Annotated in this window: 174 protein-coding genes, 1 tRNA gene, 3 rRNA genes, 1 other RNA gene and 6 pseudogenes (1 of these 185 only partly in view); 69 read left to right on the top strand and 116 right to left on the bottom strand. The window is 71.3% G+C overall.

Annotated elements, in window-relative coordinates; genetic code table 11:
• The first annotated feature begins 63 nt into the window (after positions 1-63).
• The 5 genes from QA802_RS16490 to QA802_RS16510 all read left to right on the top strand — a co-directional run bounded on the left by QA802_RS16490 (position 64) and on the right by QA802_RS16510 (position 5,472).
• The gene (locus QA802_RS16490) at positions 64-432 is read left to right on the top strand and encodes a hypothetical protein (RefSeq protein ID WP_334523005.1); all 369 of its coding nucleotides are present in this window, start codon (positions 64-66) and stop codon (positions 430-432) included.
• 175 nt (positions 433-607) lie between these two features.
• A complete protein-coding gene (gene serS / locus QA802_RS16495) occupies positions 608-1,900 on the top strand; it encodes a serine--tRNA ligase (RefSeq protein WP_334523007.1) in 1,293 nt (430 codons plus the stop codon).
• Positions 1,901-2,464: 564 nt separating this feature from the next.
• Positions 2,465-3,775, top strand: coding sequence for an aspartate--tRNA(Asn) ligase (aspS, locus tag QA802_RS16500; RefSeq protein WP_334523009.1), 1,311 nt, complete (start codon positions 2,465-2,467; stop codon positions 3,773-3,775).
• 489 nt (positions 3,776-4,264) lie between these two features.
• Entirely contained in the window at positions 4,265-4,750 is a 486-nt protein-coding gene (locus tag QA802_RS16505) for a GNAT family N-acetyltransferase (RefSeq protein WP_334523012.1), read from the top strand.
• 272 nt (positions 4,751-5,022) lie between these two features.
• Positions 5,023-5,472: a spore-associated protein gene (locus QA802_RS16510; protein WP_319168125.1), complete on the top strand. Its 450-nt coding sequence runs from the start codon at positions 5,023-5,025 to the stop codon at positions 5,470-5,472.
• Positions 5,473-5,847: 375 nt separating this feature from the next.
• Here the strand turns inward: QA802_RS16510 and QA802_RS16515 are convergent, their stop codons facing one another.
• Positions 5,848-7,104 carry an MFS transporter gene (locus tag QA802_RS16515; protein ID WP_334523018.1) on the bottom strand — a complete coding sequence of 419 codons (1,257 nt, stop codon included), beginning with the start codon at positions 7,102-7,104 and terminating at the stop codon, positions 5,848-5,850.
• A gap of 206 nt (positions 7,105-7,310) precedes the next feature.
• Here QA802_RS16515 and QA802_RS16520 point away from each other — a divergent pair, with 206 nt between their 5' ends.
• A complete protein-coding gene (locus QA802_RS16520) occupies positions 7,311-8,834 on the top strand; it encodes an alginate lyase family protein (protein WP_334523021.1) in 1,524 nt (507 codons plus the stop codon).
• 261 nt (positions 8,835-9,095) lie between these two features.
• Here the strand turns inward: QA802_RS16520 and QA802_RS16525 are convergent, their stop codons facing one another.
• Complete coding sequence (locus tag QA802_RS16525) at positions 9,096-10,628, bottom strand: MFS transporter (protein WP_334523024.1); 1,533 nt, start codon at positions 10,626-10,628, stop codon at positions 9,096-9,098.
• 128 nt (positions 10,629-10,756) lie between these two features.
• Positions 10,757-12,139: a DUF445 domain-containing protein gene (locus QA802_RS16530; RefSeq protein ID WP_334523027.1), complete on the bottom strand. Its 1,383-nt coding sequence runs from the start codon at positions 12,137-12,139 to the stop codon at positions 10,757-10,759.
• A 216-nt stretch (positions 12,140-12,355) separates the two neighbouring features.
• Between QA802_RS16530 and QA802_RS16535 the strand changes: the two genes are divergently transcribed.
• Complete coding sequence (locus QA802_RS16535) at positions 12,356-13,702, top strand: SGNH/GDSL hydrolase family protein (protein ID WP_334523030.1); 1,347 nt, start codon at positions 12,356-12,358, stop codon at positions 13,700-13,702.
• Positions 13,703-13,734: 32 nt separating this feature from the next.
• On the opposite strand, the gene QA802_RS16540 is transcribed toward QA802_RS16535, so the two are convergent.
• The 4 genes from QA802_RS16540 to QA802_RS16555 all read right to left on the bottom strand — a co-directional run bounded on the left by QA802_RS16540 (position 13,735) and on the right by QA802_RS16555 (position 17,457).
• Entirely contained in the window at positions 13,735-14,628 is an 894-nt protein-coding gene (locus tag QA802_RS16540; protein WP_334523033.1) for a DUF1707 SHOCT-like domain-containing protein, read from the bottom strand.
• A 9-nt stretch (positions 14,629-14,637) separates the two neighbouring features.
• Positions 14,638-15,777: an ABC transporter ATP-binding protein gene (locus QA802_RS16545; RefSeq protein WP_443042128.1), complete on the bottom strand. Its 1,140-nt coding sequence runs from the start codon at positions 15,775-15,777 to the stop codon at positions 14,638-14,640.
• A complete protein-coding gene (locus tag QA802_RS16550; protein ID WP_334534689.1) occupies positions 15,735-16,499 on the bottom strand; it encodes an ABC transporter permease in 765 nt (254 codons plus the stop codon). Before QA802_RS16550 ends, QA802_RS16545 begins: the two co-directional genes overlap by 43 nt.
• A gap of 157 nt (positions 16,500-16,656) precedes the next feature.
• Entirely contained in the window at positions 16,657-17,457 is an 801-nt protein-coding gene (locus QA802_RS16555; RefSeq protein WP_334523039.1) for an ABC transporter permease, read from the bottom strand.
• Between the two features lie 238 nt (positions 17,458-17,695).
• Between QA802_RS16555 and QA802_RS16560 the strand changes: the two genes are divergently transcribed.
• Entirely contained in the window at positions 17,696-20,134 is a 2,439-nt protein-coding gene (locus QA802_RS16560; RefSeq protein WP_334523040.1) for a transglycosylase domain-containing protein, read from the top strand.
• Between the two features lie 98 nt (positions 20,135-20,232).
• On the opposite strand, the gene QA802_RS16565 is transcribed toward QA802_RS16560, so the two are convergent.
• A complete protein-coding gene (locus tag QA802_RS16565) occupies positions 20,233-20,535 on the bottom strand; it encodes a GroES family chaperonin (protein ID WP_398430467.1) in 303 nt (100 codons plus the stop codon).
• Between the two features lie 173 nt (positions 20,536-20,708).
• The gene (locus QA802_RS16570; RefSeq protein ID WP_319168114.1) at positions 20,709-21,038 is read right to left on the bottom strand and encodes a DUF3618 domain-containing protein; all 330 of its coding nucleotides are present in this window, start codon (positions 21,036-21,038) and stop codon (positions 20,709-20,711) included.
• Positions 21,039-21,130: 92 nt separating this feature from the next.
• On the opposite strand from QA802_RS16570, the gene bcp reads away from it, so the two are divergent.
• Together bcp and QA802_RS16580 are read left to right on the top strand one after the other, a co-directional pair.
• A complete protein-coding gene (bcp, locus tag QA802_RS16575) occupies positions 21,131-21,598 on the top strand; it encodes a thioredoxin-dependent thiol peroxidase (protein WP_319168113.1) in 468 nt (155 codons plus the stop codon).
• A 280-nt stretch (positions 21,599-21,878) separates the two neighbouring features.
• Positions 21,879-21,967: transfer RNA gene (locus tag QA802_RS16580), tRNA-Leu, on the top strand.
• Between the two features lie 54 nt (positions 21,968-22,021).
• Here the strand turns inward: QA802_RS16580 and rdgB are convergent.
• The 4 genes from rdgB to QA802_RS16600 all read right to left on the bottom strand — a co-directional run bounded on the left by rdgB (position 22,022) and on the right by QA802_RS16600 (position 24,287).
• Positions 22,022-22,624, bottom strand: a complete 603-nt coding sequence (gene rdgB, locus QA802_RS16585) for an RdgB/HAM1 family non-canonical purine NTP pyrophosphatase (protein WP_334523047.1) — start codon at positions 22,622-22,624, stop codon at positions 22,022-22,024.
• A 46-nt stretch (positions 22,625-22,670) separates the two neighbouring features.
• Positions 22,671-23,087, bottom strand: a complete 417-nt coding sequence (locus QA802_RS16590) for a hypothetical protein (protein ID WP_334523050.1) — start codon at positions 23,085-23,087, stop codon at positions 22,671-22,673.
• A gap of 111 nt (positions 23,088-23,198) precedes the next feature.
• Entirely contained in the window at positions 23,199-23,936 is a 738-nt protein-coding gene (gene rph / locus QA802_RS16595) for a ribonuclease PH (RefSeq protein WP_319168110.1), read from the bottom strand.
• Between the two features lie 117 nt (positions 23,937-24,053).
• Positions 24,054-24,287, bottom strand: coding sequence for a PTS sugar transporter subunit IIB (locus QA802_RS16600; RefSeq protein WP_334523054.1), 234 nt, complete (start codon positions 24,285-24,287; stop codon positions 24,054-24,056).
• Positions 24,288-24,514: 227 nt separating this feature from the next.
• Here QA802_RS16600 and QA802_RS16605 point away from each other — a divergent pair, with 227 nt between their 5' ends.
• Together QA802_RS16605 and QA802_RS16610 are read left to right on the top strand one after the other, a co-directional pair.
• On the top strand, positions 24,515-25,813 hold the full coding sequence (locus QA802_RS16605) for a PTS transporter subunit EIIC (protein WP_334523057.1): 1,299 nt from the start codon (positions 24,515-24,517) through the stop codon (positions 25,811-25,813).
• 231 nt (positions 25,814-26,044) lie between these two features.
• Positions 26,045-27,298, top strand: coding sequence for a PTS transporter subunit EIIC (locus QA802_RS16610; protein ID WP_334523060.1), 1,254 nt, complete (start codon positions 26,045-26,047; stop codon positions 27,296-27,298).
• A gap of 97 nt (positions 27,299-27,395) precedes the next feature.
• On the opposite strand, the gene QA802_RS16615 is transcribed toward QA802_RS16610, so the two are convergent.
• A complete protein-coding gene (locus QA802_RS16615; protein WP_334523063.1) occupies positions 27,396-28,148 on the bottom strand; it encodes an MBL fold metallo-hydrolase in 753 nt (250 codons plus the stop codon).
• 261 nt (positions 28,149-28,409) lie between these two features.
• On the opposite strand from QA802_RS16615, the gene QA802_RS16620 reads away from it, so the two are divergent.
• Positions 28,410-28,928 carry a type II toxin-antitoxin system PemK/MazF family toxin gene (locus QA802_RS16620; RefSeq protein WP_334523066.1) on the top strand — a complete coding sequence of 173 codons (519 nt, stop codon included), beginning with the start codon at positions 28,410-28,412 and terminating at the stop codon, positions 28,926-28,928.
• Between the two features lie 81 nt (positions 28,929-29,009).
• Here the strand turns inward: QA802_RS16620 and QA802_RS16625 are convergent, their stop codons facing one another.
• The 6 genes from QA802_RS16625 to QA802_RS16650 form a co-directional block, all read right to left on the bottom strand.
• Positions 29,010-29,960 carry a PLP-dependent cysteine synthase family protein gene (locus QA802_RS16625; RefSeq protein ID WP_319168105.1) on the bottom strand — a complete coding sequence of 317 codons (951 nt, stop codon included), beginning with the start codon at positions 29,958-29,960 and terminating at the stop codon, positions 29,010-29,012.
• A 16-nt stretch (positions 29,961-29,976) separates the two neighbouring features.
• On the bottom strand, positions 29,977-30,255 hold the full coding sequence (locus QA802_RS16630) for a MoaD/ThiS family protein (protein ID WP_319168104.1): 279 nt from the start codon (positions 30,253-30,255) through the stop codon (positions 29,977-29,979).
• Between the two features lie 91 nt (positions 30,256-30,346).
• A complete protein-coding gene (locus QA802_RS16635) occupies positions 30,347-30,442 on the bottom strand; it encodes a putative leader peptide (RefSeq protein ID WP_319168103.1) in 96 nt (31 codons plus the stop codon).
• Between the two features lie 124 nt (positions 30,443-30,566).
• Positions 30,567-31,598: a LacI family DNA-binding transcriptional regulator gene (locus QA802_RS16640; protein WP_334523071.1), complete on the bottom strand. Its 1,032-nt coding sequence runs from the start codon at positions 31,596-31,598 to the stop codon at positions 30,567-30,569.
• Positions 31,599-31,661: 63 nt separating this feature from the next.
• A complete protein-coding gene (locus QA802_RS16645; protein ID WP_319168101.1) occupies positions 31,662-32,246 on the bottom strand; it encodes a nicotinamidase in 585 nt (194 codons plus the stop codon).
• Between the two features lie 214 nt (positions 32,247-32,460).
• The gene (locus QA802_RS16650; protein WP_334523075.1) at positions 32,461-33,807 is read right to left on the bottom strand and encodes a nicotinate phosphoribosyltransferase; all 1,347 of its coding nucleotides are present in this window, start codon (positions 33,805-33,807) and stop codon (positions 32,461-32,463) included.
• 56 nt (positions 33,808-33,863) lie between these two features.
• Here QA802_RS16650 and clpS point away from each other — a divergent pair, with 56 nt between their 5' ends.
• From clpS to QA802_RS16670, 4 genes are all read left to right on the top strand, one after another.
• A complete protein-coding gene (gene clpS / locus QA802_RS16655) occupies positions 33,864-34,181 on the top strand; it encodes an ATP-dependent Clp protease adapter ClpS (protein WP_057574446.1) in 318 nt (105 codons plus the stop codon).
• A gap of 11 nt (positions 34,182-34,192) precedes the next feature.
• A complete protein-coding gene (locus QA802_RS16660) occupies positions 34,193-34,801 on the top strand; it encodes a DUF2017 domain-containing protein (protein ID WP_334523078.1) in 609 nt (202 codons plus the stop codon).
• Positions 34,802-35,135: 334 nt separating this feature from the next.
• Positions 35,136-36,569 carry an amino acid permease gene (locus QA802_RS16665; protein WP_334523081.1) on the top strand — a complete coding sequence of 478 codons (1,434 nt, stop codon included), beginning with the start codon at positions 35,136-35,138 and terminating at the stop codon, positions 36,567-36,569.
• 166 nt (positions 36,570-36,735) lie between these two features.
• Positions 36,736-37,158 carry a M67 family metallopeptidase gene (locus tag QA802_RS16670; RefSeq protein WP_306952033.1) on the top strand — a complete coding sequence of 141 codons (423 nt, stop codon included), beginning with the start codon at positions 36,736-36,738 and terminating at the stop codon, positions 37,156-37,158.
• Positions 37,159-37,185: 27 nt separating this feature from the next.
• Here the strand turns inward: QA802_RS16670 and QA802_RS16675 are convergent, their stop codons facing one another.
• Both QA802_RS16675 and QA802_RS16680 read right to left on the bottom strand, forming a co-directional pair.
• Positions 37,186-37,545, bottom strand: a complete 360-nt coding sequence (locus tag QA802_RS16675) for a hypothetical protein (protein WP_334523084.1) — start codon at positions 37,543-37,545, stop codon at positions 37,186-37,188.
• Between the two features lie 181 nt (positions 37,546-37,726).
• Positions 37,727-40,075 (bottom strand): immune inhibitor A domain-containing protein, encoded by a 2,349-nt coding sequence (locus QA802_RS16680; RefSeq protein ID WP_334523087.1) that lies wholly within the window; start codon positions 40,073-40,075, stop codon positions 37,727-37,729.
• 380 nt (positions 40,076-40,455) lie between these two features.
• Between QA802_RS16680 and QA802_RS16685 the strand changes: the two genes are divergently transcribed.
• The gene (locus QA802_RS16685) at positions 40,456-40,785 is read left to right on the top strand and encodes a hypothetical protein (RefSeq protein WP_334523090.1); all 330 of its coding nucleotides are present in this window, start codon (positions 40,456-40,458) and stop codon (positions 40,783-40,785) included.
• 97 nt (positions 40,786-40,882) lie between these two features.
• On the opposite strand, the gene QA802_RS16690 is transcribed toward QA802_RS16685, so the two are convergent.
• Positions 40,883-41,653 carry an RDD family protein gene (locus QA802_RS16690; RefSeq protein WP_334523092.1) on the bottom strand — a complete coding sequence of 257 codons (771 nt, stop codon included), beginning with the start codon at positions 41,651-41,653 and terminating at the stop codon, positions 40,883-40,885.
• A 151-nt stretch (positions 41,654-41,804) separates the two neighbouring features.
• Positions 41,805-43,403: an RDD family protein gene (locus tag QA802_RS16695; protein ID WP_334523095.1), complete on the bottom strand. Its 1,599-nt coding sequence runs from the start codon at positions 43,401-43,403 to the stop codon at positions 41,805-41,807.
• Between the two features lie 310 nt (positions 43,404-43,713).
• On the opposite strand from QA802_RS16695, the gene QA802_RS16700 reads away from it, so the two are divergent.
• Positions 43,714-44,190: an SsgA family sporulation/cell division regulator gene (locus QA802_RS16700; RefSeq protein ID WP_319168092.1), complete on the top strand. Its 477-nt coding sequence runs from the start codon at positions 43,714-43,716 to the stop codon at positions 44,188-44,190.
• Between the two features lie 45 nt (positions 44,191-44,235).
• Here the strand turns inward: QA802_RS16700 and QA802_RS16705 are convergent, their stop codons facing one another.
• On the bottom strand, positions 44,236-45,699 hold the full coding sequence (locus tag QA802_RS16705; RefSeq protein WP_443042129.1) for an FAD-binding oxidoreductase: 1,464 nt from the start codon (positions 45,697-45,699) through the stop codon (positions 44,236-44,238).
• Positions 45,700-45,798: 99 nt separating this feature from the next.
• On the opposite strand from QA802_RS16705, the gene QA802_RS16710 reads away from it, so the two are divergent.
• Positions 45,799-47,391: a tetratricopeptide repeat protein gene (locus QA802_RS16710; protein ID WP_334523102.1), complete on the top strand. Its 1,593-nt coding sequence runs from the start codon at positions 45,799-45,801 to the stop codon at positions 47,389-47,391.
• Positions 47,392-47,428: 37 nt separating this feature from the next.
• Here the strand turns inward: QA802_RS16710 and hppD are convergent, their stop codons facing one another.
• Positions 47,429-48,574, bottom strand: a complete 1,146-nt coding sequence (gene hppD / locus QA802_RS16715; protein WP_334523106.1) for a 4-hydroxyphenylpyruvate dioxygenase — start codon at positions 48,572-48,574, stop codon at positions 47,429-47,431.
• Positions 48,575-48,700: 126 nt separating this feature from the next.
• Between hppD and QA802_RS16720 the strand changes: the two genes are divergently transcribed.
• Positions 48,701-49,210, top strand: coding sequence for an Lrp/AsnC family transcriptional regulator (locus tag QA802_RS16720; RefSeq protein ID WP_334534691.1), 510 nt, complete (start codon positions 48,701-48,703; stop codon positions 49,208-49,210).
• 78 nt (positions 49,211-49,288) lie between these two features.
• Here QA802_RS16720 and QA802_RS16725 read toward each other — a convergent pair whose 3' ends face one another.
• From QA802_RS16725 to QA802_RS16780, 12 genes and pseudogenes are all read right to left on the bottom strand, one after another.
• Positions 49,289-50,080, bottom strand: coding sequence for a S16 family serine protease (locus QA802_RS16725; protein ID WP_334523109.1), 792 nt, complete (start codon positions 50,078-50,080; stop codon positions 49,289-49,291).
• Positions 50,081-50,248: 168 nt separating this feature from the next.
• On the bottom strand, positions 50,249-50,899 hold the full coding sequence (locus QA802_RS16730; RefSeq protein WP_319168087.1) for an IclR family transcriptional regulator: 651 nt from the start codon (positions 50,897-50,899) through the stop codon (positions 50,249-50,251).
• A 447-nt stretch (positions 50,900-51,346) separates the two neighbouring features.
• Positions 51,347-53,143 carry a DEAD/DEAH box helicase gene (locus QA802_RS16735; RefSeq protein ID WP_319168086.1) on the bottom strand — a complete coding sequence of 599 codons (1,797 nt, stop codon included), beginning with the start codon at positions 53,141-53,143 and terminating at the stop codon, positions 51,347-51,349.
• Between the two features lie 502 nt (positions 53,144-53,645).
• A pseudogene (locus tag QA802_RS16740) lies at positions 53,646-55,883 on the bottom strand (family 43 glycosylhydrolase); the annotation flags it as partial.
• 494 nt (positions 55,884-56,377) lie between these two features.
• On the bottom strand, positions 56,378-57,412 hold the full coding sequence (locus tag QA802_RS16745) for an SUKH-4 family immunity protein (protein WP_334523115.1): 1,035 nt from the start codon (positions 57,410-57,412) through the stop codon (positions 56,378-56,380).
• 258 nt (positions 57,413-57,670) lie between these two features.
• The gene (locus QA802_RS16750) at positions 57,671-57,931 is read right to left on the bottom strand and encodes a hypothetical protein (protein ID WP_334523118.1); all 261 of its coding nucleotides are present in this window, start codon (positions 57,929-57,931) and stop codon (positions 57,671-57,673) included.
• An 18-nt stretch (positions 57,932-57,949) separates the two neighbouring features.
• On the bottom strand, positions 57,950-60,259 hold the full coding sequence (locus QA802_RS16755) for a xanthine dehydrogenase family protein molybdopterin-binding subunit (RefSeq protein ID WP_334523121.1): 2,310 nt from the start codon (positions 60,257-60,259) through the stop codon (positions 57,950-57,952).
• Positions 60,256-62,067 carry a (2Fe-2S)-binding protein gene (locus tag QA802_RS16760; protein WP_443042130.1) on the bottom strand — a complete coding sequence of 604 codons (1,812 nt, stop codon included), beginning with the start codon at positions 62,065-62,067 and terminating at the stop codon, positions 60,256-60,258. Before QA802_RS16760 ends, QA802_RS16755 begins: the two co-directional genes overlap by 4 nt.
• Positions 62,064-62,957, bottom strand: coding sequence for an FAD binding domain-containing protein (locus tag QA802_RS16765; RefSeq protein WP_334523124.1), 894 nt, complete (start codon positions 62,955-62,957; stop codon positions 62,064-62,066). Before QA802_RS16765 ends, QA802_RS16760 begins: the two co-directional genes overlap by 4 nt.
• 237 nt (positions 62,958-63,194) lie before the next feature.
• On the bottom strand, positions 63,195-64,814 hold the full coding sequence (locus QA802_RS16770) for a beta-N-acetylhexosaminidase (protein WP_334534695.1): 1,620 nt from the start codon (positions 64,812-64,814) through the stop codon (positions 63,195-63,197).
• Between the two features lie 221 nt (positions 64,815-65,035).
• Entirely contained in the window at positions 65,036-65,335 is a 300-nt protein-coding gene (locus QA802_RS16775) for a DUF3039 domain-containing protein (RefSeq protein WP_319168079.1), read from the bottom strand.
• A 42-nt stretch (positions 65,336-65,377) separates the two neighbouring features.
• Entirely contained in the window at positions 65,378-65,950 is a 573-nt protein-coding gene (locus QA802_RS16780; protein WP_319168078.1) for a YqgE/AlgH family protein, read from the bottom strand.
• 345 nt (positions 65,951-66,295) lie between these two features.
• Here QA802_RS16780 and murA point away from each other — a divergent pair, with 345 nt between their 5' ends.
• Positions 66,296-67,642 (top strand): UDP-N-acetylglucosamine 1-carboxyvinyltransferase, encoded by a 1,347-nt coding sequence (murA, locus tag QA802_RS16785; protein WP_319168077.1) that lies wholly within the window; start codon positions 66,296-66,298, stop codon positions 67,640-67,642.
• 117 nt (positions 67,643-67,759) lie between these two features.
• On the opposite strand, the gene QA802_RS16790 is transcribed toward murA, so the two are convergent.
• The 17 genes from QA802_RS16790 to ftsE form a co-directional block, all read right to left on the bottom strand.
• Positions 67,760-68,041, bottom strand: coding sequence for an HU family DNA-binding protein (locus QA802_RS16790; protein WP_007382399.1), 282 nt, complete (start codon positions 68,039-68,041; stop codon positions 67,760-67,762).
• 351 nt (positions 68,042-68,392) lie between these two features.
• A complete protein-coding gene (locus QA802_RS16795) occupies positions 68,393-69,802 on the bottom strand; it encodes an NAD-dependent malic enzyme (RefSeq protein WP_319168076.1) in 1,410 nt (469 codons plus the stop codon).
• Between the two features lie 317 nt (positions 69,803-70,119).
• Positions 70,120-72,597: a HelD family protein gene (locus QA802_RS16800; protein WP_334523130.1), complete on the bottom strand. Its 2,478-nt coding sequence runs from the start codon at positions 72,595-72,597 to the stop codon at positions 70,120-70,122.
• Between the two features lie 69 nt (positions 72,598-72,666).
• Complete coding sequence (locus tag QA802_RS16805; RefSeq protein WP_334523133.1) at positions 72,667-73,449, bottom strand: anti-sigma factor family protein; 783 nt, start codon at positions 73,447-73,449, stop codon at positions 72,667-72,669.
• Positions 73,450-73,499: 50 nt separating this feature from the next.
• Positions 73,500-74,021, bottom strand: a complete 522-nt coding sequence (locus QA802_RS16810; protein WP_010039908.1) for a sigma-70 family RNA polymerase sigma factor — start codon at positions 74,019-74,021, stop codon at positions 73,500-73,502.
• A 499-nt stretch (positions 74,022-74,520) separates the two neighbouring features.
• Positions 74,521-75,117: a CGNR zinc finger domain-containing protein gene (locus QA802_RS16815; RefSeq protein ID WP_334523136.1), complete on the bottom strand. Its 597-nt coding sequence runs from the start codon at positions 75,115-75,117 to the stop codon at positions 74,521-74,523.
• 127 nt (positions 75,118-75,244) lie between these two features.
• Positions 75,245-76,420, bottom strand: a complete 1,176-nt coding sequence (locus tag QA802_RS16820) for a uroporphyrinogen-III synthase (protein ID WP_319168072.1) — start codon at positions 76,418-76,420, stop codon at positions 75,245-75,247.
• Positions 76,421-76,520: 100 nt separating this feature from the next.
• A complete protein-coding gene (locus QA802_RS16825) occupies positions 76,521-77,915 on the bottom strand; it encodes a nitrate/nitrite transporter (protein ID WP_334523139.1) in 1,395 nt (464 codons plus the stop codon).
• Positions 77,916-78,074: 159 nt separating this feature from the next.
• Positions 78,075-79,127: a hypothetical protein gene (locus tag QA802_RS16830; protein ID WP_334523142.1), complete on the bottom strand. Its 1,053-nt coding sequence runs from the start codon at positions 79,125-79,127 to the stop codon at positions 78,075-78,077.
• 119 nt (positions 79,128-79,246) lie between these two features.
• Complete coding sequence (locus tag QA802_RS16835; protein WP_334523145.1) at positions 79,247-80,509, bottom strand: acyltransferase family protein; 1,263 nt, start codon at positions 80,507-80,509, stop codon at positions 79,247-79,249.
• A 77-nt stretch (positions 80,510-80,586) separates the two neighbouring features.
• A complete protein-coding gene (locus QA802_RS16840) occupies positions 80,587-82,725 on the bottom strand; it encodes a bifunctional polysaccharide deacetylase/glycosyltransferase family 2 protein (protein ID WP_334523147.1) in 2,139 nt (712 codons plus the stop codon).
• A gap of 712 nt (positions 82,726-83,437) precedes the next feature.
• Entirely contained in the window at positions 83,438-84,265 is an 828-nt protein-coding gene (locus QA802_RS16845; RefSeq protein ID WP_334523148.1) for a hypothetical protein, read from the bottom strand.
• 717 nt (positions 84,266-84,982) lie between these two features.
• Positions 84,983-85,371: a transfer-messenger RNA gene (gene ssrA / locus QA802_RS16850) on the bottom strand.
• Between the two features lie 158 nt (positions 85,372-85,529).
• On the bottom strand, positions 85,530-86,066 hold the full coding sequence (gene smpB / locus QA802_RS16855) for an SsrA-binding protein SmpB (protein WP_319168066.1): 537 nt from the start codon (positions 86,064-86,066) through the stop codon (positions 85,530-85,532).
• A gap of 165 nt (positions 86,067-86,231) precedes the next feature.
• Entirely contained in the window at positions 86,232-87,410 is a 1,179-nt protein-coding gene (locus tag QA802_RS16860; RefSeq protein ID WP_334523151.1) for a S41 family peptidase, read from the bottom strand.
• A gap of 67 nt (positions 87,411-87,477) precedes the next feature.
• Positions 87,478-88,395, bottom strand: a complete 918-nt coding sequence (gene ftsX, locus QA802_RS16865; RefSeq protein ID WP_334523154.1) for a permease-like cell division protein FtsX — start codon at positions 88,393-88,395, stop codon at positions 87,478-87,480.
• A 60-nt stretch (positions 88,396-88,455) separates the two neighbouring features.
• A complete protein-coding gene (gene ftsE / locus QA802_RS16870) occupies positions 88,456-89,145 on the bottom strand; it encodes a cell division ATP-binding protein FtsE (protein WP_057610798.1) in 690 nt (229 codons plus the stop codon).
• Positions 89,146-89,382: 237 nt separating this feature from the next.
• Between ftsE and QA802_RS16875 the strand changes: the two genes are divergently transcribed.
• A complete protein-coding gene (locus QA802_RS16875; protein ID WP_319168063.1) occupies positions 89,383-89,577 on the top strand; it encodes a hypothetical protein in 195 nt (64 codons plus the stop codon).
• A gap of 105 nt (positions 89,578-89,682) precedes the next feature.
• Here QA802_RS16875 and QA802_RS16880 read toward each other — a convergent pair whose 3' ends face one another.
• Complete coding sequence (locus QA802_RS16880) at positions 89,683-90,612, bottom strand: hypothetical protein (protein WP_334523166.1); 930 nt, start codon at positions 90,610-90,612, stop codon at positions 89,683-89,685.
• A gap of 271 nt (positions 90,613-90,883) precedes the next feature.
• Positions 90,884-91,987 (bottom strand): peptide chain release factor 2, encoded by a 1,104-nt coding sequence (prfB, locus tag QA802_RS16885; RefSeq protein WP_334523169.1) that lies wholly within the window; start codon positions 91,985-91,987, stop codon positions 90,884-90,886.
• A gap of 424 nt (positions 91,988-92,411) precedes the next feature.
• On the opposite strand from prfB, the gene QA802_RS41590 reads away from it, so the two are divergent.
• Complete coding sequence (locus QA802_RS41590) at positions 92,412-92,882, top strand: transposase (RefSeq protein ID WP_443042282.1); 471 nt, start codon at positions 92,412-92,414, stop codon at positions 92,880-92,882.
• A 10-nt stretch (positions 92,883-92,892) separates the two neighbouring features.
• On the opposite strand, the pseudogene QA802_RS41595 reads toward QA802_RS41590, so the two are convergent.
• The 5 genes and pseudogenes from QA802_RS41595 to QA802_RS16910 form a co-directional block, all read right to left on the bottom strand.
• A pseudogene (locus QA802_RS41595) lies at positions 92,893-93,054 on the bottom strand (contact-dependent growth inhibition system immunity protein); the annotation flags it as partial.
• Between the two features lie 387 nt (positions 93,055-93,441).
• Positions 93,442-94,659 (bottom strand): IS110 family RNA-guided transposase, encoded by a 1,218-nt coding sequence (locus QA802_RS16895; protein ID WP_334523172.1) that lies wholly within the window; start codon positions 94,657-94,659, stop codon positions 93,442-93,444.
• Between the two features lie 287 nt (positions 94,660-94,946).
• Positions 94,947-98,456: a laminin G domain-containing protein gene (locus QA802_RS16900; protein ID WP_443042131.1), complete on the bottom strand. Its 3,510-nt coding sequence runs from the start codon at positions 98,454-98,456 to the stop codon at positions 94,947-94,949.
• Between the two features lie 544 nt (positions 98,457-99,000).
• Positions 99,001-100,251 carry a serine/threonine-protein kinase gene (locus QA802_RS16905; RefSeq protein WP_334523175.1) on the bottom strand — a complete coding sequence of 417 codons (1,251 nt, stop codon included), beginning with the start codon at positions 100,249-100,251 and terminating at the stop codon, positions 99,001-99,003.
• Between the two features lie 134 nt (positions 100,252-100,385).
• Positions 100,386-102,104, bottom strand: coding sequence for a serine/threonine-protein kinase (locus QA802_RS16910; RefSeq protein ID WP_334523178.1), 1,719 nt, complete (start codon positions 102,102-102,104; stop codon positions 100,386-100,388).
• A gap of 392 nt (positions 102,105-102,496) precedes the next feature.
• Here QA802_RS16910 and QA802_RS16915 point away from each other — a divergent pair, with 392 nt between their 5' ends.
• The 8 genes from QA802_RS16915 to QA802_RS16950 all read left to right on the top strand — a co-directional run bounded on the left by QA802_RS16915 (position 102,497) and on the right by QA802_RS16950 (position 118,151).
• A complete protein-coding gene (locus QA802_RS16915; RefSeq protein WP_334534699.1) occupies positions 102,497-106,510 on the top strand; it encodes an FHA domain-containing protein in 4,014 nt (1,337 codons plus the stop codon).
• A 97-nt stretch (positions 106,511-106,607) separates the two neighbouring features.
• The gene (locus tag QA802_RS16920) at positions 106,608-107,984 is read left to right on the top strand and encodes an ABC transporter substrate-binding protein (protein WP_334523181.1); all 1,377 of its coding nucleotides are present in this window, start codon (positions 106,608-106,610) and stop codon (positions 107,982-107,984) included.
• A 69-nt stretch (positions 107,985-108,053) separates the two neighbouring features.
• Positions 108,054-109,337, top strand: coding sequence for a carbohydrate ABC transporter permease (locus QA802_RS16925; RefSeq protein ID WP_334523186.1), 1,284 nt, complete (start codon positions 108,054-108,056; stop codon positions 109,335-109,337).
• A 20-nt stretch (positions 109,338-109,357) separates the two neighbouring features.
• The gene (locus tag QA802_RS16930) at positions 109,358-110,185 is read left to right on the top strand and encodes a carbohydrate ABC transporter permease (RefSeq protein ID WP_334534701.1); all 828 of its coding nucleotides are present in this window, start codon (positions 109,358-109,360) and stop codon (positions 110,183-110,185) included.
• Between the two features lie 157 nt (positions 110,186-110,342).
• Entirely contained in the window at positions 110,343-112,619 is a 2,277-nt protein-coding gene (locus QA802_RS16935; RefSeq protein WP_334523189.1) for a bifunctional glycosyltransferase/CDP-glycerol:glycerophosphate glycerophosphotransferase, read from the top strand.
• 178 nt (positions 112,620-112,797) lie between these two features.
• A complete protein-coding gene (locus QA802_RS16940) occupies positions 112,798-115,044 on the top strand; it encodes a bifunctional glycosyltransferase/CDP-glycerol:glycerophosphate glycerophosphotransferase (protein WP_334523192.1) in 2,247 nt (748 codons plus the stop codon).
• A gap of 4 nt (positions 115,045-115,048) precedes the next feature.
• Entirely contained in the window at positions 115,049-117,472 is a 2,424-nt protein-coding gene (locus tag QA802_RS16945; RefSeq protein ID WP_334523195.1) for a bifunctional glycosyltransferase/CDP-glycerol:glycerophosphate glycerophosphotransferase, read from the top strand.
• A gap of 70 nt (positions 117,473-117,542) precedes the next feature.
• Entirely contained in the window at positions 117,543-118,151 is a 609-nt protein-coding gene (locus QA802_RS16950) for a hypothetical protein (protein WP_334523198.1), read from the top strand.
• Between the two features lie 124 nt (positions 118,152-118,275).
• Here the strand turns inward: QA802_RS16950 and QA802_RS16955 are convergent, their stop codons facing one another.
• Positions 118,276-118,689 (bottom strand): organic hydroperoxide resistance protein, encoded by a 414-nt coding sequence (locus tag QA802_RS16955; RefSeq protein WP_069773249.1) that lies wholly within the window; start codon positions 118,687-118,689, stop codon positions 118,276-118,278.
• Positions 118,690-118,808: 119 nt separating this feature from the next.
• On the opposite strand from QA802_RS16955, the gene QA802_RS16960 reads away from it, so the two are divergent.
• Entirely contained in the window at positions 118,809-119,327 is a 519-nt protein-coding gene (locus QA802_RS16960; RefSeq protein WP_334523202.1) for a MarR family winged helix-turn-helix transcriptional regulator, read from the top strand.
• Positions 119,328-119,691: 364 nt separating this feature from the next.
• Here QA802_RS16960 and QA802_RS16965 read toward each other — a convergent pair whose 3' ends face one another.
• Both QA802_RS16965 and QA802_RS16970 read right to left on the bottom strand, forming a co-directional pair.
• Positions 119,692-121,239, bottom strand: a complete 1,548-nt coding sequence (locus QA802_RS16965; RefSeq protein ID WP_443042132.1) for a glycosyltransferase family 39 protein — start codon at positions 121,237-121,239, stop codon at positions 119,692-119,694.
• Positions 121,240-121,351: 112 nt separating this feature from the next.
• Positions 121,352-121,987, bottom strand: coding sequence for a TetR/AcrR family transcriptional regulator (locus QA802_RS16970; protein WP_334523205.1), 636 nt, complete (start codon positions 121,985-121,987; stop codon positions 121,352-121,354).
• Between the two features lie 183 nt (positions 121,988-122,170).
• On the opposite strand from QA802_RS16970, the gene QA802_RS16975 reads away from it, so the two are divergent.
• Both QA802_RS16975 and QA802_RS16980 read left to right on the top strand, forming a co-directional pair.
• Positions 122,171-123,088, top strand: coding sequence for an ABC transporter permease (locus tag QA802_RS16975; RefSeq protein ID WP_334523208.1), 918 nt, complete (start codon positions 122,171-122,173; stop codon positions 123,086-123,088).
• A gap of 1 nt (position 123,089) precedes the next feature.
• Positions 123,090-123,941, top strand: a complete 852-nt coding sequence (locus QA802_RS16980; protein ID WP_334534705.1) for an ABC transporter ATP-binding protein — start codon at positions 123,090-123,092, stop codon at positions 123,939-123,941.
• Between the two features lie 235 nt (positions 123,942-124,176).
• Here the strand turns inward: QA802_RS16980 and QA802_RS16985 are convergent, their stop codons facing one another.
• From QA802_RS16985 to QA802_RS16995, 3 genes are all read right to left on the bottom strand, one after another.
• On the bottom strand, positions 124,177-129,123 hold the full coding sequence (locus QA802_RS16985) for an NAD-glutamate dehydrogenase (RefSeq protein WP_334523211.1): 4,947 nt from the start codon (positions 129,121-129,123) through the stop codon (positions 124,177-124,179).
• 674 nt (positions 129,124-129,797) lie between these two features.
• Complete coding sequence (locus QA802_RS16990; RefSeq protein ID WP_319168048.1) at positions 129,798-130,463, bottom strand: HAD family hydrolase; 666 nt, start codon at positions 130,461-130,463, stop codon at positions 129,798-129,800.
• Between the two features lie 133 nt (positions 130,464-130,596).
• On the bottom strand, positions 130,597-131,124 hold the full coding sequence (locus QA802_RS16995; protein WP_334523215.1) for a DUF6912 family protein: 528 nt from the start codon (positions 131,122-131,124) through the stop codon (positions 130,597-130,599).
• Positions 131,125-131,479: 355 nt separating this feature from the next.
• Here QA802_RS16995 and QA802_RS17000 point away from each other — a divergent pair, with 355 nt between their 5' ends.
• Positions 131,480-132,205 (top strand): Rv3235 family protein, encoded by a 726-nt coding sequence (locus QA802_RS17000; RefSeq protein WP_443042133.1) that lies wholly within the window; start codon positions 131,480-131,482, stop codon positions 132,203-132,205.
• A gap of 220 nt (positions 132,206-132,425) precedes the next feature.
• Here QA802_RS17000 and secA read toward each other — a convergent pair whose 3' ends face one another.
• Positions 132,426-135,269, bottom strand: coding sequence for a preprotein translocase subunit SecA (gene secA, locus QA802_RS17005; RefSeq protein WP_319168045.1), 2,844 nt, complete (start codon positions 135,267-135,269; stop codon positions 132,426-132,428).
• Between the two features lie 280 nt (positions 135,270-135,549).
• Here secA and QA802_RS17010 point away from each other — a divergent pair, with 280 nt between their 5' ends.
• Both QA802_RS17010 and QA802_RS17015 read left to right on the top strand, forming a co-directional pair.
• A complete protein-coding gene (locus QA802_RS17010) occupies positions 135,550-136,131 on the top strand; it encodes a GNAT family N-acetyltransferase (RefSeq protein WP_334523222.1) in 582 nt (193 codons plus the stop codon).
• A gap of 136 nt (positions 136,132-136,267) precedes the next feature.
• On the top strand, positions 136,268-137,440 hold the full coding sequence (locus QA802_RS17015) for a winged helix-turn-helix domain-containing protein (protein ID WP_334523225.1): 1,173 nt from the start codon (positions 136,268-136,270) through the stop codon (positions 137,438-137,440).
• 112 nt (positions 137,441-137,552) lie between these two features.
• On the opposite strand, the gene QA802_RS17020 is transcribed toward QA802_RS17015, so the two are convergent.
• The 6 genes and pseudogenes from QA802_RS17020 to mtrA all read right to left on the bottom strand — a co-directional run bounded on the left by QA802_RS17020 (position 137,553) and on the right by mtrA (position 145,758).
• Complete coding sequence (locus QA802_RS17020; RefSeq protein WP_334523228.1) at positions 137,553-138,308, bottom strand: response regulator; 756 nt, start codon at positions 138,306-138,308, stop codon at positions 137,553-137,555.
• A 204-nt stretch (positions 138,309-138,512) separates the two neighbouring features.
• Positions 138,513-139,205: a ribosome hibernation-promoting factor, HPF/YfiA family gene (gene hpf, locus QA802_RS17025; protein WP_319168041.1), complete on the bottom strand. Its 693-nt coding sequence runs from the start codon at positions 139,203-139,205 to the stop codon at positions 138,513-138,515.
• An 865-nt stretch (positions 139,206-140,070) separates the two neighbouring features.
• Positions 140,071-140,742 (bottom strand): annotated as a pseudogene (locus QA802_RS17030) (ComF family protein); the annotation flags it as partial.
• A gap of 319 nt (positions 140,743-141,061) precedes the next feature.
• On the bottom strand, positions 141,062-142,891 hold the full coding sequence (locus QA802_RS17035) for an LpqB family beta-propeller domain-containing protein (protein WP_334523232.1): 1,830 nt from the start codon (positions 142,889-142,891) through the stop codon (positions 141,062-141,064).
• Complete coding sequence (gene mtrB / locus QA802_RS17040; RefSeq protein WP_334523235.1) at positions 142,881-145,067, bottom strand: MtrAB system histidine kinase MtrB; 2,187 nt, start codon at positions 145,065-145,067, stop codon at positions 142,881-142,883. Before mtrB ends, QA802_RS17035 begins: the two co-directional genes overlap by 11 nt.
• Before the next feature lies 1 nt (position 145,068).
• Positions 145,069-145,758, bottom strand: a complete 690-nt coding sequence (mtrA, locus tag QA802_RS17045; RefSeq protein WP_187281934.1) for a two-component system response regulator MtrA — start codon at positions 145,756-145,758, stop codon at positions 145,069-145,071.
• 144 nt (positions 145,759-145,902) lie between these two features.
• Here mtrA and QA802_RS17050 point away from each other — a divergent pair, with 144 nt between their 5' ends.
• Positions 145,903-146,424: a GNAT family N-acetyltransferase gene (locus QA802_RS17050; protein WP_334523240.1), complete on the top strand. Its 522-nt coding sequence runs from the start codon at positions 145,903-145,905 to the stop codon at positions 146,422-146,424.
• A gap of 106 nt (positions 146,425-146,530) precedes the next feature.
• A complete protein-coding gene (locus tag QA802_RS17055; protein WP_334523243.1) occupies positions 146,531-147,382 on the top strand; it encodes a GNAT family N-acetyltransferase in 852 nt (283 codons plus the stop codon).
• A 108-nt stretch (positions 147,383-147,490) separates the two neighbouring features.
• Here the strand turns inward: QA802_RS17055 and mtnA are convergent.
• Positions 147,491-148,612, bottom strand: a pseudogene (gene mtnA / locus QA802_RS17060) (S-methyl-5-thioribose-1-phosphate isomerase); the annotation flags it as partial.
• 140 nt (positions 148,613-148,752) lie between these two features.
• On the opposite strand from mtnA, the gene QA802_RS17065 reads away from it, so the two are divergent.
• Genes QA802_RS17065 through QA802_RS17085 form a run of 5 tightly spaced genes read left to right on the top strand, consistent with a single transcriptional unit; the run spans position 148,753 to position 154,492 of the window.
• Complete coding sequence (locus tag QA802_RS17065) at positions 148,753-150,153, top strand: DUF7847 domain-containing protein (protein ID WP_334523246.1); 1,401 nt, start codon at positions 148,753-148,755, stop codon at positions 150,151-150,153.
• A gap of 4 nt (positions 150,154-150,157) precedes the next feature.
• Positions 150,158-151,000: a DUF4129 domain-containing protein gene (locus QA802_RS17070; RefSeq protein ID WP_443042134.1), complete on the top strand. Its 843-nt coding sequence runs from the start codon at positions 150,158-150,160 to the stop codon at positions 150,998-151,000.
• Positions 150,997-152,193 (top strand): DUF4350 domain-containing protein, encoded by a 1,197-nt coding sequence (locus QA802_RS17075; RefSeq protein WP_334523249.1) that lies wholly within the window; start codon positions 150,997-150,999, stop codon positions 152,191-152,193. Before QA802_RS17070 ends, QA802_RS17075 begins: the two co-directional genes overlap by 4 nt.
• Entirely contained in the window at positions 152,193-153,182 is a 990-nt protein-coding gene (locus tag QA802_RS17080) for an AAA family ATPase (RefSeq protein WP_334523252.1), read from the top strand. Before QA802_RS17075 ends, QA802_RS17080 begins: the two co-directional genes overlap by 1 nt.
• Entirely contained in the window at positions 153,182-154,492 is a 1,311-nt protein-coding gene (locus QA802_RS17085; protein WP_334523255.1) for a DUF58 domain-containing protein, read from the top strand. The genes QA802_RS17080 and QA802_RS17085 overlap by 1 nt, the downstream gene beginning before the upstream one ends.
• Positions 154,493-154,597: 105 nt before the next feature.
• Here the strand turns inward: QA802_RS17085 and rrf are convergent.
• From rrf to QA802_RS17105, 4 genes are all read right to left on the bottom strand, one after another.
• Positions 154,598-154,714, bottom strand: a 5S ribosomal RNA gene (gene rrf / locus QA802_RS17090).
• Between the two features lie 90 nt (positions 154,715-154,804).
• Positions 154,805-157,927 (bottom strand): 23S ribosomal RNA (locus tag QA802_RS17095).
• Positions 157,928-158,247: 320 nt separating this feature from the next.
• Positions 158,248-159,773, bottom strand: a 16S ribosomal RNA gene (locus tag QA802_RS17100).
• Together the 16S, 23S and 5S rRNA genes form the textbook arrangement of a ribosomal RNA operon.
• A gap of 562 nt (positions 159,774-160,335) precedes the next feature.
• Entirely contained in the window at positions 160,336-161,343 is a 1,008-nt protein-coding gene (locus QA802_RS17105; RefSeq protein ID WP_334523258.1) for a stage II sporulation protein M, read from the bottom strand.
• 130 nt (positions 161,344-161,473) lie between these two features.
• On the opposite strand from QA802_RS17105, the gene QA802_RS17110 reads away from it, so the two are divergent.
• On the top strand, positions 161,474-162,382 hold the full coding sequence (locus QA802_RS17110; protein ID WP_334523261.1) for an RDD family protein: 909 nt from the start codon (positions 161,474-161,476) through the stop codon (positions 162,380-162,382).
• A 13-nt stretch (positions 162,383-162,395) separates the two neighbouring features.
• On the opposite strand, the gene QA802_RS17115 is transcribed toward QA802_RS17110, so the two are convergent.
• From QA802_RS17115 to QA802_RS17150, 8 genes and pseudogenes are all read right to left on the bottom strand, one after another.
• Positions 162,396-163,010: a hypothetical protein gene (locus QA802_RS17115; protein ID WP_319172090.1), complete on the bottom strand. Its 615-nt coding sequence runs from the start codon at positions 163,008-163,010 to the stop codon at positions 162,396-162,398.
• A 129-nt stretch (positions 163,011-163,139) separates the two neighbouring features.
• Complete coding sequence (ahcY, locus tag QA802_RS17120; protein WP_319172089.1) at positions 163,140-164,597, bottom strand: adenosylhomocysteinase; 1,458 nt, start codon at positions 164,595-164,597, stop codon at positions 163,140-163,142.
• 370 nt (positions 164,598-164,967) lie between these two features.
• Complete coding sequence (locus tag QA802_RS17125; RefSeq protein WP_334523266.1) at positions 164,968-165,948, bottom strand: cation diffusion facilitator family transporter; 981 nt, start codon at positions 165,946-165,948, stop codon at positions 164,968-164,970.
• Between the two features lie 135 nt (positions 165,949-166,083).
• Positions 166,084-167,234 (bottom strand): annotated as a pseudogene (manA, locus tag QA802_RS17130) (mannose-6-phosphate isomerase, class I).
• 159 nt (positions 167,235-167,393) lie between these two features.
• Entirely contained in the window at positions 167,394-168,527 is a 1,134-nt protein-coding gene (locus tag QA802_RS17135) for an SIS domain-containing protein (protein WP_334523269.1), read from the bottom strand.
• Positions 168,528-168,643: 116 nt separating this feature from the next.
• Entirely contained in the window at positions 168,644-168,814 is a 171-nt protein-coding gene (locus QA802_RS17140; RefSeq protein WP_107443652.1) for a Trm112 family protein, read from the bottom strand.
• Between the two features lie 311 nt (positions 168,815-169,125).
• The gene (locus tag QA802_RS17145; protein WP_334523274.1) at positions 169,126-170,523 is read right to left on the bottom strand and encodes a phosphomannomutase/phosphoglucomutase; all 1,398 of its coding nucleotides are present in this window, start codon (positions 170,521-170,523) and stop codon (positions 169,126-169,128) included.
• A gap of 282 nt (positions 170,524-170,805) precedes the next feature.
• The gene (locus QA802_RS17150; protein WP_319172083.1) at positions 170,806-171,228 is read right to left on the bottom strand and encodes a DUF3499 domain-containing protein; all 423 of its coding nucleotides are present in this window, start codon (positions 171,226-171,228) and stop codon (positions 170,806-170,808) included.
• A 334-nt stretch (positions 171,229-171,562) separates the two neighbouring features.
• On the opposite strand from QA802_RS17150, the gene QA802_RS17155 reads away from it, so the two are divergent.
• Positions 171,563-172,012: a metallopeptidase family protein gene (locus QA802_RS17155; RefSeq protein ID WP_319172082.1), complete on the top strand. Its 450-nt coding sequence runs from the start codon at positions 171,563-171,565 to the stop codon at positions 172,010-172,012.
• Between the two features lie 63 nt (positions 172,013-172,075).
• Here QA802_RS17155 and QA802_RS17160 read toward each other — a convergent pair whose 3' ends face one another.
• From QA802_RS17160 to QA802_RS17170, 3 genes are all read right to left on the bottom strand, one after another.
• Positions 172,076-173,644: a DUF5719 family protein gene (locus QA802_RS17160; protein WP_319172081.1), complete on the bottom strand. Its 1,569-nt coding sequence runs from the start codon at positions 173,642-173,644 to the stop codon at positions 172,076-172,078.
• Positions 173,641-177,351 carry a glycosyltransferase family 2 protein gene (locus QA802_RS17165; RefSeq protein WP_334523279.1) on the bottom strand — a complete coding sequence of 1,237 codons (3,711 nt, stop codon included), beginning with the start codon at positions 177,349-177,351 and terminating at the stop codon, positions 173,641-173,643. Before QA802_RS17165 ends, QA802_RS17160 begins: the two co-directional genes overlap by 4 nt.
• Positions 177,352-177,558: 207 nt before the next feature.
• A complete protein-coding gene (locus QA802_RS17170; protein ID WP_020128551.1) occupies positions 177,559-177,828 on the bottom strand; it encodes a WhiB family transcriptional regulator in 270 nt (89 codons plus the stop codon).
• A 732-nt stretch (positions 177,829-178,560) separates the two neighbouring features.
• On the opposite strand from QA802_RS17170, the gene QA802_RS17175 reads away from it, so the two are divergent.
• The 4 genes from QA802_RS17175 (at position 178,561) to QA802_RS17190 (ending at position 182,741) form a co-directional block, all read left to right on the top strand.
• A complete protein-coding gene (locus QA802_RS17175; RefSeq protein ID WP_319172078.1) occupies positions 178,561-179,082 on the top strand; it encodes a cysteine dioxygenase in 522 nt (173 codons plus the stop codon).
• A gap of 265 nt (positions 179,083-179,347) precedes the next feature.
• On the top strand, positions 179,348-180,307 hold the full coding sequence (gene cofD, locus QA802_RS17180; protein ID WP_319172077.1) for a 2-phospho-L-lactate transferase: 960 nt from the start codon (positions 179,348-179,350) through the stop codon (positions 180,305-180,307).
• Entirely contained in the window at positions 180,304-181,638 is a 1,335-nt protein-coding gene (locus QA802_RS17185; protein ID WP_334523289.1) for a coenzyme F420-0:L-glutamate ligase, read from the top strand. Before cofD ends, QA802_RS17185 begins: the two co-directional genes overlap by 4 nt.
• Positions 181,639-181,736: 98 nt before the next feature.
• Positions 181,737-182,741 (top strand): DNA-3-methyladenine glycosylase family protein, encoded by a 1,005-nt coding sequence (locus QA802_RS17190; protein ID WP_334523292.1) that lies wholly within the window; start codon positions 181,737-181,739, stop codon positions 182,739-182,741.
• An 82-nt stretch (positions 182,742-182,823) separates the two neighbouring features.
• On the opposite strand, the pseudogene QA802_RS17195 reads toward QA802_RS17190, so the two are convergent.
• Positions 182,824-182,944: pseudogene (locus QA802_RS17195) on the bottom strand (sugar phosphate nucleotidyltransferase); the annotation flags it as partial.
• Positions 182,945-183,174: 230 nt separating this feature from the next.
• Positions 183,175-185,013, bottom strand: coding sequence for an N-acetylmuramoyl-L-alanine amidase (locus tag QA802_RS17200; protein ID WP_334523295.1), 1,839 nt, complete (start codon positions 185,011-185,013; stop codon positions 183,175-183,177).
• 140 nt (positions 185,014-185,153) lie between these two features.
• On the opposite strand from QA802_RS17200, the gene QA802_RS17205 reads away from it, so the two are divergent.
• From QA802_RS17205 to QA802_RS17220, 4 genes are all read left to right on the top strand, one after another.
• Positions 185,154-185,912, top strand: coding sequence for a TIGR03089 family protein (locus QA802_RS17205; RefSeq protein WP_319172073.1), 759 nt, complete (start codon positions 185,154-185,156; stop codon positions 185,910-185,912).
• A gap of 244 nt (positions 185,913-186,156) precedes the next feature.
• Positions 186,157-187,386 (top strand): LCP family protein, encoded by a 1,230-nt coding sequence (locus QA802_RS17210; RefSeq protein WP_334523300.1) that lies wholly within the window; start codon positions 186,157-186,159, stop codon positions 187,384-187,386.
• Positions 187,387-187,630: 244 nt separating this feature from the next.
• Positions 187,631-189,394, top strand: a complete 1,764-nt coding sequence (locus QA802_RS17215; RefSeq protein WP_334523303.1) for an LCP family protein — start codon at positions 187,631-187,633, stop codon at positions 189,392-189,394.
• 81 nt (positions 189,395-189,475) lie between these two features.
• The gene (locus QA802_RS17220; RefSeq protein ID WP_334523308.1) at positions 189,476-191,146 is read left to right on the top strand and encodes an LCP family protein; all 1,671 of its coding nucleotides are present in this window, start codon (positions 189,476-189,478) and stop codon (positions 191,144-191,146) included.
• Positions 191,147-191,275: 129 nt separating this feature from the next.
• Here the strand turns inward: QA802_RS17220 and QA802_RS17225 are convergent, their stop codons facing one another.
• Positions 191,276-192,307, bottom strand: a complete 1,032-nt coding sequence (locus QA802_RS17225; RefSeq protein WP_334523311.1) for a glycosyltransferase family 2 protein — start codon at positions 192,305-192,307, stop codon at positions 191,276-191,278.
• Between the two features lie 132 nt (positions 192,308-192,439).
• Here QA802_RS17225 and QA802_RS17230 point away from each other — a divergent pair, with 132 nt between their 5' ends.
• Positions 192,440-193,900, top strand: a complete 1,461-nt coding sequence (locus QA802_RS17230; RefSeq protein ID WP_334523314.1) for an LCP family protein — start codon at positions 192,440-192,442, stop codon at positions 193,898-193,900.
• Positions 193,901-194,023: 123 nt separating this feature from the next.
• Positions 194,024-194,386, top strand: coding sequence for a four-helix bundle copper-binding protein (locus QA802_RS17235; RefSeq protein WP_319172067.1), 363 nt, complete (start codon positions 194,024-194,026; stop codon positions 194,384-194,386).
• Positions 194,387-194,457: 71 nt separating this feature from the next.
• On the opposite strand, the gene QA802_RS17240 is transcribed toward QA802_RS17235, so the two are convergent.
• Positions 194,458-195,741 (bottom strand): LCP family protein, encoded by a 1,284-nt coding sequence (locus QA802_RS17240; protein ID WP_334523318.1) that lies wholly within the window; start codon positions 195,739-195,741, stop codon positions 194,458-194,460.
• A 121-nt stretch (positions 195,742-195,862) separates the two neighbouring features.
• Here QA802_RS17240 and QA802_RS17245 point away from each other — a divergent pair, with 121 nt between their 5' ends.
• Positions 195,863-196,423, top strand: coding sequence for an acyl-CoA thioesterase (locus QA802_RS17245; protein ID WP_334523321.1), 561 nt, complete (start codon positions 195,863-195,865; stop codon positions 196,421-196,423).
• 75 nt (positions 196,424-196,498) lie between these two features.
• Here the strand turns inward: QA802_RS17245 and QA802_RS17250 are convergent, their stop codons facing one another.
• Positions 196,499-197,656, bottom strand: a complete 1,158-nt coding sequence (locus tag QA802_RS17250) for an acyl-CoA dehydrogenase (RefSeq protein ID WP_057578524.1) — start codon at positions 197,654-197,656, stop codon at positions 196,499-196,501.
• Between the two features lie 197 nt (positions 197,657-197,853).
• Here QA802_RS17250 and QA802_RS17255 point away from each other — a divergent pair, with 197 nt between their 5' ends.
• On the top strand, positions 197,854-199,197 hold the full coding sequence (locus tag QA802_RS17255; RefSeq protein ID WP_319172063.1) for a UDP-glucose dehydrogenase family protein: 1,344 nt from the start codon (positions 197,854-197,856) through the stop codon (positions 199,195-199,197).
• 339 nt (positions 199,198-199,536) lie between these two features.
• Positions 199,537-199,947: a VOC family protein gene (locus QA802_RS17260; protein ID WP_319172062.1), complete on the top strand. Its 411-nt coding sequence runs from the start codon at positions 199,537-199,539 to the stop codon at positions 199,945-199,947.
• Positions 199,948-199,974: 27 nt separating this feature from the next.
• Here the strand turns inward: QA802_RS17260 and QA802_RS17265 are convergent, their stop codons facing one another.
• From QA802_RS17265 to QA802_RS17280, 4 genes are all read right to left on the bottom strand, one after another.
• Entirely contained in the window at positions 199,975-201,207 is a 1,233-nt protein-coding gene (locus QA802_RS17265; protein ID WP_334534709.1) for a dipeptidase, read from the bottom strand.
• 127 nt (positions 201,208-201,334) lie between these two features.
• Positions 201,335-202,522 (bottom strand): dipeptidase, encoded by a 1,188-nt coding sequence (locus QA802_RS17270; RefSeq protein WP_334523326.1) that lies wholly within the window; start codon positions 202,520-202,522, stop codon positions 201,335-201,337.
• Between the two features lie 8 nt (positions 202,523-202,530).
• The gene (gene purE, locus QA802_RS17275; RefSeq protein WP_334534711.1) at positions 202,531-203,028 is read right to left on the bottom strand and encodes a 5-(carboxyamino)imidazole ribonucleotide mutase; all 498 of its coding nucleotides are present in this window, start codon (positions 203,026-203,028) and stop codon (positions 202,531-202,533) included.
• A 20-nt stretch (positions 203,029-203,048) separates the two neighbouring features.
• Complete coding sequence (locus QA802_RS17280) at positions 203,049-204,221, bottom strand: 5-(carboxyamino)imidazole ribonucleotide synthase (protein WP_334523329.1); 1,173 nt, start codon at positions 204,219-204,221, stop codon at positions 203,049-203,051.
• 198 nt (positions 204,222-204,419) lie between these two features.
• Between QA802_RS17280 and QA802_RS17285 the strand changes: the two genes are divergently transcribed.
• Positions 204,420-204,995, top strand: a complete 576-nt coding sequence (locus QA802_RS17285; RefSeq protein WP_334523332.1) for a GtrA family protein — start codon at positions 204,420-204,422, stop codon at positions 204,993-204,995.
• Between the two features lie 444 nt (positions 204,996-205,439).
• On the opposite strand, the gene QA802_RS17290 is transcribed toward QA802_RS17285, so the two are convergent.
• Both QA802_RS17290 and QA802_RS17295 read right to left on the bottom strand, forming a co-directional pair.
• Positions 205,440-206,714 (bottom strand): sensor histidine kinase, encoded by a 1,275-nt coding sequence (locus QA802_RS17290; protein ID WP_334523334.1) that lies wholly within the window; start codon positions 206,712-206,714, stop codon positions 205,440-205,442.
• Between the two features lie 160 nt (positions 206,715-206,874).
• Complete coding sequence (locus QA802_RS17295; protein WP_334523335.1) at positions 206,875-207,552, bottom strand: response regulator transcription factor; 678 nt, start codon at positions 207,550-207,552, stop codon at positions 206,875-206,877.
• 556 nt (positions 207,553-208,108) lie between these two features.
• Here QA802_RS17295 and QA802_RS17300 point away from each other — a divergent pair.
• The gene (locus QA802_RS17300; protein ID WP_334523337.1) at positions 208,109-209,605 is read left to right on the top strand and encodes an oligopeptide:H+ symporter; all 1,497 of its coding nucleotides are present in this window, start codon (positions 208,109-208,111) and stop codon (positions 209,603-209,605) included.
• 120 nt (positions 209,606-209,725) lie between these two features.
• Here QA802_RS17300 and QA802_RS17305 read toward each other — a convergent pair whose 3' ends face one another.
• The 6 genes from QA802_RS17305 to QA802_RS17330 form a co-directional block, all read right to left on the bottom strand.
• Positions 209,726-210,979: a hypothetical protein gene (locus QA802_RS17305; RefSeq protein WP_334534712.1), complete on the bottom strand. Its 1,254-nt coding sequence runs from the start codon at positions 210,977-210,979 to the stop codon at positions 209,726-209,728.
• Positions 210,980-211,043: 64 nt separating this feature from the next.
• Positions 211,044-212,159, bottom strand: coding sequence for a hypothetical protein (locus QA802_RS17310; protein WP_443042283.1), 1,116 nt, complete (start codon positions 212,157-212,159; stop codon positions 211,044-211,046).
• Between the two features lie 71 nt (positions 212,160-212,230).
• Positions 212,231-213,097, bottom strand: coding sequence for a COG1470 family protein (locus tag QA802_RS17315; RefSeq protein WP_334523341.1), 867 nt, complete (start codon positions 213,095-213,097; stop codon positions 212,231-212,233).
• Positions 213,098-213,157: 60 nt separating this feature from the next.
• Positions 213,158-213,865: an LPXTG cell wall anchor domain-containing protein gene (locus tag QA802_RS17320; RefSeq protein ID WP_334523344.1), complete on the bottom strand. Its 708-nt coding sequence runs from the start codon at positions 213,863-213,865 to the stop codon at positions 213,158-213,160.
• 258 nt (positions 213,866-214,123) lie between these two features.
• A complete protein-coding gene (locus tag QA802_RS17325) occupies positions 214,124-214,690 on the bottom strand; it encodes an ATP-binding protein (RefSeq protein WP_334523347.1) in 567 nt (188 codons plus the stop codon).
• Between the two features lie 202 nt (positions 214,691-214,892).
• Positions 214,893-215,327 carry an STAS domain-containing protein gene (locus QA802_RS17330; RefSeq protein ID WP_334523350.1) on the bottom strand — a complete coding sequence of 145 codons (435 nt, stop codon included), beginning with the start codon at positions 215,325-215,327 and terminating at the stop codon, positions 214,893-214,895.
• A gap of 249 nt (positions 215,328-215,576) precedes the next feature.
• Here QA802_RS17330 and QA802_RS17335 point away from each other — a divergent pair, with 249 nt between their 5' ends.
• Together QA802_RS17335 and QA802_RS17340 are read left to right on the top strand one after the other, a co-directional pair.
• Complete coding sequence (locus tag QA802_RS17335) at positions 215,577-216,500, top strand: RNA polymerase sigma factor SigF (protein ID WP_334523353.1); 924 nt, start codon at positions 215,577-215,579, stop codon at positions 216,498-216,500.
• A 254-nt stretch (positions 216,501-216,754) separates the two neighbouring features.
• Entirely contained in the window at positions 216,755-217,825 is a 1,071-nt protein-coding gene (locus tag QA802_RS17340) for a DMT family transporter (RefSeq protein WP_443042135.1), read from the top strand.
• Here the strand turns inward: QA802_RS17340 and hutI are convergent.
• The 4 genes from hutI to hutU form a co-directional block, all read right to left on the bottom strand.
• Positions 217,765-218,991 carry an imidazolonepropionase gene (gene hutI, locus QA802_RS17345; protein ID WP_334523359.1) on the bottom strand — a complete coding sequence of 409 codons (1,227 nt, stop codon included), beginning with the start codon at positions 218,989-218,991 and terminating at the stop codon, positions 217,765-217,767. The two genes, QA802_RS17340 and hutI, sit on opposite strands and share 61 nt — an antisense overlap.
• 110 nt (positions 218,992-219,101) lie before the next feature.
• A complete protein-coding gene (locus QA802_RS17350) occupies positions 219,102-220,493 on the bottom strand; it encodes a formimidoylglutamate deiminase (protein ID WP_334523361.1) in 1,392 nt (463 codons plus the stop codon).
• Complete coding sequence (locus tag QA802_RS17355; RefSeq protein WP_334523364.1) at positions 220,490-221,713, bottom strand: allantoate amidohydrolase; 1,224 nt, start codon at positions 221,711-221,713, stop codon at positions 220,490-220,492. The genes QA802_RS17350 and QA802_RS17355 overlap by 4 nt, the downstream gene beginning before the upstream one ends.
• Complete coding sequence (gene hutU / locus QA802_RS17360; protein WP_334523367.1) at positions 221,710-223,374, bottom strand: urocanate hydratase; 1,665 nt, start codon at positions 223,372-223,374, stop codon at positions 221,710-221,712. Before hutU ends, QA802_RS17355 begins: the two co-directional genes overlap by 4 nt.
• A gap of 452 nt (positions 223,375-223,826) precedes the next feature.
• Between hutU and QA802_RS17365 the strand changes: the two genes are divergently transcribed.
• From QA802_RS17365 to QA802_RS17380, 4 genes are read left to right on the top strand one after another with little or no spacing between them, the layout of a single operon-like run.
• Positions 223,827-224,279 (top strand): hypothetical protein, encoded by a 453-nt coding sequence (locus QA802_RS17365; protein WP_319166919.1) that lies wholly within the window; start codon positions 223,827-223,829, stop codon positions 224,277-224,279.
• Entirely contained in the window at positions 224,276-225,283 is a 1,008-nt protein-coding gene (locus tag QA802_RS17370) for a transcriptional regulator (RefSeq protein ID WP_334523372.1), read from the top strand. Before QA802_RS17365 ends, QA802_RS17370 begins: the two co-directional genes overlap by 4 nt.
• A 34-nt stretch (positions 225,284-225,317) precedes the next feature.
• Entirely contained in the window at positions 225,318-225,848 is a 531-nt protein-coding gene (locus tag QA802_RS17375) for a roadblock/LC7 domain-containing protein (RefSeq protein ID WP_334523375.1), read from the top strand.
• Positions 225,849-225,868: 20 nt separating this feature from the next.
• Entirely contained in the window at positions 225,869-226,243 is a 375-nt protein-coding gene (locus QA802_RS17380) for a roadblock/LC7 domain-containing protein (protein WP_319166916.1), read from the top strand.
• Positions 226,244-226,257: 14 nt separating this feature from the next.
• On the opposite strand, the gene QA802_RS17385 is transcribed toward QA802_RS17380, so the two are convergent.
• The 3 genes from QA802_RS17385 to QA802_RS17395 form a co-directional block, all read right to left on the bottom strand.
• Positions 226,258-226,842 carry a hypothetical protein gene (locus tag QA802_RS17385; protein WP_334523381.1) on the bottom strand — a complete coding sequence of 195 codons (585 nt, stop codon included), beginning with the start codon at positions 226,840-226,842 and terminating at the stop codon, positions 226,258-226,260.
• A gap of 126 nt (positions 226,843-226,968) precedes the next feature.
• Complete coding sequence (locus QA802_RS17390) at positions 226,969-227,898, bottom strand: MurR/RpiR family transcriptional regulator (protein WP_334523384.1); 930 nt, start codon at positions 227,896-227,898, stop codon at positions 226,969-226,971.
• Between the two features lie 123 nt (positions 227,899-228,021).
• Positions 228,022-228,453, bottom strand: coding sequence for a hypothetical protein (locus QA802_RS17395; RefSeq protein ID WP_334523387.1), 432 nt, complete (start codon positions 228,451-228,453; stop codon positions 228,022-228,024).
• A gap of 418 nt (positions 228,454-228,871) precedes the next feature.
• Between QA802_RS17395 and QA802_RS17400 the strand changes: the two genes are divergently transcribed.
• Positions 228,872-229,297: a hypothetical protein gene (locus QA802_RS17400; protein WP_319166952.1), complete on the top strand. Its 426-nt coding sequence runs from the start codon at positions 228,872-228,874 to the stop codon at positions 229,295-229,297.
• Between the two features lie 372 nt (positions 229,298-229,669).
• Here QA802_RS17400 and QA802_RS17405 read toward each other — a convergent pair whose 3' ends face one another.
• Positions 229,670-230,686, bottom strand: the 3' portion of a protein-coding gene (locus QA802_RS17405) for a cystathionine beta-synthase (RefSeq protein ID WP_057578588.1). 372 nt of this gene lie beyond the right edge of the window; only the last 1,017 of its 1,389 coding nucleotides appear in the window; the start codon falls outside the window, past its right edge; its stop codon occupies positions 229,670-229,672.

Here is a 230,686-nt window from a genome sequence, read left to right on the forward strand (position 1 = left end):
GGTCGGCCGTCCTCCCACGGCCGGCCGTCCCGCCCCTCCACGCGCCAGAACGGACCCACCTTCGTGTCCCTGACCGAGCTGACCGCGACCAGCCGCGTCACCGTGTTCTCCCTCGACCACCTCACCGTCGCCTACACCACCCACTCCAGTGACTCACGCGGCCTCGGCGACATCGGACTCGTCGCCGTCGTCGACGAGCAGTCCGACGGCGAGGAGCTGTGGCGGCTCGCCCGCGACCTCGGCGGCCGACCTCAGAGCCCGGACCAGGCCCGATGGATCCTCACGCAGGCAAGCCGCGCGCGCGTGGTCACCGCGTACGCGAATCTGCCGGACGCCAAGTGGACGGCGTACATCCGTCGGCGATTCGAGCTCGACGCGCTCTTCGCCAACCACGAGGTGCTCATGACGGGCCGGATCGCTCTCACCACCTGATCGCAATGACTTCAGGCGTCTCCAGCAGATGGGTGCGCACCCGAGAGTGACGCGCAGTCGCGACGCCGCTCGCACGCCGGTGCCGCGAAATTGGGGATCGGGCCAGGTACCGCAGTTGCTACCTTCGACGCGATCGGCCACTTGCCGGGGAAACCGGAGAAAGAGGAAGCCCCTCATGCATGATGCCCGCGCCCTTCTCGAAATGGGTGCCGAAGCGGTTCGTCGCCTCGCTCGCCGCGGATACTCGCTGGACCTGTTCGCGCTGGAGAGTCTCCAGTCCCGGCGAAACCAGAACATCCGCTCGGCCGACGAGCTGCGGGCAGAGTCCAAGCGGGTGGCCAGCGAGGTCCAGCAGACCGCGAGGCAGGGCGGGGACATCTCCAAGCTGAAGGAGCACGCCCGCGAGGTCAAGGAACAGGTCCGCGAGATCGAGGCCGAGCAGGAGCGGGTGCAGGAGAAACTCCGCACGCTCCTCCTCACCATCCCGAACCTCCCGGACGACAGGACACCCGATGGCGACTCCGAGGAGTTCGCGGTCGAGGTCCGCCGGGTCGGTACCCCGCCGTCGTTCTCGTTCACCCCAAAGGACCATGTCGATCTCGGCGAGGCCACCGGCATCCTCGACTTCGCTCGGGCCACGAAGCTGTCGGGCCCTCGCTTCGCCGTGTCGCGAGGAGCCGGGGCAGCCCTTGAACGGGCGCTCGCCACGCTCTTCCTCGACCTCCACACCCGCCGGCACGACTACGTCGAGCATTCGGTGCCGTTCCTGGTCACGCGCAAGACAATGACGGGCACGGGCCAGCTGCCCAAGTTCGAGGAGGACCTGTTCAAGACCGGCGTCGCAGACCGTGAACTGTTCCTGGTCCCGACGGCCGAGGTCCCGCTCACCAATCTCTACGCCGACGAGATCATTCCGCCCTCCGACCTCCCGGTCGCGATCACCGCGCAGACTCCGTGCTTCCGCTCGGAGGCCGGCTCGTACGGCCGCGACACCCGGGGCCTGATCCGTCAGCATCAGTTCACCAAGGTGGAGATGGTGCGGATCTGCGATCCCGAGGAGGCCGACGCCGAGCTGGAGAAATTGCTCGGCCACGCCGAAGCCTGCCTGAAGGAGCTGGGCCTCGCCTACCGCGTCGTCACCCTCGCCGCAGGTGACACGGGCTTCTCCGCCCAGCTCACCTACGACTTGGAGGTCTGGTTCCCCAGCCAGAGCACCTACCGCGAGATTTCGTCGGTCTCGAACTTCGGCACCTTCCAAGGACGGCGCGCGAATATCCGCACCCGCGGTGCGGACGGAAAACCCAAGCCGGTCGCCACGCTCAACGGCTCGGGCCTCCCGGTCGGCCGCACCCTGGCCGCGCTCCTCGAACAGGGCCAGCAAGAGGACGGCTCGATCGTCCTGCCCGAATCACTCGTCCCGTACCTCGGCTTCCGCCGTATCTCGGCGGACGGAACACCGGAGGCATAGTGTTCGTCGGCGTCTGCGACTTTCCCGGTGGCTACGCTTTCCGCCTGCCGGATACGGCTGGATCGAACGATGGCGGTGGGCGGTCGCAGGAGACGCCCGAGCCGCAGGCGCCGACGTACACCTCCTGGGTCCGGGCCGACTCTCGGATCTGGAACCCGAATGGTTCCGCAAGCCGATCCGCTCTCGGCATCGGCGACCACTTCCCGTCGCATGGCCGCGCTCACGGCAGGTTGGCCCATTGCGAGCGGGTTTTTGATTGGCACCGCCGCCGCACGCTCCGTATCCTGCTGGGCAACGCGTCGATGGAGACGAGTAGCCAGGGATCACGCGAGCGGAGAGAGTCGCCGGAAGCTGGGAAGGTGGTCTCGCGTCCCGAGGTGAAGACCCTCCTGAGCGCGGGGAGGAACGACCCCGCCTGGGGGTCCAATGCCCCGCCGGCCGGCCCCCGTCACCGGGCCTGAATGAGGCCGCCGCTCTGTGGCGGCGAAAGTGCGGTGGCACCGCGAGTTGCCCTTCTCGCCCGCACTCCCAAGGGATCATGACGAAGTCCCTCGGAGGACCCGAATGATCCACAGCCGCGTACACGTCTCCGACCTGCGAGAACACGTCGGCCGTACCGTTTCCGTCTGCGGGTGGGTGAACACCCTCCGCCTGCAGCGCAAGATGCAGTTCGTCATCGTGCGCGACCACACCGGCATGGTGCAGGTGACCCACAAGCGTGACGACGGGCCACTGGAGGCCCGGCTCGAAGGCCTCACATCCGAGTCCGCCGTCAGGATCACCGGCCGCGTAGTCGACGCGGCCCAGGTCAAGCTCGGCGGCCTGGAGATCGTCCCCGAAGCGGTCGAGGTCCTGAACCCGGCCGCCACGCCTCTGCCGATCGACGAGCACACCGGCCTGGAGCAGCGCATGGACTGGCGCTTCCTTGACGTGCGCCGCCGTCCCGCCCCCCAGCTGATGTTCGCCGTGCAGACCACCCTGGAACAGGGCACGCGCGAGTACGCATACGCGCAGGGTGCCACCGAGATGCACACCCCCAAGCTCATGGGCACCGCCTCCGAGTCCGGCGCGGAGGTCTTCAAGCTCGGCTACTTCGGCCGCAACGCCTATCTGGCTCAGTCGCCGCAGTTCTTCAAGCAGATGGCGATCGCGGCCGGCATCGGCAAGGTCTTCGAGATCGGGCCGGTCTTCCGCGCCGAGCCGTCGTTCACCTCCCGGCACGCCACCGAGTTCACAGGCGTCGACGTGGAGTTGGCCTGGATCGACGGCGTCGAGGACGTGATGGCGTTCGAGGAGCAGATGCTCGCCCACGCGATCGCCAAGGTCGCCGACGCGCACGGCGAGGCGATCGCCGAGCACTTCGGCGTCGAGGTCACCGTGCCCACGACGCCCTTTCCCCGGATCACGATGTCCGAGGCGCACGAGATCCTGCGCCAGGGCGGCTGGGACCCGGCAGGGGTCAAGGAGGACCTGGACCCGGAGGGCGAGCGGGGCATCTCGGCTCACATCAGGAAGACCACCGGACACGAGTTCGTGTTCATCACGCACTACCCGGTCGGCATCCGGCCCTTCTACCACATGCGGCCTGCCGACGACCCGAGCGTGACCTTGAGCTTCGACCTGCTGTGGCAGGGCCTGGAAGTGACCACGGGCGCTCAGCGTGAGCACCGGCACGACGTGCTGCTGAAGCAGGCCGACGAGAAGGGCATGAGCACCGAGCCGATGCAGGACTACATGAACGCGTTCCGGTACGGGTGCCCGCCGCACGGAGGCCTCGGCATGGGCCTCGGGCGGGTGCTGATGGTCATGCTCGGCCTGGACTCCATCCGTGAGGCCACGTTCCTCTTCCGCGGGCCGAACCGGCTCACGCCGTAGCCGGTCCTGGTCGCGGCCCACGACACGGGCGAGCGCCTCGTGTCGTGGGCCGCGCTCCGGGGTCTGCGGTCCGTGGTCCGCGCAGACCGCCTACGCCCAACGGGCTCGCCTCGCCTCGCCATGGCGTCGGCCTGGGCGGTGATCACCCGGTCCGGCGCGTGGCGGCCATGGCCGTCCGTTGGGTGATGGCGACCCGGCCGGTCCGGGCCCGGCAGGAGGGAAAAGCGCAGCTGACCGGGTCGGGGCGCTGCGTGGGGCGTGGGGTGTTGGGCGGGGGCGAGGGGGTCAGCAGGGCGGGGTGGGGCGACCGCCGTCACCGGCGCGTGCTCGGTGCCGGGAGTCTCGATGCGGGCGAGGCACAGCTCGCTGACGAACAGCGCGCGCTGGCCGCTTTCCGGGTGCGTGCGCACCAGGGGGTGGCACCACAAGAAGGGAATCAAGCCCCGCCGAACCCGAGAGGCGAGCACCGACCGCCCATACGCTGCCACGATGCATCCCATGGACGTCGAGAAGCTCAGCGGGCTTCAGGTGGGCCGCGCCGATTCATCGGACTGGCCCTCGTTGGCCGAGATCGATTCCGTCGCGGCAGCAGGCGATCACACACGACGGGACAACATCCGGCGCTGGTGCGAACAGGGTGTGGTCCTCATGGCCCGAGACTCATCCGGACCTTTGGGTTACAGCGTGCTGGAGTACACCTTCTTCGAGCAGGGCTTCGTCACCATGCTGATGGTCGCCCCCAGCGCCCGCCGACGAGGTGTGGGCGCACGTCTCCTCACGGCCGTCGAGACCGTATGCACCACCACGAAGCTGTTCACCTCGACGAACGTCTCCAACCACCCCATGCAGCAGCTACTACAACGCGCCAGCTGGCACCCGGCCGGTCTGCTCCACGGCCTGGACGAGGGAGATCCCGAACTCTTCTACCTCTGCCCGAGCACTCGACTCCGCGACGCCACAAGCACCGGAGGTTGAGCAACGAGCCACACATTCATGACCACCAGGGGCGGCCGGTCGGCGACCGGACGGCGACCGGGGACGGCGACCGGGCGGCGACCGGGCGGAGTCGGCAGCGCGCCCGCCCTCACCTGCGCGCACGGTTCGCGGGCGTTCGGTTGCGTTTCAACTCGGCCAATCGGGCCGCCAGTTATGACCGAAAATGCCGGTCACCCCGGCACAACCAGCCGAAGGCCACACCCGTCACTTAAGGCAGGAGTAACCGACTTCTAAGCACACACGGGGGAAATATGCGCTTCACGCACTCCATGCTCGGCACCGCCGCGCTGGCCACTGTGGCCCTGGCGGCCACCACCGCTCTCGCGGGACCCGCCTCCGCCGCACCCAACACCACCCCGCAGAAAGTCTGCGGAAGCGGCTACAAGACGGTGAACTCCGCCGCCGTCGGCACGCTGGGCACCGTCTACCTCGCCTACAACGCCGGCAACGGCAACAACTGCGTCGTGACGATCCGCAACAACCCCGGCACCGCCATGGACATGGCCGCCTGGATCTACGTCCCCGAGACCAACGAAGGCGACAGCGACTCCGGTCGCTACACCTCGTTCGCCGGCCCCTCCTACGTCATCGGCAAGAACCTCTGCGTCGACTGGGGCGGCAGCATCGGCAACACCACGGTGGCGGTGACGGGCTCCAACTGCGGCTCCCTCAAGGAGCACCGGACCACGACCACCCGCTGACCCACCGCTGCCCCGCCGCTGACCCACCGCACGGGCAGATCACCGGCCCCCGCCTCCCGACGTGACCGGTCGGGCGGCGGGGGCCGCGCCGTGCCTCGCCGTGCCGCCTCGCGACGCCGGCGGCCCGTCAGGAGGTGGGTGCCTCGGTCCCTGGTCCACCACTGCCCCGGGGTTGAGTACGCCGGTAACCAGTGCGCCCAAGACCGTCCGGGGCGTGCGGCTGAGCAGGACTCACTTCTGCTCAGTCCACAGGAACGGTTTCTCGTCGGCGTACGCGAGGGTCGTGCCGTCGGGTGTGGTGAGGGTGGTGAGGGCGGTCAACTCGGGTCCGTTCTCGCTGGGGCGAAGTCTGGGGCGAAGTCTGGGGCGTCTGTGTCAGGCGAGGTCCCGGCGGCGGCCGACCGGGACCGCGAGCAGGTACAGCGGCGGCAGGAGCGCGGCCGTGCACACCGTCCACAGAGCCGCGTGCGTCCCCGCGTACGTGGCGAGCAGGCCTGCGGTGAGGGCGCCGAGCGGCTGGGCGCCCCAGGAGACGAAGCGGACGGTGGCCATGACACGGGAGAGGAGCTCGGGCGGGGACTCGGTCTGGCGATGGGTGCGGGTGGCGATCGACCCGATGACGACGCCGAAGGCGAAGCCGGCGTTGCCCAGGGCGAACCAGTACGCGTCGGCCGCGGACGTGGTCAGCGGGATCAGCAGGGCGGCGGCGCCGCCGGCCAGCGCGGCCCCGACGAGCCCCCGGGCGGTGCCGAACCGCCGGGTCAGTCGGACCGCCACGGCGGATCCGGCGAGCGCGCCGACTCCCTCCATGGCGAGCACCACGCCGAGTTGTACGGGCGTCAGTCCGGCCTCACGGACCAGGTAGAGGGGTGTGAGGGCGAGAAGGGCGGCGCAGACGAAGTTGGTGGCGGTGGCCCAGAGCATGCAGGGCAGCATCACCCGGTGCCGCGTCACGTACGTCCAGCCCTCGCGGATCAGCCGGAGGGCGCCGTCGCCGGTGCGGGCGGCGGGACGGCGTTCGGGGAGAGTGCGCAGCAGCACGGCTGAGAGCAGGTAGCTGGCCGCGTCCACGAGGAGCGCGCCGACCGGGCCCGCGGCGTGCACGAGGAGGCCGCCCCCGGAGGGTCCTCCGGTCTCGGTGACGGCGTGCGTGCCGGACATCAGGCTGTTTCGGGCGGCGAGTTGCCGGTCCGGGACGATGGCGGGCAGAAACGTCGAGTTGCCGATGTCGAAGAGTACGGTCGCGGCGCCGGTGACCAGAGCGGCGAGCAACAGGTGCGGGTAGGTGAGCCCGTCGAGCCACCAGGCGAGCGGGAGGGATCCGACGGCTGCGAACCGTACGAGATCGAGGGTGACCTGGAAGCGGCGGAGCGGGACGCGCTGGGCGATCACTCCGGCCGGCAGGCTGAGCAGCAGCCAGGAGATCTGTCCGGCTGCGGCGAGCAAGGCGGCCTGGAGCGCGGTGACGTCGAGGACCGTGAGGGCGACCAGGGGCAGAGCGAGGGCGGTGACGGCGGTGCCCGCGTCACTGACGGTGGCGGCAGCCCAGTAGCGCCAGAAGACGGCCGGTGGGGATGTCGCGTGGTGGGTACTGCGGCGATCCTGCTCCGGGACCGTCGGTGTCTCGGTCATACTGCGCTCTCCCCCGTGAGTCTCTTATGGGAACTTACTTGCCCGCAACTGAGTTCCTATCGGGAACTAACCGCATGGCGCAAGGTAGTTCGAACCTGTTCCTGTCGTGACGGGGTCCGGTTTTCGTTATCGGGGGCAGTCCCGTCCGTCTCCCGTGCATGCATCTGAACCGACCTCGACAGGACGGTGGCGTCAGCCGCCGGAGCATGCTGAAGGCCGCGGGTGTGGTCGCCGGGGCGGCCGCCGTCGGTGTCACCGCGGCCCCGTCGGCGACCGCGGCCGGGTACGCCCACCCCGGGCTCCTGCACACCGGCGCGGACCTGGCCCGGATGGCCGCCAAGGTGAAGGCGGGCGCCGCGCCCTACGCGGCCGGATACGCCAGACTCACCGCCAACCGGCATGCGAACAGCGGCTGGACGGCCAACCCGCAGACGATCGTGTACCGCGGCGGCGGCTCACCCCAGAACTACGCGACCCTGTACCACGACCTGCACGCCGCCTACCAGAACGGTCTGCGGTTCCACGTCAGCGGTGAGCGCGCCCACGCCGACACCGCCGTCGCGATCCTCAACGCCTGGTCGGCGAAACTGACTTCGCTCGCGGGCTCCGCCGACCGGTTCCTCGCCGCCGGGCTCTACGGCTACCAGGCCGCCAACGCCGCCGAACTCGTACGCGACCACGCCGGCTTCGAACTCGAGCGCTTCCAGAAGACGCTGACCACCGTCTTCTCCCCGCTCAGCGAGAGCTTCCTCGTCAACCACAACGGCGCCGTGGTCACCAACTACTGGCCCAACTGGGACCTCGCCGCCATGACCTGCGTCCTCGCCACCGGCATCTTCTGCGACGACAGCGCCCGGGTGGAACAGGCCGTCGAGTACTTCAAGAACGGCTCCGGGCTCGGCGCCGTCCGCAAGGCCATCCCGGTGGTGCACGACGACGGCCTCGGCGAGTGGCTGGAGGCCGGGCGCGACCAGGGCCACGCGCTGCTCGGCGTCGGCCTGATGGGCACGTTCTGCGAGATGGCCTGGAACCAGGGCATCGACCTGTACGGCTACGACGACAACCGCTTCCTCAAGGGCGCCCAGTACGTGGCCAGATGGAGCCTCGGCGGCGATGTCGCCTACACCGCCAACACCCGCCGCAAGGGCGCGATCGGCGGCTGGTCGGGGACGGAGACCGCGTCCGACGCGGCCCGCACGGACCCGGCGATGACCCGGCCGATCTGGGCGATGATCGCCAACCACTACACCCGGCGCCGGGGGCTCTCCGCCACCTACCTCACCCGTGCCGCCGCCAAGTCCGCGCCCGAGGGCGGCGGCGGGGACTACGGCCCCAACAGCGGCGGCTACGACCAACTCGGCTTCGGCACCCTGACGTTCACCCGCGACCGGGACCCGAACGGGGGCGGGGACGGGGGCCGAGGCCTGTCGGCGGCGGCCGGGGCGTCCGGTTCAGGTTCCGGTTCCGGCGGCTCTGGCCGGGCCGCGGCCCCGGCGGCGGGCTCGTCCGCGTCGACGTCGCCGGCGGACGCGGCGGGCCGGGGGGCGCAGGCGTCCCCGGACGGCCACGCCTCCGCCGCCGACACCGCCGCCGCAGGGCGTGGGGGCGGTCTCGCCACCACGGGCGCCGCCGACCTCGCCGCCTGGAGCGCCGCCACCGGGATCACCGCCGTGGCCGGCGGCCTGCTGCTCCTGCGCCGCCGGGGACGCACCCGGGGGACGGTCGAATAGCTCGCGGGACCGGGCCAGGAACCCGCAGGTCAGCGGTCACGAGGCCGAACGCACGGTGGGCGACCGGACGGCGGGCGGCCGGGCAGCCGGACGGCGGGCGGCCGGGCAGCCGGACGGCCGGGCAGCCGGACGGCCGGACGGCGGGCGGCCGCAGCTCGGGCCGCCCCCGCCCCCGCCCGGCCCCGCCCCGCCCCGCCCGCCGAGCTTCACCCGGTCGCAGCGCGGTGCAGCTCCGTCGGAACGCTCTTGACCACGGACGGATCAGGCGGTCGCCTTTCGCGCGCCGCCGTCGCCCGGCTTCGTGGCCTCGCGGGCCTTCGTCGCCGCCGCCGTCAGGGGCTTGGCGATGTCCTCCAGGGAGCGTCGCTCGGCCTTGACCGCGAGGAACGCCGCGACCAGCCCTGCCAGGCACATCAGGGTCGCGCCGATGGAGAACGCGAGGACCGTGTCGCCGACCTTGCCCGTGTCGGTGAGCCTGGCGAACAGCAGGGGGCCGCTGATGCCGCCCGCGGCGGTGCCGAGGGCGTAGAAGAACGCGATGGACATCGCGCGGGTCTCCATCGGGAACACCTCGGACACCGTCAGGTAGGCGCTCGACGCGCCCGCCGACGCGAAGAACAGCACCGCGCACCAGCAGGCCGTCATCGTCGTCGCGTTGAGCGAGCCCTGGTCGAACAGCCACGCCGTGCCGAACAGCAGCACACCGGACAGCAGATACGTCGAGGAGATCATCACCCGCCGGCCGACCGTGTCGAACAGCTTGCCCAGCAGCAGCGGGCCGCAGAAGTTGCCGATCGCGATGACGGCGAAGTAGTAGCCGGTGTTGCCGCTCGGCACGTCGAAGAACTTGGTGAGGATCGCGCCGAAGCCGAAGGTGATCGCGTTGTACAGGAACGCCTGCCCGATGAAGAGGGAGAAGCCGAGGAACGAACGGCGCCGATAGTCGGAGAACACCGTGCGGCCGATCTCGACGAAGGAGACGCTGCGACGCTGGTGGATGGTGAGCTCGCCCTCGGCCCGCGGCAGCCGCTTCCCCCGTTCCGACTCGATCTGCCGCTCGATCGAACCGACGATGTCCTCGGCCTCCCGGTCCCTGCCGTGGATCAGCAGCCAGCGCGGACTCTCCGGAACGTGCCGCCGTACGAGCAGGATCACCAGAGCGAGGACGGCGCCCAGCGCGAACGTCAGCCGCCAGCCCACGTCCGCCGCGAAGAGGTCCGTGTCCAACGCGACGATCGACAGCAGCGAACCGCCGACCGCGCCCAGCCAGAAGCTGCCGTTGATGATCAGGTCGACGCGTCCCCGGTACAGCGCCGGGATCAGCTCGTCGATCGCCGAGTTGATCGCCGCGTACTCACCGCCGATGCCGAAGCCGGTGAGGAACCGGAACAGCAGGAACCACCAGGTGTCGAAGGAGATCGCGGTCAGGGCGGTGGCCGCCAGATACACCGCGAGGGTGATCATGAACAGCTTCTTGCGGCCCCACTTGTCGGTCAGCCGGCCCCAGAACAGTGCGCCCAGGCAGGCACCGGCCACATACAGCGCGGCCGCGATGCCGGTGACCTGACCGGAGGTGATGGGCAGGCCGCTGCCCGGCTCGGACAGCCGGGCGGCGATGTTCCCGACGACCGTGACCTCCAGGCCGTCCAGGATCCACACCGTGCCGAGCCCGAAGACGATGGTCCAGTGCCAGCGCGACCACGGCAGCCGGTCGAGACGGGCAGGGATGTCGGTGGTGATCGTGCGGCCTCTCCCGGCCGGCACTGCGGCTTCCGCGGCTTCTGCGCTGGTCATGGGCTCCCTCCTCGGCACGCTCCACATCGAGCGGAACGCCGGTCGGGTTCCCGCCGCCGCGGCCTTTACGCCCCGAGCCCTTCACGCCCCGAGCGAGCGCGCGACCACGCCCCGGGGCGAGCGCGCCGCTACGCCCCCAGCGAGCGCGCCACCGTGTAGATGAGCAGCCCGGCCAGCGAACCCACCACCGTGCCGTTGATCCGGATGAACTGCAGGTCACGACCGATGTTGGCCTCGATCTTGCGCGTCGTGTGCTCCGCGTCCCAGCCCGCCACGGTGTCGGTGATCAGCGAGGTGATCTCCTTGCGGTACGTCGTCACGACGTGCACCGCCGCACCCTCCACCCAGCTGTCGACCTTCTCCTGCACCTTGGGCTCGGTCGCCATCCGCGCCCCCAGCGACAGCAGCGAGGCCCGCACCCGCAGCCGCAGCTCACTGCGCTCGTCCTCCGCGGCCGCCACGATCATGGAGCGGACGGCCGTCCAGGCCGACGCGATCAGATCCTGCACCTCGCCCCGGCCCAGCACCTCGCCCTTCAGCCGCTCCACCCGCGCGCGCGTCTCCGTGTCGGACTGCAGGTCGGTGGCGAAGTCACGAAGGAAACGGTCGAGGGCGCCCCGGGCCGGATGGGACGGCATGTCCCGCATCTCCGCGCAGAACCGCAGCAGCTCCTTGTAGACGCGTTCACCGATCCGCCGGTCCACGAACCGGGGCGTCCAGCCGGGCGCGCCGCCCTCCACCGCGCCCATCACCGAGTCGCCGTGCAGCACCAGCCAGTCGTAGGCCCGCGACACCACCAGGTCCACGGCCCGCCGGTGGCCGCCGTCCCGGACGATCCGCTCCAGCAGCTTCCCGATGCCCGGCGCGATCTCCTGCGCGTCGGCACGCCGGGTGATCGCCTCGCCGACCACCGCCTGCACGTCCGCGTCGCGCAGCACCGTCAGCGCGCCGCGCAGGGCCGTCGCCAGCTCCGCCGTCACCCGGTCGGCGTGCTCGGGCTCCGCCAGCCAGGCGCCCAGCCGGGTGCCGATGCCCACCGACCGCAGCCGCTGCCGCACCACGTCCTCGGAGAGGAAGTTCTCCCCGACGAACTCACCCAGCGACACGCCCAGCTGGTCCTTCTTGTTCGGGATGATCGCCGTGTGCGGGATGGGCAGGCCGAGCGGGTGCCGGAACAGCGCCGTCACCGCGAACCAGTCGGCGAGCGCGCCGACCATGCCCGCCTCCGCGGCCGCCGCGACATACGACGCCCACGGGCCCGCCCCCCGGTGCGCGGCCCACTCGGCGAGGACGTACACCACCGCCACGAACAGCAGCAGCCCCGCCGCGGTGAGCTTCATCCGGCGCACCCCGCGCCGCTTCTCCTCGTCCGCGGCGCTGAACACGGTCATCGCCCGCGCCGCCCCGGTGCCCGCCGGTGTCGTGCCTGCGGCCCCGGGGTCCGCCGCTCCGGCACGGGTCGCCCCGGCACGGGCCGCTCCGGCGCCCGTCGGTTCCTCCGTACGATCCATCCGCTCCACCCGTTCCGATCGGCCGCGCACCGCCGGCGTCCCGCACGCTGATAATGGTCCCTGCCTGACCGACTCCCGGAACGGAACAAGAGTTCCCGTCGTCTGTCAGACGGGGGAGCTCAACGGTGAACTCCTGCATGAAACACGTGCCCCGTCGGTGCACGCACGCATCATCCGGAGCAGCACCGCTCCCCGCACGAGGAGAACCACACCCGCATGACCGCCAAGCATCATGGTTATGCCCTGCTGGCAGCGATCGTCGCCCTCGTCGTGGGCGTGTCCGCCGCCATATACGTCAGCGTCACCTCCATCGACGGCTCCCGCGACGGCATCGGCTCCGGCTCCGGCTCCGGGGGCCGCTCCGCCGGGAACGCCGTCCCCACCGGCGTGTGGGTCGGGGCCTGGGCTGCCGCACCGGCCGGCGGGGAACCCGGCACCGAGACCGGCGGCACGGCAGGCCGCACCGTACGCAACGTCGTGCACACCGGTGTCGGCGGCACCGGCGCCCGGGTCGCCCTCTCCAACCTCTACGGCAGCGGACCGCTGACCGTCACCCACGCCACGCTCGCCGTCGCGGACGACGACGGCAGCGCCGCCGCGGACCCCGCCACCCTGCGCCGGCTCACCTTCGGCGGATCCACCACCGTCGTCGTCCCGGCGGGCGGGCAGGCCGTCAGCGACGCCGTCGCCGTCGTCGTCCCGCACGACACGGACATCCTCGTCAGCACCTACACCCCCTCCTCCGCGGGCCCGGTCACCTACCACCCGCGCGCCCGGCAGACCAGCTACATCGCCACAGGCGAGTCCACCGAGGACGTCACCGGGGCCACGTTCACCACAACCAGCGCCCACTGGCGCTACCTGACCGCGCTGGACGTGCTCAGCAACGAGGCCGACGGCACCGTCGTCGCCTTCGGCGACTCCATCACCGACGGCGTCACCTCCACCGCCGACGAGAACCGCCGCTGGCCCGACGTCCTCGCCGACCGCCTGCGCACCGCGCTCACGGCGACGGGCAGGCCCGCCGACGGCGACACCCCCCGCTACGGCGTCGTCAACGCGGGCATCAGCGGCAACCGCGTCCTCGCCGACGACCCAGAGCGCGGCGCCAGCGGCCTCAACCGCTTCGACCGGGACGTCCTCGACCGGACGAACGTGAAAGCCGTCGTCGTCGACCTCGGCATCAACGACATCCTGCGCGACCCGAACCCCACCGGCCCGCAGGCGATCCTGGACGGCCTGCGCACCCTCGTCGACCGCGCCCACGCCCACGGCGTCCGGGCCGTCGGCGCCACCCTCACCCCGTTCCGCGGCCACGGCGGCTACACCGACGCCCGCGAGCGCGTCCGGCAGCAGGTCAACGCGGCGATCCGCGTGGGCGGCCTGTTCGACGAGGTCGTCGACTTCGACAAGGCGCTGCGCGACCCCTACGACCCGCGCAGCATGCGCTCCGAGTACGACTCCGGCGACCATCTGCACCCCAGCGACCGCGGCTACCGGGCGATGGCGCGCACCGTCGACCTGAGCGACCTCGCCGGCCCTGCCGCCCCCGCACGCCTCTGACGACGACCGCCCCGCCCACGACCCCGCCTCGCCTAATCCTCGTGGCGGCGCTGCCGCCGCTCCTCCCGGCGCCCGTACTCCTCCCGCCGCTCCACTCGCCGCTGCTCCCGCCGTTCCTCGCGGCGCCCGCGCTCCTCCCCGAGAGCGTGCCCGAGCCCCTGCCCGGGCCCGTGTCCTCGCAGCAGGTCCTTGTGGCCCTCCAGCATCCGCTGGTGCGCCTCCTGCACGTCGTCCCGGAAGGCGGCGCGCGACTCGCGCCGCGCCGCCTTGCGGTCCAGCTTCTCCTGCCGCCGCGCGGCCCGCGTCTTCTTGCGCTCCACACCGACGCCGCCCCAGAACGCGAACCCGGTCACCACCACCCGCGGCGCCCCTGGCTCGCCCACCGCACCGCTCTCCCGCTGGTCGAAGCCGCCCATCACGCCGATGCCGCGCACGACGACCTCCACCCCCGGCGGCACCGTGATCTGCACCCCGCCCATGACGGCGAAACAGCTGATCTCGACCTCCCCCGCCGCAAAGTCCGCCTCCCGCAGGTCGATCTCCCCGCCGCCCCAGAAGGCGACGCAGGTGAACCGCCGCGGCACCGTCCAGCGGCCCTTGCGCTGGAACCCCGACAGCACCGCCACCGCCCACGTCGACGAACCCTCGCCGCCCACGATCCGCCCGGCCCAACTCCCGTCCGGCACCGGCTCCTTGTGCAACGACACCACCGGCGGAGCCACGACCCCCGGTGCCGGCAGATCACGGGTGATCGGTGCCAACTCCCGGTACGTGCGCGCCTGGTAGGTCTGCTCCAGCCGCTCCTCGAACTCCGCCATGTCCAGCCGGCCTTCGGCTACCGCGTCGCGCAACACCTCGGCGACCCGCTCACGATCGGCGTCGGAGGCACGGAGGTCAGAACGGTCCGGGGCTGCGTCGTCGGTCATACCGGCAGCCTACGAGCTCCCGGGCCCCGGCACTACGGTCTCCCGCCCCCCGGAGGCCCCGCCGCCGCCCCCGTCCCCCTCCTCGGCGCCGTCCCCGGCGACCACCCCACCGCCGTCCCCGGTCTCCACCCCACCGCCGCCCCCGACCCCGTACAGCATCTTGGCGATCACCGCCTCGATGTCCGGCTCCCGCACCGACAGGTCCACCAGTGGATACTCCGCCGCGATCCGCGCCACCAGCGCCGCCGCCGACCCCGACGCCGGAAACGCCAGCCACTGACGCGGACCCTCGACCCTGACCACCCGCGCCGCGTCCCCGGCGTCGATCGGCGGCGACTCCCGCTCCAGATCCACCACCAGAGTCCGCTCGCTCTCACCCACCTCGTGCAGCCCCGCCAGCGCACCGTCGTACACCAGACGCCCGTGATCGATGACCATCACCCGCGAACACAACTGCTCGATGTCCTGCAGATCATGAGTGGTCAGCAACACCGTCGTACCCCGCTCGGCGTTCAACTCGCGCAGGAACTCCCGCACCCGCGCCTTCGACACCACGTCCAGACCGATCGTCGGCTCGTCCAGATACAGCACCTCCGGATCGTGCAGCAACGCCGCCGCGATGTCACCGCGCATCCGCTGCCCCAACGACAACTGCCGCACCGGCACCTCCAACAGGGCCGACAGGTCCAGCAGTTCCACCAGCCGGTCGAGGTTCTCGCGGTAACGCCCGTCCGGGATGCGGTACATGCGGTGCATCAGCCGGTACGAATCGATCAGCGGCAGATCCCACCACAGCGTCGTCCGCTGCCCGAACACCACCCCTATCCGATGCGCCAGCCGCCTCCGCTCCCGCGACGGATCGATCCCCGCCACCCGCAGCCGCCCACCGCTCGGCGTCAGGATCCCCGTCAGCATCTTGATCGTCGTCGACTTGCCCGCGCCGTTCGGCCCGATGTAACCGACCATCTCCCCCCGCGCCACCGAGAACGACAGCCCGTCCACCGCCCGCACCTGCCGCAGCTCACGCCTGAGGAGCCCCGCCCTCCTGCGCACGTCGAAAACCTTCTCGACCCGGTCCACCTCGATGAAAGCGTCCTCGGTCACACTCAACTCCCCGTACTCCGATACGACCTCAGTCCCACCCGCCACGCCAGCCCCGCCGCCGCCGCGCACACCAGCGCCGCCACCGGCGAGGCGAACGCCGCCCACCCCGGCAGCCCCAACGGATACGGCCGCCCCAGCACATACGCCGCCGGCACCCAGTTGACGAACGCCAGCGGCAGCAAGAACGTCACCGAACGCACCAACTCCTTGCCGAACACCGTCGGCGGATACTGCAACAACGTCTGCCCGCCGTACGTGAACGCGTGCTGCACCTCCGCCGCGTCCTGCGCCACGAACTGGAACGCCGCACCCGCCACGAACACCGCCGAGAAGATCACCCCACCGCACACCAGCGTCACCGGCACCAGCACCACCTTCACCGGCGTCCACGCCACATCCAGCGACACCAGCGCCCACCCCAGCACCAGACCGCCCTGCACGATCCGCGCCACCCTGCGCAACGCGAAACGATCCGCCGCCGCCTGCGCCAACACCGGAGCCGGCCGCACCAGCAACATGTCCAGCGTCCCGTCACGCACCCGCGTACCCAACCGCCCCGCCGAACCGATCGCCAGATCCGCCACCCCGAACGACGTCGCCGACAACCCGTACAAAAACGCGATCTCCGGCAACGTGTAACCGCCCAGCACATCCACCCGCGAGAACATCAACAAGATCGCGACAAAGTCCAGCCCCGTCACCAGCAGACCACCCAGCACCGCCACCGCGAACGACACCCGGTACGTCAACGTCGAACGCACCCACATCCCCGCGATCAACCGGTACGCCCGCACCCCCTCCACCAGCCCGCCCCTCTCTGCCGGCCGGCCCCTCTCCGCCGGTCGGCCGCCCTTTGCCGGCCGGCCGCCCTCCGTCGACGTGCCGTCCTGCGCCGGCCATCCGCGCCCCGCTACACCGCCGCCCTCACCCACCCTGCACCACCACCCGCCGCGTCGCCGCCCCCTGCACCCACCGGCCCACCGCCAACAGCACCACCGCCCACCCCGCCTGGAACGCGAACGCCGACCACACCTCCACCCGCCCCATCAGCACATCCGCCGGCGTCTGCAACAACGCCGACCACGGCAACAGCATCACGATGTCCCCCAACGGCTGCGGAAACGCGTTCAACGGCAACGCCATCCCCGAACAGAACAACCCCAAGATCATCAACAACTGCAACGCCCCCGTCCCGTCCAGCAGCCAGAAACCGCTCAACGCCACCAGGAAACGGATCGCGAAACTCACCACCATCGCCAGCGCCACCGCCACCAGGAACGCCAGCCACACCCCCACCTCGTCCGGCAACGCCGTCGGAAAGAACAACGCCCCGAACACGAACGGAACCACCCCCCGCCCCAACAACTGGAACACCGCCCGCCCCACATCCGTCGCCAGCCACCACACCTGAAGATCAGCCGGCCGATACAGATCGACCGCCACCTCACCCGTGCGAACGCGCTCCATCAGATCCGTCTCGAAACCGCCGCCCTGGATCGCCAACGTCGCGAACAACGCCTGCCCCAGCCACACATACGTCACCGCCTGCGCCTGGTCATAACCCCCCAAGTGCGGCCGCTCATCCCACAACGCCACATATGTGTAGGCAAGGATCAGGCCGAAAACAGTGTTCGTGAACACCCCCGCAGCCGTCGCCACCCGATACGTCGCGTACCTTCGAAAACCCCCCGCCGCGACGGCCGCGTACAACCGCGCCGATCCCAAGGCAACCCTCCCCCTCGCTCAGTAGTCACCTGGGTGCCCCCTGCGACACCGAAGCGCAGGAGCCTAGTGCGCCGCCCCCACCGCAAGCCACACCTTTTCCCGCACAACACGCGTGGATTGTCGGGAACGGAACGCCCGGTGCGAGAGTCTTCAACAGGGGGCACAGAAGAAGAACGAGGCGTACGAGACGTACAAGGCGTACGGGCACGTACGACGCGAACCAGGAGTCCTGCAACACATGAGCGACGAGCCGCAGCCGCAACAGCCGACCGAGGGCACCGCCCCCGGAGAGCCCCAGGCGGGTGACGGAGGGAGCAGCAACAAGGTGAAGCGACCCAAGCGCACCGGCTGGCGCCGCCTGCTGCCCACCTGGCGAATGATCCTCGCCACCTTCGTCCTCGGCGTCCTGCTCCTCGCCGGCCTCTTCTTCCTCGGCTACTCCATGGTCAAGATCCCACCGGCCAACGCCCTCGCCACCAAACAGTCCAACGTCTACCTCTACGCCGACGGCACCGAGATCGCCCGCGACGGCAAGGTCAACCGCGAGAACGTCAAACTCGCCCAGATCTCCAAGGACGCCCAGCACGCCATCCTCGCCGCCGAGGACCGCGACTTCTACACCGAGTCCGCCATCGACCCCAAGGCGATGCTGCGCGCCGGCTGGAACACCGCCACCGGCAAGGGCAAGCAGTCCGGCTCCACGATCACCCAGCAGTACGTGAAGAACTACTACCTCGCGCAGGAACAGACCGCCACGCGCAAGGTGAAGGAGTTCTTCATCGCGATCAAACTCGACCGCGAGACCTCCAAGGACGACATCCTCGAGGGCTACCTCAACACCAGCTACTTCGGCCGCAACGCCTACGGCATCCAAGCCGCCGCCAAGGCCTACTACGGCGTCGACGCCCTCAAGCTCACCCCCGCCCAGGGCGCCTACCTCGCCGCCCTCGTCAACGCCCCCAGCGAATACGACGTCATCGCCCACCCCGAGAACCGCAAAGCCGCCGAAGCCCGCTGGAACTACGTCCTCGACGGCATGGTCACCAAGAACTGGCTCACCGAGACCCAGCGCACCGGCATGAAGTTCCCCAGCCCCAAGGAGACCTCCGGCGCCGACAACGGCATGTCCGGACAGCGCGGCTACCTCGTCAACGCCATCAAGGACTACCTGCGCGACAACAAGATCGTCACCCAGGAAGAACTCGACGCCGGCGGCTACCGCATCACCACCACCCTCGACAAGAAGAAGCAGAACGCCTTCGTCGACGCCGTCAACGACCAGCTGATGAAGAAGCTCGACCAGAAGAACCGCAAGGTCGACACCTACGTCCGCGCCGGCGGAGCCGCCGTCGAACCCAAGACCGGCAAGATCCTCGCCCTGTACGGCGGCATCGACTACGTCAAGCAGTACACCAACAACGCCACCCGCCAGGACTTCCAGGTCGGCTCCACCTTCAAGCCGTTCGTCTTCACCTCCGCCGTCCAGAACGACTCCACCACCCAGGACAACCGCAGGATCACCCCCAACACCATCTACGACGGAACCAACAAACGCCCCGTCCAGGGCTGGAGCGGCCCCGTCTACGACCCCGAGAACGAGGACTACGTCAACTACGGCGACATCAACGTACGCACCGCCACCGACAAATCCGTCAACTCGGTGTACGCACAGATGGCCGTCGACGTCGGCCCCGCCAAGGTCAAGCAGACCGCCATCGCCCTCGGCCTGCCCACCGACACCCCCGACCTCCAGCCCTACCCCTCCATCGCCCTCGGCACCGCCAACGCCAGCGTCCTCGACATGGCGCAGGCCTACGCCACCCTCGCCAACCACGGCAAGCACGGCGTCTACACGATGATCAGCAAGGTCACCAAGGACGGCTCCGACGTCGTCGAACTCCCCCCTTACAAGGCCTCCCAGGTCGTCAGCCGCGAAGCCGCCGACACCACCACCGCCGTCCTGCGCAGCGTCGTCCAGAACGGCACCGCCAGGAAGGCCCAGGCCGTCGGCCGCCCCGCCGCCGGCAAGACCGGCACCGCCGAAGACGACCAGGCCGCCTGGTTCGCCGGCTACACCCCCGACCTCGCCACCGTCGTCGCCGTCATGGGCCAAGACCCCGTCACCGCCCACCACAAGTCCCTCAAGGGCGCCCTCGGCCTGCCCCGCATCAACGGCGGCGACGCCCCCACCCAGATCTGGGCCCAGTTCACCGAAGAAGCCCTCAAGGGCAGCCCCGCCAAGGACTTCGACCTCACCCTCCAAGAAGGCGGCGGCGACACCGCCACCCCCACCGACCCCGCCGACGACCCCGACGAACCCTCCGACGACAACACCGGCGGCAGCACCCCCAGCGCCGGCACCAGGGGCCAGACACAGGGACAGACCCAGGGCCAGACCCAGGGACAGACCGGCGGCGGCAGCACGACCAACGGCAACACCACCGGAGACACCACCACCGGCACCACCGGCGGCACCACCAACGGCGGCACCTCCACCGGCACCACCAACGGCGGCACAACGACCAACGGCACCACCGACGGCACCAGCTCCGGCACCACCGACGGCGGCACATCGAACGGCGGCGGCGCCGACGGCGGCGGGGGCGCAGGCGGAGACACCGGCAACTCGACCGGCACGACCGTCGGCCCCCAGCTCACGCCCACCCGCCGCGAATAACCGCTCGGGCGGTCGGTGACCACCGCGACAAAGACACAGCACAAAGGGCTGGTGACCGTCGTCACCAGCCCTTCCAGCAGCCCGTTTCGGCCACGCAATCAGAGATACAACCCCGTGGAGTCCTCCGACCCCTCGAACCGGTCCGCGGCCACCGCATGCAGATCACGCTCCCGCATCAGCACATACGCCACGCCCCGCACCTCCACCTCCGCACGGTCCTCCGGGTCGTACAGCACACGATCACCCGGCTCCACCGTCCGCACGTTCTGCCCCACCGCCACCACCTGCGCCCACGCCAGCCGGCGACCGACGGCCGCAGTAGCGGGAATCAGAATCCCGCCACCCGAACGCCGCTCACCCTCACCGGCCTCCTGCCGCACGAGCACACGGTCGTGCAGCATCCGGATGGGCAGCTTGTCGTGCTGCGGATCGAGGTCGTCTCTCTTGGCGCTCACACCACTGAACCTACCTGCCCACGACACATCCGTGAGCGAGCGGGGTTGCGAAGGCGCCGAACACGGGCCCGAGCGGATCAACCCTTGCGGATCGGCCCTCGCGCATCGGCCCTCGCGGATCAGCCCTTGCGACGACGCGGACCGAACGCCAGCAGGCCCACGACCCCGACGACCACCAGCGCCACCGGCACCACCCGCTCCAGCCTCGGCGCGCCCTCCTCGTCCACGAACTGCGCCTTCACATCACTCACCACCCGGTTCACCTGCACATACGCCCGGCCGAGGGTGTGATCGACGTTGGCGACGACCTTGGCCTTGACGTCCCCGACAATGGTCTTCGGGTGCACCCGCACCCCGATCTCGTCCAGCGTCTCCGCCAGCACCTCGCGACGGGCCCTGATGTCCGCCTCGATCTGCGCCGGGGTCCTGGTGTCCGACGTCTCCGCCACAGTCAGCCTCCGAAGTCACCTGGTCCTGTTCCGGACAGTCTGTCAGCTCGACCCTCGCCCGCACCGCCGGGACCCCCGGTTACGCTGGACCGATGAGCGAGCGACTGCAGCCCGGGGACGTGGCCCCCGCCTTCACCCTCTCCGACGCCGACGGCAACCAGGTGTCCCTGTCGGACCACAAGGGCCGCAAGGTCATCGTCTACTTCTACCCGGCCGCCCTGACCCCCGGCTGCACGAAGCAGGCCTGCGACTTCACCGACAACCTCGACCTCCTGACCGCCGCCGGCTACGACGTCCTCGGCATCTCCCCGGACAGCCCCGAGAAGCTGGGCAAGTTCCGCGACAAGGAGTCCCTGAAGGTCACCCTCCTGGCCGACCCCGACAAGACCGCCCTCGACGCGTACGGCGCGTTCGGCGAGAAGAAGAACTACGGCAAGACGTACATGGGCGTCATCCGCTCCACGATCGTGGTGGACGAGGAGGGCAAGGTCGAACACGCCCTCTACAACGTCCGCGCCACCGGCCACGTCGCCAAGATCATCAAGGACCTGGGCATCTGAGATCCCCTCCCCCGCAGCCAGGCGGCGCAGACAGACGGCGCAAGCAGACGGCACAGACAGACGGCCCGCGTCGGACACCCCGACGCGGGCCGCTTCACGTTTCGCGCGTGACGGCGGACCGACGGGAATGGACTGCACGAGAAGAACCTCGGGTATCTGTCCCCGAACTGCCACGCCTTGACGGCTTCGTGGTGCCGTCGCAAGGGCAGTGCCACTCGCCGGGTGAGACGCGAGACCCGTACACTGATGGCCGCCGGTCGAGCACGATGACCGTTTTTGAGCGGCCGTGATGGAATTTGGTCAGACATGCTGGGTTTAGGTCCCAGTGGGTTAATCATACCCGTGTGGGTTCGAGTCCCACCGGCCGCACACCTCAGAGGGGCCGCCAGACCTGGCGGCCCCTCTGCTCGCTCAGCTGCTCGCTCAGCCCAGCAACTCCCGTACCACCGGTACCAGCCCTCGGAACGCCTTGCCTCGGTGGCTGATCGCGTTCTTCTCCTCCGCCGTCAGTTGCGCGCAGGTGCGCGTCTCGCCGTCGGGCTGGAGGATCGGGTCGTAGCCGAAGCCGTTCGTGCCCTCGGGCGTGTGGCGCAGGACGCCCGTCAGGCGGCCCTCGACGACGCGTTCCGTGCCGTCCGGGAGGGCCAGGGCCGCCGCGCAGGCGAAGTGGGCGCCGCGGTGTTCGTCCGCGATGTCGGACAGTTGGGCCAGGAGGAGTTCGAGGTTGGCCTTGTCGTCGCCGTGGCGGCCGGACCAGCGGGCGGAGAAGATGCCGGGGGCGCCGTTGAGGACGTCCACGCAGAGGCCGGAGTCGTCGGCGACGGCCGGGTGGCCGGTGGCCTGGGCGAGGGCGTGGGCCTTGAGGAGGGCGTTCTCGGCGAAGGTGACGCCGGTTTCCTTGACGTCGGGGATGTCGGGGTAGGCGTCCGCGCCGACGAGGTCGTGGGGCAGGCCTGCGTCGGCGAGGATCGACCTGAGTTCGGTGATCTTTCCGGCGTTGCGGGTGGCGAGGATCAGGCGGGTCATGTCCACCAGTATCCCGGCCGCCCCGTGAGGCCGGGTGGGCCCGGTCCTACGGGGTGCAGACCTTGGTCAGTTCGCCGGCTGCGTCGGTGACGGGGCTGACGTCGGGGGTGTTGTCGCCGTTCTTGATGGCGGTGCGGACGTTCGCAACGGCTTTCTGCAGGTTGTCGACGGCTTTGTTGACGTCGGCGTTGTCCGTCTTGTCGCCTATCTTGTCGAGGTTGTTCTCGATGGAGGTCAGCGATTCCTGCGTCTGGGTCGGGTCGTTCGCGGCGTTCTCCACGGCCTGCTGGAGGTCGGTGACGCTGTCGGCGATCGAGTCGGCGGTCTGGACGCAGTCGAGGGCCTTGTTGACCGCGTCGCAGCCGGTGGCCGTCAGTCCCAGGGTGAGGGCGACGGCCGCCGTGGTGGCGGCGATGACGGTTCGGCGACGCCGGAGTGGGCGTCGGCTCGCGGCCGTGGACATAACTGTGTTCCTCCCCTTGTCAGGCCCAGGAGGCCCCCGTCGGTGTACTGGCCTAGACGCGACGGCGGGCGGACCGGTTGCCCGCGTCCGCCGCCGTTCTTGGTGTGCTCTTTACTTTGCGAGGACGGTATCAAGTGCCGTGCGCTGGAGCGCGGTCAATTCGGTGCAGCCGGAAACGGCGAGGTCGAGGAGGGAGTTGAGTTCGTCGCGGGCGAACGGCTCGGCCTCGGCGGTGCCTTGGACCTCGACGAAGCGGCCGTCTCCGGTGCAGACGACGTTCATGTCGGTCTCGGCGCGGACGTCTTCTTCGTAGCGGAGGTCGAGGAGCGGGATGCCGGCGACGATGCCGACGGAGACGGCGGACACGGTGCCGGTGAGGGGCTGGCGGCCGGCTTTGATCAGTTTCTTGCCCTGGGCCCAGGTGACGGCGTCGGCGAGGGCGACGTACGCGCCGGTGATGGCGGCGGTGCGGGTGCCGCCGTCGGCCTGGAGGACGTCGCAGTCGAGCACGATGGTGTTCTCGCCGAGGGCTTTGTAGTCGATGACGGCGCGCAGGGAGCGGCCGATGAGGCGGGAGATCTCGTGGGTGCGGCCGCCGATCTTGCCGCGGACGGATTCGCGGTCGCCTCGGGTGTTGGTGGCGCGGGGGAGCATGGAGTATTCGGCGGTGACCCAGCCTTCGCCGCTGCCTTTGCGCCAGCGGGGGACGCCTTCGGTGACGGTGGCGGTGCAGAAGACCTTGGTGTCGCCGAAGGAGACGAGGACGGAGCCTTCGGCGTGCTTGCTCCAGCCGCGTTCGATGGTGACGGGGCGGAGCTGTTCGGGGGTGCGGCCGTCGATGCGAGACATGGCGTTGAGCCTAGTGGTAGCGGGGTGGGGGCTCCGCCCGTGGTGGGTGGAGCCCCGTGGGAGCCGCTGGGTGTGGGCGCGGGGTGTGGGCGCGGGGCTCACATCATGTCGCGGGGCTCAGAACATGTCTTCGATCTCCGCTGCGATGGGGTCGGCGTCGGTGCCGATGACGACCTGGATGGCGGTGCCCATCTTGACGACGCCGTGGGCGCCTGCGGCTTTCAGGGCGGCTTCGTCGACGAGTGAGGCGTCGTGGACCTCGGTGCGCAGGCGGGTGATGCAGCCTTCGATTTCTTCGATGTTGTCGAGGCCGCCGAGTCCGGCGACGATCTTCTCAGCCTTGGTGGCCATGGTGGGTCTCCCTGAGTTCCCTGGTGCAGCGGCGTCTGTGTGGTGTCGGGCCGGGTGGTGCCGGGCCGGGTGGTGCCGGGCCGGGTGGTGTCGGGCCGTTCGGTGGCAGTAACCCACAGTCGGCCCAGCTTCGCGAGCGGTTGTGGGGTGTGTGCCGAAGGATGGCGTCACAGTATCCCCAGTCGTCCGTAGCTGGTCTACACCACCTGACAGGCGGTCGCCAAACGATGAGTGCCGAGAGCGCCGGGTCCGAGGTCAGTCCTGCGCACAGGCGCTGGCAGGGTGCGTTCCAGGGTCTGCAGAAGATGGGTCGGAGTCTGCAGTTGCCGATCGCGGTGCTGCCGGCCGCGGGCATCCTCAACCGGCTGGGTCAGCCTGATGTGTTCGGGGACGACGGGCTGGGCTGGACGGACGTGGCGAGGGTGATGGCGGGTGCGGGCGCGGCGCTGCTCGACGGTTCGCTCGGGCTTCCCTTGTTGTTCTGTGTCGGTGTGGCGATCGGGATGGCGAAGAAGTCGGACGGTTCGACGGCGCTGGCGGCGGTGGCGGGTTTCCTCGTTTATTACAACGTGTTGCGGCAGTTTCCGGAGGACTGTGGGCCGGGTTCGAAGGTGATTGTGAACATCGGTTGTCAGGCGACGGACAACACGGTGGGGGCGTTCACGTATCAGAATCCGGGGGTGTTCGGCGGGATCGTGATGGGGTTGCTGACGGCGTTCTTCTGGCAGCGGTACCACCGGACGAAGCTGGTGGACTGGCTGGGTTTCTTCAATGGGCGTCGGTTGGTGCCGATCATCATGGCGTTCGTGGCGATCGCGTTCGCAGCGTTGTGTCTGTGGGTGTGGCCGCCGATCGGTGACGCTCTGGAGAGTTTCAGCGACTGGTTGGACGGGCTGGACGCGTGGGGTGCGGGGATCTTCGGTGTGGCGAACCGGGCGTTGCTGGTGATCGGGTTGCATCAGTTCCTGAACGTGCCCATCTGGTTCCAGTTCGGGAGTTTCACGAAGCCGGACGGTTCGGTGGTGCACGGTGACATCAACATGTTCCTGGCGGGCGACCCGGACGCGGGGCAGTTCACCTCGGGTTTCTTTCCGATCATGATGTTCGCGTTGCCGGCGGCGGCGCTGGCGATCACGCATTGTGCGAGGCCGGACCGCCGTAAGGAGGTCGGGGGGTTGATGTTGTCGGTGGCGTTGACGTCGTTCGTGACGGGCATCACCGAGCCGATCGAGTACTCGTTCCTGTTCGTCGCGCCGTTGTTGTTTGCGGTGCATGCGGTGTTGACGGGTGTGTCGATGGCGGTGACGTGGGGGTTGGGTGTGCATGACGGGTTCAGTTTCTCGGCGGGGTTGATCGATTACGTCATCAACTGGAACCTGGCTACGCGGCCGTGGGGGATCGTCCCGATCGGGCTGTGTTTCGCGGTCGTCTATTACGTGATCTTCCGGTTCGCGATCACGAGGTTCGATCTGAAGACGCCGGGGCGGGAGCCGGAGGAGGAGCGGGAGGATGTCACGAAGGCCTGAGGGAGGTCCGGCGGACGCTGTTCGTCCGTCGCGTAGTGGTCGCAGGGCCCTCGGAACTCGGTTCCGGGGGTCTTTTCGTGTGCTCGGCGGGTGTCGGGGGAAGGTCCGGGATCGGGCACGGGGCGTAGTTCGTCGGTTGCTGGTTTGACGGGTTCCTTATCTCGCCTTCACCGTGCTACAACATGGTCTACACCACTGAGTGGTGTAGACCATCACCGATGGAGGACGTCTATGAGCACCGCCACCGCGCCCACGGCGGCCCCCGCGAAGAAGTGGGGATCCGGCCTGTTCCAAGGCCTGCAGAAGGTCGGCCGCAGCCTGCAGCTGCCCATCGCCGTGCTGCCGGCGGCGGGCATCATGGTCCGGCTCGGCCAGGATGACATCTTCGGCAAGGACGGCCTCGGCTGGGACAAGGTCGCCTCCGTCTTCAACGCCGCGGGCGGAGCCATCACGGGCAGCCTGCCGATGCTGTTCTGTATAGGCGTGGCCATCGGCTTCGCCAAGAAGTCGGACGGCTCCACGGCGCTGGCGGCGCTGGTCGGCTTCCTGGTCTACAGCAAGGTGCTCGAGGCGTTCCCCCTCACCGAGGAGCACATCGAGAAAGGCCAGATCGTCGCGGCCTCGTACAACAACCCCGGTGTTCTGGGCGGCATCATCATGGGGCTGCTGTCGGCCCTGATGTGGCAGCGTTTCCACCGCACGAAGCTCGTGGACTGGCTCGGCTTCTTCAACGGCCGCCGTCTGGTGCCGATCCTGATGGCCTTCGTCGGGGCCCTGGTCGGTGTCTTCTTCTCGCTGGTGTGGGAGCCCATCGGTGACGGCATCACCCACTTCGGCGAGTGGATGACGGGCCTCGGAGCCGTCGGCTCGGCCCTGTTCGGCCTGGTCAACCGCGCCCTCATTCCGATCGGCATGCACCAGTTCGTGAACACCGTCGCGTGGTTCCAGCTCGGTGACTTCACGGACGCGGCCGGTCAGGTCTTCACTGGCGACTACAACCGCTTCCTGCACGGCGACCCGTCGGCCGGTATGTTCATGTCCGGCTTCTTCCCGATCATGATGTTCGGTCTTCCGGCGGCGGCCATCGCGATGGCGCACTGTGCCCGCCCCGAGCGCCGCAAGGCCGTGATGGGCATGATGATCTCGCTGGCGCTGACGTCCTTCGTCACGGGTGTGACCGAGCCGATCGAGTTCTCGTTCATGTTCATCGCCCCGCTCCTGTACGTCATCCACGCGGTGCTGACCGCGATCTCGATGGCCGTCACGTGGGGACTGGGGGTCCACGCCGGCTTCAACTTCTCGGCCGGCTTCCTCGACTACGCGCTGAACTGGAATCTCGCCACCAAACCGTGGCTCATCATCCCGATCGGCCTGGTCTTCGGGGCGATCTACTACTCGGTCTTCCGCTTCGCCATCATCAAGTGGAACCTCCCCACCCCGGGCCGGGAGCCCGAGGAGGAGGTCGAGGACCTCACGAAGGCGTAGGCGGAGACCCCGTCCACGGACACGGATACGGACACGCGCACGCGAAGACCCCCGGAGCCCTGAACTGCTCCGGGGGTCTTCGTCTGCGTGCGGGGTCTCAGATCTGGTACGTCTGGCGCGGTGCGGCCAGTGCCACCGGGCCGTCGAAGACCGCGCGGGCGTCCTCGAGGTTGACCTGGGGGTCGGTCCACGGCGGGATGTGGGTCAGCACGAGCTTGCGCGCGCCCGCCCGGGCTGCCGTCTCGCCGGCCTCGCGGCCGTTGAGGTGCAGGTCGGGGATGTTCTCCTTGCCGTGGGTGAAGGCGGCCTCGCAGAGGAACAGGTCCGTGTCGCGGGCGAGTTCCAGCAGGGCGGGGCTGACGCCGGTGTCGCCGGAGTACGTCAGTGATCTGCCGCCGTGTTCGATGCGGATGCCGTACGCCTCCACGGGGTGGGCGACGCGTTCCGTGTGCACGGTGAAGGGGCCGATGTCGAAGGTGGACGGCTTGACCGTGTGGAAGTCGAAGACCTCGCTCATGGAGGAGGCCGAGGGGGTGTCGGCGTAGGCGGTGGTCAGGCGGTGCTCGGTGCCTTCGGGGCCGTAGACCGGGATGGGGTCGCAGCGCCCGCCGTCGTGACGGTAGTAGCGTGCGACGAAGTACGCGCACATGTCGATGCAGTGGTCGGCGTGCAGGTGGCTCAGGAAGATCGCGTCGAGGTCGTAGAGACCGCAGTGGCGCTGCAGCTCGCCCAGGGCGCCGTTGCCCATGTCGAGAAGCAGCCGGAAGCCGTCGGCCTCGACGAGGTAGCTCGAGCAGGCCGATTCCACGGAAGGGAACGACCCCGAGCAGCCGACGACGGTGAGCTTCATAAAGCAGAAACCTCCGCTGGCGGGTAACCGGGAAGGGTCCGGGAGGGGACCGTGAACGAATGATCGTCACATGGGGCGACGGGGGTCGTGCGGTTCGTCGAGCGTAAGGCGCAAAACCCCGGGTCGCTCCTCCGCCAGGGGCCGTTGTGGGCGAACTCACCTGTGCTGTCACCGGTTCGGCTGGACCGGGGGCGTGCGGGGTGTCGGAGGGAGCTTGCGATGGTGGTCGCGCGCTGGTGGGGCCGCCGGTAACGTCGTCGCATGGACACGTCCTGGTGGCTCGCGCTCGCGGCGGTGGTACTGCTGGCGCTCGTCGCCGCGCTCGTGGACGGCTGGGGTCGCGGGCGGCGTCCGCGGGGCGGCGGGAGGCGGCCGCCCGGTCGGCCGAAGCGTCCGGTGGCGGGACGGCCGGCGCGGGGGCGTGATCGGGCGGGGCGGCCGCAGCCGGCGGAGATCTGGTGGGCGAACGTGCCGTTCGAGGACGCGCAGCGGTCGCGGGCGGGCGGGGGCGCTGCGCGCGACGGACGGGCCAAGGACCGGCCGTGTCTGGTGCTGGCGGTGCGCGGTGACCGGGTGACCGTCGCGAAGATCACCAGTAAGTACCGGGACGATCGGCCCGGGGTGATCCGGTTGCCGCCGGGGGCCGTCGGGGACGCGCAGGGGCGGCCGAGTTTTCTGGAGACGGAGGAGTTGCGTCAGGTCCCGGTGCGGGAGTTCCGGCGCCGGGTGGGGGTGGTGGACCCGGCCCTGTGGGACCAGGTCCGTCATCTGACCGCCTGAGGCCTGCCCACCGTCCGGATCCGGCTACCTCGTCCTCTGGCTGTCCGGGTCCCCTTCTGCGTCCGGGTCCCGGTCCGCGGGCTATGCCCAGAGCTGGCCCTGGAGGGTCTCGATCGCCTCCTCCGTGGTGGCCGCGGTGTAGACGCCCGTCGACAGGTACTTCCAGCCGCCGTCCGCCACGACGAACGCGATGTCGGCGCTCTCCCCCGCCTTCAGCGCCTTGACGCCGACGCCGATCGCGGCGTGCAGGGCGGCGCCGGTGGAGACGCCGGCGAAGATGCCCTCCTGCTGGAGGAGTTCCCGGGTGCGGGTGACGGCGTCGGCCGAGCCGACGGAGAAGCGGGTGGTGAGGACGGAGGCGTCGTACAGCTCGGGTACGAAGCCCTCGTCGAGGTTGCGCAGGCCGTAGACGAGGTCGTCGTAGCGCGGTTCGGCGGCGACGATCTTGACGTCGGGCTTGTTCTCGCGGAGGAACCGGCCGACGCCCATCAGTGTGCCCGTCGTGCCGAGGCCGGCGACGAAGTGGGTGATGGAGGGGAGGTCGGCGAGGATCTCGGGGCCGGTGGTGGCGTAGTGGGCGCCGGCGTTGTCGGGGTTGCCGTACTGGTAGAGCATCACCCAGTCGGGATGCTCGGCGGCGAGTTCCTTCGCGACGCGGACGGCGGTGTTGGAGCCGCCGGCGGCCGGGGAGGAGATGATCTCGGCGCCCCACATGGCGAGCAGGTCGCGGCGTTCCTGCGAGGTGTTCTCGGGCATCACGCAGACGATGCGGTAGCCCTTGAGCTTGGCCGCCATGGCGAGGGAGATGCCGGTGTTGCCGCTGGTGGGCTCGAGGATGGTGCAGCCGGGGGTGAGGCGGCCGTCCTTCTCGGCCTGTTCGACCATGTGCAGGGCGGGGCGGTCCTTGACGGAGCCGGTGGGGTTGCGGTCCTCGAGCTTCGCCCAGATGCGGACGTCGGCGGACGGCGAGAGCCGCGGCAGGCGCACCAGAGGGGTGTTGCCCACCGCGGCCAGCGGGGAGTCGTAGCGCATGGGGTACGGCGGCCGATCAGGCCATGCCGCCGGCGACGGCCGGCAGGATGGTCACGGTGTCGCCGTCGGTCAGCTTGGTGTCGATGCCGTCGACGAAGCGGACGTCCTCGTCGTTGAGGTACACGTTGACGAAGCGGCGCAGCTTGCCGTCGTCCACGATGCGGGCGTGGATGCCCGTGTGCCGGGTCTCGAGGTCGGTGAACAGCGCGGCGAGGGTGTCACCGTTTCCCTCCACCGCCTTCTGACCGTCGGTGTACTGGCGGAGGATGGTGGGGATGCGGACCTCGATGGCCATGGCTGAGGGCTCCTGTCGGAAGGTGTGGGCAGCGCGGATGCGTACGTGCGAGTAGGACGCCGCGGCTCACGGCCGGGCGGCAGGGCCGGCGTCAACAGATGGCGCTGGCGAGCCTGCACAGGTCGACGTGCAGCCGCGCCACGAGCAGTGTGCCCGGCGTCTTGTCGCTCACGTCGTTCAGAACCATGGGCTCATCGTATCGATTCCCGGTCCGCCTCCTGGAAGGTGATCCCACATGATGGACGAGTTGTGGCCGCTGGCTGAGATGCACTGCTCAGGGGGCGGTGGCAGCGGCAGTGGCAGCGGTGCGGCTAGGCGGAGGCGCGGCGTACCAGGCGGGTGGGGACGATGGCCGACCGGGGGCGGGGGGATCCCGCTTCGCTGCGTATGAGCAGTCGGGCGAGGAGTGCGCCCATTCCGGGGACGTCCTGGTGGACGGTGGTGAGGGGTGGGTCGGTGGCCTCGGCGATGGCGGTGAGGTCGTCGAAGCCGACGACGGCGACGTCTGCGGGGACGCGGCGTCCGCGTTCGCGCAGGGTGGTGAGGGCGCCGGCGGCCATGAGGTCGGAGGCGACGAAGACGGCGTCCAGGTCGGGGTGGCGGTCGAGCAGCGCGGCCATGGCGTCGGCGCCGCCCTGGCGGGTGTAGTCGGCGCGTTCGACGAGGGTGGCGGGGGCGTGGGGCAGTACGTCGTGGTAGCCGGCGAGGCGGTCGGCGGCGGAGGTCTCCTGGTCGTGGGGACCGGCGACGGTGGCGATCCGTTCGCGTCCGAGGGCGGTGAGGTGTCGTACGGCCAGGCGGGCGCCGCCGCGGTTGTCGCCGTCGACGTAGGCGTGGCTGCGCACGGTGTCGCCCTCGTGCAGGAGTGGGCGGCCGCCGAAGACGGCGGGCAGGCCGAGGCGGGCGGTCATCTCGTGCAGGCGGTCGCCGGGGCGCAGGGAGAACAGGATGGCGCCGTCGACATGGCCGCCGCCGAGGTAGTCGGCGACGCGTGGGTAGTCGTCGGGTTCGTCGACGAACAGCAGGACGGCCTGGGCGCCGTGCTGGGCGAGCTCGCGGCGGACGCCGCGCAGCAGGAGGTCGAAGAAGGGGTCGAGGAAGAGGCGGTTCTCGGGTTGGGCGGCGACCACGGCGATGGTGCCGGTGCGGTGGGTGACGAGTTGCCGGGCGGCCTGGTTGGGGATGTAGCCCAGTTCGGTGACGACGCGCCGGACCCGGTCGACGACCTCCGCCCGCACCGGGGTCTGCCCGTTGATCACCCGTGAGACGGTCGACCTCGAGACTCCTGACTGTCGGGCGACGTCTTCGAGTGTGGGGCGCCTTACGTGCGTGGGTTGCGTCAACACCGTCTCCTCGGGGGCAAGTTGGGTGCACCTTGCGGAAACGTTAACCGGCTTGCGGGCGGATCAGACGACAGGTTTTCCGGTCAGCTCCACGCCTGCGGCGCGCATTTCCGCCAGGGCGCGGTCGGTGGTGTCCTCGGCCACGCCGGCGGTGAGGGAGAGCAGGACCTGGGTGCGGAAGCCCGCGCGGGCGGCGTCCAGGGCGGTGGCCCGCACGCAGTGGTCGGTGGCGATGCCGACGACGTCGACTTCGTCGATCTGGCGGTCGCGCAGCCAGTCGCCGAGGCTGACGCCGTTCTCGTCGGTGCCCTCGAAGCCGCTGTAGGCGGCGGCGTAGTCGCCTTTGGAGAAGACGGCGTCGACGGCGCCGGAGGCGACGGCGGGGGCGAAGTTGGGGTGGAAGCCGACGCCTTCGGTGCCGGCGACGCAGTGTGCGGGCCAGGAGTGGACGTAGTCGGGGTTGTCGGCGAAGTGGCCGCCCGGTGCGATGTGGTGGTCGCGGGTGGCGATGACGTGGCGGTATCCGGCGGGGGCCTGGCCGATGAGTTCGGTGATGGCGGCGGCCACGTCGGCGCCGCCGGTCACCGCGAGGCTGCCTCCTTCGCAGAAGTCGTTCTGCACGTCTACGACGATCAAGGCGCGGCGCATGGGCGGTGTCCTTCGGTGGGGGTCCTCCGGTTCTTGCGAGCCGGGGAGGGTGAAGTAATTGAGCCTAGAGACTTTGCCGGCGGTACGGGAGGGGGGCGGGCCGGGGGCGACGGGGTCGTGGGCAGGGTCGGGCGGGACCCGGTGGGCTCGGGCCCGGTGGGCTCGGGCCCGGTGGGCTCGGGCCCGGTGGGCTCGCGTCCGTCGGGCTCAGGCCCTAGTTACCCGACGGGGCGTGTACATACTCCGTGGGGATGACGGGTTCGCCGCGGGAGAGCTGGGTGGCGGACAGGGGCAGTCCGGCGCGGGCGGCCGTGTGGCGGTCGCGGACGGTGTCGAGGGGCTCGCGGGTGAGGACCTCGCCGGCCCTGACGAGGTCGACGAGGAGCTGTCGTCCGGCCAGCTCGGCGGGGACGTCTCCGGTGCCGATGACCTCGGCTTCGGCGACGCCATGCGGGTCGAGGCGGCGGGCGGCCCACTTGCGGCCGCCGATGGAGGTCTTTCCGCCGGTCGTTTTCTTCGCGACGGGGACCAGCGGTGCGGCCGGGTCGTCGGACTCGGCGCGGGCGACGAGCTTGTAGACCATGGAGGCCGTGGGGTGTCCGGAGCCGGTGACGAGCTGGGTGCCGACCCCGTAGGCGTCGACGGGGGCGGCGGCGAGGGAGGCGATGGCGTATTCGTCGAGGTCGGAGGTGACGATGATGCGGGTGTGGGTGGCGCCGAGGTCGTCGAGCTGCCGGCGTACCCGGTGGGCGACGAGGAGGAGGTCGCCGGAGTCGATGCGGACGGCGCCGAGCTCGGGTCCGGCGATCTCGACGGCGGTGCGGACGGCTTCGGCGACGTCGTAGGTGTCCACGAGGAGGGTGGTGCCGCGGCCGAGGGAGTCGATCTGGGCCTGGAATGCGTCCCGCTCGGTGTCGTGCAGGAGGGTGAAGGCGTGGGCGCTGGTGCCGACGGTGGGGATGCCGTAGCGGAAGCCGGCGGCGAGGTCGGAGGTGGTGGTGAAGCCGCCGATGTAGGCGGAGCGGGCGGCGGCGACGGCGGCGAGTTCGTGGGTGCGGCGGGCGCCCATCTCGACGAGGGGGCGCTCGCCCGCGGCGGAGGACATACGGGAGGCCGCGGCGGCGATCGCGGAGTCGTGGTTGAGGATGGAGAGGATGACGGTCTCGAGGAGGACGCATTCGGCGAAGGTGCCCTCGACGCGCAGGATCGGCGAGCCGGGGAAGTAGACCTCGCCCTCGGGGTAGCCGCTGATGTCACCCGAGAAGCGGTATCCGGCGAGCCGGTCGAGGGTCGCCGCGTCGACGATGTCGCGTTCGCTCAGGAAGCCGAGGACGTCGTCGTCGAAGCGGAAGTTCTCCACCGCGTCCAGGACGCGGCCGGTGCCGGCGACGACGCCGTAGCGTCGGCCTTCGGGCAGGCGGCGGGTGAATACCTCGAACACGCTGCGGCGTTCGGCGGTGCCCGCCTTCAACGCGGCCTGCAGCATCGTCAGCTCGTACTGGTCCGTGAAGAGCGCCGTCGACGGGACTCGCACCGGCAGCCCAAGGTCCGCTGTGTTCATGACGAGGATGCTACCCCCTTTTCGTCGGTGTGACGATTTCGGTGCGGCGTGGCAGCATGGGCCTTGTGACGTCACCCGCTCCCCTTGAGATCGAACGCACCGAGTCGGCGGAGGAGGTCTTCGCCGTACCCGAGCCGGACGTCCCCTGGGTCACGATCGTGCACAACGACCCGGTCAACCTCATGAGCTATGTGACGTACGTCTTCCAGGCGTACTTCGGCTACTCGAAGGACAAGGCCACCAAGCTCATGCTCGACGTCCACCACAAGGGCCGGGCGGTCGTCTCCAGCGGTTCCCGCGAGGAGATGGAACGCGACGTGCAGGCCATGCACGGGTACGGCCTGTGGGCCACCCTCCAGCAGGACCGGAAGTAGCCTCCCCTCATATGCCTGGACACTTCGAACCGCTCCCCGGCGGCGGCGCGGCCGTCGCGCTCGACGACGTCGAGATCTCCATCATCCGGTCGCTGGCCGTGCAGCTCCTGGAGCTGATCGGCCCGGGCCCCGCCGAGGACGCCCCCGACGACCCGCTCGCCGAGCTCTTCGCCGAGGGGCCGAGCGAGCCGCCCGCCGATCCCGTGCTCCGGCGGCTGTTCCCGGACGCCTACACCGACCCGGAGGCGACACCGGGCCCCCGGGAGGCGGACGAGCAGAAGGCGCACTCCGCCGAGTTCCGCCGCTACACGGAGAACGACCTGCGGGCCGGCAAGCGGGAGAACGCCCTCACCGTGATCCGCTCGCTGGACGCGCTGGCCTCCGAGGCGGCCGCCGGGGGCGGGGCGGTGCTGAAGCTGACGCCGCAGGAGTCCCAGCAGTGGCTGCGGGCGCTCAACGACCTGCGGCTGGCGATCGGCTCCCGGCTGGAGATCACCGCCGAGGAGGACACCGACCTTCTCTACCGGCTGCCGGACGAGGACCCGCGCAAGCCGATGGTGATGGCGTACCTGTGGCTGGGCGGGCTCCAGGAGACCCTGGTGACCACCCTGATGCCGTAACCGTTTCGCGTCGGTTCGCCCGTGTTTCCCGTTCACTCAGAGGACGCTCAAATCCGGATAACGATCGCGTCAACGTGACGGCCGGGAGTGTCCTCTTTGTGTCACGTTCATCCGCTTCTTCTGGTGTCGTGCGCCACACGGCCCTCCGCTGATCGATATTGCGGGCGTGATAGATCTTCACGACCGCCCGGCGAACACCACCCGTATGTTCCGCCGGGTGCGCCACCGAGCCGGTTGACCGCCGGCCAGGCACCGCTCCATCAGTCCGGGGGGATCGAAACCGATCCGAGGCCGACGAGAGGCCCGGATCGGCATGGAGAAAGGCGCACCACACATGTCCTCCGAGAAGGTCACTGACACCGCCGTCACTGACACTCCCGAAGAGGGGTACGAACGCGGACTCGGCAGCCGCCAGGTCCAGATGATCGCCATCGGCGGCGCCATCGGCGTCGGCCTCTTCCTGACCGCCGGGGCGAACATCGCCAAGGCCGGTCCCAGTCTCATCGTGATGTACGCCCTCGCCGGCGTGATCGTCTTCTTCATCATGCGGGCGCTCGGCGAGCTGCTGCTGTACCGCCCGGTGTCGGGCTCGTTCGCGGAGTACTCCCGCGAGTTCATCGGCCCGTTCTTCGGGTACTTCACCGGCTGGACGTACTGGCTGATGTGGGTCGTCACCGGCATGGCCGAGCTGACCGCCGCCGCGATCTACGTCCAGTTCTGGTTCCCGGCCGTCCCCCGGTGGGTCACGGCCCTGGTCTTCCTGGTGATCCTCTTCGGCGTGAACCTGATCTCCGTGAAGGTGTTCGGAGAGCTCGAGTTCTGGTTCTCGATGGTCAAGGTCACCGCGCTGATCGGGATGATCGTCATCGGTCTGGGCGTCCTCACCTTCGGCTTCAGCTCGGCCGGCGACACCGCCGCCGTCTCCAACCTGTGGGCCTTCGACGGCTTCTTCCCCAAGGGCGTCGGCTCGTCCCTGATGACCCTCCAGGGCGTCATGTTCGCCTACCTCGCGGTCGAGCTGGTCGGCGTGACCGCCGGTGAGTCGGAGAACCCGGAGAAGACCCTCCCGAAGGCGATCAACACGCTGCCGTGGCGGATCGCGCTGTTCTACGTCGGCGCGCTCACCGTCATCCTGTGCGTGGTGAAGTGGACCGAGTTCACCGCCGGGGCCTCCCCGTTCGTCGTGGCCTTCGCGAAGATCGGCATCCCGGCGGGCGCGGGCATCGTCAACTTCGTCGTGCTGACGGCCGCGCTGTCCTCCTGCAACTCCGGCATGTACTCGACCGGGCGGATGCTGCGCAACCTGGCCGACAGCGGCGAGGCCCCGGTGGTCTTCCGCAAGCTGTCCGCGTCCAAGGCGCCGGCCTTCGGCATCACGGTCTCGGTGCTCTTCATGGGCATCGGCGTGATCCTGAACTACGTCGTGCCGGAGAAGGCCTTCGGCTACGTCACCTCCGTCGCCACCGCGGCCGGCATCTGGACCTGGCTGATGATCCTGATCAGCCACGTCCGGTACCGCCGCGCGGTGGTCGCGGGCCGGCTGCCCGCGTCCAGCTTCCCGGCCCCGGGCGGCTCCGCGTTCAGCTGGGTGGCCATCGTGTTCCTGCTCTTCGTCACCGGCCTGATCGCGTACGACGCCGACTCGCGCGTCTGTCTGTACGTGATGGCGGGCTGGGCGGCCGCCCTCGGCCTCGGCTGGGCGGTCCTGAAGAACCGCAACCCGCAGATCACCGACCGCCGCGAGCCGGAGTTCGAGAAGGTCGGCTGACCGCCGGACGGACGCCGGACGGACGCCGGACGGACGCCGGACGGGCGTTGCGCCGCAGGGAGCTCTCGTGGCGTCCCCTGCGGCGGGACGCCCGGGCGGTCCGCGATGTGGGCCGTTCCGTACCACTCCTCGGTACGGAACGGCCCCTTTGCTTATCCTGGCGACCATGCTGACCATCACCCAGGACCTGCACGACCGGATCGTCGCCCACGCGCGCAAGGACCACCCCGACGAGGCGTGCGGCGTGGTCGCGGGCCCGGCGGGCACGGACCGCCCCGAGCGCTTCGTCCCGATGCTGAACGCGGCCATGTCCCCCACGTTCTACGAGTTCGACTCGGGCGACCTGCTCAAGCTGTACCGCGAGATGGACGACCGCGACGAGGAGCCGGTGGTCATCTACCACTCGCACACCGCGACCGAGGCCCACCCCTCCCGCACCGACATCTCCTACGCCAACGAGCCCGGCGCGCACTACGTCCTGGTCTCCACCGCCGACACCGACGGCCTCGGCGAGTTCCAGTTCCGCTCGTTCCGCATCGTGGACGGCGTGGTCACGGAAGAGGACGTGCGGGTGGTGGAGGCGTACTGATCCGCTCCGGGAGCGCCGGCCGGGGCCCTACGCCGCCGCGGAGTCGCGCAGGGCGCGGACGGGGCGCCACAGCTGGGGGCCCGCGGGGCCGCCGCCGGCGACGGGGACACCGTTGTCAGGGGTGGTGCGCCAGACCAGGCCGTCGGGGTGGTGCAGGACGGCCGTGATCTCGTCCGGGGTGGGGGGCGCCGCGTTGCCGCGCAGGTAGACCGCCCGCAGACCCAGGTTGCGGAGCCGGGTCAGAGCCCGTGCGCGGTTGTGGGCGTGGACGAGGAAGCGGACGTCCGTGGAGGGGCCCGGGAGGCCCTCCCGGGCGGCGGGGCGGGGCAGGTTCAAGGCCACCACGACCATGCCGTCGGGCAGCTTGCAGAAGCCTCCTGCGGCCATGCGGTCACACCCCCGTGCGCGTCGTTATCGGCATGGGCGCCGGAGGCGGCGCCGATGCGCTGGTCAGAGTCGGTGTCGGTACCGGTGTCAATAAGAGAAGCACAGGAGGCACCTAAACACGATCGGCGGCAACCCGCCAGGGGGTTGCCGCCGATACGCGTCTGACCTGCGAAGACGTCGACTACTTCGCCGAGGGTCCGACCTGCAGGCTGATCGTCGAGCCGTCCGACGGCTCCTTGACGATCTTGATGCGGGTGTTGGTGTCAGTGATCTTCACGCCCGCGAGCGGGGTCTTCGCGTCCCAGTACGTGGACGTGCCGTCGTCGAAGACCGGGATGCCGATCCGCGACTTGACCTTGGTCGCGACGCCCGCCTTGTGCAGCGTGAACGCGTCGGTCGCGGCGCGGGTGAAGGTCGAGTCGAAGGACTGGATCCTGCTGTTCATGTACGTGCCGTCGGCCCACTTCATCGGCGTCGGGTGCGAGTCGACGGGCAGGATCAGGCCCGTGCCGTTGTGCTGGCTGGTGTTGTCGTCCACCTGCGAGGTGTCCCACTTCCAGATCAGCAGACCGTTCTGGTACGGGTAGTGCTCGACCCAGGACGGACGGGACGTCGTGAAGCCGAAGTTGTACGGGCCGACCTTGAGGGTCTTGTCGTACGACGTGTACTGGCGGTTCTCCGCGATGTAGTACTGCGGGTAGTCGTCCGTGATGGACGCGCCGATGCGGGAGAACCCGTTCGCCGTCCACGCGGTGTCCTCGGACTCGGCGTCGTCGGAGAAGACGGTCGCGCCGTCCGCGGTCACCGTGATCCCGTCGGCCGCGAAGCCCTTGAGGGCCACGCCGCCGTCGCTCTGGTAGCGGAAGCGCAGGTCGACCTTCTTGCCCGCGTAGGCGTCCAGCGAGTACGTCAGCTTCTGGTAGGCCGCGACCGAGCCGGTGAGGGCGGGCTTGCCGCTGCCGTCACGGGTGATGGCGCTGCCGTCGGCCAGCTTGCCGTCGATCGGCGTCCAGTTGGCGCCGCCGTCGGTGGACACCTCGGTGTAGAGGTAGTCGTAGTCGGCCTCGATGTCCCACCAGCCGTCGAGGGTGAGGCTCGCGGCGGACCTGCCGGTCAGGTCGACCGGACGGGACAGGGAGTTGCGCAGGTCGTTGCCGCTGCCGCTCCACCACTGGGACTTGCCCTGCGCCGGGGCGACCACCTCGGTGGTGACGGTCTTGTCCGGCAGCTGGACGATGAGGGCCTGCGGGTTCTTGGTGTTGTACTCCGCGACGCCCAGCGTGTGGTTGGACTTCTTGCCGGCCGTGGCGACGTCGTAGTCGAGCCAGCCCAGCTGCAGCTTGTCCCAGGCGTTCATGTCGCCGGGCAGGTCGCCGATGGTGTCCTTGCCGGTGCCCAGCCAGGAACCGGAGGACATCAGCGTCCAGAAGCCGGTGGAGTTCTCGCCGCCGCCGGAGGTGTCGTACTCGTCCGGCAGGCCGAGGTCGTGGCCGTACTCGTGCGCGTAGACGCCGAGGCCGCCGTTCTCCGGCTGGATGGTGTAGTCGCCGACCCAGATGCCGGTGTCGCCGACCTGGGCGCCGCCGAGCTTGTTGGTGTCCGGGCCGGTGGAGCCGGCGTCGGTGCCGAAGGCGTACCAGCGGTGGGCCCAGATGGCGTCCTCGCCCTGCGCGCCGCCGCCCGCGGACTCGTCCTCGCCGGCGTGCACGATCTGGAAGTGGTCGATGTAGCCGTCGGGCTCGTTGAAGTCGCCGTCGCCGTCGAAGTCGTAGCGGTCCCACTGGTCGAACTCGGCCAGCTCCGCCTTGATCTGGGCGGCGGAGGCGCCTGCCGCCTCGCGCTCGGCGACCCAGGCGTTGACGCCGTCCTGGACCGCGTACCAGGCGCCGGTCGTGGCGTCGTTGTGGCCGTACCGGGCCTCGTTGTAGGGGACCTTGACCCAGTCGGTCACCTCGCCCTCGACCGAGTAGCGGCCCGAGGACTGCTTCTCGTAGTACTTCTTGAGCGACTCGGTGTTCTTGCCTTCGCCGAAGTACAGGTCCTGGAAGTGCTTCTGGTCGTAGTCCGCCTGCCAGGCGGTGGAGTTGTCCTGCTTGCGGTCCGGCTTGGCTATCTGGTTGTGCAGCGGGCCGGGCGTGCCGCCGTAGCGGCTGTCGACCTGGTCGCCGAACTCGACGAGGATCGTGAAGATCTTGTCGGTCTTCTCGCGGCCGAGTTCGACGAACTTGCTGTCGCCCTTCTTGCTCTTGAGCTGGACGACCTTCGAACCGTCGCGGTTCTTGACCGACGTCCGGCCGGCTATGACCTCCTTGAGCGCCTCCTCGCGCTGTGCCTCCTGCGTCTTGCTGAGCGGCCCGTCGAAGTCGTGCGTACGGGCCTTGGCCGGTTGCGGGTCGTGCCGGCCCGCTGCCGGGGACTGCGCCGGGTTCTCGGCTGCCTGTGCCACGGCGAACGTCGTGAACGTCGCCGTGGCCGCCGCGAGTGCGACGACCGTGGCGGCCGTGCGGAACGTCCAGGATCTACTGGTCACTTGATGTCCTCCCACGCACGCGTCCGCGCGCGGTACGGGGGATTCCTGTCAAGGAAAGTCCGCGCGCTGTTATACGCGTGTAGTCAAGTGACGCCATTTGACTACTGGTTAAGAAGAAAAGACAGACCTTGACTTGGACAGGTCAAGTGCACTATCAGGAGCCGCTGTTCGCATTGCGGACATGTGACGGTTTCTCGGCACACTCCCCGCAAGGAGCGGGCCGGTCCGGGCGCGCGGGACAGTCCACCTGGTGGACGTCATGACTCCGTGCGCCCCCTGTGCTCCGGCACCGTGGGTTAGGTCACGCTTACCGCTCGTTCCGCTCGGGCATGCAGCCGAATAGAGTCGAGACCGCCCCCGCTCCCGAGGACACGATTGCCATGCCTCGTCCGACAGTCGCACAGCTCACGTACGGTTCCTGCACCGTCATCCTCTCGACGCTCGCCATGCTGCTGCTGTCGCAGACCAGTTCGGGCCCCGGGATCGCCGTCGTCGTCGTCGCCGCGGTCGCCCTCGGCGTGCTCGTCGCCATGACGGTGCCGACGGCGAAGCCCCGGCGGGCCCCCGTCGCCCGCTCCACGGCGAACCGGCCCGCGCCCGTCATGGTCTCCGCGCCCACGCCCACGCCCGGTACCAGGCCGGCGACGCTGCCCGTCCCGGCCTCGGTCGCCTCGACACCCGAGCCCGTCCGGGAGCCCACCGCCCCCTGACCCGCACACACCAGCACGACGAAGGGCCCGCGTTCCGACTGCGGGTCCTTTCGTCGTGCCGTCGTGCCGCCTGCGGTCGCTGCCCGGTGGCTGCGCGTCAACCGGTGGCGACCACCACCGTCTTGGCCGCCTTGTCGTGCAGACCCTGCTTGTAGGGCTTGTCGAAGTAGCTCCAGCCGCCGCAGACCGCCGTCCACAGACAGGCGCAGCAGAACGCGAACGGCACCCACAGCACCAGGGCGCGCACCAGGGACGTCTGTGCGGAGGGCGTCGAGCCGTTGTCGAGGTTGGCCACCCGCATGCCGAGCCACCTCTTGCCGAGCGTCTGCCCCGTCCTGGCGGTGAGGACCGTGTCGTACGCGACGTACAGGATCGCGGCGACGAGCTCCCGTCCGAAGGTCTTGCCGAACTCGATCCGGTCCGCGTCCACGGTGTACTGCGCCACCCCGAAGGCCCACGCCAGCAGCGACACCACGGCGAAGACGAGGATCATGTCGATGATCCGGGCCAACGTGCGCCGGCCGCTGTCCGCGAGCGGGGGCATCCCGGCGAGCGGGTCCGCGGGGTAGCCGCCGTAGGGGTCGCCCCCGGCACCGCCGTAGGGGCCTCCGCCGGCACCCCCGTAAGGGCCTCCGCCGAAAGGACCGCCGCCGTGGGGACCGCTGCCGTAGGGGCCGCCGTCGTGGGAGCCGCCGTCGCCGGGCGTGCCCGAGTGCGGGTCCTGCGGGGCGTCGTACGGCGAGCCCTGGCCCTGGCCGTACGGGGGCAGCCCCTGATCGTGCGGGGGCTGCTGCGGCGGCCGCTTCCTGAGCGGGTCGTCCTCCGGCGGCTCGCCGCCGCCGGGGCCGGGAGGCGGTTCGTTGGTCATGCCCCCGAGTCGACCGCGAACCCCCCGGCTCCGCATCCGGCGAGCGGCCGTCCGGGGGTACGGTCCACCGGGGTGCCGGGGTGCCGGGGTGCCGGGGTGCCGGGGTGCCGGGGTGCCGGGGTGCCGGGGTGCCGGGGTGCCGGGGTGCCGGTCAGCCGGCGACGAACGTGTGTGCCGCCTTGTCGTGCCAGCACTGGCGCCACGGCCTGTCGAACAGCCCCCACAGGACGCCCACCACGCCGACGGCGAGCAGGCCGGGCACGCTGTAGACCAGCCAGCGGCGCAGGGCCGCCCCGTAGGACGGGGGCTCGCCGCCCTCGATGTCGCGCACCTGGAGACCGAACAGCTTTTTGCCCAGCGTGCGGCCCCACTTGGCGGTCGGCAGCGCCTCGTAGAGAATCCCGAACACCAGCAGGACGGCGAGGACGATCCCCAGGTACACCGACGTCGTGCCGTCCAGCAGCCAGACGGTGACGGTCTCTCCGCTCAGCTTGGCCGCGTCGATCTTCTCGTCGACGTGGTCGAGGGCGCGCACGCCGAGCGGCAGGGCGGCGCCGGCGGTGACGGCCGCGAGGACGAGCGTGTCCAGGAGGCGGGCGGCCAGCCGCTTGCCCAGGCCCGCGGGACGAGCCTCGGCCTGACGCCGGGCGGCGGCCTGGAAGACGTCGTCGACCGGCGGCCTCCAGGGTGTGACGGGGCCGTCCTCGGCGCCGGTGAGCCGGTGCACCTGCTGCGCCCAGGAGGGCTGGCCGCCCCCGGACCCCGCGGCCATCGGGGCGGCGGGGCCGCCCGGGCCGGCGGCCTGGTGAGGCACGCCCGACGCGGGCTGCTGGGCAGGGGCGGGGGCGGGCATCCGTGCGACGGGTGAACCGGCGGGCTGAGCCGCGGAGGACGCCGAGGGGGCGGACGGGAAACCGGGGTTCTGCGCGGGCGGGATCTGCGCGGGCCCCTGCGGAGCCTGGACGCCCGGTCCCTGCGGAGCCTGGACGCCCGCTCCCGGTGCGGCCGACGCCCGGTCGGCCGCCGCCTTGCCCGCCCCGAATCCGGGGGGCGCGGGGGCGTTGGCGGCGGGCGCGGTCGTCGGGCCCTGGGCGGCGGGCGGGTACTGACCGTCGGGGACGCCCGTGCGCTGGGCCGGCGGGCCGAAGGTGACGGTGCCCCGGTCGGGGGTGTGGCCGGCGGGAGCGGAGGGGGCAGGGACGGCCGGCCCCGCTCCCCCGCCGCCCGCGGTCGGCCGGCGAAAGACGAACGTGCCTCCGGAGACCACGTCCCCGGCGCCCGCGCCAGCGCCCTCACCGGACTCCGGCTGCGCGGGCGGGATCGTCGTCATACCGTCGGTGCTCGTCGCGGCGCCCTCGGGCTGTGCCTGAGCGGGCGAGGGCACCCTCGGGTCGGCGGCCGGCGGGGCGCCCCAGGAGACCCGGCGGTCCTGGTCGCCGCCGAAGCCGGACTGGTGGGAGCGGTCGGCGCCCCACGCGGAGGCCGGCTCGGGGTGGCCGCCGTACGGGTTCACCGGGGCGGGACCGGCCGGCGCGGGGTCCTCGTCGAAGAAGTGCGGGCCGGTCTCCTCGACCGGGGCGGGCGCGCCGGACGGAGCCGTGAGCGGGCGGCCGTCGGACGGCGCCGGCCGGCTGGTGCCCGGTACCCACGCGGAACCGTTCCAGTACCGGACGTATCCAGGGATGGAGGGGTCCGGGTAATACCCCTCGCGGGGCCTGTCGTCGCCGGGTGCCGGGGTTGGGGCGCTCATGTCCGTCGTCCCGTATCTGCTCGGGGGTGGGTTGGGGGGCTCCACATCTATCAGACGGACGCAAGCCCCACCGCCAGTCCTGTCGGACCCGCCCCTTTCCGGGCAACCCCGTGCACGCTCTTCACACGTTCGGAACCGTGCGCAGAGGACTCTGAGGGTCCAGGGACCGGGCCGGTCCGGGAAATCCGCCGAAAGAATTTCCGCAGACCCGCGTAATGGTTGCGGCGCTGTCCGCTCTCCACTCGTACGAGCCCGCTCACGGGCACGCCCACGGGCCGCGAACGGGGTCCGTCGACGAGAGGAGAACGACATGCAGCACACCGTGGTGGAGCGCGAGCTGGAACTCAGACTTATCCTGTCGCCGGAGCGCGCCGTGCGGGTGCCGGCCCGGCTCGTCTACCGCAGCGACGACCCGTTCGCCGTGCACGTGACCTTCCACACCGACTCCGCGCACCCGGTGGGCTGGACGTTCGCCCGCGAGCTGCTGGTGGAGGGCGTGTTCCGGCCGTGCGGGTACGGGGACGTACGGGTGTGGCCGACGAAGTCGGCAGGGCGCGCCGTGGTGCTGATGGCGCTGAGCTCGCCCGACGGGGATGCCCTGCTGGAGGCGTCGGCGGCGCAGGTCTCGGCCTGGCTGGAGCGGACACTGCGGGTGGTGCCCCCGGGTACCGAGGGCGACCGGCTCGGCATCGACGACGGGCTGGCCGAGCTGCTCGCCCCGACGCCCGCGGACGATCTGTGGCTGAGCGACCCGTGGCCGTCGGACGAGTCCCGGGACGGTGAGTGAGCCGCCCCGGCGGGAGCCGGGGCGCTCGCCACAGCGTGCCCGGTCTCAGAACAGCTTGCCCGGGTTGAGGATGCCCAGGGGGTCGAAGGCCGCTTTGACGGCGCGCTGCATCTCGACGCCCACCGGGCCGATCTCGCGGGCCAGCCACTCCTTCTTGAGCACGCCGACGCCGTGCTCGCCGGTGATGGTGCCGCCGAGTTCGAGGCCGAGGCCCATGATCTCGTCGAAGGACGCGCGGGCGCGCCGGCACTCGTCGGGGTCCGCCGCGTCGAAGCAGACCGTGGGGTGGGTGTTGCCGTCTCCGGCGTGGGCGACGACCCCGATGGTCAGCCCGTGTCCGCGCGCGATGCGTTCGACGCCCTCGATCAGCTCGCCGAGTCTGGAGCGGGGCACGCACACGTCGTCGATCATCGTCGTGCCCTTGACGGCCTCCAGCGCGACGAGCGAGGACCGCCGTGCCTGGAGCAGGAGTTCTGACTCGGCGGCGTCGTCGGCGGGGACCACCCGGACGGCGCCGGCCGTCTCACAGAGCGCGCCGACGGCGGCGAGGTCGGCGGCCGGGTCGGGGGTGTCGAAGGCCGCGAGCAGCAGGGCCTCGGTGGTCTCCGGCAGGCCCATGCGGGTCAGGGCGTTGACGGCGCGGACGGTTGTGCGGTCCATCAGTTCGAGGAGGGACGGCACGTGTCCGCCCGCCATGATCCGGCACACCGCGTCGCAGGCGGCGGCGCCCGAGTCGAACTCGGCCGCCAGCACCAGCTGCTGCGGCGGCCGCGGCCGCAGCGCCAGGACGGCCCGCACGACGACGCCCAGCGAGCCCTCGGAGCCGACGAACAGGCGGGTGAGGTCGTACCCGGCGACGCCCTTCGCGGTGCGGCGGCCGGTGGACATCAGCCGTCCGTCGGCGAGCACCACGTCGAGTCCGAGGACGTACTCGGCCGTCACCCCGTACTTCACACAGCACAGGCCGCCCGAGGCAGTCCCGATGTTGCCGCCGATCGTGCACGTCTCCCAGCTGGACGGGTCGGGCGGGTAGTACAGGCCGTGCTCGCCCACGGCACGGGAGAGGGCCGCGTTGACGACGCCGGGTTCGACGACGGCGATCCGGTCGACCGGGTTGATCTCGAGGATGCGGTCCATCCGGATCAGGGAGAGGACGATGCAGCCGTCGGAGGCGTTGGCGCCCCCGGACAGGCCGGTGCGGGCGCCCTGTGGGACGACCGGGACGCGCAGTTCGCTCGCCGTGCGCAGCACGTGCTGCACCTCTTCGACGGTGCGCGGCAGCACGACCACGGCCGGGGCGCCGGCCGGGCAGAAGCTCGCCATGTCGTTGGCGTAGGAGGCCGTGACGTCGGGATCGGTGAGAACGGACTCGGCGGGCAGGCCGTCACGCAGCCGGTCGAGCAGGTCGCCGGTCGGTGCGGTGTCGTGCGCCGGTGCGGTGTTCCGCGTGGGTGCGGTGTTGCGCGAGGGTGCGGTGTCGTCTTCGGGTGGTGTTTCCCAACGGCCCATGATCACAGGTTCGCACCCGGGGGCCATCGGTGTGAACCCCCGTCCGGGGAGCCTCAGGCTGACGTCGCACGGTCGTCGTACTGACGCACAGTGAGCGCCATGGAGAACGAGGAGCGCGCCGCCGAAGAGCGCACCGCCCCCGACGGGACTCCTGCGGGGGCCGTCGCGCAGACCGTCGCGGGGGCCGTCGCGGGGGCCGTCGCGGGGGCCTCTGCGGCAGCCGCCGCAGAACCCGCCGCAGAGGCCGCCGCAGAGGCCGCCGACGTAGCCGCGAGGGAGGGCGCCGAGGCCCCGGGGGACGTCTCCCGGGCGGGTCGGTGGCGGCGGCTGTCCGTCGGCTCGCTGGTGGGTTGTCTGATGGTGGGCGGCGGGGTGCTGATGTGCCTGCCCGGCGAGGAGCCTGCGGAACGCGGCGCGCCGGTGCCGGCTCCCGGGGCGCAGGCGGGCTCGGCGGTCCGGGCGGGGGTGGCGGCCGCGCTGTCCGATCTGGCGGTGCTGGTCGAGGAGCGGGAGCGTGCGGTGCGGGAGCGTCCCCGGGACGCGCGGTCCTGGGCGGTGCTCGGCACGGCGTACCTCGAGCAGGGCCGGCGGACCGCCGACGTCGCCGTCCTGTATCCGAAGGCCGAACGGGCGTTGCGGACCTCGCTGAAGGCCCGCCCCCGGGGCAACGCAGACGCCGTCGTCGGTCTGGCCGCGCTGGCCAACGCCCGCCGGGACTTCCCCGCCGCGCTGCGCTGGGGCGAGGCCGCGCGCAAGGCAGCCCCGAAGCGCTGGACGACGTATCCGCAGCTCATCGACGCGTACACCGGCATGGGGGACTACAAGAAGGCGCTGAAGGCCCTGGACGCGCTGACGGCGCTGCACTCCGGTCCCGCGGTGCGGGGACGGGCGGCGGGCGTCTACTGGGACCGGGGCCGGCGTGAGGACGCCCAGGCCGCGCTGGCGGACGCGGCGGCCGCCGCCGTCTCCCCCGCCGAGCAGGCAGCGTGGCTGGAGCGGGCCGGACAGCTCGCCTGGGAGCGCGGTGAGCGGGAGGACGCGCTGCGGCACTTCCAGGAGGCGGTCCGGCTCGACCCCGACCAGCGGGCGGCGCAGGCCGGGCAGGGCAGGGCGCTGGCGGCGCTGGGGCGGACGACGGAGGCGCTGAGCGCGTACCGGGTGGCGCTGGAACGGCAGCCGCTGCCGCAGTACGCGCTGGAGCTGGGCGAGCTGTACGAGTCGCTGGGGCTGGCGCAGGCGGCGCGGGTGCAGTACGACCGGCTGCGGGCGCTGGTCCGGCAGGGGGCGGCGGGCGGCGTCGACGGGGAGCTGACGCTCGGCCGGTTCGAGGCGGACCACGGGGACCCGGCGTCGGCGGTGCTGCGGCTGCGGGCCGAGTGGCGGCGGCAGCCGGGCGTCGCCGTCGCGGACGCGCTGGGCTGGGCGCTGCACCGGGCCGGGGACGACGAGGAGGCGCTGAGGTTCGCCTCGATCGCCACCGACCGGGTGCACGGGGGCGCGGTGCACAGCGCGCCGTACCTGCACCATCTGGCGGTGATCGAGCGCCGGCTGGGGAAGGACGGTCCGGCGCGGCGGCACCTTCAGGAGGCGTTGCGGCTCAACCCGTACTTCTCGCCCCTGTTCGGTCCGGCGGCCCGGGCCGCCCTCGCCGACCTCGGCGAGGAGCCGCCCCCGGCCGACCTGCCGGACTAGCCGGGCCGACCTGGCGTCCGGCTGCCCGGCCGGCGGGTCACAGGTTGCCGCGCTTGTCCTGCTCCCGTTCGATCGCCTCGAAGAGGGCCTTGAAGTTGCCCTTGCCGAAGCCCATCGAGCCGTGGCGTTCGATGATCTCGAAGAAGACGGTCGGCTTGTCCTGGACCGGCTTGGTGAAGATCTGCAGCAGATAGCCGTCCTCGTCGCGGTCGGCGAGGATCTTCAGCTCGCGCAGGGTGTCGACGGGGACGCGGGTGTCGCCGACCCATTCGCCGAGGGTGTCGTAGTAGGAGTCGGGGGTGTCGAGGAACTGCACCCCGGCCGCCCGCATCGTGCGGACCGTCTGCACGATGTCGTTGGTGTTGAGCGCGATGTGCTGGACGCCGGCGCCGCCGTAGAACTCGAGGTACTCGTCGATCTGGGACTTCTTCTTGGCGACGGCGGGCTCGTTGATCGGGAACTTGACCTTGAGCGTGCCGTCGGCCACCACCTTCGACATCAGCGCGCTGTACTCGGTGGCGATGTCGTCGCCCACGAACTCCTTCATGTTCGTGAAGCCCATGACCTTGTTGTAGAAGCCGACCCACTCGTTCATCCGGCCGAGCTCGACGTTGCCGACGCAGTGGTCGACGGCCTGGAAGGTGCGCTGGGCGGGAGGCTCGACGATCGGGTCGGCGCTCACGTAGCCCGGGAGGTAGGGGCCGTCGTAGCCGGACCGGTCGACGAGGGTGTGCCGGGTCTCGCCGTAGGTGGCGATCGCGGCGAGGACGACCGTGCCGTGCTCGTCCTTCAGTTCGTAGGGCTCGGCGACGGAGCGCGCGCCGTGCTCGACGGCGTAGGCGTAGGCGGCGCGGGCGTCGGGCACCTCGATGGCGAGGTCGACGACGCCGTCGCCGTGCTCGGCCACATGCCGCTCCAGGAAGTGGCCCCACGTGGTGGCGGGCTTGATGACGGAGGTGAGGACGAAGCGGGCCGAGCCGTTGGTGAGCACGTACGACGCGGTTTCACGGCTGCCGGTCTCCGGTCCGGAGTAGGCGACCAGCTTCATGCCGAAGGCGGTGGAGTAGTAGTGCGCCGCCTGTTTGGCGTTGCCCACGGCGAAGACGACCGCGTCCATTCCCTTGACCGGGAAGGGGTCTGCCTGCCGCGCGGTGTCGGGAGTGAGGTATGTGGTCTGCGTCATAGCGAAAGCCTCGCGCCATCCCTGCAAGGTGCGCAATAGTTCGCGTATCGCCTGGGCAGTCTGTGCAGCCGCTCGGCGGTTTCGGCGGACTTTCTGTACAGGGTGACCATCGTGGAGGCCTACGGCATGGGGATCGATCGTCTGGACGGCCGGATCATCGTCCTGCTGGCTCGGGAGCCGCGTCTGGGGGTGCTGGAGATGTCCCGGCGGCTGGGCGTGGCCCGCGGGACCGTGCAGGCGCGGCTCGACCGGCTTCAGTCGAACGGCGTCGTCCGGGGGTTCGGCCCCGACGTCGATCCGGCGGCCCTCGGCTACCCGGTCACCGCCTTCGCCACACTCCAGATCCGGCAGGGCCGGGGGGCTGCCGTGCGGGCCCACCTGGGATCCGTGCCGGAAGTGCTGGAACTGCACACCACCACCGGCGGCGGGGACATGCTCTGCCGGCTGGTGGCCCGCTCCAACGCCGATCTCCAGCGGGTGATCGACCGGGTCGTCGGCTTCGACGGCATCGTCCGGGCGTCCACCGCGATCGTGATGGAGAACCCCGTCCCGCTGCGGATCATCCCGCTCGTGGAGCAGGCGGCGGAGCTGGCACCGGGACGGCCCGGAGAGGACGCGGCCGACCGGGAGCGGTAGGGGCTCAGCAGCTGGGGACCGGTAGCGGGCGAGGCGGACGGCCTTGCAGAGGCGGGTCGGTCGGTGCGGAGCCGCCGCTCAGCAGCTGGGGACCGAGCCCTTGCCCTTCTCCAGCGCGACGAGCGCGCTCACCGCGCCCTTGAGCGTGGTGACCGGGACCAGCCGCAGCCCCTTCGGCAGCTCGGACTTCGCGTCGGAGCACTCGTCCTTCGGGACGAGGAACACGGTCGCGCCGTCCCGCCGGGCGGCCTGGGTCTTCAGGGCCACCCCGCCGACCGCGCCGACCTTGCCGCCGGCGTCGATGGTGCCCGTGCCCGCGATCGTGCGGCCACCCGTGAGGTCGCCGCCCTCGCCGTCGCCGTCCAGCTTGTCGACGATGCCGAGCGAGAACAGCAGTCCGGCGCTGGGTCCGCCCACGTCGGCCAGTTTCAGGGTGACCTTGACGTCGTCCTCGCCCAGTTTCAGATACGCCAGCGCCGCCTGGGTCGCCGCGTCCTGGGAGTCCTCCATCTGCTCGGTGTTGTGCCGCTCGATCTCCTTGGTGCTCTCCCCGCTGGGGTACACCGCGTCGCGCGGCATGATCGCCTGGTCGGTGCGGAACCAGCCGTCGAGGACGTCACCGAGCGAGACGCGCGTGTCGGGGCCGGTCGCCTCGATCGTCGTCATGCGCAGCTGTCCGCTGGTGCCCCGCACGGGCGCGCCGGAGATCGTGATCACCGGGGTGCCCTTGTTGTCGCCGAGGACGTTCGCCGTCATGCCCGGCTGTGCCACCGAGAACGGCAGCGGCGCGAACGCGGCCGTGGCGAGCAGCACCACGAGGGGCAGGGCGCAGACGGCGAGAGCGCGCGGGCGTGAGAGGCGAGAGAGCACGGAGTCAATCTAACGTGACGAGGTGCCGCGGCTCGCGGCCTGCTCGCCTCCTGGACGACGTCCACGCTCACTCTTCACGCCCGGCGCTCCCGCCGGGCGGGCCGCTCCAGCCGCTCCCGCCGGGCGGGCCGGCTGCGGGTGGTCCGGGTGCGGGTGGTCCGGGTGCGGTCAGCGCAGCGCCTCCGCCACTTCGCGTGCCGCGTCCACGACGCGCGGGCCGACCCGTTCCGGCACGGCGTCGGCCAGCATCACCACGCCCACGCTGCCCTCGACGCCGGTCACGCCCAGCAGCGGGGCTGCCGCGCCGCTCGCGCCGGCCTCCAACTCCCCGTGCGTCAGCGTGTAGCCGGGCTCGTCCGCGCTGCGCGCCGTCTTCTGCCGGGCGGAGAGGATCGCCCGGCCGGCCGCCCCCCGGTCCAGCGGATGCCGGAACCCGGCCCGGTACGCCACGTGGTAGTCGGTCCAGGTCGGCTCGACGACGGCGACGGCGAGCGCTTCCGTCCCGTCCACCAGCGTCAGATGCGCGGTCGCTCCGATGTCCTCGGCGAGTGAGCGCAGCGCGGGCAGCGCGGCCTCCCGCACCAGCGGGTGCACCTGGCGGCCGAGCCGCAGCACTCCGAGGCCGACCCGGGCTCGTCCGCCCAGGTCACGCCGTACGAGGGCGTGCTGCTCCAGCGTGGCGAGCAACCGGTACACAACGGTCCGGTTGACGCCCAGTTTGTTGGAAAGCTCGGTGACGGTCAGCCCGTGGTCGGTGTCGGCCAGCAGCTTGAGGACTTTCAGTCCCCGGTCGAGCGTCTGAGAGGTCTCCGCGGTCACGACGCCCACTCCTTAAGTGGTGAGGTCGGCTGCCTCCGTCGCGGCGGGGCGTCACCGAGTCCCGTCAGTGACGCGCCACAGAGGCCTCCGATCGACAGACGGGTCCGGCGTTCCGGGCCCGGTCGCTTCACGGCTGCGCTCCGCGGCGGCGCTGCCACGGGGCGTGTGCGTAGCGGGACAGTAGCGAAGCCGGTTCGCTGAGCGGAAGGCTCCGTCCAGAATCCGGTCAATGGCCGGTATGGACTACCTGCTTTTATCCCGATACGTACGGAGCGTGGCAGCGTCGCCCGCGCCCCAAGGTACTGATACGCCGCACGGGGCTGACGGGGCTGACTGCTGACTGGGCTGACGACACCGCGGGGTCGCGGGTCGCGGGTCGCGAGGTGGCGCCGCGGCAGTCGCGGCGGACCCCGCGGACCCCGCGGACCCGGCAGACCCGGCCGGGAGTCACTTCATCCGGGTCGCCCACTCCTGCACCTTGGCGATGCGCTGGCGCAGCTGCCCGGCCGTCGCCTCCGCGCTCGGCGGTCCGCCGCACACCCGCCGCAGTTCGGTGTGGATCACCCCGTGCGGCTTGCCGCTCTGGTGCACGTACGCGGCGACCATGGTGTTGAGCTGCTTGCGCAGTTCCATCATCTCCTTGTGCGAGACGACCGGCCGCCGCTCGGCGGGCAGTTCCAGCAGGTCGGCCTCGGCGTCCGGCCGTTTCCTGCTGTGCGCGATCTGCTTGGCCTGCCGCTTCTGCAGCAGCAGTTGCACCTGGTCGGGCTCCAGCAGCCCCGGGATGCCGAGGTAGTCCTGCTCCTCCTCGCTGCCCGGGTGGGCCTGCATGCCGAACTCGGCCCCGTTGTACGTCACCCGGTCGAAGACGGCCTCGGACTCCAGCGCCTCGAAGGCGAACTGCTCCTGCTCGCCGGTGTCCTCGTCCTGCTCACGGTTCGCCTCGTCCATCTCCTTCTCGGACTCGGCGTACGGATCCTCCTCGCCCTGCTTCTTGGGCTTGTCGAGGACGTGGTCGCGCTCGCGCTCCATCTCCCCCGCGAAACCGAGCAGGTCGGGCACGGTCGGGAGGAAGACGGAGGCGGTCTCGCCGCGCCGCCGGGACCGCACGAAACGTCCGACGGCCTGGGCGAAGAAGAGCGGTGTGGAGATGGTGGTGGCGTACACCCCGACCGCGAGGCGCGGCACGTCGACGCCCTCGGACACCATGCGCACGGCGACCATCCAGCGGTCGGTGCTGCCGCTGAAGTCGTCGATGCGGCTGGACGCGCCGGTGTCGTCGGACAGGACGAGGGTCGCCTTCGAGCCGGTGATCTCCCGGATCAGTTTGGCGTAGGCGCGGGCGGAGTCCTGGTCGGAGGCGATGACGAGCGCACCGGCGTCCGGGATGGCCTTCCTGACCTCGGTGAGGCGCTGGTCGGCGGCGCGCAGCACGCTCGGCATCCACTCGCCGCGCGGGTCGAGCGCGGTGCGCCAGGCCTGACTGATCGCGTCCTTCGTCATCGGCTCGCCGAGCCGGGCCGCGATCTCGTCGCCGGCCTTTGTCCGCCAGCGCATGTTGCCGCTGTAGGAGAGGAAGATGACGGGACGCACGACGTGGTCGGCGAGCGCCGACCCGTACCCGTAGGTGTAGTCGGCGGCGGACCGACGGATGCCGTCGTCGCCCTCCTCGTACGTCACGAACGGAATGGGGTTGGTGTCCGACCGGAACGGCGTGCCGGTGAGCGCGAGGCGGCGGGTCGCCGGCTCGAACGCCTCGAGGCACGCCTCACCCCACGACTTGCTGTCGCCGGCATGGTGGATCTCGTCGAGGATGACGAGGGTCTTGCGCTGCTCGCTGCGGTTGCGGTGCAGCATCGGACGCACGCCGACGCCCGCGTAGGTCACGGCGACGCCGTGGTAGTCCTTGCTGAGCGGTCCGGCGCTGTACTCGGGATCGAGCCGGATGCCTATGCGGGACGCCGCCTCCGCCCACTGCTTCTTCAGGTGTTCGGTCGGCGCGACCACGGTCACCTGCTGCACGACGTGGTGGTGCAGCAGCCAGGAGGCGAGGGTCAGCGCGAACGTCGTCTTGCCGGCGCCGGGGGTGGCGACGGCGAGGAAGTCGCGCGGCTGCTCCTGGAGGTACTTCTCCATCGCCCCCTGCTGCCAGGCCCGCAGCTTGCCGGCGGTGCCCCAGGGGGCGCGGCCGGGGAAGGCGGGCGACAGGTGGTGGGAGGTGGAGGTGGCGGCGGTGGTAGTCACGGTCTCCGGTTCGGGGGGTCGGGCTGCTCGTTACTCGGCTACGTATGACAACCGGGCCACCCTACCGGCGGCCCGGATGTCAACGCGCCGACGAGGCCGCGTCGCCCGCGGGTGGGACCCAGCTCACAACACCCGCAGCCACCGCGCGATCACGGCGGTGTCGGGTCTCCGTGCCGGGTGCCACGCGTTTCACCGGGCCGGACGCCCGATTGGCCAGCAGGCCGGGCACCAGGTCGTACGCCCGGCCGGTCACCAGCCCCCTGTCCCGTCTGTCCCGTCCATCCCGTCGACCACCGGGCCGGACGCCCCGTCAACCACCGGCCCACACACCCGATCGACCACCCGGCCGCACACCCGACGACCGCCGGGCCGACCGCCCGACCGCCCGACCGCCCGGAATCCCGTCGCGGTCTCTGGTGTGTGACCAGGGAGAACGGAAGGGCGGCACCCCTCTTGGGGTGTCGCCCTTCCGTCGGCCGGGGGTGCTGTCAGGGCCGGGGGGTCAGGCCCAGGGGGTCACTGCCTTGAAGGAGCTGTCGGCGCGGAAGGTGGCGGTGTTCTGGAAGGTGTCCATGCGCAGCTCGTAGTTGTAGTGGCGGAGGTAGCGGCCGGGGTAGTTGTAGGACTCCAGGCTGACCGAGCCGGCGACCGAACCGGGCCGGGCGCAGTAGGTGGCGTCCTTGGTGAAGACGGCCGTGCCGTTGTTCGCGTCGGCGCGGATCCTGAAGTCCATGTGGCGCAGATAGCGGCCGGCCGAGTCGCGGAACGAGTAGCAGGTGGGGTCGGCCAGGCCGGGGACGACGGTGAAGGTGGCGCTCTGCTTCACCGCCGGGGTGCTGGCGACGGTCACCGGGTCGACGTAGCCGAGGTTGTCGGATCGGACGGCGGCGTAGCGGCCGGGGAAGTTGACCGACTGGAGGGAACGGTCGGTGTGCGTCGGCAGGGTGGCGCCGACGGAGACCGGGTCGACGCTGCTCAGGGTCGGGACGACCTTCTTGATCAGGCCGGCCGAGTCGAACTCCAGCTTGTCGACGGTGGTTTCGCGGTGGGTGCCGTCACCGCCGGGGATGGCGAAGCGGTGGTAGGCGATGTACCAGTCGTCGGTGCCGGGCACCTGGACGACCGAGTGGTGGCCGGTCCCCTTGATGCCGAGGGCGAGGTCTTTCTCGAGGATCACGCCGCGCTTGGTCCAGGGCCCGGTGGGTGAGGTGCCGGTGGCGTAGGCGACGCGGTAGTTCTCGTCCCGGGTGTCGTTCTCCGACCACATGAAGTAGTAGGTGCCGTTGCGCTTGATGACGAAGGAGCCCTCGTTGTAGCCGCTCGGCGTGATGGCGGTGACCTTGGAGGCGTCGAAGGAGACCATGTCGTCGTGGAGCGGGACGACGTACGCCCGGCCGTTGCCCCAGTAGAGGTACCTCGTGCCGTCGTCGTCGGTGAAGACCGCCGGGTCGATCATCTGGCCCGTGTAGGCCCCGCGGGCGATCAGCGGCTTGCCCAGGGGGTCGGTGAACGGGCCGGTGGGCGAGTCGGAGACCGCGACGCCGATGTTGGTGTCGGCGGAGTAGTAGAGGTAGTACTTGCCGTCCTTCTCGGCCGCCGTCGGGGCCCACGCGCGGGCGTCGGCCCAGCTGACGTCGGGTCCGAGGTCCAGGACGACGCCGTGGTCCGTCCAGTGGACCAGGTCCTTGGAGGAGTACGCCTTGAACTGCGTGCCGCTCCAGCCGGCGAAGCCGTCGGTGGTCGGGTAGAGGTAGAAGGTGTCGCCGAAGGCGACGATGTTCGGGTCTGCGGTGAGCCCCGGCAGCACCGGGCTCTTCATCTCCAGCGCCTCGACCGTCCAGGTGCGCTTCTCGCCGCCGGAGCCGGTCACCTCGTACGTGAGCGGCTCGGTGAAGTCGCGCGGGGTGCCGGAGGCCGGGCTGATGGACGCGCCCTGGGCGACGGTGAACTGCGGGGCGAGCGTGGTGAGGTCGGTGCCCTCGGTCAGCGGGAGGGTGATCTTGCTGTGGGCGTCGTCGACGATGGCGGCGATCTTCAGCCGGGGGTGGGTGGCCGCGGCGACGCCGGTGGTGTTCCCGCTGACGTCGAGCACCTCGGCGGGTGCCAGCGCGCGGTTGTAGACCCGGAAGTCGCGGATCTTGCCCTTGAAGAGCTTGTCGCTGGTGTAGACCGACTTGCCGATGTAGTTCGCCGTGGTGAGGCCGGACCCGATGGAGCCGGGGGTGAGGGTGACCGACGTGTTACGGGCCTTCTCCACACCGTCCTCGTAGAGGACTCCGGTGGTACCGGTCTGGGTGTAGGTGACGTGTTTCCAGACCGAGCGCTGCAGCGCGCCGGAGGTCCGGGTGTTCTGCTCGGTCGTCGAGTTCCCGGAGGCGATCGCGGCCCGGAACGAGTCGCCGGTGGCGAACAGGTACCCGTTGCCGGCGCCGCTGCTCGCGGTGTTGCCGAACCCGTAGAGGAAGTACGGCGTGGCCTGGGCGGCGTCGATCTGCACGTCCATCGAGACGGTGATCGCGTTCATGCCGCTCATGATGTTGTCCGGCACTTCGACGTAGGTGCTGGACCCGTTGAAGGTGAGCCCCTCCCCGGTGCCCGACCAGCCCGCGGTGCCGTTGACGGTGCCGTTCCTGCCGTGCCCCGAGGAGTCCACCGCCACGGCGCCCGAGGAGGCGTCGAGTTTGTACCAGAGGGCCAGGCCGTCGGTGATCTCCGCCGCCTGTGCGGGGGTCGCCGGACCGGCGACGCCCGCCAGGAACGAGGCGGCTGCCACGGCGGCCAGAGCGCCCGTCCAGAATCCGCGGCGGCTCTGAGGTCTCACGCTGTGCATGGTTCACATCCCGTGGAGAAGACATGCGGAAGGGAGCGGGGGGACGCCACCCTTCGGCCGAGGGGTCGCGTCACGCCCGATGACATCTGGTGCCGCGTAACTGCGCCGGCGGGTGGGGGTGGAATGGAGCGCCAACGTCGTTCGAGAAATCGAACACTGTTCGCAACTTCGCGCAAAAGATAAGTGTCGATCAAGAGCGCGTCAATGGAACCGGCCGGTACGGAACCGGCCGGTACGGTCCGCGAACTCCCGAGTCGCCCGCCCGCCGCGCCCTGGGGCCGTGGGGACAGGCCTGCCGGGACCGACAGCAACGCCCTGGACGCCGGCCGGGAGAGAGGTGCCGCCGAGCAGGGCAGAGCGTGCCGGACGGAGCGTGGTGTGCGTTGCGGTGCGTCGAGGGCTCGTCAGGCGTCCGCGGGGTCGGCCGGGGCACGCAGGGCGACCGGGGCGACCGGGGCGACGGGGTCGGTCGCGGCCAGGGTGCGGGACATGGTGTCGGCGAGTCGGCCGTAGGCCTCGGTCAGTTCGCGCACCGCGTCCAGGGCCCGCTCGTGTCTCAGCAGCCAGAGGGTGAACGCGAGGCTGGAGATGTCGGCGTTGAGCGGACGCAGGGTGAGGTCCGTCTCGCTCCAGCACAGCACCGCGCCCGTGGCGCCGTCCACGACGAGGCTGGTGTCCTCGACGAGGTTCCCCAGACGGATGAGGCGGTCGGCGTGCGCCGGAAGCCGGTCCCCGGCGCCGGCCCAGTCGTCTGCCCCGTCGGCTGCCCAGCCGTCCGCCCAGCCGTCTGCGCTGTGCTCGGCGAGGGTCTGCAACGGCAGGTCCGTCTCCAGCGAGAACGGGACGGCCTCCTCCGGCAGGCCCCTCCCGCGCAGGAAGCGCCGGGTCGGAGCGTGCGCGAGGACGTCGGGCAGGTCGACGTCCTCGAAGCGGACGACGCCGGCGGAGCCGAACTCCTCGTCCAGCAGCCGGACCGGCAGGTCGAGGACCATGCCGGACGCCGTGACCGGGCCGGCCACCAGGGCCAGCGGACGGATCACCGCGGCCAGCTTCCAGAACAGAGCGGACGCGCCGCTCGGGCCTTCGGCACCCGCCTCGAACACCGCCAGCAGCCGCCGGGAGGCCTCGGTCACCGCCTTCGGTCCGAGCCGGCCGGCGTAACAGGCGAACTGGCCGCGCAGGGCCGCCAGTTCGTCCACCGCCGTGGCGCAGCGGAGCAGCTTCTCCAGGGACGGGGCGAGCGGCGTGGCGTCCATCAGGTCGAGGCGGTCGTGGAAGAAGTACGTCGTCGAGATCTCTCCCGTCATCTGGTCGAACAGGACGGACTCCGTCTCCAGGCGGTCGGCGTCCAGGATGCCGACCGCCGCCGGCCGGCGGGGTGCCGGGGCGGGTGCGACGTACCGGTTCAGCTGGTCCTCGGTGAAAGTGATCGTCGTCATGACGGTGGTGGTCCTGGTCGTGCCCATAGGGTCCCCCTGGCGGAAGTTGCGTGCGCCGTCCCACTGCTCCGCAGCCTACGCGGACCCACTGACAACGGCTCCGACCAGCGACGACGCCCGACCGCGCCGGGGGTTTCGCCCGCAGCACCGGCACCGGTCCATACCGGAAGACGTCACGGCGACCCGATGCGTTGCCTGCCCACCCGAATCGCCCGGTCCCACCCCGTGTTCATGTTCACGCGCTGCCGTGAGTGCCCGTCAGGTGAAGTACACGCCGCCCAGCACCACGGCCAGCGCGGCCGTCACGAACAGCAGGATCCAGAGCAGCAACTTGCCGGCGCTCGGCGGGGGTTCGTACTGCCGGGCTTCGTACTGCCGGGGGTCGGGCTGCCGGGCTTCGTACTGCCGGGGGTCGGGCTGCCGGGCTTCGGGCTGCCGGGGGTCGGGCTGCCGGGCTTCGGGCTGCCGGGGGTCGGGTCCGCGATCGCCCGACAGACCGTCCGCCGCCGGGCCGCTCACCGGTCGCTCATCGGTTGCTCATCGGTCGGTCACCACTGCGGCCTGCGGCCTTATCGGGAGGCGGTTCACGGGGCGGCCCGTCGCCGCGCGGACGGCGGATGCGATCGCCGCCGGCGAGGTGACGACCGGGACCGCGCTGGCGGCCTTCGCCCCGAACGGCGCGACCACGTCCCGCTCCTCGACCAGTTTGACGATCCGGATGTCCGGGGCGTCCAGCGCCGTGGGCAGCGCGTAGCCGGTGAGGTCGGGGTGGCGGATCAGGCCGCGGGGGGTGCGCAGGTTCTCGGTGAGCGCGATGCCCACGCCCTGCGTGACGCCCGCCTCGATGCGGGCGGCGAGCTGGGCCGGGTTCAGGATCCGGCCGACGTCCTGGGCGACGGCGAGTTCCACGACCCGCACCGAGCCGAGCTCGATGTCGACGTCCACGACCGCGCGGATCGCGCAGAAGGCGAGGCCGACGAAGGCGTCGCCCTGGCCGGCCGCGTCCAGCGGCTCGGTGGGGTGCGGGCGGCACTGCGCGGTCGCCCACAGCTCCTTGCCCTGCATCTCCTCCGTGACGGGCGTCGACAGGACGCCGTCGTAGGAGGTGATCTTGCCGTCGGTGATCTGCAGCAGTTCCGTGGACATGCCGAACTTGTGCGCCAGCGGCTGGAGCAACTGCGTGCGGACCATCTTCGCCGCGCGCTCCACCGCGCCGCCCGAGACCCAGGTGTGACGGCCCCGGCAGCCGGGTCCCGCGGGGGGCTGGTCGGTGTCCACGGGGGCCACGTGGACCTCGTCTACGCCCAGCGTCTCCTGGACGATCTGACGGGCCAGCGTGGTGAAGCCCTGGCCGGTCTCGACCGCCGCGCACAGCACCGTCGCGACGCCGTCCTGGACCTTCACGGTGGCGGTGGAGACCTCGTCGGCACCCTCCGCGCCCAGCATGTGGACCATGCCCAGGCCGTAGCCGACACCGCGGCGCACCGCGCCCGGCTCGCCCGCGCCCTCGGGTCCGCCCGGCAACAGCCAGTCCTCCTCCGGCGCGTCCTTGGGCAGCGACGGGAGGGGGAACTCCTGGACCGCCTGGAGGAGTTCGGCGACGGGGGCGGGACAGGTCACCGTCTGACCGGTCGGCAGGACGTCCCCGGTCGCCATGACGTTACGCAGCCGCAGCTCCGCCGGGTCGACGCCGAGCCGCTTCGCCAGCTTGTCCATCTGCGCCTCGTAGGCGGCGCACACCTGCATCGCGCCCTCGCCGCGCACATGGCCGGACGGCGGGTTGTTGGTGCGCACCGCCCAGCCCTCGATGAAGGCGTTCGGCACGACGTAGGGGCCGCAGGCGAAGGAGACGGCTGCGGCCAGGGCCTCGGCGGAGGTGTCGGCGTAGGCGCCGGCGTCCAGCAGGATCTGCGCCTCGACCTTCACCAGCCGGCCCTCGGCGTCGGCGTGGTGGCGGTAGCGCAGCAGCGTGGGGTGGCGGTGGGCGTGGCCGAGGAAGGACTCCTCGCGGGTCGCCGTGAGCTTCACCGGGCAGCCGGTCTTGAGTGCCAGCAGGCCCAGCGGGAGCTGGAAGCCCTGGTCCTCGCGGTCGGCGGTGGCCCCGGGCACGCCGGTGACGACGATCTTCACCCGTTCGGGGTCGAGGCCGTAGCAGGCGGCGGCCGTGTCGCGGTCGGTGTGCGGGTCGGTGGAGGCGAGGTAGAGCTCCACGCCGCCGTCGGGGCGGGGCACGGCGAGGCCGGCCTCGGCGCCGATGGGAGCGGGGTCGGCGCGCCCGATGCGGTACTGGCCCTCGACGACGACGTCGCCGGCCGCGGCGGGGTCGCCGTGGTGCAGCGGAATGTGCCGGATCAGGTTGCCGTCGGGGTGCAGGGGCTCCGCCTCGAAGGCCAGCTCGGGGTCGATCACGGGGTCGAGCGTCTCGTACTCGACGATGACGGCCGCCGCGGCCATGCGCGCGGTGTCGGGGTGGTCGGCGGCGACGGCCGCGATGGGCTCGCCGTGGTGGCGGACCACGTCGGAGGCGAACACCGGCCGGTCGGCCCTGCCCCGGCCGTGCAGCGCGCGGCCCGGGACGTCCTCGTGGGTGACGACGGCCCGCACGCCGGGCATCTCACGCGCGTGGGAGGTGTCGATGGACACGATGCGCGCGTGCGGGTGCGGTGAGCGCAGGACGGCCGCCCAGAGCAGGCCCTCGGCCCACAGGTCGGCCGCGTACGGGAAGGTGCCCTCCGTCTTGGCGCGCGCGTCGGCGGGCGGCAGGGACACGCCGAGGCCGTGCGGGACCGGCTCGGGGGCCGGCGCCGCCTCCACTGGAGTCGTCGCGGTGGCTGTCTCGTTCGTCACGCCTGACCTCCGTCCTGGCCCTGTCCGTAGGCGGGGTCATGCGGGTGGGGCTGTGCCGGGTTCTCGAACGCCGACGCGTGCACGCCGCCCGCGCCCGGGCCCGCCTGATGGGGGATACGTGCTTCGTCCCCGTCCGTCTCGGTGTCGGAGCCGGCGTGCGCCTGCCGCTCGGCGACGACGTCCTGGACGGCTCGCAGGACGCCCCGGTACCCGGAGCAGCGGCACAGGTTGCCGCACAGGGCCTGGCGGGCCTCCAGTTCGGACGGCGCCGGGTTGCCCTCGAGCAGGTCGTGCACGGTCATCGCCATGCCGGGCACGCAGAAGCCGCACTGCACGGCCCCGCAGGCGGCGAGGGCCCGCTGCACGTCCGAGGGCTGTCCGTCGACGGCCAGCCCTTCGACGGTACGGATCTCGCTGCCGGCGGTGGTGACGGCCGGGACCAGGCAGGACGCGACGAGGCGTCCGTCCACCTGCACGTTGCAGGCGCCGCACTCGCCCTGCGAACAGCCGTCCTTGGCGCCCGCGAGACCGAGCCGCTCGCGCAGCACGTAGAGCAGGGACTCGCCGATCCAGGCGTCGGTGACGGGACGGTCGGAGCCGTTGACGCTCAGCACGTAACCGGCGAGGGGGTGTTCCTCGTGGAACGGCGGCGGGACGTCGTCGGCGTCCTCGCCCGCCCCCGGCGCAGGCTGCGCGTCGGCGGCGTGCGGATCCGTGGCGTGCGCGTCGGCGGCGTGCGCGTCCATGGCGTGCGGTCGCGGGGTCTGCGGGGCGTCGCCGGAGAGCGCGTCGTCGTCCTCGGCGGGCGACTGCGCGGGCCGGTGGACGGCTTCCGCGAGGCCGTGGACAGCGTCGCGGGCCGGATCCGGCTCCCCGGACGTCTCGGCGCCCCCCTCGGCCTCAGGGGCCTGCCGGGCGGTCCCGGCGGGCCCGTCGGCGGGCACCGTGTAGGCCTCGGCGGAGATCTCCGGGGCGGCGAACACGCCGCTCGGGAGGGGGTCCCGGCCGGCGGACTCGGCGCCGGGGCGGACCCGGCCCGGGGCCGCGGCCGACGGGTCGTGCTCCGGTGTGAACGCGGTCCCGGTCTCGTGCGGGGGCAGGTGCTCGGGTGCGTGGCCGTACGGCGCCGGGTCCGTCGCCGGGTCCGTCGCCGGAGGGACGGCGGGCACGGCCTCGTCCGTGGGCTGCGCCCAGGTCTGGTGCCCCGTGCCGGCCGGGTCCGTCGCCCAGGGTGCGGGCGCGCCGCCGGGCAGGGTGGCCGGGGGCGTACTGCCCCACTGCTCGACCAGGGACGACGCGGTGAACTCTCCTGATTCGTCGGGAAGGTCGCCGCCCGCGACGGGGATCGACCACTGGCCGGTCACGTCGTGGCCCGGGGCGGGCGCGGACCCCGGTGCGCCCTGGCCCGCCGAGGTGTCCTCGAACGTCCACTGGCCGGTCGCGCCCGGGTTGTACCGGAAGCGGTCGTCGCCCACCGTCTGCGGGGTGTCCTGCGCGACGGGCCAGTCGCTGCCGCCGGCCGGGGCCGCCCAGGTGGCGGCGTCGTCCGCCGGGGGCGCCACCGCTATCTGCGGCGGCACGTACCCGTGGCCCGGCGCGGCGAGCGGGCTGTCGCCGCGGCCCGCGAGAAGGGCGTCGATGCCGCCCTCGGGGAGCTTCACGAAGGCGGTCGCGCCGTCGTCGTAGTCCCCGTGGGGCAGCGGGTCCCAGCGGCCGGCGCCCTGCGGCGCGCCCTGGTCCCGCCCGTTCTCCTGTCCGGCGGGCCCCGGGCCGGGGCCCTGTCCGTGTCCCTGCTGGTCGTCGGTCACGACAGCGCCCTCCCCAGTGCTCGTCGGGCCAGTGCGGCGACGGTGCGCCGCAGGTGCAGTACGGCGGGCGGAAGTTCCGGCACGGAGCCGTCCACGCCGGGCGTCGGGTCGGGGATGCAGGCGGCGGCGACGTACTCGCCGAACGCCGTCAGGGCCTCGGGGACGATCGTGCGGCTGTTGTCCCAGTCGATCAGCCGGGCGACCCACTGCTCGGCCTCGAGCGGCCGCAGCGGCATCGGCGCTATGGCGCCCACCGCGCACCTGACCCCGCGCCGTGCGGGGTCGAGGACCAGTGCCACGGAGGCCGTCGCGCGACCCGGACCGGTGCGGCCGGTGGCCTTCAGGAAGACCTGCGGGGCGTGCAGCAGGGGCACGCGCACGTACCCGATGAGCTCGCCGCCGCGCAGCATCTCCATGCCGGCCAGCAGGTGCGACACCGGGACCTCCCGGCGGGCTCCGCCCGGGCCCGCGACGATCAGGGTCGCCTCCAGCGCGGCCAGCACGGGCAGCGCGTCGCCCGTGGGTGCGGCCGAGGCGACGTTGCCGCCCAGCGTGCCCGCGTTGCGGATCTGCGGCGGACCGGCGGCGCGGGCGGCCGCGGCGAGCGCCGGGATCAGGGCGGCGAAGTCGGGGCGGCCCATGCGCGCGTGGGTGAGTCCGGCGCCGAGCAGCGCGTGGCCGTCCTGGTACTGCCAGCCGCGGATCTCGCTGATCCGGCCGAGGCCCACGAGCCCGGCGGGACGCAGCTGGCCCGAGTTCACGGCGGCCATCAGGTCGGTTCCACCGGCCACGGGAACGGCCGCGGGCATGGCCGCGAGGGCCGCCACGGCGTCGTCCAGCGTCGTGGGCAGCGTGACGGCCTGCGCCGCCTGCGGTGCGTGCGTGCTCATGACCGGCTGCCCCTTCCCGCTGCCCCACCTGGTCCCACCTGTGTTGCCGTACGGTACGTGCTGACAGGGCGGACGTGGCAACTCTGGCACATCTTCGCGACACCCGAGCGCGGGGGTCCGCTAGGAGGCATTCGCCCACCTCGTCGCGGAGATGGTCCGTTTTCGCACGGCATCACCGGTGCGCGTGAATTGCCTCTCTTCGGTGACCCTGCCGGGGTTTCTGTGTGACGCCCCGGATCACCGGTTCGGGGGCGGTCCCTCGAGGGGCCGGCCGAGGACGCCGGGGCGCCGCTGCCACGGCCGGGGTCCGCCCGGCGGGCGGTAGCCGACGCCCAGGGCGTCGAGCCGCGCGTAGTGGGCCCGCATCCGCCGCTCGAAGCCGGCGAAGTCCCGCTCCCGCGGGGCGGGCAGATCGCTCCAGGCGACCTCGGCGAAGGCGGCGAGGCGGGGGAAGGCCTGGTAGTCCACGCGCGCGTGGTCCTCCATCGCCTCGGTCCACAGGTTGGCCTGCGTGCCGAGCACGTGCCGCGCCTGTGCCGGCGTCAACTCCGTGGGAACGGGATCGAACCGATAGACGTCCTCCAGGGTGCGCACGTGGCCGATCGGCACGGGCTCGTCCGCGCCGGCCGCCTGCCGGTGGTCGAAGTACACGTGCTGCTCGGGGCACATGACCACGTCGTGCCCGGCCCGCGCGGCGGCGATCCCGCCCGCGTAGCCGCGCCAGGAGGACACGGCCGCCCGATCGGGGAGCCCGCCCTCCAGGATCTCGTCCCAGCCGATGAGCCGCCGCCCGCGCGCGGCGAGCCAGGTGCCGAAGTGGCGGACGAACCAGGACTGCAGCTGGTCCTCGTCCGCGAGGCCGAGTTGCGCGATGCGGGCCTGCGCGGCCGGTGAACGCCGCCACTGGTCCCTGAGGCATTCGTCACCCCCGACGTGGACGAACTCTGACGGGAACAGTTCCAGCACCTCCTCGAACACCCCCTCGTAGAAGCGCAGGGTGTGGTCGGTGGGGGCGAGGACGTTCGGGTTGACGCCCCAGGTGTCCCAGACGGAGAGGGCGGTGGTGTCGACGACGTCGGCGTTACCGAGTTCCGGGTACGCGGCGATCGCGGCCTGCGAGTGACCGGGAACGTCGATCTCGGGGACGACGGCGATGTGCCGTTGCGCCGCGTACGCGACGATCTCCCGGATGTCGTCCTGGGTGTAGAAGCCGCCGTGCGGCTTGTCCTCCCACAGCGGCGAGGCGCGATGGCCGATCTTCGTGCGGGCCCGCCAGGAGCCGACCTCGGTGAGCCGGGGGTGCCTGCGGATCTCGATCCGCCAGCCCTGGTCGTTCGTCAGATGGAGGTGGAGCACGTTGAGTTTGTGCGCCGCCATCAGGTCCAGATAACGCAGGACGCCGTCCTTGGGCATGAAGTGCCGGGCGACGTCGAGCATGAGGCCGCGCCAGGGGAACCGGGGGGCGTCCTCGACGATCTGGTGCGGGACGCCGTACCTGATCCCCGGCCGGACGGGAGCGCGCCGGAAGGCTTCCGGGCCGAGGAGCTGGCGCAGCGTCTGGGCGCCCCAGAAGACGCCGGCGGGGCCCCCGCCGCGGATCTCGACGCCCCGGGTCGCGACGACGCTCAGCCGGTACGCCTCGGGCTCCAGCGTGTCGTCCAGGCACAGCCGTACGCCGCCGCGGGCGTCCGGCGGTCCGGGCCGCAGGGTCAGGCCGAGCGCCGCGCCGAGCGTGGCGCGCAGCCAGAGCTCGGTGGTCTGTGTGCCGGGGGCGGCCCACAGGGTGGTGTCCTCGTCGAACACGACACCGCAGCGCATGGGGCCCTCGACGGTGCGGGGCGCGGGGACGAGATCCATCACAGACATCACGTCAGTCCTTCAAAGGGTCCGGGAACCGCTTTCGAAAGACCTCGGCAGCGGCGTGCGCCACGGCCGCACCGCTCGGCACCACGCACCGGAGGCCAGTGCCGTGAGATACCACCCACAAGAGGTCTGGACCAACCGGTGACCCGTGAACACGCCGAAGGCCTCCGGGGCGCGTCGGCGCACGCCCTCGGGGGCCCTGGAAGCTCCGCCGGCTACTTGTTGTCGCCGCCCTTGCCCTTGTCGTCGCCGCCGCCCGCCATGGACTCGAAGATCTCCTTGCACATGGGGCACACCGGGTACTTCTTCGGGTCGCGGCCCGGCACCCAGACCTTGCCGCACAGCGCCACGACGGGCGTCCCGTCGAGGGCGCTCGCCATGATCTTGTCCTTCTGGACGTAGTGGGCGAAGCGCTCGTGGTCCCCGTCGCCGTGCGACACCTGCGGCGTCGGCTCCACGAGGGTCCCCGTCCCCGTGCCTCGCTGGGGCTGGGTCTCAGGCTCAAGAGTGCTCATGGCGCCAAGCGTACTTAAGCCGGGCCGGGATGCTCACGCGCATCAGTTGAGAGAGGCGTCGTCCGGGTAGGTCGCGACCATCGCCAGATCGTTGCGCTGGCGGCGCAGCACCTCGCGCCAGAGCCGCTCGGGGGACGGCGAGGAGACGTCGCCGGGCTCGGACTCCACGACGTACCAGGCGCCCTCCACGAGCTCGTCCTCCAGCTGGCCGGGCCCCCAGCCGGCGTACCCGGCGAAGATCCGCAGGGAGCCGAGCGCCGCGGCGAGGAGTTGCGGCGGGGCCTCCAGGTCGACCAGGCCGATCGCGCCGTGCACCCGGCGCCAGCCGAGCGGGGCGCCGTCGACGGCCGCGCCGCCCGGGATGACGGCGATCCCGAGGGCCGAGTCGAGGGAGACCGGGCCGCCCTGGAAGACGACGCCGGGTTCGCCCGCGAGGTCCGCCCAGTCCTCCAGGATGTCGCTGACGCCCACCGGGGTGGGCCGGTTGAGGACGACGCCGAGCGAGCCCTCCTCGTCGTGGTCGAGGAGGAGCACCACCGCACGGTCGAAGTTCGGGTCCGCCAGGGCGGGCGTGGCCACGAGCAGCCGCCCTGTGAGCGAGGACACCTCGGTCATGCCACACATGATCCCGCATCTTCCCGCGGATTGGGGAGGCAATGCGGGGGGCGGTGGCGCGCGCGGGAGAACGGGGAAGTGCGGGCCGGTGGGACGTCCGCCGAGGGGTGCGCCGGGAACCGGGCGGGCGCACGGACGCGGACCGGGCGCACGGGCCGCACGCACGGCCCGCGGTGACCTTGTGTGCCCGCCGGGGAACCGTTCGTGTTGTGACACAGCCATGACGATCCTGAGCCGTCCTCGGGCTTACGGCGCAGGGGCCCACGGCGATTACTCTGTTTCATCTGGCCCTGCCCCCACCCCAACGGCCCTGCCCTGATCCACCATCCATGGAACGCGAGACACATGACCGTCAATGGTTCTGACGACGTACTGCTTGTCCACGGCGGCACCCCGCTCGAGGGCGAGATCCGGGTCCGCGGTGCGAAGAACCTCGTACCCAAGGCCATGGTCGCCGCCCTGCTGGGCAGTGAGCCGAGCCGGCTGCGCAACGTTCCGGACATCCGTGACGTGCGGGTCGTGCGCGGTCTGCTGCAACTGCACGGGGTGACGGTCCGTCCGGGCGAGGAGCCGGGCGAGCTGGTGCTCGACCCGACCTACGTCGAGAGCGCCAACGTCGCCGACATCGACGCCCACGCGGGCTCCAGCCGCATCCCGATCCTCCTCTGCGGTCCGCTGCTGCACCGTCTCGGCCACGCCTTCATCCCCGGCCTCGGCGGGTGCGACATCGGCGGGCGGCCCATCGACTTCCACTTCGAGGTGCTGCGGCAGTTCGGCGCGACGATCGAGAAGCGGGCGGACGGGCAGTACCTGGAGGCGCCGCGGCGGCTGCGCGGCACGAAGATCCGGCTGCCGTACCCGTCGGTCGGCGCGACCGAGCAGGTGCTGCTGACGGCGGTGCTGGCGGAGGGCGTCACCGAGCTCTCGAACGCGGCCGTGGAGCCGGAGATCGAGGACCTCATCTGCGTGCTGCAGAAGATGGGCGCCATCATCGCGATGGACACCGACCGCACGATCCGCGTCACCGGTGTGGACAAGCTCGGCGGCTACAACCACGCGGCCCTGTCGGACCGTCTGGAGGCCGCCTCCTGGGCGTCGGCGGCGCTGGCCACCGAGGGCGACATCTACGTCCGCGGGGCGCAGCAGCGCTCGATGATGACGTTCCTGAACACCTACCGCAAGGTGGGCGGCGCGTTCGAGATCGACGACGAGGGCATCCGCTTCTGGCACCCCGGCGGCCAGCTGAAGTCCATCGCGCTGGAGACGGACGTGCACCCCGGCTTCCAGACCGACTGGCAGCAGCCGCTGGTCGTCGCCCTCACCCAGGCCACGGGCCTGTCGATCGTCCACGAGACGGTCTACGAGTCGCGGCTGGGCTTCACCTCGGCGCTCAACCAGATGGGCGCCCACATCCAGCTCTACCGCGAGTGCCTCGGCGGCTCCGACTGCCGCTTCGGGCAGCGCAACTTCCTGCACTCCGCGGTCGTGTCGGGTCCCACGAAGCTCCAGGGCGCCGATCTGGTCATCCCCGACCTGCGCGGCGGGTTCTCGTACCTGATCGCCGCCCTCGCGGCCCAGGGCACCTCCCGCGTGCACGGCATCGACCTCATCAACCGCGGCTACGAGAACTTCATGGAGAAGCTGGTGGAGCTCGGCGCGAAGGTGGAACTGCCGGGCAAGGCGCTCGGCTAGGTCCAGCGCCGGCCCGCGCGCTGTGACGGGTACGACGATGGGGCGGCTCCCCCGAGGGGAGCCGCCCCATTCGCGTTGCTGAGCCTCGTACGCAGATACCGTCGCGTACGCGAAGGCCTACTTGCCCTTGGCGGCTTCCTTGAGCTTGCTGCCCGCGGACACCTTGACGCTGTAGCCGGCCGGGATCTGGATCGGGTCACCGGTCTGCGGGTTGCGCGCCGTGCGAGCGGCACGGTGGGTGCGCTCGAAGGTCAGGAAGCCGGGGATGGTGACCTTCTCGTCGCCCTTGGCGACGATCTCGCCGACGGTCTCGGCGAACGCGGCCAGAACGGCGTCGGCGTCCTTACGGGTCACCTCGGCGCGGTCGGCCAGCGCGGCCACCAGCTCACTGCGGTTCATGTTCTTACTCCCGTGTTCTTCTTGCCGTTGAGGCGTGCCACGCGGCGGAGCCGCCTGTGGGGCACAGCGAAGTCGTTGTGCTCGCGCCCAGGGACGCATCCTGCCCCTACCTGCGGCGGGAAAGCCAATCCGGCACCCGCTCGGAGTCGTGAGACAACCCTTGGGAGTCACACGAGAGCGCTTGGCTCGGGCGCAACCCTAGAGGGCCGTCCACGGCGCGGGGTTCCGCGACGCGCCGACGCGGGGGCCGTCGTGGCGATCGTCACAGACCGCCCCGGCCCCCGTCGCAGACCGCCCCGGCCCCCGCGTGCCGCACGACAGAGCCTGTAGAGGTGACAAAGCCTACGAGGCCTACGCCCCGGCCGCCTTGGCGGCCTCGCGCACCGCGCCGGCCACCGCGCCCGCGACCTTGTCGTTGAAGACGCTGGGGATGATGTAGTTCGCGTTGAGCTCGTCCTCGCTCACGACGTCCGCGAGGGCCTTCGCCGCCGCGAGCATCATCTCCGTGTTGACGGTGCGGGACTGGGCGTCCAGCAGACCGCGGAAGACGCCCGGGAAGACCAGCACGTTGTTGATCTGGTTGGGGAAGTCGGAGCGGCCGGTGGCCACGACCGCGGCTGTCTGGCGGGCGACCGCCGGGTCGACCTCGGGGTCGGGGTTCGCGAGCGCGAACACGATCGAGCCCTCGGCCATCGCGGCCACGTCGTCGCCGTCGAGGACGTTCGGGGCGGAGACGCCGATGAAGACGTCCGCGCCGCGCACGGCCTCCTTCAGGGTGCCGGTGAGGCCCTCGGGGTTGGTGTTGTCGGCGATCCAGCACAGCGCCGAGTCGGGGGCCGCGTCGACGAGGTCCGGGCGGCCCGCGTGGACCACGCCGTGGATGTCGGCGACGACCGCGTTCTTGACGCCGGCGGCGAGCAGCAGCTTGAGGATGGCCGTGCCGGCCGCGCCCGCGCCGGACATGACCACGCGCACGTCGCCGATGCCCTTGCCGACGACGCGCAGGGCGTTGGTGAGGGAGGCGAGGACGACGATCGCGGTGCCGTGCTGGTCGTCGTGGAAGACGGGGATGTCGAGGGCCTCGCGCAGCCGGGCCTCGATCTCGAAGCAGCGGGGCGCGGAGATGTCCTCGAGGTTGATGCCCGCGAAGCCGGGGGCGATCGCCTTGACGATCTCGACGATGGCGTCGGTGTCCTGGGTGTCCAGGCACAGCGGCCAGGCGTCGATGCCGGCGAACCGCTTGAAGAGGGCCGCCTTGCCCTCCATGACGGGCAGCGCGGCCTTCGGGCCGATGTTGCCGAGGCCGAGCACGGCCGAGCCGTCCGTCACGACCGCAACGGAGTTGCGCTTGATGGTGAGGCGGCGGGCGTCCTCGGGGTTCTCGGCGATCGCCATGCAGACCCGGGCCACACCCGGCGTGTAGATCATCGAGAGGTCGTCACGGTTGCGGATGGGGTGCTTGGACGCCATCTCGATCTTGCCGCCGAGGTGCATCAGGAACGTACGGTCGGAGACCTTGCCGAGGGTGACGCCCTCGATGCCGCGCAGCTGCTCGACGATCTCGTCGGCGTGGGAGGTGGAGGTGGCGGCGATGGTGACGTCGATGCGGAGCTTCTCGTGGCCGGACGCCGTGACGTCGAGGCCGGTCACGGAGCCTCCGTGGGACTCGACGGCCCCGGTGAGCTGGGAGACCGCGGTTCCGCTCGCGGGCACCTCCAGCCGGACCGTCATCGAGTAGGAGACGCTGGGCGCCGTTGCCATGGCCGACTTCCTCTGCACTGCTGGGTCGCGGGTTTGCGGTCCGATCGTCGCACCTACCGACGAGTACGGGAAAGCCGCCCCGAGTTGCGATCGTTTTGTTCTCAATGAACCTGCGGCCGCGGCACGAGAGAGGCCCGCATCACGGATGATGCGGGCCTCTCTCACGTTCATGACACCGACCCGCCATGCTCGCCTCGCGGCAAGTGGTCGCTCGTAGCGACGAAGGTTGGGCCCGGGGGCTTGGATCGAGCCGGTGTCACGACCAGGCTAACAAACGGATGCCCGAACGCCATTCCCGTGCGGGCAGTTCACCTCGATCAGTCGCGCAGAAGGTCCGGCACCCCGTGCGCGTCCGGCTCGTCCCGCTCCCCGGACACCACCGTGAGCTGCTGCGTCGCCCGGGTGAGGGCGACGTACAGCACCCGCAGGCCGGCCGGCGACTCGTCGGCGATCTCCGCCGGCGAGACGACGACCGTGGCGTCGTACTCCAGGCCCTTGGCCTCGAGGCTGCCGAGCGCCACCACGCGGTCCCCGAGACCGGCCAGCCAGCGCCTGGCCTCCTCACGGCGGTTCATGGCGACGACGACGCCGACGGTGCCGTCCACGCGCGCGAGGAGCCGCTCGGCCTCCGCGCGCACGGCCGGCGCCAGGGAGCCGCGGGCGGCCGTGAAGCGAGGCACGACACCCGTCGACCTGACCGCCGACGGGGACTCGGCGCCGGGCATGGCCAGGGCCAGCACCCTGGCGGCCAGCTCGGCGATCTCGGCCGGGTTGCGGTAGTTCACCGTCAGCTGGAAGCGGCGGCGGGGGCGGGTGCCGAGGGCCTCGTCGCGGGCCTCGGCGGCCTCGTCGGGGTCGGACCAGGAGGACTGGGCGGGGTCGCCGACGACCGTCCAGGTGGCGTGCCGGCCGCGGCGGCCGACCATGCGCCACTGCATCGGGGTGAGGTCCTGCGCCTCGTCGACGATGACGTGCGCGTACTCGGTGCGCTCCTGGGCGAGCCGCTCGGCGCGCTCGCGCTGGGTCTCCTCGCGCGTCGGCATCAGCTCCTCGAGGCCGGTGAGCTGGTCCAGCGGGTCGAGCTCGCGTCTCTTGCGGGGGCGGGCCGGGGCGCCGAGGATCGCCTGGAGCTCGTCGAGCATGGCGATGTCGTGCACGGAGAGCCCGTCCCGCTTGAGGGAGCGGGCGACCTTGCGGACCTCGCCGGGGTTGAGGATCCGGCGCGCCCAGCGGCCCAGCCGCCGTTCGTCGGCCATGGCCCGCAGGACGGCCTGCGGGGTGAGCTCGGGCCACCAGGCGTCGAGGAAGGCGATGAAGGCGTCCTCGGTGCTCACGTCCTCGTCGAAGGAGGAGCGCAGCTCTGCGGCGAGCTCCGGGTCGCTGTGCCGGCCGGCCGCGCCGGAGCGCTCCCACAGGGCGTCCAGGAGCAGCTTGCGGGCGCGGGGGCGCAGCAGGTTCACCGGAGCGGTGCCGCTGAGCGCGCTGTGCCGGACACGCTGCAGGTCGGCGGCCTCCAGCTCCAGCCGGCGGCCGAAGGCGACGACGCGCAGCCGGCTGGGCGTGCCCGTCGGCACGGGCGCCTCGTCGGGCTCGGCGGCCTGGTCGGGCTCGTCGAAGCCGAGCTGCGTGGCCTGCGGCGTCCGGGTCGTCTGCGTCGCCCGGGTCGCCCGGGTCGTCTGGGCCGTGCGTCGGCCGCCGCCGGGACCGTGCTCGGGTGCGCCGCCGTTCTCCAGGGCGCCGCGGGCGGCTTTGCGCAGCACCTTCAGCATCCTGTACGACCCCTTGGCCCGGGCCACCGCCGGGGAGTCGTACAGGGTGGCCTCGGCGCCGTCGACGAGGGAGCCGATGGCGCGGATGGCGACCTGGCCCTCCTCGCCGAGGGAGGGCAGTACGCCCTCGGTGTACGCCACCAGCAGGGGCGTGGGCGAGACGATCAGGATGCCGCCGGAGTACCGGCGCCGGTCCTGGTAGAGCAGGTAGGCGGCCCGGTGCAGCGCGACGGCGGTCTTGCCGGTGCCCGGCCCGCCCTCGACGTACGTGACGGAGGCGGCGGGGGCGCGGATGACGAGGTCCTGCTCGGCCTGGATGGAGGCGACGATGTCGCGCATGGTGTGGCTGCGGGCCTGGCCCAGGGCGGCCATGAGGGCGCCGTCGCCGATGACGGGCAGTTCACCGCCGTCCAGGGTCGCTCTCAGCTCGGGACGCATCAGGTCGTCCTCGACGCCGAGGACGCGCCGCCCTTTGGAGCGGATCACCCGGCGGCGCACGACACGCCCCGGGTCGACGGGGGTGGAGCGGTAGAACGGGGCGGCCGCGGGCGCCCGCCAGTCGATGACCAGCGGCGCGTACTCGGAGTCGAGGACGCCGATCCGGCCGATGTGCAGCGTCTCGGCGATGTCGGCCGTGCTGTCGGGGCGGACGGCGCCCTCGGCGGGCTCGACGGCGGTGTAGGCGCCGTCCGGGCCCCTCTTGCCGTCCTTGCCGAGCAGCAGGTCGATCCGCCCGAACAGGAAGTCCTCGAACTCGTTGTTGAGCCGGTTGAGGTGGACGCCGGCCCGGAAGACCTGGGCGTCGCGTTCGGCGAGGGCGCCTGGCGTGCCGACCTGGCCGCGCTGGGCCGCGTCGTTCATGAGGAACTCCGCCTCGTGGATCTTCTCCTCGAGGCGGCGGTACACCCGGTCGAGGTGTACCTGTTCGACCTTGATCTCTCGGTCCCGCACCGAATCCCCCATGGAATCCTGTGCGGCTTCGTCGACCGATCCGACCACGGTCTCCTGCTGTGCCTGAGCGGCCACCGGGCCCCCTTCTGACGTGCTGGGCAGCCGTCAACCGTACGCCAAGGGGGCCCGGGAAGCCATGCTCCCCTACGCGTCGACCTGCACCAGCTTCTTGCCGTCGAAGGTCATGACCTCGAAGTGGTCGATCTCGTTGGTCTTGAAGGCCGCGCCGCCCGACACGTAGAGCGGGTTCTTGGCCTGTTCGGTCTTGGCGCCGGGGAGGCCGTAGCCCCACTCCGGAACGGACCAGGAGGAGACCGTCTCGCGCTCGCCGTTCTTGCCGACGGCGATGAGGGAGCACTTCTCCGGGCCCTTGACGTTCGTCAGCTCGACGCCGATCTCCGTGCCCCACGTCTTCTCGCCCATGGCGACGGTCGCGGAGACCTTGCTGGCGGAGTCGGTCGCGGAGACCCGCTGGGCGAGCGCGTCGAAGGCGTCCTTGGCGGAGTTCGCGGACTTGGTGGAGCCCGCCTGGACGCCGGTGCTCCCGCTGTCGCCGCCGGTCGCGGCCAGCACCGTGAGGGGGCCGCCGATGATCAGCGCGGCGGCGGCCGCCACCAGGAAGAAGGAACGGCGGCGCCCCCGCGCGCGGCGCTCGGAGATCTCGTCGACCAGCCGCTCGGCGAGGCGCGGGCTGGGACGGGCGGACAGGGAGTCGCCGATCGCGGGGGTGCCGGAACCCGGCAGGTCCGCGAGCGCGGCCAGCATCGGTTCCATCCCGGCGAGCTCGTCGAGCTGCTGGGCGCACCATTCACAGCCGGCGAGATGCGCCTCGAAGGCGGTCGCCTCGGCGTCGTCGAGGATGCCGAGGGCGTAGGCGCCGACGGTCTCGTGTTCGCTCGGGCTCGGAGATCCCACAGATCCCTGCATGGGGCCAGACATACCCGGCCCACCTGCTCCGAACCCCCCGTAAATGCTCATCACGCCGTCACCCCCCGCTCCTCCAGAGCCAGCTTCATCGACCGCAGGGCGTAGAACACCCGTGAGCGCACGGTGCCGCTGGGTATGCCGAGCGTCTCGGCCGCCTCGTTGACGGTACGCCCCTTGAAGTACGTCTCGACGAGCACCTCCCGGTGGGCCGGGGTCAGGTCGTCGAGCGCGTCGGACAGCGTCATCAGCCACAGCGCCTTGTCGATCTCGTCCTCCGCAGGAATGACCTCCAGCGGCGACGGGTCGACCTCCTGCGGCCGGGCCTGCCGGCTGCGGTGGCCGTCGATGACGATGCGACGAGCGACCGTCACCAGCCAGGGGCGTACCGATCCGGTCGCCCGATTGAGCTGACCGGCGTTCTTCCAGGCACGGATGAGCGTCTCCTGCACGACGTCCTCGGCACGCTGCCGATCTCCGGCAACCAGGCGCAGGACATACGCAAGCAGGGGTCCGGCATGCTCCCGATACAGAGCACGCATCAGCTCCTCGTCAGGTTCCGAGGGCTGGGACATGCGATGTCGGGCCCTCGATCCACGTTCATTGGCCACGGCCGCATCTTTGCGCACGCCCACCTCCGGTGTCCGGGGGATCCCCCGTTCGGTCGCTCGACGACGGGTACGCAAGGGGGGTGTTGAGCGTTCAAACCGCGGGGACACTTTTCTTCCGGGTGTCATGACGAGGGGGACATGGCGGCACATTCCCACCGTCTTTTCTTTACAAATCCGCCACACCGACAAGAACGCGCCGCGTGCCCGTCGACCGCCACGGGTAAACGGTGTGTAATCGAAATCACTTCGACGATCGACGGGCTCCGGCTCCACGAAAGCCGCATACCCGGCAGGGCAGTTGGCGGACGGTCAGCCGGGCACAGCCGGAAGGTCGGCAGAATCCGGGGCGGACGCGCCACCCGGAGTAGGGCCGGGCAGTCACCCGGAGTACGGCACGACCGTCACCCGGAGTGCGACCGGGACGGTCACCCGGAGTACGGCCGGACGGTCACCCGACGGGCCCTCAGGCGCGCGTGAGCGCGGCGCGCCGACGGTGCCGCGCGACCCGTTCCCGGTTCCCGCAGACCTCGCTGGAACACCAGCGCCGGCGGCGCCCCCGGGAGGTGTCGACGTACACGATGGGGCAGTTGTCGCCCGCGCACCGCCGCAGCCCGGCCCGGGCGACCGGATCGGTGAGCAGTTCCACCGCGTCCAGGGCGACCGCGGCGAGCAGCGCGGCACAGCCCGGCGGCCGGTCCAACTCGCGCACCAGCGCACCGTCCTCACCACGCACCGCGCACGGGGCGGGCGGCGCGATCCGGGCGGCGGCGTTGACCTGGGCCAGCGCGAGGTCGTGCGGGGCGGCGACCGTGTGGGCCAGCCATCCGTGCACCAACTGTCCTATATTGCGGCGTAGTTCCCGGAAGGCCGGCGGCCAGCTGGGGTCGGCGTGGGTGAGCGGGGTGCCCGGTGGGACGAGCCCGCAGCCGCGGATCCACGCGCACAACGGCGCGACGCCGTCGAGATGTTCCTGGGGATGACTGGTCGCCAGCAGGTCGAGACAACACCGCCCGGCGTCGAACCGCAGCTCGTGGAAGTCCGTGACCGTCCCCAGTGCCATGCGCCACCGCCTTGGGCGTTCTCCCGGAAGAACCCTTCCCCTCACAGTGCCAGCGCGGGAGACCGATAACCACCCCGTGCGGGCGCACTCCCCGGGGCAGTCACGGCCCCGGGGGCGGGCAAACCGCTCAGACGTCCGCGTACTTGGCGTCCGCGGCCGGATCGAGCGCCAGCCGGTACCCGCGCTTGACCACGGTCTGGATCAGCTTGGGCGCGCCGAGGGCCGTCCGCAGCCGGGCCATCGCCGTCTCGACGGCGTGCTCGTCCCGGCCCGCCCCGGGCAGCGCCCGCAGCAGATCGGCCCGCGGCACCACCCACCCCGGCCGCCGCGACAGCGCCCGCAGCAGCGACATCCCGGCCGGCGGCACCGGCCGCAGCTCCCCGTCGACCAGCACCGCGTGGCCGCGGATCTCCACCTGGTGACCGGCGAGCGGCAGCGCCCGGGCCCGGGTCGGCAGCTCCTGGCACAGCAGCTGCACGAGCGGCCCGAGCCGGAACCGCTCCGGCTGGACGGTGTCCACGCCGCGCGCCTGCAGCGGCACCGCGGTGACGGGGCCGACGCAGACCGGCAGCACGTCGTGGCGCAGGGCGGTGAGCAGCTCGGACAGCAGTCCGCGCTCCTCCGCCCGGGAGAACAGCGACACGGCCGCGGGCGCGCTGGTGAAGGTGATCGCGTCCAGGCCGCGCGCGACGGCGGCGTCGATGAGCCGGTCGAGCGGTGAGATGTCCTCCGGCGGCATCCACCGGTACACGGGCACCCCCACCACCTCGGCGCCCGCCGCACGCAGCGACTCCACGAACCCGGGCAGCGGTTCGCCGTGCAGCTGGACGGCGACCCGGCGCCCCTCGACGCCCTCCTCCAGCAGCCGGTCGAGCACCTCGGCCATGGACTCGCTGGACGGCGACCACGCCTCCGTCAGCCCGGCGGCCCGGACGGCGCCCTTCACCTTGGGACCGCGGGCGAGCAGCTCCACCCCACCCAGGCGGGCGAGCAACTGCTCGCCGAGTCCCCAGCCGTCGGCCGCCTCGATCCAGCCGCGGAAGCCGATGGCGGTGGTGGCGACCACGACGTCGGGGGCCTGGTCGATGAGCTCCTTGGTGGCGGCGAGCAGCTCGCTGTCGTCGGCGAGCTGCACGATCCGCAGGGCGGGCGCGTGCAGCACCGCCGCCCCGCGCCGCTGGAGCAGCGCGCCGAGCTCCTCGGCCCGGCGCGCGGCCGTCACGCCCACGGTGAAGCCCGCGAGAGGCCCGTGTTCGACGGCGCCCCGGTGGCCGGTGGCCGGTTGTTGCTGTTCCTGGTGCATAGCTCTCGTCCCGCAGTCACGTTGCGTCCGACCTACATGCCGACGAGCCTGTCAACGGTGCGTGACAGGCTCGGTTCGGCTTCATGTCGCCCGTGTTACGTCACACCTTGGCATAGCTGAGCTGCGGTTTCGCCTCGGATGCCGAACCGGTGGCGGTCACCCGGCCGGCCGGGCTGCGAAGGTATACGGCCCAGGTGACCGCGAAGCAGGCCGCGTAGAAGGCGAGGAAGGCGACGAAGGCGCCGGTGCCGGAGCCGTAGGAGAGGAACGACTGGCGGAAGGCCAGGTTGATGCCGACGCCGCCGAGCGCGCCGACCGCGCCGATCAGGCCCATGGATGCGCCGGACAGGCGCCGGCCGTAGGCGGCCGCGTCCTCGCCCTGAAGGCCCTTCGCGAGGGCCTTGGCGTGGAAGATGCCGGGGATCATCTTGTACGTCGACCCGTTGCCGAGACCGGTGAGCACGAACAGCGCCACGAAGGCGGTGACGAACAGTCCGAGCGACTTCTGCATGCTGGCGAAGATCAGGACGCCGGTGGCGGCGCCCATGCCGACGTAGTTGTAGAGCGTGATGCGCGCGCCGCCGTACTTGTCGGCCAGCCAGCCGCCGACCGGGCGGATCAGGGAGCCGAGCAGCGGGCCGATGAAGGTGAGGTAGGCCGCCTGGAGGGGCGTCCGGCCGAACTGGTTCGTCAGGACCTGCCCGAAGGCGAAGCTGTAGCCGATGAACGAGCCGAACGTGCCGACGTACAGGAAGGACATGATCCAGGTGTGGGCGTCCTTCGCGGAGTCGATCGCCGCGCCGGTGTCGTTCTTCACGGACGTCAGGTTGTCCATGAACAGCGCGGCCAGGGTCGCGGCGATCACGATCAGCGGGATGTAGATCCCGAGCAGCACGCGCGGGCCGCCGCTCGCGCCGATGACGGCGAGGCCGATCAGCTGGAGGACCGGCACGCCAATGTTGCCGCCGCCGGCGTTGAGCCCGAGCGCCCAGCCCTTCTTGCGGAGCGGGAAGAACGCGTTGATGTTGGTCATGGAGGAGGCGAAGTTGCCGCCGCCGATGCCCGCGATCAGGCCGACCAGCAGGAAGGTGTTGAAGGAGGTCCCCGGCTCCATCACCGCGAAGGCGGCGACCGTGGGGACCAGCAGCAGGGCGGCGGAGATGATCGTCCAGTTCCGGCCGCCGAAGATCGCGACAGCGAAGGTGTACGGCACCCGCACCACCGCTCCGACCAGCGTCACCATCGACGTCAGCAGGAACTTGTCGGCGGGGGTGAGGCCGTACTCCGGGCCCATGAAGAGCACCAGCACGGACCACATGGTCCAGATCGAGAAGCCGATGTGCTCGGAGAGTACGGAGAAGAGCAGGTTACGGCGGGCGATCTTCTCGCCCTTCTCGTTCCAGAAGGTCTCGTTCTCCGGGTCCCACTCCTCGATCCAGCGGCTCCCCTTCTTCGAGGGGGACGGCGGTGCGGGGGCTGTACTCGGGGCTGTCATGACGCCTCCACGTGCTCCGGGCTCAGGTGGTCCGGGGGGATGAGCGGTGATGACTCCCGAAGGTAGGGAGGGCGCGTTTCCGTGCTGTGGCTGTGGGTGACCGGAAAGGAACGTTGCTCTCACGTTGTGCGCACACCCGGTGAGAGGTCCCGGGAGGGCTCAGCCCTGGTGCGGACGACTGTGGGGGGCGGGCGGCTGGGGGTACTGCGGGGCCTGCGGGTACGGCTGCGGGGCCTGCGGGTACGGGTGCGGAGCCTGCGGGTACGGCTGGGGCTGGGCGTGGGTGGCGGGCTGGTGGGGCGGCTGGTACTGAGGCTGGGCGTACGGGCCGGGCTGCTGGTGGGGGTGCGGCTGCGGCTGCGGCTGCGGCTGCGGCTGCGGCTGCGGCTGCGGCTGCGGCTGCGGGTAGCCGTACCCGGGGGCGCCCGCCGGGGGCTGCGGCTGCGGGTAGCCGTACCCGGGGGCCGCCGCCGGGGCGGTGCCGTACGGACCGTACGGGGGCTGGGCCGGGGGCGACGTCGGCGCCGGGGCGGGGGAGTAGGCCGGCGCCTGGGCCGGGACTCCGCCGCCGTACGGGGTCCGGCCGTGACCGGTCCCCGGTCCTGCTCCCGGTCCCGCGCCCATCCCCGGGGGCAGATACCGCAGCCGGCCCGTCGCGTCGGTCACCGGGGCGAAGCCGGCGGCCCGTAGCCGGGCGCCGGCCTTGGCGTTGCGACTCCGGTTGACGGCGAAGCCGACCCCGCAGACGGCCATGAGGACGACCCAGACGACGACGGCGACGGCGAAGTCGGCGCCCGTGGCACCGAGCCGTATCCCGAGGACCACGCAGCCCACGGTCGCGCCCAGCGCGCCGTACCCCATCCGCTTCTCGGCCTGCTTGCCGGTGAGGTCGAAGGTGATGCGGGTCTTGAGGAGCTCGAAGGCGTCCGGGACCAGCGGCGGCAGGGAGAAGCCGTCGTGCGCGTTCGGGTACTGCGCCCAGTTCTGCGCGGCACGCGCGCGTGCCTGCGGGCCGGGGTCGGGGACGATCAGCAGCTTCAGCGCGTTGCCCCGCGAGCCCCCGTACCCGGCGTCCGCGTACTCGTACCCGAACTGCTGGGCCACGAAGGCGAGCCGGGCCAGCTTCTTCACCGAGGCCAGCGGACTGGTGAGCTCGACGGGCCCGCCTCCCGCCATCGACTTCAGCATGCTTCGCATCTGCCGCTTGCTCACCGGCACTCACTCCCCCACCAGCCGAACGACTGTTCACTCGCGCAACGCGGGCAGTCTTCCACACGGCCGCGGCCCCGGTGATCGACAGCCGACCCGCTTGACCTGCCTCTTACCGTCCATCACGCGCGATGCGCCCCCACGCGTCCGTCCGGCCACAGACGGGGCCTGCGGCGGGCCGCCAGGTCCTCGACCCAGCCGAAGCAGACGACGCAGCCCGCCGTGAGGAGCCAGACGAACGGCAGCTGGGGCCACGGGCTCTCCAGGACCCAGCCCGCGTCGGCCTCCAGCCACGGGACGGCCCACAGCCGGTCCCACAGCGCCTCGACGACGCCGATGCACACGCTGTGCCAGAGATAGATCGTCACCGCACGGGAGTTGAGCAGCGTGATCACCCGGTCCCAGCGGCGCAGCCGGGCCGGCCACTCGCTCCAGGACGGGCTGATGTGCAGGAGCAGCAGCACCGCGGCGAAGGACCACAGCGACTGCGCGAACGGCATGTCGTCGAGGTCGTGGCCCTCCCGCAGATGATGGCCGAGGGCGTACCAGAGACCGGTCGCCGCCACCGCCGGGGCCAGGGACGGCACCACATAGCGGGGCAGACGGCGCAGGAGGCCCTCCTGGTGCGCCATGCCCAGCAGCCAGCACGCGCCGAACGCGCCGAGGTCCGTGAGGCCGGCCTGCAGCCGCCAGCCGGGCAGGGACAGCGCGCCGAACTCCAGCGCGGCGGACAGCGCGAGCGGCGCGAGAACCGTCGGCCACGGCATTCGGCGCAGGGCGCGCAGCAGCAGCGGGGACAGCAGGACGAACCAGAGGTAGGCGCGGAGGTACCACAGGGGCACACCCATGTCGGCGGCCCAGCCGTCGCCGATCAGCTGGTGCACGCCGGGCAGGGACTCGCCGTACGGCGGGTCGCTCAGCGGGAGGACCCAGTAGGCGAGGTGGAGCCACCACCAGCCGGGGCGCCCTTCCTCGTCCGGGCCCCACCCCGCGGCCAGCATGCCGGTCACACCGACCGCGCCGAGCAGCCACAGCGGCGGCAGCAGGCGGCGCATGCGGCCGCGCACGACCTCCAGCGCGGGGCGCCGGGTGAGCGAGCGGGCCATCAGGTTGCCGGCGAGCGCGAACATCACGCCCATCGAGGGGAACACGACGGGGAGCCAGACCCAGCCCATCAGGTGGTAGAAGACGACACGGAAGAGGGCGATCGCCCGGAGGAGGTCGAAGTAGCGGTCGCGTCCGCCGCTCTTCTTCTTCGCCTCCGAACCCGTGGCCGCACCTGCCTCCGCACCTGCCTCCGTACCCGCCGCCGCACCCGGCTGCCCGGACTCCTCAGCCTGCTCGGCCTTCTCGGTCAGCTGAGGCAGCAGCGCCGTACTGTCCACCGCCCCACTGCCCACCACCCGACTGACCTTCGACCGACTGCCCGGCCGGCCGCTCGGTTGCGTCCTCGGCTCGGTGCTCATCGGGCCGCACCCCCGTCCAGGCTCGCGGTCGGCGCCACCGCACCCGGCGGGGCGGCCACCTGCCCCTTGCGGCGAAGTTTCTGCCAGCGCAGCCGACCGCCGGTGAGCGCGGTGATCCAGGACTGGAGGAGCACGATGTACATCAGCTGGCGGTACAGGAGTTGCTGCAGCGGGAGGGAGATCAGCGGGGTCAGCCGCTCGCGGTCGAGGACGAACGCGTAGGCCGCGCAGCCCGCCTGGACGGCGAGCACGCCGAACCAGGCCGCGATCGTCTGGCCGGTCGGGCCGAACAACAGGCCGTAGACGAGGAACAGGTCGATGAGGGGCGCGAGGAGCGGGGCGACGACCATGAAGAGGGAGACGAGCGGAAGGCCCACCCGTCCGAAGCGGCCCGAGGGACCGCGCTCGACGAGGGCGCGGCGGTGCTTCCAGATCGCCTGCATGGTGCCGTAGCACCAGCGGTAGCGCTGGGACCACAACTGCTGGACGGACTCCGGGGCCTCGGTCCAGGCGCGTGCCTTCTCCGCGTACACGACGTGCCAGCCGTCCCGGTGGATGGCCATGGTGATGTCGGTGTCCTCGGCGAGGGTGTCGTCGCTCATGCCGCCGACGCGGTCGAGCGCGCTGCGGCGGAACGCCCCGACGGCTCCCGGGATGGTGGGCATGCAGCGCAGGACGTCGTACATGCGGCGGTCGAGGTTGAAGCCCATCACGTACTCGATGTGCTGCCAGGCACCGATGAGGGTGTCCTTGTTGCCGACCTTGGCGTTGCCGGCGACCGCGCCGACCTTCGGGTCGGCGAACGGCTGGACGAGCTCGCGGACCGTGGACGGCTCGAAGACCGTGTCGCCGTCCATCATGACGATGAGGTCGTGCCGGGCGTTGGCGATGCCCCGGTTGAGGGCGGCGGGCTTGCCCGCGTTGAGCTGGCGCACGACGCGGACGCCGGGCAGGCGCAGGTCCTCGACGATGCGGGCGGTGCCGTCGCTGGAGCCGTCGTCGACCACCAGGATCTCGATCGGGTGCTCGCTCTTCATCAGCGAACGCACCGTGTTCTCGATGCACTTGGCCTCGTTGTAGGCCGGGACGAGCACCGACGCCGGTTCGGTGACCGGCGCGTCGGGACCCCACACGAAGCCCCGGCGGCGGGTACGGCGGGTGTGGATCGCGGCCAGCAGCAGCATCAGGCCGAAGCGGGCGAAGACGAAGACGCCGATGACGGCGAGACCGACGACCAGGACCGCGGTGATGTCGTCGGAGGCCTCGACCAGGAACACCCAGGCCCTGCCCTTCCACAGGTCGGCCCCGGTGACCGGGGTGTGCGCGCTGGGCGCGTGGAGGGCCTCGGTGAGGTTCTCGAACCTGTAGCCCTTCCGCATGAGTTCGGGCAGGTAGACGTCGAGGGCCTGGACGGTCTGCCGGCGGTCGCCGCCCGAGTCGTGCATCAGGACGATGGCGCCCTTGCCGCCCCGGGGCGTGGCGTTGCGGACGATCTGCCGCACGCCCGGCCGCCGCCAGTCCTCGCTGTCGGTGGTGGTGAAGACGGTGAGGTAACCGCGCGTCCCCACATACCGGGTGACCGGCCAGGATTCGTCGTCTAGGGCGTCCGCGCCGGAGGAGTACGGCGGCCGGAAGAGGGACGTCCGGATGCCGGCGGCGCCCGCCAGTGCCAGCTGGTTCTGGGTGAGCTCCCAGTCGATGCGTTTCGTCGACTGGTAGGAGAGGTCGGGGTGGTTGAAGGTGTGCAGGCCGATCTCGTGGCCCTCGTCCACCATCCGCCGGACCAGGTCCGGGTAGCGGGAGGCCATGGTGCCGGTGATGAAGAAGACGGCGTGCACACGGTGCTTCTTCAGGACGTCCAGGACCCTGGGGGTCCAGGTGGGGTCGGGCCCGTCGTCGAAGGTGAGCACGATCCGGTGGTCCGGCACCTGCAGGCTGGTCTCCTGTCCGCCACGGGTGTCGACGACCGGGCCGCCGTCGAGGATCTTCTCGGGCACCTTGCCGGAGGCGGCCTCGGGGCGGATGCGGTGGTCGGCGAGGATCTCGCTGTGCACATAGCCGCGCAGCATCAGCATCGCCATCATCGCGACGAGCACGAGCAGCGGCAGCAGACGGCGCAGCCTGAGCGGGGGCATCAGACGGCGGCGTCCGGACGGCGGGGCCGCACCGTGCGCGGGGCCGCGCCGTGCGCCGGACCGCCGAACGGACCTTCGCCCCGCGCCCGGCTCACCTCCGGGCGAGGCGGCGGAGGCGGAGGCGGAGGCGGTCTGGCCGCCCGACGGGGGCGCGGAATGCCTGACGGCGGACCGTCGGGCCGAACGCCGGCTGGTATGTGGTGCCATGAGAGTTGGATCTCCGGGGACGAGAGTCGGACGAGGGTTTCGCGACTGGCTCCGGGCGCGAGGCAAGGAGCGGGGAGCGGGGGACAGGCTCCGGACGGACGGCGGACAAGGGGACGGATCGCGGGTCCCCGACGGACGGCGGACAGCAGGACACCCCAGATCCATGGCCCGGACAGGACGGTGGCACGGGGCAAGCGGGCGGCTGAGAGGCGAAGGCAACCGGGCGGAGCCCAACCGATGACCGCCACAGCCGAGCCGCAACCTTTGACCGGCGCGGCCGAACCGGACAGCCGGCGTCGCGGCCCGGCAGGATCGTCGACCGTCCCGGCCGGGTCGCCCCGAGCACGTCAGGAGCGGTGCGGCGCTCCGTCGCGCGGGACGGAACCACTGCTCCCGTGCCTGCCGCGGGTCCGCGCTCCTGCCCCGGTTCCCGTGCGCCGCCCCGGGACACCGTCCCCGCCCGCACGCCGTGGGTCGGCAGTGCTCACAGCGCTCACGGCGTTCTTCAGGCCGCCGGGGTCGAAGCCCCCGGGGCCGGTTCCGCGGGGCCGCCGGCGACGGTGGTGGAGCCGCCGCCCACCGGGGACGGGGAGGAGGCCGGCGAGGGGGAACCCGCGGGCGTGCTGGCCGGCGGCGGAGGTGGTGTGGACGCCGGCGGCGCGACCACCGGGCCGCTCGGACCCGAGGCCGGGGACCCGGTGGCCGTCGGGCCGGTGCTGGGCCGGACGGCCCCGCTCGCCGAGGGCCGGGCCGTCGCGGACGCCCCGCCGGTCGGCGCGGCGCTCCCCGAGGCGCCCGGCGCCTTGCTCGTCCCCGGCTTGCCCGGTCCGGCGGCGGCCCCGGAAGCCGTGGCCCCCGTCCCGCCGGGACGCACGGAGTCCGGCGCTCCGGGACCGGAGGAGGCGGAGTCGTCGGGCGCCGAGGAGCTGTCCACCTCGCCGGCCGCCGGCCTGTCGTCGGCCTGGCCCGGCACCGGTACCGGCAGCCAGGGCGCGCCGGCGTTGCCGGAGAGCAGCGCGGCCACGATGACCACGGCGTACGCCCCGCACGCGATGCCCACGAAGATGCCGATGCGGCGGAACGTACGGCTGCGGCGGCCGGACTCGTCGACGAAGACCGGGACGTCGGAGGCGGCCTCGGGGCCGTCCGACCGCCCCTGCTTCAACGGGTCGAGCTGGACCGTCACCTCGCCGGGATCAGCGCCCTCCCCGGGCGGACCGCCGGTCTCCTCGCCCCAGGGGTCCCGGAGATCGCCCGAGCGTTCGTTGCCGGGCGGCCCCTCTTTCGAGCCCTCCGAGGTTTGCGGGAGGCCGTTCTCACGCGGTACGTCCATCAGCGAGCGGTATCTTCCGCCGCCTCCCGCGGCCGCCACGTCCCGCGTCGGGAATGCGGCCTTCGGCCACTCCGGTTGGGCTTCTTCTCGCCAATTCTTCACGTGCGCACTACCCCCCACAGAACTGTTCCGGGTGCGCCTACGACCCCGAGCCCACGTCGACGGAACCAGGCCCCCACCCAGCCCTCGCGCCCCTTTTATCCCATTGCGCTCAGATCCACGAACCTAGCGCAGGCATAGGCCGGGCATTCGCGTTGTGTCATTTATGGACACAAGTCATGCTCATGCCTATGGCCGGTTTTCTCCCCTCACCGGGCCGCCGGGCCGGTGTCCCGTCGCCCGGGAACCGGCGGGCGCCGCACGGGCGGGCGGCGAGCACCGGAAAGACCAGCCTCTTTCGCCACACCCGTGACAGGAGGGGATGAAGAGGCCCGCCGGAGAGACACGCCGGGCGCCCGTCCAGGCATGGCCGGAAAATACATCTTGATGGATGTCGGATTGCCTGCTTTTCTGACCGCACTCCGACACCAAGCGATCGCCCGTGTATGGGTACGCCAGCAGTGGCGGCGGTGGCGATGGCGGCGACAGCGTCGGCAGCGGCGGTCGAGGCGTCGCGCGTAGCACCGGCCGCACGCATGGCATGTATGCACGCGCACACGCGAGACGCAAAAAGACCCCGCTCCCTCAGGGAGCGGGGTCTTCATGTCACATGGGATGAAGTGGAGATGGCGGGAATCGAACCCGCGTCCAACGGTGCTAAATCAGGGCTTCTCCGTGTGCAGTTCGCTGTGATTTTCTCGGCCCCGGTGATCACGCGAACAAGTCGCCGACGGGCCCAGTCACTGTTTGATTTCCCATCACACCCCGTGACCGGGCGCGATGGTTTAGTTCCCTAGATTATGCCAGGATCCGGATCGGGAACACTCCCGGGCTGACACCCATTAAGGGTCCTACACTCACTGCTTATCAGGCAACGAGGGCGTAGGACTGGGAATCGCTCTTGGTATTGGCGATTATTTTTTGCGACATATGGTTTACGAGATCATTGCCGCTTCCTCGACACGCTTCCCCTGCTTCAACAGTCGCTGTCGAAACCGATCATCCCCATGTTGATTTTTCAAACGCCCTCCGAGGAGGGCCCGTGCCCGCTGCGGGGCACAGGTGCCATCGTACGTGACCAACGCCCGCCGATGCCACCGTATTCCCCGTGGGCCGCCCGCAAGGACAGGCCCCACCCGCCCGGACAGGTCCTACCCGACGGCTCCTAGGCGTGCCGCTGGCTCCGCTTGACTGCCGCGATCACCCGGTCCGTCTCCCTGCGGTCCTGCTGCTCGCGCAACGTCTGCCGCTTGTCGTACTCCTTCTTGCCGCGCGCCAGCGCGATCTCCGCCTTGGCCCGGCCGTCCTTGAAGTACAGGGCGAGCGGCACGATCGTGTGCCCCGTCTCCTCGGACTTCACCGCGAGCTTGTCGATCTCCTCGCGGTGCAGCAGCAGCTTGCGCTTGCGGCGCGCGGAGTGGTTGGTCCAGCTGCCCTGGCTGTACTCGGGGATGTGCGCGGCGTGCAGCCACGCCTCGTCGCCCTCGATCTGCACGAAGCCGTCGGTCAGCGAGGCGCGGCCCTGGCGCAGCGACTTCACCTCGGTGCCGGTGAGCACCAGACCGGCCTCGTACACGTCGATGATCGCGTAGTCGTGCCGGGCCTTCTTGTTCTGCGCGACGATCTTGCGCTTGCCGTCCTTGGCCTTGCCGGACGCTGCCGCCCCGCCCTGCTTCGGCTGGGACTCCTTCGGTACGTACATTCCCTTGCTCATAGTCCCGCCATTTTCGCACCCGGAAGGGGCCTGAGGGAAAGCCGATTACGGGTGGATCCGGACCGGCGGTCGGGCCGGGGCCGATCCGGGGTAGGGCCGGGGGCCGATCCGGGGTAGGGCCGGGGGTCGATCCGGGGTAGGGCCGGGGGTCGCTCAGGACGCGTTTCCGAGTCCGCTCAGCACGGTCTCGGCCCGGCTCAGTGCCCCGTCCTCCGCCTCCAGGTCGGGCGTGATGCCACGGCCGTCGACGGCATGGCCGGAGGGGGTGCGGTAGTGCCCGACGGTCAACTCGGCGACCGAGCCGTCGGGCAGCCGGCTCGGCATCTGCACGGAGCCCTTGCCGAAGGTGCGCGACCCCACGACGATCGCCCGGCCGCGGTCCTGCAAGGCGCCGGTGAGCAGTTCGGCCGCGCTCATCGTGCCGCCGTCGACGAGGACGACCAGGGGCTTGCGGGTGTCGCCGCCCGCCTCGGCGTGCAGGGCGCGCTGGTCGCCGTCGACGTCGTAGGTGGCGACGAGACCGCCGTCGAGGAAGACGGAGGCGGTGGTGACGGCCTCGGTGACCAGGCCGCCCGAGTTGCCGCGCAGGTCCAGCACGATCCGGCCGCCGGCCGGGGCCCTGCGCACGGCGCCGCGCACGGCCCTGCCGACGCCCTTGGTGAACGCGGCGACGGTGACGACGGTGACCCGGTCGGCGAGTTCACGGACGGTGACGGAGTCCGTGGACAGCAGCGCCCGGCGCACGGTCTCGGTCCACACGCGCGTGCCGCGTTGCAGCCCGAGCCGGACGGGGGTGCCGGCGGACGCGTCCTCGGCGTCACCGCGCAGTAACGCGACGACTTCGGTGACCGGGAGCCCGTCGACGGACCGCCCGTCGACAGTGCGCAGCCGGTCGCCCGGGCGGACCCCGGCGGCGGCCGCCGGCGACCCCGGCTGCACCTTGGTGACCTTTGTCCGACCGCTGCGCTCACGCCGCGCCTCCAGGCCCACGCCGGTGTACCGGCCGTCGAGGGACTCCTCGAACTGCTCGTACTCGCCCGGGGAGTAGACGGCCGCCCAGCGGTCCCCGCTGCGGCTGACGGCCTGTTCGGCGGCCTCCATGGGGGACTTGCCGTCGGCGGCGGCCTCCTCGGCGGCCCGCGCGACGTCCTCCGCGTGACCTGCCGGGGCTGTGGCGGGGGCGGCGCCCGAGGCGCTCCGCGGCCCGTCGCCCGGCCCCCGCGGCAGCGACCCGGTCGCCGCACCGGCGACGAGAACACTCGCGAACACCAAGGTCAGCGCGGCCCCGCGGCCGAAACGGCGGGGCTGACAGAACAGGTCACGGCCTGACATGGCGGTGAGTCTAGGGGAACGCGACGGACGGTAAGGACGGTTGACCGTACGGCTCTCGGGGCGTGCGTCACACCTTCAGGTACTTGCGCAACGCGAAGAAAGCGGCAAGGGCGGGCATCAGCACACTCGCGGCGAGGATCAGCGGAAGCTTCGTCAGGACGGCGTCCCAACCCAGGAAGGTGATCAGGTTGAGCTTCTCGGACAGGACCATGCCGTGGTCGATGGTGAAGTACCGGCCGACGACCAGGAAGACACAGGCCAGCACGCCGCCGATCACCCCTGCGACAGCGGCCTCCATGATGAACGGCGCCTGGATGTAGAACCCGGAGGCGCCGACCAGCCGCATGATCCCCGTCTCGCGCCGACGGCTGAACGCCGACACCCGCACCGTGTTGACGATCAGCAGGAGGGCGACGATGAGCATGAGCGCCATCACCCCGAGAGCGGCCCGGTTCATCAGGTTCAGCAACTCGAAGAGGTTGTCCAGGGTACCCTTCTGGTCCTGCACCGACTGCACACCGTCGCGCCCGTCGAAGGCGGTCGCGATGACCTGGTACTTCTCCGGGTCCTTCAGCTTGACGCGGTACGACTCCTGCATCTGGTCCGGCGTGATCGAACTGGCCAGCGGGGAGTCCCCGAACTGCTCCTTGTAGTGCTTGTACGCCTCGTCCTGCGTCTCGTACGTGACCGTGGCGACGACCGACATCTTCTTGAGGTCGGTGAGGATGTCCTTCTTCTGGTCCGCGGTGACCGCGCCCTTGGCGCAGTTGGCGTCCGACTCCGCGTCGCTCTTGTTGCACAGGTAGACCGAGACGTTGACCTTGTCGTACCAGTAGCCCTTCATCGAGCTGACCTGGTCGCTCATCAGGAGCGACCCGCCGAACAGCGCCAGGGACAGGGCTACGGAGACGATGACGGCGAAGGTCATCGTCAGGTTGCGGCGGAGACCTACGCCGATCTCCGACAGTACGAACTGGGCGCGCATGGCGAGTTGTTCAGGCCTTTCCGGGGACGTCCGCGAGGGCGGGGGCGATGGCGGGGGCAGTCAGTGCTGGTAGCCGTAGACGCCGCGCGCCTGGTCGCGCACGAGGCGGCCCTTCTCCAGCTCGATGACGCGCTTGCGCATCTGGTCCACGATGTTCTGGTCGTGCGTGGCCATCAGCACGGTCGTGCCCGTCCGGTTGATCCGGTCGAGCAGTTTCATGATGCCCACGGAGGTCTGCGGGTCGAGGTTTCCGGTCGGCTCGTCCGCGATCAGCAGCTTGGGCCGGTTCACGAACGCGCGCGCGATCGCCACGCGCTGCTGCTCACCGCCGGACAGCTCACCGGGCATCCGGTCCTCCTTGCCGCCGAGCCCGACGAGGTCGAGCACCTGCGGCACGGACTTGCGGATCTCGCCCTTCGACTTGCCGATGACCTCCTGCGCGAAGGCGACGTTCTCCGCCACCGTCTTGTTCGGCAGCAGCCGGAAGTCCTGGAACACCGTCCCCAGCTGGCGGCGCATCTGGGGCACCTTCCAGTTGGACAGACGCGCGAGATCCTTGCCCAGGACGTGCACCTGCCCCTGGCTGGTCCGCTCCTCGCGGAGCACCAGCCGCAGGAAGGTGGACTTGCCGGAACCGGAGGATCCCACGAGGAACACGAACTCGCCCTTCTCCACCTCGAGGGAGACATCCCTGAGTGCGGGGCGGGTCTGCTTGGGGTAGACCTTGGAGACGTTGTCGAATCGGATCACGGATGCACCACGGGTCGCCGGGGGTAGATGAGCGTGACCATACGCGAACCGGGGAGGGCGGCGCAGGCGTCGGGAGGGGTTGGGTGGGGCTTGTGCGTTTTTGTACGGGACTTTGTGCGCCCTCTGCTCTTCGAGTGAGCCGCGCGGCCACCGGAGGAACCTGGCACAGTGGAAGGGGAACGTTCGCGCCCCCGGAGGCGTTGTGTCCATGGAACCGGTGCAAGGAGGGCGAGGCGCATGACGTACGACCGGCTGGTGTGCGCTAACTGCGCGGCCCCCGTGAGCGAGGGCCGGTGCCCCGTGTGCCGCGCGAACCGCGAGCGGCTGCAGCAGCAGGAGAACTTCTTCGCGGGGCTGAACCCGATGACGCTGATCGCGCTGCTGGTGGTGCTGGTCGCGGCAGTGGCGCTGCTCGCCCACCAGACCGCCTAGCCCGCCCGCCACAGCCACACACGCGCATACGCGTGACAAGGGGCCCGGAGCTGATCGCTCCGGGCCCCTCGCTGTCACGTCACGTGCGTGTACGGCTGCTCACCGTCAGGCAGCGGCTCCGCCGCGGCCGGCCACGAGGCGCGGCAGCACCCGGAAACCGATGCCACCGGCGATCATCGTGGCGGCGCCGAGGATGAGGAACGTGGTCTCGCCGGCACCGGTCTCGGCCAGCTCCTTGCCGCCGCCCTGGGCGGCCGCGTCGGAGGTGGAGTCCGAGGTGTCGGTCAGCGCGGAGCTGCCCTCCTCCTGAGTGGAGGTGCCGTCGGTGTCCGGACCACCGGTGGTGGATCCGGTCGACCCTCCGGTCGAGGAAGTGCTGCCACCGTTGCCGGAGCCACCGTTCTGGCTGCCACCGTTCTGGCTGCCACCGTTGCCGGAGCCACCGTTCTGGCTGCCACCGTTCTGGCTGCCACCGTTGCCGGAGCCACCGTTCTGGCTGCCGCCGTTCTGGCTGCCACCGTTGCCGGAGCCACCGTTCTGGCTGCCGCCGTTCTGGCTGCCACCGTTGCCGGAGCCACCGTTCTGGCTGCCGCCGTTCTGGGAGCCGCCGTTGCCGGAGCCACCGTTCTGGGAGCCGCCGTTCTGGGAGCCGCCGTTCTGGGAGCCGCCGTTCTGGCTGCCGCCGTTCTGGCTGCCACCGTTCTCGGAGCCACCGTTCTCGGAGCCACCGTTCTCGGAGCCGCCGTTCTCGGAGCCGCCGTTCTCGGAGCCGCCGTTCTCGGAGCCGCCGTTCTCGGAGCCGCCGTTCTCGGAGCCGCCGTTCTCGGAGCCGCCATCCGTGCAGACCGCGATCGGGCAGGGCTCCTCGCCCGTCTGCGGAGTGACGTCGCCCCCGCCGGACGTGGAGACGAGGCCGCTGAGGCCGCCGTCGTTGCCGGTGGCGGAGGCGACATCGGCCACCGTCAGCGAGGCGCCCGCGGCGATCACGGCGCCGGCGGCTATGCGCGCGACCCGGATACGCGTCTTCTTGGTCATATGGTTGCTACCCCCAGTAGCTGAATCGTCGATGAGGCCGCGCCGGGGGCTGTGATCGACGGGGGCAGCTGAGATCTGGCGAAAACCCCCGGTTCACATGCGCCCCGGAGATACGCATGCCACACTGCACCCTCCCCATTTTTCAAAGCAGCGTCAAGGCCGTTGCGTACGCAATGTCCAAGTCAGGGCGCTTTGCGCGATGTTGGTGCTGTGAATGTGACGTAAAAAGCAAACCGCCCCTGAATCAGGGGCGGTTACCGTGTCGACAAACCTACTTCTCCTGCTGCTTGCGCCAGCGAATCCCGGCTTCCAGAAACCCGTCGATCTCACCGTTGAACACGGCCTCGGGGTTGCCGACCTCGAACTCGGTGCGCAGGTCCTTGACCATCTGGTACGGATGCAGGACGTACGAACGCATCTGGTTGCCCCAGGAACTGCCGCCGTCCTTGAGGGCGTCCATCCTGGCCCGCTCCTCCTGGCGCTGACGCTCCAGCAGCTTCGCCTGGAGGACGTTCATCGCGGTCGCCTTGTTCTGGATCTGCGACCGCTCGTTCTGACAGGAGACGACGATGCCGGTGGGGAGGTGGGTCAGGCGCACCGCCGAGTCGGTGGTGTTGACGCCCTGGCCGCCCGGACCGGACGAGCGGTACACGTCCACCCGCAGCTCGGACTCGTCGATCTCGATGTGGTCGGTCTGCTCGACCACGGGGAGGATCTCGACGCCAGCGAAGGAGGTCTGGCGGCGGCCCTGGTTGTCGAACGGCGAGATGCGCACCAGACGGTGCGTGCCCTGCTCCACGGAGAGCGTGCCGTAGGCGTACGGCACCTGCACGGCGAACGTGGTCGACTTGATGCCGGCCTCTTCGGCGTACGACGTCTCGTAGACCTCGGTCTTGTAGCCCTTCTGCTCCGCCCACCGCAGGTACATGCGCTGCAGCTTCTCGGCGAAGTCGGCCGCGTCGACGCCACCGGCCTCCGCGCGGATGTTGACGAGCGCCTCACGGGCGTCGTACTCCCCGCTGAGCAGCGTGCGCACCTCCATCTCGTCGAGCGCCTTCCTGACGGAGGTGAGCTCGACCTCGGCCTCCGCGAGGGTGTCCGGGTCGTCCTCCTCCTGGGCCATCTCGAACAGCACGGCGAGATCGTCGATCCGCCCGCGCAGTGTGTCGGCCTTCCTGACCTCGGCCTGGAGGTGGGAGAGCTTGCTGGTGATCTTCTGCGCCTCGTCCGGGTTGTCCCACAGGGACGGCGCGGCCGCCTGCTCCTCGAGCACGGCGATGTCTGCCCTCAGCTTGTCGAGGTCCAGAACGGCCTCGATCGACTCCATGGTCGAGGAGAGGGACTTGAGCTCTTCGGATACATCGACGACTGCCACGCCTCCAGCCTAACGGACCCGACAGACGGCAGGCTCCGGTGAGCGTCACTCACGGGACACTCCGGGCAACTGGGCACTCTTCAAACCTGAATAGTCGAATAAGGCTGCCTGCCGGTAGCCGTGACGAACCGCGTCACCCCTCGCAGCCCTCTTGTCCGATCCATTCAATCCCAGTCTCCACCCCAGAAGCACAACAAAAAATGCGAACCTAAGAATTATCGACGAATTGACGGAATCCTTTCGCCCGTACTGTAACGTCGGGGCAATCTATTAATCGGGCTGCCACCGCGCAAGCTGACATCCAGCCCGACTGAAAAACACGCCCGCATCGGTCAGCGCTGTCCGCAGAAACATCGCCAAGCGGATCTCAGACCGTGTTTGCGATCTGCCGTGCCCGGTTGCTGGAGTGGTCGTTGAGCATGCCGTGAGTGGTACTGGGGGTGGGTATCCGTCGGACTTGACGGACGAGCAGTGGGCGTTGGGGGAGCCGCTGCTGTCGCCGGCGCGGGTGGGGCCGAAGGGCGGACGGCGGGAGAAGCATCCGCGGCGGCGGATCGTGGATGCGATCTTCTATGTGGTGCGGACCGGGTGTGCCTGGCGACAGCTGCCGAAGGACTTCGCGCCGTGGCCGACGGTGTACTGGTACTTCACGTGGTGGCACGACGATGGAACGGTCGAACGCATCCATGACGCCCTGCGCGGAAAGGTCCGTGAAGTGAAGGGCCGCAACGCCGAACCGAGCGCTCACGCCGGCCCGCGCCGAAGACCTATAGGGCCAGAAATCTCCCGGCCTCCTGCGTCAAGGACGGCGGCAAATCGGTCAGCCCCGAGACGATCACGCCCAGCTCCTGGCCGGGCTCGCGCCACTCGTTCCAGACCGCTGGACTTCTGGTGACGACCACGGACAGCAGATCGCCCTCGTACATGTCGCCCTCGGCCATCGGATCGTCGCGCAGGACCTCCAGCGCAAGCGGCAGCAGATAGTCGAGTCCCACGTTCTACCCGATCAGCAGACGCATGTCCTCAACGGTCAGCTGGCCGATCGGCCGACGCCGCAGGTCATGCACCGTCGCAACGAGGCGACTTGCATCAGCGGGGCCGGCCAACAGTCGCGCTCAAGCTCTTCCAAAAAGCGGCCACGGTCTACCAGTCGAGTCACATATCGATCGTCCCATGCCGCAGATCTCAAACGCGGTCTCAAGCCGTCGATACAGTGACCTCATCCAACCCCGATCACGTTCGCGATACACGACGAGCGGCAAAGTGAGCAACCATGGCAAGGGCAGAGTGGCACGACACCGCGCTCCACGTTCTTGAGATGGGCACGCCAGAGAATGTCGAGACACTGGCCGTACGCAGGCCGCTAACGCATGCCTTCGATTCTCGGGGGGGTGCCTCTATGTTCTTCGTCAAAGCACCCTTGTCGGGTTTGGGGTGATTCGGTCTTGCTGGGGTCATGCGGCGAGCTCGACGTCCGCGGGTGTGCGGGCTTCGTAGAAGGTGCCGTCTCGGAGCATGGCGAACAGGACGCTGATGCGTTGGCGGGCGAGGCGGAGGAGGGCTTGGGTGTGGGTTTTGCCGCGGGTTCGTTGCTTGTCGTAGTAGGCGCGGGAGGCGGGATCGGCGTTCATGCAGGCGAAGGCGGAGAGGAACATGGCGCGTTTGAGCTGGCGGTTGCCGCCTCGGGGTGCGTGTTCGCCGTGGATCGAGGTCCCCGAGGACTTTGTGGTCGGGGCGAGTCCGGCGTAGGAGGCCAGGTGGGCGGCGGTGGGGAAGCTGGTGCCGTCGCCGACGGTGACCAGCAGGACGGCGGCGGTCCTGACGCCGACGCCGGGCATCGACGTCAGGACCGGGGAAAGAGGGTGGGCCTCCAGCAGGGCGTTGATCTGGGCTTCCAGGGCCCGGCGCTGTTCGTGGACAGCGGCGAGCGAGCGGGCCAGGGAGGGCACGACGATGTCGAGGGTGCCGGTCCCCGGGACCACGACGGTCTGCTCGTCCAACGCCTCGAAGACATCGTCGATCAGCCGCTGGGCCATGCGCGGGGCTTTGGGCCGGATGAGCTCGACGAGCCTGCGGCGGCCGGCCTTTCGCAGTGCGGCGGGGGAGCCGTAGCGCTCCAGCAGCCAGGTGACGGCCTGGTGGTCGAGGCGGGGGCCCAGAACGCGCTCCAGCGACGGGTGGAACTGGGTGAGCAGGCCGCGTATCCGGTTGGACGTGCGGGTGGCCTCGGCCGCGAGGTCCTGGTCGAAGCCGACGAGCACGGTCAGTTCGGCGGTGATCTCGTCGGTGAGTTCCAGCGAGCGCAGGGTGTGCGGCATGGTGCGGGCCGCATCCGCGATGACCGTGGCGTCCTTCGCGTCGGTCTTGGCCTCGCCCGGATACAGGTCGGCGATCCGCCGCATCGCGAGTCCGGGCAGGTAGGCGACCTGGCAGCCCGTGTCCCGGGCGACCGTGAGCGGGAGGGCTCCGATGGATGCGGGCTGGTCCACGATCACCAGGACGGTGCCGAACTTCGCGGCCAGTTTGTCGAACACCGCCCGCAGTTTCGGCTCGCTGTTGGGCAGCTGCTTGTCGAAGACCTTCTTGCCGGCCGGAGTCAGCCCGTGGCCGTGATGTGAGCTCTTGCCGACGTCCAGGCCGAGGAACACGCCAACGTCTTCGGTGTCGAACATCGCGCCCTTCCAGGGGAGTTGTACGTGCCGGCCTCGGCGGTGGTGTCGTACGCGCGCATCCACGTTATGCAGACCTGCCGCCCGCGACTGTCCGGCGTTGCGCCGGACCGGGCGGTGGCCGGACCTCTCATCAGCGTCTCCGACGGCACCTCCCGAGCCCGGTGACACCACCCCCCAGGTCATGCCTTCGACAGGGGGACACAGTCATGCCGGGCCCGGAGGCCAGCGGCCCTCTTGCAGGACCGCGAAGAACATAACGGGGGCAGCCTTGCTCCCCCCGATCTCTTTCAGTCGCCGACGCTCTCATCGACTTGCGCGCTACTGGCCATGGCGCCGGCCCACAGCCGCACTTCCCATATTCGACCAGGCAGGTAGTGCTTCCAAGCGCCGGCGGTGAAGCCCTTACCGATCGTGAAATCGCCGCTACCGAGCTTGACCGTGAAGGATCGTGCACTGCCGTTCTGGTTGTGCCCGAGGTAGAGACCGACAGTCCCCTCCAGGGAGTCGTACATGCCGGTCAACCGCACCGGGCTGCCCAACTCGGCAGCGTCGTCGGAGACAACGGATGAGAAGCTGCCGTCATCGTTGAGACGCCCGAAGTGCCAATATCCGACGGGAACGGTCCGCTCCTCCAGAGCCTCTTCATCCCATACCGTCTGCTTGCCGGTCAGCTGGTAGAAAAAGCCCCACGAGGACCCGTCCGCCGTGCGCTGCCCCAGAACTTGCCCAACGTAACCGACATCCTTGGCCAGGATCTTCGCAGCATCCAGTTGCACCAGGGTCGTCACCGTGAACGCACCATGCTCGTTCACCACCGGGCCCGCCGTGGTCGCCGAGTCGTCGACCCCGTCGAACATCGCGGCGCCCTCCCCCAGCGTTGTACCAGACGTCAGGGCCAAACTCTTGCCGTAGCCAGAGGTGCTGTCGGGGATAGTCGTGCCCGTGGCGCGTTCGGCGTTCCAGTCCGCTACCAGTTCGACGCCGGTGAATGTGTCACCCGCCACCAGCAGTCGGGCCTCGTCAGCAATCTCTCGCGCAGTCAGCGCACGCTGCCAGACAGCGACTTCGTCGATCGATCCCTGGAAATAATACCCGGGGCCCGTGCTGAACTCGTGCCGTCCGAAACTCAGTGGAGCGGTCGACGGGTACGAGCCCGCCACGCTCTGGCCCTGGTACTGCTGTCGGCCGTCCACGTAGAGCATCAGCTTGCCCGTCGCCGGATCGTAGGTGCTGGCCAAATGCGTCCACACGCCGAACTGCGCCGGGTAGACCGCGTACTGGCCCGTGTACATATCGGTGGCTCCCGGCTGCCGGATGCCGAAGCACCAGGTCTTGTTACGTGCCTCGTACTCCAGGAGGAACGGGCTACTGACGCCGTCCCTTGTCGAGAGCACTGCGGCGTCGCGGTCGTCGCGTTCCAACCGCACCCAAGCGGAAAGGGTGAAGGCCGAGCGGGTCTCGAGAACCGGGGCGCTCGTCTGGGCGTAGGCAGTGGACCCGTTCAAGGACAAGCCCGCATCAGTGACCGGCGTCTCCAGCGGAAGGCCAGTGGAGTCTCTCGTGATCACCCCACGGCGCCCCCTGTCGTCCCGCACCGCGCCGCCTGCCAGCGTGGCGTTGTCCTCACCGTCGGATGTCGCCGAGTCCAACGCAGCACCGCTCGTCTCCCCGAAATGCCACCGTCCTACGGGCCCCTCGCCCGCACTCACCAGGAAATCGACCGCCGTCTCCGCGCCGTAGCGGCCGGTGCCGACGCTGTCTTTGGCTCGCACATACAGCGTGGCCAGGCCTCCCCTCTCTGGCGTGATAGCGACCGACCTGGTCAAGCCCACCAGGTCGGCCGACCACGCCTCCGTACCGGACAGCCTGTACTGGTAGCCGGCGATGTTCGTCTCCCCCGGCGCAGGCGCGAACGTGAATGTGCCCTTCACGCCTGGCCCACCCCGGCCCGCACAGGCGTTCGTCGTGCACTCCGCATATGGGGAACCGATGGTCACCAGCGGCGCCTTGGGCGCGGTCGGATCAACTTTAAAATAACAGGGTGTACTATAAACGGAATTCAGGCGGTTACTGCCATCTTCGTAATGCGAGAGGGTCACGGCCATCAAACGGTAGAGAACGCCTTCCTGTAGCGCCGGCAGGCTCCTCGACTGCTTTACCGAGTCCCCGACATAGCCGGAGGTCGGACCGTCGATGTCCGTATGGGCGACAGTCCAAGTCGTACCGCTGTACTTCTCCGTCCGCCACCGGATTCGGAGACTTGCGCCGACCGAACCGCCGGAGGCAGTCCTTGGCTTGCCCTGTACCAGCGGCGTCGGATCGGACACCATACTCGGAGATGCCGAGCTGCTCGAGCACACATAGGAAGAACCTGTGACTACACCGACCTCGGTGGGCGTTGCCGGCAGCCCCACGTACTTCACTGCGATTACGGCATCGTTCTTGAACCGCTTCCACGCCGAGGCGTCAGACTCGTCGTGCGCCCGGACCTCGAGCGTGAGCATAGAGAACTTGCCCGCAGCGAAGTTGCTCACCGTTGGCGTCAAGTTCTCGTCCTTCTCCTCCGCGCTGTCATTGAACTCGATGGGGGCGTCCGGCGAATCCGGGGCGCACAGCGAACCACGCCCAGCTGAGATATAGCGGTCCACCATGAGGTCCAGCTCCGCCGGCCGTGTCGACCACGTGGTGGAGGACGAGATGTTGTTCGTGCGAACCAGGTCAACCCAACGTGGATCACACTGGAACGCCCAGGGCTCCGTCACCCGAAACGTGGCGTCCAGAACTTTCTTGCCCTTCAAACTGGCAGGCGAGAACTCGAAGTACAGGCGCTGCGTATAGCCGGGACCACAGTAGTAGCCAGCCCAGGTGCCGCACTTACCGACGCCTTTTCCACGGTCGTCGTCGCCATTTCCCCAACCGTACGACTCGTAGCCGTCGCTGCGCAGTAGTGTGCGCTCCGACTCGCCCCACGTGATAGTCGGGTCTATGAATAGAGGGAAAACAGACGCCTTGGATTTCGTGAGCATCTCCGCGTCCGGAGTCACCGACAGCGAGTCTTTGGTGACCGTGACTTCCATTCGGGTCACGGTGTCGCCCTGACCCGGCTCCGATCCGGAACCCGATGGCGTCGTCTCCGACTGCGCAGTCGACTGCGCCTCATTAATCCCGGACCGTTCGACCGTCGTCAACTGCGTCTGCGTCCCGGAGGCCACGCCTGCCGAGTCCCACATCTGGGCCGGAGGCGCTTTGAACACCGTACGGCCACTGTCGTCCACGGCCGCAAGGTTGCCGGATGCTCCTTCGCGCACATCCAAGCCCACCGTCTTGAGCCCGAACGTGAGTTTTCTCAGCTTCGCGTTCGCCGCTGCTTCGGCGGTCTTGACCACAAATACCGGTTGGAAGCTCTCCGGCGTCGTATTCACTCTCAGGTCCACGCCCGGCAGCACTCCCGCGTACAGAGCGCTGGTCCCCTCGATCTGCGGCTCCGGAAGCGCCCCGGACCACCGCAGTTCCATCGACTTTCCTTCATCCTCGATCCGGGCGAGCGGCGCCTCCGCGCCCCCACCTGAAAAGAGTATGCCCACAGCGGCCGCCTTGGGCTCCACCAAGCCGTCGGAACGTTTGACCAGCGTTGCATCTGGCGCTTTCCAACCTCCTCCCGGCTTAGCCACGCGCACCGGAACCGCCGACTCCTGCAACGTGAAGGTAAGGCCATCAGGATTGGCATAGACGGTGGTCCGCTCTGAACGCTCCCCCATCACCTCGACCTGCCGACCCACCTTTTCGGCCTTTGCCAACGCCTGCCGCCCCTCGAGGGAAGGGCTGGCTGTAACCGCAAAGGGAGAAGCAGACGCCTCCTGAACGGGCGCGACGAGAACCGCCAGCAGGGCAGCGCAAGCGGCGGATACCGCGCCGAATCCCCTCCATGAGGCATGAGCATGACATTTCGAACCTCTGCTGCCCCGCTCAAACTGCACTGACACGCCCCCGTATTCACGTGATCCACAAGTTCCTCACATCCAAAGCCCCTCAGTTACCTCCCGTCAAGACACCATCACCAAGCGCAGCGCCCCCTGCTCCACCAAGAGTGCCGTGCGCCGCTGAGGTTGCAGTACAGACGGCACGGAGCCCATTGGCGTGAGCCGCGCCAGATCAGTGCGACACTCCCGTTTCGAACCATCCGGACGTGCCCACCGACCGCGAGGCGCCGACACGCAAACAGCAGGGCCGAGTAGACCGGCGCGGACGGCGCGGCACATCTGTCCGCCTCCCATTCACGCGCCAGGGAGATCCAACGAATTCGCCTCCGCCGTTCGGCATTCAGGCGCTTCGGGAATCCCCCTACGGCGTAGCCGTTGGTGAGGTGCTCTTCGTGTCCTGCGGGGTCGCTCCCGCGTCGTTCCCGGAGGTGGCCGCCCACGTTCCGATCCCGGCCGCCGCGACCAGTGCGGCCGCCGCCACGCTCAGCGTGACGCGCCGGCGCCGGGTGGCGGAACGGTTCCGTGCCGAGCCGGGGCGCGGCGCCCCGGCGGCCCTCGGCACCCGCGCCGTGCCGTGCGCCCCGCCCGCCAGCTCGTCCGGCGCGGGCACCCGCATGGAGGTGTGGGTGTCCCGGTTGGAGTCCGGCTTCGCGCCCGGCACCAGCGGGACCGAGCCCCGCCGCTCCCGCCGGGCGGAGGCCGGCGCGGCGGACGCGGCAGGCGTGGTCTCGGCCGGCTCGCCGCCCTCGGGCTCGGTGTCCGGCTCGTCCACGTCCAGCGGCGGCATCCCGGCCAGCGACGGCAGCTGCTCGCGCAGCCGGGCGGCCAGCTCGGACGCCCGCAGCCGGGACGCCGGCGCCTTCGCCAGGCACTGCACGATCAGCTGCCACAACTCGTCCGGGATGCCGGGGAGCGGGGCGACGGACTCCGTCACGTGCCGACGCAGCACCGCGCCCGGGTGGCCGCCGCCGAACGGGGTGAAGCCCGCCAGCAGCTCGTAGAGCACCGTCGCCAGCGCGTAGATGTCGACGGAGGCGCGCGGCGGCAGGCCCTCCACGATCTCCGGCGCCAGGTAGTCCGGCGTGCCGATGATCTTGGTGGCGCGGGTCCGTTTGGGGGTGTCGATCAGTTTCGCGACGCCGAAGTCGGTCAGCAGCGCACGGTGCGAGCCGCCGGGGCCGAGCGGGCCCTGCATGTCGAGGAGCACGTTCTCCGGTTTGACGTCGCGGTGCACGACCCCGGCCGCATGGGCGGCGGCCAGGCCTTCGGCGACGTCCGCCACGATCGCCACGGCGGCCTCCGGCGCGAGTCTGCGCTCACGCTCGAGGCGGGTGCGCAGGTCGGTGCCGCGGACCAGGTCCATGACGAGCGCCAGGTCGTTGCCGTCGACCACGAGATCGCGGACGGACACCACATGCGGGTGCTCCAGGCCGAGCAGCGCGGTGCGCTCCTGCACGAAGCGCCCCACGAGCTCCTCGTCGGAGGCGAGGTCCTCGCGCAGCAGCTTGACGGCGACGGGGCCCTCCGGTCCCTCGCCCAGCCACACCGTGCCGGCGCTGCCCCGTCCCAGGATCTGGTGGGCGGTGTACCGGCTGCCGATCTTCCGTGCCAAGGCTGCTCCTACAGACGCGTGTTGCCCATCAAAGTACGCGTCCTGGGAGCCAACCTTCACCGCGGAGACGGAAATCACCCGCCAGATGTCGACAAGTCCACAGACTCACGGTCGGAGCGGAGCCGTTGGACCGGTCAGCCGGTTCCGCTGCCGCCGGAGCTCGAGCCCAGCTCGCCGATCCAGCCGGTGATGTCGTCGAACCAGCCGCTGATCAGCTTCCAGTAGCTCTGCCCTGTGCCGATCCAGTCCTGCAGCGGGGTCAGCTCCCAGACCAGCCAGCCGGCCACGAACAGGATGACGATCGTGAACAGGCAGCCCTTCAGGCAGCCCAGCCCGGGGATCTTCATCGGGTTGGCGCCGCGCTGACGCGGCTCGCGCGGCGGCCGGGGCTCGGCCTGCGGCCGCTGCCGCGGCTGCTGCTGGGGGGTCGGCGCCGGCGCGTACCGCTGGGGCTGCTGCTGAGGCTGCTGGGGCGGCGCGTACTGCTGCTGCTGTTGCTGCGGCGGCTGCCCCGGGTACCCGTAGCCGGCCTGCGGCTGCGGGCGCTGCGGAGGCCGCTGCTGCTGATGCTGCGGGGGCCGCTGCTGCTGGTAGGGCTGCGGCGGCTGCTGCGGCTGGCGGGAGACCTGCCGCTGGGGGCGGCGGCGCAGCGGGTCCTCGCCGGGGTCGAGGTACTGCTGGACCTGCGTCTGCTCGTTGCGGTCGCGGGCGCCCTGCATCTGGGTCTGCCAGGGGTGCGGCTGCTCGGGCGGCTGCGCCGGCCCGCCGTACTGGTCCGACGGCACCGGCGGCAGGACGGCCGTCGGGTCGGCCGCGCCCTGCGGGCCGCCCGTGTGGGGCAGGACGGCGGTGGGATCGGCCGCGCCGGCCGGGCCGCTCGTGTGCGGCAGGACGCTCGTGGCGGCGTTCGGGTCGTAGCCGCCGCCCGGCACGGCGGCGGGCGCCGGGTCGGGCGCGAGCACATGGCCGACGCCTTCCGCCGCGGCGATCTGCAGCGAGTTGGCGTGCACGCCGATGCCCTCGGCGACGATGCGCAGCCCGCGCGCGAGGTTCTCGGCGCTCGGACGGTCGTCGGGGTTCTTGCGCAGGCAGCGCTCGATGACCGTCCAGAGCGGGTCGGGGACCGTGGAAGGGCGGCGCGGCTCGGCGTTCAGGTGCTGGTGCAGGACCTCGAGCGCGGAGCCGCCGGAGAACGGCGGACGGCCGGTGACCAGCTCGTACAGCAGGATGCCGGCGCCGTAGATGTCGACGGCGGAGGTCTGCGGGCGGCCCTCAGCGGACTCCGGGGCCACGTACGCGGGCGTGCCGACGAATTCGCTGGTCCGGGTCAGACCCGGAGAGTCGGCGAGGCGCGCGATGCCGAAGTCCGTGAGCAGCGGGTGCATCTGCCCGCCGTTCTGCATCAGCAGGACGTTGGCGGGCTTCAGGTCGCGGTGCACGACGCCGTCGGCGTGGCTGGCGGCGAGCGCGTCGGCGACCTGCGCGGTCAGTAGGGCGGCGGCGACGGGCGTGAAGGGGCCGTTCTCGCGCAGATAGCGGTGCAGGTCGGGGCCGTCGACGAGGTCCATGACCAGCGCCAGCAGGTCGCCCTCGACGACCAGGTCGCGGACCCGGACGATGTTCGGGTGGGTCAGGCGCAGCAGCACGGACCGCTCCCGCAGGAAGCGCATCACGACGTCGGGGTCGTTCGCGAGCTCCTCCTTGAGGACCTTGATCGCGACGGTCTCCCCGGGCTGGCCGGCCACGGCCGCCTCGGCGCCCGCGGTCTCTCGCTGGCGGGCTCGCCAGACGGTGCCCGTGGCGCCGCGTCCGAGCGGCTCCTCGAGCAGGTACTTGCTGCCTACCGGCCGCACGTCATGCGCTCCCTGCTGCTTGCTTGCCTGCTTGCCAGTCCTGCCAGTCCCGCCGATCCGCCGGACTTCCCGGTCCCGCTCGGCTGTCCTGCCGGTGTTCCGACCCACTGTAGTGCCGCGATGCGGACACGGGGCGGTCGTCACATTTCGAAGGAAAGACGTTTTGCCCGGTCGTCCTGGTTGCCCGAGCCGGACGTGACCGATCTCAACTGATCATCGGCGGCACACTTGTCCGGCACTTTTGCGGGCAGAGCCGACCAATCAAGATCACTTGTCCCCGGCGGGTGGGCACGTTGTCAGTGACAGGTGCGAGGATGCCTGCAGTACTGGCCGCTGTGCTCGTGTGGGGTGGGGGGAAGCCCGCGCCCGTGCAGAAGGGACCGCTGACGGCGATGCAGATCCGGCTGACCGTCGTAGACCCGCAGGGCCCGCCCGGCCCGTCAGCCGACGTCCGGGCCCGGGCCGCGAGCTGCGACGTACTGGTCACCGCTCCCGCCGGCACGGCTCTGGCCGCGGTGGCGTCCGCGCTGGCCGCCGCCGTCTGCGGGGAGGGTTCGTCCGCATCGTCGTCCGCCGCGGTGGTCGTGCTGTACGCGGGCGTGGAGCGGCTCGACGGCCGGCGGTGCACGCTCGGCGAGCCCCCGCTGATCGACGGCGCGGTGCTGTCCCTGGGCGCGCCGGCCGACCCCGAGCCGCATCCCGAGGTCGACGAGGCCCCGGCCCGCCTGCACGTGGTGGCCGGGCCCGACGCCGGCGGGGTTCATCTGCTGCATGGCGGCCAGGTCCGGGTGGGCCGCTCCGCCGACGCCGACATCCCGCTGGACGATCCGGACGTCTCCCGTCTGCACTGCGCGGTGACGCTCTCGGCCGACGGCCGGGTCACGGTCGCCGACCTCGGCTCGACGAACGGCACCGCGTTGGACGGCACGCGCGTGCAGGCCCGTCCCGTGCGCCTCGACCCCGGCGCCCTGCTGCGCGTCGGCGAGTCGGCCCTGCGGCTGGCCCCGCGCGGCGGCCCTGGCCCCCGGGTGGCGACGACGCCGGACGGCGAAGGGCACGTACGGGTGCCCTGCGGGGACACGGCGGCCGCGTCCACGGCCGAGCCCACCGCCGGGCGACCGCCGGTCGGCGCATCGACGGACGGCACACCGGGCAAGGGCGGCCCGCTCGGCCGGCCGGACGCCTCCTCGGGAACGAGCCTTACGGGGCACGTGGGACCGGCGGGGTCGGCGGGGCCGACCACATCGTCCGGGCTCACCGGGACCACCGGGCCGTCCGGGCTCACCGGGCCGTCCGGACCCGCCGATTCCGCCGGGCCGTCCGGTGAGACCGGCCACGCCTATGGCACCGCGGAGTGGAACGCCTCTGGGGACGTCCGGGGCGAACGGCTGCGGGGCGCCCGGGACATCCCCCTCGCGTCGCATGTCGTGCCGGGCCAGGGCGCCGCGCCGCGCATCGAGAACCGGCCCGCCGGCGACGGACCCGCGCGCGCGACGGGCGAGGGATCCGCCGCCACCCACGGCGGCCACGCGGGCCTCGGGTCGTTCACGGCCGCGTACGACGAGGGCGCGCGCGGCCCGCACACCACCCACCCCGCGACCCCCCACTCCGGCTCCGGCACACCCGCCGGCTCCTTCTCTCCGCTCGGTGACACCCCCGGCGGCCCAGGCGACCCCGGGGAGGGCGGGCACGCCGGCGCCGGCCGTAAAGGCACCCCCTTGCGCGGTACCGACGTCCCCGCGGGCGTGCGCCGGCGCGGCGGGCTCTCCGCCTGGGCGCGGCGGCTGACCGCAGGCCGCGGCGGCGGCCAGGACGAGGCGGCCGCCGACGCTCCCGACGAGGCGACGGCCACGGCCGAGGACCGGCCGTCGGCCGCCGTGCCCGCCGCGCCCGAGACCTGGCCGGACCCGGCGGCGTTGCTGCTGACGGCGCTGGGCCCCGGCCCCCGTCTGTGGGAGCGCGGAACGGGGCACCCGGAGGCGCTCACCGTGCGGCTCGGCACGGCCGACCGGGCGGCGCCCGACGGCTCGGGGCTGCTGCCCGCCGTGCCCGTCACGGCGGGGCTGCGCGAGGTCGGCGCGCTCGGCCTGGCCGGGCCGCGCCCGCGGCTGTCCGGGCTGGCGCGCGCGGTGCTGGCCCAGCTCGCCGCGCTGCACTCCCCCGACGCCCTGGAGATCGTCCTGATCAGCACGGACCGGTCGCGTTCCGAGGAGGAGCGCAGCGCCGAGTGGTCCTGGCTGGGCTGGCTGCCCCATCTGCGCCCCGGACACGGACAGGACTGCCGGCTGCTCCTCGCCTACGACCGCGACCAGGCCACGGCCCGCGCCGACGAACTCCTGCGCCGGCTGGAGGACTCCCTCGCCGACACCGCGAGCGGGTCCGGCGGTGCGAGGGCGAGCGGAACAGGCGGGTCCCGCGGCGCGAGCGGCGTAGGCGGCGCGAGCGGCGTAGGCGGCGCGAGCGGCGTAGGCGGCGCGAGCGGCGTAGGCGGCGCGAGCGGCGTAGGCGGCGCGAGCGGCGTAGGCGGCGCGAGCGGCGTAGGCGGCGCGAGCGGCGTAGGCGGCGCGAGCGGGCCCGGCAGGACGGGACTGGGCGGAACAGGCGGGTCCGTCGGCGCGAGCGGGCCCGGTAGCCCGAACGGCGCAGGCGGGTCGTGGGGCGGCGGGACCGGCTCGGTGCCGGCGCCCCGGAGCGCGGGTCGCCGTCCCTCGTGGGCGGTGCCGGAGGAGTCGGCCGACGGCGGCTTCCGCGGCCCGTACACGGTGGTCGTGGTGGACGGCGACCCCGGCGGCGCCGATCTGCGGGAAGCGGTGGCACGGCTGGCGGCGGCCGGTCCGCGCGCCGGGATACACGTCGTGTGCCTGGCCGAGACGCCCGCCGCCTCCCCCTCCTCACCGGTGACCGACACCTACGAGGCGGCCTGCGCGGCGGCGCCCACGTTCCGCGCGTGCGGGGCCGTCGCACTGCTCAGCGGGGACGTGGCGACGGCGCTGCGGCTGCTGCGGGTCGCGCCGGCCGGGGCGCGCACGGAGCGGCCCGGCCCGGTGGGACCGGGCACGGTCGGCGCGGTGGACGCGGTCTCCGCCGCCTGGGCCGAACGGTTCGCGCGGGCGCTGGCGCCGCTGCGCCCGGACGGCGCGGGAGCGGGCGACCGGCACCCGCGGGTGTCCGCGCCGCTGCCGCCGTCGGCCCGGCTGCTGGACGAACTGGGTCTCGCCCGGGCGACGCCCGCCTCCCTGATGGCCCGCTGGGCGGACGCCGCCGACGACACCGGTGCGCTCGGCGGACGGGTGTGGGCCGTGCTCGGCGCGGGCCCGCGCGGCCCGGTCGGGGTGGACCTCGTGGCCGAGGGCCCGCACATGCTGATCGAGGGACCGGGCGGCAGCGGGCGCACGGAGCTGCTGCGGGCGTTCGTCGCCTCGCTGGCCGCCGCCGAGCGCCCCGAGCGGCTCGGAGTGATCCTGCTGGACGGCCGCGACACCGTCGGCAAGGGCAGCGCCGGCGACGGCCTGCGGGTGTGCACGGACGTCCCGCACGTCAGCGCCCACCTCACCGCCAACGACCCGGTCCGGATGCGGGAGTTCGCGCAGTCGCTGAGCGCCGAGCTGAAGCGGCGGGCCGAGCTGCTGGGCCGCTCCGACTTCGCTGAGTGGCACACGCGGCACACGCACCGAGCGGTCTCCGGCCGGATCGTCCCCCAGCGCGCGCCGGGAACACCCCCGGCCGGCGCGGGCGCGGGCGCCGCCGACCTGGACACCCCGCCCAGCGCGACGCTCCGGCTGCGTCCCGGCGCGGCCACCCGTCAGCGGGCCGAGACGCCGCCCCCGCTGCCCCGCCTGGTGGTCGTCGTCGACGATCTGGACGCGCTCGTCTCCCCCGCCCTGGGCTCCCCGGGCCGGCCCGCCGCCGGCTCTGTGATGCGCGCGCTGGAGGCGGTGGCCCGCGAGGGCGAGCGGCTCGGCGTCCACCTGGTGGCCGCGACCGGGCCCGGCGGCCGGACCGCTCAGTCCGAGCCGGTCCGCCGTGCCACCGTGCGCGTCACCCTCGACGCGCCGGGCTCCGGCCCGGACGAACCGGCGCCGGGCCGCGGCCGCCTCCAGTGCGCGGACGGCCGTACGACGCCCTTCCAGGGCGGCCGGGTCACCGGTCGTATCCCCCGCACGGCGACCCTGCGCCCCACCGTGGTCCCCTGGACTGGCGGCGCATGGGCGATCCGCCCACCCGCAGACCGGTGCGGGAACTGGGCAACGGCCCCACCGACCTGGCGCTCCTGGCCAGCGCCCTGGAGAGGGCGGCCGGCCGGCACACCGCCCGGTCCAGCCCGTCGGGGGTGTGAGGCCCGGCCGCCGGGGGCCCGCCGCGCCGGAGTCACTCACGATCACGACGTGGTCACGATCCCCGCTTGACAGCGTGGGCGGTCTTGCCGACCCCCGGCACCCGGCGTAGACCAGTTGGCACGGGACAGCGCTCAACGTTCGACGACGAACGAAGAACGGGGCAGTGATGCGCGGTATGAGCAACACCATCCGGACACGCAGGACCGTGAGGGCGGCGGCCACGCTCCTGGCGGGGGCCCTGGCGCTCTCGCTCACCGCCTGCGGCAGCGACGACGACAAGAGCAGCGACGGCGGCGCGACGCCGAAGGAGAGCGGCGCCTCCGTCAGCCTTCCCAAGCTGGACGGCAAGAGCCTGGAGGTGGCCGCCGTCTGGACCGGCGCCGAACAGGCCAACTTCAAGAAGGTCCTCGCGGAGTTCGAGAAGCGGACGGGCGCCAAGGTCACCTTCGTGCCCGCCCAGGACCCCATCATCAACTTCCTGGGTTCGAAGGTCGCGGGCGGCCAGCCGCCGGACGTCGCGATGCTCCCGCAGCCGGGCGCCATCAAGCAGGCCGTGGACAAGGGGTGGGCGAAGCCGCTGGGCGCGGCCGCGCTGAAGGAGCTGCAGAAGAACTACTCGCAGGGCTGGCAGGACATCGGCAAGATCGGCGGCAAGCAGTACGGCGTCTACTACAAGGCCGCCAACAAGTCGCTGATCTGGTACAACGCCAAGGTCTTCGAGAACGCGGGGGCGTCCGAGCCCAAGACGTGGGCCGAGCTGCTCACCACCGCGCAGACGGTGTACGACTCCGGTGTCACACCGTTCTCGGTGGGCGGCGCCGACGGCTGGACCCTGACCGACTGGTTCGAGAACATCTACCTCTCGCAGGCGGGCCCGGAGAAGTACGACCAGCTGGCCAAGCACGAGATCAAGTGGACGGACCCGTCCGTGAAGGCCGCGCTGACGACGCTGGCGCAGGCGTGGGGCAAGAAGGACTACGTCGCCGGCGGCGCGGCCGGCGCGCTGCAGACCGACTTCCCGACGTCGGTGACGCAGACGTTCTCCGGCGGCGACCAGCCCAAGGCGGGCATGGTCTACGAGGGTGACTTCGCGCAGGTCAACATCGTGCAGGCCGGCGCGAAGGTCGGCACGGACGCGAAGGTGTTCCCGTTCCCGGCGGTCGGCGACAGCTCGCCGGTGGTCTCCGGCGGTGACGCGGCGGTGATCCTGAAGGACTCCGAGGCGGCCCAGGCGCTGGCGACCTTCCTGGCCTCCCCGGAAGCGGCGACCATCCAGGCGAAGCTGGGCGGCTACCTCTCGCCGAACAAGAACGTGCCGGATTCGGCGTATCCGAACGCGGTGCAGCAGAAGATGGCCAAGTCGCTGATCGCGGCCGGCGACGACTTCCGCTTCGACATGTCCGACCAGGCCCCGCAGGCCTTCGGCGGCACCCCCGGCAAGGGCGAGTGGAAGGCGTTGCAGGACTTCCTGAAGAACCCGACGAACGTGGCCGGCACCCAGGCGACCCTGGAGTCGGGCGCGGCCGCGGCGTACGGGAACTGACGCGGCGTGACGACGCCCGCGAAGGCGGGGGCTCCGGGAGCCCCCGCCCCTCCTCGTCTCCGCAGGAGCGTGACCGGCACCCGCAAGGCCGTGGCGGCGCTGTTCCTGCTGCCCGCTCTCGTGCTGCTCGGCGCGCTCGTGGTCTACCCGATCGGGTACTCGGTCGTGCGCAGTTTCTACGACCAGTCCGGCGACGGCCTCGCCGGATTCGACAACTACAAGGCCCTCTTCACGGACGACGGCATCCGCACCGCCCTGAAGAACAACGTCATCTGGGTGGTGTTCGCGCCGACGATCGCGACCGCGCTCGGTCTGATCTTCGCGGTGCTGACCGAACGGGTGCGCTGGGGCACCGCGTTCAAGCTGGTCGTCTTCATGCCGATGGCGATCTCGATGCTCGCCGCCGGCATCATCTTCCGGCTGGTCTACGACCAGGACCCGGACAAGGGCGTCGCCAACGCGGTGTGGGTGGGCGTGCACGACACGTTCGCCGAGGCGTCGGCGTTCCCGAAGGCGCACCCGGGCCGCGACTCGCCGCTGCGGCCGCAGCAGGGCGGTGGCTTCGTCACCAGGTCGGCGGTGCGGGCCGGCGAGCCGGTCGCGCTTCCCCTGGTCGGCGTCGCCCCCGACCAGATGCCGAGCGACGCGAAGCGGGCCGTGGCGGCGCCCGCCGAGCCGGGGAAGGTCACCGGCACCGCCTGGCAGGACTTCACCCGCGGCAAGGGCGTGGGCACGCTCGGTGCGCCCGACCCGTCCGAGCAGGGCTACCCCGGGATGCGGATCGAGGCGGTGAAGGACGGCAAGGTGGTCGCGTCGACGAAGGCCGCCGACGACGGCACCTTCACGCTTCCCGCCGAGGCCGACGGCGCTCTCCTGCGGCTCCCCGCGAGCAACTTCACGGAGGCGTACAACGGCCTGGACTGGCTGGGCCCCTCGCTGGTCACGCCGGCGATCATCGGGTCGTACATCTGGATGTGGGCGGGCTTCGCGATGGTGCTGATCGCGGCGGGTCTCGCGGGGGTGCCGCGCGAGCTGCTGGAGGCCGCACGCGTGGACGGCGCCAACGAGTGGCAGGTGTTCCGCAGGGTCACCGTGCCGCTCCTCGCGCCGGTCCTCGCGGTGGTCGCCGTCACCCTGATGATCAACGTGCTGAAGGTGTTCGACCTGGTCTTCATCATCGCCCCGGGCTCCTCGCAGGACGACGCGAACGTGCTCGCCCTGGAGCTGTACCGCAAGGGGTTCTCCGAGGACCAGCCCGGCGTCGCCAGCGCGATCGCGGTGTTCCTGCTGCTGCTGGTGATCCCGGTGATGTGGTTCAACGTGCGGCGGCTGCGGCGGGAGGTGCGGCGGTGACGAAGCGACTCGCCTGGGTGATGGAGAAGCTCAACAGGGGGCTGGTCCGCGCCTTCCTGATCGTCGTCGGCCTGTTCTGGCTGGTGCCGACCGTGGGGCTGCTGATCTCCTCGCTGCGGCCCCCCGAGGACATGAGCGCCAGCGGCTGGTGGGAGGTGTTCGCCAAGCCCTCCCAGCTGACCTTCGACAGCTATCAGAAGCTGCTGGAGAACGGCGACATCACCGACTCGCTCGTCAACACCGCGCTGATCACGGTGCCGGCGACGGTCCTGGTGGTCGTCATCGGCTCGCTCGCGGGCTACGCGTTCGCGTGGATGGAGTTCCCTGGCCGCGACTGGTGGTTCCTGGGCGTCGTGGGGCTGCTGGTGGTGCCGGTGCAGGTGGCGCTGATCCCGATCGCCGAACTGTTCGGCAAGATCGGCCTGTTCGGGTCGATCATGGGCGTGGTGCTGTTCCACGTCGGGTTCGGGCTGCCCTTCGCGGTGTTCCTGCTGCGGAACTTCTTCGCGGAGATCCCGCGCGAGCTGCTGGAGGCGGCCCGTCTCGACGGGGCGGGCGAACTCCGGCTGTTCGCACGGGTCGTGATGCCGCTCGGCGGGCCGGCGATCGCGTCACTGGCGATCTTCCAGTTCCTGTGGGTGTGGAACGACATGCTGGTCGCGCTGGTGTTCAGCGACGCCGGCAGCCAGCCGATCACGGTCGCCCTGCAGACCCAGGTACGGCAGTTCGGCAACAACATCGACGTGCTGGCGCCCGGCGCGTTCATCTCGATGGTGATCCCGCTGGCCGTCTTCTTCGCGTTCCAGCGGCAGTTCGTGTCGGGGGTGATGGCGGGCGCGGTCAAGTAGCCGCGAGCGGCGGGGCGGACCGGACAGTGTCACCGGTCCGCCCTGCTCCGTTCACCCGTAATTCCCCCGTATGCCACAGAAACCGTAACCACGTCACTCCATCGGCCGTTTCCGGGCAAGGCCCTGTCTACCGCCCGCGCCGACCCATGGATGTCCCTTGCCCAGGTTCAGTGTCATCGTTCCCGCGTACAAGGTTCAGGCGTACCTGCACGAGTGCCTCGAGTCGGTGCTGTCCCAGTCGTGCGCCGACCTCGAACTGATCGCCGTCGACGACTGCTCGCCGGACGCCTGCGGCGAGATCATCGACGAGTTCGCGGCCCGGGACTCGCGGGTGCGTGCCGTGCACCTGCCGGAGAACGTCGGTCTGGGGCGGGCCCGCAACGCGGGCCTGGAGCGGGCGACCGGCGACTACCTGGTGTTCCTCGACTCCGACGACACGCTCACCCCGGGCGCGTTGCGCGCGATCACCGACCGGCTGCGGGAGACGGACGAGCCGGACGTCCTCGTCTACGACTACGCGAGCACGTACTGGACGGGTGAGTCGGTCCGCAACAAGTTCGCCGACCAGCTCGACCAGGCGGGCCCGGCGCCGTTCCGGCTGGCCGACCGGCCGGGGCTGCTGCTGGTGATGATGGTGGCCTGGAACAAGGCATACCGGCGGGAGTTCGTCGAGCGCGAGGGCCTGGTCTTCCCGCCCGGCTACTACGAGGACACCCCGTGGACGTATCCGGCGCTGCTGGCCGCCACGTCGATCGCGACACTGGACCGGGTCTGCGTGCACTACCGCCAGCGCCGCCGGGGCAACATCCTGTCCACCACCAGCCGGGGCCACTTCGACGTCTTCGAACAGTACGACCGGCTCTTCGCGTTCCTCGAGCGGCGCCCCGAACTCGCCCACTGGCGGCCGGTGCTGTTCCGCCGCATGATCGACCATCTGTCGACGGTGTTCACCAAGCGCGACCGCCTGCCGCGTGGCTCGCGCGCCGAGTTCCTGCGCGAGGCCCGCGCCCACTACCGCCGTTACCGCACCCCCGGCGCCCCCCTCCCGCTGCGCTCGCGGCTGCGGCACACCCTGGTCCACTTCGGCGTGCACCGCGTCTACCGGGCGCTCCAGGCGTCCATGACCGTGCGCCGGCGCACGCACAAGGCCGTGTCGAAACTCGCCCGCGCCCTGAAGGCGGCCGTCCTGCAAGCCCATTACCGGGTGCAGCTGCGGTTGCCGCTGCGCGCCGACCGGGCCGTGTTCGCCGCCTACTGGGGCCGCGGGCACAGCTGCAACCCGGGTGCGCTGGAGGCCGCGTTCCGCACCTTCGCGCCGCAGGTGCGCACGGCGTGGGTGGCCCGCCCCGAGCACCGGGGCGCCGTCCCGCCGGGGCCGCGCCAGGTGCGCCCCGGCACGGCCGCGTACTGGACGGCGCTGGCCCGCTCCAAGTACCTCGTCAACAACGTCAACTTCGACCGGCGGCTGGTCAAGCGCCCCGGCCAGGTCTTCGTGCAGACCCAGCACGGCACTCCCCTCAAGCACATGGGCCTGGACCTCCAGGAGCGTCCGGCGGCCGCCCGTGACATGGACTTCGCGGAGCTGCTGCGTGGCGTCGACAAGTGGGACTACGTCCTGTCGGCGAACCGTCACACCACCCTGACCTGGGAGCGGGTCTACCCGGGCCGCTACGAGACCCTCGAGTACGGCTATCCCCGCAACGACGTCCTGCTGCGGGCGACCGGGGCGGACGTGGCCCGGCTGCGCGAGTCGCTGGGCATCCCGCGCGGCACGGTCGCCGTGCTGTACGCGCCCACCCACCGCGACTACCGCCGCGTCCAACGCTGCCACCTCGACCTGGAACGCGTCATGCGCCGGCTGGGACCGCGCTTCGTCGTCCTGGCCCGCGCCCACTACTGGCAGGAGAGCCCGCTCGAGCGCGGCACGCCCGGCGTCATCGACGTCAGCGACCATCCCAGCGTGGAGTCCCTCTGCCTGGCGTCGGACGCCCTGCTCACCGACTACTCGTCCCTCATGTTCGACTACGCCAACCTGGACCGCCCGATCGTGATCCACGCCGACGACTGGGAGGCGTACGAGGCGGCCCGCGGCACCTACTTCGACCTGCGGTCCTTCCCGCCGGGCGCGGTCGCGCGCAGCGAGGACGAACTGGTCGACATCTTCACCACCGGGCACTGGCGCGGCTCCCGCTCGGCGCAGCTGCGGGCCGCGTTCCGTGAGCGGTTCTGCCCGCACGACGACGGACGGGCCGCCGAGCGCGTCGTACGGCGGGTGGTGCTGGGCGAGACGGCCGTGCCGCCGGCCGTGCCGCTCGCCGAGCGCCGTCCGGCGCCGTCCGCCGCGCCGTCGGAGGCGCCGGCCGGGTCGGGGCGTGCGCCGCTCGCCACGGTGCCGCATCCCTCCGGTCCGCCGGCCGTCACCGAACGCCGCTGACCACCGTTCGCCCCCCGGGAGTCCCCCATGCCCACCGGCTCGTCGCGGCCGACCCCGACCCGGCCCCGCACCTGGCGACCGGCCGGTCGCCCCGGCCGGGTCCGTAAGGCCTGAGCATCAGGCACCTCACCGAGCAGCCCCACCGAGCAGCCCACCGAGCAGACGGAGAAAGAGCAGCATGCCCCGCTTCAGCATCATCGTCCCGTCCTACGGCGACGGGGGTCCCCCCGGCCGAGTGGATACCCGGCTGGGGGAGGGCAGGCTGTCCCTGGCGCTGGACTCCGTGCTCGCCCAGTCCTTCGGCGATCTCGAGCTGATCCCGGTCGCCGACGCACCCGACGCCGTGGCCGCGGGCACCGCCGTCCGGTACGCGGCGCGCGACTGCCGGGTGGCGCCCGTGCAGGCGCCGCCCGCGTCGGGCCCCGCCGGCGTCCGCAACGCCGGGCTGCGGGCGGCGACCGGCGCGTACGTGCTGTTCCTCGACGGCGACGACACCCTCGCCCCCGGCGCCCTGGCCGCGCTGGACGCGCGCCTTGCCGAGACCGGCGACGTGGACGTCCTGTACGCCGAGCACGAACGCGTCCACTGGTGGGAGGGCGGGCCGCACGCGCCGTCGGCCGCCCTGCCCGCGAGGACTCCGGCCGGCGCCTTCGCCCCCGACGAGGCCCCCCTGCTGACCGGGCTGCATCTGCCGGTGTGGGGCACGCTCTACCGGCGCTCCTTCCTCGCCGAGCACCGGCTCGCCTTCCCCGACGGGCACTTCACGGACGTCGGCTTCGGCGGCCTCGTCAGCGTGCACGCGGGCCGGGTCGCCGTGAGCCGGTCGGTCGTCGTACGGCATCTGCTGCGGCGTCAGGGCGACCCGCTGAACCGGCCGGGCGCGCACCACCTGGAACTCCTGGACCAGGCCGCTCTGGTGCTGACCCGGGCGGCCGAGCAGGGGCTGTCCGAGGACCGGTCGGGGGCGCTGTTCGACCAGCTCTTCGCGGCCGTCCTGAAGACCGCCGCGCATCCGGCCCGGCTGCCGGGACGCATCCGCCGGGCCTTCTTCCGCCGCGCGCGCCGGCTGTACCGGCGGCACCGCCCGGCCGGTCACCGCAGGCCCGCCGGAAGCCTCGGGGTGCAGCACCGGCTACTGGCGGCCGGGGCGTACACGGCGTTCCGGCCGCTGCGCGGCGCTAACCGGAAGGCGTCGTCGGCTCTCCGGCGCATCCCGCGCGCGCGGGGCCTGCGCACCCGCCTGTACTACCGGCGCCAGCTGCGCCGCAGCATCGATCCCGGCCTGGCCGTGTACTGCGCCTACTGGGGCCGCGGTTACGCCTGCAACCCGGCCGCGATCCACGCCAAGGCCGCCGAACTCGCCCCGCACATCCGCTCGGTGTTCCTCGTCGAGGCCGACCGGGCGCACACCCTGCCGGAGGGCGTCGAACACGCCGTCATCGGCAGCCGCCGCTACTGGCAGGTGCTGGCCCGCGCCAAGTACCTCGTCAACAACGCCAACTTCGAGGGGGCGGTCGTCAAACGCCCCGGCAGCGTGCACCTGTCGACGCAGCACGGCACACCGCTGAAGAAGATGGGCGTCGAGCAGGCCGAGCATCCGGTGGTCGCCGCCACCACCGGCAGCTTCGAGCGCCTCCTCGGCCGGATCGACCGCTGGGACTTCAACCTCAGCTCGAACCGGCTCTCCACCGAGGTGTGGGAGCGGTCCTTCCCGTCCTCCTACGAGATGCTCGAGTACGGCTATCCGCGCAACGACGTCTACTACACCGCGTCCGCGGACGACGTACGCCGGGTGCGCCGACAGCTGGGCGTCCCGGAGGGCGCCACCGCGGTCCTGTACGCGCCCACCCACCGCGACCACGACGCCGGATCCGACTCCCGGCTCGACCTCGGGGCGCTCTGCGACGCCCTCGGCGACGACTTCGTGATCCTGCTGCGCGCCCACTACTTCCACGACGACGAGCGGGCCCGTCCGCGCGACGGGCGGATCATCGACGTCACGGCGCACCGCTCGTCCGAGGACGTCTGTCTCGCGGCGGACGCCCTCGTCACCGACTACTCGTCGATCGTCTTCGACTACGCCAACCTCGACCGGCCCGTCGTCGTGTACGCCGACGACTGGGACGTGTACCGCGAGACGCGCGGCGTCACCTTCGACTTCCCGGGCTCCCCGCCCGGACCGGTCGCCCGCACCCCGAAGGAGCTGGCCGACGTGTTCCGCTCCGGCCGCTGGGCCTCGGCGGAGGCGGCCGAGCTGCGCGCCCGGTTCCGCGCCCGCTTCTGCGAGTTCGACGACGGACGCGCCGCCGAGCGCGTGGTGCGCCGGGTGCTGCTCGGGGAGCCGGCCGAGCGCATCGAGCCCGCCGTTCCGCTCGCCCGGCGCACGCCCGCGCCCGCCGCCGTGCCGACCTCTTCGAGGAGCTGACTTCGTGCCCCGCTTCAGTGTCATCGTCCCCGTCTTCAAGGTGCAGGGATTCCTGCGCGAGTGCCTCGACTCCGTGCTGGACCAGTCGTTCGACGACCTCGAGGTGATCGCCGTCGACGACTGCTCGCCCGACGGCTGTGGCGCGATCCTCGACGAGTACGCGGCGCGCGACCCGCGCGTCAAGGCCGTCCACCTGCCGGAGAACGTGGGCCTGGGCCGCGCCCGCAACGCCGGCCTGCAGCACGCCACCGGCGACTACGTCCTGTTCCTCGACAGCGACGACCGCTACACGCCCGGGCTGCTGCGGGCGGTCGCCGACCGGCTCGACGCGACCCGCGACCCCGACATCCTGGTCTTCGACCACGTACGCACCCACTGGTGGGGCCGCGCGGGCCGCAGCGACGCGGCGGACCTCCTCGAACAGGCCGGCGCCGACACCTTCGACATCCGCAGCTCCCCCGAGTACCTGCGGCTGTTCCTGGTCGCCTGGAACAAGGCCTACCGCCGGGACTTCTTCCTCGGGCACGGCTTCCAGTACCGGCCGGGGCTGTACGAGGACGCGCCCGTCACCTACCAGAGCATGGTCACCGCGGAGCGGATCGCCTGCCTGGACCGGGTGGGCGTCGAGTACCGGCAGCGGCGGCAGGGCGCGATCACCCGCACCCCCGGGCGCAAGCACTTCGACATCTTCGAGCAGTACGAGGGCCTGTTCGCGTTCCTCGCCGAGCGGCCCGGCCTCGACTGGGCGCGGCCGCTGCTGTTCGAGCGGGCCCTGGACCACATGCTGTTCGCCGTGGCCCGCCCCGAACGCGTGCTGCGCGGCGACCGCAAGGAGTTCTACCGGCACATCCGGGCCTTCTACCGGCGGCACGTGCCGCCCGGGTTCACGCCGCCGCCGGACAGCCGCCGCGCCGAGATCCGGCTGCTGGCGCTCGCCCCCCACCACCGCGTCCACCTCGGTCTCGTCCTGTGGCGACGCGGCGGCAAGGCGGCCGCGCGCACGGCCGGCCGGCTGTGCGGCCTGATCGCCCGGCACGTCAAGCGGTCCTGGTACCGCTTCCAGCTGCGGCTGCCGCTCGACCCGCGGCTCGCCGTGTACTCCGCCGGACACAGCCGCGCCGTGAACGGCGACCCGCGGGCGATCCACGCCAAGGCCACGGAACTCGCCCCGCGGGTGCGGGGCGTGTGGGTGGTGCGTCCCGAGGCGCTGGACCGGGTGCCGCCGGGCATCGAGTGCGTGACGACGGGGTCCTGGCGCTACTACCGGGTGATGGCGCGCGCCACGCACTGGTTCAACGACTGCAACTGGGCCGGCGACCTGGTCAAACGGCCGGGTTCGGTGCATGTGCACACGCACCGCGGCACGCCGCTGAAGCACATGGCGCTGGACCTCCTCGACCGTCCGGGGTCCCGGCACGGCACGAACGTGCGGGGCATGCTCCGGCGCAGTGACCGGTGGGATGTCAGCCTGGTCGCCAACCGGCACTCCGAGGAGGTCTGGCAGCGCGCCTACCCCTGCCACTTCGCGTCACTGCGCAGCGGCAGCCCGCGCAACGACGTCCTGGTGAGCGGCGGGGCCGGGCGCGGGGCCGCGCTGCGCGAACGGCTCGGCATCGACGTCCGCGAGACGGTCGTCCTCTACGCGCCGACGCTGCGCGACTACCGCAGGGGACGGCACGTCTGGCGGGTCGACCTGGAGGCGCTGACCGCGTCCCTCGGCCCCGGGCACCGGCTGCTGGTGCGGCTGCACCCGAGCCTGGCCCGGCATCACGAACGGGCGCTGGTCCTGCGCGACCTGCACCGGCGCGGCGCGCTGACGGACGTCACGGACGAGCCGAACGTCGAGGACGTCCTGCTGGCCGCCGACGCCCTGATCACCGACTATTCGGCACTGATGTTCGACTACGCGGTCCTGGACCGGCCGATCGTGATCCACGCCGACGACTGGGCGGCGTACCGGGCGACCCGGGGCGCCTACGTCGACATCACCGCCGAGCCGCCGGGACACGTCACGCGGTCCGACGAGGAGCTGGCGAAGGCGTTCACCTCCGGCGCCTGGCGGGACGAGGAGTCGGCCCGGCTGCGCGCGGTGTTCCGGGAGCGGTTCTGCGAGTACGACGACGGGCGTGCCGCAGAGCGCGTCGTCCGGCGGTTCCTGCTCGGCGAGCCGCCGGAGGCGACGGTGACCGTCAGCGGCGGCACCGGTACGGGTGCGGATGCGGGTGACGGCTCCGCAACGGGGGCCGGTGCCGGTGACGGCCCGGGGACGAGTGCCGGTGACGGCCCGGGGACGAGTGCCGGTGACGGCCCGGGGTCGGGTGCCGGCCCGGGGACGGGTGCCGGTGACGGCGGCGCCCGGGGGGACGGAGGGGTCGTCCGGATCCCGAGGGCCGTCGACCGCTCGGCGCGACGAGCGGAACACCGCTGACCCCGCACGGACGTCCCCCGTGCGGCCTAGCCGCCGAGAACAACGCGCCGTGACAGGGAAGGCGCGTGGCATGCGCCCCACTGCCCGCACCCCCTGGCCCCTGACGCCCTACCGGTTCGTCGGCGTCGTGCTCTGGACGGCGATGTCCCTCACGTACTGGCACGACCCGCTGAGCCGCACGGCGGTGGCGGGCCCGTTCAACCTGCTGGTGCTGCTGACCGGCATCGGCCGCTTCGCGCGCGTGCTGACGGGCCGTCCCTGGGCTGCGGCGCTGGGCCTGGTCGCCATGGCCCTGGTGTGGCGCGGACACCTCGGCTGGACGGCGGCCGCCGGCGACCTCGGTCACCCCTCGACGCTCGCCGTGGGACTGGCCTTCTGGGTCTGGGCCGCGACGGCCGCGCGCGCGGGGGCGGTGCGCTGCCGGGTCCGCTATCTCGGCCCGAGCGGCCTCAGGAGTTGCTGGGGGTACGCGTGGCTGGGCGCGCTGTACGGGCTGATCCTGCTCGTGGACCCGGTCGCGTGCGCCGCGGCGGCCGTCGGGGCGGCGGCGATCGTCGCCGGCTGGGAACGCGAGCGGCGGGCCGCCGTGTGGAGCCGGTGGGCGCTCACCGCGGCCGTTCCGCTGGCGGTCGCGTGCTGCGGGCCGTACGTCGGGGCGGTGGCCGGGGGTCGCTGGTAGCGCGGCCTCGCGTTCTCGGCCGCGGCTGCCGCACGCGAGCGGCCCCCGGAGGGAGCGGGACCGCTGCCTCCGGGGGCCGGGGGACGCCGGGGCCTCGGCAGCCGTCCGCGAAGGCCCCTGGGGACTACTCGATGACGAGCTCGACCGGGATGTTGCCACGGGTGGCGTTGGAGTAGGGGCAGACCTGGTGGGCCTGCTCGACGAGCTTGCGGCCGGTCGCCTCGTCCACCGTGTCGGGCAGCTCGACGCGCAGGGTCACCTTGAGCGCGAAGCCCTCGCCCTGCTGGCCTATGCCGACCTCGGCGGTCACGGCGGCGTCGCTCACGTTCACCTTCGCCTGGCGGCCCACCAGGCCGAGGGCGCTGCCGAAACAGGCGGCGTAACCGGCGGCGAACAGCTGCTCCGGGTTGGTGCCCTGCCCGTTGCCGCCCAGCTCCGCGGGCATGGCCAGCGCCAGGTCGATCTTGCCGTCGGAGGAGACGGCGCGGCCCTCGCGGCCGTGGGTGGCGGTGGCGACAGCGGTGTAGAGCGCGTCCATGGAAATCCATCCCTCTCAGGTCGATCCGGCGGCCCGGTCCGGCCGCCTCACATCCAGAAGTAGAGCACACAATTCAATTGGGCACAACCAAATAGCGTGTAAGGGCTACCCTTGGGGACATGACCGCTCCGCTGCCACCCGCCGGCCATGAGAAGGCCACGGGCCATGAGAACGCCACGGAGAACTGGCTCCGCCTGGACAGCCAGATCTGCTTCTCCCTGCACGCCGCGTCGCGCGCCTTCAACGGCGTCTACCGCGTGATCCTCAAGGATCTCGGGCTCACCTACCCGCAGTACCTGGTGATGCTGGTCCTCTGGGAGCGGGGCGCGCTGCCCGTCAAGCGGCTGGGCGAGCACCTTCGACTGGACTCCGGCACGCTCTCGCCGCTGCTCAAGCGCCTGGAGGCGGCCGGTCTGGTGCGCCGTGAGCGCAGCGCACGCGACGAGCGCTCGGTGGAGGTGCGGCTCACCGCGCAGGGCGCGGCGCTGCGCGAGCGGGCCGTGGAGGTCCCGCGCAGGATCGTCACCGCCACCGGCCTCGACCCCGCCGAGATCGGCGAGCTGCGCGACCGCCTCGACCATCTCACCGCTGCCCTGGACACGGCGACGCCGGAAGACGAAACCCCGACGGGCCACTGACCGCCGAACGCCGGGGGACCGCCGAACGCCGAACGCCGGGGGACCGCTGACCGCTGGCCGCCGAACATCGGGGGCCTCCGGACCCGGGACACCGGAAAGCAGGGGCAACCGGACACCCGGGAAACACGTGACACCGCAGGGCCGCCGGCCGCGGGACACCGGACGCCGGGGAACCGCCACACCCGGGAAACACCGGAAACCACAGAGCCGCCGACACCGCAGAGCCGCCGCCCGGCCCCGGAGTCCGCCGGGCGCCGAGGAACCGCCGGGGCGAACAGACGCCTCGGGGTCTGGACACCGCAGGGCCGCCGGACGCGGGACCCCTGACACCGGGGAGTCGCCGGACACCGGACGCCGGGAACCGTCAGCCGCCGGACCCTCGAAGGCCGTCCGAGGGCGGGGAGCCGCCGGTCGGCGCCGTCGTCCCCGGGCTGCGGCGGACGTAGAGGCGCAGGGTCACGCCGGACCGTTCACGCTCCCACCGCGGAATGAACCGCTCCTCCACGGCGACCAGTTTCAGACGCTCGGTCGGGTCGCCCGGGAACCAGCGCGAGCGCAGCGCGTACGGCTCTGCGACGACCCACAGTCGGTCGACGCCGGCGAGTCTGCGCTGCAACTCGCGCGGGCCGACCTCGCGGCCGTACAGCGTGCCGGACCGCGCTCCGGGCGCTCCCAGCGCCAGGTCCCGCACCCCGCGGAACCCCTCCGGATACGCGAGCGCCGCCCGCCGCCCGAGCGCCGGCAGGAACAGCACCGGGTCGCCGGGACGAATCTCGCCGGCCGCCAGGGCGGACACGGCCGCGAGGTTGTCGGCGCGGTGCGCGGGGGTGCGGTAGTACCGGTGCAGCGGAAGCAGCTGAACGAAGACGAGCGTCACGGCCAGGACGCCGGCCGCGGTGACGGCCCGGGAACGCGAGGAACGTCCGGCGAGGGCGCCCAGCCGGCGGACCACCAGGTCGGCCCCGGCCGCGATCAGCAGCGGCGCCCCGGCCAGGGCGTACAGCACGTACCGCTCGTGGTAGAGCGGCATCACCTGCGAGGTCAGCATCAGGACGGCCGGCGGCGCCAGCATCACCGGCGCCATGACGGCCGCCGTCCGCCCGGACAGCAGCCCCACCGCCATCAGCGTCACGCAGCCCCAGAACACCGACCCGTCCGGGCCGGCGGTGAAGCCGCGCAGCAGCCTTTCGGCGCTCTCCCAGTCCGGCGCCGGCAGCCACTCCACCTGACGCGACTGCCGCCGCGACGCCAGCACCAGCGGCAGCAGCACGGCGACCGCCGCGCCGGTCGGCCGCGACCAGCGCCGCCACACCGCCCGGGGGGCCCGCAGCAGCGCCAGCGTGATCGCGTGGGCGCACAGCACGAGCACCGCCAGCTCGTGCAGCAGGCACGTCGCGGCGAGGACGCCTCCATACGCCCACCACCCCCGCCCGGCCCCGCCACCGTCCAGCGCCCGGACCAGCAGCAGCGTCGCGCCGGCCGCGCCCGCCGCGACCAGCGCGTACGAGCGGCCCTCCTGGGCGTAGTGACCGGCGAGCGGGGTCGCCGCGTACAGCAGGCCCGCCCACAGGCCGACCCGGGGCCGGGCCAGCCGCACCCCGAGGGCGGCGACCAGGCCCGCGGCCGCGGCCGCCGCGCACACCGACGGCAGGCGCAGGACGACCTCACCGGGGCGGACGGCGAGGACGGCGTGCATGACGAGGTAGTACAGGCCGTGCACCGCGTCCACCCCGTGCAGCAGGCGCCAGATCTGCGGCACGGTCCGCCGCGCGACCTGGAAGGTGACGGCCTCGTCGCGCCACATGCCGCCGCGGTCGAGCCCCCAGAGACCGACCGCGAGCATGACGGCCGCCGGGACGGTGACAGCCAGGACTTCGGTACGGCGCGTCGGCCGCGAGCGTGCGCACACCACCCGCCGATTGTGCGCGGCGCGTGCACCCGTCACGGGGACTGACATCACATGATGAACAGATTGGACCCAAAAGCGATATTCATCATGATGACGCCGTGCCGCGCCGGAGGCGTCACAGCGTCCTGATCGCCTCGGCGGTCGCCCGGGCCAGCGCCCCCAGGTATCCCTTGGGCAGCTTCGGGCTGCGGATCACCACCGAACGCCAGTAGAGCGGACCCGAGATCAGATCGAGCGCCAGTTCCGCGTTCAGCCCGGCACGGACCTCGCCGCGCCGCTCCGCCGCCGCCACGATCTTCAGGGCGACGCCCTCCTGCCCCTCCTTCAGCGCCTTCTGCAGAGCTTCGGCGATGTCGGGGTTGCGGGCCGCCTCGGCCTGGAGGTCGGGGATGATCTGCGAGGCCACCGGGTGCCGCAACGCCCGGGAGGTCACCTCGTACAGCATGCGCAGGTCGCCCTCGAGACTGCCCGTCTCCGGGGCCGGCAGGCCCTGCACGGCGATCACCGAGACGACGTCCAGGACCAGGTGCAGTTTGGAACGCCAGCGCCGGTAGACCGCGGTCTTGCCCACGCCGGCCCGGCGGGCGATGCCCTCGATGGACATCCGGGCATACCCGACGGACGCCAGCTCCTCGAACACGGCCGCCCGGATGGCTTCCGTCACATCCTCGCGGAGCACGGCCGCACCCGCGGGGGCCCGGCGGCGCGGGCGCGCCCCTGCTCCGTCGGCGTTCGTCGCGTTCGTCGTCATGCGACCAGCATAGGGCGTTACGACGAAACGGTTGCGTTCCGACGTCCAATCGGCCTACTCTCACGTTGCGACGATACGGTCCCGTCCCGACGTAAGAAAACGTGAAGAGAAGCGCAAGGAAACGATCGGACGACGGCGGGAGCGCCGACGCCCGAGCCCCCTCCCCGAGTGAAAGCAGCGGATGTGAGTCAGGTCCTCCACACACCGCCCCGCACAAAGGCCGCGCCCCACCGCGACCTCGCGGCCCTGGCGGCCCGACACGGCCTCTCGGTCAGTGGCGCCCGGCCCACGCTGCCGGAGTACATCCGCCAGCTGTGGGCGCGCCGACACTTCGTCACCGCGTTCGCGACCGCCAAGCTCACCACCACCTACAGCCAGGCGAAGCTTGGCCAGCTCTGGCAGGTGATGACCCCGCTGCTGAACGCGGCGGTCTACTACTTCATCTTCGGTGTGCTGCTGAACACCAAGCGGGGCGTGGCGGACTTCATCCCGTTCCTGGTCACGGGCGTGTTCGTCTGGACGTTCACCCAGACCTCGATCATGACCGGCACCCGCGCCATCTCCAGCAACATCGGCCTGGTGCGCGCCCTGCACTTCCCGCGGGCCGCGCTGCCGATCTCGTTCTGCCTGCAACAGCTGCAGCAGCTGATGTTCTCGATGCCCGCCCTGGTGTTCATCCTGCTCGGCGTCGGCGTCCCGCCGTCCCTCTCCTGGTTCCTCGTGGTCCCGGCCCTGACGCTGCAGTTCGTGTTCAACGCGGGCATCTCCATGATCATGGCCCGGCTGGGCGCCGAGACCCCGGACATCGCCCAGCTGATGCCGTTCATCCTGCGCACCTGGATGTACATCTCCGGTGTGATGTGGAGCATCGAGAACCTGGTCGAGCAGCACCACGGCATGCCGTCCTGGGCCGCGGACCTGCTGCGGGCCAACCCCGCCGCCGTGTACATCGACCTGATGCGCTTCGCGCTGATCGACACCTTCCACGCGAGCCAGCTGCCGCCGCACGTGTGGCTGGTCGCCACCGGCTGGGCGCTGGCCGCCGGCATCGGCGGGTTCATCTACTTCTGGAAGGCCGAGGAGACGTACGGACGTGGCTGACATCGCAGACCGCAACGAAATCCGCGACCTCGCCGACGAGCCCCCCGCGCTCGTCGCCGCCGAACGCGCCCCCACCGTCATCGCCGACAGCGTCGACATCGTGTACCGCGTCAACGGCACGGTCGGCGGCAAAGGCAGCGCGACCGCCGCCCTCAACCGCATCGTGCGCCGCAAGCAGGCCGACAAGGCAGCCGGCGTGCGCACCGTGCACGCGGTGAAGAACGTCTCCTTCGTCGCCTACAAGGGCGAGGCGATCGGCCTGATCGGAACCAACGGCTCCGGCAAGTCCACGCTGCTCAAGGCGATCGCCGGACTGCTCCCGGTGGAGCGCGGCAAGATCTACACGGACGGCCAGCCCTCCCTCCTCGGCGTCAACGCGGCCCTGATGAGCGACCTGACCGGCGAGCGCAACGTCTATCTCGGCGGCCTGGCCATGGGCATGACGCGGGAACAGATCAAGGAGCGCTACCAGGAGATCGTCGACTTCTCCGGCATCAACGAGAAGGGCGACTTCATCTCCCTGCCGATGCGCACCTACTCCTCCGGCATGGGCTCCCGGCTGCGGTTCTCCATCGCCGCCGCCAAGGACCACGACGTCCTGCTCATCGACGAGGCGCTGGCCACCGGCGACGCCAAGTTCCGCGGCCGCTCCGCGGAACGCATCCGGCAGATGCGCGAGCACGCCGGCACGGTGTTCCTGGTCAGCCACAGCAACAGCTCGATCCTGGAGACCTGCGAACGGGCCCTGTGGCTGGAGCGCGGCGAACTGCGCATGGACGGGCCCGCGCAGGACGTCATCAAGGCGTACGAGGCCTTCACCGGGGACGGCAAGAAGAAGCCCGCGGCGAAGTAGCCGCGGCGCCCACGGCGACGTGACCTCCACGCCCACGGCGGCGAAGTGAGCGGCGGCCGCCTCGGCTGCCTCGGCCGCCGCGAACGACATACGCGAAGGCGCGAAGGCGCGAAGGGCGCCCCCGAATCGACTCGGGGGCGCCCTTCGCGTGTGCCTACGGCCTGCCGCTCACCGCCTGCCGCTCACCGCCTGCGGCGGCCGTTCACCGCAGCTGCCGGTGACGTGCCGTCACCGCTCACGAATGCGTTCGCTGCAGCGTGCGCATCGTCCGCATGGCCACCGACAGGTTGGCCAGGTCGAACGTCTCCGAACTCTGGATGTCCTCCAGCGTGGTGCGCGCCCGGCCCAGGATCGCCGTGTTCTTCTCCTCCCACGCCGCGAACCGCTGCTCGGGCGTCGAGGTCCCGTTGCCGGCGGCCAGGACGTCCGCGGTCAGCGCCGCGTGCGCCGCGTACAGGTCCTCGCGGATGGAGGCGCGGGCCATGGACTGCCAGCGGTCGGCGCGCGGCAGCTCGATGATCCGGTCCATCAGTCGGCTGATCTCCAGACGGTCGGCGAGGTCGTAGTACACCTCGGCGACGTCCAGCGGGTCCCTGCCCATGCGGTCGGCCACCGACACGATGTCCAGCGCCGGGAACGCCGAGGAGAACCCGGCCACCCGCGTCGCCAGCTCGTCGGGGACGCCGGACGCGGTCAGCTCGTCGTGGATGCGCTGCCACCACTCCAGGTCCGCGCCCCGCAGCAGCTTCGTCAGCTGCGACCACACCTGCTCGACGCGCTCGGCGAAGAACTCGACCGTCTCCGCGATCTGCAGCGGCTGCGGCCGGTTGTTGAGCAGCCAGCGCGTGCCGCGCTCGATGAGCCGCCGCGAATGCAGCCGGATCCGGGTCTGCACCTCGGCCCCGACCCGGTTGTCGAGCTCCTCCACCGCGTCCCACACCGGCGCCGAGCTGAAGATCGCCCGGGCCGCGGTCTGCGCCCGCACGATCTCCTCCAGCGAGGCGCCGGTCTCCTCGCGCAGCCGGTGCAGATACGTCGTGCCGCCCGTGTTGACCGTGTCGTTGACCAGGACGGTCGTGGTGATCTCACGGCGCAGCGGGTGGCTGTCGATGCTCTCGGGGAACCGCTCGCGCAACGCCGTCGGGAAGTACGCGTGCAGCAGCGTCCGCAGGTAGGGGTCGTCGGGCAGCGAGGTGTTCAGCAGCTCGTCCGACACCGTGATCTTGGTGTAGGCCAGCAGGACGGCCGTCTCCGGGCTGGTCAGGCCCTGGCCCGCGCCGAGACGCTCACGGATCTGCCGGTCGGTGGGCAGGAACTCCAGGGCCCGGTCCAGATGCCCCTCGCGCACCAGGTGGCGCATGAAGCGCTGCTGGGCGTGGAGCATGTCCTTGGACTGGGCGAGGGCGTTGGCGATCGCCGTGTTCTGCGCGTAGTTGTTGCGCAGGACGAGCGCGCCGACCTCGTCGGTCATCTCCGCGAGCAGCTTGTTGCGCTGCTTGACGGTCATGTCCCCTTCGGCGACCAGACGGTTGAGCAGGATCTTGATGTTCACCTCGTGGTCGGAGGTGTCCACGCCGGCGGAGTTGTCGATGGCGTCCGTGTTGATGCGGCCGCCGTGCAGCGCGAACTCGATCCGGCCGAGCTGGGTCAGCCCCAGGTTGCCGCCCTCGCCGACGACCTTGACGCGCAGGTCGGCGCCGTCCACCCGGATCGGGTCGTTGGCCTTGTCGCCGACGTCGGCGTTCGACTCCGCGGCGGACTTCACGTACGTGCCGATGCCGCCGTTCCACAGCAGGTCCACCGGCGCCCGCAGGATCGCCTTCATGAGGTCGGCCGGGGTCAGCTTGGTGACGCCCGCGTCGATGCCGAGGGCCTCCCGGATGTGGGAGTTGACCGGGATCGCCTTGGCGGTGCGGGGGAAGATCCCGCCGCCCGCGGAGAGCAGTTCGGCGTTGTAGTCGGCCCAGCTGGAGCGGGGCAGTTCGAACAGCCGGCGGCGCTCGGCGTACGAGGTCGCCGCGTCCGGCTTCGGGTCGATGAAGATGTGCCGGTGGTCGAAGGCGGCGACCAGCCGGATGTGCTCGCTGAGCAGCATGCCGTTGCCGAACACGTCACCGGACATGTCGCCGATGCCGACGACCGTGAAGTCCTCGGTCTGCGTGTCCACGCCCAGCTCGCGGAAGTGCCGCTTCACGGACTCCCAGGCGCCGCGGGCGGTGATGCCCATGCCCTTGTGGTCGTAGCCGGCAGAGCCGCCCGACGCGAAGGCGTCCCCGAGCCAGAAGTCGTACGACTCGGCGACCTGGTTGGCGATGTCGGAGAACGTCGCCGTGCCCTTGTCGGCGGCGACCACCAGGTAGGTGTCGTCCTCGTCGTGCCGCACGACGTCGGCCGGCGGCACGACCTCCCCGCCGACCATGTTGTCGGTGATGTCGAGCAGCGCCGAGATGAACGTCTTGTAGCTGGAGATGCCCTCGGCGAGCCACGCGTCACGGTCCACGGCCGGGTCGGGCAGCTGCTTGGCGACGAAGCCGCCCTTGGCGCCGACCGGCACGATCACGGTGTTCTTCACCATCTGCGCCTTCACCAGGCCGAGCACCTCGGTCCGGAAGTCCTCACGCCGGTCGGACCAGCGCAGACCGCCGCGCGCGACCTTCCCGAACCGCAGGTGCACACCCTCCACCTGCGGCGAGTACACCCAGATCTCGAAGGCGGGCCTCGGCGCCGGCAGGTCCGGGATGGCCTGCGGGTCGAACTTCATCGACACGTAGTCGTGCGGCCCGCCGTCCGCGCGCTGCTGGAAGAAGTTGGTGCGCAGGGTCGCCTTGATGACGGTGAGGAACGACCGCAGGATGCGGTCCTCGTCCAGCGAGGCCACCTGGTCGAGCGCCGCGTCGAGCTCCTCGAGCAGCGCGTCGACGATCTCCCGCCCGGCGCGCTGACGGTCGGGCGACATCCGCGCCTCGAACAGCGACACCAGCAGCCGGGTGGTGTGCACGTTGGTGCGGAGTGTGTCCTCCATGTAGTCCTGGCTGAACGTCGACCCGGCCTGCCGCAGGTACTTGGCGTACGCGCGCAGCACCACCGCCTGCCGCCAGGACAGCCCCGCGCCCAGCACCAGCGCGTTGAATCCGTCGTTCTCCGCCTTGCCCGTCCAGGTCGCCGAGAACGCCTCCTGGAACCGCTCGCGCCCGTCGTCGCCGAGGAAGTCGCCGCCGGGGCCGGCCAGCGCCTTGGGGATGCGCAGGCCGAAGTCGTAGATCCACGCGTGCGTGCGGTCCGAGCAGCGCAGTTCGTACGGCCGCTCGTCGATCACCTCGACGCCGAGCCGGCTCAGCACCGGCAGCACCGCCGACAGGGAGATCGCGTCACCCTTGCGGTAGATCTTGAAGCGGCGCTCGCCGGGCGCGGCGCCCACCGGCTCGTACAGGCTGAGCGAGAAGTCCCGCTCCTCGGTCAGCCGCTCCAGATGGACGAGGTCGGCGACCGCGGCGCGCGGCGTGTGGTCGGCCTTGTAGCCCTCGGGGAAGGCGTGACCGTAGCGCCGCAGCAGCTCAGCGGTCTTCTCCTCGCCGAGCTCGGCGTTGAGCGCCTCCTGGAACGCGTCGGCCCAGGAGCGTGCCGCCTCGACCAGCCGCGCCTCGATGCGCTCCCTGTCGACGTCGGACAGCTCCGGCAGCTCGGTGCCCTGCGGGACGCGGACCACGAAGTGCAGCCGGGACAGGATCGACTCGGTGTTCCAGGCGGTGAAGTCGACGCTCGTCCCGCCCAGTTCCTCCTTGAGGATGTCGATGATCCGCAGCCGGACACCCGTGGTGTACCGGTCGCGGGGCAGGTAGACGAGCGCGGAGTAGTAGCGCCCGTACTCGTCCTGCCGCAGGTAGAGCCGCAGCCGCCGCCGCTCCTGGAGGTAGAGGACGCTGGTGACGATGGACCGCAGCTCGTCCTCCGGCGTCTGGAAGATCTCGTCGCGCGGGTAGGTCTCCATGATCTGGAGCAGGTCGCGTCCGTCGTGGCTGTTGGGTGAGAACCCGGCGCCCTCCAGCACGGCCGCGACCTTGCGCCGCACGACCGGCACCCGCGCCACCGACTCGGTGTACGCGGCGGAGGAGAACAGCCCGAGGAAGCGCCGCTCGCCGACGACGTTGCCCTCCTCGTCGAACTTCTTCACACCGACGTAGTCGAGGTAGGAGGGCCGGTGCACGGTGGCCCGGCTGTTCGCCTTGGTCAGCACCAGCAGCTTGTGCTCCCGCGCCTTGGCCCGGGCGTCGGCCGGCAGCCGCTCGAAGGACGGGCTGACGGGGTGGGCGTCACCGTCGGCGTGATGCGGGTCGGAGCGCAGGATGCCGAGCCCGGTGCCGGGGACGGCCGCCAGCGAGTCGTCGCCCCGCAGCTGGTACTCCCGGTAGCCGAGGAAGGTGAAGTGGTCGTCGGCCAGCCAGCGCAGCAGCTCGCGGGCCTCCTCGACGTCGGGCCGCGCCAGATCGCCGGGGACGTGCTCCTCGGGGAGCCCGTCGGCGACGCGCAGCGCGGTCTCCCGCATCTTCTCCCAGTCCTCGACGGCCTCCCGGACGTCGGACAGGACGCGCAGCAGATCGGCGGTGATCTGCTTGAGGTCGGCACGGTCCGTCTCACGGTCGATCTCGACGTGGATCCAGGACTCCACATGCCCGTCGTGCGGCAGCTCCCCGGCGGCCGGCGGGACGCTCAGCACCTCGATGAGCTTGCCGGTCACATCGCGCCGCACCATGACCTGCGGATGGATGACGAGGTGGATGCCCCGCCCCTGCCGGGTCAGCTCGTTGGTGACGGAGTCGACCAGGAACGGCATGTCGTCGGTGACCACCTCGACGACGGAGTGACTGCACGTCCAGCCGTTCTCCTCGACGGTCGGCGTGTGCACCCGCACGTTCGCGGTGCCCTGCGGCCGGTTCTCGGCCAGCCGGTAGTGCGAGAGCGCCGCTCCGAAGACGTCGACCGGGTCGCGGTCGCTCAGGTCCTCATGGGCGGTGTGCAGGTAGTAGCGCTGGAGGAACGCGAGCAGAGCGGCGTGGTCCGGGGTTCCCTCAGTGCCCTCGCCCGTCGTCCCAGTCGGTAGATGCCCCCCGACCGGGCTGTTCTCAGCGACCCGCGCCGCCCTCTCGAGCAGCTCGGCCTTGGCTTCGTCCAGCTTGGTCTGCATTGTCCTCTGACTCCTGTCGCGCGCCATTGCGTGACGTAGAAGGAAGTACGGGCTCTTCCCCTGCGACCCGACGCCACGGGCCGGGGTCTCCGGTCCGCTCCGACGCTATGCCGCAAGGTGAGACGAGCGGGGGGTTATCGGCCATTCTCGACACCACTCCGGCGTGTGACGCTGCTCTCCGCGCCACGCTCTTCGCGCCGGGTGTGTACGGCGTCCCGGGGCTCCTTGCGCCCCTGTCCCGCCCGCGCCGACCAGCGTCCGCCGCCCGGCCGCGGAGATGGTCCGCACACACCGGGCGCAGGGCAGGGGCCACAACGCCCCCGCGAGATATCGCGCTGATCACGTCACTAAGGCTATCGCTCCCCCCAGGTCCCCCGTCATGAGCCGTATGTGTACAAAACAGGGACCAGAACTTTGACGTTCTGCACAGAACCACCAGCCCGGAACGGGACGCAGTCCCCCCGGGGCAGGGGTGCAGGGAGACGCAGTCCCCGCCGGGGACGCAGGGGGGCAGGGGTGCAGGGGACGCATTCCCCGCCGGGGCAGGGGCGGAGCCCCTGGATGGGACGGGTAGGGGCGGCGGGGGCGAAACACCTTGGGGCCACCCCACGCCCCGCCCCCGACCACCGCCCCCACCCTGAGCGCTCCTCGAGAACCACCCCACCGCCGGAGGCCTACGCCGCGATACGCCCCGCCATCTCCACCGCCTCCCCCAACGAGTCCACCACCGGCGCCCCGACCCCCTCCAGGCTGGCCCGACTGTGCGACCCGCCGGTGTACAGCACGGCCTTCGCCCCGGCGTGCAGCGCGGCCACCGCGTCGTCCGCCGCGTCCCCGATCACCACCGTGCGCGACGGCTCCACCCCGGCCAGCGCCGCCAGGTGACGCACCATGTGCTCGGCCTTACTGCCCCCGGAGGGCCCGATCCGCCCGTCGACCCGGACGAAGTGCGGCTCGATCCCGAACCCCCGGACCAGCGGTACGAGTTCATCGTGCACGTACATGCTCAGCAGCGACTGGCTGTGCCCCGCCGACCGCCATCCGGCGAGCAGCTCCGCCGCACCCTCGGTGAGCCGGCACCGCACCCGGTGCTCGGCGTAGTACCGGTGGAAGACTCCGTCCATCAGCTCCCACTCGGCGTCGGTGGGCAGCCTGCCCATCAGCCGCTCGTAGAACCTCGGCACCGGCACGCAGTACAGCGCCCGGTACTGCTCCAGTGTTATCGGCTCCAGCCCCAACTCGACGAACGCCGCGTTCGTCGCCCCGATGATCGCGTCGTTGTCGTGGAACAACGTCCCGTTCCAGTCCCAGACGATGTGCGCCGCTTGCTGCTTCCCCATGTCTGCAAAAGTACCCGCCACCACCGACAGTCAAGTGACCGGCGGACCCCGAAACGTCCCGGAGCGCGACCCTAGGGAACAGTGCGGTCCGGAGAATCCGGGCTGGTCCGGGATGGTGCCGGGCGACGCGCGCTCAGTCCCCGGACCCCAGCAGGCTCGCGATCTCCTGCGGGGCGAACCAGAGCAGCTCGTGGTCCTCGGCCCCGTCCACCACGACCTGCGCGTCGTCGTCCCCGCCGCCCGCCGCGGCGAGCGCCCGCACGGCGGCGGTCACGTCCGCCTCCGCCTCGTGGGCGTCGACGTGCACCGCGGCAGCCTTGGCCAGCCGTACGACACCGCTCACCCGCACCTCGCCCGGCCCGTCCGGGTCGGGCCCGTCGTCGGGCCCGGGGCCGGGTTCGACGGCGGCCATCCGGTCCGGCACGTCGACGGCGACCACGACCCGCCGCCGCGGCGCGTCCGGGTCCGCGTCCAGGAGCCGCAGCGACGCGAGCGCCGCCCTGCCGAGCGCCGCGTACTCCAGTTCCTCGGTGTCATCGGAGCGGTACCACTCGCGCAGCGCGGGCGTGACGGCGTACGCGACGAGCGGTCCGGCTCCCAGCTCACCCGTCTTGTGCGCCTCGGCGAGGCCGGGGAGGGTCAGGGGGACGTAGACGCGCATGGCTGGCCGCTCTTCTCGTGGTCGCCGGCTCGGATCGCCGACTCGGACTCGGCGCCCGGGAAGCACGGTTCCGCACCTTCCGGAGGGCCTTCAGGATACGTGCGGGCGTCCCCTTTCGAGTCCCTGCCCACACCCCGGCGGACGTCAACTCAGGCGCCCGGTTCTCACCCGGTGCCGGCCCATGACGTCGGGCCTCGGGCACTCTGACCCACCCCTGATAGGTGAACCCTCCGGCACCTCGCGCCCGCCCCGACGCTTGCTTGCCGCAGCGGGCCACGACCCCGTACAAGATCCACAGCAGCAAGTTACCACTCGGTAGACGCAGAGCTCCAAGACCCATCGAACGGGGGCCCCCATGGACAAGGTCATGACGAGGACACAGCACCACCCCGGCGCCCACCCAGCCGGCGCCCACCACCCTGGTGCCCGCCCTCCCGGCGCCCGTCCTCCCGGCCGCCGCGACACCCGCCGCCCGGGCGGCGCCCCGCCCCGCACCCCCGACGGCGGCGCCCCGCGCACCGCACCACCCCGCACCCCGGCCGTCCCGCCCACCGCCGGCTCCCCCGCCCCCGCCCCCACCCACCCTGCCGCCGGGCAGCCGGGCAACGGGCGGCCGGCCCAGAACCGTCCAGCAAACGGCCACCCGGCCGCTCCCGCCACCCTCCCCGTGCCCCCGCCCCCCACGCCCCTCGCCCTCGCCGCCGTCCCCGTCCAGACCCCGCGTCGTCCTCTCGCCCAGCCCCGGCCCACCGACCTCTTCGCGGACCGCCTCCTCGCCGTCCTGACCGGCCGCCGCCCCGTCCACTTCATGCTCCGGCACACCCTCGGCCGCGCCTACGACGACCTCGCCCACCTCGCCGAACGCGGCCCCCTGCGCACCACCCACGGCGTCCGTGCCGTCGTCCGCGACATCGGCTACTACGTCCCGCGCCCCGGTGCCATCGAGGCCTTCGCCCGCATCGGCGCCGGCGACCGCCTGCGCGCGATGGCCTTCCGCCTGGAACTCGGCACGGACCGCCGCTGGCGCTGCACCGCCGTGGAACTCGACGGCCCCCGCAGGCCCCACACCCGCCACGCCTGAACCCGCCCACCCCCGAACCCCACCCCCGACGCGCGCAAAGCCCCCGAACACGGAAGGCCCCCGGAGCCCCCGAACACGGAAGGCCCCCGGAGCCCCCGGCACACGCAAGGCCCCAGAACACGAAAAGGCCGGGCCACCCGCAGGTGACCCGGCCCTCAACCGCTGCACAGCCGCCGCAACGACCGTGCGCTCCGCTGCCTGTCGCGGATACTTCCGGCGGTTACTTCTTACGGCGCCGCCCCGTCTTCGCCTGCTTGCGGCGCTCCGCGCGCGTGAGACCGTCGGCCGAGGAACGGACCGGCTCATCGTCGTCACTCTCGAAGTCGCCCTCGATCGTGCCGCCCTCGCCGTCCACCGTCGGCGCCGAGAAGTGCAGCTGACGGCGCTGCGGAGCGTCCAGCCCCTTCGCGCGGATCTCCGGACGCGAACCCGCCTGCGCCGGCACCACGTCCTGCTTGTCCATGTCGACCGGCGCGTCCTCGACCGGGACCTCCTCGACCTGCTGCTCGACCTGGACCTCCAGGTTGAACAGGTAGCCGACGGACTCCTCCTTGATGCCGTCCATCATCGCGGAGAACATGTCGAAGCCCTCACGCTGGTACTCGACCAGCGGGTCCTTCTGCGCCATCGCGCGCAGGCCGATGCCCTCCTGGAGATAGTCCATCTCGTAGAGGTGCTCACGCCACTTGCGGTCCAGGACCGACAGCACGACCCGGCGCTCCAGCTCACGCATGATCTCCGAGCCGAGCTGCGACTCCCGCGACGCGTACTGCTCGCGGATGTCGTCCTTGATGGACTCGGAGATGAACTCGGCCGTCAGACCGGCCCGGTCACCGGCCGCCTCCTCCAGCTCCTCCACCGTCACCTTCACCGGGTAGAGCTGCTTGAAGGCACCCCACAGCCGGTCCAGGTCCCAGTCCTCGGGGAAGCCCTCGGCGGTCTCCGCGCCGACATACGCGTCGATCGTGTCGTCCATGAAGTGGTGGATCTGCTCCTGCAGGTCCTCGCCCTCCAGCACGCGACGCCGCTCACCGTAGATGACCTCACGCTGACGGTTGAGCACCTCGTCGTACTTCAGGACGTTCTTACGCGTCTCGAAGTTCTGCTGCTCCACCTGCGACTGCGCGGACGCGATCGCGCGCGTGACCATCTTGTTCTCGATCGGCACGTCGTCCGGCACGTTCGCCATCGACATCACACGCTCGACCATCTGCGCCTTGAACAGCCGCATCAGGTCGTCGCCCAGCGACAGGTAGAAACGGGACTCGCCCGGGTCGCCCTGACGGCCGGAACGACCGCGCAGCTGGTTGTCGATCCGACGCGACTCGTGCCGCTCGGTGCCGAGGACGTACAGCCCGCCCAGCTCCTTGACCTCGTCGAACTCGGCCTTGACCGCCTGCTCGGCCTTCTCCAGGGCGGCGGGCAGCGCGGCCGCCCACTCCTCGATGTGCTCCTCCGGGTCGAGGCCGCGCTGGCGCAGCTCCGCCTCGGCGAGGTCGTCGGGGTTGCCGCCGAGCTTGATGTCCGTACCACGGCCGGCCATGTTCGTGGCCACCGTGACCGCGCCCCTACGGCCCGCCTGGGCGACGATCGACGCCTCACGCTCGTGGTGCTTGGCGTTCAGCACCTCGTGCTGGATGCCCCGCTTGGACAACTGCTGCGACAGGTACTCGGACTTCTCGACCGACGTCGTGCCGACGAGGATCGGCTGACCCTTCTCGTGCTTCTCGGCGATGTCGTCGACGACCGCCTCGAACTTCGCGACCTCGGTGCGGTAGATCAGGTCCGACTGGTCCTTGCGGACCATCGGCCGGTTCGTCGGGATCGGCACCACGCCGAGCTTGTAGATCTGGTGGAACTCGGCGGCCTCGGTCATCGCCGTACCCGTCATGCCGCAGAGGCCGGGCTGTTCCTTGCCGTTGTGGTCGTGACGCTTGTAGAGGCGGAAGAAGTTCTGCAGGGTGATCGTGGCGAGCGTCTGGTTCTCGTCCTTGATGTCCACCCCTTCCTTCGCCTCGATCGCCTGGTGCATGCCCTCGTTGTAACGGCGACCGGCCAGGATACGACCGGTGTGCTCGTCGACGATCATGACTTCGCCGTCCATGACGACGTAGTCCTTGTCCTTCTTGAAGAGCTCCTTCGCCTTGATGGCGTTGTTCAGGTAGCCCACCAGAGGCGTGTTCACCGACTCGTAGAGGTTGTCGATGCCCAGCCAGTCCTCGACCTTGCTGACACCGCTCTCGTGAATGGCGACCGTGCGCTTCTTCTCGTCGACCTCGTAGTCGCCGGTCTCCTCGATGCCCTTGAGCGGGTTGCCGGCCTCGCCCCTCTTCAGGCGCGTCACCAGCTTCGCGAAGTCGCCGTACCACTTGGTGGCCTGGTCGGCCGGGCCGGAGATGATCAACGGCGTGCGCGCCTCGTCGACCAGGATCGAGTCGACCTCGTCGACGATGGCGAAGTTGTGGCCGCGCTGGACCAGCTCGTCCTGCGCCCACGCCATGTTGTCGCGCAGGTAGTCGAAGCCGAACTCGTTGTTCGTGCCGTACGTGATGTCGCACGCGTACATCTCGCGCCGCTGGGCCGGCGTCATGTTGGCCAGGATGCAGCCGACCTCCAGGCCCAGGAACTTGTGGACGCGGCCCATCATCTCCGAGTCGCGCTCGGCCAGGTAGTCGTTGACCGTGATCAGGTGCACGCCGTTGCCGGAAAGCGCGTTCAGATACGCGGGCAGCGTGCCGACGAGGGTCTTGCCCTCACCGGTCTTCATCTCCGCCACATAGCCGAGGTGCAGGGCCGCGCCGCCCATGATCTGCACGTCGTAGTGGCGCTGGCCCAGCACGCGCTTCGCGGCCTCGCGCACGGTGGCGAACGCCTCGGGCAACAGGTCGTCCAGACTCTCACCATCGGCGTACCGCTGCTTGTACTCCTCGGTGAGGGCCCGCAGCTCGGCGTCGGAGAGGTCGACGAAGTCCTCTTCGATGGAGTTGACCTGGTCCGCGATGCGGTGCAGCTTGCGCAGGATCTTGCCTTCGCCTGCACGCATGATCTTCGAGAGGACGGACACGGGGGTTGGTCTCCTTGCCGGTCGGGCCTAGGACGGACGGTTTCCATGTGACTCATTGAGCAACGGCCATCGTATGCGAGGACCCCACCACGCCGGGAGGCCTGCCGCGACGAGGACTGCACACCGCTGCGCGGCTTCACCAAAATCTTCTTCAAAGAGGACAACGGACGAGCCCCGCCGATGGTGCCGCGTCCGCCTGACGAAGTGCGCGAATTGTGATCACCCGCTCACGCGACGCAAACCGATGGCGGCCACCGCGCCCTCCCAGCAGAATCGGCCGATGGAGCACCCGCCCGTCACCCTCACCAGCGCCCGCCTCGTCCTGCACCCCCTCGGGCCCGAGGACACCGAAGCCGTCTACACGGCGGCCCAGGACCCCGACATCCAGCGCTGGACGACCATCCCCTCCCCCTACCTCCCCGAGCACGCGCGCAGCTTCGTCGAGCTGATCGCACCGGAGGGCTGGGCGACCGGCGCGATGTTCACCTTCGGCGTCTTCCTCCCCGGCAAAACCCTCACCGGCGTACTCAGCCTCACCATGCGCTCCCCGGACGCCGCAGAGATCGGCTTCTGGGCCGTCAAGGAACACCGCGGCCGCGGCTACACCACCGAGGCCGCCCTCACCGCCACCCGCTGGGCCTTCACCACGCTCCGCGTCGACCGCGTCGAATGGCGGGCGGAAGTCGGCAACACCGCCTCCCGCGCGGTGGCGGAACACGCCGGCTTCACCCCGGAGGGCACCCTGCGCTCGGCCATCGACAACAAGGGCGTACGACGAGACTGCTGGCTCGCCTCTCTGCTCCCCTCGGACCTCGGACTCCCGTCCACCGCACCGTACCTACCCGCCCCGTCGGACGACTGACGCCCACCGCCACCGACCATCGCCCACGCACCGCAAACCCTCACCCCACGCCCGCCACGCCCCACCCACACCCGACCAATCCGACGAACCCCCAGCTCATCGGCGACTGTCAGACCCACCGCCTATCGTGCCCACCATGACGACCCCGCGCCCCGCAGCCGAGCTCTCCGCAGACGAAGCCCGCCGCATCGCCCTGCGCGCACAGGGCTTCCTCGGCACGCCCGACCGCAAGGCCGGCGTCCGTGGCGTGCTCCGCCACCTCGGCGCGGTCCAGCTCGACACCATTTCGGTCCTGGCCCGCTCCCACGAACTGATCCCCTACGCCCGCCTGGGCGCCGTGGGCCGCAAGGCGGTCGAGCACGCCTACTGGCACAACGCCCACGCCTTCGAGTACTGGTCCCACGCCGCCTGCATCCTTCCCATAGAGGAATGGCCGCACTTCGCCTTCCGCCGCCGCGCCTACCGCAACCGGCCGCACTGGAACCACGCCCTCCCCGAGGGCACGTACGACCAGGTACTCAAGCAACTCCGCGCCGAAGGCCCCCTCACCGCGACGGACCTGGGCGGAGCAAAGAAGACCAGCGAGTGGTGGGACTGGTCGGGCACCAAGGTCGCCGTGGAACGCGCGCTGATGTACGGCGAGGTGGTCTGCGTGGAGCGCCGCGGCTGGAAGCGCGTGTACGACCTGGCCGAACGCGCCGTACCCACCACCCTGCTGCACGACGAACTCGACGACGCCGAATGCCTGCGCCGCCTCGTCCTCCTGGCCGGCCGGTCCCTCGGTGTGGGCACGCGCGCGGACATCGCCGACTACCACCGTCTCAAGGGCGAACAGGTCGACGCGGTGATCGCCGACTCCGGCCTGGTCCCGGTCACGATCGAAGGCTGGGGGAAGCCCGCATGGGCCGATCCGGCGGCGATCCAGGCGACTCCGCGCGGCCGCCACCGCACCACGCTCCTGTCCCCCTTCGACTCGCTGATCTGGGAACGGGCGCGCACCGAGCGCATCTTCGGCTTCACCCACCGCCTGGAGGCCTACGTCCCGAAGCCGAAACGGGTCCACGGCTACTTCGCGATGCCGGTCCTGGCCGGCGGCCGGCTCGTCGGCCGTGTGGACCCCGCCCGCGAGGGCCGCACCCTGGTCGCCAAGCAGGTCACCCTTGACGGCGCGAAGGCGGTCCCGGCGGTCGCCCAGGCCCTGCTCGAAGCCGCGACCTGGGTGGACTGCACGGACGTGCGCGTGGAGCGGGTGGACGCCCCGGAGCTGCGCGAACCTCTCGCCAGGGAACTCACCCGCGCACTCAGCTGACCCGGCCGCCCACGACGGCCCGGACCGGATCCCGCCGATGGTTCGGGCCGACGTCACCCGACGGACCGGTCCGACCCGTCCGACTCAGCCGATCGGATCAGGCGGGCCCGCGTCAGCGGATCTCGAGGATCTTCTCCCGCATCGCGTACACCACCGCCTCCATCCTGGAGTGCAGCTGCAACTTCTCCAGGATGTTGCGCACATGGTTCTTCACCGTGTTCTCGGAGATGAACAACTCCTTGGCGATGTCACGGTTGTTCATCCCCGTGGCGACCAGCTTGAGCACCTCCAGCTCCCGGTCCGTCAGCCGCGGCGCGGGGACGAGGCGGCGCTCGTCGGTCCGCTGGATCATCGACTTGAACTCGGTGAGCAGCTTCGACGCCATGGAGGGACTGATCTGCGACTGCCCGTCGGCCACGGCACGGATCGCGGTGGCGACCTCGTCCGTGGAGATCTCCTTGAGGAGATAACCGGTCGCGCCCGCCTTGATCGCCTCGTAGAGGTCCGCTTCCTCGTCGCTGATCGTCAACATGATGATCTTCGCGCTGGGAGCGACCTCCTTGATGGAGGTGCACGCCTCGATGCCGCCGCGCTTGGGCATCCGCACGTCCATCAGCACGATATCGGGCAGCAGGTCGGCCGCCTTGTCCACGGCCTCGGCGCCGTCACCCGCCTCACCGACGACCTGGATGTCCTCCTCGGCCGCGAGCACGATCTCCAGTCCGCGGCGGAACAGGGCGTGGTCGTCCACGACAAGGACTCTGATCGGCTCCTTGCGTGAAGTGCCGTCATCACCCGCGTCCGGGCCCATGCCGACGCCACCCTCGTGGGCATCATCGTCACGCATCGGTCCGAAGCTGTCCGCCATCGTTCCTCCCCCTGAAGGCTGCGGCCGTGGTCCTGAGCCATCGCCAACCCAAGGCAACGGCCCATCGGTTGGGCCGCCCTGCCATGATTCCATGCCCGGACGACAACGCGGTGACAGAGCGAGCCGCCCGAGGGGTCGCGCACGGGTGCCCCTGGGGGCGCACGCGCGCTCCAGGGGCACACCGCTCAGCTGTCACCGGGCGCGTCAGCCGCCCAGCGCGCCACCCGCCTCGGGTGAGTGCGCCTGGGCCACCATCGGGTCGGTGTCGAGGTAGATCACGCCGTAGTCGTAGGCGTGCCGCCGGTAGACGACACTGGGCTGCTTCGTCTCGGAGTCGACGAACAGATAGAAGTCGTGTCCGACCAGTTCCATCTCGTAGAGGGCCTGGTCGAGCGTCATCGGGGCTGCGACGTGCGTCTTCTCACGGACCACGAGGGGGCCGTCGCCCTGCACCTCGAGCGAACCGATGCGCTTCGTCGGCACGCTCTCCGACTCCTCGGAGGAGACGGGACGGCCGTTGCCGTTGAGCGTCGCCACACCCGGGACGTGGTCGGGAACCTCAGCCGCGGACAGCCTGCGGGCACCGCGGCGCGTGTATCGCTTGTCGTGCTGCTTGCGCAGCTGGGCGTCCAGCTTCTCCGCCGCCAGGTCGAGTGCCGCGTACGCGTCGCTGGCGGCCGCCTCCGCCCGGATCACCGGGCCGCGCGAGCGGAGCGTGATCTCCACTCGGTCGCACCGGTCGGCTTGTCGGGGGTTGGGCTCCTTGGACACCTCGACGTCGAGGCTGATCACCTTGCCGTCGAGCTTCTGGATCTTCTCCAGGTTCAGCTTCTCGGCCACGTGCTTGCGAAACCGCTCGGGCACCTCGGTCTTGCGGCCCTTGACGACGATGTCCACGCAGAACTCCGTTCCCGGAACACTCCGCTTCTCTGGCGGAGCGTCTCCCTTTTGCACCAGGCCCCGGTGAGCACCGGAACCTCCGACTTGGCGACTTCCACCTCCTCCTCCCCCATCGGCGAGATCTACACCCCATGTGCTGCGGGTGATGACCAAAACCGCAGCACGGCATTCGGATTTGAGAGGTGTGGCCTGCGGCTTTCCCTCACAACCGAACATATCTCGCCCGGACGGATGTCGTCACCCTCTACTGCGGCGTACCTCCGTTCAGGTGAATTGACTCTCTCATTACCTGCAACGACGCAAGATCTCCGTCAGTTCCGGTTTATTTCTAAAGAGTCGGCGAAGCCGCGACCACGGCCGCGCAGAGCACGCCACCGGCGCCGGCATGCGACAGACCGGCATCCGGCGGACCGGCGGTTCTCGCGGTTCCCGAGGAGCCCCCGACCGCCGTCGCTCCGGCTGATCGCACCGGTGCCGCACACGTCCCGTCCGTCCCGTCGACGTCTGCCTCCCTCGCTCCGGACGACTCCTCTCTTCTGCCTTCCCTCGCGACGCCCGCGTACACGGCCCACGCACCTCCACCACACACCTCCCTCGCCATCTCCTCCCCGCCCTCTCCACCCTTCACCCGTTGCCCCGGGCCCGCCCGTCGTCGTCCAGGCTCCGGGCCCGGCGCCCCGCCGGTCCCTCGTCCACGGTCCGGGCACGGCAGCCCATCCGCCCGTCGTCCCGGGTACGGCCCCGCCGTGACTCCCGCCCCACCCGCCGGCCCCGAAGGCTCCCCGCACACCGCCGCATCCAGGCGACCCGTGCCCCCCGGCGCCCCCGCGCTGCCGGTCTCCCCCGCCCATACGACCGCCCCGGTCGCCGCCCGGACCGCACGGGCCGCCTCCGCCAGTGAAGCGCCGGTCGTCACCAGATCGTCGACGAGGACCACCGAACCACCACTCAACAGCCGCGCTCCGCCTGGCGCCACCGCCAGCGCGCCGACCAGGTTGTGCAGCCGCTGCCGGGCGTCGAGCCCCGACTGGTCGGCCACCGGCCGCCGCTGCCGGAGCACCGCCGCCACCCGCGCCGGCACCCCGGCCCGCCGCAGCTCACCGGCCGCCGCGAGCGCGATCCGCCGCGCCGGATCATGACCACGAGCCCGGACGGCGGCGGGGGCGGAGGGGACGGGGACCAGCAGAACGTTTCCGGGGGGTTGGGCCCCCTCCCCCCACCCCACCCCCGCCTCCCTCATCCCCGCCCGCACAGCCCCCGCCAGCGCCGCTCCGAGCGGTCGCGTGAGCGCCAGCGCGCCGCGTTCCTTGTGCGCCAGCAGCGCCGCCCGGACCTCGTCGGCATATCGGGCCGACGCGTGCACGGCGGGCAGCCCGGGTGGTTCCAGCACGGGGCGCACCCGGAACGGCGCGGTGTCGCACAGCGCCGCTCGGCATGGCGGGCAGAGCACCGTGCGTGCCCTTCCGCAGCCCCCGCACTCGGCGGGCAGTACCAGGCCGGCCAGTTCCTGCCACCACCTGCGAGCGCCTTCCACGTCGACCACTGTGCCGACTTCGGGAGCGGATCACCACCCCTGTGGAAAACCCTGTGGAAAACTGCCCGGCGTCCTTGTGGTCGACTCGGCGGGACGGCATACGGCGCAATTGGCCGATGCAAACGAAACAGCGACCGAAAACCGGGCGGCCTCTCCGCTTCGCCTCGGAGCAGCGCGACGCGACCCGCCGAAATCCGCGGAACCCGAAGACCGGCCCGATGAACCCGATGAATCCGGGGAGAGAGGTCGGCCGATGTACCCGCGCAGGCAGACCGGCCGATGAACTCGACGAAGTAAGGAACGGGGAAGCGGAAAGGATCTATCCCGGGTAGAACGTCACTGAAGCGGTCTCCTTCAGTGTCCGCCACCCGCTTCCGCCGGGCAGCCACAGCAGACCGTTCTTGGAGGTCGCGAAGAGCGGGGTGTCGCTGTCCTCGGAGGCGGCGATGCTGGTGACCTCGGTGAGTCCGGGCAGTGTGCCCGCCTCGGGGATCGAGCCGTCGCTCTGTACGTACTGCACCTGTTCGACGCCGCCGGCTTCCCGTCCGACCACCACGAGCCGGCTGTCACCGGCCCAGGACACCGCTCGGACCTGTTCCAACTCGGGTGTCGCGGAACGCAGTTCCTGGACCGACAGGGACGGCGGTTCGGCGCCGCCGGTGCGTTCGATGCGCCCGATGAGCAGGGACTGCTTGCCTCCCTTGTCCACGACGAGGGCGATCCGTACGCCGTCGGCGGCCACGCGCACGGCGTCGACACGGCCGTCGAGCCCCGGGGTGAGCACCTTCAGTGGCTCTCCGCCGCCCTTCTGCAGCAGGAGCAGCCGCGGGTCGGCGGGGTTGCGGTCGGCCACCCAGAGGTTGCCCTCGGCATCCCAGCTGGGGGTGGTGAGCCGGTCGGACTCCGTTTTGCCGGTGCTCTGCAGGACGGGGTCGCCGACGGTGCTGCCGGAGAGGGTGGAGGTGACGTAGAGCGCCTTGCCGTCCAGGGCCACTCCGGCGGCGCTGCGTTCGTCTCGGGCGACCGCCACGGAGCGCAGGGCCGTGGCGCCGGCTCCGAGGGCTCCGGGGACGGGGTCGGCTTTGGCGTTGCCGCTGCCGGCGGCCATCCGGACGAGGCGGTGCTGGCCGTCGATGAAGTACAGGTAGCCGGGGTCGCTGTGGGAGCCGCGCGCGGCGACGGTCTTGGCCTGGTCCTCGGACAGGGAGCACACCTGGCTGCCGCCCGCGCGCAGCGCGATCTCGCCGACGGTGGGGGCCAGGCTCTGGAGGGAGAACAGCAGCTGGGCCGCCATCTCGTCGCATTTGGCCTGGCCGATGTGGGCGGCCTTGTCGTTCAGCGGGACGGTGACCTTGTTCTGGTCGTCGGGGGTCAGCGAGGTGACGCCCTTGGCGAGTGCGGTCCCGCTGGGGAATCCCGATCTGACGACGGGGCGGAGCCAGCTGGTGGGGCCGCTGAGAACAGCGCGCACCATCTGCGTCATGGGGTCGACCCGGCCGCGGACGTAGACGGGGTCGGCGACGGCCACGGGCTGCCCGGATCCCTCGACGGCGGTGTCGGAGGCGAAGTAGTACTTGTTGACGGACACGTAGTTGCGCTGGAAGTCCGATTTACCCATGACGACGCCGTCGGGGAGCGCGTCGATGCGCCACTGCTCTTTCTTGGTGTCGCGGGTGAGGTGGATGGTCTGTCCGTAGTCTCCCGAGGCGGGCGTGTAGGCCTGCTGGGCGTCCACGACGGCGACCCTGGAGCCGGACAGGATGTACGAGCGGTCGTCGCCCTCCCGGTTCCCGGCGGGTCCGGTCATGGTCGCCGGACCGTCCGCGAGGACGGTCGTGGACCGTTCTGGTCGCCACTTCTGGGCGGCTTTCCCGGTCAGGTACTGGCGTGCCGTCGAGTAGCTGGGGTCGTCGCTGGTGAGCGCTTCCAGAAAGCCCTGGAGGATCTCCAGGGGCTGTGCGTCGTCGCGGGGCGGCATGGCGAACACCCGGACCTGGGTGTCCTGTCCCGGGGTGGATTCGACCCCGCGCAGGTCGCCGCTGTCGGGCATCGATGCGCACCCGGCCAGCAGGACGACTCCGCAGACGGCGTACGCCATCGCGCGCCCCGGCGTGCGCTGGGTTTCCCCTCCGCGCTGGTCAGCGCCCACGAGATGCCTCCCCTTGCTTGTCCGCGCTCTCGGCCGCGCCGTCCGCCCGGCCCGCGCCTCCGGCGGGCGCCGTGCCTCCGGCGGCTCCTGCGCCCGTCGTGTCCCCCGGGTCGGCCCGGCCGGTGTCCACCGTGGCACCCGTCGGTTCGCCCGCAGACGTCGTCCCGTCATCCGGCCATTCGTCGTGCCGCGCTCCGCCACCAGGGTTCGACCCCGTCCCCGTCGCCGTGCCCGTGCGGGGCACCACGCGCGCGCCGTTGCCGGGCAGTGCCGTCGGGTCGGCGGTGGGGGCGGCGGTGCGGGGGGCGAGCGGTGTCCGGGCGGCCGACTGCTGCTCGCGCGCGGGCTGCACCGGAACGGTGGCGCTCTTCTCGCCGCCGCGGCGCGGCTGACCGGCGTCGTCGAGTTCGCCGCGGTTGCGGCGGGAGTCCTTGGGCTCGAGCGGTATCGGCGAGCCCCGCAGGGGTTCGTCGGCGGTCCTGGGCAGCGTCAGCCGGAACTGGGAGCCGCCGCCGGGCTCGCCCCAGGCCTGCAGCCAGCCGCCGTGCAGTCGTGCGTCCTCGAGGGCGATGGACAGTCCGAGGCCGGTGCCGCCGGTGGTACGCGCGCGTGCCGGGTCGGCGCGCCAGAACCGGCTGAAGACGCGGGTGGCCTCGCCGGGCTTGAGTCCGACGCCGTAGTCGCGGACGGCGATCGCGACGGCTCCGCCCGCGGCGGCCAGTTTGACGACGACGTCCTTGCCCTCGCCGTGTTCCACGGCGTTGACCACCAGGTTGCGCAGCACGCGTTCCACGCGCCGGGCGTCGGCCTCGGCGACGACGGGCTGCTGGTCGCCGATGACGCGGACGGTCGTCCCCTTGCGTTCGGCGAGCGGCGCGGCCCCGCTGACGACGCGCCGCACGATGGCCCTGAGGTCGATCGGCTCGGCCTCGAGGGCGGCGGCGCCGGCGTCGAAGCGGCTGATCTCGAGCAGGTCGGCGAGGAGCGTCTCGAACCGGTCGAGCTGGTCGGCGAGGAGTTCCGCGGACCGCGCGGTGACGGGGTCGAAGTCGACTCGGGCATCGTGGATGACGTCTGCGGCCATGCGTACGGTTGTCAGGGGCGTCCGCAGCTCGTGTGAGACGTCGGACACGAACCGCCGCTGCATCCGTGACAGGTCCTCCAGCTGCTGGATCTTCAGTTGGAGGTTCTGGGCCATCTTGTTGAAGGCCTCGCCGAGCCGTGCGATGTCGTCCTCGCCGGTGACCTTCATCCGTTCCTGGAGCCGTCCGGCGGACAGCCGTTCGGCGATCCCGGCGGCCATCCGCACGGGGGTGACGACCTGCCGCACGACGAGCCAGGCGATGGCTCCGAGGAGGACGACGACGAAGAGTCCGGCGGTCGCCAGTGTGCCCTTGACCAGGCTCAGCGACTTCTCCTCCTGGGTGAGCGGGAAGAGGTAGTACAGCTCGTATGGGTCGCTGTTGGGGTCGTTGACCTGCTTGCCGATGACGAGGGCCGGCTGGGACTCCTTGTCGTTGAGATAGATGATGCGTGAGTAGCTCTGGAATGCGCCGGTGCCGGTGTTGACCCGCGCGCGGAGGTTCTGAGGAACGCTCTTGTTGGGGTCGACGTATCCGGAGGCACGCGGTCCGTATCCGCCGCCGTTGTCGAAGCCGGGCGGCAGGGTGACCACGTCGAAGGCGCCTTGGCCGCCGCTGGACAGCGACAGCACGAGCTCGCTCATCCATTCGCTGACGTTCTGCGAGGTGCGGCCGTCGGCCGGGGTGCCGCCGTCGGCGGGCGTACCGGCGGCCTCGTCGGCCTTCTGCTTGGCCACCGCGAACCCGCCGGTGGCCTGGCTCTGCGATGCCTTGACCTTGGCGTCGAGCAGGCCGTTGCGCACCTGCCCGATCACGACGAAGCCCAGCAGCAAAACGACCCCGAGCGACATCAGCAGGGTCGTGGCGACGACCTTCAGCTGGATGTTGCGCCGCCACAGCCGCATGACCGGCAGCAGCGGCCGCCGTATCCACCGCATCAGCAGCCTGAGGACGGGGCTGTGTTTCACCCCGCCCCGCAGCAGCCCGCCTTCGAGGAGGCGCGCGAAGCGTGAACCCGCTGTCCCACGGCCGACAGGCCGCTCCGGACGGGCCCCGGACCGTCCGGGGGCCGAAGCGGCGCTGTCCCCTGACATGTCAGCTGGGTCCTGCCTTGTATCCGACGCCACGGACGGTCACCACGATCTCCGGCCGCTCGGGGTCCTTCTCGACCTTCGAGCGCAGCCTCTGTACATGCACGTTGACCAGGCGGGTGTCGGCGGCGTGCCGGTAGCCCCACACCTGCTCGAGGAGCACCTCGCGGGTGAAAACCTGCCAGGGCTTGCGCGCCAGGGCGACCAGCAGGTCGAACTCCAGCGGGGTCAGCGCGATCGACTGGCCCTCCCGCTTCACGGAGTGACCGGCCACGTCGATGACGAGGTCGCCTATGGCGAGCTGTTCGGGCGCCGGCTCCTCCGACCTCCGCAGCCGGGCCCGGATGCGGGCGACCAGCTCCTTCGGCTTGAACGGCTTGACGATGTAGTCGTCGGCGCCGGACTCCAGTCCGACGACCACGTCGACGGTGTCGCTCTTCGCCGTGAGCATCACGATCGGTACACCGGACTCCGCCCTGATCAGGCGGCACACCTCGATGCCGTCCCGGCCGGGCAGCATCAGGTCCAGCAGCACCAGGTCGGGTTTCGCCTCACGGAAAGCGGCCAGCGCCTTGTCGCCGTCAGCTACGAAAGACGGCTCGAAACCTTCACCACGCAGCACAATGCCGAGCATCTCGGCCAGTGCGGTGTCGTCGTCGACGACAAGGACTCGTCCCTTCATAAACGACATCATCCCATTCTCGTAACAGTGAAGGAGGCGCAGGTGAGAAGGCTCACCGGCCAGTGACGATAGTCGTACGGACCGGTCACTGTCTGCCCCGGGCCGCCGACGCCGGTGTCAGCCGCCGATGTCGGCCCGCCTCGGTAGCCTTGGCCCATGCCCTTCGACCTCCAGCCTTACCTGAGTGGCGCACTCGTGGACGTCCGGCCTCTGCGGGAGGCGGACTTCGACGATCTGTACGCCGTCGCCTCCGATCCGCTCGTCTGGGAACAGCATCCGGCCCGCGACCGCCATCGGAGGGACGAGTTCACCCGCTTCTTCCATGAGGCACTTGTCTCTCGGGGCGCTCTCGCCGTGATCGACAGGGAGGACGGTCGGCTGATCGGCTCCTCCCGGTATCACGGGTACGACTCCGAACACGACGAGATCGAGATCGGCTGGACCTTCCTCGCCAGGTCGCACTGGGGCGGGAAGTACAACGGGGAACTCAAGCACCTCATGATCCGGCACGCCTCCCAGTTCGTCGGCACTGTCACGTTCCTGGTGGGGCGGGACAACGTCCGATCCCAGCGGGCCGTCGAGCGGATCGGCGGCGTGCTCAGCGGCACATGGGCCGACGGTAGCGGTGCGGAGAGTCTGCTCTACCGAATGAACTCCCGCACCTTCGCCGCGTCCTGAAGGCCCGTTCCTCTCCATCCGGGCAGGTCCAGGAGTGGTGGGAGAGTGATCCTGGAGCGGTCCGGTGGCGAAATCCTCGTGCGTCTCGGTGTCCTCCAGTGGTGGGATGCGCCGCATGGGTGACTCGTTGCACGACCGCATCCAGGAGTACTACGCGGCCGTCCCCCTCCTTTTCGCCGCCGCCGAGGACTTCGGCCCGCTGCGCCTGTTCGTGCGCGAGGAGCCGGGTGCCCCGTACTACGGCGGTCCCGGCCATGCCCAGCCCGCCGGGCGGGGCGCGGCTCGGATCGGCGCCGACGACATCGCACGGGTGCGTGCCCGCCAGCGGGAGCTCGGCGTGCCGGAGGCATTCGAGTGGCTGGCCGAGGCCGCGCCGGCCCTGCGCGCCCTGATCGAAGCCGCCGGCCTCACGGTGCTGGAGCGCCCGCTCATGGCGCTCCCGGCACACTGTCCGCTCCCGGCCCCACCGCTCCCGGACGGCGTGACGCTGCGCGTGCTGACCGCGGACGATCCCGCGCTGCCTGCCGCCCTCGCCCTGCCCCGCCTGGCCTTCGCCCAGCAGCCGGGCACCGGCCCGGCCGACCGTGCGGAGCTGTCCAGACTGACCGGGGAGGTGACCGGGGACGGCACGGTCGCCGCCGTGCGCCCCACGCTCCGCGCCGGGCACAAGACACTCGTCGCGGCCCTCGCCGCGGACGGCGTCCCCCTGGCGGTCGGCCACTACCACCCGGCGACGGGCGCGACGGAGATCGGCGGCGTCGGCACTCTTCCCTCCGCCCGACGACAGGGCCTGGCCGCCGCCGTGACAGCGGCCCTGGCAGCCCACGCCCGCGAGCACGACGTCGACACGGTCTTCCTCGCCTACGCGCAGGAGTCCGTCGCCCGCATCTACGCCCGCTTGGGTTTCCGCCCCGCCGGCACGACCCTCCTGATCGCCGGCCAGCCCGCCCGCTCATAGAACAACTCGGGATCAGGACAGCTCAGGCTCCCCGGACTCAGCCTCGCCCCTGGCCCCGCCCTCGCCACCTCTACCGCCCCCGCCCCCGTCCTCAGCACTGCCCCGGCCCGCCCTTGCGCACAGCTCGGCGAGCGCGTCGGCCGTCACCGGCGAGATCACGCCCTCCTCCGTGACGATCGCCGTCACCAGCTCGGGCGGCGTCACGTCGAACGCCGGGTTGTACGCCTGCGTCCCCAGCGGCGCCACCGGCACCCCTCCGCCCGCTCCCGTCACCGGCGCCTGCGGCGCCGCGGTCTCCGTCACCTCGTACCCCGGACGCTGCTCCACCTCGATCGACGCCCCGTCCGGCGTGCTGGGATCGACCGTGGTCACCGGCGCCACCACGATGAACGGCACATGGTGGTAGCGGGCGAGGACCGCGAGCGGGTAGCTCCCCACCTTGTTGGCCACCGACCCGTCAGCCGCGATGCGGTCCGCCCCGATCAGCACCGCGTCCACCTCGCCCGCCGCGAAGAGCGAACCCGCCGCGTTGTCCGTCAGCAGGGTGTACGCCATGCCGCTGCGCGCCGCCTCGTACGCGGTGAGCCGGGCACCCTGCAACAGCGGACGGGTCTCGTCCACCCACAGCCGGCGCAGCCGCCCCACCCGGTGCGCCGCGAGCGCCACCGCGAACGCCGTCCCCTCGCCGCCCGACACCAGCGCCCCGCTGTTGCAGTGCGTGAGGATCCGGTGCCCGCCGCCGGGCAGGAGTTCGTCGAGCAGCGCCAGTCCGTGTGCGGCCATCCGGGCGCTGGCGTCGGCGTCCTCCCGGTGCAACTGCCGTGCGGCCTCCAGCGCGGCGCGCGCTCCCTGGCCCGGGTCGCCGCCCGCGGCACGCTCGGCCTGGTACGCGCCGCGGGCCCGGCGCACGCCCAGGGACAGGTTCACCGCGGTGGGCCGGGCCGACGCGAGCGCGTTCGCGGCCTCGTCCACGTCGAAGCCGCGTGCGGCGGCGAGCGCGACGCCGTACGCCCCGGCGATCCCCAGCAACGGCGCCCCGCGCACAACCAGCGACCGGATCGCCTCCACCAGCGCGGACGCGTCCGTACACACCGTTTCGACCTCTTCGGCGGGAAGTCTCGTCTGGTCGAGAAGGACCAGCACGGGACCTTCCGGCAGCTCCTCCCAACGGATCGCAGGTATCTCGGCCGGCACCTTGTCCTCGCCGGATTGCGCGTACTGATCAGCCATGAAGTCAGTCTGCCCCCTATCCGAGGGACCATTGAAGGTGTGCGGCCCGTACCGCGGCCGGTCACCCGGTGAGCACCCCATGGCACGATGGCTCCCAACCTGCCGCCGCGCCCGCGGTCGGGCACCGTGAAGGAGCGACGATGAAAGACACTCCGGGCTGGGCCTCGCCCGGATCCGCCCCGTCCGACGGACAGGAGCCCGGCGCGTCGCCCGCCGCCGAGCCCGCGGCCCGGCCCGCCGGCGATCAGCCCGCGGACCAGCCGGACGTGAGCGCGAACCCGCAGAGCCCCGGCACGAAGTGGTCCAAGGAACAGCCGCCTCCCGGCCAGTGGTCCGCGCCGGCAGGCCTGCAGAACCCGGCCCAGCCCCCACCGCCGCCTCCTCCGCCCCCGCCCGCCCAGAACCGGGTGCCCTACCCGCCCGGCGGTCCGGGCGGACACCCCGGAGGTCCGGCCGGCTACGGCGGCCCGGGAGGCTACGGCGCCCCCGGGGGTTACGGCGGTTACGGTCCGCCCGGCGGCTGGGGTCCCGGCTGGGGCGGCCCGCCGCCCGCCGCCAAGCCCGGCGTGATCCCGCTGCGCCCGCTCGGCGTGGGCGAGATCCTCGACGGCGCCGTGGCCACCATGCGAGCCCACTGGCGCACGGTCCTCGGCATCTCCCTGTCCGTCGCGGTCGTCATCGAGGTGCTCATCGTCCTGCTGCAGGGCCTGCTCCTGAACGACGCCACGGACACCACAGCCCTCGGCGACCCGAGCGCCACCGCCGACGAGCAGCTCAACGCCATGGGCGACGCGCTGCGCGCCTCCGGCCCGGTCCTCCTCATCAGCCTCATCGGCACCGTGATCGCGACCGCTCTGCTCACCACCGTCACCAGCCGCGCGGTGCTCGGGAAACCGGTCACCCTCAAAGAGGCCTGGCGCGACGCCCGCCCGCGACTGCCCCGGCTGTTCGGCCTGATCTTCCTGCTGATGCTGATCGCCGCCGGCATCGTCCTCGTCTGTCTGTTGCCGGGCATCCTCGCGAGCGCCGCCGGAAACCCCGACGGGGGCGCCGCGCTGAAAGCCTTCGGCATCCTCGGCTCGGTCGTCCTCGTGCTCTGGCTGCTCATCCGCTTCTGCCTGGCCTCGCCCGCGCTGATGCTGGAGAAGCAGGGCATCAAGAAAGCCCTCAGCCGCTCCGCGAAACTCACCCGCGGCTCCTGGTGGCGTGTCTTCGGCATCCAGCTGCTCGCCCTGCTCATCTCGAACATCATCGCGATGATCGTCGTCGTGCCCTTCGCTCTCCTCGGGGCAGCCCTGAGTGACGGCGGCATCGGCGGCATGGTCGAGGCGAGCAGCGACTACGGCTGGACGTACCTGATCGTCAGCGGCGTCGGCTCCGTCATCGGCTCCATGATCACCTTCCCGATCGCGGCCGGCGTCATCGTGCTCCTCTACATCGACCAGCGCATCCGCCGCGAGGCCCTCGACCTCGACCTGGCCCGCGCCGCAGGCCTCCAGGACTACGGCTCCCCCGCCCCCGGCACCACCCCGCGGAGCTGATGCGGTGAGACCGACGGGGGGAGTTCTCACAGCGGTACCGCACCCGGACGGCCTGCCCCTGCGGGCCCTGACCGGCCTCACCGACGCAGGCCCGGCGGCCCTGTGCCACACAGCCGACAAGGTCGTGCGGGCCCTGCTTCGGGCAGGCGACGGCGCGGCACTGTCCCTGGCCCGCTCGGGCGACGAACCGCCGCTGACGATCCCCCGCGACCCCGCGCGGGAGGCCGCCCGCCGCGAGCTGTCCAAGGACCTGTACCACCAGGACGACCCCGGCCTCTTCCAGCGCACCCTGGACACCCTCTGGGACTGGATCGGCGACCTGTTCGACACCGCGTCGACCGCCACCCCCGGGGGCACACTCGGCCTGCTGGTCGTCGTCCTCACCGTCATCGCCGTAGTCGGCGCCCTGTGGTGGCGCCTGGGCGCACCGCGCCGCCGCCCCACCTCCACGCCCGCACTGTTCGACGACCGTCCCCGCAGCGCCGCCGAACACCGCGCGGCCGCCGAAGCGCACGCCGCGCAGGGCCACTGGAACCAGGCCGTACAGGAACGCATGCGCGCCGTCGTGCGCGCCCTGGAGGAACGCGCCCTTCTCGACGCCCACCCCGGCCGCACGGCCGACGAGGCCGCCGCCGAGGCCGGCCGCAGCCTGCCGGCCCACACCGACGGGCTGCGCGCCGCCGCCCGCGACTTCGACGACGTGACGTACGGCGGCCGCCGGGCGACCAAGCAGTCGTACGCGCGCATGGCCGCACTCGACCTCGACCTGGAACGCGCCAAACCCGAGCTGACAGCCAACAGCCTCCACAACGCGGCCCACACCTCCCGCCAGGGAGCCGCCGGATGACGACCAAGGCCAAGCCCCCCACCACCTCCGCCTCGCCCACCGCCCTGCGGCTGTGGACCCGCGCCCGAGGGCTCGTCCTCGCCTTCACGCTGCTCCTGGCGGCGGCGATCACACTCGCCGCGCTGCAGTCCGACGCCCGTCACGGCGCCCTCGACCCGCGCTCCCCCGACCCCTACGGCAGCCGCGCGATCGCCGAACTCCTCGCCGACCACGGCGTGACCACCCGCGTCGTCACCGCCTTGGCCGACGCCCGCACCGCGGCGGCCCCCGACACCACCCTCCTGGTCGCCGCCCCCGACCTCCTCACCGAGCATCAGCAAAGGGAGCTGTACGCGGCGACAGCCGGCTCGGGCGGCCGCACCGTCCTCGTCGCGCCCAGCAGCTGGTCCGTGGGCACCCTCGCGCCCGGCGTGACCGCCGACCCCGCCAACAGCCGCGACTCCGCGCTCTCCCCCGACTGCACCCTGCCCGCCGCGCGCCGCGCCGGCACCGCCGACACCGGCGGCGTCCGCTACACCACTCGGCGACCCGATGCCGACGAGTGCTACCCCAGCGAGCGCCTGGCCACCCTGCTGCGCGTCCCCGACACCACCGGCGACGGCGACACCCTCGTGCTCGGCGCACCAGACATCCTCTACAACAACCGCCTCGACCAGCAGGGCAACGCCTCGCTCGCCCTCCAACTCCTCGGCTCCCGCGACCATCTCGTCTGGTACCTCCCCTCGCTCGCCGACACCACCGCCACCGACCCGGACGACGAGGAGAGCTTCTTCGATCTGCTCCCTTCCGGATGGCTCTGGGGCACCCTGCAACTCTTCGTCGCGGCAGCACTCGCCGCCCTGTGGCGGGCGCGCCGGCTCGGCCGCCTCGTCCCCGAGAAACTCCCTGTGGCGATCCGCGCTTCCGAGACCGTCGAAGGCCGCGCCCGCCTCTACCGCAAAGCCGACGCCCGTGACCGCGCGGCCGCAGCTCTCCGCTCCACCACCCGCACCCGCCTCGCCCCTCTCCTGGGCGTCCCCGTACCCCAGGCGGACGCGCCCGAGGCCCTCCTCCCCGCCCTGACCGCCCATCTCCACGGCAACGGTCAGGCCCTGCACACCCTCCTCTTCGGCCCGCCGCCCGGCGACGACGCGGCCCTGATCGCCCTCGCCGACCAACTCGACGCCCTCGAAAGAGAGGTACGCCGTCCATGATGGACCCGACCACTGACAACGCCGGGACCACCGGGGACCAGGGCCGCGCCCGCGCCTCCTTGGAAGCCTTGCGCGCCGAGATCTCCAAGGCCGTGGTCGGCCAGGACCCCGCCGTGACCGGCCTCGTCGTCGCCCTGCTCTGCCGCGGACACGTTCTCCTTGAAGGAGTCCCCGGAGTGGCCAAGACGTTGCTCGTCCGCGCCCTCGCCGCCGCACTCGAACTCGACACCAAACGCGTCCAGTTCACCCCCGACCTCATGCCGAGCGACATCACCGGCTCCCTCGTCTACGACGCCCGCACCGCCGAGTTCTCCTTCCAGCCCGGCCCGGTCTTCACCAACCTCCTCCTCGCCGACGAGATCAACCGCACCCCGCCCAAAACCCAGTCGTCGCTCCTCGAAGCCATGGAGGAACGCCAGGTCACCGTTGACGGCACGCCCCGGCCCCTCCCCGACCCGTTCCTCGTCGCCGCGACGCAGAACCCCGTCGAGTACGAGGGCACCTACCCCCTCCCGGAAGCCCAGCTGGACCGCTTCCTTCTCAAACTGACGATCCCGCTCCCCTCCCGCCAGGACGAGATCGACGTCCTCACCCGCCACGCCGAAGGCTTCAACCCACGCGACCTGCACACCGCCGGCGTACGCCCCGTCGCCGGACCCACCGACCTCGAGGCGGCGCGCGCCGCCGTCGCCAAGACGGCGATCTCCCCGGAGATCACCGCCTATGTGGTCGACGTCTGCCGCGCCACCCGCGAATCGCCCTCGCTCACCCTGGGCGTCTCCCCGCGCGGCGCGACCGCCCTCCTGGCCACCGCACGCGCGTGGGCCTGGCTCACCGGCCGCGACTACGTCATCCCGGACGACGTCAAAGCCCTCGCCCTGCCCACCCTCCGCCACCGCGTCCAGCTCCGCCCGGAGGCCGAAATGGAAGGCGTCACGGCCGACTCCGTCATCAACGCGATCCTCGCCCACGTCCCCGTCCCCCGCTGATGGCGCTCACCGGACGCACCGCGCTCCTCGCGGCCTTCGGCTCCCTCCCCGTCGGCATCTGGGGCCCCGGCTGGACGGGCATCCTGGCCGTCAACGCCCCGCTGGCCCTGGCCTGCGCCTGCGACTTCGCGCTGGCCGCCCCCGTACGCCGACTCGCCCTGACCCGCTCCGGCGACACCACCGCCCGTCTCGGCGACCCCGCGGACGTCACCCTCACCATCACCAACCCGTCCCGCCGCACCCTGCGCGCCCACCTGCGCGACGCCTGGCCTCCCAGCAGCTGGCAGCCCGGTACGGAGACGGAAGCCTCTCGCCACCGTCTGACGGTCCCGCCCGGCGAACGCCGCCGCGTCACGACCCGCCTGCGCCCCACCCGCCGTGGTGACCACCGCACCGACCGCGTCACCATCCGCTCCTACGGCCCCCTCGGCCTCTTCGCACGCCAGGTTGCCCATCAGGTCCCCTGGACCGTACGGGTCCTCCCTCCGTTCACCAGCCGTAAGCACCTGCCGTCGAAACTGGCCCGCCTGCGCGAACTCGACGGCCGTACCAGCGTCCTGACCCGCGGCGAGGGCACCGAGTTCGACAGCCTCCGCGAATACGTTCCCGGCGACGACACCCGCTCCATCGACTGGCGCGCCACGGCCCGCCACTCCGTGGTCGCGGTCCGCACCTGGCGTCCCGAACGCGACCGGCACATCCTCCTGATCCTCGACACAGGCCGCACCTCCGCAGGCCGAGTGGACGACGCCCCCCGCCTCGACGCCTCCATGGACGCGGCACTCCTCCTCGCCGCCCTGGCGTCCCGGGCCGGCGACCGGGTCGACCTCCTCGCCTACGACCGCCGGGTACGCGCGCTGGTCCAGGGCCGGACCGCACGCGACGTCCTCCCTTCCCTGGTCAACGCCATGGCGGCCCTCGAACCAGAACTCGTCGAAACGAACGCCCGCGGTCTCACCGCCGCAGCCCTGAGCACAGCGCCCCGCCGCTCCCTCATCGTCCTCATGACGACACTGGACACCGCCCCGGTCGAGGAAGGCCTCCTCCCCGTCCTGCCGCAACTCACCCGACGTCACACGGTCCTCGTCGCGTCAGTGGCCGACCCGCACATCGCCCGCATGGCCACCTCACGCGGTGACGCCGACGCGGTGTACGAGGCAGCAGCCGCCGCCCAGGCCCAAACCGAGCGGCACCGTATGGCCGAGCGGCTCCGCAGGCATGGCGTCACCGTCGTCGACGCCACACCGGATGAACTCGCACCGGCACTCGCGGACGCCTACCTCGCACTGAAAGCAGCCGGACGCCTCTAACGCACGACGGGCTCTCCGGTGGGAGAGCCCGTCAAAAACAATGTCGAAGTCTCAGGAACGCAGAAAACCCCCGTGCCGAATGGCACGGGGGTTTTCGCAATGATTGTTCGGCGGTGTCCTACTCTCCCACAGGGTCCCCCCTGCAGTACCATCGGCGCTGTAAGGCTTAGCTTCCGGGTTCGGAATGTAACCGGGCGTTTCCCTCACGCTATGACCACCGAAACACTATGAAACTGTTCAGCCGCACCACACCGTGACCATGGCATGGGGCTGTTCGTGGTTTCAGAACCAACACAGTGGACGCGAGCAACTGAGGACAAGCCCTCGGCCTATTAGTACCAGTCAGCTTCACCCATTACTGGGCTTCCACATCCGGCCTATCAACCCAGTCGTCTACTGGGAGCCTTACCCCATCAAGTGGGTGGGAATACTCATCTCGAAGCAGGCTTCCCGCTTAGATGCTTTCAGCGGTTATCCCTCCCGAACGTAGCCAACCAGCCATGCCCTTGGCAGAACAACTGGCACACCAGAGGTTCGTCCGTCCCGGTCCTCTCGTACTAGGGACAGCCCTTCTCAATATTCCTGCGCGCGCAGCGGATAGGGACCGAACTGTCTCACGACGTTCTAAACCCAGCTCGCGTACCGCTTTAATGGGCGAACAGCCCAACCCTTGGGACCGACTCCAGCCCCAGGATGCGACGAGCCGACATCGAGGTGCCAAACCATCCCGTCGATATGGACTCTTGGGGAAGATCAGCCTGTTATCCCCGGGGTACCTTTTATCCGTTGAGCGACGGCGCTTCCACAAGCCACCGCCGGATCACTAGTCCCGACTTTCGTCCCTGCTCGACCCGTCGGTCTCACAGTCAAGCTCCCTTGTGCACTTACACTCAACACCTGATTGCCAACCAGGCTGAGGGAACCTTTGGGCGCCTCCGTTACTCTTTAGGAGGCAACCGCCCCAGTTAAACTACCCATCAGACACTGTCCCTGATCCGGATCACGGACCCAGGTTAGACATCCAGCACGACCAGACTGGTATTTCAACGACGACTCCACCCGAACTGGCGTCCGAGCTTCACAGTCTCCCAGCTATCCTACACAAGCCGAACCGAACACCAATATCAAACTGTAGTAAAGGTCCCGGGGTCTTTCCGTCCTGCTGCGCGAAACGAGCATCTTTACTCGTAGTGCAATTTCACCGGGCCTATGGTTGAGACAGTCGAGAAGTCGTTACGCCATTCGTGCAGGTCGGAACTTACCCGACAAGGAATTTCGCTACCTTAGGATGGTTATAGTTACCACCGCCGTTTACTGGCGCTTAAGTTCTCAGCTTCGCCACCCCGAAGAGTGACTAACCGGTCCCCTTAACGTTCCAGCACCGGGCAGGCGTCAGTCCGTATACATCGCCTTACGGCTTCGCACGGACCTGTGTTTTTAGTAAACAGTCGCTTCTCGCTGGTCTCTGCGGCCACCCCCAGCTCGAGGAGCAAGTCCTCTCACCAAGCGTGGCCCCCCTTCTCCCGAAGTTACGGGGGCATTTTGCCGAGTTCCTTAACCATAGTTCACCCGAACGCCTCGGTATTCTCTACCTGACCACCTGAGTCGGTTTAGGGTACGGGCCGCCATGAAACTCGCTAGAGGCTTTTCTCGACAGCATAGGATCATCCACTTCGCCACAATCGGCTCGGCATCAGGTCTCAGACTATATGGTGTGCGGATTTGCCTACACACCGTCCTACACCCTTACCCCGGGACAACCACCGCCCGGGATGGACTACCTTCCTGCGTCACCCCATCACTCACCTACTACAAGTCTGGTCCGTCGGCTCCACCACTTTCCATTCCCCGAAGGGTCCGGAACGGCTTCACGGACTTAGCATCGCCTGGTTCGATGTTTGACGCTTCACAGCGGGTACCGGAATATCAACCGGTTATCCATCGACTACGCCTGTCGGCCTCGCCTTAGGTCCCGACTTACCCTGGGCAGATCAGCTTGACCCAGGAACCCTTAGTCAATCGGCGCACACGTTTCTCACGTGTGTATCGCTACTCATGCCTGCATTCTCACTCGTGAACCGTCCACAACTACCTTCCGGTGCTGCTTCACCCGGCACACGACGCTCCCCTACCCATCACAGCGGGCGTTGGCCCTCATGCTGCAATGACACGACTTCGGCGGTACGCTTGAGCCCCGCTACATTGTCGGCGCGGAATCACTAGACCAGTGAGCTATTACGCACTCTTTCAAGGGTGGCTGCTTCTAAGCCAACCTCCTGGTTGTCTCTGCGACTCCACATCCTTTCCCACTTAGCGTACGCTTAGGGGCCTTAGTCGATGCTCTGGGCTGTTTCCCTCTCGACCATGGAGCTTATCCCCCACAGTCTCACTGCCGCGCTCTCACTTACCGGCATTCGGAGTTTGGCTAAGGTCAGTAACCCGGTAGGGCCCATCGCCTATCCAGTGCTCTACCTCCGGCAAGAAACACACGACGCTGCACCTAAATGCATTTCGGGGAGAACCAGCTATCACGGAGTTTGATTGGCCTTTCACCCCTAACCACAGGTCATCCCCCAGGTTTTCAACCCTGGTGGGTTCGGTCCTCCACGAAGTCTTACCTCCGCTTCAACCTGCCCATGGCTAGATCACTCCGCTTCGGGTCTTGAGCGTGCTACTGAAACGCCCTGTTCGGACTCGCTTTCGCTACGGCTACCCCACTCGGGTTAACCTCGCAACACACCGCAAACTCGCAGGCTCATTCTTCAAAAGGCACGCAGTCACGAGACGCCAAGCAAGCTTGACGTCCGACGCTCCCACGGCTTGTAGGCACACGGTTTCAGGTACTATTTCACTCCGCTCCCGCGGTACTTTTCACCATTCCCTCACGGTACTATCCGCTATCGGTCACCAGGGAATATTTAGGCTTAGCGGGTGGTCCCGCCAGATTCACACGGGATTTCTCGGGCCCCGTGCTACTTGGGTGTCTCTCAAACGAGCCGTTGATGTTTCGACTACGGGGGTCTTACCCTCTACGCCGGACCTTTCGCATGTCCTTCGCCTACATCAACGGTTTCTGACTCGCCTCACAGCCGGCAGACTGTGAAAGAGAGATCCCACAACCCCGTATGCGCAACCCCTGCCGGGTCTCACACGCATACGGTTTGGCCTCATCCGGTTTCGCTCGCCACTACTCCCGGAATCACGGTTGTTTTCTCTTCCTGCGGGTACTGAGATGTTTCACTTCCCCGCGTTCCCTCCACATACCCTATGTGTTCAGGTATGGGTGACAGCCCATGACGACTGCCGGGTTTCCCCATTCGGAAACCCCCGGATCAAAGCCTGGTTGACGGCTCCCCGGGGACTATCGTGGCCTCCCACGTCCTTCATCGGTTCCTGGTGCCAAGGCATCCACCGTGCGCCCTTAAAAACTTGGCCACAGATGCTCGCGTCCACTGTGCAGTTCTCAAACAACGACCAGCCACCCATCACCCCCAACCTGAGCTGGAGTTCACTGGGGCCGGCATCAGAAGGGCAAGCGAAAACGCTCGCACCCTCAGACACCCAACAGCGTGCCCGACCCGATCCCGCCCGGAGATCATGCTTTCCACGCTCCGAAGAGCAGTACTCGCAAGCCTCCGACCCGGAAACCGGACCGAATAATCAACGTTCCACCCATGAGCAACCAGCATCGGACGTTCGCCGATGAACTGGCCTCTGAACCAGTCCCGTAGGACCGGCTGAGAAGTGCTCCTTAGAAAGGAGGTGATCCAGCCGCACCTTCCGGTACGGCTACCTTGTTACGACTTCGTCCCAATCGCCAGTCCCACCTTCGACAGCTCCCTCCCACAAGGGGTTGGGCCACCGGCTTCGGGTGTTACCGACTTTCGTGACGTGACGGGCGGTGTGTACAAGGCCCGGGAACGTATTCACCGCAGCAATGCTGATCTGCGATTACTAGCAACTCCGACTTCATGGGGTCGAGTTGCAGACCCCAATCCGAACTGAGACCGGCTTTTTGAGATTCGCTCCACCTCACGGTTTCGCAGCTCTTTGTACCGGCCATTGTAGCACGTGTGCAGCCCAAGACATAAGGGGCATGATGACTTGACGTCGTCCCCACCTTCCTCCGAGTTGACCCCGGCAGTCTCCTGTGAGTCCCCATCACCCCGAAGGGCATGCTGGCAACACAGAACAAGGGTTGCGCTCGTTGCGGGACTTAACCCAACATCTCACGACACGAGCTGACGACAGCCATGCACCACCTGTACACCGACCACAAGGGGGCGACCATCTCTGGCCGTTTCCGGTGTATGTCAAGCCTTGGTAAGGTTCTTCGCGTTGCGTCGAATTAAGCCACATGCTCCGCTGCTTGTGCGGGCCCCCGTCAATTCCTTTGAGTTTTAGCCTTGCGGCCGTACTCCCCAGGCGGGGAACTTAATGCGTTAGCTGCGGCACCGACGACGTGGAATGTCGCCAACACCTAGTTCCCACCGTTTACGGCGTGGACTACCAGGGTATCTAATCCTGTTCGCTCCCCACGCTTTCGCTCCTCAGCGTCAGTAATGGCCCAGAGATCCGCCTTCGCCACCGGTGTTCCTCCTGATATCTGCGCATTTCACCGCTACACCAGGAATTCCGATCTCCCCTACCACACTCTAGTCTGCCCGTATCGAATGCAGACCCGGGGTTAAGCCCCGGGCTTTCACATCCGACGCGACAGACCGCCTACGAGCTCTTTACGCCCAATAATTCCGGACAACGCTTGCGCCCTACGTATTACCGCGGCTGCTGGCACGTAGTTAGCCGGCGCTTCTTCTGCAGGTACCGTCACTTTCGCTTCTTCCCTGCTGAAAGAGGTTTACAACCCGAAGGCCGTCATCCCTCACGCGGCGTCGCTGCATCAGGCTTTCGCCCATTGTGCAATATTCCCCACTGCTGCCTCCCGTAGGAGTCTGGGCCGTGTCTCAGTCCCAGTGTGGCCGGTCGCCCTCTCAGGCCGGCTACCCGTCGTCGCCTTGGTGAGCCGTTACCTCACCAACAAGCTGATAGGCCGCGGGCTCATCCTTCACCGCCGGAGCTTTCAACCCCCACCCATGCGAGTGGAAGTGGTATCCGGTATTAGACCCCGTTTCCAGGGCTTGTCCCAGAGTGAAGGGCAGATTGCCCACGTGTTACTCACCCGTTCGCCACTAATCCCCACCGAAGTGGTTCATCGTTCGACTTGCATGTGTTAAGCACGCCGCCAGCGTTCGTCCTGAGCCAGGATCAAACTCTCCGTGAATGTTTTCCCGTGATCGGGATCGCACACACGAGAGCGGAACGTCGAGCGGAATAAGCCCGGCGTTCACAACGTCCTCGCTGTGTTTGTTTCAAAGGAACCTCATCCTCGGCTATCACTGCCGGGGACGGGGTATCAACATATCTGGCGTTGATTTTTGGCACGCTGTTGAGTTCTCAAGGAACGGACGCTTCCTTCGTACTCACCCTCTCGGGCTTTCCTCCGGGCAGTTTCCCTTCGGTCTTGCGTTTCCGACTCTATCAGACCGTTTCCCGATCCGATTTCCTCGGTGCTTTCCAGGTTCCCCGCTTATCTCGCGGTTTCCCTTTCCGGCGGTTCCGACTTTATCAGAAGTTTCAGGACGGTCTGACCGGCCATTCGATTCCGACTTGTCGGGAGGCCTCTGTGGAATCAGAGATTCACGAGGCTGACAGATACTCACTCTTGCCGACCGGACTGCGTCCAGTTCCAGGCAACTGTTCGAATCTACCTCCTTACGCACGCCGTGTCAACGGTGTTTGCGAGGCGAAGAGGAGACTAGCAGTTCATCGGGGGCGGTCGCACATCAGGCGGCCGTCGGTGCTGTCGCGCTGCGCTCGGCAGCCTCGACGTCGCCCATGTCGCCGGCCCGGGCGGCCCTGCCACCGAGGACGTAGACATAGGCCAGGAAGGCCAGTTCGGCGGCGATGCCGATGGCGATGCGGGCCCAGGTGGGCAGGCCGGAGGGGGTGACGAAGCCTTCGATGGCGCCGGAGACGAAGAGAACCAGAGCGAGGCCTATCGCCATGCCGACCGCGGCGCGGCCCTCTTCGGCGAGCGCGGTGCGCCGGGTACGGGGACCCGGGTCGATGACGGTCCAGCCGAGCCGGAGTCCGGTGCCGGCTGCCACGAAGACCGCCGTCAGCTCGAGGAGACCGTGCGGGAGGACGAGACCGAGGAAGGTGTCGAGACGGCCCGCCGAAGACATCAGGCCGGCTCCGATGCCGAGGTTGAGCATGTTCTGGAAGAGGATCCAGAGGACGGGCAGGCCGAGGAAGACGCCGAGGACCAGACACATGGCGGCGGCCTGCGCGTTGTTGGTCCAGACCTGCGCGGCGAACGCCGCGGCCTGATGGCTCGAGTAGTACGTCTCGTAGAGGCCGCCCGGCCGGGTGAGGTCGCGCAGTTCGCCCGGGGCGGCTATGGAGGCCTGTACTTCCGGATGGGTGCCGATCCACCAGCCCAGGAGGGCGGCGACAGCGGTGGAGAGCAGCGCTGTGGGCACCCACCAGTGGCGTGACCGGTAGACCGCGGCCGGGAAGCCCTGGGTGAGGAAGCGCGTCACATCGCGCCACGAGGCGCGGCGGGTACCTGTCACCGCGCTGCGCGCGCGTGCCACCAGTTGGGTGAGCCGTCCGGTCAGCTGGGGGTCGGGGGCACTGGACTGGATGAGGGAGAGGTGCGTGGCGGTGCGCTGGTAGAGGGTGACGAGTTCGTCGGTCTCGGCGCCGGTGAGGGTGCGTCGGCGACGCATGAGGGCGTCGAGGCGGTCCCATTCGGCCCGGTGTGCGGAGACGAAGACGTCGAGGTCCATCGGTGTGCCTGCTCCTCGGCTGTTCGTCGGCGGCCGGCGTTGGATGTCAGCTTGTCGTACTGCGGCGCGAAGTGCCCTCAGCTTGGCAGACTGGCGGTTCGCGGGGCAGGCCAGGGAAGGGATGACGGGCGTGAGTGAGCTGGTGACGGGTGAAGCGGTGGCGTTGGAGCTGCGGCCCGCCAGGCTGCCCAGCCGGGGGTTGGCCACGTTGCTGGACCTCGTGGTGGCGTTCACGGCTTATGTCGTCGTGAGCATCGTGGTGGTGGTGTCGACGGCGTCCCTGGACGAGGCCGCGCAGGTCGCTCTGTCGATCGCCACGTTCCTGTTGGTACTGGTGGGCGGGCCGATCGCGGTGGAGACGCTCAGTCATGGGCGGTCGCTGGGGAAGCTGGCCTGTGGTCTGCGGGTGGTACGGGACGACGGCGGGCCGATCCGGTTCCGGCACGCGCTGGTGCGGGGTGCGATCGGGGTGGTGGAGATTCTGCTGACGCTCGGGGTGGTGGCCTGTATCGCCTCGCTCGTGTCGGCGCGGGGGCGACGGCTCGGTGACGTCTTCGCCGGGACGTTGGTGGTGCGGGAGCGGGTGCCCGCGGCGCGGTCCGGTTTCGTGCCGCCGCCTCCGCCCTGGCTGGCGGGTCGGTTCCAGGGGCTCGATCTGTCGACGGTGCCGGACGGGCTGTGGTTGGCGGTGCGGCAGTACCTGGGGCGGATGGGTCAGCTGGATCCGCAGGTCGGCTGGGCGATGGGGGTGCGGCTGGCGGGTGAGCTCGCGTCGCGTACGGGGGCGCCGGTGCCGCCGGGGGTGCCGCCTGCCGCGTATCTGGCGGCGGTCGTGCAGGAGCGGCAGGTCCGGGAGGCGCGGCGGACGTTCGGGGGTGTGGCGGTGGCGGTGCCGGTGGTGGGTACAGGGGGCGTGGCGATGGCGTACGGTCCGCCGGCTCCGTATGTCCCGCCGGTCGTGGCGGCCGGGGCGCCGTCGCAGGAGCCCGCCGTCGACCGGGCCGCGGGGCCGGGCACCGGGTTCGTGCCACCGGCGTAGGCCGGGGTGCGGGTCAGTCGAAGGCCGAGGGGGGTGTCTCGAGGTCTTCGAGCTCGATGCCGGGGGCGGCGAGGACGACGTCCCCGGCGAGGTGCACGGTGTGCTGTTCGCCTGTGTCCAGGGCTGTGACCTGGTATTCGTCCACGGTCAGGGGGCCGTTGTCAGTGGCGTGTGCTTCGCTTTTCAGCAAGGCCCAGGACTGGTCCACGGTGCGTGGGGCGAGTACCGGGTCGGTGAAGGCGACGAGGCGTACGCGGGTTGCCGCGGAGGAGGGGGTGAGGCGCAGGAGTCGGCTGGTCGCGATGAGGAAGGCGGGGGAGGTGCCGGTGAAGGCGTGGGCTGGGACGTTGCCTTCGGTGGCGTGGGCTCCGGTGGGGTCGGTGCGGACCCAGGTGACGCCGTTCAGGGCGGCGCCGCGTACTTGCCAGTTGCTCGCGTGGAGTTCGAGGCGGAGGGGGCGGCCGAGGTCGTCGAGGGTGAGGTCGACGGAGCCGGTGTGATCGCCGGTGGGGGTGGTCAGCTGGGACACGTAGCGCCAGCCGGAGGGGCCGGGGGCGCACTGGAAGTGCTCGTGAGCGAGGGGAGTGCGGTCGTGCGGGTCGTGGAGCGAATACCGGCCGCGGGGCATGGGGGTCCTGGGGTGTGACGGGGTGGTCGGGGCGCCGCGGCGGTCCGGTCCGAGGGAGCGAAGGGGCAGGCCCCCGACACGGGGGTGCGGGGGCCTGCCTCTGTGCTGCTGTGGACCGGCGCTACGGGCTCAGTAGCGGTAGTGGTCCGACTTGTACGGGCCGTCGACCTCGACGCCGATGTACGCGGCCTGCTCCGGGCGGAGCGTGGTCAGCTTGACGCCGAGCGAGTCGAGGTGGAGGCGGGCGACCTTCTCGTCGAGGTGCTTGGGCAGCACGTAGACGTCGGTCGGGTACTCCTCGGGCTTGGTGAACAGCTCGATCTGGGCCAGGGTCTGGTCCGCGAACGAGTTGGACATCACGAAGGAGGGGTGACCGGTGGCGTTGCCCAGGTTCAGCAGGCGGCCCTCGGACAGCACGATGAGCACCTTGCCGTCGGGGAACTTCCACGTGTGGACCTGCGGCTTGACCTCGTCCTTGACGATGCCCGGAATCTGCGCCAGACCGGCCATGTCGATCTCGTTGTCGAAGTGGCCGATGTTGCCCACGATCGCCTGGTGCTTCATCTTGGCCATGTCCGAGGCCATGATGATGTCCTTGTTGCCGGTCGTGGTGACGAAGATGTCGGCCGTCTCGACGACCTCGTCGAGCGTGGTGACCTGGTAGCCGTCCATCGCCGCCTGGAGCGCGCAGATCGGGTCGATCTCCGTGATGATCACTCGGGCGCCCTGGCCGCGCAGGGACTCCGCGCAGCCCTTGCCGACGTCGCCGTAGCCGCAGACGACGGCGGTCTTGCCGCCGATCAGGACGTCGGTGGCGCGGTTGATGCCGTCGATCAGGGAGTGGCGGCAGCCGTACTTGTTGTCGAACTTCGACTTGGTGACGGCGTCGTTGACGTTGATCGCCGGGAACAGCAGGGTGCCGTCGCGGTGCATCTCGTAGAGGCGGTGGACGCCGGTCGTGGTCTCCTCGGTCACGCCGCGGATCTCCGACGCGAGCTGGGTCCACTTCTGCGAACCGTTGGAGATGGTGCGGTTGAGGAGTTCGAGGATGACGCGGTGTTCGTCGTTCTCGGCGGTGTCGACCGAGGGGACCTTGCCGGCCTTCTCGTACTCGACGCCCTTGTGGACCAGGAGGGTGGCGTCACCGCCGTCGTCGAGGATCATGTTCGGGCCGCCAGTGGGGCTGTTCGGCCAGGTCAGCGCCTGCTCCGTGCACCACCAGTACTCCTCCAGGGTCTCGCCCTTCCAGGCGAAGACCGGGACGCCCTGCGGGTTCTCGGGAGTGCCGTTCGGGCCGACCGCGACGGCGGCGGCCGCGTGATCCTGGGTGGAGAAGATGTTGCAGGACACCCAGCGGACCTCGGCGCCGAGCGCGACCAGGGTCTCGATGAGCACGGCGGTCTGCACGGTCATGTGCAGCGAGCCCATGATCCGGGCGCCGGCCAGCGGCTGGGCGGCGGCGAATTCCTTGCGGATCGACATCAGGCCGGGCATCTCGTGCTCGGCGAGGGTGATCTCCTTGCGGCCGAAGGCGGCCAGGGAGAGGTCGGCGACCTTGAAGTCCTGTCGGTGGTCGACAGTCGTCATGGTGTGCTGCTCCTCGGGGGTCGGGGCGAGGTGTGGGTACGGCTGGTCTGCGCGGCGGCGGACACAGATGGTCCCAGGAGGACACAGGCATGCCCGCGTACGCGCAGCGCAGTCCGTCGGAGGCCCTCTCTCCCTCGGACGGTCCGCTGGGGACCGCCCGACCGCCATCAGCAGCGACGTCTGGCTCCCTTCCAAGCTACACCGCGGGTGCGGGGCGGCCCCAGTCCGCGTCCGGTCGGATGCCGTCGGATCGGGCTGGACCCGGCCGGATCCGGTCGGGTCGAGGGAGTGGGTGGGGAACGGCGACAGGACCCGCCGGTGGTTTCCGGGGGTCCTGTCGGGTGGGGTCGGGGGTTCTGCCGGTGGTGGGTCAGTGGTCGGTCGGGGGGCGGGTGGGGCCGCCCGGGGTGGCCTCGGCGTCCGGTCCCTTGTCGGCTTCCGTCTCGCTGTAGATGTCCGGCTCGAGGTAGATGACGCGGGCGATGGGGACGGCGGCGCGGATGCGGGCCTCGGCGGCGTTGATGGCGGTGGCGACCTGGGTGGCGGTGTCGTCGTGCTCGACGGCGATCTTGGCGGCGACCAGGAGTTCCTCGGGGCCGAGGTGGAGGGTGCGCATGTGGATGACGCCGGTGACGGTGTCGCCGTCCACGATCGCGGCCTCGATCTTCTGGACGTCTTCCAGGCCGGCGGACTCGCCGAGCAGCAGGGACTTGGTCTCGGCGGCGAGGACGAGGGCGATGAGGATGAGGAGGACGCCGATGCAGACGGTGCCGATGCCGTCCCAGATGCCGTCGCCGGTGAGGAGGGCGAGGCCGACGCCGCCGAGGGCGAGGACGAGGCCGATCAGCGCGCCGAAGTCCTCGAGGAGGACGACGGGCAGTTCGGGGGCCTTGGCGCGGCGGACGAACTGTGTCCAGGAGAGCTTGCCGCGGAGTTCGTTGGACTCCTTGATGGCGGTGTGGAAGGAGAAGCTTTCGGCGATGATCGCGAAGACGAGGACGCCGACGGGCCAGTACCAGTGCTCGATCTCGTGCGGGTGCTGGATCTTCTCGTAGCCCTCGTAGACGGCGAACATGCCGCCGACGGAGAAGAGGACGATGGAGACGAGGAAGGCGTAGATGTAGCGCTCGCGGCCGTAGCCGAAGGGGTGTTGGGGGGTGGCTTCGCGTTGGGCCTTCTTGCCTCCGATGAGGAGGAGGGCCTGGTTGCCGGAGTCGGCGAGCGAGTGCACGCCTTCGGCGAGCATCGACGACGAGCCGCTGAACGCGAACGCCACGAACTTCGATGCCGCGATCGCGAGGTTGGCGCCGAGTGCCGCCACGATCGCCCTGGTGCCGCCTGACGCGCTCATGTGTCCGCGTTGTCCCTTCGCCTTCATGCGTACGCCGTGCTGGGCGCGGCCTGTTGCGGCTTTGCCCGTCCTTTGCCGGGAGGCCATTGTTGCAGCCCCGTCCGGCGGTGCTGCGTCAGGTCGTCGTGAGCGGGGTCATGCGACGACCGTGGCCCGGAAGACCGTACCGGCCCCGCTCACTTCGGCCTTGTGTCCTGCGGGGACGAAGACGGACGTGCCCGGTGTCAGGGTGTGCTCGCCCGCGCGGACGGCGCCTGCGGTGCACAGCAGGATCTGCGGGGTGGGGCGGGTGAGGTCGTGGGCGGGGCCGCCGGCGGCGAGGACGTAGCGGGAGAGCCGGAACTCGTCGGTGGGGGTGTCGTAGACCTCTTCGCCGTCCGGGGCGGCCTCGGGGCGCAGGACGCCGGGGTCGGCGGGCTCGAAGCGGACGATGCGCAGGAGTTCGGGGACGTCGACGTGTTTGGGGGTGAGTCCGCAGCGCAGGACGTTGTCGGAGTTGGCCATGATCTCGACGCCGAGGCCGTTGAGGTAGGCGTGCGGGATGCCGGCGCCGAGGAACAGGGCCTCGCCGGGCTGGAGTCGGACGTGGTTGAGGAGCATGGCGGCGATGACGCCTGGGTCGCCGGGTAGTGGTGGGCGATGCCGGCGTAGGGGGTGTACGCGCCGCCGAGGCGGTCGCAGGCGGCGGCCGCGGCGGTGACGGTGTGCGCCGTCTCGGCGGGGTCGGCGGTGAGGATCGCCGTCAACACTTCGCGCAGGGCGGCTTCCTCGGGATGTGCGTGCAGAAGGTCGACGTACGGCTTGAGGGAGTCGACGCCGAGGCCGTCGAGGAGGTCGGCGGCGTGGGCCGGGGGGCGGAAGCCGCAGAGGCCGTCGAACTCGGTGAGGGCGCAGATGAGTTCGGGCTTGTGGTTGGCGTCCTTGTAGTTGCGGTGCGGGGCGTCGACGGGGACGCCTCGGCGTTCCTCGTCCTCGTAGCCCTCCTTGGCCTGGGTCAGGTCGGGGTGGACCTGGAGGGAGAGGGGGGCGCCGGCGGCGAGGAGTTTGAGGAGGAAGGGGAGGCGGGGGCCGAATCTGGCGACGGCCGGTTCGCCGAGTTCGCGCCGCGGGTCGGCGTCGATGACGTCGACGAGGGTGCCGCGGTCGGTGCGGGAGGGGGCGCCGGGGTGGGCGCCCATCCACATCTCGGCTTGCGGTTCGCCGGTGGGCTCGATGCCGAGGAGGTGCGGGATCGCGGTGGGGGAACCCCAGGCGTAGGGGCGGACGGTGTTGTCGAGGCGGTCCATGCGGTCTCTCTCTGCCTGTCCGTCCGTCTTCGGTCGGTCTTCGGTCTTCGGTCCGTCGGTCGGTTGTCGGTCGGTCCGTTGTGCGGGGTGTGGACGGGGCGGCGTCGGGCGTCGGCGGTCGGTTGCGGGCGGCTGTTCCCCGGCTTCGACGCCGGCTCGTCAGGCTCCCGAGGCGAGCGCCAGGTAGACGGCGGCGAAGTCCGTGGTGGCGATGAGTTCGGCGAGGGTGACGAGTTCGCCGCCTTCCTCGGGTTCGAGTTCGCTGATCGGCGTGTCGTGGCTGAGGGCCAGTTCGCGGGCGGTCGGGGCGGAGGTCAGGCCGCCGATCGGACGGTCGCGCAGCAGCACCACGCGCGCGTGCAGGGCGGGCGGTTCCTCGACGCGGTCGCGGAAGAAGTCGTCCGGGTCGGCGCTGGCGGCGAGCGGGCCGGCCAGCAGCGCGTTGTGTTCGGCGAGGGCTTCGGGGAGTTCGGCGACGAGGGCGGGGCGTCCGGCAAGTTCGGCGAGGGCGGCGGCGAAGCGGCGGCCCGCGGGTCCGGCCGAGGTCCCTTCGGTCCAGATCACGGGGAGCGCGTCGGCGAGTTCGGCGGCCAGGGTCTTCGCCGGGTTGCTGTAGGTGGCGACAGCGGGCCCGCAGCGTTCGGCGACCTGGTCGAGCCGGTCGGCGACCTTCTCGAGCACCTCGGGCGGGGCGGGAATCAGGGCGATGCGGTCGAGGAGGGCGAGGAGCGGGGTGAGCAGGGCCCACAGGACGCCGGGCGCGGAGGCGGCCACCGGGGGCTGCTCGTCCTGCTCGTAGGGGGCGGTCGCCAGGGGGATGAACAGGCAGTGCGCGGCGACGGCCGCTTCGCTGAGCGGCGACTGGGCGGGGGCCACGGCGGCGACGGTGCAGCCTCGGCGGTAGGCCTGTTCGGCGAGGAGGGAGAGGCCGGGTTCGCTGCCGTCCGGGGTGGCGATGAGGAGGAGGTCCACGGAGCCGGCCCAGCCGGGGAGTTCCCAGCGCAGGGCGCCCGCTACGGGGGCGACGCCGGTGGGCGCCAGGCGGATGACGGGGCACGCGGCGCCGGCGAGGGTGCCGAGGAGGTCGGCGACGCAGACCGCGGCGGCGCCGGGTCCTGCGATGAGGATCGCGCGGGGGCGGCCGTCCGGCGCCAGGTCGTTCACGCCGGCCTCGGCCGCGTGCCGGACGGCGGTGCGGACGCGGGCGCCGGCTTCGGCGGCGCCGCGCAGGAGGGCTCTGCGGTCGGCCTCGGTAAGGGCCTCCGGCGTGTCGAGCAGCGAGTCGTCGAGCATGGCGGCAGTCTCCGATCGCCTGGGGCGTCGTCGGTTTCGGGGCCGGGGGTGCGGTGCGCCGGCGGGGCACGGGGCGTGGCGCCTTGTGCGGGGGCGCGTCACGCGGGGTGGGCGCGTTACGCGGGGTGGCGGGCCTCGTCGACGAGGAGGACGGGGATGTCGTCACGCACCGGGTAGGCCAGGCCGCAGTCCTGCGCCGTGCAGATCAGCTCGGTGTCCTGCTCCTTGAGAGGGGCGTGGCAGGCGGGGCAGGCGAGGATCTCCAGGAGGCCGGCTTCGAGCGGCATGGGGGTGTCCCTTCGAGGTGGGCGGGCGGGGTGTCGTCCGGCGTGCGGATGTGCCTGGTCAGCGTACCGCTGGTGAGGGTGGGGCCGCGGGGGTCCGGCGTGGTGGGCGGTGCGGGCCGGGGAGGGGCTGGTGGGCCGGGTGGGACGACGTCCGTCGGCCGGGCGAAGCAGACCGGAGACGGGCTGGTGGGCCGGGCGCAGCGGGGCCGGGAGGACGTCCGTGAGGCGGGCGGAGGAGCGGGGCGGGGGTGCGGAGGGCCGTGGTCGCGGCCCTCCGCCGGGAGCGCTCCGGGCGGCGGGGGAAGGAGGGGTCAGGCTCGGATGATGCGCAGGGCCTCGTCCCGGATGCTGTTCATCGTCTGTTCGTCGCGGGCTTCCGCGTTGAGGCGGAGGAGGGGCTCGGTGTTGGAGGGGCGGACGTTGAACCACCAGTCGGCGCAGGACACGGTCAGGCCGTCCAGTTCGTCCAGGGTGACGTCCTCGCGGGGGCCGTACGCCGCCTTGATCGCGGCGATGCGGCCGGCCTGGTCGGCGACCGTCGAGTTGATCTCCCCGGAGCCGCTGTAGCGGTCGTACTCGGCGACGAGGGACGAGAGGGGGCCGTTCTGGCCGCCGAGGGCCGCGAGGACGTGGAGGGCGGCCAGCATGCCGGTGTCGGCGTTCCAGAAGTCCTTGAAGTAGTAGTGCGCGGAGTGCTCGCCGCCGAAGATGGCGCCGGAGCGTGCCATTTCGGCCTTGATGAAGGAGTGGCCGACGCGGGTGCGGACGGGGGTGCCGCCGTTCTCCTTCACCACCTCCGGGACGGACCGGGAGGTGATCAGGTTGTGGATGACGGTGCCCCTGCCGCCGTTGCGCGCGAGTTCGCGTACGGCCACCAGGGCTGTGATCGCGGACGGGGAGACCGGTTCGCCGCGCTCGTCGACGACGAAGCAGCGGTCGGCGTCGCCGTCGAAGGCGAGGCCGAGGTCGGCGCCCTCGTCGCGGACCCGTTTCTGGAGGTCCACGAGGTTCGCCGGGTCGAGCGGGTTGGCCTCGTGGTTGGGGAAGGTGCCGTCCAGCTCGAAGTACAGGGGGACGAGGGTCAGGGGCAGGCCCTCGAAGACGGTGGGGACGGTGTGGCCGCCCATGCCGTTGCCCGCGTCGACCACGACTTTGAGGGGGCGGATGGTGGTGAGGTCGACGAGTGCGCGCAGGTGTGCCGCGTAGTCGTTCAACGTGTCGGCCCGGGTGATCGTTCCCTGCGGCGGGCCGGTATGCGTGTCGGCCGTGCCGGCGGCCGTGCTGGAGGAAGCCGCGCCGGTGTCCGTCCAGCGCTCCACGAGTTCGCGGATCTCGGTCAGGCCGGTGTCCTGGCCGACCGGGGCGGCGCCTGCGCGGCACAGCTTGATGCCGTTGTACTGGGCCGGGTTGTGCGAGGCGGTGAACATGGCGCCGGGCAGGTTCAGCGCGCCCGAGGCGTAGTACAGCTGGTCCGTGGAGCACAGGCCGATCTGTGTGACGTCCACGCCACGGGCGGCCGCGCCGCGGGAGAAGGCGTCGGTGAGGCCGGGCGAGGAAGGGCGCATGTCGTGGCCGACGACGATCGCCCGGGCGCCGGTCACCTGGGCGAAGGCCGCGCCGAACAGGTCGGCGAGGGACTCGTCCCACTGGTCCGGGACCAGTCCGCGTACGTCGTACGCCTTGACGATCTGCGACAGATCAGCAGCCACGGCCAACCTTCCTGAAGTCCTGTGGGTCACCACAAACTACCCGGGCCTGTTCGGTGTGCGGTGGGGGGTCGCCGGGTGGCGCGCGGTGGACCGAACGGCTGACTCCCTGCGCCTTCCGGGCCTGCGTCGGGCGGCTCGGAAGGGAGCGTCGGCAGCTCGGCCGAGGCGGCCGAGTGGTGAAAGCGGTTGCCGTCTCTTTGCGGACCCGCTGCGGCGTCGCGTGGTGAGCGTGCGCGTCCAGGGAGGTGCGTCGCTGCGTGAGGGGTCGGAGGGTGCGGCTGCTCAGTTGTCCGGTGAGCGCAGGACCCGCAGGTGGCCGCGGCGGGCGACCTCCATCGGGTCCGCCGAGCGTGCGCCGCCGCTGGTTCCGGTCGCACGCCCTTGCGGGCGGGCGGCCTCGCGAACCGCGTTGGCAAGCGCTTCCAGGTCGTCTCCGCTGGGGCGGGCGGGGGCCGAGCTGTCGAGGAGCCGGACGACCTCCCAGCCGCGCGGGGCGGTGAGGCGCTCGGAGTGCTCGGCGCACAGGTCGTAGCAGTGGGGCTCGGCGTAGGTGGCGAGCGGGCCGAGGACCGCGGTCGAGTCGGCGTAGACGTACGTCAGCGTCGCGACGGCGGGTCGGCCGCAGGCGGTGCGCGAACAGCGACGTACAGGGCTCACGATGTTGGACGGTACCGCACTCTTGAGCGGGCCGCGACGACTCTCCACCAGGTCACTCCACCGTGTCGGGTTGTGAAACGCCCCACGCGCCGGTTCAGTCATACCCCGCTGACCTGCGTCAACACCAGTCGTTAAGGGTGGGAACCTGTCGGCTCGCGGTCACTACTCGGCACAAACAGCATCAATTGCCATGAGCTCACCGGTCTCGGAGAGATACGGATTCGAGCCCAACGTTGGCTGGAATGGTCATCCTGCGACAAGCGGTGGCTGCGGGTCGGCGACGGGCTGTGGTGGCCCCAACGGCGGGGGCCGCGGGGGGAGGCGTGCGGGGAGGCGTGTGGGCGGGGCGACGGGTCACGGCGGGGACTACGCTTCAGTAGTGATGGAGAGCCCCGTACCGCCCCCTGCCGCCGGCCCAGGACCCCGTCGTCGCGATCGCCATGGGCGGGGAATGCGGGGGCCTGTCGCACCGCCCCAGGTGCCGCTGGCCGCCAGTCGCGCCGACGTGTTCGCCGATCTCGTGCAGGACTCCGTGGACCGGCTGGAACGACGATGGCCGCAGCTCACCGACATCGACTTCATGGTTCTCGAGGTGCCGCGCCTGGACGCGGCGGCGGAGCCGTGGAACGACGAGGCGGTCCCGCTGGGCGGCACGATCCCCGCGCGTGAGGGACGACGGGCGCGGGTCGTCGTCTACCGGCGGCCGGTCGAGATCCGCACCAAGGGACGCGACGAACGGGCCGCGCTGGTGCACGAGGTGGTCGTGGAGCAGGTCGCCGAGCTGCTCGGACTGACGCCCGAGACGGTGGATCCGCGCTACGGCGAGGACTGAGCGCCGCACTGGCGCCCGCACGTCCTCCGTCCCCCTTCCGGGGGACGGAGGAACCCCTTCGGGTTACCTCTGCAGCACTGCGACGTCCTCGTCGGCCTCCGGTACCGCGACCGTTCCCCGGTCGTCCGGGAGGGTCTGGATCGTGAAGCCCGAGACGCCTTCCTGAGTGGCCGTCAGGGTGCGCGCGGCGTAGACCGGGGTGGCCGTGAGGGGTTCGACGGTCAGCGCGTAGGTGCCCTTCAGGCCGGCGGGGACGGGGAGTCGGACCTCCTGTGTGGTGCCCGCCGCGACCGTGTACGTCTGGGAGGCGGACGTGCCGCCGCCGCTGCCCGCGGACGCGGTGACCTTGACCTTGGCCGCGCCCTTGGGCGCGGTGAGGGAGAGGGATGCGCCCTTGGCGGTGTTGTCGGCCACCGACGCGCGCCCGCCGACCGGGGCGGCCGCCGGGATGAACGCCGACTCCTGCTTGTCGCCCTTGCCGCGCAGCACCCGTACGGCGGCGACCACGGGCGTCGACTGGTCGGTCGGGGTGAGGATCAGGGAGCCGACTTCCCCGCGCGTGACGTCGCCGAGGTCGACGGAGGCCGTCATGCCGGCCTTGACGTGCAACGTCTCGTGTCCCGCCGGGGTGATCGATCCCGAGGGGGAGGCCAGTCGGACGTTGAGGTCGGCGTCCGCGTCACCGGGCGCGTGGACGATGAGGCGTACGGCGGTGGCGTCCTTGGGGATGCCGGGGATGACCTGGGTGGCGGCCGGTTCGGCGGAGGAGGCGAGCCAGTCGCCGCCGAGCTTCGCGTCCAGGGCCTGGACGGCTGCCCCGAGGCGGCCGCTGCGGACCTTGACGTGGACGGTGAGGTCTTCCTGCTTCTCGGCGGTGAGCGTGGACAGCAGGATCGGCTCGCTGGAGTGCGCGGGGACGGCGATGTCCTCCCCCACCGTGCTCGCCAGGGCACCGTCCTTGCCGATGAGCTCGATGTCGACGACGGCGGCGGAGTCGTCCGGATTGGTGAGGTGGACGTAGTCCGTGCGGTCGGCGGACGTGGCCGCGCCCGGGAACCAGAACTCGGTGTCGGGCGCGGTGCAGGTGAGGCCCTGGAGGCCGCGGCCGACGCCGGCGGCGACCTCGGTGGTCTCCTGAACCGTCCAGCCGGGGGCGAACTTCCCCTCGGCGGCGCCCAGGAGCGCGGGGGCGTCGGCGCCGGTGGTGACGCCGACGGCCGGGGTGCCGGGCGCCTTGGGGGCGACGACGGGCTTCGCGGCCTTCTTCTTGCCGCTCGCCTTGTCGCCTGTCTTGCCGCTGGCCTTGTCTTCGGCCTTGCTTCCCGTTTTGTCCCCCGGCTTGCCGCTCGCCGTGTCCGTCGGATCCGCCGATTTTCCTGTCGCCGCCGTGAGTTCGGCCGTGCCGCCGACGGCGGTCCCCTTGGTGACGGGGGTGAAGGACGTGTACGACGTCTCGGCGAGGTCGGAGCTGCTGGGCGAGGGGCAGAGCAGGCTGGTGCGCTCCACGGGCAGTTCGGCGGTCGCCTTGGCGGTGTTCTGCCCGGGAGCCTCGGGTCCGCTGAGCGTGGCGAACCCGGTGACGGCGGCGAGGGCGGCCGTGCCGGCGATGAGGGACAGGGTGGTGCGGTTCACTGCTGGCTCCCGTCGGGGCGCTCGTTGCCGGTGCCGTGGGGGTGCCGGTCCGGGTCGTAGGCGGGGTCGTAGGCGGGGTCGTAGCCGCCCTGGCCGTAGGCCGAGGGGTCGTAGGCCGACGGATCGTAGCCCTGCTGCTGCTGGTTCGGGTCGTACGGCGCCTGCTGGGTTTGGCCGTCGTAGGCGTACGGGTCGTACTGGCCGGTCCGGTAGGGGTCGTAGGGCTGCTGCTGGTCGTAGCCGCCCGCCGGGTACTGCTGGGCGCCGGGGTACTGGCCGGCCGGGTGGCCGCCGTACTCGGCGCTCGCGTAGGCCGGCTGGTCCTGCCCGCTCCACTCGCCGTAGGACTGCTGCTGGGGAACCGCCACGGGCGGCTGCTCCTCCTGCTCGGGGACCGGGAACTCGCCGTCCCGGCCGGCCTCTTCGGCTTCGGCCTGGGCGCGCAGGCGGCGGGCGCGGCGGCCCTCGCCCTCGACGGCCTGGGCGGGGACGAGGTCCTCCTCGGGCAGGTCGTCGTCGACGTCGCGGCGGCGGCCGGGGAGGGCCAGCACGACGAGGACGACACAGAGCAGGCCCTGCGCCCACAGCCAGGCGGTGTGGGTGAACGGGTCGTCGTAGGTGACGTTCAGCGTGCCGCCCGAGTCGGGCAGTTCGAAGCCCTGGGCCCAGCCGTCGACGGTGGTGGGGGTGAGGGGCTTGCCGTCGAGGGTGGCCGTCCAGCCGTCGGCGGCCGCGTCGGCCAGGCGCAGGACGCGGCTGCCGGAGCCGGCGGGGAGGGTGGTGTGGATGTCGACGGGGCCCGCGGCGACCGGGACCGCAGTGCCCTTGCCGGACGCGGGGACGACGGCCGCGCGGGAGACCTCCTGGTCGACCCGCCACAGGGCGCTGCCGTTCTGCTGGCTGAGCCGCTTCAGGCCGGGCGTGGCGTCCAGGACGCGCGCGACCTCCCGGGGCGCGCCCTTGTGGACGAGGACGTAGCCCACGGCGAACTTGCCGAGCTGGTCGCTCTGGTCGGCGCCGGAGCCGGCGACGAGGTTGGCGACGACCTTGTCGAGCTGGGCGTTCTCGCCGTCGGCCGCGGCGAGTTCGGCGTCGCCGAGGCGCGCGCCGGAGCCGCGGACCAGCATGTAGCCGACGTGTCCCGCGGAGTCGCTGTCGAGGACGAGGGTGCGGGCCTGGTCGCGGCCGCCGGCCTCTTCGGCGACGAACGCGGGCACCTGGACGGGGTCGCGGCGCTCCAGGGGGCCGTCGGCGCCGCCGATCATCCAGCCGGCGGCGACGAGCAGCGGACCCGCGGCGGAGGCGAAGGCGATGAGGACGGCGACCGGCTGGCGCCAGCCGAAGCTCTGTTCGGCGACACGCGTGCGTGCTCCCTCGGCGCCGATGACGGCGGCGGTGAGGAGGGCGATGCCGTAGACGAGGGTGGCGGGGCCGGCCCAGGTCGAGTTGTTGGACAGGACGGCGAAGACGAGGCCCACGAGGGCGACCGCCCAGGCCGCCCAGATGCCGAAGTGGCGTTCGGAACGGAGCAGGGCGGCCAGTGCGGCCAGCACGATGCCGATCAGCATGAGGCCCTGGACGGTGCCGGGGCCGCCGGGGCTCGCGCCGAGCAGGTCGAGCGCGGTTGCGGCCGACGGGCCGTCGTCGAGGCCGGCCTGGGTGAAGAAGCCGAACGGCAGCAGGGACAGGGACCAGGGCGCGAGGATCAGCAGGGGCGTGCCGAGCTGGGCCAGGAAGCGCAGGCCGTGGGCGGCGATGTCGGCGCGGCGCACGGCGAGGACGGAGAGGCCGAGGATCAGGGCGATGGGCCAGACGATCGGGGTGAAGGCGGTGGTGATCGTCAGGAGCAGGGCGTACGCCCAGGTGGCGCGCCAGCTGCCGGGGCCGCCGGAGTGTCCTGTCAGGCCGCTGGCGGCGACGGCCGCGCGGGCGATGAGCGGCAGCAGGACGGCGAGGACGGCGGTGCCGACGCGGCCGCCGGCGAGGGCGCCGGTGGCGGCGGGCAGGAAGGCGTAGACGACGGCCGCCCACGCGCGCAGCAGGCGGGATTCGACGAGCGGCCGGGAGGCGAAGTAGGCGGCGACGCCGGCCAGGGGCACCGAGCAGACGAGCAGCAGGGTGAGGGCGAGGCCGGTCGAGCCGAGGAGCAGGGTGGCCAGTGTCGCGATGATCGCGAGGTAGGGCGGGGCGGACGCGGTGCCGCCGGCGCCCACCGCGTGCCAGGCGTCGGTGTAGCGCGCCCACAGGTCAAAGGCGTCGGGCGGGGCGGGCAGCAGGGCGCCGCCGGCGAGCGCGCCGCCGCCGAGGAGGTTGCGGCAGGCGACGAGGGAGACGAGAAGCAGGACCAGGAAGAGCACCGGGCCGGGCTTGCGGGCGATGCGCTTGAGGCGGGCGAACTGCTCGATCTCCAGGAAGTCGGCGTCGTCGCCGCCGGGGCCAGACTCGACGGCGCCGCCGTGCCGGCCCGCTCCGGAGACGGCTTCGGGGTCGGAGGAGCCGAACAGGTCGCCGGCGACCTGTTCGACGGTGGCCCGCACGGTCGCGCCGGGCGGCGGGAACAGGGGGCGCAGTTCGTCCTTGTCGACCGTCGGTCTGCCGCGCGTGCGGCGTCCGGCGATGATCCGCTCGGGCCGCAGCAGGGTGCCCAGCAGGCCGCGGATCTCGTCGAGGGCCTGTCCGGGGACCTTGCCGACGAGGTAGGCGACGGTGCGCAGCAGGGTACCGACGATCAGGCGCACCAGGACCCAGGGCAGCAGGGCGGTGCGGCTGTTGACGAGGAGGGTGTAGGCGGCGCCGGCCTTGTCGACCTTGTGCGGGGAGGCGCTGGTGCGGCCCGCGCAGTCGACGGTGCGGCGTTCGCGGGAGGCCGCTTCGGCGTGCCGTACGACGGCCTCGGGGGCGATGAGGACGCGGTGGCCGGCGGCCTGGGCGCGCCAGCACAGGTCGACGTCGTCCCGCATGAGGGGGAGGCGGCGGTCGAAGCCGCCGAGCTGTTCGAAGACGTCGCGGCGGATCAGCATGCCGGCGGTGGACACGGACAGCACGGACCGTACGTGGTCGTGCTGGCCCTGGTCCTGTTCGCGGCGGTCCAGGCCGGTCCAGCGGCGGCCGGAGTGGGCGATGGTGACGCCGACCTCGAGGAGCTGGCGGCGGTCGTACCAGCCGCGGAGCTTGGGTCCGACGACGGCCACGTCGTCCCGGCCGAGTTCGAGTTCGTTCTCCACGACGCGCAGCAGTTCGGCGAGGGCGTCGGGTTCGGGGGCGCTGTCGTCGTGCAGCAGCCAGAGCCACTGGACGGGCTCTCCGTGCGGGAGTTCCGGCAGGTCGTAGGCGTCGTCGCGCCAGGTGCGCGTGACGGGGTCCCAGCCGCTGGGGCGCTTGAGGTAAGGCAGTTCCTCGGGGGTGAGGACGGGGGCCGTGCGGTGGGCCTCCTCGACGGCCTGGCCGAACCCGGTGCGCCGGGCGAGGTGCAGGACGCGGTCGTCGCCGAGGGCTTCGGCGACCAGTCGCGCGGAGTCGTCCGAGCTGCCGGTGTCGGCGGCCATGACGGACTGGACGGGGCGCTCCTGGCCGAGCAGCCCGGCGAGCGCGTCGGGCAGCCAGCGGGCACCGTCGTGGGAGACGATCACCGCGGTCACTACATGACGCGGGAACTCAGGTGTGGCAGCGCCGTCTTGGCGGGCTGCCGTGTGGCTGTGCACGGACATCGAGGTACGGGCCCCGGTTCGCTGGACTGCGGTGGACGCCTGCGCCGTGTGGGTGCGGCGGGGTGTCTCGGACGAGCGCCCACACTATCGGCTGGGCAGGGCGACGGCCCGCCGCCTGTGGACAACCCACCTGCGACGGGCCGCTCGGACCCCTGTGCCTCACTGTCGGCGTGCCGTGCCGCCGCTCCTGCGCTCGGCGGGCGGCGCTCAGACCGCGGCTTTCTTCAGTCGGCGACGCTCGCGCTCGGACAGGCCGCCCCAGATGCCGAATCTCTCGTCGTTCGCGAGGGCGTACTCGAGACATTCGGAGCGGACCTCGCAGGCGAGGCAGACCTTCTTGGCCTCGCGGGTGGATCCGCCCTTCTCGGGGAAGAAGGACTCGGGATCGGTCTGGGCGCAGAGCGCGCGCTCCTGCCAGCCGAGTTCCTCGTCCGCGTCGTCGACGTCGACCAGCAGTTGCTGCACCAGCTCGGTCATGTGCGCCCCTCGCTCTGTCTTTCGCGTCCCCGTGACGTGGCCGTTACCGATTCCGGCTGAACGACACGAGTGAAATTACAAGTGTGCTGCTCCGGGCGAGTCAAGCTGAGATCTGCTATTGGGCCCCTTATTCACTCTGCGGAACCAAGGCCGTGCGGTAAGTGTTCAAATCGCCATAAACCTTGACACGCAGATGGAGCCCCGGAGGGCCGCCGGCCCCGCGCGGTGCTTGTGCGGGGAAAGACGCCCAGAGGTTCGATCTCGTTGCGGCACGCGCGCGGAAGCGAAGCGGATCACAGCCCGATCACGGATCGCCGTGCGGCTCGCGCCCGGCATGTGCGCCATGTGTCCCGGTCGGTGGGTGCACAAACCTTTCACCTCGGAGATGAACCTGATGAGGTGAACCACGTCCCACATCCTGGGTGTCGAGTTGACAGTGGAGGTGTGAGCCGCTGTCCTAGTGGGCATGCTCGCGAACTTGGCACTCACCTCGACCGGCTCCGCCGGGTCCCACGGTGCTGCCCGCGCTCGCTGTAGCTGTTGTCGCTGTTCCAGCTGTTGAGCCCAACGCGCTCCGGCTGTACCCGTCGAGTCCACCGCGACTCGGCAGCTGTCTCCCTCCGGCCCGCACCAGGGCCTCGCTGATCCACCCGTGATCCGGGCGGACGGTACGCGGCACCCCGCCGGCCCCCACGTTCTTCCACCTCTTCCTCCGAGGAACCACCGCACCCCATGAACAGCGACAGCGACCTCCAGATCGCCGGCGACATCCTCGAAGTCCCGCACCTCCTCCAGGCGCCGCGCGAGCACCCGGCCACCGTGGCCGAGTTCGTCGGCCTGGCCCGCTCCGTCGCGGAAGACCGCTCCCAGTGGGAGCACCTGGTCCGCTACGACGCGACGACCCGCTGGTACCACCGGCTGCGCACCGGCCCGGGCTACGAGGTGTGGCTGCTGTCCTGGCTGCCCGGCCAGGGCAGCGGACTGCACGACCACGGCCCCTCCTCCGGGGTGCTCACGGTCCTGGAGGGCGGGCTGACCGAGCGCACGGAGCGCGGCAAGCGGGTGCTGGCGGCCGGCGCCCAGCGGGTGTTCGCGCCCGGGTACGCGCACGAGGTCGTCAACGACGCGCTGGAGCCGGCGGTGAGTCTGCACGTGTACTTCCCCGGACTCACGGAGATGCCCATGCGCACCGCGTCGCGGAGCGCCTCGGCCGGCGCGTCCGCCGCCGTGGCCTGCACGGCCCTCGGCGCGTAGGGGCGCGGGGGCTTTGCGGGCGCGAGGCGCTGCCGGGGACCTCTGCCGCTCCGACGTCGTCGCCATGCCGTCGGACGTTCGTCGGGGCGGTCCGTGATGGCGGTCCGTCCGTCGTCCGTCGGGGCGTCTGCCGGGTGCCTGTGGGGGCGTCGGCGGGAGTGGGCGGGGGGCGAGGCGCTCGGGCGGGTGAGCGGGATGTCCACAAGCGGCCCGTCGTCCACAACCGGCCGTCGCGCTGTCGGCGCCGCCTGCGAGACTTGCCGTCATGCGCATTGTGGTTCTGGCAGGCGGCATCGGCGGTGCCCGGTTCCTGCGCGGTCTGAAGCAGGCCGTGCCGGACGCGGACATCACGGTCATCGGCAACACCGGCGACGACATCCATCTCTTCGGGCTGAAGGTCTGCCCGGACCTCGACACGGTGATGTACACGCTCGGCGGCGGCATCAACGAGGAGCAGGGCTGGGGGCGGTCCGACGAGACCTTCCACCTGAAGGAGGAGCTCGCGGCGTACGGAGCCGGACCGGGGTGGTTCGGGCTGGGCGACCGCGACTTCGCCACGCACATCGTGCGGACGCAGATGATCGGCGCCGGATATCCGCTGAGCGCGGTCACCGAGGCGCTGTGTGACCGGTGGAAGCCGGGAGTGCGGCTGATCCCCATGACGGACGACCGGGTCGAGACGCATGTCGCCGTCGAGGTCGACGGCGAGCGCAGGGCCGTGCACTTCCAGGAGTACTGGGTGCGGCTGCGCGCGTCGGTGCCGGCTGTGGCCGTCGTACCCGTCGGCGCCGAGCAGGCCAAGCCGGCGCCGGGGGTGCTGGAGGCGATCGCCGAGGCGGACGTCGTCCTCTTCCCGCCGTCGAATCCGGTCGTCTCCGTGGGCACGATCCTCTCCGTGCCCGGCATCCGTGAGGCGATCGCCGAGGCCGGCGTACCGGTGGTGGGCCTCTCCCCCATCGTCGGCGACGCCCCGGTGCGCGGTATGGCCGACAAGGTGCTGGCCGCGGTCGGCGTCGAGTCGACGGCCGCGGCGGTGGCCGAGCACTACGGCTCGGGGCTGCTCGACGGCTGGCTCGTCGACACGGTGGACGCGGGTGCCGTCGGGCGGGTGGAGGCGGCGGGGGTCCGCTGCCGGGCCGTCCCGCTGATGATGACCGACCTCGACGCGACCGCGCAGATGGCGCGGGAGGCGTTGCGGCTGGCGGAGGAGGTGCGGGCGGCATGAGCGGGTCCTCCGGGAACGGCTACCGGGTCTGGGCGGTGGCCGGGCTGCCCGAAGTGCGGGCCGGCGACGACCTCGCCAAGCTGATCGCCTCGGCCGAGCCGCAGCTCGCCGACGGGGACGTGCTGCTCGTCACCTCCAAGATCGTGTCCAAGGCGGAGGGCCGGATCGTCCGGGCGGACGACCGGGAGGCCGCGATCGACGCCGAGACGGTCCGGCTCGTGGCCCGGCGCGGAGCGCTGCGCATCGTCGAGAACCGGCAGGGCCTGGTGATGGCCGCCGCGGGCGTCGACGCCTCCAACACCCCCGCCGGGACGGTGCTGTTGCTGCCCGAGGACCCCGACGCGTCCGCGCGGGCGCTGCGGGACGGGCTGCGGGACGCGCTCGGCGTCGACGTCGGCGTCCTCGTCACCGACACCTTCGGGCGTCCGTGGCGGGCCGGGCTCACGGACGTCGCGATCGGCGCCGCCGGCGTACGGGTGCTGGACGACCTGCGCGGCGGCACGGACGCGTACGGCAACCCGCTCAGCGCGACGGTCGTCGCCACGGCTGACGAACTGGCCGCCGCAGGCGACCTCGTGAAGGGCAAGGCGGCCGGGCTGCCCGTGGCCGTGGTGCGTGGACTCGGGCACGTCGTCGTACCCGACGACGACACGGCGGCGTCCGCGGAGGCCGCCGCCGGCGCCCGGGCCATGGTGCGCGGCGCGCGCGACGACATGTTCCGGCTCGGGACCTCCGAGGCGGTCCGGCTGGCCGTGACCCAGCGTCGGACCGTGCGCTCCTTCACCGACGAACCGGTCGACCCCGGAGCGGTCCGGCGGGCGGTGGCGGCGGCCGTCACCGCGCCGGCGCCGCATCACACCACGCCGTGGCGGTTCGTGCTGCTCGAGTCGCAGGCGTCGAGGATCCGGCTGCTGGACGCCATGCGGGACGCGTGGATCGCCGATCTGCGCGGGGACGGCAAGTCCGAGGAGTCCATCGCGAAGCGGGTGCGGCGGGGCGACGTCCTGCGCCACGCGCCGTATCTCGTCGTCCCCTGTCTGGTGATGGACGGCTCGCACACCTACGGGGACGCCCGGCGGGACGCGGCCGAGCGGGAGATGTTCGTGGTGGCGGCCGGCGCCGGCGTGCAGAACTTCCTGGTCGCGCTGGCCGGCGAGCGACTCGGGTCCGCGTGGGTGTCGTCGACGATGTTCTGCCGGGACGTGGTCCGGGAGGTCCTCGAACTGCCGCAGGGCTGGGATCCGATGGGCGCGGTGGCGGTCGGACACGCGGCCGAGGAGCCGCGGGTCCGCGGGGAGCGGGAGGTGGCCGACTTCGTCGAGGTGCGCTGACCGCTCGCTCGTCCGACCCTTTGCCTTGTCCGGCTTCTTCCTCTCGTCCGACATCTCCTTTTGACCGACTCCTTCTCGTACGACCCGGGACTTCGCCTGTGGCAGGACGCTTCTCTCCCCGGCCCACCCGCACCACCGTGCGCGGCGGTCATGTCGGTGTGCCCTCCGGGGTGCCCCGGCAGGCTCCGGCACCGGGGCGGGTGCGGCACTGGGCGCCCGAGGGTCCGCTCGACCTCGGGCTGGTGCTCGGGCCGCTGCGCCGCGGGCCGGGTGATCCGACGTTCCGGGCGACGCCGGACGGGTCCGTGTGGCGGGCCAGCCTCACTCCCGCCGGGCCGGGGACGCTGCGCGTGGCCGCCCACGACGGGGCGGTGCGCGCCGAGGCGTGGGGGCCGGGGGCGGAGTGGCTGCTCGAGCAGCTGCCGGAGCTGCTCGGGGCGGCGGACGCGCCGGAGGCCTTCGAGCCCCGCCATCGCGTGGTGGCCGTGGCCCGGCACCGGCGTCCGGGGCTGCGGCTGACGCGGACCGGGCTGGTGCTGGAGTCGCTGATCCCGTCGATCCTGGAGCAGAAGGTCACGACGGACGAGGCGTATCGGGCGTGGCGGCTGCTGGTCCGGGGGTTCGGCGAACCCGCGCCCGGACCCGCGGCCGACGGGCGGCTGTGGGTGATGCCGGCGCCACGGACATGGGCGCTGATCCCGTCGTGGGAGTGGCACCGGGCGGGCGTCGACGACAAGCGGGCGTCGACGATCCTGCGGGCCGTCCGGGTGGCGGGGCGGCTGGAGGAGTCGCTGCGGATGGAGCCGGCCGCGGCGCAGGCCCGGCTGGAAGTGGTGCCGGGGATCGGGCCGTGGACGTCGGCGGAGACCGTGCAGCGCAGTCACGGCGCGGCGGACGCGGTGACCGTGGGGGATCTGCATCTGCCGGGGATCGTGGGATGGGCGCTGGCCGGGGACCGCGACGCCGACGACTCGGTGATGCTGGAGTTGTTGGAGCCGTATGCGGGGCAGCGGCACCGCGCGGCCCGGTTGATCCTGCTGAGTGGGCGGACGCCGGCTCGGCGGGCGCCGAAGATGCCGCGGTGGGACATCGGGACGTTGTGAGGGCCCCGCTCCGCGCGGAGGGGGCGCGCCGGGCGCACCACGAGGGCGAGCCGCTCCAGAGGGGCTCACCACGCGGCCGGTGCGCTTGTTGGTGCGCGAGGAACGGCACCCCCCGCCGCCCTGACCACCGGTTTGGGCGTGCGCACCGTGAGCGGGCGCAGCCGGGTGCCCTTGCCGGCGACCAGGAGGATCGCTTCTGTCACCTTCGTCTCCGCTTCCTGCCGGGACCGGGCGAACTGTCTTTCGACCGGCCGGTGTATGCAGACCGTCGTACGGCGACTTCCAGGCTGTCGGCGTTGCGTCCCGGCCCCTGCAGACCGTCCCCAGGACGGCGAGACGATGTGACGGCGAGACGGCGAGGCCGACCGGGGTGAACCGGTCGGCCAGGACGTCTCATCTCGTCGGTGCGTCAGCGCTCCCGCTCCTCCGCGCTTCAGCGTCCCTGGTAGCCCGCCGAGGTCGAGCGGGCCGAGCCGAGCTTGCCGTAGAGCTGTTTGCCCGGGCACTCCGTGGCGAACCCGTCACGATGGCCGGAGATCACGTTGAGCCGTACGTTCCTGCCCTTCGCGTAGAGGTTGCCGCCGCCGGACTTCAGGTAGGTCTTCCCCTTCGGGTTCGCCCCGAAGAGGCCGAGCTTCCACGCCGTCAGCCGGGCGACGGCGTTGACCGCGGCGGAGTTCGGCTTGGCGGACGTGAACGTGCCGAGGACGGCGATCCCCATGCTGTTGGTGTTGAACCCGAGGGTGTGGGCGCCCAGGACCGGCTTCGCCACTCCCCCGGCACGGCCCTCGTAGATCCTGCCGCACTTGTCGACGAGGAAGTTGTAGCCGATGTCCCGCCAGCCCATGCTCCTGACGTGATAGCGGTAGATACCGCGGATGACGGACGGGGCCTGTGAGCACGAGTAGCCGTTGCCCGACGCCGTGTGGTGGACGAACGCCGCCTTCACCGTCGTCGTGTAGCGGAAACCGCTCTCCCGCAGTTTCTCGTCGGCGCCCCAGCCGCGGCGGGTGATGATGCCCGGGCGCGGGCCGATGTACGGCTTCGCCCGCTGGGCCGCGGTCAGCTCGGACCCGCGCAGGGCGAGCAGTTCGCGTTCGGTGCCCGCGCGGTCCAGTGCCGGGATCTGTTCGGCGCCGAGCGGGGCGAGGGAGGCGTTGGCGGCGGACGCCTGGGTCACCTCGGCGGACAGCCCGGTCGCCGACTTCGTGTCGGCCGCGTTCTCCGCGTCGACCGGATCGCCCGGCTCGACCGCATCATCCAACCCGCCCGGCTCGACCGGCTCGTCCAGCCCGCCCGGCTCGACCGGCTCGTCCAGCCCGCCCGGCCCGCCCGGCACGACCGGCCCGCCCGGCCCGCCCGGCACGACCGGCCCGCCCGGCTCGCCCGGCACGACCGGCTCGCCCGGCACGACCGAGTTGAAGTCGTCCAGGGGTTGTGACGCCTCCGGGGGTTCGGGGGCGACCGCCCGGCCCGTCCGGGTGGTCAGCGCGCGGCCGCGCGGTGGGCCCGCCTGGACCTGTTCGGGCGCCGCCGCCCCCGGGTCCACCAGTTCCAGGTGCAGGCCGGAGGGCAGCGGTGCGGTGGCCGTGAGGTTCTGGGCACCCCGGGCCGTGTCCTCCGTGCGGCGTTCGGTGTCCGGATGGACGCGGATCTCGACGCCGTCGGAGTCGCCGACCCAGAGCGGGGCGGTGGCTCCGCGGACCCGCCCGGAGGCGCTCTCGGCCGTGCCGGGGTCGGCGCCGTGGTCGGCGTTGTGGGTCTCGACGTCCTGCCAGCCGGACCAGGAGTCGGCGCCGGTACGGCGGATTCGGACCTGGACGCGGCCGTGCAGTTCGGCGGCCGGGTCGTCCCAGACGACGCCGAGGAGAGAGAAGCGGCGGACGTCCCGCCGGGGCAGGCCCTGCACCGCCGCGCCGGCGAGAGCGCGGTCGCGGGTGAGGGGAGCCAGGGGCAGCGACTGGGTGCTGCCCGGGAGTTCGTGGCGGGCGGAAAGTTCGTGGCGGGCGGGAAGTTCGGGATGGGCTGGGCGGGCGGGAAGTTCGGGATGGGCTGGGCGGGCGGGGAGTTCGGGGAGCTCGCGGAGCTCCGGGCGGTCGGGAAGGGATCCCGTGGTCGCGGTGTCGGGGCTCGTGGCCCTGGTCGTCCCGGTGGGCGCCGCCTCCGCGGTCGGCGCGGGTCGCACCGTCGCCGCGTTGGCGGGCGGCGTCAGCGGGAGGGCGAGAGCCGCCGCACAGGTGACACCGATCGAGGTAGCAAGCAATCCACGCATGCCACCGATCCTGGGCATAGTCATACTTTTCTGTCCATCGGGGAGTTGACGGACCGTCGGGATGCGTTCCGCCGAACCGGTGGCCCCGGACGGGCCCCGGGACCGCTGTCGCGGGGCGCGCGGCGCGTAATCTTGCGTGGGTGACTGCCACCGATCGCACCCCCGCCGACCTGCTGCGTTCCGCGCTCGCCGCCGATCCCGCGCGCCCCCTGGTGACCTTCTACGACGACGCCACGGGCGAGCGGGTCGAATTGTCCGTGGCCACGTTCGCCAACTGGGTGGCCAAGACCGCCAACCTCCTCCAGGACGGACTCTCCGTCGAGCCCGGCGACCGGGTCGCGCTGTTGCTGCCCGCGCACTGGCAGACGGCGGTGTGGCTGCTGGCGTGCGCCTCGGTCGGCGTCGTCGCGGACGTGGAGGGCGACCCCGGCCGGGCCGACCTCGTCGTCGCCGGGCCCGGCCGGTTCGAGGCGGGGCTGGCCTGCCGGGGCGAGCGGTACGCGCTGTCGCTCGCCCCGCTCGGGCGCCGGTTCGTGCCGGGGCCTCCCGAGGGGTACGAGGACTACGCGGTGAACGTGCCGAGCTTCGGGGACCGTTTCGCGCCCTACGCTCCCGTGGACCCCGAGGAGCCCGCGCTGATCGTGGCCGGGGCGGAGTACACCGGCGCGGAGATCGTGGAACGCGCGCGGGCGGAGGCGTCGGAGCTGGGACTGACGGGGCCCGGGGCGCGGCTGCTGTCGGGGCTGCCGTACGACACCTGGGAGGGGCTCAGCGCCGGGCTCTACGCGCCGTTGGCGAGCGGGGGGTCGGTGGTGCTCTGCCGGAACCTCGCGGAGGCCGGCGAGGAGGTCGTGGCGAGGCGGATCGAGGCGGAGCGGGTGTCTGCGACGGCTCGGTAGCCATGGGCCCACCCGGCCCCCCGCCGCAGTGGGGGCGAGGTAGGCGGGGGCTGCCGCTGTCGGGCCTCCGCTGTCGGCCCTGAAGGGGCCTCGTCCTCGAACGCCGGACGGGCTGCTCTCGTGTCGTCACCCGTTCGGCTCGCGTCCGGCGGCCTCCTCCGGGGGTTCGGGTCATCGTCGTAGGAGCAGCTCTACGCGCTCGTACGGCCGTGGTGGGACCGGAAAGCGGAGGGGTGGATCGGACGTGACGTACTCCGGTGGTGAGGGCGGGCCCCTCGGGCCGGGGGCGGGGGCGTCCGCCGACGGGCGGGGGCTCGCGCGGCGGCGCCGGCGGCGGTGGGTGCGGTACGGGGCGGCGGCGGGGGCCGTGGTGGTGCTGGGGGTCGGGGTGGGCGGCTGGGCCGTCTACGTGAAGCTCGACGGGAACATCACGCCCGACGACGCGGCGGCGGCGGAGCTCCAGCGGTACGCGAGGGAGCGGCCGACCTCGCTGGTGAAGGACGCGCAGAACATCCTGCTCATCGGGTCCGACTCACGCTCGGGGGACGGGAACGAGAAGTACGGGCGGGACTCCGGGACCGAGCGGTCCGACACGACGATCCTGCTGCATCTGGCCGCCGGGCGGCGCAGCGCTACCGCCGTCTCGCTGCCGCGCGACCTGATGGTGGACGTGCCGGAGTGCCTGCGGCGGGACGGCAAGCGGGCCGAGCCGACGTTCGCGATGTTCAACTACGCCTTCCAGAGCGGCGGTTCGGCCTGCACGATCCGGACGGTGGAGAAGCTGACCAAAGTGCGCGTCGACCATCACGTCGTCGTCGACTTCAGCGGGTTCAAGGACATGGTCGACGCCGTGGACGGAGTGCGGGTCTGTCTGAAGGAGCCGATCAGCGACAAGGACGCCAAGCTGCGGCTGCCCGCCGGGAAGGTCACGCTGAACGGGGAGCAGGCGCTGGGGTATGTGCGGGCCCGCAAGTCGCTCGGCAACGGCAGTGACACCGACCGGATGGAACGGCAGCAACGGTTTCTCGGGGCGCTCGTCAACAAGGTGCAGAGCAATGACGTCCTGCTGAACCCGGTGAAGCTGTATCCGTTGCTGGACTCGGCGACGTCCTCGCTCACCACCGATCCGGATCTGGCGAGTCTGCGCGGTCTGTATGAACTCGTGCGCGGCCTGCGGAAAATTCCCACCGAACATGTGCAGTTTCTGACTGTTCCACGCGAGTCGTATGTCCACGACGCGAATCGTGACCAACTGGTGGAGCCTGAGGCGGAGAAGCTCTTCGAACGGCTGCGGACCGACACACCGGTCGCCGTTTCTCAGAAGATTCCCACGAAATCACCCTCTCCGGAGTCGGGCGACCACGGACCGTATCAGCCGACAACCGCGGACGGATCGGCTTTCGGGACGGTTTCACCCACTCCACCGACCCCCACGTTCCGAGGAAACACCGCAGCGCAGGACCACTGCGGGTAAAGCGCTTGCCAAAGGGAGCACTGCCGGGGAACTGGAGTTCCAGGAAATGGGATGGATTGCCCGGTTGTAGGGGCGTGCAATGTGTCACGGCCGTCGCTCGACCCCGCACGGGGCGGATAGTGTGAGCGACCCGGTGCACCCGGCCGCGAGGTCCTACCTGGGGTCGCGCACCGAGTGACCGAGACCCGAGCGCCTTTAGAGGGGGAGAGGCGCCGCGTGGCCCCGACGGAGGATTCGAACAATCGTGGACGCGCAAGGCCGTGGGCGGGCGGACGACATCGACCCCGCAGACCAGTGGGTACTCAACCCGAACACCGGCGAATACGAACTGCGACTGAGCCCTTCCGGAGCGCAGTCGGCCGTCCCCGGACCGCGCAGATCCGCCGCGGACCGTGTCGGAGGCCCGGAGCAGGCGCGCGCCCGTACGGCGGCGCCGGACCGCGAGTCGTCGTCGCCCCAGAAGGCGCCGGGCGCGGGCTCGGACGTCCCTGGCCCGAGGAGACGCCGGGGCGCGCCTCCTGAGGAACCGGCGAACCGGCGCGGCCGACGGCCGGTGAAGAAGAAGTCGAAGGCGAAGAAGATCCTGGTGTGGACCGGCGGCACCATGGCGTTCGTCCTCATCGGCGTCGCCGGGGCGGGCTACCTGTACCTCAAGCACCTCGAAGGCAACGTCACCACGACGGACGTCGGCAGCGCGGGCAAGAGCGGCTTCAGCAAGGACGAGGCCTTCAACATCCTGATCATCGGCACCGACAAGCGCACCGGCAAGGGCAACGAGGGGTACGGCGACAAGGGCAGTGTCGGCCACGCCGACACCAACATCCTGCTGCACGTCTCCAAGGACCGTACGAACGCGACCGCGCTGAGCATCCCGCGCGACCTGATCGTCGACGTCCCGGACTGCCCGACGAAGCAGCCCGACGGCAGCGAGAAGAACATTCCGGGCACGCAGAACCAACGCTTCAACACCAGCCTCGGCCAGTACGGCCGGGACGCGGGCTGCACCATGCGAACCGTCAAGGAGGTCACCGGCATCACGGTGGACCATTTCATGATGGCGGACTTCAACGCGGTGAAGACGCTGACGACGGCGGTGGGCGGGGTCGAGGTGTGCCTCGCCAAGGCCGTCGACGACAAGGAGTCGAAGCTGAAGCTGCCCGCCGGCGAGTCGGTGGTCGAGGGTGAGCAGGCGCTGGCGTTCGTGCGCACCCGGCACAGCTTCGGCAACCAGGGCGACCTCGACCGCATCAAGGTGCAGCAGCAGTTCCTGAGTTCCCTCATGCGCAAGATGTCCTCCAGCGACACCCTCACCAGCCCCACGAAGCTGGTGGGGCTGGCCGAGGCCGCCACGAAGGCGCTCACCGTCGACACCGGCATCGGCAAGGTCAGCACGCTGAAGGACGTGGCACTGCAGCTGAAGAAGGTCCCCACCAAGAACATCACGTTCCTGACGGTGCCCGTGATCGACAACCCGGCCGAGAAGGTCAAGGCGACCGTCGTCGTCGACCAGACGCGCGCGCCGCAGGTCTTCCAGATGATCGCGAACGACACGTCCTTCACCGAGGTGACGCAGCAGGCGGCGAAGGAGAAGGCCGCCGTCGCCGCCCGCCTCAAGGGCACCAAGTCCGCCGCCTCCGACGTGCGCGTGCGGATCCTCAACGGCGGCGCCCCCGCCGGCAGCGCGCAGGAGCAGCTGACCTGGCTGCAGACCGAGGCGGACGTGAGCAAGTCCGAGAACGCCGGCAACGCGGGTGCCGTCCAGGCCACGACGACCCTCGAGTACGCGCCCGCCCAGGCGGACCAGGCACGCCGGCTGGCCGACATCATGGGCCTGTCCGGAGCGGCGATGAAGCCGGGCAAGAGCGTCACCAACGCGCAGGGACTGCCGACGATGACCCTCATCCTGGGCAAGGACTTCAAGGGCGCCGGGGTGAAGATGAACTCCTCCACGGTGGCCACGCCGGATGTGGAGAAGTCCACGGCGGACAAGGTCCAGTGCGCCAAGTAGGTAACCCTTCGGGCCCGTCGTGCGTCTGACTTGACGCGGGACGGGCCCGTTTCAGGCGCACGACGGGGAGGGGCAGGGGCAATGGCGGGGAACAGCGGGGTGCAGGGGAAGGTTCCCGCGGTCGAGGACACGATGTCGCTGACCGCACGGGAACCGCAGGACCACAAGGCGTCCAGGTCGTCCAGGTCGTCCAAGTCGTCCAAGGCATCCGGCGAGGACGACAGAGCCGGCGGCGGGCGCACGGGCGCCCGCGGGACGGACCGCAAACGCCGGCGTCGACGCGCGTTGCGCTGGTCGGCGACGGTGCTCGCGGTGGTGATACTCGGCGGCGCGGGGGCCGGATACCTCTACTACGAACACCTCAACGCGAACATCAAGAGCGACGACCTGAACCTCGGCGATGCCAAGGACCGGGCCGCCGACACCAAGGCCAACTCGGCCGGCCAGAAGGCCCTGAACATCCTGCTGATCGGCTCGGACGCCCGGGACAACGCGGAGAACCAGAAACTCGGCGGCGCCAAGTACGACTTCGGCGGTCCCCCGCTCGCGGACGTCCAGATGCTGCTGCACGTGTCCGCGGACCGCAGCAACATGTCGGTCGTGAGCATGCCGCGCGACACGCTGCTGGACATCCCCAAGTGCACGGACCCCGACGACGGGACGACGTACCGGGCGCTGCAGGGCGAGATGACGAACGCCTCGCTCAGCCGCGGCGGCCCGGGCTGCACGGTGGCCACCTGGGAGAAGCTCACCGACATCCACATCGACCACTTCATGATGATCGACTTCGCCGGTGTCGTCTCGATGGCGGACGCGATCGGCGGCGTCCCGGTCTGTGTGGACGCCAACGTCCACTCGCACACCAGCACCGGCAAGGGGTCCGGCCTGAAGCTGGAGAAGGGCACCCACCCCGTCAAGGGCGAGCAGGCCCTGCAGTGGCTGCGCACCCGCTACGGCTTCGAGGACGACACCGACCTCGCCCGCGCCAAGGCGCAGCACATGTACATGAACTCGATGGTCCGCGAGCTGCGCGCCAACGCCAGGCTGACCAACCCCAACAAGCTGCGCAAGCTCGCCGAGGCGGCCACGAAGGCGATCACCGTCGACGACGGACTCGACACCATCACCAAGATGTACGACCTGGCGGGCGAACTGCAGAAGGTGCCCACCGACCGCATCACGATGACGACGATGCCCAACCGCTACCAGGGCAACCGGGTGGTGCCCACGGAGGACGCCAAGCAGCTGTGGCGCCTGGTGCGCGAGGACATCGCGCTCGACGGCAAGGACGCGAAGAAGGCCACCGCCAGCCCGTCGCCGACGGTCACGGACCCGGCGGCCGCGAACGACAAGATCGCGGTGCAGGTCCACAACGGGACGTCCTCCAGCACGCTGGCGGCGGTGCGCGGGCGCGCGACGGCGGTGAAGGAACTGCTGACCGGCAAGGGCTTCACCGAGGCCGTGGCGGACACCTCGCGGGCCACCGCCGAGGCGACCACCGTGGTCCGCTACCCGAGCGCCGACCTGCAGGGCGACGCCCTCGCGGTCGCCAAGTCCCTCGGCATCCCGGCGGGCCAGGTGAAGAAGTCCACCGAGGTCTCCGGCGTCACGGTCGTCGTCGGCGCGGACTGGCGGTCGGGGACGGCGTACAAGGCGCCGGTGAAGAACGACAAGACGCCCGACACGGCCGGGGCGATCAACGCATCCGACACCAGCCAGTGCATGCACGTGGACCCGGACTACACCTGGTAGTCCGGGACCCGACGAGGCGACGGCGCGGCGGGGCGCGCCGTCCGCGCGCTCCGGTTCGCGGTTCGCGGTTCGCGCGAGCGGGCGGCGCGCGGTGGCCGGTACGGCGACGGTTTCAGTACGGCGACGGTGTCAGTGCGCGTCGCTGAGGACCGCCGGCCGCCGGGACGCGATGACCTTCCTGGCCAGTGCCTTCGGGCTGGTCAGGAAACCGAAGCCCCACGACATGTGCATGGTGGCGAGGGCGACGGGGATCTGCAGCCGCGCCTTCGCCGGCAGCCCCTTGCCGGCCGGCAGCGACCCTGCGCCGATCGCCACGAGGTAGCCGCCGGGGATCACGAAGCCCAGCGGGGTGAGCGCGGCGCCCACCACGATCCCCGCGGCGATCGCGCACACCGCCACCGGCGGGGCGAGGTAGCGCAGGTTGATGGAACCCTCGTGGTAGCGGGCCACGACGTGCCGCCAACGCCCGTAGTCCTTGTACTGCTTGGCGAGCGCCTTCACGCTGGGCCGCGGCCGGTACGACACCTTCAGCTCCGGCGAGAACCAGATGAGGCCGCCGGCCTCCCGGAGCCGGAAGTTCAGCTCCCAGTCCTGGGCGCGGATGAACTCCTCGTTGTAGCCGCCCTGTTGCTCCAGCGCTTCACGCCGGAAGACACCGAGGTACACGGTCTCTGCGGGGCCGGCCTGCCCTCCCGTGTGGAAGGCGGCGTTGCCGACCCCGATCTTCGAGGTCATGGCCGCGGCGACGGCGTGCTCCCAGTCGTTCTCGCCCTCGGCGTGCATGATGCCGCCGACGTTCTGCGCGCCGGTCTCCTCCAGGAGCCGCACGGCGGTGGCGATGTAGTTCGGCGAGAGCATCCCGTGCCCGTCGACGCGGACGACGATCGGATGGCGGGAGGCCTTGATCGCGGCGTTCAGGGCGGCGGGCGTGCGCCCGGTGGGATTGGGGACCGTGTGCACGCGGGGGTCCTCCGCGACGAGCTGGGCGGCGATCTCGTCCGTCCGGTCCGTGGACGGACCGATGGCGATCACGACCTCCATCTCGCCGGCGTACTCCTGCGCGAGGATCGCTTGGACGGCTCCGCGCAGATGCCGCTCCTCGTTGAGGACGGGCATGATGACGGACACGGCGGGGAGCTGCACGTCGGGCTTGGCGTTCATAGAGGGCTCACGTTACCGCGAACGGGGGACAGCGCCCGCCCCGCCGGGTGTGCTGCACCGGTCGGCAGATCGTATGGGCCTACCGTTCCAACGGCTTCCCCCCACCCACGGCCGCCGCCCGGAGGTGCCCGTATGCCCGCCACACCGCCCCGGTTCCCGCGCCGCCCCCGCCCGCGGCGCCGCGTGCCCCCTCACCTCGTGCGACGGCGGCGCCCCCGCTGGGCCGTACGGGCGGCGACCACGCTCTCGGTGGTGCTGCTCGCCTCCGCGGGCATCGGCCACTCGGTGCTGAGCAGCCTCGACGCCGGCATCGCCCGCGTCGACCCCTTCAAGGACATGAAGAACCGTCCGCGGGCCGGCCACGGCATGAACGTGCTGCTGGTCGGCACCGACGGCCGTGACCGGATCAGCGCGGCGGAGCGCCGCCGGTACCGCCTGGGCGGTGCGCCCTGCCACTGCACCGACACCATCATGATCGTGCACGTCTCGGAGGACCGGGAGCGGGCCAGCGTGGTCAGCCTCCCGCGGGACTCCTACGCCGAGACGCCGCCGCACACCGACCAGGTCACCGGCAAGGCGCACCGCGGCCACCCGATCAGGATCAACGCGGCCTACGCGGAGGGCGGGCCGCAGCTGACCGTCCGCACGGTGGAGAACATGACGCACGTCAAGATCGACCACTACCTGGAGGTCGACTTCACCAGCTTCATGAAGACCGTGGACGTTCTCGGCGGCGTGAAGATCTGCACGGCGACGCACCTGAAGGACGCGTACACCGGCCTGGACCTGGAGCCGGGCGCGCACACCCTCGAGGGCGGCGAGGCCCTGCAGTACGTGCGCGCACGGCATGCGGACGCCTCCTCCGACCTCGGCCGGATGAAGCGTCAACAGCGGTTCCTGGCGGCCCTGCTGGACCGGGCCACCTCCTCCGGGGTGCTGCTGAACCCACTGAGGTTCCGTGACGTGACGCGGGCGGTGCTCGGTTCGGTGCGGGCCGACCGGGGCTTCGGCGCGGAGGAACTGCTGGACCTCGGGCGGGCGATGCGCACCTTCTCCCCGTCCTCCTCCGAGTTCGTCACCGTCCCCATCGGGGACATGGGATATGTCGCGAAGGGTGTCGGCTCGACGCTGAAGTGGGACGCGGTGAAGTCGCGGCGTCTCTTCCGGGCGCTGCGCGACGACAAGCCCCTCGCCGCGCACTCCCGGCGGCGCGAGGGCCGGGCCGCGCGCGTGGAGGTGGCGCCGCAGCAGATCCACGTCCAGGTGGAGAACGGCACGCGCACCACGGGACTCGGCGGGCGGGTGGACGCGGCGCTCGCGGCGACGGGCTTCCGCACGACCGGGCGGCCGGTCAGCGCGGCCGACCCGACCGTACGGCGCACGGTCGTCGCCTACGACCCGCGTTGGGACCGTTCCGCGAAGTCCCTCGCGACCGCCCTGCCGCACAGCGAGCTGCGGGCCGTCAAGGGTCTCGGGCCGACGCTGAGGGTGACCGCCGGCGCGGACTTCCGGGGCGTGCGCACGGTCCGGGCCGCCGACGCGGAGGACGGGGAGTTCTCCGTCGTACGCGGCGACGAGGTGGGGTGCTCGTAGGCGGGAGCGCCCCGTCCCCGATGGCGGGGACCGGTGGGAAGGCGTAGGACGGAAGGGCACGTATCGGGCCCGCCCGGCCGGCCCCCTCACTCCCGCACGGGCCCCTCACCACGAGGAGGAGCCATGACCCAGCCCGGAACCATGAACGCGATGAGCAGCCAGATGCAGGACTGCGTCGAGGCCTGCATGTCCTGCCACAGCATGTGCGAGGAGACCATGAGCTCCTGCATGCAGATGGGCGGCCAGGCCCAGATGCAGATCATGCGGGCGCTGCTGGACTGCTCCGAGACGACCCGCATGTGCGCCGACATGATGATGCGGCGCTCGCCCATGTCGACCGAGATGTGCGCGATGTGCGCCAAGGCGTGCGACATGTGCGCCGAGGCCTGTATGGCCATGCCGGACGATCCCCAGATGACGCGCTGCGCGGAGTCCTGTCGCCGCTGCGCCGAGATGTGCCGCACGATGGCGGGCGCCGCGATGTGACGCGGAGCCGCCGGAACACGGAAAGGGGCGCCCGGTGCGGGCGCCCCTTTCCCTTGAGCGGGTGGTCCGGGTCAGTTGCCGGTGACGGTGACCTTCTCGTCGTTGTTCAGCTCGTTCACCAGCTGCTTGACCTTCGCCTTGTCCCAGACGAGGTTGCCGCCGGAGGAGCCGGAGATCGGCATGTTCAGCGAGGTGCCGTCGCCGCCGTTGACGCCCTTCATCGCGAAGAACATGGACCCGAGGTCGTACAGCCCCATGTCCTTGTCGACGATGAGGGAGTCGAGGCCCGCGCTCATCGTCGGGTACAGCTTGAAGGGGTTCAGAATCGTGCCGGGGGTCGCCACCTCGTGCGCGAGGGCGGCGAGGAACTTCTGCTGGTTCTTGGTGCGCTGCAGGTCGGACGCGGCGAACGCGTGGCGGGTGCGGACGAATGCCAGCGCCTCCTCGCCGTTCAGCGTCTGCTTGCCCGCCTGGAAGTCGGCGCCGGAGTACTTGTCCTTGAAGGCCTTGTCGATGGTGATCTCGACGCCGCCGACCGCGTCCACGATGCTCGCGAAGCCGGCGAAGCCGATCTCGACGTAGTGGTCGATGCGCAGGCCGGTGTTGAACTCGATCGTGCGCACCAGCAGCTCCGGGCCGTCCGTCGCGTACGCGGCGTTCAGCTTGATGTGCCGGCCGGTGCCCTTGTACGTCTTGCCGGACTCGGAGCCGACGAACGTCGGGAGCTCGACGTCCGAGTCGCGCGGCAGCGAGACCAGCGTGTCGCCGTTGGAACCGACGTGCAGGATCATCATCGAGTCGGTGCGCTTGCCCTCGGCGGAGCCGGTGTGCAGCTTCTTCTTCTCGTCGGCGGACATGCCCTCACGGCTGTCGGAGCCGACGATCAGGTAGTTCGTGCCGTCGCCGCCCTCGGGCCGGTCGATGACCTTCGACAGGTCGACCTCGCGCTTGAGCTTGCCGTCGGCCCAGAAGTAGGTGCCCACCGTCGTCACGACCAGCACGGTCACGACGGTGATCGCCGTCCACTTGATGCGGCGCCGCCAGTTCGGCGCGGGCCGCGGCTCACCGCCGGGGTAGCCGCCGTCCCCTCCGGAGCCGCCGGAGTCGCCGCCGTAGACCTGGCCCGTGTTGTAGCCGCTGTCGTACCCGGTCTGCCGTGCGTCGGTGTAGTCGCCGTATCCCTGGCCGTTGACGTACGACGGCTGCGGCGGGACGCCGGCGCCCTGCGGCGGGGCGGCCGGACCGCGGCGGACCTGCCGCATGACACGCGGGCTCTCGGGCTGCGCGTTCGCGCTGCCGCCGCCGTACCGGTTGCCGCGGTCCCTGTCGGACCATCCCTCGGGCCAATCGTTCATGCGGAACAGTGTGCAGGGCAGTGCCGTGTGCCGTACAAGGGCCGTCGGAGAATCAGGGCCCCGCTGTTGCCAAGCTGACACAAAGTCCCGGCTTGTCCCCCGCATCATTAAGGTGGAGGACATGACAGACCAGGTCACCGCAGCGGACTCGGGCAGCACCCCGGACATCCCGGGCAAGCCCACGTCGGCGTCCCGCACCACCCTCAGCCACATCATGACCCACGCCGACACCAACCTCCTGGGCACGGTGCACGGCGGGGTGATCATGAAGCTCGTCGACGACGCGGCGGGCGCCGTGGCCGGCCGGCACTCCGGCGGCCCCGCCGTCACCGCGTCGATGGACGAGATGGCGTTCCTCGAGCCGGTCCGCGTCGGCGACCTCGTCCATGTGAAGGCGCAGGTCAACTGGACCGGCCGGACGTCGATGGAGGTCGGGGTGCGGGTCCTGGCCGAACGCTGGAACGAGTCCGCACCGGCCACCCAGGTCGGCTCGGCCTACCTGGTGTTCGCCGCCGTCGACGCCGACGGCAAGCCGCGCACGGTCCCGCCGGTCCTCCCCGAGACGGAACGCGACAAGCGCCGTTTCCAGGAGGCCCAGATCCGCCGCACCCACCGCCTGGCCCGCCGCCGGGCGATCATGGAACTGCGCGAGCGCCGCATCTCGGAGGGACTCGAGGACTGAGCCGCCGTAGGGCGAAGGCCCCGGCACACGCACGCCCGCCGGGGCCTCCCACCTGCACGAAACCTGCACGAACGACTACGGCAGGTTCCTCGCCATGACGATGCGCTGGACTTGGTTCGTTCCCTCATAGATCTGGGTGATCTTCGCGTCGCGCATCATGCGCTCGACCGGGTAGTCGCGGGTGTAGCCGTAGCCGCCGAGGAGCTGGACGGCGTCCGTGGTGACCTCCATCGCCACGTCCGAGGCGAAGCACTTGGCGGCCGCGCCCTGGAAGGTGAGGTCGGAGTCGAGGCGCTCGGACTTGGCGGCCGCGGCGTAGGTCAGCTGGCGGGCGGCCTCGATCTTCATGGCCATGTCGGCGAGCATGAACTGGATGCCCTGGAAGTCGGCGATGGCCTTGCCGAACTGCTTGCGCTCCTGGACGTAGCCCTTGGCGTAGTCGAAGGCGCCCTGGGCGACGCCGAGGGCCTGCGCGGCGATGGTGATGCGGGTGTGGTCGAGCGTCTTCATCGCCGTCGCGAAGCCGGTGCCCTCCTCGCCGATCATGCGGTCGGCCGGGATGCGGACGTTGTCGAAGTAGACCTCGCGGGTCGGGGAGCCCTTGATGCCGAGCTTCTTCTCCGGGGCGCCGAAGGAGACCCCCGGGTCGGACTTCTCGACGACGAAGGCGGAGATGCCCTTGGAGCGCTTCGTCGGGTCCGTCACGGCCATGACCGTGTAGTAGTCGCTCACGCCGGCGTTGGTGATCCAGCGCTTCACGCCGTTGAGGATCCAGTGGTCGCCGTCGCGGACCGCCTTGGTCTTCATGCCGGCGGCGTCCGAACCCGCGTCCGGCTCGGAGAGCGCGTACGAGAACATCGCGTCGCCCTTGGCGAGCGGCGACAGGTACCTCTTCTTCAGGTCCTCGGAGCCGGACAGGATCACCGGGAGCGAGCCGAGCTTGTTGACCGCGGGGATCAGCGAGGAGGACACGCAGACGCGGGCCACCTCCTCGATGACGATGACCGTCGCGAGGGCGTCGGCGCCCGCGCCGCCGTACTCCTCGGGGACGTGCACGGCGTGCAGGTCGCTGGCCACCAGCGCGTCCAGCGCCTCCTGCGGGAAGCGCGCCTCCTCGTCCACCGCGGCGGCGAACGGCGCGATCTTCGCCTCGGAGAGCGAGCGGATGGCGTCGCGGAGCATGTCGTGCTCCTCGGACGGGCGGTACAGGTCGAAATCAGCCGATCCGGCCAAGGTGTCTCACGCTCCAAAGACGCTGCGGTCACCGTGCTAACTACCGTTAAGTAACTCAAATTTTAAAGCGCCGCCGAGGCTGGGGGATACGTGACCTTGGCGACAGGGGTCTGCCCCGGGATCTGCCCGGTGAAGGGCGTCCGCACGCCCCGACTATGCTCGGGCGCGCAGCGACGGCATCCCCCACAGGAGCATTCATGGCCCTCAAGATCACCGTGATCGGCACCGGCTATCTCGGCGCCACGCACGCCGCGGCCATGGCCGAGCTGGGCTTCGAGGTGCTCGCTCTCGACGTGGTGCGCGAGAAGATCGAGATGCTCGAGCGCGGTGAGACGCCCATGTACGAGCCGGGTCTCGAGGAGCTGCTGCGCCGGCACGTCGCCGGGTTCGAGGGGTCCAGCGGCCGGCTGCGGTTCACCCAGGACTGGGCCGAGGTCGGGGCGTTCGGCGACGTCCACTTCGTCTGCGTCAACACGCCGCAGAAGCACGGCGAGTACGCGTGCGACATGTCGTACGTCGAATCCGCCCTCGCCTCGCTCGCCCCGCATCTGACGCGGCCCGCGCTGGTCGTCGGCAAGTCGACGGTGCCGGTGGGGTCCGCGGACCGGCTGGCCCGCATGATCGCCGGGCTCGCGCCGGCCGGTGCGGACGCCGAGCTCGCCTGGAACCCGGAGTTCCTGCGGGAGGGTTTCGCGGTGCAGGACACGCTGCACCCGGACCGGATCGTCGTCGGCGTGCGCAGCGAGCGGGCGGAGGCGCTGCTGCGGCAGGTGTACGAGACGCCCGTCGGGGAGGGGTCCCCGTTCGTCGTCACGGACTTCCCCACGGCCGAGCTGGTGAAGACGTCCGCGAACTCGTTCCTCGCCACCAAGATCTCCTTCATCAACGCCATGGCGGAGGTGTGCGAGGCCGCCGACGGCGACGTCGCCAAGCTGGCCGAGGCGATCGGGTACGACGACCGGATCGGCAAGAAGTTCCTGCGGGCGGGGATCGGGTTCGGCGGCGGCTGTCTGCCCAAGGACATCCGCGCCTTCATGGCCCGGGCCGGGGAGCTCGGGGCCGACCAGGCGCTGACCTTCCTGCGCGAGATCGATTCGATCAACATGCGCCAGCGGGGGCGGATGGTGGAGCTCGCGCGGCAGGCACTGGGGGGCGAGTCGTTCCTGGGGCAGCGCATCGCCGTCCTCGGCGCCACCTTCAAGCCCGACTCGGACGACGTCCGGGACTCCCCCGCGCTCAACGTGGCCGGGCAGATCCATCTGCAGGGCGGTCAGGTCACGGTGTACGACCCCAAGGGGATGGACAACGCCCGCCGCCTCTTCCCCACCCTCGGCTACGCCCCCTCGGCGCTCGAGGCGGTGCGGGGCGCCGACGCGGTGCTGCATCTCACCGAGTGGCGGGAGTTCCGCGAGCTGGACCCGGCGGCGCTCGGCGAGGTCGCGACGACCCGGCTGATCCTGGACGGCCGCAACGCGCTCGACCCGGAGCTGTGGCGCAAGGCCGGCTGGACCTACCGGGGGATGGGCCGCCCGACGGCCTGACATCCGCGCTCTCGCGGACTCGTGCGGGCGACGCCGGTTCGGCCGAGGCTCAGTCGGCCGAACCGGCGTCTTTCTGCATTCTGCACCACCGGCCTGTGCGACGGCCGGTCAACCACCTCGCGCGGGGGACTGCTTCGCGCGGTGAACTGCCTTTCGCAGTGGGCTACTTCGCCCGGTACCGGCGCGTCTTGGGGCGGGAGCGGCGCGGACCTGCGGGGCCGCCCTCCCGACTGGCGGGGGCCCCGGACGGCGCCGGAGTGTGTGTGTACGCCGCCCCGGCCGGGCACCCGTTCTGCCTGTGCCGCTGCATACCGCCGCTTTTGAGCCAGGAGGGTTCCCATGCCGCCGCCCGTGGCCCGTTTCCGTTCCGTCGTCCTCGACTGTCCCGATCCGCGCGCGCTCGCCGCGTTCTACGCGGCGGTCCTGGGCGGCTCCCTCGACGCCGGGGAGGGCGAGGAGGGCGAGGACGACTGGATCGTCCTGCGCGTCCCCGACGGCCCCAGGATCGCCTTCCAGCAGGTGGACGGGTACACCCCGCCGGAGTGGCCACGCGCGGACCGCAACCCGCAGCAGTTCCACCTGGACCTCGACGGCGGCGCCACCTGGGAGGAGATGGACGCCGCCCATGAGCGGGTGCTGGCGCTCGGCGCCCGCCCGCTGGACCTGGAGGACCGGGAGGAGAAGGACTTCCAGGTGTACGCCGACCCGGCCGGGCATCCGTTCTGCCTCTGCCGCATCGACCGCGCGTGAACAGTCCTGACCCCTCGGCTGGTCCCGTCAGGCGTCGCGGCGGCCGTCCAGCTGTGCGATTCCCGCCGTCGGCGGCTCCCGGCGGTCCCGGGCGGCCCGGGCCGCGAAGTCGGCCGTGCGCAGGACGCGCTGCATGTTGCCCCAGGTCAGCAGGGCGATGTCGGTCTCCGGCCAGCCGCGGTCCAGCAGCTCGGCGATCAGGTGCGGGTAGCCGGAGGCGTCGGCGAGGCCCTGCGGGTGGGCGGCACCGGAGTCGTAGGTGCCGGACAGGCCGACGCAGTCCCGGCCGGCGACCGCGCGGACGTGGTCGAGGTGGTCGGCCACGTCCCGGACGCTCGGGCCGGTCTGTTCGGCGGTCAGCGGCACCAGGCACAGTCCCTTGGCCGCGCCCAGCTCGGCGAGCAGTTCGTCGGGCAGGTTGCCGGGGTGCGGGCGCAGCGCGCGGGCGGCGGAGCGGGTGCAGAGCACCGGCGTCTTGGAGAGCGCCAGCACCCGGCGGATCGTGGCGTCGAAGGCTCCGGAGAGGTCGGCCAGCACCCCGATCCGGTTCATCTCTCGCACGACCTCCTCGCCGAACCGGGTCAGCCCCGCCTCGCCCGCCCAGGAGGCGTCGACGAGGTTCAGGACGCGCAGCCCGAGGGTGTGCAGCGACCGCAGGATGCCGAGTGAGCCGTCCAGCGCGGCGGCCGTGGCCGGGCCGAGCACGACGGCCACCCGGCCGCAGTGGTGTGCGTCGATGACCTGCCCGGCGCTGAGCGCCAGCCGCAGCCCCTCGGGGTGGGCGGCGATCACCGAGCGGGCGTGGTCCAGCTGCTCCAGGACCGCGCCGACAGCCCGTTCGGCGGTGCGGCCCTCGGGCGGGTGCAGTGACCACAGCAGCGCGCCGACGTGCCCCTCCCGCAGCCGGGGCACGTCCGTGTCGACGGCGCTCTCGCCGAGCTGGAGGTCGTACCAGGACAGGTGGCGCAGGGCCCACGGCAGTCCGCTGTAGCCGTCGGCGACGGGGTGGACGGCGAGGAGGGTCCGGGCGCGTTCCAACGGGCTGCCCGCCGGCTCCGCCTCCGGCCCCCGCCCGTTTTCCGGCTCGTTTTCCGGCTCGTGTTCCGGCTCCGGGACGGCCTCCGGCGCGGCGGCGTCGGTCTCCTCGCGGCCGGTCTCCCTCCGTGTGCGGGGGCCGGCCGGGGAGGGGGCCGTCTGCGCCTCGTCGTCCAGCTCGCCGGCCTCGGGAAAAGGCCGCAGTTCGTCCTGGAGGTCGGCCATGACGGGTCTCCGTACGTCGATCAGCAGTACGGTCACCGTCGCACGGGGGGCGGTGTACTTCCTGGTGGACAGGGCGTTCGGGGGTACGCGGGCGGGGACGGCCGCTCCCCGCCCGCCTCGGACGGGGTCACCCGTCCAGCGACCCGATCGTGGCGTGGGACGGCGCGCGCGTGGCCCGCAGGTCCCGGGCCACGTCCTCCGCCGCACCCAGCACGCGGACCGCGTTCTGCCAGGTCAGCTTGGCGAGGTCGGCGGTCGACCAGCCGCGGTCGAGGAGCTCCGCGATCAGGCGGGGATAGCCGGAGACGTCGTTCAGTCCTTCGGGGGTGAAGGCCGTGCCGTCGTAGTCGCCGCCGATGCCGAGATGGTCGACGCCGGCCGCCTCGCGCATGTGGTCGAGGTGGTCGGCGACCGTGGCGACGGTGGCGATCGGGCGGGGGTGGCTCTCCTCGAAGGCCCGGTGCACCTTCATCGCCTCGGGGGTGGTGGCGAGGTGGTGGAAGCCGTGGGCGCGCATGTTGTCGTCGGCCGCGGCCGTCCAGTCGACCGCCGCCTGGAGGACGAACTTCGGCACGAACGTCACCATCGCCATGCCGCCGTTGGCGGGCAGCCGCTCCAGGACGTCGTCCGGGACGTTGCGCGGGTGGTCGCAGACCGCGCGGGCGGAGGAGTGGGAGAAGATCACCGGTGCGCTCGTCGCGTCGAGCGCGTCGCGCATGGTCGTCGCCGCCACGTGCGAGAGGTCGATGAGCATGCCCTCGCGGTTCATCTCGCGCACGACCTCGCGGCCGAAGGCGGACAGGCCGCCGACCGCCGGTTCGTCGGTCGCGGAGTCCGCCCAGTCCACGTTGTCGTTGTGGGTGAGCGTCAGGTAGCGCACGCCGAGCGCGTACAGCCCGCGCAGCGTGCCCAGCGAGTTGGCGATGGAGTGGCCGCCCTCCGCGCCCATCAGCGAGGCGATCCGGCCCTCCGCGCGCGCCGCCTCCATGTCGGCGGCCGTCAGCGCCGCGCGCAGGTCGCCCGGGTGGCGGGCGACGAGCCGCCGTACGCAGTCGATCTGTTCCAGCGTCGCCGGGACCGCGTCGGGCAGGTCCGAGCGCACGTACACCGACCAGTACTGCGCGCCGACCCCGCCCGCGCGCAGCCGGGGGATGTCGGTGTGCAGGTGGGCGTGCTGGTCGGCGGCGATGTCGCGGGCGTCGAGGTCGTAGCGGACCTGTTCGCGCAGCGCCCAGGGCAGGTCGTTGTGGCCGTCGGCGACCGGGAACTCGCGCAGGAGCTCGCGGGCGGCGGCCAGTGAGGTCGGCTCGCTCACGTCGCCCGTCACTTCCCGAAGCCGAAGCCGTTCGAGCCCTCGACCTTGGCGCGCAGGCGCTTGCCCTTCTCAGTCGCCTGGTCGCCCAGCTCCTGCTGGAACTCGCGCATCCTGGCGAGCAGCTCCTCGTCGTGGGCGGCGAGGATGCGGGCGGCCAGCAGGCCGGCGTTGCGCGCGCCGCCGACGGAGACGGTCGCGACGGGGACGCCGGCCGGCATCTGCACGATGGACAGCAGGCTGTCCATGCCGTCCAGGTACTTCAGGGGCACGGGCACGCCGATCACCGGCAGCGGGGTGACGGAGGCGAGCATGCCGGGCAGGTGGGCCGCGCCGCCGGCGCCCGCGATGATCGCCTTGAGGCCGCGTCCGTCCGCCTGCTCGCCGTACGCGATCATCTCGCGCGGCATGCGGTGCGCGGAGACGACGTCGACCTCGTACTCGATCTCGAACTCGTCGAGGGCCTGGGCTGCGGCCTCCATGACGGGCCAGTCGCTGTCCGACCCCATGACGATGCCTACGACAGGGCTCATTCGGTGATCGTGCCTCTCAGGTAACCGGCTGCGTGACGTGCGCGTTCGAGGACGTCGTCCAGGTCGTCGCCGTAGGTGTTGACGTGGCCGACCTTGCGGCCGGGCTTCACGTCCTTGCCGTACATGTGGATCTTCAGCTGGGGGTCGCGGGCCATGCAGTGCAGGTAGGCGGAGTACATGTCCGGGTAGTCGCCGCCGAGGACGTTGACCATGACCGTCCACTTGGCGCGCGGGCGCGGGTCGCCGAGGGGGAGGTCCAGGACCGCGCGGACGTGGTTGGCGAACTGCGAGGTGATCGCGCCGTCCATCGACCAGTGACCCGAGTTGTGCGGGCGCATCGCCAGTTCGTTGACGAGGACGCGGTGGGAGCCGTCGGCGTCGCGGACCTCGAACATCTCGACCGCGAGGTGGCCGACGACGTCCAGTTCCTTGGCGATCCGCAGCGCCATCTCCTCGGCCCGCAGCGCGAGGGCCTCGTCCAGGCCGGGGGCTGGGGCGATCACGGTGTCGCAGACGCCGCCGACCTGCCGGGACTCGACGACCGGGTACGCGACCGCCTGACCGTGCGGGGAGCGCACGACGTCGGCGGCGAGTTCGCGCACGTAGTCGACCTTCTCCTCGGCCAGCACGGGGACGCCGGCCCGGAAGGGGTCCGCGGCCTCCTCGGCGGAGTCGACGACCCACACGCCCTTGCCGTCGTAGCCGCCGCGGACGGTCTTCAGGACCACCGGGAAGCCGTCGCCCTCGGCGCCCTCGGCCAGGCCTTCGGCGGCGAAGGCGGCCACGTCGGCCGGGTCCGTCACAATCCGGTGCCGTGGGCACGGGACGCCGATCGCGTCGAGTCTGGCGCGCATCACCCCCTTGTCCTGGGCGTGCACCAGCGCGTCGGGGCCCGGGCGGACGGGAATGCCGTCCGCCTCCAGCGCCCGAAGATGCTCGGTGGGAACGTGTTCGTGATCGAAGGTGATCACATCGCACCCGCGTGCGAATTCGCGGAGCGTGTCGAGATCGCGATAGTCGCCGATGACGACATCGCTCACGACCTGCGCCGCGGAATCCTGAGGGGTGTCACTGAGGAGCTTGAACCTTATGCCGAGCGGGATGCCCGCCTCGTGTGTCATACGAGCGAGCTGGCCCCCGCCGACCATGCCGACTACCGGGAACGTCACGCCCCCAGGGTATCGGCCACGCCACCGCGGCCGGATCCCGCGCCTCTTACCGGGCCCTTTCCCTGCTCATACCCGCCGTATCGCCGCATCTGCCCCGTCGGGCGCGGTCCGGTGAGCGGCACCACAGGAAACCGGCAGGAGTGGTGGTTAGCATGGCTGGGTTGACGAAACCGAACCCGGACGGGGGCCTGTACGACCATGGCGCATGGTTCCTCGGGGCTGAAGAGGCTCGTCCACGAGCTGGCCAAGTTCGGAGCCGTGGGCGGTGCGGGGCTGTTGGTCAACCTCGGCGTGTTCAACCTCGTCCGCCATCTCACCGATCTGCAGGTGGTGCGGGCGAGTCTGCTCGCGACGTTCGTGTCCATCCTCTTCAACTACGTCGGGTTCCGTTACTTCACCTACCGTGACCGCGACAAGGGCGGGCGGACCCGGGAACTGACGCTGTTCCTGCTGTTCAGCGCAGTGGGCGCGGTGATCGAGAACGGGCTGCTGTTCGTGGCGACCTACGGTTTCGGCTGGGACAGCCCGCTGCAGAACAACGTGTTCAAGTTCGTCGGCATCGGGGTCGCGACGCTGTTCCGGTTCTGGTCCTACCGGACCTGGGTCTTCCGCGCGCTGCCCGTGACAGAGGCTGCGACGGAGGCCGGGCCGGACGCGGGGCCGGACGCCGCGGCAGAGGCTGTGACGGCGCCCACGCCCGGCACGGAGTCGTTCCGCGCGGTGGCCGAGCAGGGCAGGAGGCCCACCCCGAAGGCTTCGCAGCGGGTCGGCTGAGCTGCTGCGCCATTGAGCCATCCGTGGGGGTCGCGGCCGTCCGGGAGGTCGGCGGGGCCGGGGCGTCCGGTCGTCGACGGGCCCGGCGCCGACCGGGAATCGGCGGGCCCGTGATCGCCCGGGAAGCCGGCCGGTCGGTGGCCTTCCGGGAGACGACAGGCAAGTGCCCGCCCGCGACACGGCGGACCCGGAGCCGCTCGGTCGTCGACGGGCCCCGTGATCGCCCCGCAAGCCGGCCGGTCGGTGGCCTTCCGGGAGACGGCAGGCCCGTGGCCGACCGGGAGACGACAGGCCCGGGGCCGTCCGGGACACGGCGGGCCGGGGCCGACCGCGACACGGCGGGCCGGGGCCGACCGCGACACGGCGGGCCGGGGCCGACCGCGACACGGCGGGCCGGGGCCGACCGGGAAGTCGGCGGGCCGGGGCCGTCCGGGAAGTCGGCGGTTACCTGACGGTCGGTTCCTCGTCGTTCGCCTTGCGCGTCTGCGGGGCGGTGCGGGACAGGAAGAGGCCGAAGACCGGGGGCTGTGCCTGCAGCATCTCCAGGCGGCCGCCGTCGGCCTCCGCCAGGTCGCGGGCCACGGCCAGGCCGATGCCGGTGGAGTTGCGGCCGCTGATCGCCCGCTCGAAGATGCGGGCCCCCAGGTCGGCCGGGACCCCCGGCCCCTCGTCGGTCACCTCGACGACGGCCTGGTTGCCGGTGACCCGGGTGCGCAGCGCCACCGTGCCGCCGCCGTGCATGAGGGAGTTCTCGATCAGGGCGGCCAGGACCTGGGCGACCGCGCCGGGCGTGCCCACCGCGCGCAGATGCCGTTTGCCGGAGCTGACGATGGCCCGGCCGACGCCCCGGTACGCGGGCCGCCACTCGGCGAGCTGCTGCTGGATGACCTCGTCGAGGTCGAAGGTCACGGCGGAGCCGGTGCGCGGGTCCCGGGCGTTGGTCAGCAGGCGTTCCACGACGTCCGTCAGACGCTCCACCTGGGTCAGCGCGATCGTGGCTTCCTCCTTCACCGTGTCGAGGTCGTCGGTGAGGGTGATCTCCTCCAGGCGCATGGAGAGCGCCGTCAGGGGGGTGCGCAGCTGGTGGGAGGCGTCCGCCGCGAGCCGTCGTTCGGCGGTGAGCATGCGGGCGATGCGCTCCGCGGAGGAGTCGAGGACGTCGGCGACCCGGTCCAGCTCGGGGACGGCGTACCGCTTGTGGCGAGGGCGCGGGTCGCCCGAGCCGAGGCGTTCGGCGGTCTCGGCGAGGTCGGTCAGGGGCGAGGCGAGACGGTTGGCCTGGCGGATGGCCAGCAGGACCGCGGCGACCACCGCGAGCAGCGCCACGAGGGCGATGATCAGCAGGGTGCGGCCGACCTCCCGGGTCACCGTGGAGCGCGGTTCCTGGACCAGGACGGTCTCGCCCTCCTCGCCGCTGGCCTGCGCCTTGATGACGTCGCCGGTGGGCTTGGTCCCGACCTGGATGACCGGCCGGCCGGGGATACGGACCTCGGCGTAACGGTCCTGCGTGACCTGGTCGCGCAGTATGTCCGGGGAGACGTTCTCCGAGCCGACCAGCCGACTGTCCACGATGCTGGCCAGCCGCAGCGCCTCGGAGTCGACACGCTCCTGGGCGCTGTTGCTGATCGTGCGGGTCTCGACGATGACGAGGGACACCCCGAACACGGCGATGACGACGAGCACCACGGCAAGGGTGGACTGGATCAGACGGCGGCGCACGGTGCCCTCCGGGGCGGTGACGTGACGAGAGCGGTTTGCACAGCGCCCTCGAGGGGCGCGGGGAACTGCGCGACCGGCCCCCCGTCGGCCCGAGGACGCGCATCCCGCACAAGCCGAGTCGATGGTGACGCGCGTCGCCCCGGCGACCCCGGCGGAGCAGTCAGCTCTTCTCGAAGCGGAAGCCCACACCCCGCACGGTGGCGATGTAGCGGGGGTTGGCCGCGTCGTCGCCGAGCTTCTTGCGCAGCCAGGAGATGTGCATGTCGAGGGTCTTGGTCGACGACCACCAGGTCGTGTCCCACACCTCGCGCATCAGCTGGTCGCGGGTGACGACCCGGCCCGCGTCGCGCACCAGGACCCGCAGCAGGTCGAACTCCTTGGCGGTGAGCTGGAGTTCGTCCTCGCCCATCCACGCGCGGTGCGACTCGACGTCGATGCGCACGCCGTGCGTGGCGGGCGGCTGCTGCGGTTCGGACGCGCCGCGCCGCAGCAGGGCCCGGACCCGGGCGAGGAGTTCGGCCAGCCGGAAGGGCTTGGTGACGTAGTCGTCCGCGCCCGCGTCCAGGCCGACGACGGTGTCCACCTCGTCGGCGCGCGCGGTCAGGATCAGGATCGGGATGGCGTGGCCCTCGGAGCGCAGCCGCCGGGCCACCTCCAGGCCGTCCATGCCGGGCAGACCGAGGTCCAGCACGACCAGGTCGACGCCGCCCTGCATTCCGGCGTCCAGCGCGGTGGGGCCGTCCTCGCGCACCTCGACCTCGTAGCCCTCCCTGCGCAGGGCGCGGGCCAGCGGCTCCGAGATGGACGCGTCGTCCTCGGCGAGCAGTACTCGGGTCATGAGCTGATGGTAGTCCGCGGCGGGCGGCGGTCCAGGTGTGATCGCCCACGCGCTTTCTTACCTCGGACATTCCGGACCGCAGGACCGTGGACGACCGTGGGACGACCGGCGGACGACCGCGGGACGACCGCGGGTGTTGGTACGGACCTTCGGTCGAGGGATGGCATCACAGTGGGGACCTTCGAAGTATTGGCCACGGTTCCTTGATCACCTGTGATTCGTGTCGCAAGTCCTTCTATATGCGGCGTTGTGCTGTCGTATGGTGAAAGAACGCCTGTAGTTGTAGTGCACAAGGACCTTTGGCGGTCGGCTCGACGCTGAGGGTCTCTTCTTTGTGCCTCTTCTGTGTGCGGGCCGGTCCGCCGGCCCCGAAAAGCGACCTGTGGCCGGGCCTCCGACGAGGGGGCGTCGATCCCGGTGGTCGCCGCCCACCGCTTCGCGACCCGGAGCGGACTCCCCCGGGCGTAGGGGTGGGCGACGCGGTCCGCCGGTGCCGGCCAGCCCCCCACCGGGCGCGCAACGCTCTTGCGGCGCGTCCCGAGCAGCAAGGAACGACATGGCGTCCAGCCTGACGAAGGACTCGGTCCGCCCGGGCACGGCCGGCTCCGGGAAAACCTTCTTCGGCCACCCTCGCGGACTGGCCACACTCTTCATGACCGAGATGTGGGAGCGTTTCTCCTACTACGGCATGCGGGCCCTGCTCCCGCTGTACCTGGTCGCCCCCGGCGGCCTGCATCTCAGTGCCGCGACGGCGACCGCGGTCTACTCGGTCTACCTGTCGCTCGTGTACCTGCTCGCCCTGCCCGGCGGCTGGTTCGCGGACCGCGTGCTCGGCCCCCGCAGGACCGTCGCGGTCGCCGGCGCGATCATCATGCTCGGCCATCTGACGCTCGCGCTGCCGAACGCCGGCACCTTCTACGCGGGTCTCGGCCTGGTCGCCATCGGCTCGGGCCTGCTCAAGGCCAACATCTCCACGATGGTCGGCCACCTCTACGACGGGCCCGACGACCCGCGCCGGGACGGCGGCTTCACGCTGTTCTACATCGGCATCAACCTGGGAGCGTTCGCCGCGCCGCTGATCATCGGCACCATCGGTGAGAACGTCAACTGGCACCTGGGCTTCGCGCTCGCCGCGCTCGGCATGGGCCTGGGCCTCACCCAGTTCCTGCTCGGCGGCCGGCGCCTGAGCGCCCGCTCGGACTTCGTCCCCACGCCGCTGTCGGCGCAGGAGAAGGCGGCCACGCTGCGCAAGGCCGCGTTCTGGGCGGCCGTTGCGATCGTCTTCTACGCCGTCGTGGGCGTCTCCGGCGTCTACACGCTGAACTGGCTGCTGGTGCCGATCACGGTGGCCGGCCTGGTCATCCCGGTCCTCGTCATCGCCCGGATGAAGCGGGACAAGGAGCTGGACAGCGCCGAGCAGTCCAAGCTGACGGCGTACGTCTGGTTCTTCGTCGCCGCGGCCGTGTTCTGGATGATCTACGACCAGGGCGGTTCGACGCTGTCCCTGTTCGCGGAGTCCTCGGCGAAGAACAGCGTCTTCGGCTGGGCCTTCCCGGTCTCCTGGTACCAGTCGGTCAACCCGGTCCTGATCATGGCGCTGGCGCCGCTCTTCGCGTGGGCCTGGCTGGCGCTGGCCCGGCGCGGCAAGGAGCCGAGCACCGCGACGAAGTTCGCGATGGGCCTCGTGCTGGTCGGTGCGTCGTTCTTCCTGTTCCTGGCCCCGCTGGCGATCGCCGAGGGCGGTCACAAGGCGGCCGCGCTGTGGCTGGCGGCGATCTACTTCGTGCAGACCGTCGGCGAGCTGACGCTCTCCCCGGTCGGCCTGTCCGTCACCACGAAGATGGCGCCCGCGAAGTACGCCTCGCAGATGATGGGCGTCTGGTTCCTGGCCGTCACCGCGGGCGACGCCACGACCGGCCTGCTGTCCATCGCCGGCGTCGACCTCAACGGAACGGGCATCGTGGCCCTGGAGGCCCTGCTCGCCGTCATCGCCGGCGCGGCGGTGTGGATGTTCCGCAAGAAGGTCAAGGAGCTCATGGGGGACGTGCACTGACGTCCACTGCCGTGCTGACGGAGGCGGACGTGCGCTGACGTCCGCTCCCGGATTGCCGGAGGGCCGCCGTACCCGGGTGGGTGCGGCGGCCCTCCGTCGTCGTCCTCGTCCTCGCGCGGCTCAGTCCGCCCTCCTCCTGGGCATGAACGTGAACACCGCGCCGCCCAGCAGGATCGCCGTGCCCGCCACGAGTCCCAGGGCCTTCAGCGCGCCGTGGTCGCCGGAGCCCGTCTCCGCGAGACCGCCGCTCGTCGACGTCGACCCGCCCGCGGACGACGAGCCACCTCCGCCGGACGCGCCGCTCGCCTGTTCCGCGGTGTTCAGCGTGAGGGAGACGGCCGTGCTGTCCGGCGTACAGGTGGTGGTCGTGCCCATGGCCTCGACGGTGAGGACACCCGGGGAGAGCGTGGACTCACCGGTCGCGCCGGGTTTGTAGACGCCCTTGAGGTCCGGGATCTGGATCGGGCTGTTCTGCGGGATCGGCGCCGCGTTCAGCGGGCCCTCCACCCTCACCGAACCCTTGTCCGCGCCGCCCAGCACGACCTGCAGGATCGGCTTCACCTTGCCGGCCGGGATGTCGATCGGGCTGTCCATGACCGACTTCTTGAACTGCACGGTGAGGTCGTAACTCCCGCCGTTCTTCTTGGCGTTGATCTGGATGGGCGAGGTCGCCTTCTTCACGCCGATCGGCGACTGGCAGGTGTACGGGATGTCGACGGCCTTGCCGGTGAAGTCGGTCGCGCCGCTGTCGCCGGTCCCGGAGGCCGACGGGGAGCCGCTGGGCGTGGGGGACGCGCTCGGCGACGGTGACTGGCTCTTCGAGGGGTCGGGGGATGCGCTGGGCGAGGACGAACCCGATCCCGAACTCCCCGATCCCGCCGTCACGGTGATGGTCGCCGCGGGCTGCACGGCCTCCGTCGGCGCGCACTTGGTGTCCGTCGACAGCGCGTTGACGACGTAGGCGTCCGGCGTCAGCGTCACCCGTCCGGCCGCCGTCAGCTTCAGTGTGCCCTTCATGTCGGACAGCGTCATCGCACCGCCCTTGGGGATCGCCGGGTTCTCGCGCGGCCCCTGCACCGCGATGTCCGCGCTCTGCGCGCCGGCCGCCTTGAGGGTGCCGGACGGCTGTACCGAGTTCGCGGGCAGGTCGATGATGTCCGGGTTCTTCGACGCGGCCTGGGTGAACTTCCAGACGACGTCGACGGTGTCACCGACCTTCGCGGTGGCCGGCGCGCTGATCTCGACCTTGGTGGTGCCGTTGACGTCGGGCAGGCCGATGCCCGAGGGCGGTACGCACTTGGTGGCGTAGGCGACCTCCGCGGCCTGTGCCGGTGCGGCGGTCGCACCCAGCAGGACAGCCGCCCCGGTGAGCATGACGGCGGCGCCCGCCGCGGCCGCTCGCTTCCGGGCGGGCGACCGCTCGGAGGACATGGCTCTCTCACTCACGTGGATCCCTTCCTGTGGGGAGTCGTGTGGCTTGTGGGGCTTGTGGGGCTTGTGAGGCTTGTGGGGCTATGGAGCCTGCGGAGGTTGCGGGGCCTGCGGGGCTTTTGAGGCGGGAGGCCGCGCCCGGAGCGCTGTCCGGGGAGAACCACGGCAGGGACGCGTTCGACAGGACGGGAGGCGCGGGCTCCGGGGCCCGGCCTCGCCGCAGGCGCCTCGGGCGCCTCGGGCGGGGGTCGTGAGCCGGCTGCCGGTCCGCCGGACGGGGGCGCACCCGGTCCACCACGGCCATCCCGACGCGGAACAGCGCCGCCGGCACCACCAGGCAGAGCAGGATCCAGAAGAGGGTCACGCCCCAGGGGCGGCCGACGCCCCACGGCTGCTCGGCGAGGACCCTCCCGCCGTATTCGAGGGAGACGGCGTAGTCGCCGTGGGCGCCGGCCGCGAGCTCCACGGGCAGTTCGACGCGGGCCTTCCCGCCGGGGGGGATCGTGCCGGACCACTGGCGCTCGTCCCACTGCGGGGCGAACACCCCGTGCGCGGTGCCGACGCGGAAGACGGGGTTCTCGACGGGGCCGGTGCCCACGTTGCCGACGGTGAAGACGAGCGTGCGGGAGGGTGGCGCGCCGAACCAGGTGAGCAGACCGCCGGAACCCTCGAGCCGGGTGTCGGTGAGCACCGACAGCCGTCCGCCGGTCGTCGCCGCGGGCAGCGGCCGGACGGGGTGCCCGGCCACCTGGAACACCGCGTCGGCCTGCGCCTTCGCGCCGGTCGCGGTGGCCGCGTGCACCACGCACGGACAGGGCGCCGGCGGTTCGGCCACCGGCAGCGGCCGGCTGAAGCGGCCGTCGGCGTCGGCGGTGACGGCGCGACCGTCGGCGTTGGCGCAGGAGTTGGTCCCGCCGACGACCCCCCGGGCCGGCGTCGCCTGCCCGCAGATCAGCAGCATCACCAGCGTGCGCGGCCGCCAGCCGCTGCCGTTGACGGTGACCGAACCCCCGGCGCCCGCCTGGGCGGTGGACAGCGTGAGGGCCGGCTTGCCGGCGGCGGCCCGCGGGACCGCGGCGGCCGCCGACGGCGACAGAAACGGCAGGAGCAGGGTCAGGGTCAGCAACAGGAGCAGCAGCTGGGACGGGAGCACGGTCGGGCTCGTCGCCGTCAGCGTGCTCCGCGGCTTGCCTCTCACGCCGGCGCTCCTCTCGACTCGGCTTCCGCGGCGGCCGGGCGGCGCCGACGTCGTCGTACGGCCACGGCGGCCGCCGCAGCGGACAGCGCGCCGGCCGCCGCGCCCGCCGCCGCGGCCCACGGCACGAAGCGGGCCGACGCGCGCCCGGTGGCCTGCGCCGCGCCCGGGGCGGTGACCGTCAGGCGCACGGTGACGGCGTCCAGGGCCGGGCGGTCCGGCCAGGGCTCGTCGAGGGCGAGGCGGCGGCCCGGCGGCAACCGGACGGGCAGGGTGCGCGGGGGCCGGTCGAGGACGGCTCCGAGGACGCCGTCCGCGTGCACGGCGAGCCGCGGGACGAGGACCGTGGTGCCGCGGTTGACCAGCTCGTACGTGATGCGGTCGCCGTGCACGGCCACCCGCTCGACGGTCAGTGCGGCCAGCCTCGGACCGCCGACCCGGACCAGCAGCGGGACGGCGGCCTCCCGGCCGGCAAAGTCCCCCACGACGATCTCGCCGGCGCGGTCGCCGGGCAGGGCGTCCGCCGGGACCGTCACGGCGAAGGGGACCTCGGCGCGGGTGCGGGCGGGGACGGCGAGGGCGTCCGGCCCGGCGAACGCGACGCGCAGACCGGCGCCGGCGGCCCGCAGCCGTACGGTGAGCGGCTCGGCGCCCCGGTTGCTGACGGCCACCGTGTCCTGGAGCACCGCGCCCGGCACGCCCTCGAAGTAGAAGGACGGCCGTCCGCCTCCCGAGGGCGCCGCCGACCAGCCCCCGCCGGAGTCCGCGGGCACGGCGGCGAGCAGCAGCGGCAGGGACAGCAGCAGGACCAGCCGCAAGGACCGCGGCAGGGACAGCAGCGGGGCGCGGGCTGCGGGGTACGGCATCGGCGGCTCCAGCACTCGTGCGCGGGGGGCGGTACGGGGGTGCGGGGCGGTGCGGGGCGGTCAGTGGCGGGCGTGCGTCGGCTGGTTGCGCCGGGTCAGCCACAGGACGCCGGCCGCGCCCGCGAGCAGTACGGTGCCGCCGAGGGTGCCGAGGGCGATCGCGGAGTCCTCAGGGCCGGTCTGCGGGAGATCGCCGCCGGAGCCGCCCGAGCCCGTGCTGCCGCCGCTGGAGCTGCCGCCACCGGATCCGCCGCCCGCCGCCGTCACGTCGAGGGTGAGGGACGGGCCCGGGGTGTTGGAGGGCGTGCACGTGGTGGTCGTGCCGAGCGCCTTGATGGTGAGCACGCCCGCTGTGAAGGTGACCTTGCCGGACTTCTTCGGCGTGTAGGTGCCGCTGAGGTCGTTGATCTTGATGGGGGTGTTCTCGGGGATCGCGGCCTGGTTGGCGGGCCCGGTGACGTTCAGGGTGCCGCTGTCGGCGCCGCCCAGCTTGACGGTGGCGCTCGGCTTCATGGAACCGGCGCCGAGCTCGACGGGGCTGGAGGACACGCCCTTCTGCCAGGACATGGTGATCCGATAACCGCCGCCGCTCTTGACGGCCTTGACGTCGATGGGCGAGACGGCGCTCTTGTCGCCGATCGGGGTCTTGCAGGCGTAGTTGACGTTCACGACCTCGGCCACGGCCGCGGGGGCGGCCGTCCAGACCACCGCCACGCCGGCCAGGGCCGCGGCAGTCGCGAGCGCGGCGGTTCGCTTCCGGTTCGACACGGTCCCGTCCCCTCACTCCCACCGCCCCGCCCTTACTGACGAGGCATCAGATTGAGCCGTCAAGGTACGCCCGGGGCGATGAGGAGGGAAGAGAAGGCGCGCGCCGGAGTTGCGCCGATCCGACGCCCGGGTTCAGCGGGCCCAAAGGAGTGCGGGAGCCCAGCGGCACGACTGTCGCCGCGGTGACGGTGACGGCCAAGGCGGCGGTGACGGCCAAGGCGGCGGTGACGGTGTGAACGGCCGGAACCACAGGGGGCGTCAGGCCGGGGCGCCCAGTTCCGCCCAGACCGTCTTGCCGGCCAGGCCGGGGGCTCGGACGACGCCCCAGTCCAGGCAGAGGCGCTGCACGATGAACATGCCGTGGCCGCCCGGGCGGCCCGCGCGGTGCGGGGTGCGCGGGGCCGGCTGGCCCGTGCCGCGGTCGGAGACCTCGACGCGGATCACCTTCTTGTCGCAGCCGAGGACGAGACCGTCCGGCCCCTCGGCGTGCAGGCACGCGTTGGTGACCAGTTCGGAGACGACGAGCAGCACGTCCTCGGCGGCGGCCCGCTGGTCGGCGGTGGCGGCGGGCAGCCAGCCCCAGGCGTACAGCGCCTGCCGGGCGAAGTCGCGGGCGAGCGGGACGACGCCGCTGGCGTCCTCGAAGCTCAGTCTGCGTACCTGGGGGCCGTCGGACGACGCGGAGGCCACGGCTGCCGTGCCCCCTCCGGACGCACCGGCCTCCTGCGGGCCCCCTTCGGACGCCCCGGAAGCGCCGGACGCCCCGGAAGCGCCGCTGGACTCCGGGCCGCGGTCGCCCGGCGAGTAAGGCCGGGTGGTGCTCATCAGCGCTTCACCTCACCGATTCCCCGATTCAACCGGTTCACAGTTCAACAGTCGATCACTACAGTCTGTACGTAGCCGAACGGCATGTGTGTCGACGCCACCGCCGACTTGTTCGGGTTCAGGATGTCTCCTGCCCTGGGGAACCGGTGGAACACCCCCCGCCCCCGCCCCGTTTCCACCCGTTTCGCACGGACGGCGAAGCTCAGCCGTCCCCGCCACGCCCGTCGCGGTCACGCTCGTCGCGGTCACGTCCGTCGCGCTCGCCGTCGTCGTCCGCGAGGGCCGCCGCCACCGTGTCGTGCACGGTGAACACCGCGTCCGCGCCGGTGATCTCGAAGACCCGCGCCACCACGGGCTGCATGCCGGCCAGATGGACTCCGCCACCGGCCGCCTCCGCCTTCAGTCGGGCGCCGAGGAGCACGTTGAGCCCGGTGGAGTCGCAGAACTCCAGGCGCTCACAGTCCACGACCAGCCGGCTGAGGCCTCTGGAAAGGCAGTCGTCGAGTGGCTCACGCAACAGATCGGCCGTGTGGTGATCCAACTCACCCGCCGGGGTCACCACGGCACTCGAGCCTTCTTGGCGCACCTCGACCAGAAGCCGGCCAGACTGTGCGCTGCCGACCGTCCCGCGGTCCATGCCGTCTCTCTCCCGGGGTCGTGAACTGGTTGCTGACGCTCTCGCACCCTACGCCCTCGCCCTCTGACCCAACACCCGAACAATCACACACAAACGGACATAACCCTACAAAATGCACTTGCGATCGGTCAAGTAAAGCGGGTAGGGCTAGGGGGAACACGTAACCGACACGGCCGGCTTTGGAGGCGCCGCACACCGAAGTGCGCTCACTGGCATCGGCAGCCATACGCCGAGAACGATGGAGGACTCATGTCACCCCGGCTCGACGCACCGCCTACCCGCGGAGCGACGTCGACACCCCCTCCGGAACTGAAAAGTCTGGAACCCATCGCACAGCACGCGGTGCAGGACGTCGACCCCACCGACCTCCTCGCCGGACTCCCGGACATCCCCCCGTACGACGAGATCGCACCCGTCGACGCGCGGGCCCTGTCCAAGACCCTGTTCGCGCGCCTCGAGTCCCTCGAAGAGGGCACGCACGCGTACTCGTACGTCCGCAACACCCTCGTCGAACTGAACCTCGCGCTGGTCAAGTTCGCCGCCTCCCGGTTCCGCTCCCGCAGCGAGCCGATGGAGGACATCATCCAGGTCGGCACCATCGGCCTGATCAAGGCGATCGACCGCTTCGAACTGTCGCGCGGCGTCGAGTTCCCGACCTTCGCGATGCCAACCATCATCGGCGAGATCAAACGGTTCTTCCGTGACACGTCGTGGTCCGTGCGCGTCCCGCGCCGGCTCCAGGAGCTGCGGCTCGACCTCGCCAAGGCGGGCGACGAGCTGGCCCAGGAGTTCGACCGGGCGCCGACCGTCGCGGAGCTGGCCGAACGCCTCGGCCTCTCCCGCGACGAGGTCGTCGAGGGCATGGCCGCGTCGAACGCGTACACCGCCTCGTCGCTGGACGCTCAGCCCGAGGAGGACAACTCGGAAGGCGCCCTCGCCGACCGCATCGGCTACGAGGACCACGGCATCGAAGGCATCGAGTACGTCGAGTCGTTGAAGCCGATGATCGCCGAACTTCCCTCCCGTGACCGCCAGATCCTCTCCCTCCGCTTCGTCGCGGGTCTGACCCAGTCGGAGATCGGCGAGGAACTCGGCATCTCACAGATGCACGTGTCGCGGCTGCTGTCGCGCACGCTGGTACGGCTGCGGAAGGGCCTGACGGTCGAGGAGTAGGCCCACGGGCCGCGGACCGAAGAGCGAGAAGCGCGGAGCTACGCCGATTTCACCGGTGTCCGGCGGACACCGGTGCCGTCCGCGTCCAGGCGATCGACTGTTGACTGTTGGACGATCACCCGGGCGCGGACGTCGGCGTGTCCGCGCTGCTCCTGTCCTCTTGGTGAAATCCTCTGGCCGGATTCCTCGCGACGGCTACGCTGACCCGGCCCCTGTGACCAGCAGCGCCGCTGGACCGGCCGCGTGATCTGCTCATGAGGAGCCCCGTGCCCGTCTCCGCTGTTCCCCCTGTTCCCCCTGTTCCTCCTGTCCCCCCTGTCCCCCCTGTCTCACCTGCCTCCGCCGCCTCCCGGCTCGGCCGGCTCGCCGACGTCCCCGTGCTGCTGGTCGCCGTCGTGTGGGGGTCGAGCTACCTCGCCGCCAAGGGCGTCACCACGGCGCACACCGTGCTCGCGGTGCTCGTGCTGCGGTTCGCCGTGGTGCTGCCGGTGCTGGTGGCCGTGGGGTGGAGGCGACTGCGCGGACTGAGCGGCACGCAACTGCGGGGGGCCGGACTGCTGGGGCTGGTCCTCGCCGGGATCTTCCTGCTGGAGACGTACGGCGTGGTGCACACGTCCGCCACGAATGCCGGGCTGATCATCAGCCTGACCATGGTCTTCACTCCCCTCGCGGAGAGCCGGGTGCGCGGGGTACGGCTGCCGGGCGCGTTCCTGGCGGCCGCGGGCCTGTCGGTGGCGGGCGTGGCCCTGCTGACGCAGGGGGCCGGGTTCTCCGCTCCGTCGGGAGGGGATCTGCTGATGCTGGGGGCGGCCGTGGCCCGTACCGTGCACGTGCTGGCCATGGCACGGATGGAGTCGGTGCGTGGCTCGGACGCGTTGTCCCTCACGACCGTGCAACTGGGCGGCGCCGTCGCCGTGTTCGCCGTGCTGGTGGCCGTGCCCGGGGCGGGTGCCTCGCCGTGGGCCGCCGCCGCGGACTTCGACGCCGGGGACTGGGCCGGCCTGGTCTACCTCTCCGTCTTCTGCACCCTCTTCGCGTTCTTCGTGCAGATGTGGGCCGTCCGCCGTACGTCGCCGTCCCGGGTCAGCCTGCTGCTGGGGACCGAGCCGGTGTGGGCGGCGGCCGTGGGCATCGCGCTCGCCGGGGACCGGCCGGGATGGCCGGGGTTCGTGGGCGCGGTGCTGGTGCTCGTCGGCACGGCGTGGGGACGGTCGGCGGCGGACCGGGAGCGGGCGGCCGCCGACTCCCCCGCCGGCCGGGAGCCTCAGACGACCCGTACGCCTCGCCGCCACACCCCCGAGACCAGCGGCACGCCCGGCCGGTAGGCCAGGTGGATGTGGCTCGGCGCGTCCAGGAGGATCAGGTCGGCGTACGCGCCGGGGGTGATGCGGCCGACGTCCGTGCGACGCAGGGCCGCGGCCCCGCCGGCGGTGGCGGACCACACCGCCTCGTCCGGCGTCATCCCCATGTCCCGCACGGCGAGCGCGACGCAGAACGGCATGGACGAGGTGAAGGACGAGCCCGGGTTGCAGTCCGTGGACAGGGCGACGGTGACGCCCGCGTCCAGCAGCCGACGGGCGTCCGGCCACTCGGCCCGAGTGGAGAACTCGGCGCCGGGCAGCAGCGTGGCGACCGTGTCGCCGTTCGCGAGCGCGTCGACGTCGGCGTCGGTGAGGTGGGTGCAGTGGTCGGCGCTGGCCGCGTCCAGCTCGACCGCCAGCTGCACGCCGGGGCCGTGGGAGAGCTGGTTGGCGTGGATGCGGGGGTGCAGTCCCTTCGCCCTGCCCGCGGTGAGGATCGCGCGGGCCTGGTCGCCGTCGAAGGCGCCCTTCTCACAGAACGCGTCGATCCAGCGGGCGTGCGGGGCGCAGGCGTCGAGCATCTCGCCGGTGACCAGGGCGACGTAGGCGGCCGGGTCGTCGGCGTAGTCGGGGGAGACGATGTGGGCGCCGAGGTAGGTGACCTCGTCGGTGTGGGCGGCGGCGAGACGCAGGGCACGTGCCTCGTCGGCGACCGTCAGGCCGTAGCCGGACTTGGTCTCGAAGGTGGTGGTGCCCTGGCGCAGCGCCTCGGTGAGGAAACGGGTGAGGTTGGCCTCCAGTTCCGCGTCGGTGGCGGCCCGGGTGGCGGCGACCGTCGTGCGGATGCCGCCCGCGCTGTACGCCCGCCCCGACATCCGGGCGTTGAACTCCTCGGTGCGGTCGCCCGCGAAGACCAGGTGGGAGTGGGAGTCGACGAAGCCCGGGAGCACCGCACGGCCGTCGGCCCGGACCCGGTTGTCAGTGGCGGGTGCTTTGCTTGATTCACCGGTCCACACGACGCGGTCGCCGTCGATGACGACGGCCGCGTCCCGGATCAGGCCCAGGGGAGAGCCACTCTCGAGTTCGCTCGAGCGGGGGGACCCCCGTCCGAGGGAGGGATCGTTGGTGACCAGCGTGGCGATGTCGGTGATGGCGGTGGTGGTGCCGGTCCTGCCGGTGCTGCTGCTCATCGTCGTGTCCTCGTGGCTGACGGGGATGGAAGCGGGGATTGAGGCGCGGGCGGGGGCGGAGCCGATGGCGGGGTCGATGGCGGGGTCGACGGCCGCCGCCGGTGGTGGTGTCAGGCGTGCAGGGCCGCGACGGCCCGCGCGAGGGCCTGCGGCACGTCGGGTACGAGAATGTGCGCCCCGTCGCGTACGACGTGCCGGCCGGCGACGACCGTGTGCCGTACGTCCGCCGCGGTCGCCGCGAATACGGCCGTCTCGGCGCCGAGCCGGGGCAGCGGGCCCGCTGTCCTGACCGAGTCGAGGGCGATCGTCGTGAAGTCGGCGGGCGCGCCGGCCTCCAAAACGCCCGCGTCCGGGTTGCCGAGGGCGGCGTGGCCGTCGGCGGAGGCCGCGCGCAGCAGGGCGGCCGCCGTCCAGTGGCCGCGGGTGCGGGTGCGCAGCCGTTCGTTCAGCTCCATGGCGCGCGCCTCCTCGAGCAGGTCGATGACGGCGTGGCTGTCCGAGCCGAGGGAGAGCGGCGAGCCGGCGGCCTGAAGGGCGACGGCCGGGCCGATGCCGTCGGCGAGGTCCCGTTCCGTCGTGGGGCACATGCAGGTGCCGGTGCCGGAGCGGCCGAGCAGGGCGATGTCGTCGTCGGTGAGGTGGGTGTTGTGGACGCCGGTGGTGCGCGGGCCGAGGACGCCGTGCTCGGCGAGGAGCCGGGTGGGCGTGCACCCGTGGGCGGCCCGGCAGGCGTCGTTCTCGGCGGTCTGCTCGGACAGGTGAACATGCAGCGGCGCCCGGCGCTCGTCGGCCCAGCGGGCGACGGTCGCCAGCTGGTCGGCGGGCACGGCCCGTACGGAGTGGATCGCCGCCCCGATCCGTGCGTGATCCCGTTCCTTGAGAAGTGAAGAGCGTTCGGCCCAGGCGTCCGCGTCGCCGTCGCAGAAGCGGAGCTGGTGGGCGTTGGGGGGCTGTCCGAAGCCGGAGGACAGGTAGGCGGTGTCGAGGAGGGTGATGCGCACTCCGGCTTCGGCGGCGGCCTCGATCAGCGCCTCGCCCATGGCGTTGGGGTCGGTGTAGCGAACACCGCCGGGGGCGTGGTGCAGGTAGTGGAACTCGCCGACGGCGGTGATGCCGGCCAGCGCCATCTCGGCGTACACGGCGCGGGCCAGCTGGTGGTAGGTGTCCGGGGTGAGCCGGTCGGCGACCGCGTACATGACCTCGCGCCAGGTCCAGAAGGTTCCGGAGCCGACCTGGACGGTGCCGCGCAGGGCGCGGTGGAAGGCGTGGCTGTGGGTGTTCGCGAGGCCGGGCAGGGTGAGGCCGCGCAGGATCTCGGCGTCGGGCGGCGGGGCGTCGACGCCGGTGCGGACGGCGGTGATGCGGCCCGCGGTGCTGCGGCCGTCCGTCCCCGCGCCGGAGCCGCCGCCCGTCGACACCGTGAGGACGACGCCCGGCTCGACGTTCGTGTCGAGCCAGGCGTGTTCCAGCCAGTACGTCCGTGTCCGCTGCGTGGGGGTCACCGGCAGGCCAGTCCTTCCAGTACGTCGGCGAGAGCGTGCACCCCGGCCACGCAGTCGTCCTCGGCGGCGAACTCGGCCGGGGAGTGCGAGACGCCCGTGGGGTTGCGCACGAACAGCATGGCGGTCGGGATGCGGTCGGAGAGGATTCCGGCGTCGTGTCCGGCGCCGGTGCCGAGGACGGGGACGGTGAGCCGGGCGTCGCTGTCCTTGCCGAGGATGCGGGCCAGTTCGTCGCGCAGCGCGTGGTCGAACTCGACGACGGGCGTGAACGACTCGCGGACGACGTCCAGGTCGATGCCGTGGGCGGCGGCGTGGTCGCGGGCGGCCAGCTCCACGCCGTCGACGACCCTGTCGAGGGCGGCCTGGTCGGCGGCGCGGGAGTCGAGCCAGCCGCGCACCAGGGAGGGGATGGCGTTGACGCCGTTCGGCTCGACGGAGATCTTGCCGAAGGTGGCGACGGCGCCCGCGAGCCGGGCCTCGCGGCGGGCGGCGAGGACGGTCTCCGCGTACGGCAGCATCGGGTCGCGCCGGTCCTCGAGGCGGGTGGTTCCGGCGTGGTTGGCCTCGCCCCGGAAGTCGAACCGCCAGCGCCCGTGCGGCCAGATGGCGCTGGCGACGCCCACCCGGTCGCCGCTCAGGTCGAGTGCCCGGCCCTGCTCGACGTGCAGTTCCACGAACGCGCCGATGCGGGAGAGCCGCTCCGGGTCCGGGCCGATGGCGTCCGGGTCGTACCCGGCGGCCTCCATGGCCTGCGGGAGGGTGACGCCCTCGCCGTCGGTGAGCCGGTGGGCCTGCGCCACGGTGAGCTGTCCGGCGGTGAGCCGGGAGCCGACGCAAGCGAGCCCGAAGCGGGCGCCCTCCTCGTCGCCGAAGTTGACCAGGGCCAGCGGCTTGGCGAACTCGGCCCGGCGGGCGCGCAGTTCGTCGAGGGCGGCGAAGGAGGACACCACGCCGAGCGGGCCGTCGAAGGCGCCGCCGTCGGGCACCGAGTCGAGGTGCGATCCGGTCACCACGGCGTCCCCGGCCGCCGGGTCGCCGAGCCAGGCCCACTGGTTGCCGTTGCGGTCGACCTCGTAGGTCAGCCCGCGCGCCTCGGCCTGTTCCCGGAACCAGGCCCGGCAGTCCGCGTCGGCGGCGGTCCAGGCGTAGCGGCGGTAGCCGCCGGAGGCGGAGCTGCGGCCGATCGGCAGCAGCTCCGCCCACATGCTGTGGAAGGTCACGCGTCGTCACCTTCACGCAGGGGCACCCGCACGCCCCGCTCGACCGCGACCGACTCCGCGATGTCGTACCCGGCGTCGACGTGCCGGATGACGCCCATGCCGGGGTCGTTGGTGAGGACCCGGCGGATCTTCTCGCCGGCGAGTGCGGTGCCGTCGGCGACGGTCACCTGGCCGGCGTGGATGGAGCGGCCCATGCCGACGCCGCCGCCGTGGTGGAGGGAGACCCAGGAGGCGCCCGAGGCCACGTTGACCATGGCGTTCAGCAGCGGCCAGTCGGCGATCGCGTCGGAGCCGTCGAGCATGGCCTCGGTCTCGCGGTACGGGGAGGCGACGGAACCGGAGTCGAGGTGGTCGCGACCGATGACGACAGGGGCGGCCAGTTCGCCGGACGCCACCATGTCGTTGAAGCGCTCGCCGGCCTTGTCGCGTTCGCCGTAGCCGAGCCAGCAGATCCGGGCGGGCAGGCCCTGGAAGTGGACGCGCTCACCGGCCAGCTTGATCCAGCGGGCCAGGGACTCGTTCTCGGGGAAGAGGTCGAGGATCGCCTTGTCGGTCTTGGCGATGTCGGAGGCCTCGCCGGACAGGGCGGCCCAGCGGAAGGGTCCCTTGCCCTCGCAGAACAGCGGGCGGATATAGGCGGGGACGAAGCCGGGGAAGGCGAACGCCCGGTCGTATCCGGCGAGTCGGGCCTCGCCGCGGATGGAGTTTCCGTAGTCGAAGACCTCGGCGCCGGCGTCCAGGAAGCCGACCATCGCCTCCACGTGCCGTGCCATGGACTCGCGGGCCCGGGTGGTGAAGCCGGCCGGGTCCTTCGCGGCGGCGTCGGCCATGTCCTCGAAGTCGATCCCGGTGGGCAGGTAGGCCAGCGGGTCGTGGGCGGAGGTCTGGTCGGTGACGATGTCGATGGGCGCGCCCATCGCGAGCAGCTGCGGCACGAGGTCGGCGGCGTTGCCGAGGACGCCGATGGAGAGCGGCTTGCGCCGGTCGCGGGCCTCGACGGCCAGCTGGAGCGCGTGGTCCAGGTTGTCGGCCCTGACGTCCAGGTAGCGGTGCTCGATGCGGCGGTCGATGGCGCGCGGGTCGCAGTCGACGCAGATCGCGACGCCGTCGTTCATCGTCACGGCGAGCGGCTGGGCGCCGCCCATGCCGCCGAGGCCGGCGGTGAGGGTGATCGTGCCGGCGAGGGTGCCGCCGAACTTCTTCGCGGCGACGGCGGCGAAGGTCTCGTAGGTGCCCTGGAGGATGCCCTGGGTGCCGATGTAGATCCAGGAACCGGCGGTCATCTGGCCGTACATGGTCAGGCCCAGCTGTTCCAGGCGGCGGAACTCCTCCCAGTTGGCCCAGTCGCCGACGAGGTTGGAGTTGGCGATGAGGACGCGCGGCGCCCATTCGTGGGTCTGCATCACGCCGACCGGCCGGCCGGACTGGACGAGCATCGTCTCGTCCTGCTTGAGGGTCCGCAGGGTGCGGACCATCGCGTCGAAGGAGCGCCAGTCGCGGGCCGCCTTGCCCGTGCCGCCGTAGACGACGAGCTTGTCGGGGTGTTCGGCGACCTCGGGGTCGAGGTTGTTCTGCAGCATCCGCAGGGCGGCTTCCTGCTGCCATCCCAGGGCGCTCAGTTCCGTACCGCGCGGCGCTCGTACGGGGCGGGGTCCTGACATGGTCTGCCTCCTTGCGGACGGGTGATCCCGGCGGGCTTTTACTGCCGATATTCACATCCTGACCCGCTGAATAGAACTAGTCAATACGGCCGCGCGACGACACACCTCCCCAGCGGTGGACAGAGAGGCGACCGGGCGGCGGGACGGAAGTGACACGGCGGGCGTGCGGGCGTGCGGCCGAGCAGCGGGACGGGGGCCGAACGGGTCCGCCGGGGCGCGCGCCGCCCGCCGTCACCACCCTGCGCGAGCCCGTGGGCCGGTGGCGTGCGCCCGTGGGCGCGGTATTGAAGGGACCTGTGGGGCGTCACACAGCCACGGAAAGTGGTCAGTCGACCCACCTTAGTCACCGCTTCGCATGTTCCGCTGGAAAATGCCAGAAGACTCACCCCTGGCACACACGTTGCGTAGCGTCTCCATCACTCAGCCGAACGGCGGGCGGGAGGGGAGCCACGGTGCCCGGAATCGACGAGTGTCTACTGGAGGCCATGCGGCTGCCCGGCGCACGGGGCGCGGCGCTGGTCGACTGGACGAGCGGGCTGGCCCTGGGCGCGGTCGGGGAGTTCCCCGGCGGCGACCACGAGGCGGCGGCCGCCGAGGCCGCGGAGGTCGCCCGGTTGACGGCGGAGCAGCGGGCGTTCACACCGGACGGCCACGGCGGCCCCTTCGGTCACGACGGCCGGGAAGACCGCGAGGGCGCGGCCGGGGCCGTCCCGGCGGCGCCCGCCGATCCCCCGGTGGAGGACCTGATCATCAGTAACCGGGACAGCTACCACGTGCTCCGGTTCGTGCCGACGTCCTTCGACAGCAGCGTGTTCCTGCACGTGTGGCTGGCCCGGTCGGACGGCAACCTCGCACTGGCGCGGATCAGGCTGGGCGAGATGGCCGAACGGCTGGTGCTGGGATGACGGCGGTGAGAACGACCCCGCCGGGCACGACCCCGCCGCCCCGGCTGCCCGTCCGGGAGAAGTCGACGGCGCGGGGGCAGGGCGGCGGGCTGTCGCCGATGCTGACCCGGCTCGCCGCCGAACGCGCGACGGGCGTCCTGGAGCGCGAGCGCGGCTCGCTCTACCTCGCCGAGGGGCGGGTGGTGCACGCCGAGAGTCCTCTCGCCCCGGGCCTCGACGTGCTCCTCCTGGCCCACGGCACCCTCTCCCCCGCCGTCTGGCAGGACGCCGTGGAGCGGGCCGACGAGGAGTACGACGTGACGCGGCTGCTGCTCGACGCCGGCCGTGTCCCGCGCGGCGCGCTGGAACTGTGCCAGCTGGAGGCGGTGTTCGACGCGGCGTACTTCGCGCTCACCCCCAGCAGCACGCCCGGCCGCTTCCACTACGGCACCCGGCACCGGCTCGGCGCCCTCAGCCCCGTCCCGGTCGGCGCGGTCGAGCGCGAGACGCTGCGCCGGCGCGCGCTGCTGGACCGGCTGTGGCCCGACCCGGCGACCGACGGCTCGCCGCTGCGCCGCGCCGAGTCCGTCGCCGCGCCCGCGCCGACCGCCCGGCAGAGCGCGGTGCTGGCTCTCGCCGACGGGGTGCGCACCGCGCCGGACATCGCCCGCGAGCTGGGCCGGCAGGCCTTCCACACGCTGGTGGACGCCCGGCGGCTGGCGGCCGCGGGACTGGTCACCGCGCTCTTCCCACCGCCCGGCCCGCACCGCCTGCCGACCGGGTTCCCGCCCCGCCACGCGCTCCCCGCGACCGCGTCCCCCACAGCCACGGGCCGCCCGGCCGACGGCCCCACGGCGCCCGGACCACCCGCCACCTCCGGGGCCCTCACGACGGGAGCCCAAGCAGTCGCGGGACTCCCCGTACCCCCCGTCCCCGACGCACCGCAGGGCATCGCCCTGCCCCGCGTCAACGACCCCGACATCACTCTGCTGAAGAGGCTCAGGGATGCGCTGGAGGCCCTTTGAAAGGCAGCGACCGCGCGCCGAGAGGAGCGAGCTGATGGCTTCCGCGCCCGAGATACTCGACGAGCTGCGGCGACTGCGGGCCCGGGTGCCCCAGCTGACCGGCGCGCTGGCGGCCGGCGTGGACGGACTCGTCCTCGCCCACGACACCCCGGGCGTGGAGCCGGAAGTGCTCGCCGCGCTGACCGCCGCCGCCCTCGGTGTGGCGATGCGGATGGCGGACACGACCGGCCAGGGCGACTTCCGCGAACTGCTCGTGCGCGGCCGGTACGGCTACGTCTCGACGTACTCGGCCGGCGAGAACGCCGTGCTGACGCTGCTGGCGCAGGACCGCGTCAACATCGGCCGGCTGCACCTCGAGGGACGCCGGGCCGGCGCCCGCATCGGGGAGCTGGTCGACGCGCGGGAGGCGGTGGCGCGGGCGGCTGCGGCGGCCGCCCCGGCGAAGACCCCGCTGAAGCCGCCCGCGAAGGCGCCGGTGCGGACCCCGGCGAAGCCCACGACCTTACCGACCAGATCGGCGCGCGGCCCAGCCACCACCAACGCGCGCACCACCACGGAAATTTGAAGGAACCGAGGAGCACAGTCATGGCCAATACCGAGACCTGCCTGAAAGAGGCGCTCGCCTCCATCGAAGGCGCCACCGGAGTCGCGCTCGTCGACTACACCAGCGGCATGGCGCTGGGCACGATGGGCGGCAGCAAGACGTTCGACCTGAACGTCGCCGCCGCCGGCAACACCGACGTGGTGCGCGCCAAGATGCGCACCATGGAACACCTCGGGCTGAAGGCCCAGATCGAGGACATCCTGATCACCCTGTCCGACCAGTACCACCTGATCCGGCTGATCAGCGGCCGCGGCGGGAACGGCCTCTTCCTCTACCTGGTGCTGGACGCCAAGCGGGCCAACCTGGCGATGGCCCGCCACCAGCTGAAGCGGATCGAGGAGGACCTCGAGGTGTGAGGGACTGACAGGTCCTAGACCAGTGCGGCGGCGCGGCGGCGGGATCCACCCGGAGCCGCGTCGCCCGCCGCGATGCCGGTGCTGCGGTACGCCTCGACGGTTTTTCCGGCGGGGCGTCCGCCGCGTCGGTCCAGCCAGTCGACGCACACCCACAACAGCGCGTCGTCGGCGCGCTCGAGCCGGCCCAGCCAGGCGGCCTTGAGCCACAGCCCGACCCCGCAGCCGGCGAGCAGCATGCCACCGGCCGCGGGCACGGCGAACGCGCTGCCCAGCGCGGCGAGGAAGGCCGGCAGCAGCCACCGGCGGTGGCCGCGCCGCCAGACGCGGACGGTCACCGCCCGGTCCTGGAGCACGTCGTGCTTGCCCGCACGGACCGCGCCACGCCCGAGTTCCGTGAACCGGCGGCGGCCGCGCAGCGCCGTGACCGCCGCCGCCACGAGGAACAACGCGGCTCCGGCCAGCACCCCGATCCGTCGCCCGGTCAGGCCGGGCACCAGGACCCCGACACCGGCCGCGAACACCCCGCACCACCACAACGGCGCTGCTCCGGCCCGTACGACGACGGCCACCCGAGCCAGCCCCTGCCCTCCGCGCGCCACGCCTGCCTCCTCGTCATTCCGGCTCCCACTCGTGGCCGTACAGCGTAGTCAGCGAACGTGAGACGAGTCTGAGAGTCCGGCGACCTGAAAGTCCGGCGATCCGGGAGTTCCGGGACGGGGGCGGGTCTACTCCACGAAGAGGCCGCGTGTCGCCGCCCGTGCGTCGAACTCCTCCAGCCGGGCCTGCGCGTCGGGCAGGTCGTCGCACATCGCCTCCAGCAGCACCCGCCCGAGCAGCATCGGCGCGCACGCCGTGTCGAAGGCGAGCCCGGTGCCGACGGCGGCCGGCAGCAGCAGATCGGAGACCTTGGCGACCGGCGCGAACGCGGAGTCGGCGACCGTCACCACGCTCAGCCCGGCCTCCTTGGCGTAGGCGAGGGTGTCGACGACCTCGCGCGGGTGGCGGGGCAGCGCGAAGCAGAGCAGCGCGGAGGCGCCGGCCCGGACGGCGGCGTCGATCCGGTCGTGGATCATCGTGCCGCCCTCGTGCAGCAGCCGTACGTCGGGATGCACCTTGGCCGCGAAGTAGGCGAAGCCGTACGCCTGGGAGGCGGCGGCCCGCAGTCCGAGCACCGGCAGCGGCCGCGAGGCCGCCAGCAGCCTGCCCGCCCGCTGCACGGGCCGCGGGTCGGCGAGCAGCTCGGCCAGGTGCCGCAGGTTCTCGATCTCCGCCTGGACGGCCTGCTGGTAGGCGTTGCACGAGGCCGAGCCCGGCGTCCGGTCGGCGGGCGCGACCTCGCGCAGGTGCCTGCGCAGGGCGGGATAGCCGTCGAAGCCGAGGGCGACCGCGAAGCGGGTCACGGACGGCTGGCTGACCCCGGCCAGCTCGGCGAGCTCCACGCTGGAGAGGAACGGCACGTCGGCGGCGCGCCGCACCATGCTGTGCGCGATGCGCCGCTGGGTCGGCGTCAGCCGATGGCCCTCGAAGAGCGTCTGCAGCCGCGCCCCCGGAGTGTCCGACGGCCCCCCACCCGACCCGCCGGCACCCGGCCCCGTCGGCGCCCCCTGCCCCGTCCCGGGCCCCGGTCCCGTCCCCGGGTCCGTCTCCGCGCTCATGCCCGCTCCCCCTTCAGCCGCCCGCGAACCGAGCCGTCGACGGGATTATTCAGCTATCACGCACTCTGCATGACGTCATACAGCCAGGCAAGGGAGACGGCAGTACCGGAAGGGGCTAAGGGGCTAGCTGTGGGGGGTGAGCACCATGTAGGTCACTGCCGTCCCATCGTCCATGACGCCTCTGAACAGTTGCTCGTTCAGCAGGGGTGAGGTGGTGAGCACCGAGGCCAACACGCCGGCGGCAGAACTGACATAGCGCAGAATCGCGGGCGCCGCACCGAAGGCGAGCGCGTCTTCGATCTCCTTCATTCCCGCCTCCGTCAGGAGATCATTGATGACGTCGTCGACCTCGCTCCGCCGGTCAGGCGGACCGTTGTAGACGGTCACGTAGTAGCCGTTTCCCTGACGTGCACTGACGGTGATCTGGGCATCGTCTCGGATCGCCTTTCCCTGCGGCGCTTCCGAGGGTATCGGGATCAGGGTTCCGTCGGGTTCGGGCGCGGCTTCGAAGCGGGTCGTATTGTCGCTTGCCGGGTTGGGAAGTGTGTCTGCCATGTCAATCCTTCCGACACCCTCGGGCAGGCTGATGTCATGCTCAACTCCAGCTCTGGGAACGGGCGTTCCTGTCGCTGATTCCTGTCGCTGATTCCAGGCTAGCTCCGAGCCAAATGCGACGCATGTCGGGCGGCGCCTTGACAACGGAGACAACGGGGCACATGAAATGGGGCGCCAATTGTCCGGAAATTATCAGGAAATCGTGCGACTCGGGAGACGCCTGCGCCGAGTCCGTACCGTTCCTTCAATACCGTTTCTTCAATTGCGAAGTGATGCGGCGTCCGGTACGTGATGTCGGGGTGGTCGAACAGCTCCGGCGCCCCCGACCCCGGAGAGGGGGGCTATCCCCAGTGCGCCGGGCGGGCGCGCTCTCTAGCCTGGTGCGTACGACGGGCAACGGACGGGACGGGAGACCACCGTGGAAGCGCGGGACACGGACCTGAAGAAGGATCTGGACGCCACACTGCAGACCCGCAGGGAACTCGGCGAGGAGTACGAGTCCGCGCTGGTGGAATCGTTCCTCGAGAAGGTCGACCAGCGCATCGACGGCGCGGTGGAGCGCCGGGTGCGGAGGCAGTTCGCGGAGCAGCAGATGGCGGCGGCCCGCGACTCCCGCTCGCCGCAGGCGACGGACTCGTGGGGCGAGCGCTTCGGCTTCGGCATCGTCTCGCTGGTGCTGGCGGTCCCGCTGTCGGCGATCGGGGTGGGCACCGAGGGACTGCCGGGCCTGATCGTCTCCTGGGTGGGCATCGTCGGCGTCAACGTGGTCCAGGCCGCCCGCAGCAACCCCGGTCTCTTCCGCGGTCGGCGCCGCTCCTCGAAGGACGGCGACTGGGAGGAGTGACCGTCGGCACGACCGTTCGTGGGGGAAGCTTGCGCGGGGACCGCCGCACCCCCTTGACGGGGGGCGGGACGACGGCGGTCCCCGCGTGGGACGCGGGCCGGGTCAGGCCCGGTCGCCGCGTCCGTGGCGTCCGTGGAAGGTCCGGGAGCCGCTCCGGAGGTCCGTGACGCCGTTTCGGTGCCGGCCGGGGAGCCGCTCCCTGCCGACACCCATCACGATGCCGGACGCGTGTTAACCGGGTGCTGCGCGGACGTGACACGCGCGTACCACTTCCGCGAAGTCCACCACTTCAGTGGGGAAACGGAAGTTCAGCGCCCGAAGGGGCCGTTCACCGCAGGTTTCCCCGCAATCACGGCCCCTGTCACGCAGACGTCACTTCCCGCCCTTGGCCAGGAAGGCAAGCAGGTCCTGGCGGCTGACGACCCCGGTGGGCTTGCCCTCGACGAGGACGATCGCCGCGTCGGCCGTGCCGAGCACGGACATCAGGTCGCCGACCGGCTCACCGGAGCCGACCTGCGGCAGCGGCGCGGACATGTGCTTCTCCAGCGGGTCGCCGAGGGAGGCCCGCTGGGTGAACAGCGCGTCGAGCAACTCCCGCTCCACGACCGACCCGACGACTTCGGCGGCCATGACGTCGGGGTGCCCGGCGCCCGGCTTCACGATCGGCATCTGCGAGACGCCGTACTCGCGCAGCACCTCGATGGCCTCGCCGACGGTCTCGTCCGGGTGCATGTGGACGAGGGACGGGATGGCGCCGTGCACCTTGTCGTTGAGGACGTCGGCGACGCGGGCGCTGGGACCCTCGTCCTCGAGGAAGCCGTAGTCGGCCATCCACTCGTCGTTGAAGATCTTGCTGAGGTAGCCGCGGCCGCTGTCGGGCAGCAGGACGACCACGACGTCGTCCGGGCCGAGCCGCTCGGCGACGCGCAGGGCGGCGACGACGGCCATGCCGCAGGAGCCGCCGACCAGCAGGCCCTCCTCCTTCGCGAGCCGCCGGGTCATCTGGAAGGAGTCCTTGTCGGACACCGCGACGATCTCGTCGGCGACCGTACGGTCGTAGGCGGTCGGCCAGAAGTCCTCGCCGACGCCCTCGACGAGGTACGGCCGTCCGGAACCGCCGGAGTACACGGACCCCTCCGGGTCGGCGCCGACGACCTGGACCCGGCCCTCGCTGGCGTCCTTCAGGTAGCGGCCGGTGCCCGAGATGGTGCCGCCCGTGCCGACGCCCGCCACGAAGTGGGTGATCCGCCCCTCCGTCTGCTCCCACAGCTCGGGACCGGTGGAGTGGTAGTGGGAGAGCGGGTTGTTCGCGTTGGAGTACTGGTCCGGCTTCCACGCGCCCGGCGTCTCACGCACCAGCCGGTCGGAGACGTTGTAGTAGGAGTCCGG

This window comes from Streptomyces sp. B21-105 (genome assembly GCF_036898465.1).
GTDB lineage: Bacteria > Actinomycetota > Actinomycetes > Streptomycetales > Streptomycetaceae > Streptomyces.

Bases quoted from the DNA above. Each gene is read 5' to 3' on its own strand.
- QA802_RS16630 (WP_319168104.1), bottom strand. From the start codon at position 30,255: ATGGCCATCGAGGTCCGCATCCCCACCATCCTCCGCCAGTACACCGAC.
- QA802_RS17285 (WP_334523332.1), top strand. From the start codon at position 204,420: ATGGCGCATGGTTCCTCGGGGCTGAAGAGGCTCGTCCACGAGCTGGCC.
- QA802_RS16810 (WP_010039908.1), bottom strand. From the start codon at position 74,021: ATGTCCCAGCCCTCGGAACCTGACGAGGAGCTGATGCGTGCTCTGTAT.
- QA802_RS17225 (WP_334523311.1), bottom strand. From the start codon at position 192,307: ATGAACGCCAAGCCCGACGTGCAGCTCCCCGCCGTGTCCGTCATCATG.
- QA802_RS17085 (WP_334523255.1), top strand. From the start codon at position 153,182: ATGGCGCTCACCGGACGCACCGCGCTCCTCGCGGCCTTCGGCTCCCTC.
- QA802_RS16805 (WP_334523133.1), bottom strand. From the start codon at position 73,449: ATGCAGGGATCTGTGGGATCTCCGAGCCCGAGCGAACACGAGACCGTC.
- QA802_RS16700 (WP_319168092.1), top strand. From the start codon at position 43,714: ATGCAGCACACCGTGGTGGAGCGCGAGCTGGAACTCAGACTTATCCTG.
- clpS (WP_057574446.1), top strand. From the start codon at position 33,864: ATGGGCCTTGTGACGTCACCCGCTCCCCTTGAGATCGAACGCACCGAG.
- mtrA (WP_187281934.1), bottom strand. From the start codon at position 145,758: ATGATGTCGTTTATGAAGGGACGAGTCCTTGTCGTCGACGACGACACC.
- QA802_RS16950 (WP_334523198.1), top strand. From the start codon at position 117,543: ATGCGCCCCACTGCCCGCACCCCCTGGCCCCTGACGCCCTACCGGTTC.
- QA802_RS16530 (WP_334523027.1), bottom strand. From the start codon at position 12,139: ATGGATCGTACGGAGGAACCGACGGGCGCCGGAGCGGCCCGTGCCGGG.
- QA802_RS16525 (WP_334523024.1), bottom strand. From the start codon at position 10,628: ATGACCAGCGCAGAAGCCGCGGAAGCCGCAGTGCCGGCCGGGAGAGGC.
- aspS (WP_334523009.1), top strand. From the start codon at position 2,465: ATGATCCACAGCCGCGTACACGTCTCCGACCTGCGAGAACACGTCGGC.
- QA802_RS17170 (WP_020128551.1), bottom strand. From the start codon at position 177,828: ATGACCGAGCTGGTGCAGCAACTGCTGGTCGACGTCGACGACGCGGAC.
- murA (WP_319168077.1), top strand. From the start codon at position 66,296: ATGACCGTCAATGGTTCTGACGACGTACTGCTTGTCCACGGCGGCACC.
- QA802_RS16670 (WP_306952033.1), top strand. From the start codon at position 36,736: ATGCTGACCATCACCCAGGACCTGCACGACCGGATCGTCGCCCACGCG.
- QA802_RS17115 (WP_319172090.1), bottom strand. From the start codon at position 163,010: ATGCCCCGCGGCCGGTATTCGCTCCACGACCCGCACGACCGCACTCCC.
- QA802_RS17175 (WP_319172078.1), top strand. From the start codon at position 178,561: ATGAACAGCGACAGCGACCTCCAGATCGCCGGCGACATCCTCGAAGTC.
- QA802_RS17335 (WP_334523353.1), top strand. From the start codon at position 215,577: ATGTCACCCCGGCTCGACGCACCGCCTACCCGCGGAGCGACGTCGACA.
- serS (WP_334523007.1), top strand. From the start codon at position 608: ATGCATGATGCCCGCGCCCTTCTCGAAATGGGTGCCGAAGCGGTTCGT.
- QA802_RS17245 (WP_334523321.1), top strand. From the start codon at position 195,863: ATGACAGACCAGGTCACCGCAGCGGACTCGGGCAGCACCCCGGACATC.
- ftsX (WP_334523154.1), bottom strand. From the start codon at position 88,395: ATGCGCGCCCAGTTCGTACTGTCGGAGATCGGCGTAGGTCTCCGCCGC.
- QA802_RS16710 (WP_334523102.1), top strand. From the start codon at position 45,799: ATGGAGAACGAGGAGCGCGCCGCCGAAGAGCGCACCGCCCCCGACGGG.
- QA802_RS16845 (WP_334523148.1), bottom strand. From the start codon at position 84,265: ATGGACGTACCGCGTGAGAACGGCCTCCCGCAAACCTCGGAGGGCTCG.
- QA802_RS17305 (WP_334534712.1), bottom strand. From the start codon at position 210,979: ATGCTCACCGGGGCGGCTGTCCTGCTGGGTGCGACCGCCGCACCGGCA.
- QA802_RS16720 (WP_334534691.1), top strand. From the start codon at position 48,701: ATGGGGATCGATCGTCTGGACGGCCGGATCATCGTCCTGCTGGCTCGG.
- QA802_RS16650 (WP_334523075.1), bottom strand. From the start codon at position 33,807: ATGAACACAGCGGACCTTGGGCTGCCGGTGCGAGTCCCGTCGACGGCG.
- QA802_RS17000 (WP_443042133.1), top strand. From the start codon at position 131,480: ATGGACAAGGTCATGACGAGGACACAGCACCACCCCGGCGCCCACCCA.
- QA802_RS16770 (WP_334534695.1), bottom strand. From the start codon at position 64,814: ATGGATCTCGTCCCCGCGCCCCGCACCGTCGAGGGCCCCATGCGCTGC.
- QA802_RS17395 (WP_334523387.1), bottom strand. From the start codon at position 228,453: ATGGCAGACACACTTCCCAACCCGGCAAGCGACAATACGACCCGCTTC.
- QA802_RS16600 (WP_334523054.1), bottom strand. From the start codon at position 24,287: ATGGCCACCAAGGCTGAGAAGATCGTCGCCGGACTCGGCGGCCTCGAC.
- QA802_RS17240 (WP_334523318.1), bottom strand. From the start codon at position 195,741: ATGAACGATTGGCCCGAGGGATGGTCCGACAGGGACCGCGGCAACCGG.
- QA802_RS16790 (WP_007382399.1), bottom strand. From the start codon at position 68,041: ATGAACCGCAGTGAGCTGGTGGCCGCGCTGGCCGACCGCGCCGAGGTG.
- QA802_RS17260 (WP_319172062.1), top strand. From the start codon at position 199,537: ATGCCGCCGCCCGTGGCCCGTTTCCGTTCCGTCGTCCTCGACTGTCCC.
- QA802_RS16780 (WP_319168078.1), bottom strand. From the start codon at position 65,950: ATGACCGAGGTGTCCTCGCTCACAGGGCGGCTGCTCGTGGCCACGCCC.
- QA802_RS17300 (WP_334523337.1), top strand. From the start codon at position 208,109: ATGGCGTCCAGCCTGACGAAGGACTCGGTCCGCCCGGGCACGGCCGGC.
- QA802_RS16535 (WP_334523030.1), top strand. From the start codon at position 12,356: ATGACCGCCAAGCATCATGGTTATGCCCTGCTGGCAGCGATCGTCGCC.
- QA802_RS16775 (WP_319168079.1), bottom strand. From the start codon at position 65,335: ATGAGCACTCTTGAGCCTGAGACCCAGCCCCAGCGAGGCACGGGGACG.
- QA802_RS16705 (WP_443042129.1), bottom strand. From the start codon at position 45,699: ATGGGCCGTTGGGAAACACCACCCGAAGACGACACCGCACCCTCGCGC.
- QA802_RS16895 (WP_334523172.1), bottom strand. From the start codon at position 94,659: ATGTTCGACACCGAAGACGTTGGCGTGTTCCTCGGCCTGGACGTCGGC.
- QA802_RS16990 (WP_319168048.1), bottom strand. From the start codon at position 130,463: ATGGGGAAGCAGCAAGCGGCGCACATCGTCTGGGACTGGAACGGGACG.
- QA802_RS16815 (WP_334523136.1), bottom strand. From the start codon at position 75,117: ATGGCACTGGGGACGGTCACGGACTTCCACGAGCTGCGGTTCGACGCC.
- QA802_RS16960 (WP_334523202.1), top strand. From the start codon at position 118,809: ATGACCGCTCCGCTGCCACCCGCCGGCCATGAGAAGGCCACGGGCCAT.
- QA802_RS16675 (WP_334523084.1), bottom strand. From the start codon at position 37,545: ATGGCCGCAGGAGGCTTCTGCAAGCTGCCCGACGGCATGGTCGTGGTG.
- QA802_RS16590 (WP_334523050.1), bottom strand. From the start codon at position 23,087: ATGTCCACGGCCGCGAGCCGACGCCCACTCCGGCGTCGCCGAACCGTC.
- QA802_RS16660 (WP_334523078.1), top strand. From the start codon at position 34,193: ATGCCTGGACACTTCGAACCGCTCCCCGGCGGCGGCGCGGCCGTCGCG.
- QA802_RS17390 (WP_334523384.1), bottom strand. From the start codon at position 227,898: ATGAGCGCGGAGACGGACCCGGGGACGGGACCGGGGCCCGGGACGGGG.
- QA802_RS17080 (WP_334523252.1), top strand. From the start codon at position 152,193: ATGGACCCGACCACTGACAACGCCGGGACCACCGGGGACCAGGGCCGC.
- QA802_RS16615 (WP_334523063.1), bottom strand. From the start codon at position 28,148: ATGAAGCTCACCGTCGTCGGCTGCTCGGGGTCGTTCCCTTCCGTGGAA.
- QA802_RS17010 (WP_334523222.1), top strand. From the start codon at position 135,550: ATGGAGCACCCGCCCGTCACCCTCACCAGCGCCCGCCTCGTCCTGCAC.
- QA802_RS17065 (WP_334523246.1), top strand. From the start codon at position 148,753: ATGAAAGACACTCCGGGCTGGGCCTCGCCCGGATCCGCCCCGTCCGAC.
- hutI (WP_334523359.1), bottom strand. From the start codon at position 218,991: ATGAGCAGCAGCACCGGCAGGACCGGCACCACCACCGCCATCACCGAC.
- QA802_RS17015 (WP_334523225.1), top strand. From the start codon at position 136,268: ATGACGACCCCGCGCCCCGCAGCCGAGCTCTCCGCAGACGAAGCCCGC.
- QA802_RS17220 (WP_334523308.1), top strand. From the start codon at position 189,476: ATGGCGGGGAACAGCGGGGTGCAGGGGAAGGTTCCCGCGGTCGAGGAC.
- QA802_RS16825 (WP_334523139.1), bottom strand. From the start codon at position 77,915: ATGACAGCCCCGAGTACAGCCCCCGCACCGCCGTCCCCCTCGAAGAAG.
- QA802_RS17295 (WP_334523335.1), bottom strand. From the start codon at position 207,552: ATGACCCGAGTACTGCTCGCCGAGGACGACGCGTCCATCTCGGAGCCG.
- hutU (WP_334523367.1), bottom strand. From the start codon at position 223,374: ATGTCAGGACCCCGCCCCGTACGAGCGCCGCGCGGTACGGAACTGAGC.
- QA802_RS16765 (WP_334523124.1), bottom strand. From the start codon at position 62,957: ATGAGCACGCACGCACCGCAGGCGGCGCAGGCCGTCACGCTGCCCACG.
- QA802_RS16540 (WP_334523033.1), bottom strand. From the start codon at position 14,628: ATGACCGACGACGCAGCCCCGGACCGTTCTGACCTCCGTGCCTCCGAC.
- QA802_RS16685 (WP_334523090.1), top strand. From the start codon at position 40,456: ATGCCTCGTCCGACAGTCGCACAGCTCACGTACGGTTCCTGCACCGTC.
- QA802_RS16565 (WP_398430467.1), bottom strand. From the start codon at position 20,535: ATGCTGCACGACCGTGTGCTCGTGCGGCAGGAGGCCGGTGAGGGTGAG.
- QA802_RS16505 (WP_334523012.1), top strand. From the start codon at position 4,265: ATGCATCCCATGGACGTCGAGAAGCTCAGCGGGCTTCAGGTGGGCCGC.
- QA802_RS16995 (WP_334523215.1), bottom strand. From the start codon at position 131,124: ATGCGCGTCTACGTCCCCCTGACCCTCCCCGGCCTCGCCGAGGCGCAC.
- QA802_RS16515 (WP_334523018.1), bottom strand. From the start codon at position 7,104: ATGACCGAGACACCGACGGTCCCGGAGCAGGATCGCCGCAGTACCCAC.
- hppD (WP_334523106.1), bottom strand. From the start codon at position 48,574: ATGACGCAGACCACATACCTCACTCCCGACACCGCGCGGCAGGCAGAC.
- bcp (WP_319168113.1), top strand. From the start codon at position 21,131: ATGAGCGAGCGACTGCAGCCCGGGGACGTGGCCCCCGCCTTCACCCTC.
- QA802_RS16985 (WP_334523211.1), bottom strand. From the start codon at position 129,123: ATGCAGACCAAGCTGGACGAAGCCAAGGCCGAGCTGCTCGAGAGGGCG.
- QA802_RS16625 (WP_319168105.1), bottom strand. From the start codon at position 29,960: ATGCGCTACGACTCCCCGCTGGCCGCGGTGGGCAACACCCCTCTGGTG.
- smpB (WP_319168066.1), bottom strand. From the start codon at position 86,066: ATGTACGTACCGAAGGAGTCCCAGCCGAAGCAGGGCGGGGCGGCAGCG.
- QA802_RS17105 (WP_334523258.1), bottom strand. From the start codon at position 161,343: ATGGACCTCGACGTCTTCGTCTCCGCACACCGGGCCGAATGGGACCGC.
- QA802_RS16860 (WP_334523151.1), bottom strand. From the start codon at position 87,410: ATGTCAGGCCGTGACCTGTTCTGTCAGCCCCGCCGTTTCGGCCGCGGG.
- QA802_RS16915 (WP_334534699.1), top strand. From the start codon at position 102,497: ATGCAGATCCGGCTGACCGTCGTAGACCCGCAGGGCCCGCCCGGCCCG.
- QA802_RS17140 (WP_107443652.1), bottom strand. From the start codon at position 168,814: ATGCCGCTCGAAGCCGGCCTCCTGGAGATCCTCGCCTGCCCCGCCTGC.
- QA802_RS16635 (WP_319168103.1), bottom strand. From the start codon at position 30,442: ATGGTTCTGAACGACGTGAGCGACAAGACGCCGGGCACACTGCTCGTG.
- QA802_RS17050 (WP_334523240.1), top strand. From the start codon at position 145,903: ATGCCCTTCGACCTCCAGCCTTACCTGAGTGGCGCACTCGTGGACGTC.
- QA802_RS16620 (WP_334523066.1), top strand. From the start codon at position 28,410: ATGGACACGTCCTGGTGGCTCGCGCTCGCGGCGGTGGTACTGCTGGCG.
- QA802_RS16745 (WP_334523115.1), bottom strand. From the start codon at position 57,412: ATGACGACGATCACTTTCACCGAGGACCAGCTGAACCGGTACGTCGCA.
- QA802_RS16690 (WP_334523092.1), bottom strand. From the start codon at position 41,653: ATGACCAACGAACCGCCTCCCGGCCCCGGCGGCGGCGAGCCGCCGGAG.
- QA802_RS17375 (WP_334523375.1), top strand. From the start codon at position 225,318: ATGGCTTCCGCGCCCGAGATACTCGACGAGCTGCGGCGACTGCGGGCC.
- QA802_RS16955 (WP_069773249.1), bottom strand. From the start codon at position 118,689: ATGGACGCGCTCTACACCGCTGTCGCCACCGCCACCCACGGCCGCGAG.
- QA802_RS17255 (WP_319172063.1), top strand. From the start codon at position 197,854: ATGGCCCTCAAGATCACCGTGATCGGCACCGGCTATCTCGGCGCCACG.
- QA802_RS16875 (WP_319168063.1), top strand. From the start codon at position 89,383: ATGACGTACGACCGGCTGGTGTGCGCTAACTGCGCGGCCCCCGTGAGC.
- QA802_RS17235 (WP_319172067.1), top strand. From the start codon at position 194,024: ATGACCCAGCCCGGAACCATGAACGCGATGAGCAGCCAGATGCAGGAC.
- QA802_RS17315 (WP_334523341.1), bottom strand. From the start codon at position 213,097: ATGCCGTACCCCGCAGCCCGCGCCCCGCTGCTGTCCCTGCCGCGGTCC.
- QA802_RS17125 (WP_334523266.1), bottom strand. From the start codon at position 165,948: ATGAGCGCGTCAGGCGGCACCAGGGCGATCGTGGCGGCACTCGGCGCC.
- QA802_RS16645 (WP_319168101.1), bottom strand. From the start codon at position 32,246: ATGCGCCGCGCCTTGATCGTCGTAGACGTGCAGAACGACTTCTGCGAA.
- QA802_RS17325 (WP_334523347.1), bottom strand. From the start codon at position 214,690: ATGAGCACCACCCGGCCTTACTCGCCGGGCGACCGCGGCCCGGAGTCC.
- QA802_RS16605 (WP_334523057.1), top strand. From the start codon at position 24,515: ATGAGTGCCGAGAGCGCCGGGTCCGAGGTCAGTCCTGCGCACAGGCGC.
- ahcY (WP_319172089.1), bottom strand. From the start codon at position 164,597: ATGACGACTGTCGACCACCGACAGGACTTCAAGGTCGCCGACCTCTCC.
- QA802_RS17265 (WP_334534709.1), bottom strand. From the start codon at position 201,207: ATGGCCGACCTCCAGGACGAACTGCGGCCTTTTCCCGAGGCCGGCGAG.
- QA802_RS16550 (WP_334534689.1), bottom strand. From the start codon at position 16,499: ATGTGGGTGCGTTCGACGTTGACGTACCGGGTGTCGTTCGCGGTGGCG.
- rph (WP_319168110.1), bottom strand. From the start codon at position 23,936: ATGTCTCGCATCGACGGCCGCACCCCCGAACAGCTCCGCCCCGTCACC.
- QA802_RS17330 (WP_334523350.1), bottom strand. From the start codon at position 215,327: ATGGACCGCGGGACGGTCGGCAGCGCACAGTCTGGCCGGCTTCTGGTC.
- QA802_RS17020 (WP_334523228.1), bottom strand. From the start codon at position 138,308: ATGGCGGACAGCTTCGGACCGATGCGTGACGATGATGCCCACGAGGGT.
- cofD (WP_319172077.1), top strand. From the start codon at position 179,348: ATGCGCATTGTGGTTCTGGCAGGCGGCATCGGCGGTGCCCGGTTCCTG.
- QA802_RS16610 (WP_334523060.1), top strand. From the start codon at position 26,045: ATGAGCACCGCCACCGCGCCCACGGCGGCCCCCGCGAAGAAGTGGGGA.
- QA802_RS17135 (WP_334523269.1), bottom strand. From the start codon at position 168,527: ATGCTCGACGACTCGCTGCTCGACACGCCGGAGGCCCTTACCGAGGCC.
- QA802_RS16840 (WP_334523147.1), bottom strand. From the start codon at position 82,725: ATGCCCCCGCTCAGGCTGCGCCGTCTGCTGCCGCTGCTCGTGCTCGTC.
- QA802_RS16930 (WP_334534701.1), top strand. From the start codon at position 109,358: ATGGAGAAGCTCAACAGGGGGCTGGTCCGCGCCTTCCTGATCGTCGTC.
- QA802_RS17370 (WP_334523372.1), top strand. From the start codon at position 224,276: ATGACGGCGGTGAGAACGACCCCGCCGGGCACGACCCCGCCGCCCCGG.
- QA802_RS16520 (WP_334523021.1), top strand. From the start codon at position 7,311: ATGCTGAAGGCCGCGGGTGTGGTCGCCGGGGCGGCCGCCGTCGGTGTC.
- QA802_RS16880 (WP_334523166.1), bottom strand. From the start codon at position 90,612: ATGACCAAGAAGACGCGTATCCGGGTCGCGCGCATAGCCGCCGGCGCC.
- QA802_RS16510 (WP_319168125.1), top strand. From the start codon at position 5,023: ATGCGCTTCACGCACTCCATGCTCGGCACCGCCGCGCTGGCCACTGTG.
- QA802_RS16970 (WP_334523205.1), bottom strand. From the start codon at position 121,987: ATGACGACGAACGCGACGAACGCCGACGGAGCAGGGGCGCGCCCGCGC.
- QA802_RS16560 (WP_334523040.1), top strand. From the start codon at position 17,696: ATGAGCGACGAGCCGCAGCCGCAACAGCCGACCGAGGGCACCGCCCCC.
- QA802_RS17230 (WP_334523314.1), top strand. From the start codon at position 192,440: ATGCCCGCCACACCGCCCCGGTTCCCGCGCCGCCCCCGCCCGCGGCGC.
- mtrB (WP_334523235.1), bottom strand. From the start codon at position 145,067: ATGTCAGGGGACAGCGCCGCTTCGGCCCCCGGACGGTCCGGGGCCCGT.
- QA802_RS16795 (WP_319168076.1), bottom strand. From the start codon at position 69,802: ATGGCAACGGCGCCCAGCGTCTCCTACTCGATGACGGTCCGGCTGGAG.
- QA802_RS17380 (WP_319166916.1), top strand. From the start codon at position 225,869: ATGGCCAATACCGAGACCTGCCTGAAAGAGGCGCTCGCCTCCATCGAA.
- QA802_RS16940 (WP_334523192.1), top strand. From the start codon at position 112,798: ATGCCCCGCTTCAGCATCATCGTCCCGTCCTACGGCGACGGGGGTCCC.
- QA802_RS17340 (WP_443042135.1), top strand. From the start codon at position 216,755: ATGAGGAGCCCCGTGCCCGTCTCCGCTGTTCCCCCTGTTCCCCCTGTT.
- QA802_RS17055 (WP_334523243.1), top strand. From the start codon at position 146,531: ATGCGCCGCATGGGTGACTCGTTGCACGACCGCATCCAGGAGTACTAC.
- QA802_RS17185 (WP_334523289.1), top strand. From the start codon at position 180,304: ATGAGCGGGTCCTCCGGGAACGGCTACCGGGTCTGGGCGGTGGCCGGG.
- QA802_RS16820 (WP_319168072.1), bottom strand. From the start codon at position 76,420: ATGCACCAGGAACAGCAACAACCGGCCACCGGCCACCGGGGCGCCGTC.
- purE (WP_334534711.1), bottom strand. From the start codon at position 203,028: ATGGGGTCGGACAGCGACTGGCCCGTCATGGAGGCCGCAGCCCAGGCC.
- QA802_RS17165 (WP_334523279.1), bottom strand. From the start codon at position 177,351: ATGTCCGTGCACAGCCACACGGCAGCCCGCCAAGACGGCGCTGCCACA.
- QA802_RS16665 (WP_334523081.1), top strand. From the start codon at position 35,136: ATGTCCTCCGAGAAGGTCACTGACACCGCCGTCACTGACACTCCCGAA.
- QA802_RS16920 (WP_334523181.1), top strand. From the start codon at position 106,608: ATGCGCGGTATGAGCAACACCATCCGGACACGCAGGACCGTGAGGGCG.
- QA802_RS17075 (WP_334523249.1), top strand. From the start codon at position 150,997: ATGACGACCAAGGCCAAGCCCCCCACCACCTCCGCCTCGCCCACCGCC.
- rdgB (WP_334523047.1), bottom strand. From the start codon at position 22,624: ATGACCCGCCTGATCCTCGCCACCCGCAACGCCGGAAAGATCACCGAA.
- QA802_RS17200 (WP_334523295.1), bottom strand. From the start codon at position 185,013: ATGCGTGGATTGCTTGCTACCTCGATCGGTGTCACCTGTGCGGCGGCT.
- QA802_RS16695 (WP_334523095.1), bottom strand. From the start codon at position 43,403: ATGAGCGCCCCAACCCCGGCACCCGGCGACGACAGGCCCCGCGAGGGG.
- QA802_RS17155 (WP_319172082.1), top strand. From the start codon at position 171,563: ATGGAGAGCCCCGTACCGCCCCCTGCCGCCGGCCCAGGACCCCGTCGT.